The organism is Enterococcus sp. AZ040, assembly GCF_050499185.1.
GTDB classification, from domain to species: Bacteria; Bacillota; Bacilli; order Lactobacillales; family Enterococcaceae; genus Enterococcus_D; species Enterococcus_D entomosocium.
This window is the reverse complement of record NZ_JBMHEW010000001.1, coordinates 2,252,057-2,482,742: the sequence shown is the minus strand read 5'-3', so window position 1 is coordinate 2,482,742 and position 230,686 is coordinate 2,252,057. Positions and strand designations below refer to the sequence as shown.

Below are 230,686 nucleotides of genomic sequence, written 5' to 3'. Positions count from 1 at the left end.
CGACAATGTTAACCGTAAAAGAAAATCCTTGAGCCTCCTGCATGGGAAGTGGCTCAAGGATTTTTTATATAATGCGAAGGAGCAGCCAATCATCTATGGGGAGTTGGAAGAGGAGGCCTTCGCTTATATATCACTAGGAAATGCTGTAAGATGATGCCGTAATTTTGCTAAGAAACGCTCGCCGATCACTGATAACGGGCGATCGTTCTTTTTAATGAGGATGATCTCACCCTCGGACGCGTCGATCAAAGGAAGAAAAGCCAAGCCTTGGCGTTCTGGTTGGGCAACGATCCCCGAGCCGGTTCCATAAAGATCCGTCTGTTGTAATAGCTGGACCATCGTGCCTCGATCGCTGACATGCACCACTTGAGGGCTTTGAGCGAAATCGATCAAATCTTCTGAGAAGAACGAATAGCGTTCATCTTCTTGCAAAAAGCGTACTTGTGGATAAGGGGCGAGATCTCTTAAGGAAAGCTGCCTTTTTTCTGTCAAGGGATGAGCTGCTCGCAAAAAGACATGGGGGCGAAACCGTCCCAACGCCTCGAAGGACAATTGGGCGCCTTGCAGCAGTCGTTCCAATCCTGCTTGGTTTTGCTCATTCAAATAAAGGATCCCAAATTCACTTCGATATTGTTGCACGTCCGTGATCACCTTTAAGGTCGTGGTTTCTAATAAGCGAAACTGGCGGCAGTCGGGAAATTCCTGCAGCAGCTCACTGAAAATTCCAGCCGTGAAATCATAGTGCTGGCTTGCGATAGCGAAGGTTTGACTCGCTGCTTGCTTGCTGGAAAAACGCGTTTGCAGCTGCGCCACTTGACTCAAGATTGGCTGGGCATGGTCTAGAAATTCCGAGCCTTCGGCAGTCAAGCGGGCGCCTTGATTCGTACGCTCGAAAAGCTGGACCTCCAATTCTGTTTCCAACTCTTTCACGGCTTGGGAAAGACTTGGCTGCGAAAGATACAGCCGTTTGGCTGCTTCACGAAAACTTCCATGGTCAGCGATCGCTTGCACGATGCGCATTTGTTGAATATTCAATTTTTGACCTCCTTTACAAAGATTCAGACGGGGAATGGTCCACTAATCAATAGTAGTCATGTCTTTTCCTTCTATAGTAATAGAAGCTTCTTTAAAAAATACGACGACAGTTGCTGCCTATTGCTACTTGTGAAGCGGTCATTGCAATTCTTCAGGAATAAACCAATAACCCGTTTGATTTTCTTCTGCCAGCAGTTCTTTAAAGGCTTCAGAATGATAAGCTGCCACCACTGCCTGTGCCCAGTCACTATCTTTGTTGGCTTTTTTTACCGTTGCCACCAGTTCATACTCTTGCAAAATGTCTTCACTTAATAAGCTTTCCTCTGCAGCGATTCCAGCACTGTAAACGATGCTGCCGGGAATCACCGCATAGTCTAAATCTGCTAAGCTGCGGGGGATTTGCGCAGAATCCATCTCAACGATATCCAAGTCATAAGGATTGTCAGTAATGGTTCTTAACGTCGCGTCAATGGGCGCCACTTCCGGGTCAAGTTCGATCCAGCCGGCTTTTTGCAGCAGCAACAGGGCACGGGCACTATTTGACGGATCATTGGGGATCCCGATGGTATCGTTTGCTTCAATCGCTGCTAAATTGTCCTTTCTGCCAGGATACAAGCCGGCTGGAACGGTAGGAATCGGTGTGATACCGACCAAATCGGCACCCGTGTTTTCATTAAAGTTCTCTAAATAGGCGGTATGCTGATCCACGTTTAAGTCGATTTCGCCATCGTTCAGTGCAATGTCTGCTTCCAATACCCCAGTAAAGCCAATATCGGTCACGGTATAGCCTGCTTCTTCTAAAATTGGTTTGATTCCTTGAAGAAACAGCTCGCTGTAAGGCCCTGGTGTCGTACCAACTCTGATTTCTGTCTGCTGCTCTTCGGCATTTCCGGTCACTTCTTCTTGATTGCCACAACCGGCAAATAAAACTAAGGACAATAAACCAAAGCCCACACCCAATCGAATCTTTCGTTTCATAACTTTTCCTCCTTTTTTATAAAAAAAGCCTTCCCAAAGAATAGTCTTTGGGAAGGACGATCATTTCGCGGTACCACCTTCGTTTGTTTTTTGCTGAAACAAAAAACCTCAGTCAGTTCATCAAATAAACTGCATTGCGCTATCGGGCTTTCTCCGTCGGGGATTGTTCGTCCACGAATGCTCAAAGGTCATCTTCGGATCGTCTTCCTTACTCGTTTTCACCAGTTCCGAGCTCTCTTGAAAGAAAGGGGGGATCGTACTCTTCTTCTCACTGCATGTGTATGAAATTAGTAGTATCTTAGAACAAGATGAGAAAGTTGTCAATTGCTTTCGTGATAGGTGATTCCAATCACTACGCAGGTAGTAGGGGAACAAATGGACAAGGGCAAGAATAGACCTAAAAGGCAGGAAAAGCAGATGAATGGTCGAAATCGCTTGGTTGGGTTAGAATCGAAACACAAAACAGAAAAAGAGGCGAGCAAATGAAATTACTTTTGATTGGTCATACCGGCACACTTGGGCAGCTTTTAGTTGAAGGCTTTCAGCAGCTACCAGAGGTGGAGCTGATCACGGCTAGCCGTAGCAGCGGCGATCATCAAGTCGAAATTGCGGATGCAGACAGTGTCAGCCAGCTATTTGCAGCCACTGGGAAAGTGGATGCCATTGTTTCCGCTGCGGGAAGCACAGTGTTTAAACCCTTTGAGGAATTGACGCCAGCAGATATTCAACAGTCGGTGGCTTCAAAGCTGCAAGGACAAGTCAACCTTGCGTTGATTGGCCAGCATTTTCTCAATGAAGGTGGCAGTATCACGCTGACTTCTGGAATTATCAAAGACGAATTTATCCCAATGGGCACGCCTTCAGCACTGGTCAACGGCGGTTTAGAAGCCTTCGTGGCATCGGCAGCTTTTGAGATCGGTCAGGGGATACGAATCAATGCAGTCAGTCCCAATGCGCTTGTGGGCTCTTGGGAAACCTTCGCCGATTCTTTCAAAGGCTTTATTCCCGTTGGTGACGCACCCGTTTTTGCAGCGTATCAAAAAGCAGTCTTTGGAATCATGACTGGCAAGACCTTCACCGTTTATTAAGAAAAAGCAGAAGTAGAAAAAAACCGCCAAATCAAAGCTGACTTGGCGGTTTTTGTTCTGCTGAAAAAGAAGTAGCAAGCAGTTAAGAAGAGAGCAATTGGGTTTTCAGCTTGGGCATTTCTGCTTTGAGTTGTTGGCGAGCAAAAGCCAAGTCATTGATCCAAGAAGCAATCGCTTCTTTTTCTAAGAACAGAGGCATTCGATCATGGACTGGTTCAACAGAATCGTTCGCGGCAGTCGTTAGAATGATTGATTCGGTTTCGATCTGATCCTCTTTTTGAAGGATGCGATAAAAACCAGCAGCATAAATCACGTGATCTTGCGAAAAGAGGAACTTTTCCTTTTCATGATTCCATTCATAGAAACCAGACATCGGAAAGACACAGCGATGCTCTTGGAAAGGCTGGCGAAAAGTCGGTTTTTCTTCAACAGTCTCAGAACGCGCATTGATCATCAAATGCCCTTTTTTAAAGCCGGTAAAGCCCCATCTTGTCACACCGGCTACAACTTGTTGTTGTTGATTTGCACCGATGGTTACGACGTGATTGGAGGGGAAAACATCATTGATAGCGACAGTCTGTTGGCGCTTGCGGGCTTTCGCCGCGGCTTCTTGATAATATTCTGACAATTCGCCACTTGATGGATCAAATAAGTATCGGCCGCACATGGACAGGTCACTCCTTTTTTTGGATTGGCTGGTGCCTTTGTTTCAGTATAAAGACTCAAGGCGTCAAAACCAACTAACTTGCTTCACAGCGTGATTCGACAAGGAAAGGATAGGGACGGTTATGTAAAAAGTTAGTACCGCGAAAAGAGTTAAAAGAAATCAGATAACAAAAAAAGGCAGTCACCTACTGAGGTTGACAGCCTTTTTTATTCTAGTTGGTTAGCCAATTTTTTTAACTCTCCCGCCGATTTTATTTGCGAAACGTTCAGCATCTTCTCTGCAAGTATAGGTCAATGCAATTGTTTTGTCCCGTGTTCTTTTTCCTTCGGCGGTTAGATAACCATGAAAGATTTTAATCGCATACAATCGATAAACACCTCCTTATCCTTCGTAATAATAACAAATTTACCGCTTACATTCAAGCGATATAGTAAAAGTTTATTTTTTGTTAGTTATTTTATTAAGAAATTGTTCAAACGCTTAAGAAAAGATTGAGGGATAAAGGGAGGAGGGGGATAGACCAATGCGCATTTGAAAGGAAAGACGAAGGAACCTAGATGTATAAAGTTACTGCTACTTGCTTTCCAGCATAGAAGGACAAAGAATGAAAGCTGTTTTGTTTTGAAATTTAAACAAATAGACCAATCGAGGAATAGCTAAGATAGGTGTCAAAAGTTGAGAAGAGAAGCTATTTTCGTTTTTTGCGTGTTATTGATACATTTTCCCCTCAAAAAATGATTTGTAGAAAGAAACGATGATTCAAGCATTATATAAGCACGAAGCTTGTTGTTTATTGTGTTGGCAAGTTGCTGGTTTTAGGGGATTAAAAAGCAAAAGTTATTCTTAAAATGTCCGTCTGACAAAGGCAGCTTTTGTGAGAAGCTCAACGGGGCTTAACGATCGTGTGAAAAAATTTAAGGAAGCGATTGACAAGTTTTTTTTGAAGTGCTATGATACCGATGTAATTAGATAACGGTTACAGAAGTGCTGTGACCAAGAGGCGTGTTACTGTAAGAAGGCAAACCTCATATTCCACCAAGGGTGGAGTATGAGGTTTTTTAGTGTTTTTAAGGTGGAGGAAATCATGAAAATAAAGAAGTTTTTAAATAATAATGTTGTCTTACTAAAGAAAGGCAGCAATGAAATTATCGGATTTTCTACAGGCATCAGCTTCAATAAGAAGGTAGGAGATGATGTAGAAGAACAAGATTTTGAAAAGATTTTTGTATTGGATACTCACGCAATGTTGGAACATTTTAGCTATCAATTAGGAAAGTGCGATCCGAAATACGTAGCGATCGTTGCTAAAATCGTGGCTTATGCCAAACAGAATTATCGCTTAGCAGTCAGCGACTATATTTATTTGACTTTGCTGGATCATATTGATTTCACTGTTCATCGGATCAAGCAGCAAATGACTTTTCATAGTCCTTTGCAATGGGATATTCGGCGATTTTATCCCGATGAATATGCCATTGGGGTGTATGCTGTCCAGCTTATGGAGCAAGAACTAACGATCGATGTACCAACAGAAGAAGCGATCTCCATCGCATTGCATTTTGTAAATGTCCAATCACAAAAGAAGGATATGGCGGTTACCAATCAAATCGCGAAATTTATAGAAGACGTACTGACGATCGTAAAGTATGAGTACAAACAAAATTTTGATGAGAATAGTTTCCATTATTCTCGCTTTGTCACGCATCTGCACTATTTTGCACAAAATGTGATCAATCATACACTTCCCAGCTATGAAGCGTCGACGCTCTATGCACAAATTGAGAAGATGTATCCGCAAGCGTTTCACTGTGTGGAAAAAATCAAGGTTTATATCAAAAATACGTATGATATCAACATCTCAGAAAATGAAGAAATTTATCTATCACTCCATATCCAGAAATTGACGGAACAAGGAGAAAGGGAGAAAAACAATGGACTATAAACAACTAGCCAATGAAATTTATGAAAATGTCGGCGGTGGTAAAAATATCCAGCACGTGACCCATTGTGCAACAAGACTGCGTTTCACGCTGGCCGACGACAAAAAAGCTGACAGTGAAGCAATCAAACAGTTAAAAGGAGTGACTGGACTCGTTCAGGGAAATGGTCAATACCAAGTGATTATTGGGCCAGATGTATCGAGTGTATACGCTCAACTACCGACGACAGAAACGACGGCTGATCAAAGCAGTAGCGATCAATCGATCATCTCACGACTCCTTGACTTTATCGCAGGCTGTTTTACACCGATGATTGCAATCATAGCAGCTGGAGGAATGCTGCAAGTGGTCCTTTCACTATTGGAGTTATCAGGAATTTTAGCTGCAACTGACGATACGTATCTCGTATTGTATCAAGTATCGCAAGCAGCCTTCTTTTTCATTCCCGTTTATTTAGGAAATTCTGTGGCCAAACGATTGAAAATTGATCCTTTCTTAGGAAGCTACGTCGGAGCGATTTTTGTGATGCCAGGATTGACGGCCCTTCTTAGCCAAGAAGGAGGAATCACATTATTTGGATTGCTCGTACCGAATGTGAGCTACAATGCCTCCGTTTTGCCAGTTTTATTAAGTGTCTGGGTTATGTCTTATGTCTATCGGTTCGCCGATCGGATTTTACCGAACAGTGTCAAATTTATTCTACGTCCATTGATCGCCATCATCGTGATCACACCGCTGGCTCTATTGCTAATCGGACCATTAGGTGTGACGATCGGCAACTATGTGTCACAGTTTTTGAACTACTTAACAAACAATTTTGGTCCGTTAGCCGTCTTGTTTATGGGTGCCTTTGCTCAATTGCTAGTAATGACGGGCATGCACACGACGCTGACCCCTATTTTATTAACTTCTTTGGCAACGTACGGGTATGATGATTTGATCGTCCCTGGTATGCTGCTTGGATTGGCTGCCGAAGCAGCGATTTGTTTAGCGGCTGGAATCAAAGCTAAGGATACGGAATTTAAACAAGTGAGTTTTTCATCGGCAATTACTGCCTTGATGGGTGTGTCTGAACCTGCTTTGTACGGAGTAACATTACGTCTGAAAAAACCGATTGTCGGAATGATCCTTGGGGGTGCTGCTGGGGGACTTTATTTTGGTTTGATGAAAATCAATACGCCAGTAGTCATTGCTTCATTTGTGGCGCTTCCATCATACAGCAGTGTGTTTCATGCGCTGATCGGCTCGTTGATTACTTTTGCGATTGCCTTTGCTTACACCTGGGTCATGGTCAAAGATGCAGATTTTCCTAATAATAATCAGCCGCAAGCAGTCAAATCTGGAGCGCAAGATGTGACAGCCAAAGCAACTGATGTTTCTTCTGAAACGAAGAAAGAACAATCAGCGATTGAAAAAATTGTATTATCACCTTTAAAAGGAACTGCCGTTCCATTGACAGAAACCAATGATCAGGCGTTTGCTTCATTGGCATTAGGCAAAGGAATTGCTGTTAAGCCACAAGATCAACAGGTGATTGCCCCATTTACGGGACAGGTTTCTGCCGTTTTTCCAGGAAATCATGCGATTGGACTTACCAGTACCGAGGGGATTGAACTTCTGATCCACATCGGTATTGATACGGTGAATATGCAAGGAAGTGCCTTTGAACGACTAGTCAATGAAGGTGATCAAATCGCTATGGGAGAAACATTATTGCACTTTGATGCAGAAAAAATCGCTCAGGCAGGGTATGAAGATACCGTTATGATCACTGTTACCAATACGGCAGACTTCTTAGATGTTGTGGCACTTGCCCAACATCAAGAAATTAAAGCTGGCGATCAGTTATTAGCCATTTTTTAACCATTAGAAAGAAGAAAGGATGACAGCAATGAGTTTCCCAAAACATTTTTTATGGGGCGGCGCTTCGGCGGCAAACCAATATGAAGGCGGCTATAATGAGGGCGGAAAAGGGCTCGCTTGTGCTGACTTGATCAGCGGTGGCAGCCATACGACTTCTCGGAAAATCACAGCAAAAATTGAAGAAGAGTTGTTGTATCCAAGCCACGAAGCAACTGATTTTTATCATCATTATCAAGAAGATATTGCATTGTTTGCAGAAGCTGGATTTAAAGCTTTCCGCATGTCTATCAACTGGACCCGGATTTTTCCCAAGGGCAACGACGCTGAACCGAATGAAGAAGGCCTGGCCTTTTATGATCGCGTGTTTGACGAGTGTCGGAAGTACGGGATTGAACCAATTGTAACCATTGCTCATTTTGATATTCCCGCATATTTGAGCCAAGAATACAATGGTTGGGCGAGTCGTGACGTGATCGACTTTTATGCGAGATATGCGGCGGTGTTGTTTGAACGCTATCACGAAAAAGTAAACTATTGGATCACTTTTAATGAAATCAACACGGCCACCTTAAGTATCGGAAACTTTTTATCACTGGGACTGCAAGTTGGTGAATCTGAATTTATCAATCAGCCGGATAATCTACAGCAACGCTACCAAGCCCTGCATCATCAATTTGTTGCCAGTGCAAAGGTTGTCGCTTACGGACATGAACACTATCCAGATTTGAAAATCGGCTGTATGATTTCTTATATGCCACGCTATCCTTATACTAGCCATCCAAATGATGTATTACTAGCCAAACAAGAAGAAAATATGCATTCGAAATTTTGTGGCGATGTGCAGGTCAAAGGGAAATATCCTTATTATGCAAAGAAATATTTTGCTGATCATGGCTTTGCAATCGAGTTTGCACCAGAAGATCAAGCGATCCTAGCTAAGGGAACAGTGGATTACTACACGTTTAGTTACTATCTAACACTTTGTGTCTCTGCAGATGAGAAAGTTACCAAAAATGGACACAGTATGATTGGCGGCTCTGGCGTAAATAATCCTTATCTAGAACAGACGGAATGGAATGCGATGATTGATCCAGTAGGATTGAGAATTGCGTTGAATGATATTTATGATCGCTACCAGCTGCCGTTGATGATCGTGGAAAATGGGATCGGAATTTCAGAAACTGTTGCTGAAGATGGACAGATTCATGATGATTACCGTATCGATTATTTAGAAAAGCATATTGCTGAAATGGAGAAAGCCATCGATGATGGTGTCGAGTTGATTGGTTACACGATTTGGAGTGCCGTTGATATTGTCAGTGCTTCTACAGGAGAAATGAAAAAAAGGTATGGCATCATTTTTGTGGATAAATATGACGACGGGACAGGGACTTTAGATAGAAAGAAAAAAGACAGTTTCTATTGGTATCAAAAAGTGATTGAACGAAACGGCTTATGATTAAATACTCCAGTACTTGCGGTGTACAAGTGCTGGAGTTTTTTTGCGTATCAATTTCAGCGCGTACAAAACAAAAACCACGCGTAAAACACGCGTGGTCCATATCAGGGGTTCATGTTAGTTGCCCCGATAAACAAATCGTCCATCAAATACGGTGGCTTCAACGGTCGTTTGAAGCAATTCTTCGGCAGTTAAAGGCAAGATGTTTTGTGACAAAATACAAAGATCGGCTAAACAGCCAACTTCTAATCGACCGATATCTTGCCGACTCAAGGCTTTGGCGGCGCCTGCGGTGTGGGCATAGAGGGCATCGGCGATGGTGATTTTTTCCTGTGGCATCAATCCGCCTGCTGGCTGGCCATTTTTTTCTTGCCGAGCAACCGCATAATACAGCGAGTCTAAAGGGGGCACGTCGATCACGACCGGCGTATCAGTCCCAAAAGCCAAGGTGGCACCTTGCTCTAGAAAGGATTGAAAAGGAAACATTTGACTGGCACGCTGAGGTCCTACTTCTTCATCGAGGGTCTCATAACCGACTAATAAATGGCTAGGCTGTACGGAGAGTACCAGTTGTTCTTGGCGAACTAGTGGCAAATCGGCGGCATCCATCACTTCCAAGTGTTCCAAGGTATTGGCTTTTCCTTTAGAAAGCGGGTGAGCAGCAGCACTTTCTTGATAAAAGAGGAGTGCTTGTCGAATCGCTTCATCACCGATGGTATGGATGCGCATCGGCCAGTCTTGCTGGTTAGCTTGTAATATAAAGCGGCGCATCCGTTGAACATCGATCAACGGCATCCCGACATCACCAGCAAAATACGGTGTTTCATATTCCGCTTTTAAAAAAGCCGTGTGCGTACTCGTCACGCCGTCAAAAAATTGTTTGACGCCGCCCATTTGTACTTTTTCGGAGCGATACGTACGGTAAGTTTCTTTTAGTTGCGTGATGTCTTCTCGCATGGCTGGATAAAAGACAGCGCGCAAGGTCGCATCTGCTTCCGTCTGTCGATAAAGAGTGGGATAGACTAGATCGTCCCAGCTTTCTCCTGTCAAGGCAACATCGCCGATCGTCGTGATGCCGTATTGATTGAGCTGTTTCATATAGGTCAGAAAAGCAGCAGAGCTTTGCGCTTGGAATGACTGTAAGACCTCTGCTAAATAATGAATGGCGATCGCTTCTAAAAAGCAGCCGCTTAATTGTCCGCTGTTTTCGTCAAGCAATGCCTCCCCGCTGATCCCCGTTGGCAAGTTCTCAGGTGTGATCCCTAAAGCAGCGATCCCTTGGCTATTCAACCAAATGCTGTGGGCATCACCGGAAATCAGCATGACAGGCGTGTCGGCACAATAGTTGTCGATCGAATCTTTCGTTGGGTAGACTTGCTGACCGAAATCACTGCTGAACCAGCCGATGCCGATTTTCCATCCATGTGTGATGGGCAGCGCGGGCACTTGCTGGGCAACGGCTTCTTCTGTCACTCCCGTAAGATGGGTCAGTGCCCCTTGATGGAGTAATGCGGAAAGATAAAAATGAACATGAGCATCAATAAAGCCCGGGATGATCATTTGTTCTTTGAGATCAATGACCTGGGTGTCTTCAGCAAGTGTTGGCAGCGCTGAAAGAGGACCTACAGCCGTGATTTTCTGGTCTTCTATCAGGAGAAAGCCCGCAAAAGTCGTTTTCGTTTTGGTATCAAAGATGTGTTCAGATTTTAGTAATAGTGACAATTATAATCCCAACTTCCATTCAAGGAAAAGGTCGTTGTAAAGCTCAACCGCTTCTTTTCCTAAATATTCATAATGTTCCATTTGTTCCATCGCACTTGGCTCAGGGTAGAAAGCTTTGTCAGCAGTCAGTTCAGCCGGCAGCATAGCTTTGGCCGTTTCACTCGGCGTGGCATAGCCCACGTATTCGGCATTTTGTGCGGCATTTTCTGGTCGCAGCATAAAGTTGATGAAGGCGTAGGCTCCTTCAAGATTACCAACGGTTTTCGGAATCGCAAAATTGTCCGTCCAAATCGCACCGCCGTCATTGGGAACGATATAGGTGACGGCAGGATTTTCCGCCATCACATAAGCGGCATCGCCCGAATACCCGATTCCTAAAGGGGCATCGTTGTTGATCATCAAGGTTTTGATCTCGTCGGTCAAAACTGCTTTGACATTGGGACGGATACTTTCCAGCTTCTTCAAGGCTTTGGCGACTTTGGTCGGGTCTTTTTCATTTTGGGAAAGACCGAGCGTCTGTAACGCGATTCCTAAGGTTTCGCGAGCACCATCCACCATCAATACATCATTTTTAAATGCAGGGTTCCATAAATCCCCCCAGCCATGGATCGAAGAAACATCGACTTCTTCAGTATTTGCCATGATCCCGATCGTGCCCCAAAAATAGGGGATCGAATAGGTATTGTTTGGATCAAAGGCTTGATCCATCAAAAAAGGCGACAGATCTTCCGTTCCCGTCAATTTCTGATGATCTAAAGGCACTAACAGTCCTTCTTCGATCATTTTCGGAATGATCGATTCGCTAGGGAAAACCAAATCATAGCGTGAGCCGCCTTGTTTGATTTTTGTTTCCATCGCTTCGTTGGAGTCAAATGTATTATAAATCACTGAGTAACCAGTCTCAGTTTCGAATGTTTTGATCAATTCGGGGTCAATATATTCGCCCCAATTGTAAATAATCACTGTATTTTTGTCGGACGACGTTGCTGCCCCCGATTCTTTCGTTAACACCGAAGCACCGAAAAACAGCAATGCGGTGATGCCGATCACACCGCCAAAAAATACCCACAACCTTTTCAATTCATCAATTCCTTCTTTCTTTACAATTTCGTATTTCTTGAGTAGCGTAATTGATTTTTAAAGAAAAGGCAATAAAAAAATGAAGAAAAAATAAACCCGTTTCTTTCAAGGCTTAGCAGGAGGAATGGCCAGGTGGCTGCGGCAGTTTCCAAACATATCATTTGTCAAATTTCTTCCTTTTGCCTAAGCTAGGGAAGTGAGAAATCAAGGGATGGAAAAACAGGAACCTCTCTTTGATGAAGAATGAATGTAAGGAGTGAAGCATCAATGGAAACACGTGCTGTCGTTATTGAAGCCTATGGTGGAAAAGACCAATTAAAAGAAGCAACGGTCCAATTACCAGAATTAAAAGCAAATCAATTATTAGTCAAAGTTGCCGCAACATCCATCAACCCAATCGATTGGAAATTAAGAGAAGGCTATTTGAAACAAATGTTTCCATGGGACTTCCCAATTATTTTAGGATGGGATGTCGCAGGGGATATCGTAGAAATAGGCGCTGACGTGACAGAATTCAAAGTTGGTGATGCAATCTATGCCCGCCCTGAAACGACTCGTTTTGGGACGTATGCTGATTATGCCATCGTGGATGCTGAGTTAGCAGCGATTAAACCAGAAAACCAAAACTACGCAGAAGCAGCTGCAGTGCCATTAGCTGGTTTGACTGCTTACCAAGCGTTGTTTGAACACGGTCGTTTAAAAGAAGGGGAAAAAGTCTTGATCCATGCCGGAGCAGGCGGAGTTGGTACCTATGCGATCCAACTGGCCAAAGCAGTTGGCGCTTACGTCATCACGACGGCTAGTCCACGTAACCATGAGTTATTGCAAAAACTTGGTGCCGATGAGATCATCGATTACCACACGACAGATTTTGAAGAAGTCTTGCATGACATCGATTTGGTCTTTGATACGATGGGGGGCGACACCCAGAAGAAAAGTTTCACTGTCTTAAAACCTAAGGGCCGTCTGATCTCGATTTTGAGTATTGAAGACGAAGACTTGGCAAAAGAAAAAGACATCTTCGCCAAAGCAGTTTGGTTACGAACCAACGGCAAACAATTGGCAGAATTGACAGAGCTGATCGAAGCAGAAAAAGTCAACAGTGTCATCGGTGCAACCTTCCCATTGACGGCACAAGGAATTTACGATGCCCACACATTGAGTGAGACACATCATGCGGTCGGCAAGATCGTTATTGAAAATCAAGACAATTTCATCAGCCAAGACGCAGAATAAAGGAGGCTGAACCGATGCGCTTATGGCATGAAGCACTGATACCTGCTTTGCCTCGGCAGCAGCTGTTAGGCCAGCATCGTGAAGCAGCAGCCTTACGAGGGTTAGGCTGGGGCAAGAAGCATGCAACCGTCGATTACGTTTTTACTCATCCACCCTATAAATTGTTTCAATACCATCAGTTAGTGCTGGATGAAATGACTCGTCGAGGCTATCGGCCAGCACCTGAATGGTACGATCCGGCGTATCGTGGCAAAAATCTGCCGCTGGAATCATCCGTTCAAGCCGTCCCTTTGACTACGCCGATCTATCCAGAACATGATGAAGCATACTTGGAAGAATGCTTAGTGAATCTCCATCGTAAGGGGATCTATCTTTAAAGACCAAACACTTTCCTGAATTTTTGTTCGGGAAAGTGTTTTTTTCGCTTTAAAATCGGTAACTTACAAAAAGTAAGCATATTGTTCGCAACTTTTTTTGTTCCTTGTTATAGTGAGAACAGAGAATCAGTAATGAGAAATGAGGAAAAGAAAATGACCATCAATCACAGAAATCTTGAATTTGGGTTAGATACTTTTGGCGATCTAGCCTTTGATGATACAACGAAAGAACGAATCAGTTACAGCGAATCGTTGCGCAATATCGTAGCAGAAGGAAAATTAGCCGATGAAGTCGGCATCGATGTCATTGCCTTAGGGGAGCACCATCGGGAAGAATATTCGATCTCAAGTCCTGATACGGTACTAGCGGCTTTAGCAATGGTTACCAAAACCATCAAATTAGGTACCGGTGTAACCGTCTTGAGTTCGGATGATCCTGTGCGGGTCTACGAACGGTTCGCGACCGTTGATGCGTTGTCGAACGGTCGCGCACAAATCATGCTGGGACGAGGATCTTTTACTGAATCATTCCCTCTATTCGGCTATGACTTGCAAGATTATGAAGAACTATTTGAAGAAAAAACAGCAATGTTCAGTGAATTGAGAAAAGGCAAACCATTAACTTGGGAAGGCAAGTTTACGCAATCCTTAAAAAATGCCGACGTTTTTCCAAAAATTGAGGGGCATCAACTAGATACCTATGTGGGTGTCGGTGGAACCCCTGAATCGATCATTCGTGCCGTCCGTTATGGGTTTCCTGTTATGTTAGCGATCATCGGTGGCGAACCCGCTCGTTTTGCGCCCTATGTTGACCTATATAAAAAGGCAGCGCAGCAACTAGGGCAACCGATTTTACCAATCGGCATGCACTCCCATGGTGTGATCGCCGACACCGATGAAGAAGCCTATGAAATCGGCTGGAACTACATCAAAAAGAGCATGGACAAAATCGGTCTTGATCGCGGCTGGCCAGCCATGAGCAAAGAGCGCTTTGACTTTGAAGTCGAACATGGGTCTTATTATGTAGGCAGTCCAGAAACCGTGGCGCAAAAAATCGCTCGTATGATGCCGCAAGTCGGAGTACAACGCTTTGATCTGGTATACGGTACTGGCGGCCAGCTGCAAAAAGACCGTTTCAAAACGATTGAATTGTATGGAACCAAAGTGATTCCACGGGTGAAAGAATTGTTGGCAGCAGGTGATGGCAATGCCTAAAACCATCGGTATTTTAGGCGCAGGCAAGTTAGGCTTAGCGCTCGCAAATCTTGGTGCCCAGGCGGGCTATCGGGTCTTGATCGCCAGTACGAAGCCAGCAGAAAAAATCGCCTTGTCCGTTTCTGTGTTGGCTCCGGGAGCGATCGCAAAAAATGCCGCTGAAGTGATGACAGAAGCCCAAACGATCATTTTGGCAATCCCATTGAGTAAGTACCAACTGCTGCCGGCAGAAGCATTGGCTGGCAAGCTAGTGATCGATGCCATGAATTATTGGTGGGAAGTCGATGGCAAAGAAACAGAATACTCATCCATCGAGCAGACTTCTTCGGAACGTGTGCAACGCTATTTTTCCCAAAGTAAAGTAGTCAAAGGATTCAATCATATGGGGTACCACGATATCCAGGAGGAATCCTTGCTGACGAGAACGGCTGCTCAAGGAACTGCCAAAAAAGCCATCGCCATTGCTGGTGATGACCAAACCGCCCTCGATCAGACAGACGAAATCGTTGACGCTTTCGGCTTTGATCCCTTTCCTATCGGTGCTTTAGCTAATGGCATCATGTTGGAACCCGGCAGTCCTTTCTTTGGTGCCAATCAAACCAAAGAGGGATTGACGGCATTGATGAAGGAGTTTTGGAGCAGTGAGAAAGGGCAAGCGTTTCTGGCGCGTCCTTCCGCTGGGAGTAACAAGCAGCAGGCTTCGCAGTAAAAGAGCCGCCTCCATGTACGACTGGATACGATAAAAACAACCCTCTTCTCAAAAAAGAAGAGGGTTTTTCCCATCCAGTCAAATCAGCACGTGGTCGCTAAAAAATACAATGTGATTGTTACGATTGTGATTCGTAAGCAGTGGTTGTTACGTTTACGTCTCTGCCAGACGTTCCATAGTGTACATATCAGCCTGTACCTGCTTTGTGCTCGCCTTTGACACCCACCCATATTGATTAAAGATCGACCAGCCAGTTGGTTTGTTGGATCTTTCCATCTAATTCTCGCAGCTGCTTGGCGGTCGCATTCAATTGCTCCGTTAGCGTTTTTGTATCGATCGTACGCACCAGTCGAATTTCGTTGCGACCTATTCGGGGAGCTGCTTTGGTTTCATCCAGTGCTTGCGTTAGCAGTGCATGCTTGCGGCGCAGCTGTTCTCGCTGTTCTAGTGCTTCCATCAGCAATAACGCACTATCTGCTAAAGAGGCAGTCGCATTTTTCCGATTGATGGCAACGACTAATTCTGAATATTGTTGATTGATCTCATCGTATTCCTTGAACAATTCTGTGATACTACGATCCAAGGTATCGCCTTCTTGGACTAACACACTGCTAGAGATCTCGTTACGTAATTGAAACAGACGATTGTTCAAATCCCGTCTTAAAAGTAACGCTTCTGCTAATTTCATTTTGGCACACTCCTTTTTACAAATGAGAACAGCTTATCTAGTTCTTATCCTAGAGAAGAACGTGATGAAAGGCAAGCAAGATGCAAAAAAAGGTCTGCCAGAAAAATCATAAAAAACTGAATATTCGCAATTCTTGTTGACTTCCAAAAACACCAATAGTATACTTTATAACAATCATGAAATAGACAAAAAAACGTCATTTACCTGTTTTTTAGATAAAAAGAAAGACGATGAAGAGAAGAGTAGCTTTGGAATCTGTTAGAAGAGAACCCGGATGGTGAGAAAGGGCAGCAGAAAAAAAGTGAAGATGAGCTCTGAGTGATCTGATTTGTTCACGCAAATCAGACGGAAAGCAGCCGTTATCGTGCCAAGTATCTTAGCGTACTGTTGAGGTGCCATTTGTGAGGATGGTGCGAAAAAGGGTGGTAACACGAAAATCTCGTCCCTTTGTTTGTCAAAATTGATAAGCAAAGGGATGAGGTTTTTTCTTTTTATCGATGAATGCGTTTTTTGCCGTCATGAAAAACACTTGCGTTGGTTGCGCAATCACATAGGAGGAAGAATGGAAATGATCTGGAAGAAGCGTTTATTGGTTGCAGCAGGAGTGATTGGGTTGACCCTTTCCGGCTGCACGACAACAGGAAATACCGAGGGATCAGAGGCTGAAACTAACGGAGCGCCGAATCAAGCGATTGCGGTGAGTCTACCGGCTGAGCTGACGACTCTCGATACGACTCAAACGACGGATAAAGCAACATTTACCATCGTTCAACATTTATTCGAAGGGCTTTACCGTTTCGATGAAAACAGTGAACCAGTTCCGGGCTTGGCAGAAGGAGTCGAAATCAGTGAAGATGGCAAAACCTATACCTTTACCTTGCGAGAGGATGCGAAGTGGAGCAATGGCGAAGCGATCACTTCAGCTGACTTTGCTTATTCGTGGAAAAAGTTAGTCGATCCAGCAACGATGGGACCTAACGCCTATTTGTTAGATAATGTAGTTAATAGTAAAGACATTCGTGAAGGCAATGCTGATATAGAAACGATTGGTCTGGAGACCCCAGATGACGCGACCTTTATCGTGCAGTTGGAGCAGCCACAGCCATCCTTTTTATCCTTGATTTCCATCGGCTGGTTGGCACCGCAAAACCAAGCCTTTGTTGAAGAAAAAGGTGATACCTATGCTCGTACAAGTGAAGATTTGCTGTATTCTGGTCCCTTTACCTTGACCGATTGGCAACAGACTGGGGATGAGTGGACATTGGTGAAAAATGACCAATACTATGATGCTGATGTCGTTCAATTGGAGGAGATCAAAGGCTCCACCATCAAAGAAGAAAATACTGGGATCCAATTGTTTGAAAGCGGCGACCTGGATTTGCAAAAAATCAGTGGGATCTACGTTCAACAATATGGAGACAATGAAGAGCTAGTTACGCAAAATGATGTTGCGAACTTTTTCTTAGACTTTAACAAAACGGCCAACGATGCCTTGGCAAATGTTCATGTGCGTAAAGCGATCGCGTTGGCGATCGACAAAGAAAGTCTCGTGGATAATGTGTTGAACGATGGAGCGAAAGTTTTAAACGGGCTGGTCCCCACCGGCTTAGCTACGAATCCAAATACTGGCGAAGATTTTCGAGCATATAGCGGTGATTACAACTTGTATGATTTAGAGGCGGCCAAGGAAGAGTGGGAAAAAGCCCAAGCGGAAATTGGCGAAAGTACGACGTTGCGTTTATTAGTGACAGATGATGACAATGGTCAAAAAATCGGGGAGTACTTGCAAAGCCAACTGCAAGAAAACTTGCCAGGCTTGTCGATCTCCATCAACAAACAGCCACGTGCCAGCTTGAATCAATCAAGAGCAAATAGTGATTACGAGCTTTCCGTTTCTGGCTGGATCGCTGGAAGTAGTGACATGGATATGTTCTTTATCTTATACAAAAATGGCGCTTCCTTTAACTACGGCGGCTATGTCAACGAAGAATATACGGCATTGACGGAAGATGCTCGCACCGTTCATGCCAATGACCCCGATCAATATTTTGAAGATTACAAAGCGGCAGAAGAAATTTTGTTGGAACAAGATGCTGCGCAAGTCCCTCTATACCAGAGTGCTTCAAATTATCTGATCAAATCAAATGTAAAAGACATCCAATTCCCAGCCTATGGCGCGCATTTCTTTTTCCGCACCGCCTATGTCAGTGAATAAGGAGAAAAATAGCTGAATGAAGAGCGCATGTTTATTCGATGAACATGCGCTTTTTGCAACAAAAAAAGCAGTTCAGAAAGCTGAACTGCTAAATGCGGAAGATGGGAGTTGAACCCACACGAGATAAACTCACACGCGCCTGAAGCGTGCGCGTCTGCCATTCCGCCACTTCCGCATAAGATAAAGATAATCCTTTCTAGGAAGAAATGCAAGTCCAATCTCACAAAAAGGAGCCCGCCAGCGGGGACTGGCGGGATAGGAGTAAAAATGAAAAAGTGTTAGGGTTGTTTGTTGGTATGCATTTATAATAGCGTGTAAATGTGAAAAAAAATTGACGAATCAAACAGAATTCTGAGAAGAAATCGCCAAGAAAAAGTGAAACTAGATAAAACAATCAGAAGACAAAAAGGAGCCCGCCAGCGGGGACTGACGGGATAGGAGTAAAAATGAAAAAGTGTTAGGGTTGTTTGTTGGTATGCATTTATAATAGCGTGTAAATGTGAAAAAAAGTTGACGAATCAAACAGAATTCTGAGAAGAAATCGCCAAGAAAAAGTGAAACCATGTAAAACAGTCAGAAGACAAAAAGGAGCCCGCCAGCGGGGACTGGCGGGAAGGAGTAAAAATGAAAAAGTGTTAGGGTTGTTTGTTGGTATACAAGTATCATACCGAGAAAATATGAAGAATTTTCGAGCGAAATTTAGGAATTGCGTGAATATTTTGACAAATTATGCCTTCTGTTTGAATTTTTTCTTAAAAGAGAATTGACAAAAGGCACAAGCTTTGATAATTTAAATGAAACAAAATGCAAACGCGATGAAAAAGAAAGTAGAATCAAGGAAGTTGTCTAGCAGAGAGTTCCGGTAGGTGGGAAGGAACGACAACGAATGATTTGAAAATGACTTTGGAGCGGATTTTCTGACTAATTAGGAAAATACGGTTGCCCCGTTAACAAGCGACAGTCTCCGAGTGTTTTCGGGTACTGAATGAGGTGAAGCCTGTGAAGGTTTTGCAGATTAAGGTGGTACCGCAGGTGATGCCCTTAGCTTTGGCTAAGGGCTTTTTTTGTGTCTGCACGGTCAGCTGTTTCAAGCGCAGGTTTTGTTAAAAAGGAGAAAGGTTGTTGGGAGGAGAGAAAAATGCACAAATTAGTGGTTCAAACCGATTTTGGTTTGCAAGATGGAGCGGTTAATGCGATGTACGGGGTAGCTTATCAAGTGGCACCGGAGCTGGTCATTGCTGATTTGACTCATGAGATCGAGCCATACAACATTCATGATGCCAGCTATCGTCTGCTGCAAAGCGTCACCTATTGGCCGGCAGGAACGGTCTTTGTTTCAGTGGTCGATCCTGGCGTAGGGTCTGATCGACGAAGTGTGGTTGCCAAGTTGGCGACCGGACAGTTGGTTTTGACACCAGATAATGGCACACTGACTTATTTAGCGACTTATATCGGAATCACTGAACTACGGGTGATCAATGAGGCAACTGAGCGGTTGGCAGGATCAGCCGAAAGCCATACATTTCATGGTCGGGATGTTTATATGTATAACGCCGCGCGTCTCGCCAGTGGCGCCATCAGCTTTGATGAGCTAGGAACACCCGAACCTAAAAAAGCGATCCAAGTCTTTGCCATTGAAAAGCCAAGCCAAACAGCAGAAACGATCACTGGCACGATCGATATTCTTGATATTCGTTTTGGTTCGTTGTGGACGAATATTCCCCATACGTTCTTTAAGCAATGGCAGGTACAGTACAATGAGCCGCTGCTCGTCAGTATTTATTACCAAGATACGCTGCGTTATCAAGAAGAAGTGCGCTTCGGACGCTCTTTTGCGCAAGTGTCGGAAAATGAACCTGTCTTATATGTCAATTCCCTATTGAATATTGGTTTAGGGCTCAACTTGGCTTCATTTGCTGAAACCTATAAAATCGGGACTGGCACGAATTGGAAAATTACCCTCAAAAAAAGGAGAAATGAAAAATGAATCAATCAAAATTTACAGTAAAACACATTGTTGCTATCGGAATCGGTGCTGCCGTCTTTTTCGTCTTAAAACGTTTCGTCACGATTCCAACTGGTTTTCCAAATACAGATATCGCCACAGCCTATCCTTTCTTGGCACTATTAGGCGTTGTCTACGGTCCAATCGTTGCTGGTTTAGCGGGCTTTATCGGCCATGCCCTAGGAGATTTGACGACTTATGGTCCGTGGTGGTCTTGGATCGCCGCCTCTGGGATCTTAGGGGTGTTCTTCGGACTTTTGACTCGTTGGATTCCAATCCAGCAAGGAACCTTTGGCGCTAAAGAAATTCGGACCTTCTTGATTGGTGAATCGATCGCAAATTTGGTCGTCTGGGTGATCATTGCCCCAATCGGTGATATTTTGATCTATGGCGAACCAGCGAACAAAGTCTTTGCGCAAGGAGTCATCGCGGGATTGACCAACGCAGTCGTAACTGGGATAATCGGAGTGATCCTGCTAAAAGCCTATGCCCAAACCAAAACCAAAAAAGGCAGCTTGAGCAAGGAATCCTAAACAAAGAAATGTGTGAAGTCTAAAAAATGAAACAAAAAATCATTCAATTTACGAATTTTTCTTTCCAATATGATGCACAAGCGGAACCGACCTTGAAAAACATCGATCTAACGATCTTTGAAGGAGAAAAAGTCCTGATCGTCGGTGCTAGCGGTTCTGGCAAAAGTACATTAGGAAAATGTTTGAACGGTTTGATCCCGCAAAATGACGAAGGTAGTAGTACCGGAGCATTGACGATCGGTACCAATGCCTTTGGGCAAGCTTCCATCTATGAGCTGTCTTTGACCGTTGGCACGGTGCTGCAAGACACCGATAGCCAATTTGTAGGTTTGACCGTAGCAGAAGATATCGTGTTTTCCTTGGAAAACGATCAGCGTAGTCAAGCTGTGATGCAGGAGACGCTGCGCGTTTGGGCAGAAAAGACCGACTTAATGGATCATTTGGCAAAAAAACCGCAGGAATTATCGGGTGGCCAAAAGCAGCGTGTTTCAATGGCAGGTGTTTTGATCGATGAAACACCGATTCTACTGTTTGATGAGCCCCTAGCCAACTTAGATCCGCAAACAGGTGTGGAAGCCATCAAAATGATCGACCAGCTGTATCAAGAGAAGCGTTTTACTACCATCATCATCGAACATCGCTTAGAAGAAGTGTTAGCCGCCGCTGTCGATCGCATCATCGTGATGGAAGAAGGCCGCATCATTGCCGACAGTACACCGAATGAACTATTAAAAACGGAAATGCTGCAGCAAGTCGGCATTCGTGAACCACTGTATTTAGCCGCCTTAAAAAAAGCGGGGGTTCCTGTGACCGATGCTGCTGATTTGGTCGCGGTAGAAGCATTTGCATCACCTGAGATTGCCGAAAAACTGACTAGGTTTCAAAAGGAATATCCGAAATCGGCACTTCCTAGCCAACAGCCGCCGTTGTTGGAAGCGAAGAATTTATCGTTTTCTTACCAAGTGGGCAAACCAATCTTGCAGGCACTGGATTTTACCATCCATCAAGGAGAAATGATTAGTTTGGTTGGGCATAATGGCGCAGGAAAATCGACCTTGTCCCATTTGATTACCGGCTTTTTGACACCGACTTCTGGCAAGTTGCTTTGGCAAGGAACAGACATGGGCAATGATTCCATCAAAGAACGAGCGCAAAAAATCGGGTATGTTTTGCAAAACAGCAATCAAATGCTGTCAAAAAACTTCCTGTTTGACGAAGTTGCCTTAGGCTTGCGCAACCGAAATGTCCCAGAGGCTGAAATCACAGAAAAAGTTCATCAGACCTTGAAAATTTGTGGTCTTTATCCGTTTCGCTCATGGCCATTGTCGGCACTAAGTCATGGGCAAAAACGCCGAGCCGCCATTGCAGCGATCCTCGTCTTAGATCCTGAACTCATTTTATTGGATGAGCCGACAGCGGGACAAGACTATCGCCATTACACCGAAATGATGCAATTTTTACAGGAGTTGAACCAGCGGGGATTAACGATTGTTATGATCACCCACGATATGCACCTGATGTTGGAGTATACACAGCGGACGATCGTTTTGACGCAAGGAACGATTTTGCTGGACGCACCGCCAGAAGTTGTTTTAGCAGACAAACAAGTGGTGAGTGCCGCGAACCTTAAAGAAACCAGCTTGTATACACTGGCGACCCTTAACCAGTTGACAGATCCCGCCGCTTTTACTGCCGCCTTCATTGCCAGCGAGAAGGAGGGACACGATGGAGAGTAATCTAATCGGCTATCTTGACCGCAAAACGTGGATCCACCAATTAAGCGGTGCCGCAAAACTGATTTGTTTTTTGCTGCTATCCGTTATCGGGATGATCTCTTATGATACGCGTTTTCTTATTGGACTGGCATTGTTTTCGGTCTTTCTATTTGCCAGTGCTGGAATTCGCTACCGAGATATCGCTTTTGTATTAAAATTTATCATCTTCTTTTCGATTTTGAATTTGGTGGCGGTCTATCTTTTCGCTCCAGAATACGGGGTGGAGATCTACGGGACGCGCCACGTGATTTTCGAAGGGATCGGTCGGTATACATTGACCCAAGAGCAAGTGTTTTATGAGTTGAATCTGTTGATCAAATATTTTGTCACGATTCCGCCAGGGTTGATTTTCCTGTTTACCACTAATCCAAGCGAGTTGGCGTCCAGTATCAACCGCATCGGGATTTCCTACAAGATCGCCTATGCAGTCGCACTGGCTTTGCGTTACATCCCTGATATTCAAGAGGATTTTCGAACCATTGCCAAAGCGCAGCAAGCACGGGGCGTGGAGCTTTCTAAAAAAGCACCTTTGCGCAAACGAGTGGCAGGCAATGTCGCGATCGCGATTCCTTTGATTTTTTCCAGCTTGGAACGGATCGACCATATTTCTGCTGCCATGGAGCTAAGAAGGTTTGGCAAGCATAAGCAGCGTACCTGGCTGAAAGCTAAGCCGATCCAAGGCAAAGATCTCTTGGCGATTGCTGTCGTTTGCTTGATCGTGGCGCTTGGATTGTTCTTGATGGTCCTTAATGGCGGACGCTTCTACAATCCGTTTCGTTAACAAATCAACACATGAAAACTTAAAAAAACGGACTCATTGTCAATAATGAAAGTGGGACGGATGAATCAACTCTGATTCATCCGGTCCCATAAATGATCGAGACAAAAAACGCAGGACAGTCAGTCAATTGACTTTAGCGAGTGCTACATTTGCTAAAGCCAGTTGCTGCTAGGTCTGCGTTTTTTTGCCGATAAAAAAAAGGAGCCCGCCAGCGGGGACTGGCGGGATAGGAGTAAAAATGAAAAAGTGTTAGGGTTGTTTGTTGGTATGTATTGATAATAGCGGGAAAATGTGAAAAATATCGGAAGAGAAAGAAATAGAAGTGTGTCAATCTGTTGATGATTTTCGTAAAACATTCCAGCGGAACCCTTTTAGATCTTTGATTGACGGAAACACGAAATAAGGCTACACTGATGGCATCAAAGCAGTACAAGGAGGGGACAGGATGGATGCCATTACGATCAACGGATTAAGCAAACAATACAACAAGAAGTACGCCATCGAGAATGTATCATTGCAAGTGGCAGAAGGAGAGATTTTTGGCTTTATCGGACCAAATGGTGCGGGAAAATCAACGACCATCAAAGTATTGTTGAATTTTATTAAACCGGATGCAGGGCATGCGGCGATTTTTGGACGAGATTGCCAACAAGCAGCCAAAGAAATCAAGACGTTTACTGGATATGTTTCCAGTGATGTACGGTTTTATTCAAAAATGACGACAGCAGAATTGCTGGCATTTACGGCAGATTTTCATCAAGTCAAGCAGCCAAAAAAAGAGATTCAGAATTTGATGGAGCTTTTTCAAATTGATCCAAACAAATCGATCGCAGAACTTTCTTTGGGCAACAAGAAAAAAGTCGGGCTTGCGAGCGCCTTGATTGCACAACCGAGAATGTTGATTTTAGATGAACCGACCAATGGCTTAGATCCCTTGATTCAAAAACGGCTGTTTGAAGAGCTCCTTAGAAGAAACAAACAGGGGATGACGATTTTTCTATCTAGCCATGATTTGCATGAAATTCAGACCTATGCCCATCGGACCGCCTTTATTCGTGAAGGACAGATCATCACCGTGAAAGAACTGAGTGAGGAAGAAAATTTCGGCAAAGTTGTAACGCTCACGAATGAGGGGAGCCTCTCATTAGCCGGCTTGGAAAACGTGCAAGTTCTTGCTCAGGAATCACACAGCTTGCGTTTTTTCTATCAAGGGGACATGAATCAGCTGGCACATTTTTTAACCAATCCTGCCATTAAAGAGTTCACGATCGAACACCCAACCCTTGAACAGCAATTTATGCTGCTCTATGAAGGAGGTTCTCAAAAATGACTTTAATGAAAATCGACCTTAAAAATACCTTCAAAGGCTGGCTGGTCTGGACGATCCTTTTTGCAGCAATCATTTTTGCATTTACGGCTATCTATCCTCAAATGATCACGCCAGAAATGAAAACGTCCTTAGAACAGATGTTGGGCTCTTTCAGCCCAGAATTACTAGGCATCTTTAACATCCAACTGACAGGACCCTCAAGCTTGGTTTCACCGACAGGCTTTTTCGGGTACTACTTTCAATACTTATTTATCGCCGCGTGTATTTATGGGATGCTTTTAGGCTTGAACAGTCTGATCACTGAAGAATCAGAAGGAACGATCGAGTATTTATATGCTCAGCCTATTAGCCGCAGAGAAATCGCTGGGTGGAAGTTCCTCGCCCGATTGTTGCTGCTGACTGGCTTTTGGCTGATTGCCTATGGCAGTAGTCTGGCCTCGTTTGCTCTATTCAAACTACCAGGAGACGACCTGTCCTCTTTTATAGAAGAAATCAGCAAAATCTTCGTTGCCGAGTATGGTGTCTTAGTCTTCTTCCTCTGTCTAGGTTTCTTTTTATCCACGATCTTGCGTTCCAGCAAACAAACCGCAAGTGTCGGCTTAGGCTGCGTGTTCGGTCTGTATTTGCTCGGCATCGTGGGGGAACTCTACGATAAATTGGAATGGCTGGCAGGACTTTCGCCTGTGCGGATGGCATTACCCGTCCAACTCATGGATAACGGCGCCACATCAATCCTATGGGTACTGCTGATCGGTGTATTGTGTTTCTTTGGCACCTTTTACCGTTACGAGCGCAAAGACTTGCAGGTCTGAGCACTACAATCAAAAGACAAAAAAGAGCCTGTCAGCGGGGACTGACAGGCAAAGGAGTAAAAATGAAAAAGTGTTAGGGTTGTTTGTTGGTATGCTTATATAATAGTCTCGAAATGTGAAAAAAGTATGACGAAGCAGGCACGTTTTTGCGAAAAAATCGTTGCGAAAGTTAAGAAAGCCTAAAGTGCCCCTTCACCAAAAGGCTTGAAGGGACACCCAGAACCTAAAAACACTCCGAAGCAGCAGGCGGTTCATGCTGTTACGGAGTGTTTTTTTAGTTGAAGCTACTTGCTCAAATCAAGGCTATCGACATTAAAGGTGTCGCCATGTGCTAAGTCACCATAACGATAGCCACGGTTAAACCAGTCCACGCGCTGCTGCGATGTGCCGTGCGTAAAACTATCTGGAACAACATAGCCTTGGTATTCTTTTTGCAGCGTATCATCCCCGATGGCATTGGCAGCCGTGATCGCTTCTTGAATATCGCCAGCTTCTAAAATCGGCTGTCCTTGATAGGTTTCGCCTTGCAAATATTTCGCAAAGGTACCAGCTAAGTAGTCAGCTTGCAACTCCAAGCGAACGCTGTACTGGTTGTACTCCTTCTCTGAAACTTGCTGGCGGATTTTTTCCAATTGTTGGGTGATCCCCAGCTCATTTTGCACATGATGACCGACTTCATGGGCGATGACATAGGCCATTGCAAAGTCGCCGCTTGCGCCATATTTATCAGAAAGCTCATTGGCAAAACTCAGATCAAGGTACACATTCTCATCTGCTGGGCAATAAAACGGACCAACCTGTGACGTGGCATATCCGCATGCCGACTGGACACTTCCCGTAAATAATACGAGTGTTGGGTCTTGATAGGTTTCTTGCCGCTCTTGAAAAACGTCTTGCCAGTAATCTTCTAAATAGCCGAACACGACTGCGGAAAACTCTTTTTCTTCCGTGTACTCACTGGTGCCCACATTTTCTGTCTGGTAATTGGCTGCTTGTCCGCTGCCACCCAAGACATCCGGCAGCGAATTTAAATCACCACCGCTAAACAGGAAAAATAAAACAGCGATGATCACCGTACCGATCCCGCCACCAGCAGCCAACATCCCACCTGAGCCAGATGATCGCCCCGTTCGATCATCGACATTGCTGCTTTGTCTACCCCCACGCCATTTCATGTTATCTCCTCCTATATAAATCCTAGCTTAATTATAAGAGAAAGGCGGCAGATTGTGAAAAAAAGCGCCTTGAAATTGTTATAAAATGCCTTCAGGAGCCTTAAAAATCAAAGTGTACACTCCTTTTAATCATTCTTTAATCTAACAATTAGCCTTCTAATTTGGTACAGTAGCAATAAAATAGATGTAGAGGGTGAGCGTATGAAAATGAATTATTCGGGGACATCGGAACGAAGGATTTTGATTTTTAAACGGTTGATTGCTGGCGAGCACCTCAGCTATCAGCAGTTAGCAGAGGATTATTTCGTTTCCCGCAGCAGCATTGCTAAAGATATTTCTTATTTAAAAGAGCTGTTTCAAAAAGAAAGCTTACGTCTGAGATTTGATAATTCAGGTACATTTTTTGAAGGAAGTGAATCCCAGATCCATCGAGTGCTCAAACGCTTTTGCTTAATGATGCTGGATCAACCAGCGGCGTTTTCCTTGTTGGTGGAACCTGCGAAATACCAGGAAGTAAATCAGGCCTTTCGTCGAGCATTAGTGGAAAAACAAGTAGAAATGCCCGACAGCTATATCCAAAGTATCGTCCTTTCCATCGTGCTGCTGATCGAGCGGGCGAGTCATGCGGAAAGCTTAGTGATTGAAGAAAACCGCCAAGTGGGGAAGCTGTTTTTGGAGTTCGACAAATATCCGTTAGTCTATGAGCTACTGAAAGAAATCGAAGAACAACACATTTATCAATTTTCACCAAAAGAAGTGCAATATCTAACCTACCTGATTGTCGGTAGCGGCTTGAAATTTTTTATGAAAAGTGAAAAAGTTCCTTTTGTCTTTCGGGGAAAAGTGCGTAACTTGATTCAAAAGATCAGCGAAGGCTTAGGCACCGACTTGACCCAAGACAATCGTTTGGAAGAAGATGTGACGATCCATCTGTATCAACTACTGCTGCGGATCGAAGCGCAAACCACAGTCATCAACCCTTTGTTAGAAGAAATCAAACAAAACTATCCTGCCTTGTATGGCGTGGTCTGGTTCTCGCTTCATGATTTCTTGAAAGCGTATCAAGTGGGGATCTCTGATGATGAGATCGGATTTGTCACGATCCATTTTCAAGCAGCAATCGAGCGAATGCGTCGCATGAACAAAATCATTTTTGTCTGTCCCAATGGTGTCGGCACTAGCTCATTTGTCTCTGCGAAAATTCGTCGCATTCTGCCTGAAATCGACAGTATCGAAACCGTTTCAGTAGAAAAATTAAAGCAGATGGACATCTCGGTGATCGATTTTATTATTTCAACCATCGATCTCGTCGGGATTCAAAAACCTGTGGTGCGGATCTCGCCTATGGTGACTAATCGCGACATGAAGCGGATCATGAATCACTACATCGATTTAGTCATCGATAATGAGGCGGTGGTCGATCAAAATGGTTTACTTCTTCAAGCCCAATCGATGATCCAGCCAACCGTCTTTTTCGAGCGATTTGCCAGTAAAACAGAAGCCATCAATTTTTTGGTCGAACAAACCCCTTTTAGTGATGAAAAACGAAAAGCGCAGTTTCGGCAATCCGTCATTGAAAGAGAGCAGCTACAATCAACCTATTTAGATAATGGCTTTGCCATCCCTCATGGCAATCCGAATTATGTCGAAAAAACAGCGATCTCGATCCTGCTTTTGGATCAGCCAGTAGAATGGGTCAACCAAAAAGCCGACATCATTATTTTATTGATGATCCGAGAGGATGAGACGCAAAAGGTGGAACCAATGATGAAATTGATCATGCAAGGAATCGAAAACAAAGAATGGTTCCTATCAAAAATGTTGGAGGTTAAATCAGAATGAAAGTGAAGGATTATTTGCCTGAGAAGCATATACAGACGGATGAGACAGTGGCAGATTGGCGCTCAGCTGTAAAATTAGCCAGTCAGCCCTTGCTGGATGAAGCGCTGATCACGTCAGCTTACATCGAAGCGATGATTCAAAGCGTGGAAGAAAATGGTCCTTACATGGTGTTGGCGGATTACTTTGCGCTGATGCATGCCCGTCCTGGAGAAGGGGTTTTGGAGCAAAGTATGAGCCTTTTAGTAACGAAACAGCCCATCGATCTTGAGGGCAAACCGGTGCGGATATTTCTTGTCTTAGCCGCCGCAGATAGTGAAAGCCATCTAGAAAGCTTGAAAGAGATCATGGCGATCTTTATGGATGAAGAAAAATACAACGTGATATTAAACGGCGATCGGGAACAAATTTGTCAATTATTCCAATAGGAGGAAAAGGATATGAAAATTTTAGCAGTATGTGGATTTGGTGTAGGAAGCTCAATGGTATTGAAGATGACGATCGATAAGGTGATCAAAGAGTTAGGGTTGACGGCAACTGCCGAGAATACTGATTTATCAACGGCAAAAGCGACACCAGCAGATGTTTATTTTACGAGTAATGAATTATTGAATGAGTTAAAAGGATCCGTGAAAGCACCCGTTTATCCAATCAAAAAGTATATGGATAAAGAAGAAGTCAAACAGCAAATGGAAAAATTTTTAGCTGAAAGAGAGGGATAATCATGAATTTTGTCACGGATTATATTTTAAAAAATCCGCCAGTCCTATTGGGGATCATTGCCATGATTGGGTTATTGGTACAAAGAAAGCCCTTCGCAGAAGTCGTCAAAGGAACCTTAACAGCTTCCTTCGGGATGGTGGCATTGACGGCTGGGGTAAACATGTTGGTGGGAACGATCGCACCGATCAATGCTGCGGTTCAAACCCAATTAGGCGTTGCTGTGTCAGATGGACTCTCTGACATCACCTTTACGGCAGAATACGGCGGAACAGTTGGTTTAGCGATGTTTTTCGGCCTGATCATTCATCTATTGATTGCTCGCTTTACACCTGTGAAGACGATTTTCCTCACCGGTCACATGTTGTGGTGGTTCCCATTCGTCATCGTCGCTGGGGGCGTTGAAGGCGGACTTACCGGAATCCCACTGTTGATCTTAGGGGCGGTTCTATCTGCTTGTTACTGGTCCTTCATGCCATGGATCATGCGTAAATATGTGTGGGATGCCACAGGCGATGATTCATTCTTGATCGGTCATCCAACGGGGATCTTGTCATTGGTTTCAGGCTTTGTTGCAAAACGGGTCGGAAACAAAGAAAAATCGACGGAAGATTTGAAAGTGCCAGAAAATCTATCGTTTTTCCGTGAAATATCGATTACTGGCGCGTTAGTGATGTTTTTGATGAATATCGTTATCGGTCTGATTGCGCCCGTATTAGTTCCTGAAGGGGGCAACTTGGTGATGTTTGCGGTTGATGCTGGCTTGAACTTCGGTGCAGGACTATTGATCATGTTGTATGGGGTACGTCTATTGATCAACCAAATCATTCCCGCCTTTCAAGGGATCGCAGAAAAAGTCGTTCCTGGAGCAAAACCAGCTTTTGATGTGCCCATCTTGTTCAACTATCGTCCAAATGCTGTAATCATCGGCTTTATCGTGGCGATGATCACCTCAACGATTTTAGTGGTCATTGCCAATACGACCAACGTCTTTGGCATTTTGATCGTTCCTTTAGTCATCACCAGCTTCTTTGAATGTGGCGGTGCTGCGGTGATTGGCGAAGGACAAGGGGGCTTGCGAGGGGCCATTATTGGTACGATCACAGCTTCTGTCGTTATGGTAGCACTCGTTGGGATCTCTGCAGCGTTATTCTCAACGACGATTCAAAACTGGATCTTGATTTTCGGTGGGAACGATTTATCTTTATGGGGCATCCTTGGTGAATTGATCGGCAAGCTGTTTGGAGGGTTTTAAATGTTTCAATACTTTGAAAAAGCAAAAGAACTATTGTCTATTGTAGAAGAAAAAGAAGCACCAGCGATTGAGCAAGCCATTGAATTACTGACGCAAGCCAACTTGACCAAAAAAGCCATCTACATTTTTGGCGCTAGTCACGCTGGGATCTTAGCCGAAGAGATGTATTATCGAGCAGGCGGCATGATGACGATCAACGCGATCTTTGGAAGAGAACTGATGCTTGATCGCAGCCCAATCACCTTCACTAGTAAAATGGAGCGCTTAGAAGGCTACGGTAGTGCCTTGGCGGCGACCCAGCCCTTTACAGCAGGCGATGTGCTGATCTTGCATTCGGTGTCTGGGCGAAATCCAGTTATCATCGATATGGCGCTTCATGCCAAAGAAAAAGGGGTCAAGATCATCGCATTAACGAACCTTACCTATTCGAAAACAGTCAGCAGCCGTCATACATCAGGCTTGCGTTTGTTTGAAACGGCGGATATCGTCATCGACAATCATGGGGAGATTGGCGATGCTGCGTGTACGATTCCAGACGTAGAACAAAAAGTCGGACCTACATCCACCGTAGTCGGCGCAACGATCTTAAATGCGATCATCGTTGAAGTTTGCCAAAAACTAAAAGAAGCCGGTGTCGACTATCCGCCGATTTTTTACTCAGCGAATCTAGACGGCGGGGATGAATTGAACCAGTCCCTGTTTGAAAAGTACCAAGAAGCGATCCATTATCAGCTGTAAGTCAAGAGTTAGTCGTTCCTTAGCGAAATAAGACGGTCAAAGAAACCATTCAAGACATTTTCTCCTTGCGAGAGAATGTCTTTTTTTGCTTACTTGTTAGAAAAGGGCCGGAGCATAGGGATGAAAAAGCGATTCAAGCAAAGAAGGCTTAAACTGGAATTATGTATTTTTACTTAATAATGGTCTTTAAAAATAAAATTATATAAAATGCTAGCTAAAATATGAATAAAATACTACAAAAACGATTGTTGTTTAACTTCCCGCTCGGTATAATTAGCTTGGAAGCTACAGCAAGACAACAAATAATGAATAAAAAATCTACAAACCGTTGATTAGAAAGGAGCAGCTTATGGAGTAGGTAGTGGGTATCGATTTTTCGATAAGAAGGAGAGGAAGAATATGAAAAAAGAAAAGAGAATGTTAGGTGATAAAAGTTATTGTGAAGAAACAGACAAGCGAAGGAGTCGGAAACTACATAAGTATCTGCTTGTCGGACTGATCGTTGTCCTTGTACTTAATCTATTTCCATTTGGTCGTTATGCTGACAATGTGGTAGAAGCCGTTACTTCTACAGAACAAAAGCAAAATAGTGAAGATGGTATCGAATATACAGAGATTCATTCAGCAGAAGAATTAGATACCTTAATACGTAAGGAACTAAACGGTAATTTTAAGCTAGTTAAGGACATTGATCTATCCGACTATCGTTCTAATACAAATATTGCGAATCAAGGATGGCTACCGATCCCAAACTTTACGGGTGTGTTCAATGGTAATGGCCATACGATCAGTGGGTTGCGGATAAATCGAACAGGTAGTAGTTTTTTAGGTTTATTTGGTTCAGTCAATGGAGCGACAATCAAAAATGTGACCGTTGCACTTGGTGGGGATATCCTAGGATCTTCCGCTGTTGGTGTCATTGCAGGGCGAACGACGCATGTAACAAACAATGGTGCCGTTTTAGAAAACAATCAGGTGATTGGCAACGGGCATACAGTTAGAGCCACGGCGCTGCTTGGGTATGCCGGCGGGCTGATTGGTTATTCTGGAGATAATACACGACTGGAAAACAATCAGGTAGAACATATCAATGTCCTGACAAATAGCGTTAGCAATTACGCCGGAGGACTTGTCGGTGCTGCTCGTAACTCTTCATTATTCGATAATGCAATCAATCGTGCCAAGGTAGAGGCGTATTCCTATGCTGGAGGGATAGCTGGGGTTACTTATGGATACTCTGCTCAGGCGCACAGCAATGGCACATTAGTAACGAAAAACATTGTCGATACTGAAAGCAGCGTACAGGGAAGAGGCTCCTATGCCGGAGGGGCATTTGGGGCAATTTATGAAGGCAGTGAAGTGCGGCAAACACTGACGCATGCGAAAGTAGTCGGCAAAGGGGCCTACAATGGCGGCTTTGCTGGAGTTATTTACGATCGTTCAACGGTTGACCAGTCTGCGGCTTATGGTTCTGTCGAGGCTGTGCGCTATACAGGTGGCTTTGTCGGAGCGTTGTATAACTCGGCCTCTGTAAGTAATTCTTACGCACGAGGAGCAGTGACTGGAACAACCGAACTAGGTGGCTTTGTTGGTACATTCTATGATTCAGCGATCATTGAAAACAGCTATGCAGCGAATACGATCCATACGGATGAAAGAAATCAAGAGCGTGCAGGTGCTTTTGCCGGTCAACATCTTGGCACACGGCAACAATATGCAGGGACGAATTATTTTGATCAGCAAATAGCTGGTATCGCACAAAATTTAAGTAATGCAGGCGGCGAGCAAACGAGTGGTGCTAGACCTCAAGGAAAAGATACGCAAGAATTTTCACAGTCAGGGACATTCGATGGGTGGGACTTTGAAGATACTTGGATCATTGATAAGGGCTATCCAGTATTTCAATTTTCCTATAAAGAACCTGACATTCCAAAGGAGATCGAAGAACCCATGATCATTGTTCATACAGCGTTTCCAGAAGGAGAAGTCACTGTCCCATTCATTGACATTGAGTATACAGCAACCCCAACAATAGGCAATGAGATTATAGAAGTCTATGTGAAGATCAACGGTAATTTTGATAGTTATTTGTATCTGAAAGGCGGGAATGGTATTACGCCCAAGGGTGAGTTGGGCACAGGGAGAGTCTTTTTCCGACCGATACAAGGAGAAAATCATATTGAGGTCGTGGCTTTTGATAGTAGTGGTGTGACAGGAAGTTATAAAGTTGATCAACCTGTGAAAGTGGTGGAACATCCTGTTCCAGATTCACCAAAACCAGAAGAAATTAGTACGGAGTTCTTTTGGGAAGATGAACGCACCTTTGTGAATAATCGCTTCCAGTTATGGCTTACAGGAGCTACCGTTGAGGAAAGAAAAAATGTGACGCCAGAGCTGATTGAAGAAGCACTTGCTTCCATTGATGCCACTTTATTGATCGAACCTGATTGGCTCGGTCAGCTTACTGTTCAAGTGAAAGAAAGTACGGCAGAAGAGCTGATTGAAATGATTGAAGATGTGATAGAAAATTTCCCAGAAGTCTTTGAAGATGGCAATCTTGATACATTAGATGATGCATCAATCAACGAAGTCACCCCTGTGGAAACACTGAGCAATAAGGAATATTTTCCTGACGATCCTTGGTGGAATAACGGTGAATGGGGGCTACGTGCGATTAATTTACCCGAAGCATGGGCGTTATTTGGCACACATGAAAGGGAGAATGTCAAAGTAGGGATTATTGATGATGGTGTTTGGGGGAAGCATGAGGACCTACAGATACCAGCTGGAAATATTGAAAATGATCCAAACGCTAAAACAAATACGGAACTATTTACAGCCGATCATGGTACGCATGTTATGGGAACGATCGGAGCCATTCAAGATAATCAACTAGGAGTCAGTGGAGTGATTAATATTTCACGGCAGAATCTTCTTAGTTATAATTCGTTTGATGGAATAGCTACAAATAGAAACACGGGTAAAAAATTTTTATCAACCAGTGCTAATGCTCAATTAAGTGGTTTAAAATGGAATGTCGAAAATGGGGCTCAAGTTGTAAACGTGAGTCTTGGTGGTAGCGGATTTCAATTTCCGCAATTGGGACTTTTTAATATTTTCATTAGGAAAACTCAACGATTAGTTGATGAGAACTATGAGTTTGTCATTGTTCATGCTGCAGGAAACAATGCGATTGATGCTAGATATGGGCAATCCTTTTCTAATATTGGAGAAAATCATGCATTAAGAGAACGAATTATAACAGTCGGAGCAACGACTAATGTGAATAATAGAATTCGGATGGCTAGTTTCTCTAATTATGGAACAATTGTAGATGTTGTTGCACCAGGGCATGATATAAAAAGTGCTTCATCGGTTAGCAAGGACTTATATGTTAATAAGAACGGTACTTCCATGGCAGCACCTCATGTTACTGGTCTTGCCGCTCTTGTATGGTCGGAAAACCCAGGTCTTTCTGGTGCTCAAGTTAAGGGGGTTATTACTCAGTCTGCGATACGCTCTGGTTTAAAAGACACAGAAACCAGACCAAATACTCCTGAAATGACCTATTATCAAGTAAGTGCTTTTGCGGCTTTAAAGCAAGCTCGTGGTGTAGATCCGGACAGGGATACGGTTCTGATTCGAGGGAAAGTCAGACAAGAATCTACCGGTTACTTATTAGAAAATGCTCGCGTTCATTTGTATCAGAATAATAAACTATTAGAACAAACATGGACGAATTCATTGGGTGAATTTCGTTTCTTCAATCAACCACCCGGTCATGATTATCGAATCACAGTTCATTACCCATGGCATATTGCTGCAAGAATCAATAATTTTTCTGTTCCAGAGGGTATCAAAGAAAGAGATGTTGGGACAGTTGTTCTACATGATTCCTCTTATGTAGGAATTGACACTGTCTTTTTATTAGATGATTCTGGCAGTATCAGCGCGAATAATTTTAGGCAGATGACTAATGAAGTACAGGCATTATTTTTAAATGAAGATGCTTTTACGAGTGACGATCGGATTAGCTTGTTTACCTTTAATTCTAGAGTAAATCGACATTTCTCATTTTTAAATCCTTTACTTGCAGCTGAACGGCTTCCTAGGCAAGTTGGCGGTAGTACTGCATTAAACCAAGCAATTGCGCAAGGTAACCAAGAATTTGAACAGTATGGACGAAAAAACGCAAAAAAAGTAATGGTTGTTCTTACAGATGGACACAATAATATTTCAGGTCCCCCAGAGGCAGAATTGATTCAACAGGCTAAAGAAAACGATGTAACAATCTTTTCTATAGGGGTGGGGAATAATCTAAATCAACGCTTTCTCGAAAATATTGCAAAAGAAACAGATGGTGAATTCTTCCACATCTCTAACTTCCAACAATTAGCAGAAATTTTTGAAAAAATTCGTTACGAGCTATTTGATGAAAATATTCAAAAGCTGCAAATCGAACTCTCAGAAACTAGTGCTCAAAATCTTCAGACGACCAATGTGGAGTCTGAACGTTTAGCAGCATAAGGTTCTTTTTAAGGAACATGAATTTGTTGTTCATCAAATGGTTATCAATTAGTTTTTTTACTAGTGAAAAATAATCATTTGATGAACATTTTTCATAAACTTCGAAAACCTCAGATGTAAGGAGTGAATTGAATGCAATCAGATCAACGCATAGCCGCAATGAGTAAGAAAGAGGCTGATAGAGCAAATCCTTTATGTATCATTCTTTGTATTTTATTAATTTGTTTCACCATCTGTCACTTTTTAGTTTTACCTGTAAAAGCAGCCGAAGTTTCAGATACTGATTCAATTCAGATAGAAGGCACCTTAGCGGCCATCCTCAACAGCGAAAGAATTAATCCAGAACCCACAGAGCCGCTCACTGAACCATTGCTGGAAATCGTCACGGAACTTCCGAATTCAGAATTGATGGTTCCTTTTTTAGAATTGATTTATGCGGTCACACCAAGCGAAGGGCAAACGTTAGAAGAAGTCTATGTCAATGTGAACGGCGAATACGATCAGCACTTGTATCAAAAAAAAGCGGGAGAACCTGAAGTTACAGAGCGAACATTCGGTGAAGCTCGTCTCTTTCTTTCTACCGATGAACAGGAGAGCCGATTTGAATTAGTCGCCGTCGATAGCAGTAACAGAAGGACTTATTATCCCATAGAGCAGTCATTTTGGTTATCGGAAAATCCCGAACCGCCGTTGCCGACTATTGCCGACATATCAATACTTGATCGTTATGAAGGAAAGATAGCTTTTGTACATAATCGTCTCCATCTCCAATATAATGACGAGATACTTACAGGAATAAACGAGCAAAACGGCGAAACGAGTTTAGATCAGCTGTTGGATGAACTTTCTTACTATGACATGGAGTTGATTGCTGGACCAGACAAGAATGAGAGAGTAACGATTCAGTTAAAGCAAACTCCTTATAGAGAGCTTAATAGATTTATTTATGATTTAGAAACATTTACTTCTGGTATTGTTACCGATGGAGAAATTGAAGAGATGACTTTAGCTGAGGTGGACCAGTTACCCAAAACAGCAGCACCTGTCGATCGCTCGGTTGAGTTTAAACGGCATATGTTAAAAATCGGTTGGGTACCGGGCTTGTTTTTCCGAAGGTATCAGGACAACGTGGTAGGTTTCAAGCTGCATGAAGAAACCATTTTTTTAAATCCCGAGTCGTTTCCTGAAACTTATCTCAGTAAGAAACTGATAAATGAAAAAATCGACGAAGCTGTTGCAGCGATTGACGGCATTCGTTTAGAAGAAAATCGACTTTCTTATCCTTATGTGCAAATAGCTGTAAGAGGAAATACACCAAGGAATTTAGTGAAGAAAGGGCAGCAACTACTGACGAATTATCCCGAAGTCTTTTCAAAAGGGTATGTAATAATCAGAGGAAGGCAAAATATTTATGGCTATACTACCACAGCCGAATACAAACGACGATGGCGTGTTAGGAGTAATTTTGAAGAACGAAACTACCCTATCCGGGCAATCATCAACCCGAATGGCACAGTTTCTTCGTTAATGGATATAGGTTGGCACGGCGTGACTGTTAGCATGGCGTTAGTGATAGGATTTGGTTCTATCGGCTTTATTGTATTTATATGTGAACTTTTTGCTTGTCAAAGGGCAGAAAAACGAAAAAGGAATAGGCAATCAGGTAGAAACTGATACCCGTTTGTCATTCTTAAATTCTAATAGAATTCTGTTACCTCCAAAGAAGAAAGGAGCAAAGTGAATGCAATCCGCTGCGCAAATAAATTCAAACGACGAGAAAGGCATTAAAAACCTCTTTCGCAACCATAAAATCTTTAGTCTGTGTTTCTTTGCTCTTACCATCTATCATATGTCCAGTTGGCAAGTATTAGCAGCCGAAGAACCAACCGACCAGTCCCAAGGCGTCTTAGCCGACATCCTCAACAGCGAAAGGATTACCCCAGAACCCACAGAGCCACTCACTGAACCATTGCTGGAAATTGTCACAGAGCTACCCGATTCAGAACTAATGATTCCCTTCTTTGAATTGATTTATGCGGTAACACCAAGTGAGGGGGAAATGCTGAAAGAAGTCTATGTCAATGTGAATGGCGAATACGATCGGCATTTGTATCAAAGAGCGATGGGGGAGCCAAAGGTCACAGAGCGGAAATTTGGCGAAGCACGACTTTTTATTTCTGAAAATCAACAAAAAAGCCGATTTGAATTGGTCGCCGTCGATAGCAGTAACAAAAGGACTTACTATCCCATAGAACAGTCATTTTGGTTATCCGAAAATCCCGAACCACCATCGCCGACTATCGCTGATGTAACGACGGAAGAGTATTTCGATGAAGAAGTGACCTTCATTAACAATCGGATCCAGTTTCAACTGGATAGGAAGCGCTTTAATCAAGAATTCGGGTCAAACCATGAAACGGTTTTAGACAAATTGCTTTATGAACTTTCATATTTTGGTGGTGAACTTCTATCCGGTCCAGATAAAAATGATTTTGCAACAATTCGTTTGAAGGGAACTTCTTATGAAGAGCTTGAAAGGATTATACAGAAGTCAATCTCAGAATCCTATGGATTTATCGCTGATGGAAAGATCCAAGAGATAGATTTAGCCACATCAGACTTATTGCCTAGTGAGGAAGAACCTGTCAACCGCTCCTTTGAGTTAAAACCTGAAATGGTGCGAGTTGGTTTTGTTCCTGGATTGTTTTTGAGAAGGTACCAAAACAATGTGTTGAGCTTTCAATTGCATGAAGAAACATCTTTTTTGAATGCTGAAACGTTTCCAGAGACTTACCTTAGTAAAAAACTGATTGAAAATAAGATTGATGAAACAATTACAGCAATAGATGGGATTCGATTGGAAAGAAATCCTTCTAGTTATTCTCTTTTCCGCGTAAAGGTTGCTGATGGGACACCTAGAGAATTGATAAAAAAAGCCCAAAAACTATTGGCAGAGCACCCCAACATTTTTGCAGAAGCACGTTTAGCTATATTGGCAGACATAAAAACACCACGTTATGACACAATTCCTGAATACGAAAGAAAACCTCTTGATAGGCGATTAAATCACTTAGAACAACAAATATACCAATTTTGGGGAAGCATTAATGAAAATGGCACAGTTTCTTCAATGGCAGATATGGGCTTGAGAGGGCTGCCGACTATCGTGAAACTACTAGGAGGTGCCGGTCTATTTTGTGGCATTCTGAGTTTCGCCATCTTCATTTACCGAAAAAGACCTCCTCGCAAGAAACACGAATTTTGGGGATAATGTTCACTGATGGGCATGTGGAAATTCCTTTCAAGCTGAAGGAGAACGGGGGGAACGTTGTTGTCTTTAAGTGTCGAAACAGTGAAGGACAACCTTCTTTCAAGAAACCGACATTCGATTAAAAGCTGTGATGAACGCCTAGCTGAGGCTTGTCGCCTTTAAGAAAATCGAACTGCTAGCAAGGAAATTTCTGCCAAAAAGAATATTTTGATCTTACGACTTTGATCCAGGCAAAGCTAACCACTGGAGCCTTGGTTACATAAAAAACCTCTCAAAAGCAGCTGGTCGCTGATTTTTGAGAGGTTTTGTCTACCAAGAGATAGCTATGGTGTTTTTTCCAGTTGAAATTGTTTATTCAAATTCTTCATACTCATTTGGGTCTTGACCATCGATGCGGCCGTCTGCTTTGTTTAACTGATTGATTTGATTGATTTCATCTTCAGTCAGTTCAAAGTCGAAGATCGCAAGATTTTCTCGTTGATGGGCGAGGTTTCTTGATTTAGGTAGGGGCAAAATGCCACGTTCCACATGCCAGCGCAAGATGATTTGACCAGCTGATTTTTGGTATTTCTCAGCTAATTCAGTGATCAGTGGCTCTTTCAGGGCATCGCTGCCGCGGCCTAATGGGCTCCAAGCTTCCGTTACGATGCCGCGTTTTTTGTTCTCTGTAACCATTCGTTCTTGGACCCAGTAAGGATGGATCTCAATTTGATTTAGCGCAGGGGTCACACCAGTTGCTTCAATGATGGCATCCAAATGTTCTGGCTCGAAATTGGAAACGCCGATGGAACGGATCAAACCTAATTTCTGGGCGGTCACTAAGGCTTGCCAAGCTTCGACATATTTGCCGCGTTTTGGTAATGGCCAGTGGATCAAAAAGGCATCGAAGTAGTTGAGTCCCATGCGAGCAAGGGATTCTTGAATGCTGGTTAAGGCATCATCATAGCCATGGTATTTTCCCGGTAATTTTGAGGTGATATAAAATTCTGAACGTGGGATACCAGAGCGACGGATCGCTTTGCCGACAATGCCTTCATTGTCATAATTGGTTGAAGAATCGATCAATCGATACCCGTCAGCGATCGCTGCTTGCAGCTGGCTCAACCCTTCGCCACCGCGGATCTGATAGGTACCGATGCCCACGGCGGGGCGTAAATTGCCGTCGTTTAATGTCAGTAAAGGTGCTTTCATAAAATGATTCCTCCTTTTCTTTACATTCTACTCTAACGCTTTTTTGCCAGGAACGTAACCAACTTGCTCAAACAAAGAAAAAAGAGCAACGGTTTCTGTTTCAGAAACAATTGCTCTTTTTGATTAAATTATTTTTCAGGCGGTGTGCCATACATTTTTGGTGTGACTTGATCGAGTTTTGGCGCTTTTCCTTCGATCTTTGGTTCGTCTAGCCATTGGTATTCGCCTTCACCATCAAGGGCTTTGCCTTTCGCCCAAGAGCCTTCTTTACTTTGGTCGCCTTCTGAGAAGTTATAGAAATCATAAGCGATATCTAAGCGTTCGTTTTTGCGGTCAAAGGTAGTCGGCACTAAAATCGAGCCTTCATTTTCTTCCAATTCTTTCACGGCAGCTGCCCAAAGATTTTGGTGGTAGCTATCACGCGCTAATAAGACCGAAAGTAAGTCTTTGACCCCACGGTCATCGATCATTTCATAGATGCGTGCTACTTGCAGACGTCCTTGTGATTCTGCATTTAAGTTGGCACGGAAATCAGCAAGCAAGTTGCCACTAGCAATGATATACGCACCTGACCATGGATTGCCGACGCTATCAGCAGGACGTGGTCCTAAGCCGGCAACGATGGCATGTTGCGGGTTCATTCCGGAAATGATCGCACCGATCGTTGGGTCTTTTTTCATGGCAGCTTCCTGATCTTCCACAGGTGCACCTTCCAGCAGACGTGCAACCATCGTTGCTAACATTTCAACGTGTCCAAGCTCTTCAGTAGCGATATCCATCAACATATCTTTGTATTTTTCTTCCCCACGGCAGCTCCATCCTTGGAATAAGTATTGCATGGCAACACTCATCTCTCCATATTGTCCACCGATTAATTCTTGAAGGTATTTCGCAACTAACGGATTTGGTTTTTCTGGTTTAGCTTCAAACTGTAGTTCTTTTTGATGACGAAACATACTATTCCTCCTAAAATTTTTTATTGGGCCCATAAAAAGTTTCTCATGAATCGAAAGGTTCGTCTAATAAAATGCACTTAGTTCAAAATGAAAAAAGCTCCAAAAAGAAAAGCCATTTACTTTGACAAAAAGCGAGAAGCGTTAGATAGTTAAATTAAGAGAGAATTAGAAAAGGAGCGAGTCACCATGTTTCAGTATTACAAAATGGACGACCGAAAAATAAGGGAATCCTCGGGGGAAGATTACAATTGGCTGGTGGTTTCTGGGACAGATCCAGAGGAACAACGCCACTTGTTAGATAAGTATCAACTGCCCGAAGATATTTTTATTGGAGCCAACGAACCGGAAGAAGTCTCACGTTTGGAATACTTACGTAACACTAAGTTAAATCATCCGATTCTTTATACCTTGATCGATTTGTCAGAAGTGACAAAAGACCGCATCGAAGATCGTTTAGAACCGGTGACGTTTATTTATACCAAAGATCTTTTAATCACTTATGTCTCTCATCAATCTACACTGATTAAACGCCTGATTGAAAAGCATGAGCAAGATATTCAACGGTATGAAGATATTGTTGCCTACTCGACGCTGATGATCTACACCCATTACATCAAAGGTCTGCAGGAAATGAAGAAACAGATCGATGCACTAGATGAAGCAGCTCGTAAAACGACGGAAAACAACGAATTGTTTAATTTAGCCGATACCGAACGAGACATGGTCTATCTGGATCACACCTTACGGGATCAGAACCATACCGTCGATCGTTTGATGGATCGCAAAGAATTTTTGGATCGTTTGGATAATGAAGCACTCGTTTATGACATTAAGCTACGACAGAAGTTTGCCATGAAAATGGTCACTATCTATCGCGACTTGTTAGAAACCATTGGTGGCTTGTTCTCCGATATGATGGACAACAATCTAAACCATCTGATGAAATACTTAGATTCTGCGGCATTGGTGGTGGCTGTGCCGTCCTTGATCGCGGGGCTATGGGGGATCAACACTGGGGGACTGCCAGGAAAAGACAATGCCATCGGTACGATCATTGTCTTTGGTTTGGCTATTTTAGTTGGGATATTAACCGCCATTTACTTGTCACGGAAAGACTTTTCAAAATAAAAAGCGCCGCTGCTCTGTGGCACCGTTCATCCATAAAAGGAGAATGGTGCGACGAAGCAGTTGGCATTTTTTTATTTTAACCCGCTGTCCAAATTGCTGTCGAGAGTCCAGCGCTGAAAGGCGAGAAAGACCAGCAGCAAAGGCAAAACAGAAATTACCGAGGCAGCAATCAAAATCGTCCAATGGATATTTTCCGCGCCCACCAAGCTGCGGTTCGCCACTTGCAAGGTGTATTTTTTCGGATTATTCAAGACGATCAAGGGCCAGATATAATCATTCCATCGCTACTGGAAGGAGAAGATCTCCAGTGTCATAATGATTGGTCGGGCAATCGGCAGCATGGTGATGGCGATGATAGAGGAAGAAAAAAATGGCATCGTATTTTGTAAGCGCATAGCTGCAGTCGGCACTGACTAGAATCCTCAATAAATCCGCGTAAGGCAAATCAGGAACTTCTACAGTCACACCGTTTTTTCTGAGTATTTTCCCGTCATTTTCAAATAAGTACCGCTTTCGCTGGGAGCTCTGGAAGCAAACATGGGAATCTGCGAAGATATTTCCAATCGGCAACGATCGAAACGTCCCCTAATGAAAAATAGCTGAAGTGCTGAAAAGATAGCTGTCCTAAAACGCACTGAGGAGTAAAAAGTGCCAATTATCTGACAAAATGAGAGTGGCTCTCCCTCAGTTTAGCGAAGAAGATGCAAAATAAAAAATAAAGCGATTTCAAAAAATGCACGAATATTAAAAAAAACGAATTAAAGCTCTTACAACGATAATTAAGAAGTACTGGTAAACGTTAATATAACAAGGTTTGAAATTTTTTTTGCAAATTGAGTGCAAATCTTTTGTCTAAAACGGGGATTAAGCGTAACATAATATGTGTAATAACTACTTAAAAGAAAGAAGGAGAAAAATATGCATTGGTTATGGGTATTAATCGTAGGAGCTATTATCGGTTTGATCGCCGGAGCTATCACAAATAAAGGTGGATCAATGGGTTGGATCGCCAACATCGTTGCAGGTTTAGTAGGTTCAGCTATTGGACAAGCAATCTTAGGTTCTTGGGGTCCATCACTTGCTGGAATGGCAATCGTCCCATCAATTATTGGTGCGGTTATTGTAGTTGCTGTTGTTTCATTCTTCTTAGGACGTTCAAACGGCTAGTCCATTCAGCAATTGTTTCCATTCATTTATTTCGGGTAGTAATTACCTCGAATAGACAGGCAAATCCAGATTTTTCTGGGTTTGCCTTTTTTGTTTTTAAGGAAGCATAAGCAATCCTTTTGTCATATCGGGAAATTGTCGTTACACTTGAAGTAGGTCAAAAAAGAAAGGAAGAGGTTCAATGAAAAAGCAATATGAAACAGCGATGATCAATCGAGGCGGTCGTGTCGGAGAGGTCGAAGCACCAAATGGCAGTTTTCACCTGAAAATTGACAAACCGGGTCTTCACAGTGAGGGCACAAACCCAGAACAATTATTTGCCGCTGGCTATGCTTCTTGTTTCAACGGTGCCGTACAGCATATGCTGAAAGAGCATAACATCGAATCCGAATCCGAAGTTAAAGCAAGAGTGTCTTTGTATCAGCATGAGGACGGCAGTTACCAAATCGGCGTGATTTTAGAAGTGTCGTTACCAGGCGTTGAAAAAGCCGAGGCAGAGAAAATCGCAGAAGAAGCCCATGATTTTTGTCCGTATTCTCGGGCAACTCGTGGCAACATTGATGTCGAAGTACAAGTAGTCTAAGCATTATTGCAGCTAGACAAACAATAAGCGGCTGATGAATCAGCCGACAAGAGGGAATTCATCAAGGAGGCCAATCAATGAGACAAACAGAGATCTTGCTGCTTTTGGGCGTGTTTGTGGTTGGCCTTTTTGTGGTGTACTGGCTGAAAAAGCATCGACATGCGGGCCACAATCAAGCACTGGCAGCTCAGCTGAAGCGTTATCCCAGCGTGCGGAAAGCGTGGTTGGCAGCCGGGGCAAAAAGGGAAGCAGTCCTTTTGGTTCCTGGTTTAAAAAAAGCTACTGCCGCAGTTGCAACGACGGCAACGGCGAAAGCAGAAACGAGGCTGTACAAGCATGCGGATCAGTGTCAGGCAATGACCCCACAAGGGTTGGCCGTTTCGGAGGACTATTTGTTCCTCTCTGCGTACTGTTCGCAGCAGGAACATCACTCACAGCTTTATATAATAGAAAGAACGAGCGGACGGCATCTGAAAACGGTGGTTCTGCCAAAACGCCCCCATGTCGGCGGATTAGTCTTTGATCGAGCAACGCAAGTGCTGTGGCTAACCATCACTGGGAAAGGAATGGGACGAGTGGCGTGTGTTTCTTTGCAGACACTGCTGGAAGATGATTCCTTGGCAACCAGTCAGCCGATCGCTTATCAGCAAGTCATCGAATTGGCAGGCATCACTCACAGCTCCTATTTGGCAGCCGATAGCGGTGAACTTGTCTCAGGGACCTTTGCCTTGAAAAACGGTGGCGTGGTGGCGAATTATCCGCTGCCTGTTCTTTCAGACAGCGGTCGCAAAGCATCTCCTCGCATCAAGCCGCGAAAGAGAAGGGTCACCACCACGAAAGTCCAAAGTATCGCCTTTACCACTGAATACTTGTTGTTGGCACGTTCCTTTGGACCAGGGTCGGCTGAGTTATGGGTCTTTTCAAAGGATGCAACGGTGCTGACCCGCAAACATGCGTTGCGGCGCATCAAGTTTCCCCATTACCTTGAACAGATCGTGGTAGAAAAAGGGCAGCTGTACTGCTTGTTTGAAAGTGGGGCATGGGCGTATCGGCAAAAAGGCGGCAGCATCGATGAAGTCGTGGTATTGGACCTTGCGACCTTACTTCAGTAAGATAACTGCTTAAAAAGAAAAAAGACCAGCCTCTTAAGAAGCTGGTCGTAAGTGCAGTAATTATTCCACGATTGCTCGTTGGATATCTAAGACGGTGCCGGTATGAGCATCTGCCAAAAATTCATAGGTGACAAGCTGTCCGTCTTCGGTGCGGGTGATGCCGCCAGTATATCCTTGGGAAGTGATCGCAAATTTGCGCAAAGGTTGTTTTTCGAAATTGATCCAAGAACCTTCGATCGGTCCTTCTTTGATAAACGCCGCTTTTATATTGTCTAAGACATCATCGGCATTCATGGCTTGCCTTTTCTTCAACCAGATCGTTGAAAAAATCCCTCCTGCAAAGCCAAGACCTAAACCGATGGTCAGTCCATTTTTAAAATAATGCAATGGATGCTCATTCTCCATCTAATGTCCCTCCTATAGTAAGTTTTCCCGAATGTTGTGATCTCGGTGAAAGCACAGGTTCTCTTAACAATAGTTTACCATAGTTTAGAAATATTCTATAAGAAAAATAACCAACAATAGAAATTTGCGCTATAATAAAGAATATCAGTAGGAATAAGGAGGAAGAGAGCACATCCGTTGTTTCACCCGAAAATTGCTAGAAAACACAGCAACAGCAAGCGTTGCTTTTTCAAAAAAAGCAGCTTTGTTTCTTCGGGGCAGCAAACAACTGATACGTGTTTCTCGAATGATCATGGAAGAAAAAACATTTCAACGTATCAAAGAACTAACGGAGTTACAAGGAACCAGCGGGTTTGAACACGACGTGCGAGCGTATATGCGTGAAGCGATGACTCCATTGGTAGATGAAATCCAACAAGATGGCTTAGGCGGCATCTTCGGTTTGCGTCACCACCAAGAAGCAGATGCACCACGAGTGATGTTAGCTGCTCACATGGACGAAGTTGGTTTCTTATTGACGACGATCACCGATCGCGGCTTATTCAAAGTCACTCCTTTAGGTGGATGGAACCCTTATGTGGTATCTGCTCAACGGTTTACATTGAAAACAGCGAAGGGCGATTACCCATGTGTTTCTTCTTCAGTACCGCCACATTTGTTGCGAGGAAGCAGCGGTCAAAAAAATGTCGAAGTGACAGATATTTTGTTTGATGCTGGTTTTGAATCAAAAGAAGAAGCAGAAAGCTTTGGCGTACGTCCTGGCGATACGATCGTCCCACAAGTGGAAACCATCAAAACAGCCAATGGGAAAAACATCATCTCGAAAGCTTGGGACAACCGTTACGGCTGTGCGGTCGTATTAGAAGCACTTGAAGCCTTGAAAGAGGAAACATTAGGCCATACGTTGATTGCTGGTGCCAACGTTCAGGAAGAAGTCGGCTTACGGGGTTCTCGTCCGTCTGTGACGAAATTCAAACCAGACTTGTTCTTTGCAGTAGATTGCTCGCCAGCGGATGACACAGTCACGAAAAATGGCACCTTTGGTCATCTAGGAGCCGGGACTTTGATGCGAATCTATGATCCAGGCATGATCATGTTGCCACGGATGAAAGAATTCTTGTTGGATACAGCAGAAAGCAACAACATTCCTTACCAATACTTTGTTTCAAAAGGTGGTACCGATGCTGGTGCAGCACACATGGCAAATGAAGGGATCCCAAGTTCTGTCATCGGTGTTCCTGGACGGTACATCCATACCCACCAAACCCTATTCAGTATCGCTGATTTTGAAGCGGCACGGGAAATGGTGATTCAAGTCTTGAAAGGATTGGATCGTTCAACCGTTGATACGATCTTAGCAGGACAATAAGCGAGAACGAACGAAAGCAAAGAGACAGCCACCCGTTGTCTCTTTTTTTCTGCAGGGCTTTGCAAGATCAGCATGTCAGTTGGTAGTCCCTGAAAGAAAGGTGTATACTTAAAGAAAAGAAAGTGGTGAGTATTTGATTATTCCAAAAGATTTAGCAGAGTTAGCAACATATGTGGAGAAAGGCAAAAATGTCTTCTTTTTCACCGCCGATTGGTGTGGCGATTGCCGCTACATCAAACCGCAATTGCCTGAGATCGAAGCGGACTTTCCAGATCTTCAATTTGTCGAAGTCGACCGTGATGAATACATGGATGTAGCGGTTGAATGGAACATTTTTGGTATTCCTAGCCTCGTCGTTATCGAAGACGGCAAGGAGCTGGGACGGTTAGTTAACAAGGATCGCAAAACCAAAGAAGAGATCGAAGCCTTTTTAACCAGCGTACAATCAGCATAGGAGGGGAAAAAGATGGAAGCACAAAGATATCAAAACATTTTAGTAGGGATCGACGGTTCAGATCAAGCGATGTCAGCCTTCAAAAAAGCAGTGGAAGTCGCTCGTCGAAACCAAGGGAAGGTTTATGCCGCAACGATCATCGATCAGCAAGTGCCGACCATGATGGGTTATGCACCTTTGGATAGTTCCATCTTAGAACAAGAAAAAGACACGGCGAAAAATCTGATCGACGACTGCAAAGCCTACGCAAAATCAGTGGATTTTGATCTAGTAGAAGGCATCGTCGCTTACGGCTCCATCAAAGACGCCCTTGCCACCCAATTACCGGATCAATACGACATCGATTTGATCATGGTGGGGCAATCCGGGCTGAACGCCGTGGAACGCTTCATGATGGGGAGTGTCGCCAGCTTCGTTATCCGTGAAGCCCGGTGCGACGTGCTGATCGTATCACCTGAAGAAACCAAAGCGTAAGGTCATTTTGGAAAAAATAAGCTTGTCGTTGCCGTGTTCTTTTCCATAGTTTGCATGGTAGTAACAAGTGACAAAAGGAAGTTCCTGAGAACCAGCGGTTTTGCTCGCTAGTGAAGCATTGTCTTTAGCAAATGAGCAGTAGCTGGTTTTCAGGCTTTTTTGTCTTTGAAAATAACTAGAATTTCAAGGAAAACAAAGAAATTCCATGACGGATGCCGAAAAATTTGATAAGATTATGGGCGGAATGTGTAAGTACCTAAGGAGGAAAAAACGTGATTTTTGCTTATAACAAAGAATATGTCAGTGATACACTGCTTGCCATCACAGCAGATGATAAAGGATTAGAACAAACCGTCGAACGCAAAGGCAATGTTGCCCAAATTAAAAATGAAGAAGGCACGATCGTTGGCTGGAACTTTTTTGCGATCTCAGAAGTGATGACGATCGAAGGCCGTGGTCAAGTGACGTTGACGAAAGAACAAATCCAACAATTGAACACCATGATCAAAGAAGCAGGATTCAGCGAAGAACTGCCTGCAGATACGGAACCAAAAATCGTCGTTGGCTATGTGAAATCTTGTGTAGAACATCCAGACAGCGACCATCTTTCTATCACGGAAACAGAAGTTGGAGATGGGAAAGTCTTGCAAATCGTCTGTGGCGCTGCCAATATTCGTAAAGGATTGAAAGTCGTTGTCGCAAAACCTGGCGCAATGATGCCGGATGGCTTGATGATTTGGCCGGGGACACTTCGTGGCGTAGAAAGCTTCGGAATGATCTGTTCTGCTAAAGAACTACATTTAGAAGGTGCCCCAATGAAAAAAGGCATCCTTGAGCTGCCTCAAGATGCCGTTGTAGGTGAAGCTTTTCCAGTCGGTAAAGCCTAAAAAATGAACTGCCGCTTCCTGTTTTTGCGGCAGTTCATTTTTTGATTGTTTCGATTGGTTTTGGTAATTAGTTGCTGCTGTCTGTTGATTGTTCGTTGATCGATGTATCAACGGAAAGTTTTACTTCTGCTGTTTTTTCTTCATCGCCACGATAGAAGGTTACAGTGATCGTGTCACCGACTTTGTGTTTGTACAACGCAGATTGCAGATCCGTTGTGGTGCTGACTTCTGTATCATCGATTTTCGTGATAACGTCATATTGTTGCAATCCTGCTTGTTCTGCTGGTGTTGCATTGTTGACTGAGTAGATCACAACGCCTGAAGTTACAGATGAAGGAACTTTCAAGATTTGTTCTTGTTGTTGTGATGTGATTGAACCTAAATCGATCGTTTGGATCCCTAGTGCAGGGCGAACCACTTTGCCGTCTGCTTCTAGTTGATTGATGATCTCAACGACATCGTTACTTGGGATCGCAAAGCCCATCCCTTCGACACTAACGCCTGAAGCAGAGCCCGAGGTGCTGGCGATTTTACTTGAGTTGATCCCAATCACTTGACCATCAACGTTGATCAGTGGACCACCTGAGTTCCCTGGGTTGATTGCAGCATCCGTTTGGATCGCATTGATACTGATCGTACCACCAGATTCGTTTTGGCTTGTTACTTGACGATTCAAGGAAGACACGATCCCTTGTGTCACAGAGTTTGCATAGTCAGAGCCTAGAGGAGAACCGATCGCGATTGCTGGTTCGCCGACTTTCAAGGCACTTGAATCGCCAAATGTTGCGGCAGTTGTAACTTTTTCAGAAGAGATTTTTAAGACGGCTAAGTCTGTGTAAGAATCGGTACCTACCAATTCAGCTTTGACTTTTGTACCATCTGCTAAGACAACTTCCAAACCATCTTGACCTTCAACTACGTGGTTGTTGGTTACGACATAGGCATCGTCGCCATCGATTTTGTAGATGACACCACTCCCTTCAGAAGAAGCTTCTAAGGCGCTGTCGTCTTCGCTTTGGCTATCGCCTTCACTTTGTCCACCTTGCTGACCAAAGAGGCTGTTCCAGTCGTTGCTTTGACTTTGTTGTAGATTAATGATGGAAACCACCGAATCTTGTACTTTTTCAACTGCCTCAGTGACATCGCTAGTCACATCAAGTTTTACATTGGATACTTGGGTTTGTCCGTTAGAATCTTGGACCCCGCTGTTGGTCGTGGTTTCTGGTGTTGAAGTCAAGGATGAACCCATTGCCAGATACAGACCGCCGAAGGTCAATAATCCGCCGACCATACCGCCTAAAATCCCAATACCTAATCGTTTTAATAAACCAGGAGAAGTTTTCTTACCTGGTGTGACATATTTTCTTGCCATTACTATTTCCCCCTTAATGAATAATTCGTTATAATCAGTATATTCCTTCTATCTGAGATTAGTCTACTAAGAGATTTTGAAAAAAATATGAAGAAGTTGCGTAAGAATCTGTTTCAAACGATGAAATTTTCTTCGTAAGACCCGTTCATTTTTGAATAAAAATAGCAGAGAAATCTGGGGAGAAGTAAAGGTCTTTTTATCCACAGTGTGTGGACAAACTTGATGGGGTTGGTTGGGTGGATGAAGAAATCGTTGAAGTGTCGCAGTTTTATAGATAAGATAGAAGGATTTCAAAGAAAGTCAAAGTGTGTAAAAGGTTGTGGATAGCATTGTCCACATTTTCATAAAATAAGGGGATAACGAGGAGAAATCTATGAAAATCAAAATCGTCACGGTAGGAAAACTAAAAGAAAAGTACCTCGTTCAAGGAATCAACGAGTACGCCAAACGATTGGGGGCATACGCAAAGCTTGAGTTTATCGAAGTACCAGATGAAAAAGCACCAGAAACCTTGAGTGAAGCCCAAATGCTGCAAATCAAAGAAAAAGAAGGCCAGCGCATTTTAGCCAAAATCAAAGACACCGAATATGTCTTTGCCTTAGCAATCGAAGGCACCAATCCCACCAGCGAAGCCTTCGCCAAACAAATCGATCAACTCGGCATCCAAGGAAAAAGCCAACTGACCTTCGTCATCGGCGGCTCCCTAGGCTTAAGCCAAGAAGTCATGACTCGCAGTGATGCCAAAATCTCCTTTGGCAAAATGACCTACCCCCACCAACTCATGAAACTGATCTTATTGGAGCAGATTTATCGCGCGTATCGAATCAATACGGGGGCGCCGTATCATAAGTAAATATCTTAAGCAGTATAATAGAAAAAATTAACCACCGGTACTACCGGTAAAAAGGAGCAACAACCATGCGAAATATCAAACTAACGATTGAATACGACGGCAAGCGCTACTTAGGGTGGCAACGACTAGGAGATTCTGAAAAAACGATCCAAGAAAAAGTTGAAGGGGTCATCAAATTATTGACGGGAGAAGAAATTGAGATCGTGGGTTCTGGTAGAACCGATGCGGGCACGCATGCTCGAGGACAAGTGGCAAATTTCAAGACGACCCATCAAATGAGTTTGCCAGAGATGCAGCAGTTCTTTAACCGCTATTTGCCGCAAGACATCGTTGTCAACAAGATTGAAGAAGTGCCTGAACGATTCCATGCACGCTATCACGCTAAAGGCAAGCAATACAGCTATTATGTTTGGAACAACGCGATCCCATCGGTCTTTGCTCGCAATACCAGTTTTCATTGCCCGCAGCCCCTTGATTTGGAAAAAATGCAGCAAGCGGCTGAGAAGTTGATCGGCACCCATGATTTTATTGGCTTTTCTGCGTTGAAAAAATCAAAAAAATCAACGGTGCGCACAATCGATGAAATCACTATCACACCAGAAGGCGACCTATTGCGGTTTACCTTCAAAGGCAACGGCTTTTTGCATAAAATGGTCCGAATCTTGACAGGCACACTGATTGCCATTGGCGATGGCACGCTACCGCCAGAAGTGATCGATCAAGTGTTAGCCGATAAAGTACGACAAGCAGCTGGTGAAACAGTGCCTTCTCATGGCTTATTTCTAGATGAGGTGTATTATTAAAAGAAACATGGTAATGGCTATTTAAGGAAAGGAGATCATCTATTGATCACATTAAAATCCCCGCGAGAGATCGAACAAATGAAAACTTCTGGTCGTATCTTGGCAAGTATTCACGAGCAGCTACGGGAAAAAATCGTTCCCGGTATCACCACGAACCAAATCAACGCCTTTGTCCATCAACAGATAGAAGCTGCAGGGGCAACAGCCGCGCAAATCGGGTTTGAAGGGTATGAATTTGCGACGTGTATCAGTGTCAATGAAGAGATTTGTCATGGTTTCCCTTCAGAATATGTTTTAAAATCAGGCGATGTCGTCAAAGTCGATTTTTGTGTCGATTACAAAGGAGCAATCTCTGACAGCTGTTGGACATATGCTGTAGGAGAGATTTCGCCAGAACATCAAGCACTGATGGAAGTAACGAAAGAAGCCTTGATGAGAGGCATCGAGCAAGCACAGGTTGGCAACCGAGTCGGCGATATTGGTTATGCGATCCAAAGCTTCGCTGAAGAAAAAGGGTATGGTGTCGTGCGGGACTTTATTGCTCACGGCATTGGCCCAACCATTCATGAAGAACCATTCTTTCCTCATTTCGGGTTACCTGGCAAAGGAATTCGTTTGAAAGAGGGCATGACGATCACCATCGAACCGATGATCACGACCGGCACTTGGCGCATGAAGATGGACCCAAACGGCTGGACAGCACGCACGATTGACGGGAGCTATTGTGCCCAATATGAACATTCGATCGCCATCACCAAAGAAGGTCCAGTCATCATGACGTTGCAAAAGGAAGAAACTCCAACACAAGGCCGATAGAATAGAAGAAAATACGAAAATCGTTCGAGTGTTTCTACACGAACGATTTTTTGCATTTACTTGTCGAAGTTGCGAAGCTAGGGTACAGCACAGTCAAATAGGAAGAAAAGTAGGTCTTTTTAGGAAATGATTATGAAACAATCAAACTACTTCCAGTAGAAGCTTTTTGGAGTAAACATTCAAAGATATAAAAGCTGGAAATAAGAAGAGCCGGTATCGAATCATTTTTTGGTTATTTTCTTTTTAAAATATTGTCATAGTTTTGAGAGAACCAAAAAAATTCTCGGAAAAATCAGAATCGTTAAATTTAGAAGTTATTATTCATCTATATTTATATCTTTACATCCTTTATTTACTGAAAAAACCGTGATATACTTTTAAGATAAAAATACAAGGGGGAGATAAAGTGAAAAAACGTGTATGGGGTATTTTATTATTGGGAATTGGTTGTTTCTTTGTTCATAATTTCACATTTCAATCTGTACAAGCAGACGAGTTTGACGATGGGCAGGTGACTTTTGAAGACTATTCAAAGGATAATCGTAGTTCAGTTATGACATATGAAGAATATGTAGAATTCATCAATAAAATTAATTCTCAAAATAATCAACTAACAAGAGAGGTCGTATCTCGTTCATTATCAGGCGGTAATCTGAGTCAAAGAGAGCAAATTGTAGCAGAAGCAAAAAAACATATAGGGAAACCATATACTCAAACAAATCCTGATAGATTGGGACCTGACAAATTTGATTGTTCTGGCTTAGTTTATTATGTTTTTAATCAAGTTACAGGAAAAGATGTCGGAAAATTGACGTGGGAGCAAGAGTATGCTGGAAAGCAAATTCCTATCTCTGAGGCTAAACCAGGTGACTTACTTTTTTGGGGAAGTAGAGGGAAAACGAGTCATACTGCCATTTATATTGGAAATAATCAGTATATTCATGCTCCAACTTTTGGAAGAACGGTTGAATTATCTCCAATCTGGGACAGTTTCTATCCATCATTTGCCATCAGGATGGATCTATCAGAATACCAAACAGTGTCTTATGGAAAAACGGTTATGGCGGTCAGTAATTATCCACTATGGAACAACTTGGAATTTACTTCTCAAAATGGAAATACTTCTAATTTTCAAGATGGTTTAGTTTATTATGCGAAAAATCAAATCTCTTTTAGTGATGGTAGAACATTTTATGAACTATATCGTGGAGATTCCTTTGTAGGATTTATTAATACTGTAGCAGTTGAAGAATTAACCGCTACAAGCGAGAATAAAAATATTATGGCAACTAAAAATTATCCAAGATGGGGAAATCTCTATTGGACTAGTAAACTAGGTGATACTTCTGATTTCGCCGATAATCCGGTGTACTATGCATCTGTTAGTTATACTTTGACAAATGGTAAAAAGTTTTATTCTCTCTATCGTGGTGATCAATGGTTTGGTTATATCAATGCTGAAGCGGTTATTGATTTAAAGGCTGAAAATATTGATAAATTTGTCAGTGCGACGAAGAATTATCCGATTTGGGGAAACCTATATTGGACGAGTAAATTAGGAAGTACAGAAAATTATTCGAGTGGTTTGGTCTATAAAGCAAAATATAAATATACTCTGTCAAATGGAAAGATATTTTATTCTATATATCAGGGCGACACTTGGATAGGTTATATTAATTCTGATGCTACTGAAGATTTAAGAACTGAAAATATTAACATAGAAGTACAGATTACTAGCAAAAACTATCCTATGTGGAACAATTTTTATTGGACTAGTAAAAAATTCGAAGCAGGTCAGTTGTATGGTAATAGTTACACTGCTAAAGTAAAATATACATTAGGAAATGGAAAGACCTTCTATTCCTTATATGATAATACAAATACATGGATTGGATATGTTAACACTCAAGGTACAAGTGTTAAATAAGTTCTCGCAAAAATTATCAATATTTTTTACTATCCTAGATGAAAGCAAAAAGCGAATCCACACTTGATTCGCTTTTTGCTTTCTCAAGTTTAATTAATATAATTAGGACAATGAATTTCGAACAATTCATTTAAAAGGAAAAAATTCAAATCGTTTTGCCCCTTTTTCTTATCCCTCTCACCGCTCCAGTGAAAGCTTTATTCCACAACCCTTTAGCAAGCGGCTAACATCAAACATCCCCATGATTGAGTTTGTCAGCCACAAAGGTTTCTACACTATACCTGCCCCATTTTGAGAGACTCTCTATAAATAAAGGGAAGGTTACATCTGTAAAATGACTGACCAAGAGATAACAAGCTTGACCCGAAACTTTATGAAAGACCTCAATTTCTTTGTATTGATTCACGAAGGCTTCAAAAGCTGTATAGCGATTTGAATCCATAAAAAACCGGATGTATTGCGTACTTGGGTAGTTTACTACAATACTAAATCGCTGAATGATTCCCTCATCTTGCAATTTCAAGATCCGATTGCCCACGGCTTGTCCCGTCAGGTGGACCATTTCGCCGATTTCTTTGTTCGATAATTTGCTGTTGTGTTTCAGGATAGCTAGGATTTGTTCATCGATGATGTCCATAAGGGTTCCTCCTTTCATAATGAAAGTAAATTGACTTTATCTTTTTCAAGAGACACTTTGTTGTAGGTTCATATGTATTTATACTGGATTATAACAAATAAGAAAAGAAATGGTGATTCTATGAAAAAAGCTTTAGTAATGATTGATGTCCAAAATGATTATTTTAAAGAAGGAAGAATGGCCCTTCATTCCCCTGAACAGGCGCTTGCAAACATAAATAAACTAGAAGCGTCTTTTATCGAAAAGCAACTCCCGATCATCTATATCCAACACATCAACCATCAAGAAGCAGCTGATTTTTTTGAACGAGGGACCGAAGGTGTACTGCTGCATGAACAGTTAAAAACAACGCATTCTTCTATTATTATCGAAAAGCACTTTCCTAACTCCTTCATTGAAACAAATTTAAAAGAGACGTTAGACTCTTTAGGTGTTCAACAAGTTATCATCACTGGGATGATGACGCATATGTGCATCGATTCAACCACAAGAGCTAGTAAAGAACTCGGTTATCAGCCCATACTGATTTCTGATGCCACGGCAACGAAAGCATTAACATTTGAAGCACACGAAATTCCTGCGGAAGCTGTTCAACGAGCGTTTTTATCGGCGTTGGAAACCTTCTCTACGGTGATGAAAACCGATGACTATTTAAACGGATTGTAGAAAAATTGCGTATTTACCAACAAAGGCAAAGGTTCATTTGCATTGAGTGGTTCTTGATCACTCTTTGAAATTGGCAATCCTATCTCATTCCGCTTCAATGTTTCTAAAAAAAATGAATGCCCAATTGCGTACCCACCAATGATACTGAGCTGATCCCTCAGAGGATGAATAAGAACTAACCCATACAAAAGCCAAAAACGTTCGAGACATTCTCTTGAACGTTTCTTGGGCATCAAATTGGGCGAATCGTCGAAACTATGGTACAGTGCAACCAAACAAGGAGTAAAAGCGGCTCGTTCATGAGGCAAAGGGGCAATGGTGATGAAGCAAACAACGATGGCGTGGCTGTCAGAAATCTATAATTTGATCTTGCATCCTGGCACGAGACAGTGGGAACGAGAACAACTGGTGCAAGCGAAAAATACCTTGGAAACCCAGCTGGCGACCAAACAAAAAGCAGGCAAACACGAAAAGGAATCGTCAAATAGTCTTGAAGACCAACAGACCAGGCGGGTTTTGGAAAAACTAGAAGCGTCGTTGCGTCCTTTGGCACTGAGAAACAATCTGACCCCGAATGTCGCCGAGTTTTATCAAACAATCAGCCAGCCAGCACCGAAAAAGGCAATGAATGAAGAAACAAGCAAAGCCCAACCAGCAGAAGTTTCCGTGGAGCCGACCGAAACAGGTGGAAAAGCACAAGAAGTGGCTATTTTTGCTGGCGGCTGCTTTTGGTGTATGGTAGAGCCTTTTGAAGACCAGCCGGGCATTCTTTCCGTTTTGTCGGGGTATACTGGGGGAACAGTCCCGAATCCGACGTATGATCAAGTACTAAGTGGAACAACAGGGCATGTCGAAGCAGTAGAGATCATTTTTGATCCCAAAATCATCACCTATCAGGACTTGTTACAGTTGTATTGGCAAGTGACAGACCCGACAGATGCTTTCGGACAATTTCAAGATCGCGGCAATTTTTATCGTCCAATCATTTTCTATACGACTGCTGAGCAAGAAGTGCTTGCGCAACGAGCCAAAAAGGAACTAGCACAATCTGGTTATTATCAGCAACCCATCGTGACCGAGATCCGCATGGCTGCACCCTTTTGGCCAGCGGAAAACTACCATCAAGAATTTTACAAGAAGCAGCCCAAGCGCTACCAGCGGATCAAGCGAGCGCGCAAGCAACTGATGCTTTTTTATAAACTGAAACGCTGGACAAACCGAGGGGAAAAACGATCATAGGCAGAAGATACATCAAAAAAGCGGGGCTCCGAGAAAAGGCCAGAGGATCAAATGAAGGCTCTTTTCTCCACAGGCCGCGCTTTTTTCTGCGCGTTTAGCCAATTGGATAAAAAACGAAGATTTATTTTAGAATAATGTCCAAAGAAAGCGTTAACAACAAGAATTATAATAGAGAAAGAAAAAGTGGCGAAAAAGGTCGAAAAAGCAGGTTCCTTTTGCTTGGTTCCTTTCTTCGAGGAAAGAAGGTGGGAAACACCAGAGAAAAATCAGCGGAAAAATCAATCAGCAACACCCCATAGCAACACAACATTTATTATATGAAGATTCATATAAGTTAGGAGAAATGTGATGAAAAAAAAGGGAACGTTCGTCTCACTGTTTATGGCTCTCATTCTTTTTATCTTTTCAGAAAGAACAGTGTTTGCGGCAGAAGCGATCAATGAGATCGTTGCACCAACTGGAGTCAAAGCATTTTTAGTACTGATTCCGTTAGTGTTAGTACTGGTTTTACTCTTTAAAAAAGTAGATATGATCATTGCTGGCTTGATTGCTGGGATATTGGCGATGATTATTGGCGGGATCAGTTTAGCTGAAGCCAATTCGCAACTGTTGGAAGCTATTCCGACGATGTTAAGTATTACGGTGCCAATCATCAATTCCGCTGTAGCGATGGCGGTCTTCAAAGCCGGTAGTTATACGGCAGCCTTAACCTTAGCCAAAAGAGGGACCAAAGGAAAAGTGGAATATGTGGCTGGTTTTATTGTCATCTTATTGGCAGCAGCGACTTATATGTCTGGGATCGGCGGCGGGAGTGCAATGGTGATCGCACCATTAGCATTTGCGGCAGTTGGGGTGGTACCCGAATTGATCGCAGCGATGTCGTTAGCGGCAGCTGTCTCCTTTACGACCTCTCCTGCCTCTTTGGAATCTAGTATCGTGTCTGAACTGGGCGGCTTTAGTGTCGCTTCTTATGTCGATCAAATGCGCCCATTTTGGTTGTTATTCGTTGGTTTGGCGATTTTATTGGCATTCTTCGGGACCAAGCGTCGTCATCTGGGCTTCAAAGAATCAGCCAACCAAGAGTACGAAAACAAAAGCAATGGCGAGTTATTCAAAACGACATTGCCTGCGATCTTCTTGCTTTTTGCGGTCATCTTTGGCCCGTTGATCAATGACCTGATCGGCTTTGTCCTCTTTACGCCGCTAGTTTATATGGTGGTCACGTTGGCGTTGATTTTTGTTTGTACCGACTTTTCGATGAATCAATCGGTGGAAGCGATGGTGGACGGATCCACGTATATTTTGACCCGCTTGTTCCAAGTGGGGATCTTTTTAGCCTTCATCAACGTGATCGCTGAAACTGGGACATTTGCTGTTATTGCTGGTGCGGCACAAAATGCCCCCGCAGCGATCGTCGTTCCCGTGGCGATCTTGACGGGTGTCTTGATTGGGATTCCCGCAGGTGCCTATGTTGGCTCCGTATTAACATTAGTGTTACCAGTTGCCGTTTCATTAGGCTTCCCAGTGTTAGCTCTTGGTTTTGTAACGATGGGGGTTGGACTCGGCAGTCAAATGAGTTTCGTCAACATTACGATGCAAGCTTTATCTTCTGGTTTCCAAATTCCGATTCTAGATGTGGTCAAAGGAAACGTGAAGTGGTTGAGTTTAGCAGCCGTATTATTATTAGTCATCGGCTTAGTGTTTGGCTGATGGATAGGAGGAAAACATGGATTTATTGATCAAGCAAGCACGTCTTGAAGACGATGCAGAATTAGTAGACATTGCCATTTCAGGAGGAAAAATCACCGCAGTTGCACCCAACATTGAAGAATCAGCAGCAAAAACGATTGAGGCGAAAGGCAAAGTGGTGATTCCCGGATTGATCGAAAGCCATATCCACTTAGACAAAGCCTTGATTGCCGATCGTGAACCTAATAATTCAGGTACATTACAAGAAGCGATCCAAGTTACGGCAAAGCTCAAACCGACTTTTACCGAAGAAGATATTTATGATCGAGCGAAACGTGCATTAGAAATGCTGATCGTACATGGTACGACTGCTGTTCGCACCCATGCCGAATTTGATCCGGCGCAAGGCTTCACAGGGTTTGACACCATCATGCGCTTAAAAGAAGAATACCGAGACCTGATCGACATTCAGGTCGTTGCCTTTCCGCAAGAAGGAATTTTTAAAGCCCCAGGGACGGATAAAATGATGATCGAAGCGATGGAGAAAGGCGCCGATGTCGTTGGCGGCATTCCTTACAATGATGCGCCAGCCAATGAACACATCGACTTGATCTTTGAGATCGCCAAACGATTTGACAAAGACATTGACTTGCATCAGGATTTTGCTGACGAAGCAGACGATACATCGATCGTCTACCTGTGTGAAAAAACCATCGCAGAAGGCTACCAAGGTCGGGTATCTGTAGGACATTTGACTGCGCTGCACGCTATGGAACCGGATCAGCTGGCAGAAGTTATCGATTTGATGGTCAAAGCCCAAATCAATGTGATGCCGTTGCCTGCGACCGACTTACACTTAGGTGCTAGAAATGATGCCTACAACGTTCGTCGTGCCGTTACGCCGATTCGCAAATTACGTGATGCCGGTGTGAATATTTGCTTAGGCAGCAACAATATTCGTAACGCCTTTACGCCCTATGGCAACGGTGATTTGATTCAAATCGCTATGTTGGCTGTGCCAGTGGCGCATTTAGGCGGCGCCGATGACCTGCCGACAGTCTTGCCAATGATTACGACCAATACCGCCAAAGCATTAAATATCAAAGACTATGGGATCGCTGTTGGCAACCGCGCAGATTTGATTCTTTTAGATACCCAGAGAAAAGCCGATGTGCTGATCGATATTCCTGAACGTTTAGTGGTCATCAAAAATGGCCGCATCACCGTGGAAGTCAAAAAAGAAGTGACGATCCACCGTTAACAACAGGTCATGTTTTCTCAAGTAGTACGATTTATTCGTGCTACTTTTTTTGTCGTAATATAGTCGAAATAAAAAAATCATTTTCTAGTCATTTATTCTTTTTTCATCTATGATAGAAAGAAAACCGCTATCACGGAGAGTTCGTTAAAGAAAATCCTGTCAAAACTGTTTGACAATGCCGTAATATCAATGGATTTGAGCAGAAATCACAGCAGGTCTGCGTTAAGGTAGGAGAAGGAGGGCAAGATGACGATTGGGGAAGCACTAAAGAACCATCGAGTCACACAGCAAATGAGCCAAGAAGAAGTAGCAACAAAAATTTTAGTGACCCGCACATCGATCTCAAATTGGGAAACCGGCAAGACGGTACCAGACAGTTTGAATTTATTAAAACTGAGTACCCTTTATGGGTGCAGTGTCGATGAGCTATTAAAAAAGGAGCGAGCAGGAATGAAAAAGAACTTTCGTACGATGACCTATGGCGCTGGATTGAAAGATGGAACGATGCGTTTGAAAATCGAGACCGATGCCAGCAAGTTTTTCCCAAAAGGGGTTGAAGTCAAAGCATCCGTCGATTTAGAAACAGGAGAAGTGACCTTTTTTGTCGAGCAAGAAGATTTGAAAAAACTGAAAGCAGCCACCGACGAAAAATAATTTTTTTATACAGATTTTTGCTAAATTTTGCTTGGACAAGAGAAAAAAAGTGATGGATAAAAAAACACGAGCCTACCTGCATCGTGTTTTTTTATGTGGGATGAAAGAGGACTGAGGCAATCGATGGCAGCTGATTCTGTTTTTTCTTATCTGCTATTTTCAAAGTTTGTAACGTTTAAGGGAAAGCGAAAAGACGTAAACGGATTCATACAATATATAGTGAATAGATCGATTTTTATCTAAATAAAGCACAATATGTAGTATTTACTTTTTTAATAGATTGTGTAAAATAGCAGGTGTAGTGAAGAAGGAGCTGTTGTTTTTGAGAGTAACTGTATGTTGCGGGACCCGTTTAGAAAATGAGAAAAAGTTGGCAAAGACCGCTCGTGCCATCGGCAATGCCTTGGCAAAAAATCACATCGAGTTGGTGTATTGCGGCCCTTTGGCTGGCTTGATGAGGGAGATCGTGAAAGGGGTCTTTGAAAAAGAAGGCGCAGTGACAGGGATCTATCCATCAGGTTCCTTTGCAGAAGAATTGCCGCCAATCGTCACTGGATCAAGCACCTATACTGAGTTCTATACGGATACGAGGGAGGAACAAACACAACAATTGCTGGAAATGAGCGATGCCTATCTTGTATTACCTGGTGGATTTGGTACACTAGAGGAGTTGTCATCAATATGCTCTTTTATGACTCTTGGGAAATTGCCAGTCAAGCCAATCGGTGTGTTGATGAACGAAGGCTTGAAGGATGGACTGAAGCCACTGCTAAAAATGTTTGAAGCTTCCAGCTTTGCTTGGGCTGAACTGCCGGAAACGCTCTTTTTCCTATCTGACGTTGAGTCGTTGATCCAACGATTGGCGGCGAAGGGGTCAGGAAAGGAGTGCTTGGCAGGATGAAGCAGGTCTATTTAGCTGGACCGTTTTTTTCAAACGAACCAATCGCACGACTCAATCAAGCAGAAAGCAGTTTAGCTGAGGACCCGCAGCCCTTGGCGGTCTATGCGCCGCGCTTGTATCAAAAAAGTTCATCTGAACCCTATACACCGGAATGGGCGAGAGAAGTTTTTGAAAAAGACATGCTGGAATTGACACGAGCCGACGTCGTCGTTGCCGTTTTGGATTACCATGAAGGAATCACTGATCCGGGAACAGCCTTTGAAATCGGCGCAGCACACGTACGAAATAAACCAGTGATCGCTTTTCAGGAAAAGCCGCGGCGGTCAATCTGATGTTGACGGAGTCGGTGCAAGCGTATTTGACTGATCTGGCGGCACGAACAACGTATGATTTTGAAGAGATGGCGCACCGAGCATTTGTCGGTGACTATATTTAATAAAGGATGGATGAATGTGTTATTAATCGCAGGTACGATCGGGGCAGGAAAAAGCAGTTTGACTGATTTTTTATCGAAGGAAATGGCGTCGAAGCCTTTTTATGAAAACGTGGAGGACAACGATGTTCTGCCATTGTTTTATTCCAATCCAGAACGATACGCTTTTTTATTGCAGATTTTTTTCTTAAACAAAAGTTTTTTAGGGATGCGGGAAGCGTTATCGAATGATGACAATGTCATTGACCGCTCCATCTATGAGGACAGTTTGATGTTTCATCTAAATGCGGATCTAGGTCGCATCGCACCGATGGAGGTCGAACAATACGATAACCTGTTGAATACGATGCTGCGGGAATTGGAAGAATCGGCGCCGTTGAAACATCCAGATTTAATGGTTCATATTAAGGTTTCCTTGGATACAATGATTGAACGGATCAATAAACGTGGGCGTTCCTATGAACAAATTGCCAATGATCCGACATTGTATGACTATTACAAAGAATTGAATCAGCGATACGATGAATGGTATGAAAACTTTGATGTCTGTCCGAAAATGCAAATTGATGGGGATCAATTGGACTTTGTTGCCAATGAAGACAATCTCATGGTGATCCTCGAGATGATTCAAGAAAAATTGGTGGAAGTCCGTCAGACCCATGGCAAAGGCCACTATTGTACGAACAAAGCCATCGCAAAAGGTGATTTTTCCAAGAAAAATTAAAGCAGAGAAGCAACCGATGATTCTTGCCAGTTGGTTGAAAGAGCACTCGTCCCTGTCAGCTTTTTTATGATTAATCGAAGTGCTTGAAAACGGCGATTCTACAGGATTATAGAGCAATTCTCGTTGTCAAACCAATCATTCAATGGCGTTTGCAGTAAACAAAAGAAAATTGGTCAGCACTGAAGACGCCGTTTTCGGTGCTTTAGTGTTTCAATTATCTATTGAGAGAAATATTCGCGCCAGACACCAGCAACAAAGGTAATGACTCGTGTCGGTGTATCAAGAGTCTGTCCATGTGATCACTAGGGTGAGACACTAGCTGATTGAGTGCATCAAGTGTTATTCTAACGGGTGAATGCTGCGAAATACTAATAGTTGATACAATCACCAGCACTTCATTGAAGAATATTTTGCCTAAAGGTAGAGAGATTCGCTTGTAGTCTATTGCCAAGCGAATGCTTCTCTTTTTTTATTGGTAAGGGCTGTTTTGTGCCAGCGTATGATTTGATCAAGAAAACATCGATACGATTATATCGAAAAGTTTCTGAAAAAAATTTGCATATTCATCTTTTGCTCCGTATACTAGTTTAGGACGTTGTTTATAAAACGCTGTATCATCGTACATATTTTTTTGATAGGAGGAATTGCATGAAAGACAAACGAAAAGTCTTGCGTCCGTTAGGATCAGGGTTTGCGATGGCGGTTCCTTTGTTTATAGGGATCCTTGTTCAGGACCCTTTGATAAGTTCTGTGGGGGCGATGGGGGCTTTTTCATACTTAGCTTTTCAACATCGGTCCCTTTTTTATAATCTGCGCGCCATTTTGACCCACGGGGCGGCGTTGCTGCTGGCCTTTATTTTAGGCGCTGGGACAGCACTGATTCCTTGGAGCGCGCCTTTTATTATCGGTGCTTTATCGTTTTCCGCGTTTTTGTTGTCAAAAGTGATGCGGATCCCCAAGCCGGATTATTTCTTCGTGTTGATGCTTTATGCCACCGGCTTTAACTTTCACGCCGCTCATCTTGGAGAAATCTTGCACCACAGTTCCTATTTGCTTTACGGCATCGCAGGCTCATTGCTTGCTGGACTGGTGATTTCGTTAGCTGAACAGCTACCGTTGAAAGAAGAAAAAACGGCTTTTCAACAACTGAGCTTGCACGAGAAATATTCGCTGGCATTATCTCAGCAACCAGAAATGGTCATCAAAGCACTGCACTTTTCTTTGATATTGTTTATTGCGACCTACATTGCCTATCTGTTGCGGGACAGCAACGGGTATTGGATCTTGATTTCCGCTGCTGCCGTATTGGCAGGGGAACATATGGAAAAAATCAAAAATCGCACGATCGGCAGGGTACTGGGAGGAATCGTAGGGCTGCTGCTGGGTTTCTTATTGATGTCCTTGCATATGCCCCTTGAAGCGATCGCAGTTGTCTTGATCATTCTAAACATATTGACGGAGTTTTTTATGCCAGTCAATTATACCGTTGCTAATTTCTTTACCAACCCACAAGTCCTGCTGTTAATGACGATCGGTACTAGTTTTACGCCACTGAAATTGATCCCATTGCGTTTTTCAGGGGCATTGATTGGCAGCGTGCTGGCAATGCTGTTGATCTTTCTAATGGATTGGGCAGTAAAGCAAATGGAGCAAGCGCTGGGAAATAAGCCAGAAGACACGACGGATCAAACACAATAGAATGCACCATCATCGAAAAGCAAGAGCAGCTGCTCTTGCTTTTTTTGCATCTGATCCTCTATCTAAACGTTTTCTCCATCGGATAGGAAAAATAAGGAAAATATGAAATAATCGAGCAAAGATTCCTATTTCGAAATAGAAGCGTTTACATTTTTGCAAACTAAAGTGGCAGAAACATCTACTTTTTTTGTTGTAAGCGAAATCATATACTCAAATCAGAGAAGGAGAGAAAGTTGTGAAAAAACGAATCGTAGATGTTTTGCATCGCCTGTTGGTGACTGATTATCCACTATCCATCGAGCAACTGGCAGAAGAGACCGCAGCGAGTGGGCGGACGATCCGCAATGATTTGAATGAGATCAACACGTTTCTCGCTGACTTACACATCGGACCGGTCCAAACCCTTCGAGGAAAGGGCATCCTTTTGAAAATGCCCTCAAAGCAGCAAGCCATCGTTTGGCAGGCATTACAGGCACAACAGTCGGAATATATGACCCGTGAAGAGCGTAGTTTTGATCTGCTACTGCATCTGACATTTTCAAAAGAGATCCTGGTGTTGAATAAAAAAGAAGAAGCGTACCAGATATCGAAAAGCAGCATGGATGAAGACATGCGCCGTTTGCGGGCGGACATCAATAAATATGGCATTGAGATCATTAGTCTAGGAAAAAAAGGACTGCGGTTGAATGGATCGGAACGAGCGATTCGGACGATGATTTTTGACATCATCAATCAGCGGATCGGTAGACTGCCACTTGATAAACAGACCCCAGATTTAGTCTTTACAAAATTGCTTTATCGCTATTTGCCGCAAAAAGAAATCAAACAGATCCAACAAGTGATGCAAGCAGTGTTGCCGCCAAATCAAAATGAGTTGTACAGCAGCCAAATCTTATTATTTACCGCCATTTGGCTGATGCGCATCAGAATGAAGGAATTTATCACTCGCATGAACTGGTCTACTTCCAGCAATCCGCTCCAAGGGTCAGCCTATATCCAGGCGATCGCTGAAACCTTTTCGATCGAGCCACCAGAAATCGAAGTCAACTATCTTTCTTTCATCATCGAATCACTGAATTTTAAAGATTTGTCCAATTCCATCGAATGGGCGCATGCGCAACTCTTGTCGCTGCAGCTGATCCAATTTGTGGAATGCCAAACCAAGATCCCTTTTAGTAAAAAGGAAGAAGAGTTGTTAGAGGGATTGTATAAACATATGGCAGCGCTGATCGTTCGAGCCAAGAGCGGCATTCAAGTACCCAATCCGATCAAAGAGACCGTTCGCAAAAATTATGGACAAATCTACCAAGCCGTCAAGGGATTCGCCCCCACGATCGAAGAGATCGTCGGTCAACCACTATCAGAAGATGAACTGACATTTCTCGTGATTCATTTTTCTACAGCCCTAAGTTCATTGAACCACGAGATTATTACGATCTATAAGGCGGTCGTCGTCTGTAACCATGGAATGGCAACCGGCAATCTGCTGGCAGCCAGCCTCAAGGAGAAGTTTCCAGAAGTAGAAGTTGCGGCAGTCTTGAATTCACAAGAAGTCAATTTGATCACGAAATTCGATGTGGATCTGGTTTTTTCAACCTATGAGATCGATTATCGAGAAAAGCCGGTATTACTGATCCCACCGATCATCAATGAAGAAAATCACCAAGTGATCCGCCGTTTCTTAAAAAACAATGAACAATTCAAGCGGATCGCCTTTGACCAAAAAAATGCCACGCTGTTCTTCAATCAATTGCTTACAGTCATTGAAGAAAGCGGTGGGACGGTCGATGCTGCCGCCTATCGCAAATTGACACACTTGTTTGAACAAAATCAATTAGCCATTAATGCAAGGGAGATTCAGCCAATGTTAAAAGATGTTTTATCCGCTAGTCATATTCAATTAAACGTTCCTGTTCAAAATTGGGAAGAAGCCATTGAACGCTCTGCGCAGCCGCTACTAAAAGAACAGATCATCGAAAAACGCTATATCGAGGCAATGGTTGCGGCGGTGGAGGAATACGGGCCTTATTATCGTCATTGGCAAACATTTGGCGCTGGCGCATGCTCGACCAGAAGATGGCGCCCAGCAGTTGGGTGTGAGTGTCCTCACCTTGGCGCCGCCAGTCGCATTTGGGAACCCAGAAATGGACCCCGTCAAAATCATTTTTTGCTTGGCTGCGGTGGACTCCTACTCTCATCTTGCCATCATGAAGGAATTGATCAAACTGATCAATGATGAAGAAAAAGTCACGCAGTTGCTGGCTTGTTCCACGATTGAAGCTTTTCAATCATTGCTATTTTCATAAAAAACAAGAAAAGGGGAAAAAATCATGAACAAATTATCGATCTTATTCGTATGCGGTGCAGGTCTTGGCAGCAGCTTTGCGGCTCAGATGTCAACAGAAGATGTCTTAACGAAATTAGGAGTGGAGGCGAAATTGGATCATGTCGATATCTCATCAGCAGTATCAATGAAACCAGACATCATCATTACGGCAGAGAATTTTCGGACGCAATTTGAAAAGTTTGCTTTGGACCCGACAACCGCAATCATTTATTTACGCAACATCGTTTCAAAACCAGAAATCGAAGAAAAAATCATCCCAGTATTAACGGAAAAAGGCGCACTGTAAGGAAGAGGCATGACGAAGGGAGTTTGAAAAAATGGGCATCATCAATTTTATCATTGATAATATTTTAACGCAGGCATCGATCACGATCGCTTTGATCGCGATGTTAGGGCTGTTGCTTCAGAAAAAGTCAGCAGGTCAAGTCATTTCAGGAAGTTTGAAGACGCTATTGGGCTTCCAGGTTTTAAGCGCTGGTTCTAGCATCATCGTCGGTAGTTTGACCTATTTCGGCGAGATTTTCACAGAAGGATTCGACATGCAAGGAATAATCCCTTCCATCGAAGCCATCAACGGGCAAGCGATGAATGAGTTGGGCTTGGGTCGGGACATAGCGCTGACATTTTTAGCCATCTTTGTTTTTAATATTTTATTGGCACGCTTTACAAAATGGAAATATATCTTCTTAACGGGTCAAGCCATTTTATGGATGGCGACCATGACGACGGTCTTTGGCTATTTCGCTGGTTTACGGGGCGTTGTCTTGATTCTTATCGGTGGGTTGATTGGGGCGATCTTTGCCGTAGCGATGCCAGCGATGGCTCAGCCCATCATCCGCAAAGTCACTGGGTCAGACGACATTGCTCTCGGACATTTCTGTACGATCGGCTACCTCTTTGAAGCAGGCGTTGCCTATCTGTTTGGAGAAAGAGGCGAGAAGAAAAAATCGATCGAAGACATTAAACTGCCACGTTCTTTTGAATTTTTACAAGATACCTATCTTTCTGTCATGGTCGTGATGGTTCCACTGTATATCGTGACGGTCCTGTTTGCTGGAGAAACCTTTGCTTCTACGCTCTCTGGTGATCAAAATTACATCATGTATGCCTTCTTGCAAGCCATCCAATTCGTGGTTGGGGTCTATGTTTTGTTAGCCGGTGTGCGATTGCTCTTAGGCGAGATTGTCCCGGCGTTTCGTGGGATCGCCATGAAATTGGTGCCCGATGCAAAACCAGCACTCGATTGCCCGGTGTTCTTCCCATATAGCCCAAACGCAGTTATTTTAGGCTTCATTACTACAACGATTGGGACAGTCATCGCCATGTTCGTTTTACCAGTCTTTGGCTTGGCGATGATCTTGCCGGGGATGCTGACGAACTTCTTTGCCGGCGGTACCGCTGGGATCTTCGGCAATGCGGTCGGTGGACGTCGAGGGGCGATCATCGGAGGGATCTTCCACGGTTTCTTCATTACGTTACTACCAGCACTACTTGTGACGATCTTCAATCAAATGGGCTTTGTTAACGCTACGGCAACTGATGTGGATACCGTCACGGCAGCCCTGCTATATGCTTGGATCATCAGTCCATTGTTGAAAAACTTTTAATCGCTAGGAGGAAGACGCATGTTCTCTTTTTTCAAAAAAGAAAAAAAGCCCACAGAAACACCAGCGGTTCCTTTGACCTCTGAAGAAAGCCAAGAAGCAGAAGCGCTTATTAAAACTTTAGAAAGTCAGTTGCAAGCAGAAACCGACATCGACGAACAGGCAAAATTGTATGAAGCGTTAGGCTTAGCCCAGGCAAAACTTTCTCGCACAGAAGAAGCGATCGACGCATTGGAAAAAAGTTTGCAGGCGAAGAAATCGATCGGGGACGGCTACAAAAAACTGATGTCCCTTTACAATGCTCAGCGTGCCGCCGCCGCACGAAATGGCGACGATGCAAAGATCGACTATTACATGGATAAAATGGAAGAAATGCGGCAAATCGCCAAACAACTTACGATCAGCGGCAATTAAACTAGACGAGGTGGAATCAAGGATGTATACAACATTAAAAGAAGTAACGAAAACAGCAGAAGCATTGAATTTTACAGTGGGGGCTTTTAATACCCATAATTTAGAAATGCTGCCAAGCATGCTGCGGGCAGCCAAAGAGATGGGGGCACCTATCATCATTCAAACAAGTATCGATACGGCGAAATACATCGGCTATGATGTCTTGGTCAATGTCGTCAAAACGATTGCCGATCACGAGCTGGTGGACGCTGTCTTGCATTTGGACCATGCCAGAGATTTCGATGAGATCAAAGCGGCGATTGATAGCGGCTATAGCTCGGTGATGTATGATGGTTCGCATTTGCCCTTCAAAGAGAATATTTTGAAAACGCGCGCAGTCGTAGAATACGCCCATGCCCATGGGGTGTCCGTCGAAGGAGAACTAGGAACGATCGGCGGCACAGAAGAAGGCATTCATGTGGAAGAAGACGATAAAGTCTTCACACGCCCAGAAGATGCGGTAGAATTTGTCGCTGCTACTGGCGTCGATGCGCTAGCCATCGCTATCGGAACCAATCATGGCCAATTCCGCTCCAAAACCGAAGTGAATGTTGCGTTATTGAAGGAGATCCATGCAGTCGTCGACGTGCCGCTAGTCATTCATGGAGGAACTGGCGTCAAGGAAGAAGATTATCCTGAATTGATCAATAACGGCATTCGCAAGTTTAATGTAGGTACTGAATTGTTGGTCAACTGGACGAAGATTGCGAAAGAAAATTTTGGGGCAACGGAAGTCAACAAATCTTTGCGCCACAACGTGATCCCATCCAATGAAGCCATCAAAGAAATCGTCAAGCACAAGATCGGCCTTTTCATGAATACGAAAGCGCCGACTGCAATCGGCAAATAGATGGTACGCAAAAAGATGCTTGTTTTATTGGCAGGCAGCCCTGGGACTGGAAAAAGTTATTTATTGAATCTGTTGAAGACACGTTTTCCTGATCTTTTCGCTCTTACGCCAGATGAAATCAAAGAATGCTATGCCGAATCCCTCGGCTTTGATTCATTGGCAGAAAAAGCCCAGATCGAAAAGCAGTATGTTTGGCCTTTTTACTATCAGGCATTGGGCTTGTACATGTCTCTAGGAAAACGTTTGGTGGTCTCGGAATACCCCTTTAGTGAAAAGCAGAAGCCTTTGCTGACTTTTCTCGCTCAAAGCTATGGCTACGACTGCTTGACCATACGTTTGACTGCCTCGTTTGAAACCTTATGGGAAAGACGTTTCATACGTGATCGAGCGGATGACCGTCATTTGAGTTTTATCATGGAACGATACCATTACGGGGATGTGCTGGAAGATAGACAAGCTGCAACCAACCATATAACCAAAGAAGCGTTTCGGCAAATCATCACCGATCGCCGTTACGATGACTTTCAGTTAGGGGAGCTTATCGAAGTCAATGTGGAAGATTACAAGCAAGTGGATTATCGCCCATTGATCGAGAGAATCGCAATTGAGCTAAGTAAATAAGCAAAGCAGTGGGCGTTATACCTGTTCTAGGTACATGCCAACTGCTTTTTTGAGGAGCTATTTCTCATGATTCAGCTTTTGGGGAAGTTTAGCTGTCAAAGCAAGACGGATTGTTTCTTATGTCTCAGAAGACTTTCATTTGCAAAACCGCCGATTTCCTCTAGAATAAGAAGCATAACAGAGAAATGGAAAAGGCGGGGAATGGATGAAAGATTATTTTGCGCAATACAAACGCCTGTTATCGATCGCTGAAGCAGGTTTGTACTATGGCAAAGATGTGTACGATAAGGAACGATACCAAGAAATCAAAGAGTTGGCATTGCATTTGATGAGTACCGTCGTGGATCAAGACGCAGCTGCGTTGACCCTTTTAATAGAAAAAAATGAGGGGTATCCTACACCTAAAGTCGACGTACGAGCATTGATCCAAAAAGACGAAAAAATCTTGCTAGTGGAAGACAGCCTGACGAAAGAATGGTCACTGCCGGGTGGCTATGCAGAGATTGGCTTGACGCCTCGGGAAAACATCAAAAAAGAAGTGCTGGAAGAAACCGGTTTGCTAGTAGAGGTGAAGGAGCTGCGAGCAATTTTTGATACGAATCTAAGACAAGACATTCCGCAAGTGTTTCAATACTATAAGTTGGTCTTTGAATGTGAGGTTCTGGCAGGGGACTTTATCAAAAACAGTGAAACCTCCAACAGCGATTACTTTGCGTTGAACGAGTTGCCAAAGCTTTCCATCAAGCGCACCACCAAGGAACAGCTGGAGCAATTGGTGAATGAGAAGTCGTTACACGTTGATTAGAAACAACTAAGGGTAAGATGTTGGAAAAAGCGTTTTATTGGTTTTTTTAACCGGATAATATTTACTTGCAGATAAAGTTGGTTTATGATTGATTTCGTCGTTTTCATTATAAAAAATCAAGCAATTGCGACACCTTTGCTTGATTGCTGGAGGAGTAAAAATGAAGAATCAAATCAATTCCTTTTTTGGGCTAGATACCTTACAAACAACGGTCAAACGAGAAATCTTAGCTGGTTTCACCACCTTTATCTCAATGGCCTATATTTTATTCGTCAATCCAACGGTCCTCGGGGCATCTGGGATGGACGAAGGTGCCGTCTTTACAGCAACGGCGTTAGCCAGTGCATTGGGCTGTATCTTGATGGGGGTTTTAGCAAAATATCCGATCGCTACAGCACCCGCATTAGGGATCAACGCTTTCTTTTCTTATTCAGTCTGTATTGGAATGGGGGTTCCATGGCAAACAGCATTAGCTGGCGTTTTTGTGGCATCACTGATTTTCATCGTGATCACGATCTTCAAATTACGGGAGCTGATCATTGATGCGATCCCTGCTGATTTAAAATACGCCATCTCTGGCGGGATCGGTCTGTTCATCGCCTTTTTGGGACTGAGCGAAGGCGGGATCATCGTTTCCGACGATTCGACCCTTGTGGCACTAGGTTCATTGAGTGTCGGTACGACGTGGCTGACGATTTTTGGTCTAGTGATCACTGCCGTCTTGATGGTTCGCCGAGTTCCTGGTGGAATTTTTATCGGGATGGCCGCAACAACTGTTTTAGGTCTTTTGACTGGCTTGATCCAAGCACCATCCAGTATCGTTTCTGCTGCACCAAGTATTTCTTCCACATTCTTAGTGGCGCTCAACCATGTAGGAGACATCAACTCCCTGCAAATGTGGGTCGTGGTGCTGACTTTCTTACTCGTCACTTTCTTTGATACCGCAGGCACCTTGGTGGGACTTGCCAATCAAGCTGGCTTCATGAAAGACAACAAAATGCCACGAGTCGGCAAAGCACTTGCTTCTGACTCCACTGCCATGCTCGCCGGTTCTTTATTAGGGACCTCACCAGTAGGGGCGTATGTGGAATCTTCCGCTGGGATCGCCGTGGGCGGTCGTTCTGGCTTGACTGCTGTGACGACTGGAATTTTCTTCTTGTTCGGCTTGTTCTTTTCACCATTGCTATCCGTTGTTACTTCCCAAGTGACGGCACCAGCACTGATCGTCGTAGGTGTGCTGATGGCACAATCGCTACGAGAAATCAAATGGCACGAAATGGAAATCGCAATCCCAGCCTTCTTGATTCTACTAGGCATGCCGTTGACCTACAGCATCTCCGATGGGATCGCCTTGGGCTTCATCTTTTACCCAATCACCATGTTAGCAGCCAAACGCGGCAAAGAAGTCTCACCGATCATGTACGGCTTGTTCTTTGTCTTTCTTGGGTTTATGTGGATTTTGAATGTGTGATAGAGGCGTTTTAATGTAAACTTAGGATTGGATTTCTACTAATGAAAAACCAGCTAAGCGTGGCTTAACTGGTTTTTTTCTTATATGTCGCTTGCTATAAAAATGTTCAGAATCCAATAATGGTTTACTATCCGTGGTTTATCTGCTGACGAATCATGGCGGTGTATTGCTTAAAAAATATGCTCAATGATCTGATCGATCTTCGCCATAGCTTGTAAAGGGAGATTTTAGTTTCTCAACCATTCATTGATTGTAAGATTACTTTGAAGTGAAGCTTCATTCCAAAACCGCCCAACCCAACAATTTTTACGCAAAACCTGCGCTTTTCTTTCAGTTATTGTTATAATAAAAGAAAATGCAAAGGTGGGAAATCATGACAACGATCAAGGACATTGCTGAAAAGGCGGGAGTAGCGAAAAGTACGGTTTCCCGCTATCTGAACAATGGCTATATCAGTGAAGAAAAGCGCAAAAAAATTGATCAGATCATTGCTGAAACTGGTTATCGCCCCAATACATTTGCTCGATCGCTGAAAGCCCAAGACACGAAATTGCTGGGCGTGATCATTCCTCGATTGAATTCGCCCTCGACAAATGATGTGTTAAAAGGGATCGATACGACGGCTCGGGAAAACGGCTATCAAATGCTGATCACCAACTCTGATCAAAGCGATGAACGGGAACTAGAAAATATCGAAATGCTAGTCAAACAAAAAGTAGCAGGGATGATCCTTTTTGCGCGCAAAATCACGCCGCAGCTGCAAGCGGTGCTGGCAGAGGTTCCTATGCCTGTTTTATTGTTAGGTCAACAGTTAGCTGGCATTCATTCCATCGTCCATGAAGATTATCAAGCTGGCAAAACCATGGCAGAATATGCAGTCAGCGCTGGCCACCGACGTTATTTATTTGTTGGTGTCAGCGAAAATGATTATGCGGTAGGTGTCTTGCGGAAAAAAGGATTTCTTGATGTCTTGGCACAAACCCCCAACGTCAAAGTCGACTTTATCGAAACGTCTTTTTCAAGAAGAGAAACGTACCAAAAAGCCCTTGTGTTCTTGAAAGATCAACCGGCAACGTACATCGCCTGTGCTACCGACAATATTGCTGTTGCTGTATTGAAAGCCGCCCATGAACTAGGGTATCAAGTGCCGCAAGACTTTTCCTTGAACGGCTTTGGCGGCTATGATTCGACGGATTATGTCTATCCGACCATCACAACGACCCAATATCCCTATGTCCAATTAGGCATCGATGCCGTCTTAACAATCCAAAAACTGACGCAAGGGGAAGAGGTTCCTGAAGTGATCGAATTGCCGAATCGATTAGTGGTCAAACAGTCGACTGCCAAGCGTGAAAAGCAGGAGAAATAAAGCAAATATTTTTAGAGAAAACAGGACGACCATTTGCGGCGTTCTGTTTTTTTATTTTCTTTGCTTGCAATTGCAAACGGTTTCTGTTAATCTACAGATGTAGAACCGGTTCCACAAATGAACCGACGATCAAAGGAGTGGGAAAAATGAAGGAACAAAAAACGATCGACCAAGTGTTAGAAGCTATTGGCGGCAAAGAAAATGTCAAAAACTTTGAACACTGTGCCACACGTTTGCGCTTGATTTTGAAAGACGATCAGTTAGTAGATAAAGACAAAGCGGAAGCAGTTGAGGGCAGCAAGGGCTATTTTTTCAACACGGGACAGCATCAGTTCATTTTTGGAACAGGAAAAGTCAATGAAGTTTATCAAGCCTTCGCAGCAGAAATGGGCAATGACGCCTCCGCTGAAAAAGCTGGCTTCAAAGATGATGTTTATTCGAATCTGTCACCCGTCCAAAAAGTTGTCCGCACGTTGTCAGATGTCTTGGTGCCATTGATTCCAGCTTTGGTAACGACGGGGCTCTTGATGGGGATTCGGGGGTTATTGACCGAGTTGGGGGTCACCTATAGTGCTGACTGGTTAGCCATGTTTGAAATGTTAACGGATACAGCCTTTGCCTTTTTACCTGTTTTGATCGCCTATAGTGCGACGAAAAAATTCGGCGGTAATCCGATCATCGGGATCGTGGTAGGGTTAATGATGGTGGCACCGCAATTGCCGAACGCTTGGGCAGTTGCCAGCGGAGATGCAGAGCCATTGCACTTATTCGGTTTATCGATCTCTGGGTATCAAGGGTCGATTTTTCCAGCAATTATTGTCGGGATCTTAGTTTCTAAGCTAGAAAAATGGTTCCGTAAATTTGTTCCGCAAATGATGGATTTGATCGTGACACCATTCTTAACGATCGTCATTACTTTAGGCTTGATTTTGTTTGCGTTAGGACCAATCTTGCAAGTAGCTGAAAGAGCAGTCATCAACAGTATCGTCTACTTGGTGCAAGCGCCATTGGGCATCGGTTATATCATTTACGGAGGGGTTCAGCAAGTGATCGTGATCACTGGATTGCACCATTCGTTAAGTATTATTGAGTTAGGGTTATTGAATACGACAGGCGAAAACGTCCTACAAGTCTTAGGTACAGCAAGTATGGCGGGACAATTCGGGGCTGCGATCGCTGCGGCATTTATTTATAAAAACAAAGTCAAACGCTCAAATGCCATCAGTGCGGCGGTTCCAACCTTATTTGGGATCACTGAACCTTTACTATTTGGGGTCAACTTACGCTCGATGCGGATTTTTGGCGCAGGCATGCTGGGGGGCGCAGTCGGCGGGTTTGCGACGTATGTCTTCCAATTAGCTGCCACTGGGATGGGCATCACTTTTATACCAGGACTGTTGTTGTATACTGGAGATTTCGGTGCCATGCTGAAATACGTTGTCGTGATTTTGATTGCCTTTGCAGTCGGTTTTGCTGGTGTCCAATTGCAGCGCAAACCGCTAGCCAAAGAGTTGAATCAATAAATAATCCCTTGCTGTTCATCGGCAAGAGAAAAGAGGTACCGCATTGTTAACGAAGAAATACTGGGCACAGCTTGCCCAAACACAAAACGAATTAGCAGAAAAAATCAGTGCTGATGCGTGGCGCTTGAACTATCATTTGATGCCAGAAACAGGATGGATGAACGACCCGAATGGTCTTTGCCAATTCAAAGGCGTGGTTCATTTTTACCATCAATATGTACCGCAAACGCCCCATGGCGGGGAACCACCTCACTGGGGACACAAAACGTCGACGGATTATGTCACGTTTCAAGAAGAAGCGCTGTTTCTTTCTCCCGAACACGACTATGACAAAGACGGGGTCTACTCGGGCTCTGCCTTTATCGAGAATGACGCGATCCATTTCTTCTATACTGGGAATGTCAAACATCCTGGTGATCATGACTATACCTTTAGTGGACGAGAACAAAACACGGTCCATGTAATCAGCAAAGACGGCTATACCGTCGAAAAGCAAGAAGTCGTGATTCCTCATGAGGACTACCCTGAAGGATTTACCGATCATATTCGTGACCCAAAAGTTTTTGCCCATGAAGACACCTACTATATGCTGCTAGGCGCGCGTACGTTGGAAAACGAAGGCAAAATTTTGATTTATGAATCGACGGATTTAAATGAATGGACCTATCGAGGAATCTTTTTCGGTGAGGACTATGCTCTAGGCTACATGTGGGAATGCCCAGACTACTTCCATTTAGATGGCAAAGATGTGTTGGTCTTCTCACCGCAAGGTTTGGCAGCCAAAGAACATGCCTACCAAAATATTCATCAATCAGGGTATCTGATCGGTGAGGTGGATTGGGAAACCCTGACGTTTAAAGAAACTTCTGCGTTTCGTGAACTTGATTATGGGTTTGACTTCTATGCCCCGCAAACCTTTGAAGATGAGCAGAAACGTCGGATCTTGTGGGGCTGGATGGGGCTAGGGGATACCAGTCCTGAATACAGCAATCCTACGATCCCTCGCGGCTGGCAGCATGCCGCAACGCTGCCAAGACAGCTTTCGGTCAAAAATGACCAGTTGTATCAAGAACCTTTGCCAGAATTCCAAAAATTGCGAGACAAGCAAGTCAGCCAAAAAATTGTGCTTTCAGATAAACCGCAGCACTTGTCTTTCGATGAATTGGCATATGAGTTGCAAGTTACGGCGGAAGCCCCATTGCAGCAGTTCCAGCTTGGACTTTTGCAAGATACGACTTTGGCTTATGAAGCTGGTGTCTTCACGATCCATCATGGCGTTTCTGGCTACGGCCGTAAACAGCGCAGTGTCAAGGTCGATGAACTGACGCAGCTGCAGATTTTTGTCGATACGTCTTCGATTGAGATCTTCCTAAATGGCGGGCAATATTGTTTGACCTCTCGCGTGTATCCAAAACGGACCGAGGCGATCGCTCTCAGCGGAACCGGCACGGTTACTGTCAATGCTTGGGCATTGGCGAAAAAATAAAGCAACGATCCGAAAACGACAGCAAACAGTTGGTTTTTCTTGTTGCACCCCCAAGAGTCAGCTTTTTCTCTGGCTTTTAGGGGGGCATCATACCAACTATTTCGCTGTCGTTATTTGCTTGTTACTGCTTTTGTTGGTTTTGGATAAAGGTCTGCAGCGCAGGCGCATCGATCCGATAGCCGTCTTCAGTTTTTGTGACTAGTTTTTGCGTTTTGAAATCTTTTAAGGTATACGTCAAATGGCGATAGCTCACGCCTAAGTATTCGGCGGTCTCCGTCAATTTTTCTTGAAAAAGATCATCGATCGAAGCTTCCAACAGTAGATGAGCAAGGCGCCAAGCTAAGGGATAGGTTTGATTGACGGAAAAATGATCCATACGCAGCAGCAATTTTTCACCGATAGTTTTGCCTAGTGTTTGTACGAAAGCCAGGTCTTGCATGAGCCCGTGAGCTGCTGCTTGCATCGGAATGCCCAGACATGTTGTTTCACCGATCGCAACCACGGTTTTCGGTACTGTTTCGGCGCCAATCAACGTGAGATCGCCAATGCAATCACCAGAATGGAGAAACTGCAGCAAGGCACGTTTGCCGTTTTCTTGCGTTTGAATGATCTTGGCTTTGCCAGTCAATAGGACGAAAAAGACCGACATCGGCACCGTTTCTTTTTGGATCGCTTCTCGATGATCAAAGGTCCAGAGGGCACTTTGTTGTAAAATCTCCTCAGGAATCGGTAAGGGGCAGCTTTCTTTGATTGGTACCTGCTTTATTGCCAAGGCATAAGCGGTTTTTTTCACTTTTTCCCTCCAAACTAGGAGAAATCTCCTATTTGTTTTTAGTCAGTATAGCACATACTTAGAAAAGCAAAAAAGAAAGTGTGGGAGAAAAAATGAATAAAAAGCAATGGATAGGATCAGGGATTTTTTATGGGCTGAGTGCATTCGGGATCAGCTTGACCATTAAAGCAAGCGTTGGGGTCAGTAGTTTTAATGCCTTGAATGTCACGCTGGCAACGATGTCAGGAATCAAAGTCGGCACCATCACAACAGCCATCAACTTGGGCTTTTTAGCTGCCTGTTGGCTATTGGATCGGCGGCAGACGTCCCTCAAACAAAAAGGCAGTGAGTACTTGATTATGTTTTTCGCTTTGCTGGCATTCGGCTATTTGATCAATGGCTTTGTTTACTACTTCTTGGCATCGCTGCACTTGACGAATTATTGGAGCCAACTAGCTGCTTTGATCGGTGGGATCTTGATTTCTGGAACGGCGACGGGACAAGTCCTACGGTTGCAGGTCTTGAAATTTCCAATCGAGCACTGCTGTCATTTGCTGGCGCAACGCAGTCGTTGGACATTTAAGCAGTACCGTTATGGCGTTGATGCAGTCTGTATTTCGGGGGCACTCTTGCTAGCGATCAGTTTGGGCTTACCGCTAGCGGTGAGGGAAGGGACGGTCATTAGTTTCTTTTTGCTGTCAGGTGCCATCGCTTGGTCGAAGGAACGTGATTTGACTTTGGGAATACCGACTCGGCAAAAGCGTCAAGGGTAAATCCTTCAACGCCTTTTGATCTTACGCATCAAATTGCAAAGTGATCCCGGATTTGGTCAATTGTTCCCATTCACGGATCGTTGGCAAGCGACCTTGGCAAAATAGCTGATCGTCGACATACACGAGTGGCAAACAGCTGCGGCCATTGCTTGCTAATTGCTGCTTGACGGCTTGATTCGTATGAAAAGGGGCAGAATCTTCTGTAATGAAGTATTCGTCGATCGTTAAAGATTCGTTATGAAATGTTTGATGAGCCTGGGTCCTTTCTTCATTTATTTTTAACTGGTGAGTCAAGTGTGCTTCCCAATTATCTTCTTTCTGGTCGGCATAAACCGCGATCGTTGGCATTGCATCAAATCCTTTCATGGCAGCTGAATTGTCAAAAGTATACCTGAATTTCTTGCCACGAGCAAAAAAGAGTATCAAAAAGAAGTGAAACAACAAAAAAGACGCAAATGCGTCTTTTTTGTTGTTTCTTATTCGTCAGCGGGTAAAAAATCGAAATTGGTCAACTCGTTGTAAGAATACGCTTGGTCGATTTGACCCTTGTCTTTCGTCCAAGCAATGATTGCGTCGAATTGCTCTTGCGGCACTGCCTGGGCATACGGATAGTCTTCCTGGCTGTCTAAGTAAGTACTCATAGCATCGGGAAATTGATAGTCTGCCAAGATGTCGGCATAGTCTCTTGCTGAATGAGCATTCATGTAATCGATGGCTTCGTTGTAAGCACTGTAGAATGCTTTTAGGTCTTGCGGTCGATTTTGGATGACTTCGTCCATAAATTGCAGCGTCCCGCCTTTGATGCCAGCATCTTTAGAGCTGCCTAAAACAATCGCCCCTTGGGCAGCCAACATGCTGGCTTGCGGTTCCGTATAAACAGCGCCATCGACTTGGTCATTGAGCAATGCTTCGGAACGGGCAGAAAAAGAAGCGATATCCACGATGTCATAAGTAAAATCATTTTCTTGTGCAAATTGATCCATGATGTATTCTAAAATGAAATTCGGTACAAGGGTGATTTTTTTATCCGCTAACCCTTTCATCTCAGTAATCCCTGAATTCGGTGAAGCGAGAATCTTGAAGTTTTCCAAAATATCAGAAGTGATCGTCATATCGATGCCGTTTTGCTTGAAGGTCGCTTCTGTCATGACATCGCTGATCGTACCATCCAGCTCGCCTGCCTGCACTGCCACATTGCGGTCATTTGGGGAAGTGAAGGATTTGAGTTCCACAGTCAATCCTTGCTTTTCGAAAAAGCCTTCTTCTTTTGCTAGAATGATCGGAATCGCTGATTCTGCTGGTAACACCCCGATCGTCAATGTTTGATCCGTGACCGCAGCTTCTGTACTGCTAGTGCTGGAATTGCTGGTACTTGCTGTTTCGCCAGTGTTGCCGCAGGCGGCAGCGCCGACAGCGAATAGTGCTAGGATACTTGCTAAAATCGTTTTTTTCATTGGTTCATTTCCTCGTTTCTAAATCGTTGTTCAAAAGCAGCCATTGGTAGTGAGAACGGGAGGACAGCCCGATGGAGTTCCATTGGCTTGGTTTTTGTCGTATTGATGCCAGGTTTGGTTGTAAATGCCAGAACAAAGCCTTCCTTTTCTAGTGTTGCGATCGTCTGCTGATCATAAAAGCCAAAGGGATAGGCAAAAACATCCTTGATGGCCACGTGCTGATTGCAGCTTCGTAAGTCTTGCGCAAAGGCTGCCGGTGTTTCCCACATTGACCGCCCTTGCTGGTTCTTGCGTTCGTGAAAATGAGCGGTATGATTGGCATATTCGAAGACATCGCTCATTTCGGCTAATTCGGCACTGCTCAATGTCCGCGAAACTTCTGGTTCGTAAGGCTGAGGGGCATCAAAAAGCCAGCCGGTCACGACAAAGGCAGTGGCCTTGAAACCAGCTTCCTTCAACAGTGGGTAGGCATATTCTTTCATTGATTGATAACAGTCGTCAAAGGTCAGCAACACGGATTTTTCTGGTAGCGGCTGCTGCCGGAAATAAAAATCTTTGACTTCTGCAAGGGTCAACGTATGGTAATTTTCTGCTTTCAAAAAGTCGATTTGTTGTTTAAAATGAGAAGTGCTATTGAATAAGGGCAGAGGCAAGGCATCTTGATAGCCGTCTGCGACTTTGATCGGGCGCACCTGATCATAAAGTTCTGCTTCGGGACGTATTTCATGAAATACGAGGGTCTGAAACATCATAAACCATCCTTTCTTGTCAATCACGCAAAAAATAGTATAGCATAAAATGTGAAAACCAACACAAATAATTTGAAGAAAGAAGTTTATTCTCTTATGAGTATTCGATTCGATTCCGTTTCCTTTACGTATGGGGAAACCGTCATTTTTAAGGATCTTTCGTTTTGTTTTGAACAAGGAACGACCTATGTGCTGCTGGGAGAATCGGGGATTGGCAAAAGCACGCTTTTATCCTTGATCAAAGGGTTGCAGCGACCGCAATCAGGCACGATCACTTACCAAGGCTGTTCCCCTGACAACATCGAGGTCGTTTTCCAAGAACTGCATTTGTTTCCTTGGCAAACAGTTTACCAAGTACTGGAAATGCCGCTGCTTATCAATCAAACACCCAGTGAGAGCCGTAAAAAACGGGTCACAAGCTGTTTGGCGGAGTTGGGATTGACGCAGGTGCAGGACCGCTATCCACATCAGCTTAGCGGCGGTCAAAAACAGCGGGCTGCCATGGGGCGGGGACTGATCACACAGCCCGATGTTTTATTATTGGATGAGCCGACTGCTTCACTGGACCAAGAAACCAAAGCAAACGCACAAGCCATGATCGCTGCTCAACAGCAGCGCAGACAAAACAGCTTAATCGTGGTGACCCACGATCCAGAAGAGGCAGTGTTTTTGGGGCAGACGATTTTGTTGCTAAAAGATCAGGACGTTACGCCGATCAGTAATCCATTTTACGGCAGCCAGCTGGAACGAGACTCGTTGGCTTTTTATGAAGTCGTCTTGCAGTTGAAAGAACAAATGAGGGAGGCGAGGCAATGAAACCCATCAAATCTTTTGCTTGGGGCTTCTGTTCGTTTGTCGTGGTTTGGTGGGGCGTAAGCTGGGTGACCAACAATCGCTCACTGCCTAATCCTTTAGAAACGGCCGAACGTTTTTGGGCACTGCGAGAAGTCTTACTGATCCACACAGGTGCCAGTTTGCTGCGGGTATTTGCGGCGTTGAGTGGGGCGTTGCTAGTCGGGGTGCCGTTAGGAATCTTGATTGGGCGATCCCAAAGAGTGGATCGGCTGCTTGGTCCACTGCTTTACTTTTTATATCCGATTCCTAAAGTTGCGTTTTTACCTGTCTTTATGATTTTCTTTGGCTTAGGCAATCTCTCAAAAATTCTCTTGATTTTTGCGGTGATCGTCATTCAAGTGATCGTCTCGATTCGTGATGCAGTCACGAAGATCCCACCAGCGTATTTTCAGGTCATGAAAAATTATACCAACCAATGGCACCATGTCTTGCGCTTCGTTATTTTGCCCGCGCTCATGCCAGCACTTTTTGCCAGTGTGCGGGTCAGTATCGGGATCGCGTTGGCTTCCCTCTTTTTTGCCGAAAACTATAACACGACGTATGGTGTCGGCTATCTGATCTTAAGTGCGTGGTCAAAAATGGACTACCCACAAATGCTTTCGGGTATCCTCCTGATTGCTTTGATGGGCTATCTGCTTTTTGCCAGTATCGATTGGTTGGAAAAAGTGGTGTGCCGTTACCGACAATCTTAGAAAAGAATGATCGATTGATAAATGTTTGCGGCAGTTCGTGTATTTTTGAACAAAATGATTTATACTAAGGATATCTTATTGAGAATCATTCTCACTGAAAGGAAGACCTTACTATGAAAGAAATCGATCTGTCAAAAACGCTCTATGAACTTGTGGCACAATACCCTGAAATACAAGAAATCATGAGTAAAATAGGGTTTACGGCGATCAATCAACCAGGGATGCTACAAACTGCTGGACGTTACATGACGATTCCCAAAGGGGCTCAGATGAAGAAGATCCCCTTGGAAAGGGTTTGTCTCGCTTTCGAAAAACAAGGGTTTCTTGTGAAAGGAGCGACGAAATGAAAACTAACAGTCAAAGACAAGAACGGATCGTCGAAATACTGAGTTTGCTTCACCAAGGCGGTTCCTTTGAAGAAGCTAAACGCTTGTTTAACGAAGAATTTGATGGTGTGGATGTGACGGAGATCACTGCTGCTGAAAAAGCTTTGATCCAAACGGGGTTGGACCCTTCTGAGATTCAGCGTTTGTGCAATATTCATGCTGCTGTTTTTAAAGGATCGATCAATGAGATCCATCACTCCAATGAAGAATATGGGCAACCAGGCCATCCTGTGCATACTCTGAAATTGGAGAACCAAGTCCTGCAATCCTTGTTGACCGATGAGATCGATAGCCTCTTAGCTAAAATAAAAACCGGTGATTGGACGCCTAAAAAGCGTCTAAAAGCTGCCTGCAATGATTTAATGCAGATCGACAAACATTATGCGCGAAAAGAAACGTTGATTTTTTCTTACATGGAGAAGTACGGCATCACTGCACCGCCAAAAGTGATGTGGGGTGTCGATGATAATATTCGGGTCATGATCAAAGCGCTCAATGAGCTTTTGGCTTCCGAAAAAACTGCCTATAATCCGATTGCTGTCCAATGGGAAGCGGTCAAAAACGAAATCGAAGAGATGATTTTCAAAGAAGAAGAAATCATGGTGCCAATGACGCTGGATGTCTTCAGTCTTAAAGATTGGGAACAAATTGCGGCTGACAGTTTAGACATCGGCTTTGCCTTTATTCCAGAACCGCTTCCTTGGAAACCGAGCCAAGAAGCTCTTGAAAAGGAACAGGCGGCAGAACCCGCAAGGCAAGCGGCGATCAAACAAGCCCAAGAAACAACCGCCGGCATCGCAGCCGGTTTAGGATTCGATGAATTTCAAGTCATAGAAACGGAAAATTCGCCGCAAATTGCTGAACAGCCGACCATCTCATTGCCTACTGGTAATTTGCAATTTGAACAATTGGTGGCGATTTTTCAAACGTTGCCAGTGGACTTGACCTTTGTAGATAGTGAAGAGCGGGTGCGCTTTTATTCAGAAGGCAAGAGTCGCGTCTTTCCACGAACGAATTCGGTTTTAGGCCGTGAAGTCGTCAACTGCCATCCACCGAAAAGTATGCATCTCGTGCAGCAGATTTTGGATGATTTTCGAGCGGGCACACGGGAGACTGCTGAATTTTGGATCGATATGCGAGGCCGTAAAATCTATATTCGCTATTTTGCATTAAAAAACGAAGCAGGCATCTATTTAGGTTGTCTAGAAGTCACGCAAGACATTACGGAGATCCAAAAAATCGAAGGGCAAAGCCGTTTGCTGGATCAGTGAACAGTTTGGAGAAAGGCTGATCTGCGTCTATTCAAAACGAAGCGAAAAAAAGAAAAATCAATAAAACGCTTGCAACGTTTCTGGAAAAATAGTATAGTAAAGGCAATCAAATGGGTAGTTACTGATAATGCAGGCTATACCTTTTTACGTGTGTATGGATCCTACACATGTATTAAGGTATCGCCTTTTTTCATTTTAAGGAGGTGAGAAGCGTCTTGAAGATCAAAAAAATCTTAAACAACAATGCAGTTTTGGTCGGACAAGATGGCAAAGATTTTATCTGGATCGGTACCGGCCTTGGCTTCAAAATGAAACCAGGACAAACCGCCGATGAATCAAAAATTGAAAAAGTGTTTGTGCTTCATAAGAACAAAGTTTCCGAGCGATTTTTAAGTTTATTGTCATCCATTCCGACAAAATATGTGTCTTTAGCGGATGATATTATCTCACTTGCGAAAGCAGAAATAAAACAGGAGTTAAGCGAGACGCTGTATGTATCACTTACCGATCATTTGTATAATCTGTTCAAACTGCATGAACAAGGAATCACAGTTACGAACCGATTATCATGGGAATTAAAGAAGTTTTATCCGCAGGAATTTGAAGTTGGTAAAAAAGCATTGGAACGGATCGGACAAGAAACAGGGGTCGTCTTTGAGGAAGAAGAAGCAGGAAATATAGCAATGCATTTGATCAATGCACAAGTAACAGATGAGATTGATCAGCCAAAAGATGTCCAATCGATTGCAAAAAAGATTCGCGATATTATTTCACTTATTCGATTTTCTAACAAGATACAAATTGATGAAAACTCTTTGGCATTCGATCGATTTATCACCCATTTGCGCTTTTTTTTCCAGCGATTGAAGGCTCGACCAGATGTGGTAAAAGCAAATCCGCTATTGGGACACGTGAGCGGACAGTATGCAGACGCGTATAAGACGATGCTTTTGATTGAAAAGTATTTAGGTGTTCCCTTGAACGATGATGAAAAGCTGTACTTAACGTTACACATTCAAAAATTAATAGAGAACGAATAAAGGTTGTTACTGATAATGCAGGCAAGACTGATAATTATTCCATCAAGGAATAGTTATTTGTCTTGCTTTTTATTTTTACATTGAAAGGATGAGAACGATGGCATATCAAGAATTGGTCGATGAAATTTTAAAAGGAGTCGGCGGAAAAGAAAATATCAATGGGGTGACCCACTGCATCACAAGACTGCGTTTTGATTTAAAACATGAGGAGCAAGCAGACACAGAAACACTGAAAAAGACGAAAGGAATCGTGACAGTCGTTCAAAGCGGCGGTCAATACCAAGTCGTGATCGGCAATCATGTGCCAGAGGTGTACCAAGAATTTGTTCAACATGCAGGATTGGCAGGAAATGATGAGGCACCTTCGGGAGAAAAGAAAGGACCGCTGGATGCTTTTATCGATGTGATCTCCAGTATCTTTACACCTGTATTGGGTCTTCTAGCTGCCACAGGAATGATCAAAGGATTAAATGCGCTATTTGTTTCTTTGGGATGGATTGAGAATACGTCAGGAACCTATGCGATTTTGCAAGCAGCAGGTGATTGTTTCTTCTACTTCTTTCCAATCTTTTTAGGATATACCGCAGCGAAAAAATTTGGTTTAAAGCAATTTGTCGGTATGGCGATCGGTGCTGCCCTTGTTTATCCAGCCTTGTCTGGCTTGACGGCAAATGCCGAACCGTTGTATACCTTGTTTGCAGGAACCGTTTTTGAATCGCCTGTTTATGTCACTTTTTTAGGAATACCAGTCATTTTAATGAGTTATAGTTCCAGTGTTATTCCAATCGTCATTGCTACCTATTTTGGTGCCAGATTAGAAAAAGGCATTACAAAAATCATTCCTAGTATTGTACGGAGTTTCTTAGTTCCGTTTCTAACTGTCTTGATCATGGTTCCGCTGACTTTCATTGTCATTGGTCCGATCGCGACATGGATCGGCAATTTGTTGGGTGCGGCTGTGTTGGCGATCTATAACTTCAGCCCAATTATTGCAGGGATTGCAGTTGGTGCTGTTTGGCAAGTGTTGGTCATGTTTGGTCTTCACTGGGGGATCATTCCGATCGCAATCAACAATATTGGTGTTCTTGGTTACGACCCAGTGATGGTCTTAGGACAAGCGACTCCTTTCGCGACCGCAGGAGCTGTGCTGGCAGTTATTATTAAGTCTAGAAATAATTCTATTCGGGCAATCGGGATTCCCGCATTTATTTCCAGTCTGTTTGGGGTATCGGAGCCATCCTTGTACGGTATCACGTTGCCTAGAAAAAAACCATTTATTGCGACCTTGATTTCAGCATCGATCGGCGGATTGATCATGGGTGCAATGGGAACAAAATCCTTTATTATAGGTGGGATGGGTATATTCAGTTTACCCAACTACATTGATCCGACAGAAGGCATTGGAAGCGGCTTTTATGGGTATGTATTAGCAATCACTGTAGCATTCGTCTTATCATTTATTTTAACGATTACTTTCTTGTATGATCCGCAAGAGGATCGGCAAGAAGCAACAGCTAGTAATAACGAAGCCTCGCCTTTGATCCCAGAAGAAAGAGCAGCGAAAGAAATCACTTTTTCGTTACCATTAACAGGCATCGTTTTGCCTTTGTCGGCAGTAGAAGATCAAGCATTTGCAAATGGACTATTAGGAAAAGGCTTAGCAGTTTCACCAGATGAAGGACTGGTTCGAGCACCTTTTGACGGAGTAGTTGAAACACTGTTTCCAACGAAGCATGCGATTGGCTTGAAGTCGGACGATGGCGTGGAAGTGTTGATTCACATCGGCATGGATACAGTGAACTTAGATGGTCGTTTTTTTGAAACAAAAGTCAAGCAAGGGGATCAGGTCAAGCAAGGAGAGGTATTGCTTACATTTGATAAAGAAGAAATTGAAGAGGCAGGATACTCGTTAGTGACGCCGATCGTCGTTACGAATACTTTCGCATACTTAGATGTGATCGCTGATGATAATCGAGGGGCGATAACGATCGTCAAGTAGTCGCAACGACCAAGAAAAGGAAAGAAAAGAAAGAAGGAAAGAATGCTATGCGAGCAATTATGCTGATGTTTGATACTCTGGCTAGAGATTTTTTATCAAACTACGGAAACGATTGGATCAACACGCCAAATTTTGAACGGTTAAGAGAAAAAACGATTACGTTTGACAACTTTTATGGTGGCAGCATGCCTTGTATGCCAGCGAGAAGAGAAATTCATACAGGTCGTTACAATTTTATGCATCGTTCGTGGGGACAATTAGAACCGTTTGATTCGTCAATTTTTGATACGCTGCAGCAAAATGGTGTCTATTGTCATTTGGTAACCGACCATTCCCATTACTTTGAAGATGGCGGTGCCACGTATCATAACCGTTATTCCACATGGGAAGGATTTAGAGGACAAGAAGGCGACCGATGGGTTCCAAGAAAACAGGCAGAGAATCATCCACCGCTGAATCCGTTAAATAAGAGTGGTATTTCTGTGGAACAGCATTTTGCGAATCGAACACGGCAAGCAGTAGAAGAAGACCTGTCCACGGTTCAAACGATCCAAGCCGGTTTGGATTTTTTGGAACAGTACAAAAATGAAGATCAATGGTTTTTGCAAGTCGAATGTTTTGACCCCCATGAACCATTTTATGTGCCAGAAACCTATCGCAAATTGTACCAGGAGACACCAAATGAATCACCTTACTTTTGGCCAAAATATGGTCGTGTAACAGAAGACGTTGGCGAGCAGGATTTGATTGAGCTGCAAAAAGAATACGCAGCGTTGATCAGTATGTGTGACCATCACTTAGGACGAGTGCTGGACTTTATAGAAAAAAATAATATGTGGGAGGATACCTTGATCATTGTGAATACCGACCATGGCTTTTTGTTAGGGGAACATGACTGGTTAGGAAAAAACGTAGCACCGATGTATGAAGAAATCATTCATCTGCCCTTTTTCATCAGTTACCCACAAGCTGAATCGGGAACCCATACTCCAGTATTGAGTCAAACCATCGATATTCCAGCAACTTTATTGGATTATTTTGAAATTGAGAACACCTTAGATATGGATGGCAAATCTTTGTTGCCTGTGTTGAAAAAACAGCATTCGCAACCGCTTCATCAAGAAATTATTTTTGGTACAAACGGCGGTCATGTCAATATCTACGATGGTCGTTATGTGTATATGCGTGCATCGGTTCACCCTTCTAATGGACCAATCACCATGCAGACGCTTAGTTATGCTTCATTGCGTGGTTTTTTGAATAAAGAGGTCTTAGACAGCATGGTCTTGAAAAAGGGCAATCGATTTACAAATCATTTTCCTTACACAGAAGTCGAAGTTTCCACCTATATCGATTCTTATTCGGTAGGCCACTTGTTGTTTGATTTAAAGAATGATCCAAAGCAGTTAACACCGTTTCATGACCCACTGATTGAACAAGAAATGATTCAGAAATTGATTAAAGTAATGAATCAGATTGAAGCTCCTGAAAGCGAGTATCAGCGCTTAGGTTTAAGCAATAGTCAGAGGCAGACAATCGCACAAAAGAAATAAAGAAGTGAGGAACAACAAATGAAACACATCTCCGTATTGATCAAGCCAGCATCCTCTCTTTGCAATCTGCGCTGCACCTATTGCTTTTATGCCAACGTCAGTTCCTTGCGCGAAGTGCGTTCCTTTGGCAAAATGAAAGAGGATGTAATGGAAAAGATGATTGCAAACATCTATGCAGACTTAGAAGCTGGCGATCATTTGACGTTGGCATTTCAAGGCGGAGAGCCGACGATGGCAGGGCTGAGTTATTTTAGAAAACTAACGGCTTATGTTGCGGCGCAAAAAAAGCGAGTGACAGTACACTATGCGATCCAGACCAACGGCATGGTGATCAATGATAAATGGTGTCGTTTTTTGAAAGAGCATCGCTTTTTAGTCGGGCTGTCGATCGATGGGCATCCGCTTGCTCACGATCGGCATCGATTAGACGCCAAAGGGCGGGGGACCTTTGCGCGGGTTTTGCAGACCAAGCGATTATTGGACGCCTATCAGATTGAGTACAATGTCTTGTGCGTGTTGACTAATCCCTTAGCAAAGGAAGCCCAGCGTGTGTTTGATTTTCTCAAGGAAGAGCAGATTGCATTTGTGCAGTTCATTCCTTGTTTGGCTGATTTGGATGCCACATCAACCAACAACTATGCCTTGACACCAAGAAGCTTTGCGCACTTTTATCAGCAGCTATTGGCGTTTTGGCTGCAGGAATTGACACAAGGGCGCTACTTAAGTATCAAGCTGTTCGATGATTTACTGAATCTATTGGTGCGGCAGCAAGTAACTGCCTGTGGGATTCTAGGCAACTGCCAAGTGCAGTATGTGATCGAAGCCGACGGCAGTGTCTATCCTTGTGACTTCTATGTATTAGATGAGTTTCGCATGGGCTATATCCAAGAGCAAACCTTGCGGGAATTGTTTTCTCAAGACTGTTCGCAGCAGTTTTTGTGCCAGAAAAAAGACATGCCTTCGAAGTGTACGCAATGTCCTTTCCAAAAAATGTGCCGAGGAGGCTGTAAACGAATGAAAGATGCAATGTACGTGGATAGTGAGGGGTTTTGCGGCTATCAGGAGCTGTTAAAAGACTTCACACCCAGAATCAATGTGATATTGGGGCTGTTGCAAGGGGTGAGACAATGATCGGACTGATTTATTTTCTCGTGATCGTCTTAGCAAATACCGTAGGGGCAGTTTCGGGCATGGGGGGCGGCGTGCTGATCAAACCGATTTTCGATTTTATCGGCGCCCATTCTGTTGCTGCGATCTCTTTTTACTCGGCGACAGCTGTCTTCACGATGTCTATCGTTTCGACAGCTAGACAATTAGCCAGTGGACGGAAAATCAATTGGTCGATTGCCTTGTGGGTTTCTGGTGGTGCTGTGTTAGGCGGTGTTTTAGGCAATGTTGCCTTTGAACAGCTATTGCTGGTTTTTCGAGACGACAAGATGGTTCAGCTGATCCAAATCCTTGTGACCGTGCTGACACTATTGTTCGCTTTTTTGTATACAAAATATAACTGGCGCGGGTTTGCGTTGGAAAAAGTCGGCTGGTATGCAGCTTGTGGCTTGATTCTCGGTTTTCTAGCCAGTTTGCTGGGGATCGGCGGCGGACCCATCAATGTTTCTTTATTGATGTTGCTGTTTGCCATGCCGATCAAAGAGGCGACGATTTATTCAATTTGTACGATTTTTTTCTCGCAGCTGGCAAAAATTTTGACGATCGCTTTTTCGACAGGTTTTGGTGCGTATGATCTGCAAATTTTGTGGTTTGTTATTCCAGCCGCGATCGTGGGGGGACTATTAGGCGCCAAGGCCAGCAACGTCCTGTCACCACAGCGAGTGACACTGGTATTCCAAACCGTGATCGTGCTGGTGTTACTGATCAATCTGTACAATGGCTATCAATTATTGTAAAAAGGAGGCAAGCAGATGCCCACGATTCCAGCAGGAACTTACCGAATTGGCACGAATACGATGGACGGCTTTGCCGGGGATCTTGAGGGACCGCAAATCAGCCTCGACAGCCCAGCATTTGCCATTGATGCCACGACAGTAACGAACCAAGCTTTCCAAGTTTTTGAGGAAGCAACAGGATATGTCACAGAAGCCGAGCGTTTTGGCTGGTCGTTCGTTTTTCACTATTTTTTAAGTGAGCAAACGAAACACCGCAGTCAAAAGGTACCGAATATGGCTTGGTGGTACGCGGTTAGCGGCGCAGATTGGCGTCATCCTGAAGGACCTGATTCAACGATTGCCCAGCGGATGGATCACCCAGTGGTTCAAGTGTCTCGCAACGATGCGATCGCCTATTGCCAATGGGCAAAAAAACGCCTCCCGACAGAAGCAGAGTGGGAGATCGCTGCAAAAGGCGGGACAAGTTTTGAAAAATATCCTTGGGGAAGGGAATTTTTGACAGAAAATACCTATCATTGCAATATTTGGCAAGGCGAGTTTCCAAAAAGCAACACGCGAGCAGACGGCTTTGCCAATACAGCGCCCGCGAAATGGTATGAGCCCAATGGCTTTGGTCTTTATCAAGTGATCGGCAACGTCTGGGAATGGTGCGTCAATCCTGCCCGCATCCCGTTGACGCAGTTTCAACAACAGACGGGACAAACCTTTTGGATAAGGAATCAAACACAAGATGATCAACTGTATGCGACTCGCGGCGGTTCATTTTTGTGCCATGAATCCTATTGCAAACGATACCGAATTGCCGCTAGAAATGGTAATTCTGGGATGTCGGCAGCCAATAATTTAGGGTTTCGGTGTGTCAAAGACTTGGATCAGTAAACCGATAAAAGCAAAAGTGGCACCTATTCACAGGGATAGGTGCCGCTTGTTTTATTGCCATTCGGATTGATAATTTCCTTTGAGATCATAGACATAATTGATCTCGGTTCGATTACGAATCCCATTTAAACCAACGGTCCAAGTCCATTCACCTTGGAAGCCGTTTAAAATGACGATGCTGACGCCAGGAACATAGTGATCTAGCTGAGCTGCTCGCGCCTCAGAATCCTTGATGATCTTGGGAATGACGCCCCAGTCGATGGCATCAAAGGCAATGGTATCTTCCATCGAAAGCTCGATCGTATCGTCGTCTTTTTTCCATTTGGTCAACAGATTTTCTGGGTAATACCAATACTCGTCTTGTAGGCCTGTGTTTGGATTGATCACTCGCGCAACTGCATAAATGCCGCTTTTTAGCGGGACATTGCGGATGTGAAAACTATAGCTGACCAGTTGCAGCTCTTTGTCCTTGAATGAAGATTGATTTGGCAGCGCCGCCATAATTTCTTTGGCACTGGTTTCTTCTCGAAAGAGTTGGCGGTCTACAGGTAAAAAGGTGGAAACTACGCCAATACAAAAGAGAATCGCTGGTAGCAAGAGCAATGAGAATAACCAGTAAAATGGCGATTTTTTGTGTTTTTTGAGGCCGATGATCAGACCGATCAAAAAGACCAGCAGGATCCCTGCTACCCAAAAGTAGGGGAACAAACGAATGATCTGATGCCTGGTTTCAACGACTTGGTATTCATTCAGACCAAACCAGTTTTCCGCGATGGTGAGGTTATTTAAAACAATAATTCCGCCAATAATACCTAGAATAAATAAGAAAATCAATAGCAAAAGCATCCGACCGAGTATCCGACGTATCAGCGAGGGTCTAGTAGGTGGGGTCATGAGTCACGTCCTTTTTATATTTTCGAAAATAGTAGGTTAAATACAAGAGTAGTACAACTGGTGTTTTTTTTCAATGATTGTAGACAAAAAAACTACATCCACAGATGCGACCTCAAAAAGTTAGACCAAAAATCTAACTTTTTTGGGGTCAGGACACCGCAGATGCAGGTTTTATTTTCAATTAGTCGAGGGTTTGTTGGCGGGCGATAGCTGGAAAGAATTTCAGGCTATACAATGCACTGATCCCAACTAGAATATAAATGACGCGGGCAATGATTGACGTGCTGCCGCCGGTGATCGCTGCGACAAGGTCAAACTCGAAGGCGCCGACCAGCAGCCAATTGATCCCACCGATGATCAATAGTGTCAGTGCGATCCCATCAAATGTTTTTAACATAGGAAACTCCTCTCTAGTTGTCGCCCCATCAACGTTCATCGTCGGTGATGGTGACATCTTTTTCTTTCTCACCTTCTTGATTGCGATCATTATAGATATAGACATGGCGAACGATTTTAATCAGCGGACGAATGGTCAAAAAGACACCGCCGATCAAATAGGCGATCGTTCCGTAAATCGCAGGCAAGCTAGTTAATGAAACGATACTCCCGAAAATATAAAACAAGCCCGTCAAAATATCATTCGTAAGTGAGATCAACATGTAGCGATTTTGAAAGTAGATGCGAAAGCGACTTGCCTTGATGATCACATCTTCTTCTTTTCCCGGATCGAATTGATGTTCACTCCGTTTGATTTTTGGCATAGGTGCCATCACTGCTCCTTTGTTTGTGCTAAGGTTTCAAGACAACTTTGATGTTCTTGTCTTCTTTTTTGTCAAAAATCTCATACGCTTTGGCAGCATCTGCTAAAGGCATCGTGTGGGTGATGATCTGTGACGGGTCAAACAAACCGTCCGCGATCATATCATAAATTTTTGGCATCAAATGGATCACAGGTGCTTGCCCGTGTTTGACATCAATGTTGCGCATAAAGAATTCTTGCAATGGATAAGAAGAAGCAGGTGTCATGTAAACGCCAGTGATTTGGACGGTACCAAATTTTTTGACTGCCTTGGCGGCCATCTGGATCGGTGAGATTGTTCCACTTTGCAAGCTGACTAGATTTTTGGCTTTTTCTTTTACGGGTTCTAAACCATCCATCCCAACACAGTCGATGATCACATCAGCGCCACCTTTGGTCAGTTCATACAATTCATCGGCACTAGTAGCCAGATCATCCAATTGGAATGTTTCGACTTGATTGTAGCTGCTGGCTTTTTCTAAGCGATGAGCAACAGGGTCCACGGCAATCACCCGCTTAGCGCCTGCCATCACAGCAAATTTTTGCGCAAACAAGCCAACTGGTCCTGAGCCTAAGACGATCACGGTATCATCTTTTTTGACGCCGGCATTTTGGACGCTCCAAAATGCTGTAGGTAAGATGTCAGATAAAAACAATACTTTTTCATCAGGGATCGTTGATTCAGGTACGATAAACGAGGTGAAATCTGCGAACGGTACGCGCAAGAATTCGGCTTGACCGCCCCAGTGGTTGCCGTTCATTTTTCCAAAACCGAATAAGCCGCCATACAATGTATCTTCTGAAGAATTGTCGCATTGACTTTCCATCTCATTTTGACAAAAGTGGCAATGGCCGCAACCGATATTGAAAGGGATGACGACGCGGTCGCCTTTTTTTAGTTTCTGTACTTGACTGCCGACTTCTTCGACAATACCCATTGGTTCGTGACCAACGACATAGCCTTCTTCCAAAACCGAGCCGCCATGGTGGTAAAGGTGGAGATCAGAGCCGCAGATTGCAGTTGCGGTGATTCGGATGATCGCATCCGTCGGTTCTAAAATCGTTGGATCTTCTACACGGCGAACGTCCATTTTTTGATTTCCTTGCCAGGTTACTGCTTGCATCATTTTTCCTCCTTGTTTGTTCAGATAAGTTCGGACAATCACTAATTTTTCCAACAACATGTTTTTACTTTTCAGTAACAGATAAGTTAATTCTGCAAGGATTTTAACGATTTGACAACGAAAACGCTCAAAACGGTTGATTAGGATTTTTCTTCATCAATGGTTTAAAAAAAGAAAAACAGATGATTTGCTAAAAAAGTGAAAGCGTGACACTATTAAAGTGAAGCATGCATGTGTTACGAGTATCTATTGGAACCTGCATCAACCAGTGACAAGAAATGAGGAGGGATGATCATGGATCTAACGATTCGAGGAAAAGCTTCTTGCACCAATTGCAATGAAAACTTTGATGGGAAGCTGGTCGTTCATTTACAAGAAGACAGCGAGGGGCAATTAACCATGGTACCACCGTTGGAAACGAATGAATTGGCAGAAGATGAAATCGCTATTCATTATACTTACGGGGAAGTGAAGGAAGCCATTGAAGGAACCTTCGTATGTCCAAACTGTCAGACTGAAAATGAGGTTCGGATTGAAATTCCGACCGAGCTATTAGATGGCTCAATGAATTGAATGAATAATTAAATTGAAAAAGCTCCCTGTTCCTTGAACAGGGAGCTTTCGTTATTTATTGGTCATTGGTTTATTTTGTCCCATCAATGATTTGGACATTGAAGTCTCGTAAGATGTCGAGTCCTTGCGACTCGTGATTTTTACCGGCGACTAATGTTTTATTGATGGTGAAATCAGCGTCAGGAAAGGCGCTTTGGATCTCGATCGTATTGGAAAGGACACAGATGTTGGTTTCAACACCGGTGATTTCGATTTTCTTTTTTTCCTCGGGTTCAAATAGATTTTTCTTGATGTCGATCAAGACTTCAGGTGGAATACTGTAATAGTATTTCTTGACGACTTTTTCATTTTCGAGAGGCTTAAGTTCTGGGATAAGCTGCAGGGCAGCGGCTTCTTCATCAGGCGTTCCTTTGACTTCGATTGGGATGTCGCGGGTGTGTAAGATGTACTCCCCATTCGCCCGCGCTTGTTCTAGGCGCTTGGCGATTCGTTTGACGAGAGCGGCGCTATCTGGCACATACGCTTCGTTCTCTTCATCGAGAATTTGGTTTTGCATATCGACAATGACTAGCATGTGGTTACTCCCTTTCTATAAACATCGTTTTTCAAATGATCTAACGAGAGGTTGAAAAATAGGTGCTATTTCTATGATGCCCCACTTTTTTTAAATTTTCAAAGAAAACGCTCTTCTTATCGTGAAACGGTAAAAATGTTATTTTTTTATTCGAATAACGATGCTTTTTGTTTGCTGAAAAGAAGAAGTAGTGATAGCTTTTAAATAGTACATTAAAAATAAATGAAAGTAGGTTAGGTTAAATGAGAAAGTTATTTTATATGGGGACTTTGCTTTTTTCAGTTGGTGTACTGGCGGCAGGATGTGGCAATAGCGAAACCGCTGATTCCTCGGGGAATGAGTCAGCAGATGGCAAAACGACGTTGGATTTTTGGTCCTTCTGGGGGTCTGGTGCAAGACAAGAAGTAATTGAAGAAATTATTGATGATTTTAATGCGTCACAAGATAAAATCGAGGTCAAATACAGCTACCAGCCTTGGGGCGATATTTGGACAAAATCACTGTCGTCGATCACTGCTGGTAATCCGCCTGATGTTATTGTACAAGATATTAATTCTGTTGCTCAGCGGGCAGAAGCGCAGCAAGCAACAAATTTAAGCGAGTATATCGAAGAAGGCTTTTCTGATGAATTTTATCCGCAATTATGGGATACGGTGGAGTATGAAGGGGATGCGTATGCTGTTCCTTTCAATACAGATACGCAAGTGATTTTCTACAACAAGACACTCTTTAAAGAGGCAGGTATCAGTGAAGAGCAACTGCCCCAAACGTGGGAGGAGTTAGAAACAGTTGCTCGTAAATTAGATGTCAAAAACGGTGATGACTTTGAGCGGATCGGTTTTTACCCATTGTGGAATTTAGGCGCCGATGTGTGGGCCTTGAATGCCGACGATGGCGTCAGCTGGTTTGACAAGGATGAGAACGTCAAAATCGATACAGACAACAAAGTGGAAGCGTTGGAATGGATCTTAGACTGGCAAGAGTATTATGGTCAAGATACCATCAATCGGTTAGAAGCTGAATTTGGTTCAGGTGTTGCCGATCCATTCATTTCTGGATTAGTGGCGATGCGTGCGCAAAACATCAACTACTACTCAAGTTTAGCGGAAAATGCACCGGATGACTTTGAATTTGGGGTCATTCAAATTCCTGAAAAAGAAAGTGGTTCTGGTCACTGGTCATGGGGTGGCGGGTTCGTCTTAGAAGTGCCATACGGAGCCAAAGATCCTGAAGCGTCCTATGAGTTTATCAAATACTTGTCGACACCAGAAGTTCAAGAGAAATTTGGTGAGAAAAGCTTTGATATCATGGCGAATCGAACAGCCAACGAAAACTTGGTCAACAACGACAATCTAGATGAAAACGGCCAAATGATCTACCAAATGGCAGATGAAAACTTTGCCAATACGGTGATCACACCTGTACCATTGACAGCGCCTGATTTCAGCAGTCTTGTCAATGAACAGATCGACCAAATCATGCTGGGCAGCAAAACACCGGCTGAAGGGTTGGCAGATGCGCAAAAAGCGGTGGAAGATCTTGTTGAGCAAAACAAATAAACCTCAAAACGAGCGTTTTTAAAAAAGAAGGAAAGTCCAGTCGGTTAGCGGACTGGGCTTTGCTTTCTGCTTTGCGAAGCGGACATGTTTTCTTGAACAAACAATGAGTAAAAATAGAATGGAGTGGAAGGAATGCCAAAGAAGCGTTCAAAAAGTAAACGGCAAGAAGCTCTTTGGGGCTACTTCTTCGTAGCACCATTTTTGCTTGGGTTCGTGGTGTTTATGTTAGGGCCCATGCTGTTTTCCTTCGTAGGAAGCTTTACCGATTACAATCTGACTTCAAAAATGAATTTTATCGGCTTTAAGAACTTTACCCGCATGTTCACGCAAGATACCCTGTTTTGGAAATCTCTTTATAACACGGCGTATTTTGTACTCTTCAATGTTCCCTTAACAACGTTATTCAGTGTTTTTCTAGCCACTTTACTGAATCAAAAAATCCGCGGAATCAGTTTTTTCCGAACGACCTTTTACTTACCAGCGATCCTTTCAGGGGTTGCCGTCTACGTCTTATGGATGCAATTATTATCTCCTTCCGCAGGATTGATCAATACCTTCTTGAGCTGGTTCAATATCAAAGGTCCGGCATGGCTGTTTGATCCAGAATGGACGAAACCAGCGTTGATTTTGATGAAGATTTGGAGTTCAGGGGGCGCGATGCTCTTGTATCTAGCTACCTTGCAAAATATTTCGCCGACGCTGTACGAATCGGCTGAGATCGATGGAGCGGGGGTTTGGGCGAAATTCAAAAATATTACGATTCCTTTGATCACGCCGATCATCTTCTATGATGTGATTACTTCAACGATCGGTTCTTTTCAAATTTTCCAAGAAGCATACGTGATGACCAAAAATGGTACCGGCGGTCCGGCGAATTCGTTGCTATTCTATAATTTGCATATGTGGAACAAAGCATTTGTTGCCTTTGATATGGGTTATGCGATGGCAATGTCGATGATCTTGTTCTTGATCGTCTTAGTCTTGACCTTTATCAATCTCAAGCTGGCACCACGCTGGGTTCACTATACCGGAGGTGGCAGCTAATGGAAATGACGACAAAAACGCGAAGCAAATCAAGCCAACAGCGAGTCAAGAAAATCATCAGCTATGTGGTGATGTCGATCATCGGGATCGTGCTGCTGATTCCGTTGCTGTGGATGGTCTTTACGTCATTGAAACCGATGGAGGAGATCGTGCGTTACCCGCCGACCTTTTTCCCAGAAGAAATCAATCTTGGCAATTATTTGGAGACCATCAACGCCTTTCCTTTTTGGCAGTATGCAAAAAATACGTTATTCATTACTGTCTTAGTGGTCTTCGGGAATATCTTATCAAATTCCTTCATTGCTTATGGTTTTGCAAAATTAGCCTTTCCAGGAAAAAATCTGATCTTTGCCCTCGTCTTGTCTACCATGATGATTCCTGGCTTTGTGACGATGATCCCGCAGTATGTTTTGTTTTCCAAAATCGGCTGGGTCGGCACCTATCTGCCGCTGATCGTTCCAGCGTTTTTCGGCAACGCCTTTAACATTTTCTTGATGCGGCAGTTTTACTTGTCCGTCAACAATGAATTGATCGAAGCCGCTAAGATCGATGGCGCCAATCATCTTTATATTTGGAGCCATCTAATGATCCCATTGACGAAACCCGCACTGATCACCATCGCCATCAACTCCTTCAATGGGGCGTGGAATGATTTCTTAGGGCCGTTACTGTATATTCAAAACCAAGAAAAGTACACGCTGCAGATTGGCTTGCAAGTCTTCCAAAACCAATCAACGACCCAGTGGAACTACTTGATGGCAGGAGCAACGCTTGTGTTATTGCCGACGATCTTGCTGTTCTTCCTCGCACAACGCTACTTTATTGAAGGAATGGATCTGACGGGAGGTTCCAAAGGATGAGAACAAAAGTTACCCCGCAACGCTTGAACCAAGCGCTGTTGACTGGCATCAACTGGCTTCCGCATTTACTGGTTTTACAAGGCATGTGGCTGTTGTTTTCCTTGCCTTTGATCACCAGTACCACCGCTAGTCGAGCATTGATCGAGACGTTGACGGAACTGCGGAACGATGGCTTGGAGGCAAGCAGCAAAGCTCGTTTTCAGCAGGCATTTCATCAACAGTGGACAACAAGAAAAGGGCAAGACCGTTTGCTCAGTCTATTCTTCCTGCTGCTTTTGGCGGACAGCTTTATCTTTAGCCGTTTGCAGCACCCGCTGTTTCAGATCGCTAGTTACGCGTTAGCGTTCACCTTTGGCTTGTTTTGCTTGGTCTTACTTTATCAAACGAGGCTGCTTCACACCTATCCGCAGCAGCCCAGCTCATTGTTTTATAGTTTTTATCAGTTTGCTCGTTCACCCAAACGAGTACTGGCGCATCTTTTAGCAACAGTGACGCTTGTCTTGACCTTTTTGCTGTTTGGTCCAGTCTACTTATTGGTCTTAGGAATCAGCACCTTGTATTTAGTCAATGTCGTGCTCTGTGACCAAGCGCTCAAATAGAAAACAAATGGGTATCCCGAAACTTCCTTAGTGAAAAGCTAAGGAGTTTCGGTTTTTTTGTGAAAAGAAGGTTGACAGGGCCAAAAATTATGCCTATGCTGAATGTAAATTTAGTAAACAGTAAACAGATGAGGTGCAGCTATGGCAAGTATGAGAGATATCGCGAAATTAGCCGGGGTGTCGGTAGCAAGTGTTTCTAGAATCCTTAACAATGATGAAACCTTCAGTATCAATGAACACACGCGTCAACGAGTCATTGAGATCGCCAACCAAATGAATTATTCAAAAGAAAAAAATCAACCCCATTCCCGTGAAGTCGGCGACCAAAACACGATTGCCATTATTACCCGCCACGATCGAGAGTCGGAAAGAAACGATCCGTATTTTATGATGATCCGCAATGGGATCGAAAAGGAAGCGGCGAAGTGGCGCTTAAAAACGATTCGGGCCTTTTCCATGCGGGAGCCTCAAAAAGATTTGGCACAATTGGCGAAGTATGGCGCAGTCATTATTATTGGAGAGATGACCAGCGATGCTTTGGCAGAGATCAGTCAGCAAAATGCCAATATTATCCTGGTGGATAATTATAGTGAAGCACCCAGCTACGATTGCATCCAAACCGATTTTGCCCAAAAGACCCACCAGATCCTCACGATGTTAAAAGAGAAGGGTCATGAGCATATCGCCTTTGTGGGTGGTGTTGCCAGCCGAGTCACGATTTCTGGCGAAGTCGTTTACGATGAACAAGAGATTCGAGCAGAAAACTACCGCCAATGGATGCTGCTCAACAAATTGGAAAAGTTCACAACCGTGCTTCAGGGGAAGTGGTCACCGGAGACCGGTTTGCATTTTGGTCAGCAGATTGCGCAAATGAATCCTCGCCCCACAGCGATCGTCGTTGCCAGCGATCCTATGGCAGTCGGGGTTTACAAGGCACTCGCTGAAGCGGGGCTATCGATTCCTAAAGATGTGTCAGTCGTTAGTTTTGATGATATCGAAATGGCGCAATTTATGACGCCCGCACTGTCCTCCGTCAAGATGAAAGCCGAAGAGATGGGGCAGATGAGTGTCGAATTAGCGAAAAATAAAATCCTAGGGGTGCGGACGATGCCGGTTCGCGTCGTTTGTGGCAGTGAATTGATCATTAGAGAATCGATTGCCGAAAAAGATCAGTGACGTCTGATCTTTTTTATTTTAGGGGTTGTGTAAACATTAACTAAACAACTATACTGATTGTAGTAAACGTTTACAGTTAAAAATAAAGGAGAAAACGAAATGAAGTTTATTGATAAATTAGCCGAAAAGATGGTGCCTTTTGCTCAGATCATTGCCAACAACAAATACTTGTTAAGTCTGCGTGATGGGTTTATGGTCGCTTTTCCTGCGACAATGTTTGCGTCAATTATGATTATTATTCAAAATCTGCCTGCTACTTTCGGACTCTCGGAAAAACTTCCAGAGGGATTCATCACGTTTCTAAACGACTTTTTTGGTCCTATCGGAAATGCGACCATGAGTATCACCGCTATTTTCGTTGTTTTTGGGATCGGCTATCAGTTGGCTGGCAAATATGGACAAGCCAAATTATTTGCGGGTGCCATCTCACTGTCTTCGTTTTTGATGCTGCTGCCTTTTGGCTCATCCGAAGAGTTAGGTACAGTGATCCCCTTGTCGAAATTAGGGGCTGAGGGAATGTTTGTCGGAATCATCACGGCCATTATCGCTACGCAGATCTATTGCAAAATCAGTGCGGCTGGGCTGACGATCAAAATGCCAGATTCGGTTCCGCCAATGATCGCAGAATCATTTGTCGCCATCATTCCTGGGGCGGCACCGTTGTTCCTTTTCAATTTGATCCGCTACTTGTTCACCTTTACTTCATGGGGCAATGCCGTTGATTTCGTTTATGAAATTCTGCAAAAACCATTGATGGGCTTGGGCGGTACGTTGCCAGCAGTACTGATCGCCGTCTTGTTCACCCAATTCTTCTGGTGGTTTGGGATTCACGGTACCTTGGTGGTCAATGCGGTGATCGATCCAATCATGAATGCGTTAGCGATCGAAAACTATGAAGCCTACAAAGCAGGGGCTGAACAACTGCCTCATATCATTAACACTACGTTTATGGGCGTGTTCGTCAATCAAGGAATGCAGTTGGGGATCTCGATTACAATGGCCTTCTTTATCGCTCGTTCGATTCGGATGAAAAAATTAATGAAGACAGTGATCGCTCCATCTGTTTTCAACGTATCTGAACCGATGACCTTTGGTTTGCCGATCGTCTTGAACCCAATCGCTTTTGTCCCATGGATCTTAGCGCCATTAGCCAGTACGACGATCTCTTACTTTGCGATTGCCGCAGGTTTGGTTCCGCGGCCAATCGGAGCAACGGTTGTTTGGACGACCCCGGTCTTCTTATCTGGTTGGTTAGGCACGGGTTCTGTTGCCGGCGCAATCTTACAGTTAGTGACGGTTGCCGTAATGACCTTGATCTGGGTGCCATTCTTGATCGTAATGGATCGTGGGTACTTGAGAGAAGAAAAAGCGGAAGCGGCATTAAATGAACAAGCGGCATCTGAGACGATCAATCAAAGGGTAGAAGAAAGATAAGCCCAGAAACGTAAAGGAATGCAATAAGCGCATCCTTTAGAAAGGAATTTGTGATGAGAACCGATACATTGTCTTGCAGTTATCAAATGAATACCACACCTACGGACTTTTCCCGTGTGTTATTGGCGGAACAAGAGAAATTCTTTCTAGCCAAACAAGCCCAAGAACCGTTCGGGGAAGGTTGCCGTATTGAAACGATGATTCAAACCAAAACCGCTCCGCGGATGGTACCAGCCGTTATGACGGTCAAAAAAATTGCCGCTGATGAGCTGTGGCTTCGTACGACCCATGAAGAAGGAGTGATCGATCAACGGTATAGTTTTGCTCCAGGACGAAAAGGGAAGCTGCAAGTCACGTATTCGGAACAAAGCCGTTTTGAGCAGCAGAAAACAACCTACAGCTTTATGTTGGCGGCGCTGTTTTACAAATTCTTTTTCAATCGTGGTGTCAAAAAACGCTTGCGTTATCTTGAAGCAGCTTGTCAACGAGCAGGGACAAATGAAAAAAATGGGGAAAATTGAGGATAGCAATGATAGAAATAAAGAACGAACAACTCTTTCACTTATACAATGAAAAAATCAGTTATATCATAAATGTGTTACCAAATCAGCAACTGGGTCATGTCTATTTTGGGCCATCTCTAGGCACACTGGCGCCGTTTGATCAAGCGTACCTTGAGAAAAAAGAGAATAAATCGGCAGGAACCGTCAAATTTTTTGAAGCAGACAATCTTTTTACCTTGGCAGACCGTTTTCAAGAATTGCCAACGTATGGGACTTCTGATTTTCGAGAAGGGGTAGTGTCGGTTTTTGAGGAAGAAACCCCACTTTATGTTGATTTTAAACTTGTGGCTTTTCACTGTTTTGAGGGCAAAGAACGAAAGCTGGCGCAACCAGCCAGCTTCGCGGCTGCCGATGAAAGCCAAAGCATCGTCTTTGAATTAGTAGATCAAGAGCGACAGCTGGAAATGGCGATCACCTATACGATCTTCAAAGGATCAGGAACCATCACGAGGCAGCAGACACTGACCAATACGGGAAGCAAGCCTAGAACCATCCAGCGCTTTTTGAGTGGTGTCTTGGAGCTGAAAAATCGCGATTTTGAACTGCTGCATCTTTCAGGCGCATGGCTGAAAGAACGGCATATCAAGACGGTCCCTTTGACCCAAGGGACGATCAGTGTTGGCTCGTTAAAAGGAGCGTCTGGTCATCAGCACAATCCTTTTGTCGCCTTAAAAGAACAGCAAGCCACCAATGACACTGGTCACGTCTACGGTGCCAACCTGATTTATTCTGGTAACTTTTTGGCGCAAGCAGAAATGGATGAATGGGACAACGTTCGATTGATGTTGGGGATACATCCTGAACATTTCAGCTGGCAGCTTTCACAAGGAGAAACCTTTGAAGCGCCGGAATGTCTCTTCACCTTCACCGCTGCTGGCCTGAATGGTTTGAGTCAAGAATCCGCCCAATTTATCGAAAAGCATGTGATTGCCCCTTATTGGCAAAAGCGGCAGCGGCCGATCGTCTTTAATAACTGGGAAGCGACTTATTTTGATTTTAATGAAGAGAAGCTGTTGACCTTAGCCCAAGAAAGCAAGGCGTTAGGGATGGAGTGCTTTGTGCTGGATGATGGTTGGTTTGGAAAACGTAACAACGACCGCAGTTCATTAGGCGATTGGGTGGCGGACCCTGCCAAATTTCCAAAAGGAATCGGCTCTTTTGCTGAGAAAATTCATGCCATGCAGCTGCAGCTGGGGATCTGGTTTGAACCGGAAATGGTTTCGCCAGATAGTCAGTTGTACCAAGAGCATCCTGAGTGGGTAGTCAAGCATCCTTATGAGCGGATCTCTGTGGGGCGCGGGCAATACGTGTTGGATTTTGCCAATCCAGCAGTGGTCGAGGCAATTTTCGAAGCGATGCAAAAAGTGATCCTTGAAACCAAGCTGGATTACATCAAATGGGATATGAACCGCAATATCACGGAAGCTTACTCTCCTTACTTAGCGGAACAGGGAATTTCTCAGACGGAGTTTTATCATCGTTATATTTTAGGCCTTTATCGCTTATATGAAAAAATCTTAGCGGCGTTTCCGACCCTTTTGCTTGAAGGCTGTGCTGGCGGCGGGGGCAGATACGATTTGGGGATCTTGTTTTACAGTCCGCAGATTTGGCCTAGTGATGATAGTGATGCAGTGGAACGTTTAGCCATCCAAAGCGGAACGTTGCTAGGGTATCCGTTGTCCTCCTTCAGCAATCACGTGTCGGCGGTACCAAACCACCAAGTCGGCCGGGCAACTTCTTTAGCCTTTCGGCAAACCGTCGCAATGTTTGGGCCATTGGGGTATGAACTCGATCTCTTTCACTTGTCTGAAGCTGAAAAGCAGGCGATCAAATCCCAAATCGTTTTTTATAAAAAGCAGCGGCAATTGCTGACCTTTGGTACTTTTTATCAGCTGCAGCAGTTGGAACATGCCAATGAAAAAACTTGGGCGGTGTATGATCCGCAAAACGAAGAAGCATTGGTTGCTTTCTTTCGCGTGTTGGCACAAGCCAATCCGACGGCGGAAGACTTTTTGCCCGCAGCCTTTCTCGATGGCCAACAGGTGTACCAGGTCAATGGCGAACCCGTCTCTGGTCAGCTGTTAAGACAATTAGGGTTGCGTAAACCTTATCAGTTTAATGCCGTCAACCATGGAACGGCGCAAGTCACTGGCGATTTTCAATCATTTGTATACCATTTACAAGCCAAAAAAGGAGCAGAATGATGAGCAATCAATTGTTTGATCAGCAGTTTATGCATGGCGGGGATTACAACCCCGATCAATGGCTGGCTTATCCAGAAATCTTGCAAAAGGATCTTGCTTATATGCAGCAAGCCCATGTCAACACCGTCACATTAGGGGTGTTTGCTTGGAGTGCCTTAGAGCCGCAAGAAGGCGTTTATCAGTTTGACTGGTTGGATCGTGTGTTTGATCAGATCCATGACATCGGCGGCAAAGTCATTTTGGCCACTCCTAGCGGTGGGCGTCCTCAATGGTTGAGCCAAAAGTATCCCGAAGTCAATCGGACCAACGCCCAAGGACAAAAACATACCCATGGGTTTCGCCACAATCACTGTTACTCTTCACCGATCTATCGGGAAAAGGTGACGCAAATCAATCAACAGTTGGCAAAACGTTACGGCAAGCATCCGGCATTAGCCATGTGGCATATCTCCAATGAGTACTCTGGGGAATGCTTTTGCTCCTATTGTCAGGAAAACTGGCGCAGCTGGCTGCAAAAAAAATATGGTGATTTAGCCACGTTGAATCATGCCTGGTGGACTTCTTTTTGGGGCGGTACGTACTCTGATTGGTCGCAGGTTTTACCGCCTTCACCTTTAGGGGAACACAAAGTGCATGGCATGGATCTTGATTGGAAACGATTTGTCACAGATAGGACGATCGATTTTTATTTGCATGAATGTGCGCCGATCCGTCAGCTGACACCGGACATTCCTGTGACGACGAATTTTATGGCGGAAGGACATGCTACCCAAGACTTTATTCCTTTGGAAGGCATTGACTACAGCAAGTTTGCTCGTCATGTGGACATCGTTAGCTGGGATAGTTACCCTGATTGGAACAACAACTTTGAATCTTTGGCAGCGACAGCAATGAAATCTGCCTATGTGCATGACCAGTACTGGTCTTTGAAGAAACAGCCCTTTTTAGTGATGGAATGCACGCCGAGTTTTGTTAACTGGCATTCCTTCAATAAAGCGAAAAAGCCTGGTGTCCATCAGTTGAGTGCCATGCAGCAGATCGCTCACGGCTCAGATAGTACCTTGTATTTTCAATGGCGCCAATCCCGCGGCAATTCAGAAAAATTCCATGGGGCAGTCGTGGGACATGATGATTCCACGGAGAATAGGGTCTTCAAAGAAGTTGCGGCTTACGGCAAGCGCTTGGAAAAAATCAAAGAGATTCAAGGAACCACAAGAAAAAAAGCAGTGGCGATCCTTTTTGACTGGGAAAGCAACTGGGCATTGAAGCGAGGCGGCGGGTTTGGTCGACCAACCAGACGGTATCCGCAAACGTTGCAGGAGCATTATCGTTATTTCTGGGAACAAGACATCGCTGTCGATATTTTGACGCCAGAGCAAGATTTTTCTGACTATCGGTTGGTGATCGCTCCGATGCTTTACTTGATGACCTCGGAGACGATGGCAAAACTTTGCCAGTACACGGAAGCTGGTGGTACCTTGATTTCCAGTTACTTTAGCGGCATGGTCAATGAAACCGACCTGTTGTATCTGGGGGGCTTGCCACAGCCGTTGCGAGGGTTATTAGGCATCAACGTGCTGGAGCTGGAAACTCTTTTTGACACTGAACACAATCAAGTGGTTTTTCAAGGACAGCCCTTTGAAACACGGGACTATTCTGCAATCATCGAAGCCGAAACAGCGGAGGTACTAGGGGTGTATCAAACGGATTTTTACCAAGGAACACCTGCGATCACCAAACATACCTTTGGTGCAGGCACCGCCTACTATCTGGCGGCTCGCACCAACTATGACTTTTTCGAACAGTTTTATGCCTCTTTGGTCCGTGAGCTGTCCTTGGCAGAGGAAAGGATCGCGCATGCCAATCCTGCAGTCTCGATCCAAGGCAGGATCAGTCCAGAACGAACGTACTTTTTCATCATGAATTTTTCTGAGAAAGAGCAGACACTACACTTGATCAAAGAAGTCGTTGATTTAGAGACCAATCAAGCAGTCCCTCAAACAGCAACCTTGGCGCCGTATGAAGTGCGAGTGGTTTATTTTAACAATTAGCTGACCATTGGAAAAAACGTCCCTTTCGACAAATGCAGAAAGGGACGTTTTTTTGATGAATGGTTTATCAGAAATCATTCTGGATCGGCTGCTTGGTGCTTTTTCATCCATTGAGGCAATGCGGCACTGATTTGTGTCGGCAACACGACATAGTGCTCTTCTGCCAATGCTTCGCCAATCAGGCTATGGAGATAGACAGCCGCGTGGATCGTTTCCTCTGTTTTTTCAAACTGTGCCAAAAAGCTGGTAATCATGCCTGCCAGCGTATCACCCATCCCACCAGTCGCCATTGCGGGTGTTCCGAGGGGATTTTGGGCGATGCTGCTACCGTAAATTTGCGTGCGATGGCTTTTTAAGACCACCAGACTTCCGAGTTTTTGTTGGGCTTGCTGATTGTTTTCTTCGGTCTGGTCGGCAATTGCCAGTCCGCTGAGCCGTTGCCATTCCATCTGATGCGGCGTGAAGACGACTTGTTCAGGAAAGGGGATGATCAGCGGATATTTGGCAGCCAAATTGATCGCCGAACCATCGATCACCAACCATTGGTGTTCTTTTTGGGCAGAAACGATCCGCTGCAGCAGATCAAAATTGCTTTTTCCTTCTCCTAATCCGGGACCAATCAGTAGGACGTCCGCCGATTCGGTGACCGTATCGATCAGTTCTGTTTGCTGCCAATCGACAAACATCGCTTCAGGCAAGCGGGCGTGCAGGGCGGTTCGATTGACGCCATCGGAGATCACAGTGGTCAAACCAGTTCCCCCATATACACAGGCTTGCGCCGCCATTAAGATCGCCCCACCGAATTGGCGGTTGCCCCCTACTAAAACGGCCCGGCCAAAGGTACCTTTGTGGCTTTTTGTCGGGCGCTGTTGGATCACTTTGGATAAAATCGCAGAATCAAGTTGCACCATGCAATGACTCCTTTCGTTAATCAAAATCGAGTTATATTTATTATACCTGTTTCCTAGAAATTTCATAGAAAAGACCCGTGGAAAAAGGCGCAATTTTTTTTCCTTTTTTGGTTTAAGAGTGTTATCATAAATAGCGAGAACAGAAATGGAGGGAACACTATGACAATCGATTGGAAAAAAGAGGTCGAAGCCCGCAAAGACGATTTGCTGAACGACTTGATTGATCTATTGAAAGTGAAAAGTGAAAGAGAAGATGATAAAGTGACTGCGGACGCGCCATTTGGTCCTGGACCTCGTGATGCGTTGCTACACATGCTAGCTTATGGTGAACGTGATGGCTTCACAGTCAAAAACGTCGATAATTACGCTGGTCACATCGAATTTGGTGAAGGAGACGAAACATTAGGGATCTTCGGTCACATGGATGTTGTTCCTGCAGGTGACGGCTGGTCAACCGATCCTTATGATCCAGTCATCAATGACAACAAAATCTATGCTCGTGGTTCTTCTGATGATAAAGGTCCTTCAATGGCCGCCTATTATGGGATGAAAATCATTAAAGAATTGGGCTTGCCATTATCGAAAAAAATCCGTTTTGTCGTTGGTTCTGATGAAGAAAGCGGCTGGGCAGATATGGATTACTACTTTGAGCATGAAGAAAAGCCTGATTTTGGCTTCTCGCCAGATGCCAATTTCCCAATCATCAATGGGGAAAAAGGGAATGTGACATTAGGGATCCATTTCCAAGGCAACAATGAAGGAGACTTCACGCTACAAAGCTTTACTGCTGGCTTGCGGGAAAATATGGTACCAGGAACGGCAACGGCAAGCTTCATTGCTCCATCAACAGAAGAAGCATTAGCGATCGAAAAAGCCTTTTTCGATTACGTCGAAGCCAATCCAGTGACGGGCACGATTGAAACAGAAAATGAACAAGTGACGATCGAATTAGTCGGTAAAGGTGCTCATGGTGCCAGCCCACAATCAGGAATCAATGCGGGGACTTTCTTAGCAGTCTTCTTAGATAACTATGCCTTTGGCGGCGGCGCAAAACAATTCATCCATGCAGCAGCAGCCTATGTCCATGAAGATTTCTACGGTGAAAAATTAGGTGTGGCGTACGAAGACGAAAAAATGGGTAAATTGACTATGAATGCTGGCTTGTTTGCTTTTAAAGCGAACCAAGCAGGAACGCAAGCAGACAACTTTATCGCATTGAACTTCCGTTATCCTAAAGGGGTAACTGCGGAAGGACTTGAAATCGGTGTGGAACGCACCGTCGGTATGGAAGGGGCCACCGTTACTCGAAATGACCGCAACATGGAACCTCACTACGTGCCAGCAGATGATCCATTGGTAGAAACTTTATTGGCGGTTTATGAAGAACATACCGGCGAAAAAGGCTTTGAACAAATCATCGGCGGCGGCACATACGGCCGTCTATTGAAACGCGGCGTTGCCTATGGCGCAATGTTCCCAGGCTATGTTGATACCATGCACCAAGCCAATGAATTCATGAGCTTGGATGACCTATTCAACGCAGCGGTGATCTATGCAGATGCTATCTACCGTTTGGCGAAATAAAGAGATATTGATACCGTCTATTCTTTTTTAGCGGAGTCGATTTATTGATACTTAGATGAATAGAGGCAATAAAGGAATAGCAGTACGACTGATTGTTTTAATCATTGTCGTACTGTTATTTTATTACTTTAGAAAATAAATATTTTATTTTCGTTGGGTTATTTTATTATTGACATCAAATCATCCGAATGATTTACTTTTTGTAAGGAGTTGAAAAGTGATGCCTGATTTGGTGAAATTTATTTTGGTTATTCTGGCGATTTGGGTGGTTTATCAAATATTTACGACGGTTTTATTTACCCTTTCCCAAAAAGCAGTTGCCAAACGAATCAAAAGCGGGAAGATGTCTGATCAGCAATTGGCGAATTTGTACCACGCTGTAGCACGAGCAAATCAAGGAAGCAATTTCCAAGCGATTTTCTCTTATGGGCTCTTTTACCGCAGCCATGCAAAGCAAAGTGATGCGGTCTATGAACTGTATCGCGCGGAAATGGCGAAAAGAAATCTGCTGTAACCAACTGTGAAGCAACTGTTTTCGAGAATATTGCTCGAAGTAGCAAAAAAGCCTAGGTCCTGTACAACAAGTGCAGAACCTAGGCTTTTTGGGTATTTACTGGGCAGCAAGCTGTGACAGATAAACACAGCTCTTTGCTTCAGCTATTTCTTGTCTTTGTTGCTTTTTTGATCCATACCGGCACCGATCGCTACACCTAGTGCGATGCCTAAACCCATGCCTAAAGCCAGGTTGTCAAAAAACAGCATCCCAAATGCAGCACCTAAGGCCATTCCGACACCGATCCCCAATCCCATATTGTTAGAAGCGGCTTCTTTTTCTTCAGACGTTTGCGGCGGTTTTTTCGTCATTGTGAAAAACCCCTTTCTTTTTAGTATAGAGGGGTTTTGTTTTGATGACAAACATTCGAACTGCTGCTCAGTGATTTTCATGAGGAGAGAGCAGCCGCTTGGTACAGTAATCGGGGGGGGGGGAACCATTGGTCTATCTTCCGCCGGGCAAATAGTTACGCTCGGGGTTGTAGCGGCGAATGATCTTATTTTCAGCAAGTACGTGCTCATAATAATAAACAGGCGCATCCTTAGTCTCTAGTCGAAAAACAAAGACGAGCGGAACCTTTAAGACGGAATAGCGCGCGGGGATCGCAATATATGATTTTTGATTGCGCTCCATCGTCAATGCGAATTCATCAAACAAAAGCGCCACTGGTGTGGGAAAGTTTACCAATTCATAATAGTGTTTTTCAAATGCATAGGTTTCTTGTTTTGCATAAGCGATTTTTGCAGCTGGCATACGCATTCACCTCACTTGAATTATACGAACGTTTGTTCCGTTTGTAAAGTGGAAAATCGCCAGACGAGGAAAAAGGGGGTGCGTTCTCTATGAAAAAGATGTTTTGCTAACAAGAAATTTGCTACACTAGAGGAAAGAAGGAATCAAAAAGGAGCAGATACCATGGATTATGAACGCTTTGCACGATTACAGGCACGCTTTACCGATGAAAAACTGCTGACCAATGAAGGGTTCTATCGGTTGCGCTTGTCAGGGAAGGCGCAGTTCGAACTAGCCTTTATCAAAACTGGACCTTGTGGCGAGTCTGTCTACCAGCCACTGATCAAGGGCACTTTTTCTGAAAAAGAAGCAATCCCTACCTATTTGCTGGATCTTGCGGCGCAACCTATGACGCAAATCAGTCAGCGAACCTCCGAAAATGCAGCCGTGTTAGATAAAGCATTCGTAGAATTAATGGAAAAATGTGAGCAGGCAGTTGCCGTCAACGAAACCGCACAAGAAGCCGCACGTTAATTAGCGCGACAAAGATACAAGAGCCGCCTGAACCTGATTTTTTACACCAAGCAAAAAAACGATCCTGACAAGATTCCTTGCCAAAGATCGTTTTTTATTTTCCCGTGGTGATTAGTGTCCTCATTCGCCGAAGTGGTCTGAGAAGCCTTGTTGCTTCATAAAGGCAGCGACATCTGGACGTCGCGGTTCACGGAAAAATTCCGTCATTTTCGTTTGCCAATTGGTTTGCTGTTGATTGCTGCTGCGCTGTGCATAATAGGCTTCCGTCGTTTGGTTGTACTGGGCTGTTTGCTCCTGCGTCAGCGGTTGATACTGATCGACACTTACGATCGCTTCTTGAGGCAAGCGGACTTTCGGCTCATTTCTATGTTGCGGATAACCGATCGTCAAGCCGAATAACGGAAACGTCAATTTTGGTAAGCCGACAAGTTCTGCGATACGAGGCAAATCATTGCGGATGCCGCCGATGTAGCAAATTCCTAAGTCTTGTGCTTCAGCATATGCTACCATATTTTGGGCAGCGATCGTCGTATCAACGACAGACACAATAAACGGTTCCATCGTGGTTAAGTGGGTATCCGGCACCCCTGCTTGGGTCAGCAGCTGCTGATGCTTATGTAAGTCGGCGACAAAAAGATAGAAGACCCCCGTTCGAGTGATGTAATTTGGGGCACCGGCAATTTTTTCGATGGCAGCCAGTTTTTCAGGATCACTGACCTCAATGATCGAATAAGCTTGAACAAAGTTCGAACTGGAACCACTTTGGGCAACCGTCACTAATTTTTGCTTGAGTTCCTTTGATAGTGGCCGGGGTTGAAAATCTCTGACAGAGCTGTGGCGGGTAAAAGTATCAAAAAGATCCATCGTTTTTCCTCCTGTAACGTACAAATTTCTTTCTTCTTTAGTGTAACAGAAAAAAAGGAATGGGAACAAAAAGAATGTTTTCAAAAAATTTTCAAATTGATGTTTTATAGTTGCCAAGAACAACAGTTTCCGTTATGATAATGATACATTCTTATTATTATTCCTTAGGGGAGTAACCGGTGGCGCAAGCTGCGATAATATCAACAGTAAGTAAGCTGGCGACAGCTTTCTGGTATTATTTGAAATGGTGAGACCTAAGACAAGCGTATACTTGTCTTAGGTCTCTTTTTTTCTAGCAGAGTGCCTAAGGAAAATAAAATTAAAAGGGGCAAAAAAATTGGCGAAAGAAATGTATCAAAAAGAAATCTCGGAAATTATGGCAGAGGTCCAGAGCAGTCCAGAGGGGTTGACGCAGCAAGAGGCAGCCAAGCGGTTAGAAAATGGCCTGAACCAGCTGAAGGAAGCACCTAAGAAATCAAGCTTTGCCTTATTCTTAGATACCTTCAAAGATGCGATGGTGATCGTCTTGTTGATTGTGGCAATCATCCAAATGGTTATGGGTGCACACGTTGAGTCCATCGTTATCTTCGCAGTACTCTTGTTGAATTCCGTCGTCAGTGTGATACAAACGAAAAAAGCCGAAGGATCGTTAGACGCTTTGAAAAGCTTGTCAGCACCAGATGCTAACGTCATTCGGGATGGCAAAGAACAAAGTGTGCTGGCGAAAGAATTGGTTGTCGGCGATATCGTTATTTTAGAAGCTGGGGACTATGTACCAGCAGATGGTCGATTGATCGAAGAGGGTTCTTTGAAGGTCGATGAAGGAATGCTGACTGGGGAATCAACGCCAGCGGAAAAAGAATTAGGTGTGATCGATCGTACCGCACCGATCGGCGACCGTGACAACATGGTCTTCAGTGGAACGATCGTCACTTATGGACGTGGTCGGTTTATCGTAACCGCGACTGGTAATGTGACGGAAATCGGTCAAGTGGCTGGCTTATTGGAAAGTACAGTTGAACACAAAACACCATTGCAACGAGGACTGGACAGCTTCAGTAAAAAACTGAGCTTGGCGATCTTGGTCCTTTCATTGATTATTTTAGGGGTTCAAGTAGCACGGTTGTTCTTAGGTGACGGAACAGGTGATATGACGGAAGACTTAGTCAACGCCTTTATGTTTGCGGTAGCCGTAGCCGTTGCAGCGATTCCAGAAGCATTGCAATCGATCGTGACGATCGTCCTTTCGATCGGAACAAAACAAATGGCGAAGCGTCATGCCATCATTCGAAAACTACCAGCGGTTGAAACATTGGGTTCAACGAGTATCGTTTGTACAGATAAGACAGGGACCTTGACCCAAAACAAAATGACCGTTGTTGACTACTATTTACCAAATGGGCAAACGGGCACGTTCCCCGATGAGCCAACTACCTGGACATTGCCTGAAAAACGCTTAGTAGAGATCAGTGTCTTGGCAAATGATGCTGCCATCAGTGAAGATGGGGCGAAGCTAGGAGACCCTACTGAAATTGCTTTTCTGGATTACAGTGAGAAACTAAATCAGCCATATCGGGCGATTCGTCAACAGTTTCCTCGTTTGCAAGAATTGCCTTTCGATTCTGATCGTAAATTGATGTCCACCTTACATGAGATCGATGGCGAACATTTGTTGTTGACCAAAGGTGGTCCAGACATCGTCTTTGGCCGCAGTACCAAAGTCTTGATCGATGATCAAGTCGTGCCTTTAACAGATGAAATTAGAAATAAATTGCAGCATCAAAACGAAGAATTCTCAAAACGGGCATTACGGGTCTTGGCGTTTGCTTACCGTCCATTGACTGATGCCCAATCACGAGAATTGACACTTGAGGATGAAAACGAGTTGATTTTGGTTGGTTTGATGGCGATGATCGATCCTCCTCGTAAAGAAGTCAAACAAGCCGTAGCGGATGCTAAATCTGCTGGTATCAAAACAGTGATGATCACAGGGGACCACAAAACGACAGCCGTGGCGATCGCACAAGAGATCGGTATTTCAGCCGAGGGCGACTTAGCTTTGACTGGTACGGAATTGGATGCTCTTTCTGAAACCGAACTAGCGGATCAATTAGACAAAATCACGGTTTATGCTCGTGTTTCGCCGGAAAACAAAATCCGTATCGTGCGGGCTTGGCAAGACAAAGGCAAGATCTCTGCCATGACCGGAGATGGAGTCAATGATGCACCCGCCTTGAAACAAGCGGATATCGGGATCGCAATGGGAACCGGAACGGACGTTGCCAAAGATGCAGCGGCGATGGTCTTGACGGATGATAACTTTGCCTCGATCATTCGTGCCGTAGAAGTTGGCCGAAACGTCTTTGACAACATCAAAAAAGCCATTTCGTATTTGTTTGCTGGAAACTTAGGTGCGATCATTGCGATCGTCTTTGCCTTAGTGATGGGTTGGGACAATCCATTTACTGCCTTGCAGCTACTCTTTATCAACTTAGTCAACGACTCATTACCAGCAATTGCTCTGGGAATGGAAAAAGCCGAACCAACCATCATGCAACGTCAGCCTAGAGATCCAAATGCAGGTATCTTCACTGGAAAAACTTTGATCTCAGTAACGTATCGCGGTATTTTGATTGCCGCTGTCGTGATTTTGGCACAATGGTTAGGGATGAGCCAATCACCTGAGTTAGGTGTAGCGATGGCCTTCTCAACACTTATCTGGAGCCGGACATTGCAAACATTGCCAGCACGCTCAAATACCGAGACTGCTTGGCAAGCTGGCCTTTTTGCCAATAAAATGGTGTGGTTGGCGATCGTCGTTTGTGGTGGACTATACAGCATTACCTTGATTCCTGGCATCCGTGAAGTCTTTGCGATTCCAGCAACCTTCACTTTAGGACATGTCGGTCTATGTATCGCAATGGCTGCTGTGGCAGTTGTTTTGATGGAAATCACAAAGCTGATTATTATTGCCGTTCAAAAACGTCAAGGAAACGCCTAGAGCAAAAAACGTATCGATCCTTTGATCGATACGTTTTTTTGTCGTTTCTCCTCACCGCTTAGTTGATTTTTTTCAGCTGACTGATTTGGGCAGCGACTTGCTTCAAGAAGGCTTCTTGGCCAGCCGGCTGTTCTTGACTGTAAAGGTAGGCTTCGTATTGCTGCGTCAAGCGGATAAAATCACCATGAAACAGTGGATAGAATGCTTCGAGTCGTTGGGCATAATCGATCAACGGCTCCGCCTCGTTACGGTACAAAACTTTCGTCGTTTGCCTTAAAAACAAAGGATAGGCAGCAACTAGCGGCTGTTTGTTAAAGCGGCAGATCAACCATAAACGAATACGGAAAAACGAATGGCGGAAATAGAAAAGCAGGCCAAGTCCTAGGAGAGCTAAGCCTCCAAAGAAGCCATTGCGCAGCGTTTGTTTCAGCTCCTCAGTCAACCAAACATCATTGGTAACCGAGGCTGTTGCAGAACTGCTGGTCGTGGTTTCACTACTTTCTGTTTCCGTGCTGCTCGTTGGTGTTGTCTCGCTGCTAGCGGTCGGTGTTTCTTCTGAGCTAGTAGATTCTTCGGTCAACACGGGACGATCTGGATTTTGGAAACTAGGTGTCGGTTCAAAAGGCACCCAACCGTATCCGTCAAAGTAGACTTCCACCCATGAGTGGGCATTCAAGTTACGGACAGTATAAGTAGTGATGCCGTTTTCTGTCACGGGGGATCCAGGAGAAAAGCCTTTAGCCCAGCGAGCAGGGATCTCTAAACTCCGTAGTAGCACGACCATTGCCGTGGAAAAATTGTCGCAGTAGCCGACTTGTGATTCAAATAAAAATTGATCAACGTAATCTTGCTCTTCTGCAGGCACGACGGCATCGGTCTTGGAATAGCGGAATACGAGCGGATCTTTCAAATAGCTTTCAATTGCGGTGACTCGGTCAAACAGACTGTTGCTGTCAGTGGTGATCGCAGCGGCGAGATCTCGTACCCGCTGCGGCAAAGAATCGGGTAATTGGATATAATCGATCGGAGAATCCGGATAGATCAAAGGCAGATTTTGAAGATTTTCTGCGGAAAAATCTGGATGGTCCCAATCGAGGGTCAAGGCCGTGTCTGGTAGCGAATCAATCAAATCGACCCGTTGAATAGCGTCGCTGATTTGAAAGCCACGCGCGCCGCTTTCAAGGGATAACCTACTGCGGCCATAGGGCAATGGCACATAGTCTCCATGGTTTTGGAATTGGATCCGCACTTGTTCATTCTCAGGATAGGTTTGTTGATAGCTCTGGTCAGCGATGGTGACATCGTCTGCTTCCAAGCGAACGTCTTCGCGGCTCGTACTGATCCAGCCTTTACCAGAATAAAAGTCTTTGCTTTCCACCCGCCAGTAATGCGGGGTTTCTTGTTGCGCTTCAAATAAAATCGTCGCATCATCAAGTAGTGGTCCGCCTAATTGACGATCATTTTCACTGAAACCCGTGCGAGAACCAGTGGGGGTGCCATGTTCTTCAATAAATTGATAAAAACCCAGCTGATTCAGATTTGTCCGTATAGGCGTGGAACGGGCTGCCAACTGATCCCGCACGCTCGTTTGCGGCAAGTAGACAGCAGTGACGGCTAAGCCACCAATCAATAGCATCACACCAAACCAAGGGGCGATCGTTTGACTGGATCGAAAGGTGCTGCGCTGGATCAGTGAAGAAGCCAGTGCGCAAAGAAAAATACCAATCAAATGCCACGTCAAGTCAAATTGATTAAAAATCACGACTGTCAGCAAGTAGCCGATCATGGTACCGTAAATCAAGAAAAAGCGTTGATAAGCAATCGGTAAGATCGCTAAAAACAAGACCCAACTAACGATCAATGTCACCGCCGCCAGTTCGGTGATATAGCCGACTTCACCACTGAGGATCTCTTGAAAGGCACGGTGCAGGTCTAGCAAAAAACGCAGTAGCCAGTCAAAAGAAAAGGCAGTCCCATAAGGAAAGATCCGATACAAGACGATCAGCCAAGCGGCTGCCAGCAAAGGCAAACTGTAACGGACTTTCGGCACGACGGTCAAAATCAAACAGATACTAAAGGCATAAGTTAACAGGGTGAACTGATTGCCAAGGTCATAAACTGCGATAAACGGCAAGATCACCAGTGATAGACTGAGAAGGGTCAAAAGACCAATCAGTGCTTTCTTAATAAATCTCATCCTACCACCTCCTCAAGTTCATTCAACTGCCTCATTAAATCAGCGTAGGTAAACACTTGGCAGCTGTTTTTTGCTTCCAACTGACTGAGGTAGTTTTCCAGTTGTGGGGTGAAAACCGGGGTAATGAAGATAAGATGGCTGCCAGTCAAGAGCGGTACCCCTTCAGGAACTTTCTCGAAGGGAAGGATCTGGGCATAGGCAGCGGCATCCGTTTGGTAAGGAGAAGTCAATCCGTCACCAATCAAGAGCGGCTGAAAAAGTCGTTGATTTTGTGAGAAATGGTGGATCGAATAAAACAGTGTCAAGGTCTCTTCAAAAGCAGGATGATCTTCTCCCCAAAAGAGCAGAAAGATGTCTTGTTCTTCTTCGTATTCTCGTTCGCGATAGATCAATTCCTGTTGTTTGCTGGATAATTTCCAATCGATATTTTTTAATGAATCCCCTAACTGGTATTGACGGAACTGTCGAATAGAAAAATTGGGTTCCCCATGGGTTTGGCTGCGGACTTGCTGTTTAAAAAATGGCAATAGGGCAACGGCTTCTAGCTTCAATTTCGGTAGGATCAAAATCGATTGTTTCGCACCTGCAGCGTAGCTTTTTTCAAAAAAGCCAAAGAGATCATGGCTGTACAATTGAACGGGCAATTCTTCATAGCTGCCGCGCTCCTTTGGGGTCCAAGGCAGATGGAGCCGAATCAGATTGCCTCGATAAAAGGCGCTGTGATGACTATTCTTGAAACGATCGTCAAACTGCAAGGTGAAATCGACCAGCGGCAGCAGCGTCGGGCGATACTTGAAGACTTGCAGCGGTAAGGTGATCGCTGTCTGTGTTTCAGCTTGGATCGATTCTTCTAAAACGATTTGGACCTTCTTGAGGGAGGGCAGCAAGAATACTGCGTCAAGCAACAATAACAGAGTCAGTAAAAACCAGAGGCTCCAACCGGCATTATTATTAAAGATCACACAGTAAGCCAGCAGCAAAAAATAGGCAGCGCTAAACAACAGGAGGCGCAGCACGCGTTCAAGCTTTTTTTTCTTCATCGCTATTTCCTCGTAGGGACAGGCACCCGTTGGATCATCTGTTTCATCAAATCTGAAAGGGTCTCCGCGCTAGCATGAACGCCGCCTTTCAGTAATAAACGATGACCGAAGACTGCTGGTAAAATTCGCTGCAAGTCTTGCGGCGTGACAAAGGTCCGTCCTTCCGTCAACGCTAACGCTTTTGCCCCTTTTAAGAAGGCGATCCCACCACGAGGACTGATACCAAGGTCAATGGCATTATGCTGGCGGCTCGCTTGAACCAGCTGCAATGCGTAACGGGCGACCCGCTCATCGACATACACGTCGTCCACCATCGCTTTCAAAGCGGTCACTTCATCAGCATGTAAAATGGTTTGGATCTGATCCAAGCTTTGCTGTCGTTTTCCAGTCAAGAGGGCGAGCTCATCTTGAAAATCTGGGTAACCGATATGCAGGCGGAACAAAAAACGATCCAATTGGGCTTCGGGCAAGGGATACGTTCCTTCATATTCGATTGGGTTTTGGGTAGCTAACACAAAAAAGTGGGGACTCAATGGGTACGTTTGATTGTCGATGGTGACATGATTTTCTGACATGGCTTCTAAGAGCGAGGCTTGCGTCCTTGGTGTGGTTCGGTTGATCTCATCTGCCAAGAGGACGGAGGTGAAGATCGGGCCGGGACGAAACTCGAACTGGTGGCTTTGGGAATTAAAAATCGACACACCTAACACATCGTTAGGTAAAAGGTCTGGGGTAAACTGTACCCGCTTGTAGTCACTTTGAATGGCTTTGGCTAACGATTTGACCAACATCGTTTTCCCAACACCAGGGATATCTTCGAATAAAACGTGTCCGCCAGCAAGCAGCGCAGCCACGGTAAATTGGATCACATCTCGTTTGCCTAAAATCACTTTTTCCACTTCTGCGATCAAGGCATCTATTTTTTGTAATTCAGCGGTCATCTGATAACCTCCCTACATTCGTTTCTTCCATTGTAACGGTTTTCTAGGACTGTCGCAATTTTCGTGTAACAATTAAAGAAAATTTCAAGAATATTCAAAAAAAGAAAAATCCTTTCTGCGGATTTGCGAAAGAAAAACAAAAAACTTCCGAAGCGTTTCCTCGGAAGTTTGCGTTTGATAGAAAAGAAGCGACTAGAAGATGTGGTGTAAGAGGTCAGCGGCGATCTGGTCCGCCTGCCGTAAATTCCAAGCATCGGTTCCTGGCTGAGCAGTGGCAGCCGTCAGCCAGTGGATGCCTTCTGTGGGAATCCCGAAACAATAGAGGGCAGTGTAGGGGCGTTCATCTGGTCCAAGGACCTGATTGGTCTCAGGATCGATGGCGATAGCACCCGTCTCAAAAGGCACCTCATTGGGTATCGGCAACCGGTGCGGGTGAATGATCCGATCGTTTAGCAGTTGCCGCAATAAGGAATTGTTGGTTCGACGAATCGCTGTCGATGGAATGCGGGCCTCAATTAGTTGCGTCGCGTGATAGCGTGTGTCGGGAAATCGCTTTGAATACGTACAATAAGCCTCCTCGATCTCAACAGTCATGTCAGGACCTAGTAAGGTCACCACTCCGGCTTCCATCAAGGCGACCAGTTCCTGCAGTCGTTGAACCGGCGGACCGATCGATAAAAAGCTGTTAAAGGGAACGAAAGACTGCCAAAAGAGTGTTTTCAGGTCTTTTGCTGGCATTAGCTGATGATCGAGAACAAACCGAATCGGGTCACGCAGATCTTTGAAGACTTCCAAGGCACTGCTGATAGGTCCCGCTAGATTGCCTTTTTCGGCATCTTGGATTTGGGTACGTAATAGCGCAATGAAAAAGTCTTGCAAGGACTGCTGCTCTTTCTGAGCAAAGGGATCGGCTAGTTGGTGCCATGACCACCATTCCCTCTTAGGAAGCTGCCATTTTTTTAGCAAGTCTTCAGATCCTTCCGTGGCAACAAAGGCGGTGGTAAAAGCGTCAAGCTGCTCTTTGTCAAGCCGCTGTTTTTCTAAAAGCAGCGTCTGATAATAGACGAGTTCTGCCTCTTTCTTTAAATAGAAGAGCAGTGTCTTGCCAGCAACCGTTTTGGCTGCTTGCCAAGCAGCTAGGCGTTCAGGGGTCAAAAAAACGGGCTTTCGCTGCTGCGTTGGTGTTTTTTGATTGCGGCCACGAGGATGATACGGGACACCCCGACGAGAACCGGCGATGATTTGCGGTTCTTCACCAGAAGGTTGATAGACGAGGGATTCATTGACTTTGACGAAGGTTCCGCCCCGACCACTGGTCAAGCGGGTGACGTAATCGTAAAAGGCAAGTCCTAGTCCCCGTAAAATCACAGGTTCTCCGGCTTTCACAGCCGTTAGATCCGTATCTGCCGCATTGGCTGGCGGTGCATAAAACCAGCCATTATTTTCTGCGGCAGCCGCCAATTGTTGTTCCCCTGATGACAGTTGGGCCTGTGAATGGCCTGTAGCTAAGACGACGGCATCAACAAGGAATGTTTGGTGAGCCGTCGTCAACTGGTAGCGATTTTTGGAAAGAGGGATCAAAGAGCTGACACTATCTGACAGATGGTTGACGGTAATGGATTCAGGTAGCTCTATTAACAACTGCTGATAAAACCACTGTTGATAGAGTCCATATAACGCCCGCGAGCAATGCCCGTTAGGATCAAGTGAATCAAGTGCTGTGCATTTCGCAATGAGCTCAGGGGCATGCGTGGCTGCGAAATGTTTCCCTTCTGTCACTGCCCATTCGTATAAGGTAGGTCCTTTGACCACGGGGCCGCCGGTGCTTAATGTGTCATCCGTGAAAAGAGTGACTTGGCTGGTCACAGAATTCAATAGCAAATCTGCCGATTGGTCCGTGCGCCAAACTGCCCCAGGAAGAAAAGGATCAAACAGCAGCAAGTCGATGGCTTGTTTGTTTTGTTTGCTATGAGCAATCAGCCGTTCTGAAAGTGAAAGTCCACGAGGACCAGCACCAATGATCGCTATTTTCATATCACACCACCTCAATTATTCTATGGTCTTTGTGTCATCAACGGGCTAAGTCAAAAGGTGTCTTGCGGAAAATCAGCCAGTGCATGCCTAGCACCATGGCTTCCTCGATAGCATCGATATAATGGAAAGCGGGCTGATTGGGTTGTTGCTGCAGCAATGGATTTTTTTGGATCGCGTCTAAGAGATCGGTTTTTACTGCATCACTGCTGGCTAAAATGATACAGTGGGGGGCAAAAGCTGCATTGTAAAATGGCAGTAAGCTTGTCAGGCGCTGGACCAAAGCCGTGCGGTCTTGCGGTGCCCCTTGATCCAAGTAGCCGGGTAAAAATTTTGCCTCTCCCGCTAGGGCATCTTTTCCTTCTAAAAGCGCACCATTGACTAGGAGCGTGATACCGGGCATGCTTTTTTCAGGATTGTACATGCCAACGATGGTTTGCTGCAAGGAGATCTGTTGGGCGATGCAATAGCCGATCGTTAAAATATGGGCATCGTTTTGACAGTAGAAGGGCAGTGCAGTGACCTCTGCCACGAGGGCTGCCAGCTGCCAGCCGTTAAATTTTTCATACCAGCTGGAAGTCACGGTTCCTCCACTGATTTTTCCTGGTAAAAAGAGGGCGATCTGTTCCACAGAAGGAAATAATGCCAGCTCGTTCGTTACACATTCTTGAAAGCGATGAGGGGCAACATCAGGAAAGGGCTGGTCGTGTTTTGCCAAAACCTTCCCCTTGCGGTCGATCAGCATGGACCAAAGAGCCAAGGAGCCATCGTGATCGATAAAGCTAAGCAAAAGAGAATGACCTCGGTCTTGATTTAGCTGATAGGTCACTGCTGGTCGTCCTAGCTCTTTTTGCTCCAGCGGACCTTTCGTGATTTCCCCCTCTGTTAACAATTCTTTTAATAATGAGTTAGTGGTGACCATGCTGATGCCGGTTTTCTTCACTAAATCGGAGGCGAATAATGCCCCGTTTTGAAACAAAGTTTTTAAAACCAGCTGTTTGTTTTGCTGGCGAATGGTATGGGTGGTAGAAGCCATAAATGTTCTCCTTAATGAAGTGATTTAATTAAGTATACCGACGGGATGAAACGATGTAAAGTTTTTAAAAGACTGACTTGACGGAAAACTTGAAAATAAGTATACTTAATTAATAACGTTAATTAAGTAATTTGGAATGAAGAGGACACGAGGTAGAGGGGAAGAGAAACGTATGATCAAATTAGTCATCACAGATTTAGACGGTACATTTTTGAACAGCCAAGGCAGTTTTGATCGGCCTTATTATGAACAAGTCAGCCAACAAATGAAAGAAGCGGGTGTTGCTTTTGCTGCGTGTACCGGCAAACAGTGTGAACGAGTGGAAGAACTGTTTGGTGAAGCAGCAGCGGATGTTTGGATTCTTGGGGATAGCGCGACCCGCATCAAACATCAAGGAGAGTACATCTTTGAATCGCTGCTGCCAAACGAATTAGGGCGGCGGATCATTGCGAAGCTCGCTGCGATTGCGCAAGATCATGTGATCATCGCTTGTACACCGACTGCGGCGTACATTGCTGACACAACCAATGAAGCGGATGCGCAGAAAGTGCGTGGCTCTTATCGGGTGGTCAAAACGGTGGCGGATTATCAAACTATCACAGAAGATTTTGTGAAGCTCACTATTTTTGATCCCAAACTACGTTGTTTTGAGCATGTCCAACAGTTAAGCGAATTTACCAATGAAGCGTACATCGTAGCTTCGGAAGCCGCTTGGATCGATATCACCAATCAAGGCGTCCACAAAGGAACGACTGTGGCACACTTGCAAGAATTGCTGCACGTCACACCCGAGGAGACAATGGTTTTCGGCGATGGCTTGAACGATTTGGAGTTGATGGCAGCTGGCACGTTTAGTTTCGCCATGAGCAATGCCTTTGAGGAAGTCAAGGCAGCGGCAGCGTTTGTGACCAAATCAAACGATGAAAATGGCGTGCTGAAAACTATCGAACGTCTGTTACCGCTACAAATGAACCAATAAAAAAATCGCTCCCTGGCAGGGACAGCGTGCACTTTCAATTGACTGAAAGTAGACTGCTGCCTGTTGCTAAGGAGCGGTTTTTTCGTTATGCATGTGGTTGACTGACGCTATAAGGATAGGCATCGGCTGACCACTCTTTGCTGCGAGGGACGATACCTAGCTGGAAGTTCAATGTACCACCGGCAGTCAATTCTTGGTGGGTGAAAAATAATCGCTCGAAGGGTTCTTCGTTCAATGTAATTTTATCCACGAAGAGCTGTTGCGGCGCATTGGGCGTGCTCTTGATCACTAAGTCTTTGCCTGAAGCAAGATGCAGTGTTGCTTGATCAAATAAGGGCATGCCAATGACATATTCGCCTGTCCCCGGTGTGACTGGATAAAAGCCCAAGGCATTGAAGATGTACCAACCAGCCATGCTGCCGTTGTCTTCATCGCCAGGAAAGCCTTTTGGTGAGTCATTGAAGCACTGTGTCAGTAGCTGCTTGATCAAGGGCTGTGCCATTTCTGGTTTGCCCAAATAGCTGAATAGATACGGATAGTGGAAGCTCGGCTGATTGGAGATCGCCAGCTGACCAAAATCGAGTGCGGCCATCTCACTCATTTCATGGATCTCGAACCCATAGCCTTCTGTCGTATAGCGAGGTTCTTGATTGCACAAGTCGATCAGTTTTGCTTCAAAGGCCGCTTTGCCGCCGTGTGCAGTGATCAAGCCAGCGAAATCATGGTAAACAGCAAAACTACTTTGCCACGCACTGCCTTCTGCATAATCCAAGCCCCAGCGTGTGTCACTAAACTCTGGACGAAAAGCGCCATCTGGGTCTTTTGCCCGCATAAAGCCGGTCTCCTGATCGAAAATGTTGCGGTAATTTTGCGATTGCTGCTGATAATAGTCTGCTTGCTCGTCACCCAGCTGTTGCGCGACTTGTGAGATACAAAAATCACTGTAACAATAATCAAGGGTGTGATTGACCGATTCATGATGCGTCAATGGCACATACCCGTAAGTCAAATAGTCCGTCGTGCCGCGCCGACCATAATTGGGATTTTCACTTTGGACGGTGGCACCTTTTTTCATCGCTGCTAAAAATTCGGGCATCAAATCGGGACGGATACCTTTTACTGCGGCATCAGCGATCACGGCATCGATCAGCGTCCCGGGCATCAACCCCCGCTCATCAGGTGATAGCCATTTTGGTAAAAAGCCGCTTTCGCGATAACTGTTCAAAAAGCCTTCCAGCATGTCTTCCAATTGTTCGACAGCCAAGAGTGAAAAGAGCGGGTAGACAGTTTTATACGTATCCCAAAAGCCGTTGTTTGTGTACAGTGGTCCTGGTTTGATCGCTTTTGCCAAGGTATCCCAGTGCACTTTGCGACCCTCTTGATCGATTTCGAAGAAGGTTTGAGGAAACAAGAATAAGCGATAAAAATTATGATAAAAAGTAGAAACTTGTGCTTGATCGTGATGCTCGATCTCGATTTTTTGCAAAAAATGATTCCATTGCTGTTGGACAGAAGCCAGATAATCGGCAGGAGCCCATTGCTGTTCCCGCTGCAAGTTCAAACAAGCTTGTTCGCGACTGAGAAACGAGGTTGCAAAACGGATCGTCTGTGTTTGGCAATCATCAAAGCGGAGAACGACGAAGGCTTCTTTGCCTGTCAAGGCACCTTCGATCGCCGTGATGGGTGTTTCAAAACGATAGACGAAATGGATGGTGAAGCTTTCGTCTTCGCATCCTGAAAATACGATCAGTTGACCAGCCACTGTCTGTTCATCCAACTGTTCTAAGACATAGTCACCCGGCAGTGACAAGCCAAGACCCGGCTGATCCCCGCAGTTTTCAATAGACAGCACACCGCCATACATACTGGGAATCAAAGTCGTTGTTGTTAAATACCGCTGCGTCTTGATTTTAAGAAAGGCTGGATTAAAGGTGCTTTCTTCCGGACGATACGAGCTTTGCGCATGGAAAAGGGTATTTTCAGAAAGCGTGCCGTTTATCGGCAGCATCGTCAGATGGCTGAAATCACCCATCCAAGGGCTAGGCTGATGGGTGATGCGAAAGCCCTGAAAGGTTCGATCTTCTGGATGAAACCACCAACTGCCTCGTTGATCGCTGGTTTGCGGGGCAAAGTAGTTCATGCCAAAAGGAACCCCTGTATAAGGCAGGCAGTTGCCATGGGAAAAACTATATTGGTTGTCTGTTCCGTGTCGTGTGTCGATCATTGATACGTTCACTTGGTTCACTCCTTTAATTGGGTTGATTCTCTTTTGATCAAAGAAACAGCCACTAAATGGGTGGTCGTCTCCGTTGGTACTGGGGGTGCTGCCTTCGCAGCGTTGATTTTCTCAATCACTTGGTTTCCTGCCAAGCGCCCCATCTCCGCAAAATTCTGCCCGATGGTCGTTAGTGCTGGATCAACGAGGGCAGCGGCTTGGATATTATCGAAACCAACCAGGGAAATGTTGGCAGGGACGTGCAAATCTGCTTGACGCAGTGCACGCATCAATTCGATGGCGATCAAGTCATTTTCACAGACGGCTGCCGTGACCTGATGTTCTTCCAGGTAGGCAAGCGCATTTGCGATACTGGCAGTAGCGTCGTCTAGCTTGGTGCGAAAGGTTCTTTGGTTTTTTTTCAGCGCATCGATGTAACCTAGATAACGCTGACGGACGGATTGTGGATGGTGGGTATCACCAAAAATATAAGCGATCCGTTGATGCCCCAACGCAAGTAAATGCTCCGTAGCTAGCTGTCCACCTTGAAAGTTATCTGGCATGACCGCTGGAAAATCAAACTCATGCAGCTTTTTATCTAAGGTCACGATAGGAAAGTGTTTTTCAGCACATTCGAACAGCAAGTCATAGTAAGAAAACGTATTGCTGGCGTAATAGATCAGGCCGTCGAATTCTTGCATCAGCTCAGCTGCCGTCGTTTTTTCCAAATAATCCACTGGTGTCATCAAAAGTTCAAAGCCGTGTTCTTGCATCACGGGGTAAATGCCTTCGGTAAAGTTTCCTAAAGAGAGATCATTGGCAAAGGGCAAGACAAACAAAATTCGTCCAGTCGCTTTTTTTTCCTTCAATTCTCGGACAAAGCTGCCGCTGCCTTGCACGCGATAGATCAGCTGATTTTGTTCCAGTTCCGTCAAGGCTCTTTTAGAGGTGATCCGACTGACTTGGTATTGTTCAGATAGTTCTTTTTCAGTAGGGACACGACTGCCCGGAGCTAATCGCCCTTCAACGATGGCTTCGTGAAGCTCCGAGTAAATTTTTTTATATAATGGTTGTTTCATAAGAAAACCCCTTTTGATATATCATATTTGTTAGCATACCATAAACCGATAAAAATGAAAACCCTTTAATTATTTTGAAAAAGCGCTAGACATTCACATGATTCATGATATACTAGGTTCGTAAATTGATATATCAAATCAGGGAAGGTGATGGAATGGTTTATAAAGAAATACCAACTTCAGTAGCAACATTTATGGAAACGATTACGGATCTATGCGGAGAAACGCATGCCGATTGGGCGAAAAATTTTAATGCAGCTTTTGCTAATACACTATTAACGACGGTCAAGCGTCATGAGGATGGCACGACCTTTTTACTGACGGGGGATATTCCAGCCATGTGGCTGCGAGATTCCACTGCGCAAGTTCGTCCGTATTTAGTGATCGCCAAAGAAGATGAAGACTTAGCAAGTATGATCAGCGGGTTGGTCAAGAAGCAATTCTACTATATTACGATCGATCCTTACGCAAATGCCTTTAACGAATCAGCCAATGGCGCTGGCCACCAAACAGACGATACAGAAATGAACGATTGGATCTGGGAACGCAAATATGAGATCGATTCTTTGTGTTATCCGATCCAACTGGCCTATCTGCTATATAAAAACACAGGCAGAACAGATCAGTTCAATGATGATTTTGTAACAGGCATCAAAAAAGCCTTGGAGGTGTTTGTAACAGAACAAAACCATGAGGAATCCCCGTATCGCTTTGAACGGGATACCTGGCGAAAAGAAGATACCTTGACTCATGACGGCAAAGGCGCGCCGGTGAAACCCGTTGGCTTGACTTGGTCAGGTTTTCGACCAAGTGATGATGCCTGCAAATACGGCTATTTGATTCCCTCCAATATGTTTGCGGTGGTGGTCTTAGGCTATATCCAAGAAATCTTTACGACGGTTTTAGAAGACACAGCGATCGTGGCACAAGCGAAAAAATTGCAAGCAGAGATCGAAGCAGGGATTAAAGCATACGGGTTGACCAAAAATCAAGCTGGCGAAGAAGTCTACGCGTATGAAGTGGATGGATTCGGCAATGGCACACTGATGGATGACAGCAACGTGCCGAATTTGATCGCTGCCCCTTACTTGGGGTATGGCAGTATGGAAGATCCCCTTTATCTTCAGACCCGTAAAACGTTGTTAAGCAGTGAAAATCCGTATTTCTATGAAGGCAAATACGCTAAAGGCATTGGCAGCTCTCATACGCCAGAAAATTATGTGTGGCCGATCGCCATGGCAATGGAAGGCATGACCACCACTGACAAAGAAGAAAAGAAACGAATTTTGGATCAGTTAGTGGCGACAGATGCGGGTACAAATTTGATGCATGAAGGGTTCGATGTCGATGATCCTTCGCAATACACGAGAGAATGGTTCTCTTGGGCGAACATGATGTTTTGTGAATTGGTCATGGATTATTTCGATATCCGAGTGGAAAAATAAGCAGCACGACCCACGACCGTTCGAGTGACACAAAAAGCAGTCCAACGACGCAAACAGCGAGGAGTAAAAATCAATGAAGAAACAAGTTTATATCATCTCTCACAGCCACTGGGATCGGGAATGGTACATGCCTTACGAACAGCATCACATGCGGCTAGTTGAATTGATGGATGATCTTTTAGAGTTAATTGAAAATGACCCTGAGTTCCACAGCTTCCATCTAGATGGGCAGACGATTATCTTGGATGACTATTTAGAAGTGCGACCTGAAAAACGCGAAGCGGTCAAAGCGGCCATCAAACAAGGAAAATTACAGATCGGTCCGTTTTATATTTTGCAAGATGACTTTTTGATAAGTGCTGAATCAAACACCCGTAATATGCTGATTGGAATGGCAGAAAGCAAAAAGTGGGGCACCCCTGTTATGTTGGGGTATTTCCCAGATACTTTCGGCAATATGGGGCAAACCCCGCAAATGATGCTGCAAGCCAATCTTGAAAGTGCTGCATTTGGACGTGGCGTCAAACCAATCGGCTTTGACAACGAAGTTTTACCCGATGATCAATTTACTTCCCAATATTCTGAAATGCATTGGGAAGGTCCAGATGGCAGTCAAATCTTTGGTCTACTTTTTGCCAACTGGTACTCCAATGGCAATGAGATTCCAGTGGATAAAGCAGAAGCCAAAGCTTTTTGGACACAAAAACTGCAAGATGTAGAGAAATTTGGTGCCACCAATCATTACTTAATGATGAATGGGGTCGATCATCAACCTGTCCAAAAAGACATTTCGGCAGCGATTCGTACAGCTAACGAGCTTTTCCCAGAGTATGAATTCAAACACGCCAGCTTTACCGAATACCTTGAAGCGGTGCAAGCAGATCTGCCAGATGACCTAGGAACTGTCACAGGTGAATTGACCAGTCAAGAAACCGATGGTTGGTATACTCTAGCCAATACCGCCTCTTCCCGAGTCTATCTGAAACAATGGAATACAAAGGTTTCCCGCCAATTAGAAAATGTCGCTGAACCATTAGCAACTATGGCTTATGAAGCAAGCGGCAGCTATCCTCACGATATGTTGGATCATGCGTGGAAAACACTGATGCAAAATCATCCTCACGACAGTATCTGCGGCTGTTCAGTGGACGAAGTACACCGAGAAATGATGCCGCGGTTTGAAAAAGCCAATGAAATTGGTAAGTTCGTGGCAGATGAAGCGTTACGCAATTTAGTAGCCGCCATCGACACGAGCAGGTTTCCTGAGGAGAGTCGTCCCTTTGTGGTCTTCAACACCACTGGCAGCACCCGTTCTGGTTTAGTGGAAGTCGTGATCGAACTTGAGCGTAAAACATTCCGTGAAGGATTGCCAAGCAAGCTTTACCACGAATTATTGGCGAAGCCAAAAGGTTCTTATTCGGTGATCGATGAACAGGGGAAACCTGTTGCTGCGATCATCAGTGAAGAAGAGGTCCTTTTTGACTATGAATTGCCTAAAGATGCCTTTCGGATTCCTTTCATGAAACGCTTTGTCACGGTTCAAGTAGAAGCAAACCAGTTGCCGGAATTTTCATGGCAGACCTTTGCCCTAGTGGAAAAAGCCGCTACGCCAGTAGAGAGCGCACCGATCGTTTCAGAAGGAGGGCGTAAACTTGCCAACGCACATTTGGAAGCCGTCATTACTGAAAACGGCAGCTTGACGATTACAGACAAAGCAACCCAAAAAACGTATCGCAATTTACTGGTTTTCGAGGATGTGGGGGATATCGCCAATGAGTACATCTTCAAACAACCAGAAGGGGATCAAGCAATCTTATCGACGCAATTTCCGCATCAGGTGACGATCGAACAAAACGATCCGCTGGTGGGAATTGTGCGACTGACACAAGAATTACAGATTCCTGTTTCAGCAGATGACCGTTTGTTAGAAGAACAAAAAGCTGTCGTCGATTTCCGTTTCCGTAAAGCACAGCGGAGTCAAGAATTGGTTGCTTTCAAGATCGAGACGGAGATTCGCTTAGAACGAACCAGCAACCGCCTGGCATTTAAAACCACCGTCAACAACCAAAGCAAAGATCACCGACTGCGGGTTTTATTCCCAACAGGGATTATCACGGATTTCCATGAAGCTGACAGCATTTATGAAGTCGTAAAACGGCCGAATCAGGTTTCCAGTCATTGGGAAAACCCAACGAATCCGCAGCATCAACACGCCTTTGTCAACTTGCATGATGAAACAGGCGGCATGACGGTTTCTAATTTTGGTTTGAACGAATATGAAATCGTGAAGGATCAGATCTGCTTGACCTTGTTGCGCTGTACGGGAGAGCTAGGCGATTGGGGCTACTTCCCAACACCAGAAGCGCAATGCTTAGGCAGCCACACCTTTGAATATGGCGTAGCCTGTCATGGGGCTCCTGAAGAACGTTATGAAACGTATCGCCAAGCACAAGCTGCCCAAGTTCCTTGGACGGCAAGCCAGACCGACAAGCATCAAGGCAAGCTAGCCAGCAGCAACCAATACATGGAAGCTCATGGAACGACGGTAGCTATCACCGCCTTAAAACGCAATCGCCAAGACCAGCAGATCGTTTTGCGGGGCTATAATTTGGCGGATCAAGCCACTGCCTTTCATGTGCAAAAAGAGCAGGCGACACTCTGTCTGTTGAACCTATTAGAGGAAGAACAAGCATCGTCCGTCAATGAGCAATTACATCCATATGAAATTCGAACCATTGGAGTAAAGGAGTGAGAAATGATGGTTTACGGAGGAATTGAAGCCGGCGGCACAAAAATGATTTGTGCCGTTGCCGATGAACAGCTGACGATCATCGCCCAAGAGTCGATCCCAACGACAACGCCAGAGGAAACGTTAGCGGCGATCTTTGCCTTTTTCGATCCCTACGATCTCGTGTCATTAGGGGTAGGTTCCTTTGGTCCGATCGGGATCGATCCAACCCAAGCGACCTATGGCCACATACTAGCCACGCCGAAACAGGGCTGGCAGCAGTTCGATTTTCTCGGTGCGTTGAAGAAGCGCTACCCAGAGACAGCATTTGCTTGGACAACAGATGTCAATGCTGCCGCTTATGGAGAATTACGCCAAGGAGCGGCACAAGGCAAAGACAGCTGTGTCTATTTGACGGTAGGGACCGGCATTGGCGCCGGGGTCGTTCGTGAAGGAAAGATTTTCGAAGGGATCGGTCATCCAGAAATCGGTCATACCTATGTCAAACGCCACAGTGAAGATATGTATGCTGGTACATGCCCGTATCACGGCGACTGTTTGGAAGGATTAGCCGCAGGGCCTTCTTTGGAAGGACGTACGGGGATCAAAGGACAAGACTTGCCGCAAGCGCACGAGATTTGGGGGTTGCAGGCCTTTTATCTAGGGCAAGCGCTGGTCAATATCACGTTAACTTTAGCACCTGAGATAATCATTTTAGGCGGTGGGGTCATGAATCAGCCGCATTTACTAGCTCAAATCCAACAAGCCTTCCTGAAACAAATGGCAGGCTATATGGAGACACCACCAGTGGAAGACTACATCGTCACTTGGGGCTTGCCGAACAAAAGTGGCATTATCGGCTGTCTCTTGTCAGGCAAAGAGCAGGTGACTGCCCATGACTAACCTGCATTTTCCTAAAGATTTTTGGTGGGGAGCCGCTGCCAGCGGTCCGCAAACTGAAGGACGAACGGCCGATGATGGCAAAGGCGATTCGATTTGGGACTATTGGTACGCAACGGAACCAGAACGCTTTTATCAAAAACGGGGACCCAAAGATACCGTCCAGCTGCTGCAGCGTTACCCAGAAGATGTAGCATTGATGAAAGAGATCGGCTTTAATTCTTTTCGAACCTCGATCCAGTGGAGTCGCTTGCTGCCAGAAGGAAGAGGAGCGGTCAATCAACAAGCGGTGGCGTTTTATCGCGAGTACTTCGCCACTTTGATCGAAAATGGCATCGAGCCTTTCATCAATTTGTATCATTTTGATATGCCGATGGCACTGCAAAAAGAAGGCGGCTGGCTCAATCGCGAGACTGTCACAGCATTTGCAGATTATGCCGCTTTGTGTTTTGAGTTGTTCGGTGATCAAGTCCGTCATTGGTTCACGCAAAATGAACCGATTGTGCCAGTGGAGATGGGGTATTTGTATCAACAGCATTACCCAGCAGAAATCAACTTGGCACATGCGGTGCAAGTCGGCTACCATGAAGCACTCGCCAGCGCTTTAGCGATCCAACGCTTCCGTCAGTCTCAGCAATCAGGCGAAATCGGCATCATCTTGAATTTGACACCGACCTATCCGAAAGATCCGAATGATGAAAAAGATGGCCAAGCGGCGCAACTGGCAGATGCCTTTTTCAACCGTTCCTTCTTAGATCCAGCGGTCAAAGGCACCTTTCCGGAAGAATTGATCACTGTCTTAAACGAGTTGGCGATCATGCCAGAAACCAGAGCAGAAGATTTGCAGATCATTAAAGAAAACACGGTCGATCTCTTGGGGGTCAACTATTATCAGCCGCGGCGGGTGCAGCAAAAGCGTTCTGCCAAAACAGCGGACACTCCAATGCCAGAAGATTACTTCGATGTTTATGATTGGCCAGAAAAGAAAATCAATCCCCATCGAGGCTGGGAAATTTATGAACGAGGCATTTATGATACCTTGATCAACCTACGAGACAACTACGGCAATATCCCTTGTTATATTTCAGAAAACGGCATGGGAGTCGAAGATGAAACACGCTTTATCGATGCCAGCGGTCAGATCCAAGATGAGTACCGCATCACCTTTATCAAAGATCATTTGCGGTATGTTCACCAAGCAATCCAAGAAGGCAGCCGGTGCCGCGGGTATCACATGTGGACTTGCATGGATAATTGGTCTTGGCTGAATGAATTCAAAAATCGTTACGGGTTTATTGCCGTTGATTTGGCTACCCAAAAACGCACCATCAAAAAGTCAGGTGAGTGGTTCCGCGAAGTGATTCAGCAAAACGGCTTTGTCGATTGATCCTTTGTAAAAAACAACTCAATGAAGCGTCCTATCTTGCAAAAGGTAGGACGTTTTTCTGGTTTTTAGAGAATAAAAACAAAATATAAACAAAGACCTTTAATTTGTTTCATTTTATCTTTAGTTTGTTCCTTATTTTTTAGGGATGAAAGCGTTATTCTAGTAGCATGAAGGAGATGATGAGATGTGAAGAAAAAGGGGTTTTGGAGGAATGTCTGGCAATACAAAGCGTTAATATTGATGGCTTTGCCAGGTGTTGTCTGGTTTATCTTTTTTTTCTATATACCTGTATTCGCAAATGTGGTGGCGTTCAAAGATTTCCACATTTCACCAGACGGCTTTTTTGCCAGTTTGAAACAAAGCCCGTGGGTCGGCTTTGATAACTTTAAATTTTTATTTGCATCCAATGATGCTTGGCTGATCACTAGAAATACATTACTTTACAATATCGTATTTTTAGCATTCAACCTATTCTTTGCGATTGCCTTTGCCATTATAATGAGTGAGCTACGCAATAAGCGTTTGGTAAAAGTTTATCACACGATGTCACTGTTGCCGTACTTCCTTTCTTGGGTGGTTATTTCGTACTTTGTCTATGCCTTTTTGAGTCCAGACAAAGGGATCATCAACCAATGGATCACGGGTATGGGCGGTGAAGGAATCAACTGGTATGCTGATCCGAAATGGTGGCCGTTTATTTTCGTCTTTATGAATGTCTGGAAGAGCTTAGGCTACAACAGCATCATCTATTATGCGTCAGTGGTCGGGATCGATCAAACGTATTACGAAGCCGCGATGGTCGATGGTGCCAGCAAATGGCAGCAGATTAAAAATGTGACGTTGCCACAACTGATTCCAATGATTTCCGTCTTGTTGATTTTGAACATCGGTGGGATCTTCCGTGCCGACTTCGGACTTTTCTATCAAGTCCCACGAAACTCTGGGGCGTTGTACCAAGTCACCTCCGTTTTAGATACGTACATTTATAATGGACTGACTGCCACAGGCGACTTCGGGATGACCGCAGCTGCCGGCCTTTATCAATCAGTGGTTGGGGCATTATTATTACTAACAGCGAATTTGGTTGTTCGTAAACTAGAACCAGATTCAGCATTATTCTAAGGAGGATGGATAAATGAAGAAAAAAGTAACGAAAGTCGAGATCCGCTCCTTTAACCCAACGGTCAACCTGATTTTTAATATCGTGATCGGTCTGTTCGCGATTTCCTGTGTCTTGCCGTTTCTCTTTGTGATCGCGATCTCATTGACCAGTGAAACCTCTTTGGCAGAAAACGGCTATCGCTTTTGGCCACAAGAATTTTCGTTCGCAGCATATACCTACCTGTTTAGCGGACAAATGAGCAGCAAAATTTTCCAAGCATTTGGCGTATCTATTTTTATCACTGTTTTTGGTACCTTCGTCAATGCAACGATGACTTCTCTATATGCCTATGTCATCTCTCGCTCAAATTTTCCATTCCGTCGGTTCTTTACGATCTTTGCTTTGATCACCATGTTGTTTGCGCCAGGGATGGTTGCCAATTACTTAGTGATGGTCAACTTGATCCAATTGAAAGACACGATTTGGGCGTTGATTTTACCCCTTGCCTTAGGGCCTTTTAATATCCTTGTTATGCGGACCTTCTTTAAAAAGACGGTACCAGATAGTATTATAGAATCTGCGCGCATCGACGGTGCCAGCGAAATGAAGATTTTTCTGTCCATCGTGTTGCCCTTAGCGGTTCCAGGGATCGCAACGATCAGTCTATTTGCCGCTCTTGGCTATTGGAACGACTGGTTCAATGCATTGTTGTATATTCAAAAAGACTCTTTAGTGCCGTTACAAGCACTTTTGATGCGGATTCAAAGTAACTTGGACTATCTAGCCAAAAGCTCTGGTATGGCTGCCCAGATCCAAGGTGGTTTGGCCGCTTTGCCAAGCGAAACTGCTCGCATGGCAATCGTTGTTGTTGCAACCTTACCGATTGCGATCACCTATCCATTCTTCCAACGGTATTTTGTCGGTGGTCTGACAATTGGTGGCGTCAAAGAATAATCAAATGAGTATAGGGAGGAAACAAAAATGAATTTGTGGAAAAAAACAGCTTTTGCTGGGATGGCCGCAGCGGCAACTTTGGGAATGGCTGCCTGTGGGTCGAACGGCGCAACATCCGATTCAGAGAACAATGCAGACGGCGTAACGACTTTATTGATGTATCAAGTCGGGGACAAGCCAGAAAACTTTGATCAATTAATGGAGATCGCTAATAAACGCATTGAAGAAAAAACCAACGCTCGCATCGATCTGCAGTACATCGGCTGGGGAGACTGGGATCAAAAAATGAGCACCATCATTTCATCGGGTGAAAACTACGATATTTCTTTTGCCTCAAACTATGTTGCCAATGCGCAAAAAGGCGCGTATGCAGATTTGACGGAGTTAGCACCAAAATATGCCAAAGAAGCGTATGATCAATTAGACGAATCTTATATCAAAGGCAATACGATCGACGGAAAATTATATGCCTTTCCAGTCAACGGCAATATTTATGCCCAACAAGTCTTGACCTTCAATAAACAATATTTAGACAAATATGATTTGGATATCAGCGGGATCGAATCTTATGCAGATGCCGAAGACGTGTTGAAGAAGTTCAAAGAAGAAGAACCAAACATCGCACCGTTTGCGATCGGACAAACCTTTAATGTTTCTGGAAACTATGATTATGTGATTGGGAAAGATTACCCATTTGCTGTCAAATTGGATGGCGATACAACGAAGATCATCAATCAATACGAAGATGATGAACAAATGGAAAACTTGAAATTGATGCACAAATGGTACAACGAAGGCTTGATCCCAACCGATGCAGCCACCAATACAACTGGTTACCCATTAGAAGGCAACACATGGTTCATGCGTGAAGAAACCCAAGGACCAATGGATTACGGTGATACGATCTTAAGCAATGCCGCAGGTCATGAATTGGTTTCACGTCCAATCACGAAACAATTAAAATCAACCGGACAAGCGCAAATGGCAAACTTTGTCGTAGCGAATGTTTCGAAAAACAAAGAAAAAGCAGTGGAAGTGTTGGGCTTGTTGAACAGCGATCCTGAATTGTTGAATGGATTGGTTTGGGGTGTCGAAGGTGAAGCATGGGAAAAAATCGAAGGCCAAGACAACAAAATCCGTCTCCTTGATGGCTACTTGCCAAATACCCGGATGGCTGCTTGGAACACTGGGAACAACATGATCCTTTACACACAAGAATCCATCACAGACGATATGATCAAAGAGCGTGATGAAAACATCGCTAACGCGGAAGCATCACCAATCTTAGGGTTCAACTTCAAGACTGATAACGTGAAAACAGAAATCACGAATATCGCCAATGTCATGAACCGTTACAAAGCAAGTTTAGCAACCGGAACGATCGATCCAGAAGAAAATGTTCCGAAACTAAACGAAGAATTAAAAACCGCTGGCTGGGAGAAGGTCCGCGATGAAATGCAAAAACAATTTGATGAGTACCGCGCAAGCCAAGAATAAGCAACAGGTGGTTCTCATAAATCAATAGATCAAGCAAGCCGGAGGCTAAACGCATCAGGACCAATGGTTCCCACGTCTAGCTTTTGGCTGCTTTTTCTTTTAAAGTAAATAGCAAAATCTTTGATAAAAAACGTTACTTTTGTTTTTAACGTTCAAACAGCAAGCATGTTGCATCTAAAACGTACATAGCATTAAAAGATTCTCAGGTAGCTTGAGTAGGAAGCTGAAATCATGCTACATTTTCGGTAGGGAACAAATAAGGGAGGAATTTTAAATGGAAGAAACAGCAAATAGCGGGTTGGTCAAGGGCTTTCGCTTGATTTGGGCGATCGTGAAGTTGAATTTGTTTTTTGTCGTATTGACGCTTGCCGGTGGGGGAATCTTAGGGATTGGTCCAGCGTTTCATACCATCAGTGCTTTGATCCACGAAGATGGACTAAATTATGAGAATCAAAGTTTTCGTAGCGCATGGCGCATTTGGCGCAACGTCTTTGTCAAGGCCAATAAGCAGTTTTATCTGTTCTTCCTACTGACAGGGTTCTTAGTGTATAACCTGTATTTAGCTACCCAGATCCAAGGCTTGATTTGGTTGATGATCTCTTTTGTTTTAGTTGTTGTCAGTGGATTGAGTATTTTACTGTACCTGTTAAGTGTGGTTTTTGACACGTCTTATGAGATATCCTTGTGGAATAACCTGAAATTGTCCTTTGTGTGTCTGTTTCTTCATATGGCGACCTTTCTAAAATTGCTGGTTGGGATCGCTAGTATTCTAGTTTTTACTTGGATGATGAAAGGGCTCTTGCTCTTTGGAACCTTCAGCTTACTGATTTTATGGTGCCATGTGGCGATCAGTCAGGAAAAAAACGTCATTGATCGGGATTTGGCACATGACTAAGTGGCGTTTTCGTTTGTTCAAACACGATTTTTTGATCAATCAGTTGATGCAGCTGTACAGTGTACTCTTGGTGATCATCTCCATCATTATTATGTTGGTCCTGACCGCTTATACCGGAGCGGATCGTTTTACTACGAGTGAACGTTTAGTGGAGAGCACAAGCTTGCAGCTGGATGCTTACGTGCAAGATCAAAATACCGTTGTTTCAACGGTACTTGGCGAATTTACTAGTTCAGATACCGCCTTTGAATCATTACGCAACTATTTGCAGCTTTCATTGCCAGATTATTTTTCCTATAGTAATGATATTTTTCGCCAGACGGGACAGAGTGTATACTTGCCCAATATTCTCTATCGTTTGATTCGTAATCATCCTAGTATCGAAGAGATCATCATTCAATTGGATGAAAGCAATGAGACATTAGTGGCAACGCCGGATACACCTTATGGAGAAAAACACAGCGGCAAACAGATTGATTTAAAAAATCGTCTGTTTTTTGTTCGTTCGATCGCCCAACCAAGTAATTATGCCCAGCCCTTAGGACAAGTCTACGTGATCTTTCGTTCAGACGATGTTTTAGCCAATCGACAAGAAGACAACCAAGTTCATGGAATCAACAGTTTTTTGTTTACCTCAAATGGTCAGCGCCTTTACAAGGATGCCACGAACCTCAGCAAGGAAACTTTAGCCAAAATTGATCAGGCGGTTGCTCACGGAACCATTCACGACACTCTTTCGAAAGACTTTTATATCAAAAAACAAACCACTGTCAGCGGAGAAGTGTCCCTGGTTTTGTTGTCAAAAAGGGTGATCTGGCGTGATATTTTTTCTAGTGCCATCTGGATCTTTAGTTTCGGGATCGGGATTCTCTTATTAGTCCTATGGGTGCTTCATCGCACCTTTAAGCGCTATACATCGCAAGTACAGCAGATCGTCTATGCGACGAAAGAAGTCAGCCAAGGGAATTTTGACAAACGGATCGATACCGCCAATGTCCAACAAGAGCTGAAAGAAATCGCAGAAGCCATCAATCAAATGACCTACAGTATCAACGAGTACATCAAAGATATTTACACGCTAGAGATCAAACAACGGGATGCCGACATGCGGGCGCTGCAAGCCCAGATCAATCCGCATTTTCTCTATAACACATTAGAATACATTCGAATGTATGCCTTGAGCCGCAACCAAGAAGAGCTGGCGGATGTCGTCTATGCTTTTTCGGCACTATTGCGGAACAACACGACGCAAGAAAAGACGAAGACCTTAAAAGAAGAAATCGATTTTTGTGAAAAATATGTCTACTTGTTTCAGATGCGCTACCCAGATAAGATCGCCTATCATGTAACCATCGATCCGGCATTAGAACAGTTGGAATTGCCGAAGTTCACACTGCAGCCACTTGTCGAAAACTATTTTGTTCACGGCATCGATTATCAGCGCAATGATAACGCCATCAGTATCAAAGCTTATAAAGAAGCCGGTCAAATCGTGATTGAAGTCAAAGACAACGGCAAAGGCGCAGATCCGCAGCAGTTAGGGATGATTCATGAAGAATTGCAAAATCAGGAGATCGGAGCCCAAACCTCAATCGGGATCAAAAATGTTCACGAACGGTTGCGGGGCATGTTCAATGGCGCTTATCAAATGGACGTTACGTCTCAAGCAGCCGCTGGGTTTACGGTCAAGATCCGTCTAGATGAAAACAATTTGCAAAGGGGGCATGAGGCAGATGTATAAAGCAATGTTCGTTGATGATGAATATATGATCTTGCAAGGGCTGCAAATGATCTTGCCTTGGCAAGAGCTGGGATTTGAGGTGGTGCATACAGCGAAAAGTGCTAGTGAGGCCCTAGAGTATCTACAAGAACATTCCGTTGATTTGCTGATCACGGATATTCGGATGCCAGAAATGAACGGCATCGATATGATCCGCCAAGCGCAAGCGTTTGGGAATCGATTTTTTTCGATCATTCTATCTGGTTATCAAGAGTTTGCCTTTGTCAAACAAGGCATGGCGTTAGGTGTGCGTAATTATCTAGTCAAACCTGTTAACAAAGAAGAATTGCGTAGCAGTGTTCAAGCGATTGCAGCTGAGTTAGAGGAGCAGCAAAAACTGTTGGCAGAAAAAGAACTTTATCAAGAATCAAGCCTGCTGCTTTGGTTGAATGATGAATTGAACGAAAGCGAGTACCTCCATTTGCTGGCGCAACAGAGGGTGCCGCTAGCAGCCCCCTTTACCGTTTTGCAGTTCAATGGGACTGCCGAGATCTTACAAAAAATCACGACGTTTTTTCAGCAACACGATCAGCCATTGATCTTACCAGGGCGATTAGATGAAAACCAAGTGATCATTACCGCAACCGGACCAAGACAGCAAATCAACGCTGACTTAAAAGCACTAGCCCAGCAGCTTAATAGTAAAGACTGGCAGTTGATCATGAGCGAAACCATCAACGAGTGGGAGAATTTGTATAAAGCCTATGAGAAAATCAAGCAGGTTCAATCGTTGCAAGCCTTCTATCCAGATCTGTTTTTACAAGAACAGACGATCCACGTGGATATATTAGAGCGAAACGAAGAACTACCGTTTCTATCTTTTAACAAAGCGCTGACCATCGGGGATGTTAAAACAATCCAACATGAGCTAGATAAAATGTTCGCTATTTTGGAACAAACCCAAGCAGACCCTGAACATGTTCGCTATGTTTCTTTTTTGTTGTTCAATGATATTTATCGGCAACTGCCGGTGCTTTCCCAAGAAAACCATGAGCAGATTTTGGCACGGATTCGCGAGTCTAATACATTGGCAGATTTGCGGCAACTTTTTGATGATGTGTTGGAGCTGGCCAAATCGCAGCCGCCGCAAAAACGTTATTCAGAGATCGTTCAAAAGACGATCCAGCTGATTGAAGAAGGCTACACCCATGATTTGACGGTCAAATCAGCGGCAGAAGAACTGCACGTTAGCGTTGTTTATTTGGGGCAACTCTTTAAGAAAGAAACGGAAATGAGCTTTAATCAGTACGTCAATCTGGTGCGCATCAAGCAAGCCCAACAGCTGCTGCTTCATTCGAAAGCCACGATCAGTGAGATCGGCGATCGTATTGGTTACAACAATACCAACTATTTTTCGAAGATGTTTAAGAAGTTAAATGGCTTGACCCCCAAAGAGTTTCGCGATACCTATGAACAGCATTATGAATCCCTTGATTGAATTTAGATTTCTTCAAAAAAAATCCGGTTTTTGTGATTAAATGATAGTAATTGTGACGCTTTCACGGTAAACTAAGAGAGGAAAAATAAAGAAGAGAGCGTGATGTTGTGAAAGAAACCAAAAAATTTGCACAAGTTTTGATAGGTACCGGGCTGATTGCGTTAGCCATATCCTTATTGATCACTGCCCATCAAGGATATGATACGATCAGTACGTTTTTGTTAGGAATTTTGAATTTTATCGATGTCCCTTTTTGGATAGCCAGTTTGTGTTTTAACATTGTTGTTTTGTTGATCGTTGCAGTCTTTGATCGTGCCGAATTAGGCATTGGCAGTTTTATCAACGGGATCGGCTTAGGCTTGTTGATTGGGATCTTTGAACCAGTGATGGACAAAGTATCAATTCATTTGCCTTTCTACCCATGGATCGCTATTTTCGCTGCACCGATCTTATTTGGCATCGGCGCCGGCATTTACGTTTCTTCCAACAAAGGGTCGGCCGCACTTGAAGCCTTGACTGCCTTGATCTACAAACGAAGCAAATTGACCCAAAAAACGATCCGTATCGGATTGGATGCTGCGATGGTCTTGATCGGTTTTGCGTTAGGCGCCAGTGTGGGGTTAGGTACTCTCTTGTGTATCGTCTTTATTGGCCCAATCTTTGAAGCCACCATGAAAACCATCGCTGCCCGGAGGAAAAACGCCTAGCCTTGAGAATAAGTCGGAAAAAGCTGTCTGTGAGGGCAGCTTTTTTGCTGCTTCTATTTAAGGAAATCATCTGAAGAAAGAGGAATCCTGATTTCCTTAAGATTCTCTGGGTAAAAAAAGTGTTTTCTCCATGGTTCCCGACTGATTGGACTTGGTATACTGATAAGACGAGTAAAGGAGAAGTGAAAATGAAAAGTTATCGTTCGACGATTGCGGCTTGCTTTGTAGGGTACATCGTTCAAGCCGTGATCAATAATTTTGCCCCCTTATTATTTTTGACCTTTCAAAGCCAATACCAGCTACCAATCAGCCAGATAACTTTGTTGGTCAGTTTTAACTTTTTGACTCAGTTAGCCGTCGATTTTGCAGCAATCTTTTTTGTAGACCGTATCGGCTATCGTATTTCGATCGTAGCGGCGCATTTTTTTGCAGCGATCGGCTTGATTGGTTTAGCCATTTTTCCCTTATGGTTTCCGACCCCGTTTAGCGGATTGTTAGCAGCGGTTTTGTTGTATGCCATTGGCGGTGGCTTGCTGGAAGTTTTAGTCAGTCCCATCGTTGAAGCCTGTCCAACGGAACATAAGGAAAAAACGATGAGCATGCTGCACTCGTTTTATTGCTGGGGGTACGTGGGGGTCGTTTTGTTCTCAACGGCGTTCTTCATGGTGTTCGGTATTCAACAGTGGCCGATTTTAGCGATCGTCTGGGCGCTGATCCCGTTGGTCAATTTGTTTTTCTTTACTAAAGTCCCGTTGGCGCCAATCGTTGCCGAAGGAGAACGAGGGTTGACCACTCGGCAGCTCTTTTCCTTGAAAAGTTTTTGGCTGTTTCTGGTGATGATGGTCTGTGCTGGAGCCAGCGAACAAGCAGTCAGCCAATGGGCATCGACCTTTGCTGAACAGGGCTTAGGTGTTAGTAAGACACTAGGCGATTTGGCAGGACCGATGGTTTTTGCCTTGATGATGGGGATCTCCCGCTTGCTTTACGGCAAATTTGGAGAACGAATCGATTTGAAACGCTTTATGTTTTTGAGTGTTTTGCTTTGCCTACTGGCGTATATGATGATCGGCTTTGCTTCATTGCCATTGATCGGGTTCCTTGGCTGCGGCTTAAGCGGTTTTGCCGTAGGGATCATGTGGCCGGGGGTCTTTAGTCTTGCTGCGCAATACATTCGCAACGGCGGGACGGCGCTATTTGCTTATTTGGCATTAGCGGGAGATCTAGGATGTTCAATCGGACCCGCTGTCGTCGGTAGCATCGTCGAATGGTCGGGACAACAGCTGCAGGTTGGGATTTTAGGTGCGATCATTTTCCCGATCATCTTGCTGGCAGGAATTTATTTGGTTCAACAAATGCACAAAAAACGACAGCTTCCGTTGCTGGTTTTTCAAGAATCCACAAAAGAATAAAAAAATTTTGGAGCAAATGCCGTCTTTTCATGGTATTTGCTTTTTGTTTTCTGAAATTCCTCTAGTCAAGATAGTTTCTATCCGCTATACTTTGACTTATTCATTTAAAAAGGAAGTGATGTTGTGAAAAGTCAATTGAAAAAAGAAATCAGTTTTTTTGGGGCATTATCGACAGTAATGGGAACGGTGATTGGCGCCGGCGTGTTTTTCAAAGCAGCGGCTGTGGTCCAGCAGACCCAATCGACTGGATTGACCTTGTTGGTTTGGCTGCTTGCCGGCTTTCTAACGATTTGCGGCGGCTTGACCGTGGCAGAGTTAGCGACGGCGATTCCTGAGACCGGCGGACCTATTCGATATATCGAAAGAATTTATGGGAAATTACCCTCCTTTTTATTAGGCTGGGCACAAAGTATCATTTACTTTCCAGCGAACGTGGCGGCTTTAAGTATTATTTTCGCAACACAATGTTTGAACTTATTTCATCTACCTAGCAATTATTTGCTTCCTTTATCGATTTTGACCGGAACGAGTGTGACCTTGATTAATCTTTTGGGAACAAAAGCTGCAGCTCAAGTCCAGTCCGTCACCTTAGCAGTCAAGCTGATTCCGATTGCGGTGATTATCGTGGCTGGCCTGATGACACCAGGGCAAGTATCGGTCTCATTGGTGGATTTTTCTTCCAATACTCAAGGCTCCCTTGCAGCTGGTATCAGTAGTGCCCTCTTAGCAACCCTTTTTGCTTATGATGGCTGGATGGGGGTCGGCAATGTCGCTGGAGAAATGAAGCGACCCGAAAAAGATTTGCCTAAAGCCATCATCTTTGGGTTGAGTTTTGTCACCTTGGTGTACGTGTTGATCAATGTTGCGTTTTTAAAAACATTGCCGATCGATCAAATCGCTGGTAATTTGAACAGTGCCTCAGAAACTGCGATGGCCTTGTTCGGCAGTTTTGGCGGAAAACTGGTCACGATCGGTATCTTGATCTCTGTTTATGGCGCATTGAACGGCTATACAATGACTGGCTTGCGGGTCCCATATGCGATGGCGTTGGAAGATGAGATTCCTTTCAGTAAGACCTTTGCGACCCTAAGCAAAACCACCAATGCACCCTATGCGGCGGCCTTTTTACAATTAGGGATCGCTTGTATCATGATGCTTTTAGGCACCTTTGATCTTTTGACCGATATGCTGGTTTTTGTTATGTGGTTCTTTAGTGTATTATTGTTTGTAGGAGTTTTTCGTTTGCGAAAAACAGAACCGCAGATGAAGCGTCCGTATAAAGTTCCCTTCTATCCAATCATTCCCTTGGTTGCGATTTTAGGCGGCTGTTTTATCTTGATCATGACCTTGATCACTGACACGTGGTTAGCAGTCGTGGGAATCGGCGTGACGTTACTAGGAATTCCCGTTTTTTATGGAAAAGCAAAAGGAAAAGCGAGAGGGGCGAAAGAATGAAGATCGTTGTACTTGATGGCTATGCGTTGAATCCAGGGGATTTGGCTTGGCAAGGGTTTGAAAAATTAGGAGAGGTGACGGTGTATGATCGTACCTCATATACAGATAAACAAGAAATAATTGAGCGAATCGGTGATGCCGAAGCGATTTTGACAAATAAAACACCGATCACCGCTGATGTGCTCAAAGCATGTCCGCAATTGACCTACATTGGGGTATTAGCAACTGGATACAATGTCGTTGATTTTGCAGCAGCGAAGGAACAAGGAATCACCGTGACCAATATTCCTAGCTATAGTACCAATGCAGTGGCACAAGCGACCTTTGCTTTGCTGCTGGAAGTGACGAATCAAGTGGGACACCATAATCGTTCCGTGCATCAGGGCGACTGGCAAACCAGCAAAGATTTTTCTTATTGGCAGACACCGTTGATGGAATTGGCAGGCAAAACGATTGGGCTGATTGGATATGGTGCGATTGCTCAAGCAGTTGCCACGATCGCTCATGCGTTTCAGTTGAAGGTGATCTATTTTAATCATCGACCAAAACCAGCACAAGCGGATTGGGCAAAACAAGTTTCGCTGGCGGAATTGTATCAAGAAGCAGATATCATCAGCCTTCATGTTCCGCAGTTTCCTGAGACAGAAAAAATGATCGATCGCACAGCATTGGCACAAATGAAATCTTCTGCGATCCTGATCAATACCGCCCGTGGCGGCTTGATCGATGAAGCGGCAGTTGCTGAAGCGCTGAAAACCGGGCAGATCGCAGCCTTGGCGGCAGATGTCGTTTCAAAAGAACCGATCGCAGCTGACAATCCCTTATTACAGACGCCAAATTGCTATTTGACACCGCATATCGCTTGGGCACCCGTCGAAACGCGGCGTCGTTTGATGGGGATCGCTGTGGCGAACTTAAGCGGTTTTAAAGCAGGTACACCGCAAAATGTCGTGTAAGCAAAACGAGCAAGTAAAAGGACTTTGACAAAGCAGGCGACTAGCAAAGCAGTTAGTCTCGCCAACACAGTAACCATTTCGACCAGTCATCCAGCCTCACAAGGTGATTGGTCGTAGGACTGGTGGTTTGTCTAAGTCTTTTTTTGCTGAAAATGAAAGGAGACGGTCTTGAAAAAGTATTATTATCTAGCGGCCTTTGTTAGCTTGCTGGTCTTGAGCTGGCTGATCCAAACCCAAAGCAGTCGCTTTTATACACAGCCGATCATAGAAGTACAAACGGTTCAAGTCACCGCCGACCAGCAGCAGATTCAAGGGATCCTTCGCAACGGAGAAGAAGCTGGGGCACTGCGGACAGTCACTACGCAATACACCCCCAACGGTGCGATTCATCCGTTGTATCAGACCGGACAACAGCTGCTTTTGCAAAAAGAAGGGGATGGCTGGAAGGTACAAACACAAAAACGGGATGGGTATCTCTTTTTCTTCCTTGCCTTATTCCTGATGGCAGTAGTCGCAATTGGTGGCAAAAAAGGCTTACGGGCTTTGCTTAGTATCTTTGTGAATACTGGCTTGCTGCTCCTTTTTCTTTGGTTTCACAAAGGCAACAGCTCCTTTTCATTGGTCTTTTTGATGATCGTTTTTACGATCGTCTCGTTGGTTATGACGATGGGGATTTCTTATGGCTTTCGCACGATCGACAGCCGCAAAATCATTGCCTCCTTAGCCAGCGTTCTCTTGGCGTTTTTTCTCTGTCGATTCGCCATGGATCTTTTGCAAGATCATGGGTTGCGCTATGAGGAAATGTCGTTTCTGACCCGTCCGTATCGCAGTGTCTATCTAGGAAGTCTGCTGATTGGCGCAATCGGTGCCAGCATGGACAATATCGTCATGCTGATTGCCAGTTTAGATGAGATCCAACGCATCAATCCCCAGACGAGCCGCAAGGAACGATTAGCGATCGGTCGGTCCATCGCGCAAGATACGACTTCTTCGATGATCAATGTCTTGTTGTTTGCCTATTTAAGTGGGAGTATGCCAGCGCTATTGTTTTACCTAGCCAATGGCTGGCTGCTTTCGCAAGCATTGCCGATGCATCTTTCTTTAGAAATAGTGCGTACAGTATGCGGCGGCTTTGCGTTGGTTTTATCGGTACCGTTGACGCTCCTTTGTTTTGAAGTGCATAGGAGGAAAGCAAAATGACTGTTTTGTTTGTGTTGATCTTGCTTTTTCTCTTGCTGACTTTCGCTGTTTTTCGGATCGAAGGGCTGTTTCAAGTCACAGGTCTGTTTATGAATGTGGCCGTCTTTCTAGCGCTACTGGTCCTGATTGACCGAGGGGCACCGATTTTACCAGCGGCTTGTGTTGCCTTTTTAGCCGTGGCGGCGATCACCTTGTTTTTCGTGAACGGCGTCAATCAGAAAACCAAAATTGCCTTTGTCTGTGTGTTGGTCTTTCTAGGGCTTTTTCTACTATTATTTCCTCTTGTGCTCTCTGCAATGAATCTTCATGGGTTTTCGGCAGAGGAACTCGATGAGTTGGCGATGTATTCCTTTGATGTAGCCATCGATTTTAAGACATTGATGACTGCGATCATTTTGATGAGTTTTTCGGGGGCGGTGGCAGATGGGAGTATGGCGATCAGCACTGCGACCTATGAACTTTTTCAAGCAAACCCGCAAGTCTCAATCAAGGCATTAAGTAAAAGTAGTATGACAGTGGTATCAGACGTATTGTCTTCGACGATCAATACCTTATTGTTTGCCTTTATGGGAAGTAATCTGGCGTTGATTGCGTGGTTTCAAGATTTGTCGATCTCCTTTGGTGAAATGATCAATTCAAAGGCGTTCGTCTCAGAATTGATCGTTTGTTTGATCACGGGTCTGGCAGCGGTGATTATTTTACCCATCACCGCATGGTCAGCGAGTTGGTATTTTTGGAAAAGGAACCGAATGGAATAGAAGGGAGCGCAACAACTATGGAACCACTAATTGAAACCGAGCGATTATTGTTGCGAGAAATGAGTCATGACGATCGTCCAGCGATTGAAAAGATTTTGCAAGATCCAGAAGTCATGATTGCCTATGAAGGACCCTTCAGTGAGCAGGAAGTCACTGGTTGGATCGACAAACAGCTGCAACGCTATCAAAACGATCACATTGGCTTGTGGCTAGTGATTGAGAAAGCATCCGGGCAAGCGATCGGTCAATGCGGCTTGACGTGGCAAGACGTCAAGGGAGAAGCTGTTTTAGAAATTGGGTACTTGTTTCAAAAGAACTTCTGGCATCATGGGTTTGCCACAGAAGCCGCCCAGGCTTGTAAAGACTATGCGTTTGGAACGCTGAATGCCGATATTATTTATTCGATCATTCGTGAGTCCAATCAAGCCTCCATAAATGTGGCATTGCGCAATGGAATGAAGCTGGTGGATCGCTTTGTTAAACACTATCGACAAGTGGACATGCCACATCTTGTGTATGCTGTGGCGAAAGAGATGTGAAAAACGAAAGAATGCTTTTTTCGATTTAGACAATGAAACGCCCCTAGAAAGTTAGCTTTTCCTAACTTTCTAGGGGCGTTTTTTAAGCTTGCGTAAAGCTTTTTCGCTCGATGAGTTCAGCCCCTAAAAGGACTGTTTTGGTGATCGCTCGAGGATGAACGATCTGATCCACCAGCAAATCGATCGCGGTTTTGGCGATTTCCTCCACATCGATGTTAAACGTTGTTAGTGGGGGAGCCACAAATTTTGCGATCTCATTGTCATTGATACTGATTAATTCCAAGCGATCAGGAATGATGATAGATCGTTCATTTAACGCTTGGAGCACACCAACTGCGACGGTGTCAGAAGCCACAAAGAGCGCCTCTGGCAAATTGTCACCAAGGGATTCCACCATTTTTTTCGCCAAACGATAGCCGGTTTCAACGGAAAAATTGCCACCAGTAAACAGGAACGCCTCATCGAACGCATCTCGACGAGCCAGCGTTTGACGGAAGATGATCTCGCGACTATCCATTTCTGCGCGTTGAGTATCAGGATTTAGATAAGCGCCACCAATAAAGCCGATCTTTCGGTATCCTTTTGTTAAAAACAGATCGATCGCCAGTTGCGTCATTCGATCAGTATCGGGTTTGACCGTATCGAACAGCTCTGGACAGGGGTTGATTTCCAAAAGGACACCATAGGGGCAAACGGATTTGAACTGCTGCGTTTCTTTCTCAGTGAAAGAGCCAATCCCAATAAACCCCGCGACCTCTTGCAATGTTTCTAAAACATCATCTTCATGGGTGATCAATTGAATTTCCAAATTGTTGATTTTCGCATATTTTTCTAAAGAGATTCGCAATTGTCGAAAATAGACATCTTGAAGCTCTTCTTGTTCTGTCAGCCAGAAAAGGACGGCGATTTTTTCTAGTGTTGTTTTTATTTTTGAGCGATCATAACCTAGTGATAAAGCGGTATGAATAATTTTTTGACGCGTATCGGCTGCGATCGACAACGATTCGTCGCCTTTCAATAATCGGGAAACAGTCGCTTGTGAAAAGCCTGATTGCTCGGCAATTTTTTTTATTGTAACCAATCTTCTTCACCTCTTTCTTCTAGTATACGCTAACAACTTTACCAAGTAAATGAATTTACTAAATATATTTACTGAATAGTGAAATTTCAGAGCGCGGAGATGTTTCAAAAAAATGTTTGTTTGAAAAACCTTGATTTAAAACGTTTGTTTACTCTGTTAAAGAAATAAATTTAGTAAAACTATTTACATATTAAGTAAAATAATTTATTATAAATGAGAAGATAGCGTTTGCAAAATAAAGAAAAGGTGGAGAAATGATGATGAAAAAAATGTCTCGAGTTCTTTTTTTAAGTGTAGCAGCTTTAGGATTAGGTGCTTGCGGTCCACAAAGTGAAGGGACAGATAGTACTGCAGCAAATAGTGGCAGCGATAAGGACTATGATCTATTGGTCTGGGAAGACCAAGCAAAATCAGCTGGGATTGAAGAGGCAGTCAAACAATTTGAAGAAGAACACGATGTGACGATCAAAGTGGTCGAAAAAGCCTATGGTGGACAGATTGAAGATTTACGATTGGATGGACCCGCTGGTACAGGTGCGGATGTCATCACAATTCCTGGTGATCAAATCGGTACAGCCGTTACCGAAGGGTTGTTGAAAGAATTAACAGTCGATCAAACGCTACAAGATCTGTATACGGAATCAGCAATGCAATCGCAAATCGTTGATGGCAAAGTCTACGGCTTACCAAAAGCGGTTGAAACACAAATTTTGTATTATAACAAAGAGCTAATTTCCGAAGAAGACTTGCCACAGACAACGGATGAGTGGCTAGAGTATTCTAAATCTGTTTTAGGTGCTGACAGTTATGGGTTACTGGCATTATGGGATCAAATTTATTACGCACAAGGTGTATTGAGCGGTTATGGCGGTTATGTTTTTGGCGAGAATGCCGATGGATCCTATGACCCTGAAGATATTGGATTAGCTAATGAAGGTGCGATCGAAGGAGCAGACTATATCCAACAATTTTATGATGCCGGTGTTTTTCCATCCGGATTGGTCGGTGAACAAGGAATCAATGTGTTGGACTCTTTATTTACGGAAGGAAAAGCTGCAGCTGTCGTCTCGGGACCATGGAACTTGTCTCCTTATAAAGAAGCGGGCATCGACTATGGTGTGAAAGAATTGCCATTATTAGGCAATGGTGAACATATGGGCTCCTTTATCGGTGTCAAAAGCTACAACGTAAGTAGCTATTCCCAAAACCCTGAATTAGCTGAAGCGTTCGTCAAATTTATCAGCAATGAAGAAAACTCAAAAGTTCGTTATGAAAAAACACAGGAAGTACCAGCGGTTGCTTCTTTGGCAGATGATCCAGCAGTTCAAGAAAGTGAAAGTGCTGCAGCCATCGCCGCTCAGTCCCAACACGCAGAACTAACACCAGGGATCACTGAAATGAATTCAGTATGGGAACCAATGGATGCCGCATTGCAAACCATTGCTACTGGAAAGGCTGAACCGAAAACAGCTCTACCACAGGCAGTCGATCAGATCAAATCAGCCATTGCAGCAATTCAAAACTAAAAAGTCGTTACGAGGACAAACGTTTCGGATGGTGATTCAGCACTAGGAATCAAGTAATGCCGAACGAAACGTTTGTCAGCGGCTTTTTCTTACAGGGGGCGAAAATGTGAAAAACACGCAGTCGTATGCAAAACGAGCAATGCTATTCTCGATAATACCAGGATTCGGTCAATTTTATAATCGGCAAAAAATCAAAGGCGCTTTATTTTTCTTCTTTTTTGCTATGTATCTTGTCGTCTTTAAAGATTTATTTAATATGGGACTTTGGGGCATCGTGACATTAGGCGTGGAAGTGCCGAGAGACAATTCCATCTTTTTATTAGCAGAAGGATTAGTTGCCTTGATCGTCATCGGTTTTGGTCTGTTGTTCTATTATTTAAACATCCGTGATGCCTATAAAAACGGCGAATTAAGAGACAATGAGCTACCAGTCAACTCTATCCGTGAAAGCTACCAGGCACTATTAAGAGAAGGCTATCCTTATTTAATGAGTAGCCCAGCATTTTTCTTACTCGTGTTTTCTGTTATTTTTCCGATTCTCTTTAGTATCGCGTTAGCTTTTACGAACTATGATCTCTATCATTCTGCACCTGCCAATTTAGCAGATTGGGTGGGATTAGAGACCTTTAAGAAGATTTTTACTGTCGATATTTGGCGTAGTACCTTCTTCAATGTTCTAGGCTGGACAGTTATCTGGACCTTGATCGCCTCAACGTTACAAGTTTCTATCGGAATATTTTTAGCGGTGCTGGTGCATCAAAAAGAACTACGATTCAAAAAGTTCTTTCGAACAATTTTGATCCTCCCATGGGCAGTTCCGGGATTTGTTACGATCTTGGTGTTTTCAGGAATGTTCAATGATTCCTTTGGTGCGATCAATAATACGATTTTGAATTTCTTCCAGATTTCACCGATTCCTTGGCTAACGAGTGCGAATTGGACCCGTTTAGCTTTGTTACTGATTCAAGGCTGGCTAGGCTTTCCGTATATTTTTATCGTGACTACAGGGACGCTGCAATCCATTCCTGATGATTTGTATGAGGCGGCGACCATCGATGGTGCTTCAGCTATGCAAAAATTCCGACGAATCACATTGCCATTACTGCTTTATGCAATGGCACCAATTTTGATTACGCAATATACGTTTAACTTCAACAATTTCAATATCATTTATCTGTTTAATTCTGGCGGACCGGCAGTTCCTGGTTCGACCGCTGGTGGTACCGATATTTTGGTTTCATGGATCTATAAGCTCACGATGCAAAATAGTCAATATGCACTAGCAGCAGCATTGACGATTCTCTTATCGATCGTCGTGATCGCGATTGCTTTATGGCAATTCCGCCGAACAAATTCATTCAAGGAGGTTGGATAACATGAAGGCAGCAAGTATGAAAAAACAAAAATTTGTCCGCCTATCCTTGACATATCTTGTACTGATTTTTACGGTAGTGGTGATCGTCTACCCTTTACTATGGACGATCGGTGCTAGTTTTAATCCTGGGAACAGTTTAATAAGTACGAGTCTGATTCCGACGAGTCCGACATTAAGTCACTACACGAAATTGTTTGCTGGTGACAACTCGCTATATTATAGTCAATGGTATTTGAATTCATTGAAAATCAGTGTATGCACTATGTTCCTGTCACTGATCTTTGTCTCCATGACGGCTTATTCCTTTTCACGGTTTCGTTTTACAGGCCGTAAAAATGGATTGATGCTGTTCTTACTACTACAAATGATCCCGCAGTTCTCTGCCTTGATCGCAATTTTTGTACTGGCGCAAATGCTCGGCTTGATCAATAGTCATTGGTTGCTGATCTTGATTTACGTTGGGGGTCAGATTCCCATGAACACGTACTTATTGAAAGGATATTTTGACTCGATTCCGTTAGATTTAGACGAGAGTGCCAAGATAGATGGTGCAAGCAATACGCGAATATTCTGGCAAATTTTGATTCCATTATCTCGACCAATGCTGGCAGTGGTTGCCATGAATGGTTTCACCGGACCACTGGGAGACTTTGCCCTGTCTTCAGTGATTTTACGTAATCCTGAGTACTATACATTACCCATCGGGTTATACAAATTAGTCACGGATAAAATGGGTGCCAGCTATACGACTTTTGCGGCAGGGGCCATTTTGATCAGTATTCCGATCGCGCTCGTCTTTATTGCATTACAAAAACATTTTGTCACCGGTTTGACCGCTGGCGGCACAAAAGGATAGGAAGAGAAGATGATAAGATATAACTTAGAAGAACGCTTTTTACATGGTGGGGATTATAATCCTGACCAGTGGCTAAATTATCCCGAGATCTTAGCCAAAGATTTAGAACTAATGGAAAAAGCTCATGCTAATACATTTTCCCTTGGTATTTTTGCTTGGAGTGCCTTAGAGCCAGCAGAAGGGGTGTTTCAATTTGAATGGTTAGACAAAATCATGGATCAGCTCGCCGAACGAAACAGTAACGTCATTTTAGCGACGCCAAGCGGTGCGCGTCCTGCCTGGTTGTCTAAAGCATACCCTGAAGTTCTCCGGACCAATGAAAAACGGGAAAAAATGTTACACGGTGGGCGACACAATCACTGTTTTTCTTCGCCAATCTATCGTGAGAAAGTGGCGATCATCAATCGGAAATTAGCTGAACGCTACCACGATCACCCAGCACTATTGATGTGGCATATTTCCAATGAGTATTCTGGAGATTGTCATTGTCCTATTTGCCAAGAAAACTTTCGTCAGTGGGTCAAGCAGAAGTACCAAACGCTAGCAGCCTTGAATGAGGCCTGGTGGGGACCGTTCTGGAGCCATACCATCACCGATTGGTCGCAAATCGAATCTCCTTCACCGATCGGCGAAATGCAAGTTCATGGACTAAATCTAGACTGGCATCGTTTTGTAACCGATCAGACTATTGATTTCTATGAACATGAGATCAAAGACATTCGTCGTTTGTCTCCAGATGTGCCGATCACAACGAATTTCATGGCAGATACCCGTGATTTGATTCCCTTTTATAGTCTTGATTATGGAAAATTTGCCCAGCATGTGGATGTCATTAGTTGGGACTGTTATCCTGCTTGGCATAATGATTGGGGAACGACAGCTGATTTGGCAAGTAAGGTTGGGTTTATCAATGATCAATATCGTAGCTTGAAAAAGCAACCATTTTTGATCATGGAATCAACCCCTAGTGGTGTGAATTGGCATCCAGTCAATCGCACGAAACGTCCCGGGATGCATCTTTTGTCTTCTATGCAATTTATTGCTCACGGTTCAGATAGTAATCTTTATTTTCAATGGCGAAAATCTCGAGGCTCATCTGAGAAGTTCCATGGGGCCGTCGTGGACCATGACAACGACGAGCAAAATCGTGTTTTTCAAGATGTAGCAGAAGTGGGGAAAGCCTTAGAAGAAATCAAAGAAATCAAAGGATTGCACAAAAAAGCCAAAGTGGCGATCATCTATGATTGGGATAACAATTGGGCGCTCAATGATGCGCAAGGTTTTGGTTTAGAGAGCAAACGCTACCCACAAACGTTGCAAGAGCATTACCGCTATTTTTGGGATCATGACATCGCGGTTGATGTCATCACGAAAGATCATGACTTTGATGCTTATCAATTGATCATCGCTCCGATGCTTTACCTCTTACCAAAAGAAACTATGAAAAAATTTCAACAGTATACGAAAAATGGCGGGACACTGGTTTCCACTTATTTGACGGGGATCGTGAATGAAACGGACTTGACCTATTTAGGAGGATGGCCCCAAGAGTTAGAAGAACTGTTTGGTGTGTCTGTGAAAGAAATCGATACGTTATATCTGAAGCAAAAAAATCTGCTTTTAATGAAGGAACAGCAGTACCAAATTCATGATTATTGTAGTATTGTCCAAACAAACACCGCCCAAACGTTAGGGGTGTACGGTGCAGATTTTTATCAAGGTCAAGCTGCAGTGACCGTAAATGATTATGGTGAAGGAAGTGCCTACTATCTTGGGGGACGGACGGATCAAGCCTTTTTGGAAGACTTCTATCAAGAAGTAACACAACAGCTTCGCTTACAAAATGAGTGGGTCCGCCAAGGTTCAACGAACGTGTCGATTCAAAGTAGAGAAAGTCAGCAAGAGCAGCTCGCTCCGACTACCTATTATTTTGTGATGAATTTTTCCGAAGAAAATCAAGAAGTAGAGGTAGCAACTTCAGGAATCGACTTGCTTACAGGAAAAACGACAAACCAACTTCTTCAGTTGGCGCCTTATGAGGTGCAGATCATCAAAGTGACAGCATAAGATCAATAAAACTATTGTGTCAATTATATGAGAAAAAAGAAGTACTAACGCTGATGAAAAGCGTTAGTACTTCTTTTTTATAGAGAATGGTTTAATTTTCTTGCGCAAATTCGGCAGCTTTTGTTCCTGCTTGGCGTCCGAAGATGATGATATCGGCAACTGCATTTCCGCCAATTCGGTTTTCACCATGCAACCCACCAGTTACTTCTCCGGCTGCAAAGAGACCTGGAATGATCTCGTTATCCGTAGCGATCACTTCTGTGTTCGTGTTGATCTTCACGCCGCCCATCGTGTGGTGGATACCAGGAGCAATGGCGATGGCATAGTAAGGTCCTGTTGACAAATCGTTGTCCATTGCTGTGCTGCGTCCAAAGGCTTCGTCTTCACCAGCAGCCACACTGCTGTTCCAGGTAGCGATCGTTTCAGCAAGCGCTGCTTCTGGCATGTCCAATTCTTTTGCTAATTCTTCGATCGTGTCAGCGGATTTGACTAACCCTTGTTGCTCGTAAAAATCAATGGCTGTTACGCGTTCTTTGACACCTGCATCAAAAACTAACGTTGCCGATTTTTCAGGTAGGGCAATAATCGCTTCAGAGACTTTGTCTCGTGTTTCCATTTCATTGAAGAACCGTTCGCCTTCTTGATTGACCAAGATCGCGCCTTCTCCACGGACAGCTTCAGTGATCAACAGTGATTTAGACTGATCCACTGTTGGGTGGATTTGGATTTGCTCTAAATCAACCGTTTGTCCGCCTAACGCTTCGATCATTTTGATTCCATCACCAGTCGAACCCTCTTGGTTCGTTGTCACGTAGTCTGCCAATTCTGGTTTGTACTCGGTGATCATGTCGAAATTGGCACCGAAACCGCCTGTTGTAACGACAACTGCTTTGGCATCAATGGTTTGTTCGTTTCCTTCTACTTCAACGGTCACCCCGTTGACTTGACCATCTTCTTCATTGATTTCTTTGACATCGGCATTTACAAAAATTGGGATTTCCAATTCATGGATGTTGCGCATCAAGCCATCAACTAAGTATTCCCCAACCGCGGAACCATCAGATGGACGGTGCGTTCTTTTTTCACTCATCCCGCCAGTCGTTGTTAAGTTGTCTAAAGTGATACCCATGGAATCTAACCAATCGATCGCTTCTGCTGAATGATCCACAAAGTAGCGCAACAATTCTTCATCATTGGTGTTGTGACCGCCAGCTAATGTTTCTTCATAGAATAGATCGTTTGAATCTTCAATGCCTTCTGCTTCTTGGAATTTGGTTTCTGAAGCGTTCATTCCTGCAGAAGATTTCAATGTATTCCCACCAGAAATTGGCATTTTTTCTAAAATAACTGGGTTTGCGCCAGCTTCCTTTGCTTGGATCGCAGCGGCCATTCCAGCGCCACCCGCACCGACAATCACGACATCGTAGCTGTCTGCAAGTTCGCTAGGGTCTGTGTATTCTTGACCAGATGCAGCTGAAGTTGCATCTGTTTCTTCATTAGCAGATGAACCAGTACTTGTGCTGCTGCTTGTTTGTGAATCAGCGCCACAAGCACTCAAAGTTGCTAACGAGGTTAGGACTAATAGTGTTTGGAAAATTTTCTTCATTGTTTTTATTCCTCCTAAAACTTTTTCCAAATCAAAGACTAACATAGTTGTCATGTTATTTTTAGCTTTTGTTCGAAAAATCACATAATAATTAGAAAAGTTTAATTTATAAAGCGTTTTAGTCGAGATGAAAGGGTTTCTTGGTCATCATAAAAAAGAGTGAATTCGTGAATTTATGGAAATAGAAGAATTATTGATTCTTTGATTTGTTTGGTATTAATCATAAAGGGAGAAAGCAAAGAGGCTTTGATTAGCCTCTCTTCTGTTATTGAAAAACGTACGTCACTGAGGTGCCGAGGAATGATCTCTTTTATTAAGAATAAATCAAACGCTTTGCGATCAAAAGATAGAAAGAAATTGATGGCATCCGTGTTTGTGGGCACCAATTTTTACTCAATAAATAAAGATAGAACCTTAGTTTTCAAGAGTCATTGCCAAGAAACTGCGGTGTTTCTTAAAAAAATCAAGAGAACTGTCTTGCAAAACCAATCCTTTCTTGTATAATAAAAATAAGTTAGGTCTACCTAAAAAATAAATAAACTATCCTTAACTATGGAAATGGAGTGAAAATAATGATTACTTTTTCAGAAATATCCGCAGCCTATGATGGCGATCATCAAGTGATCTCGGATTTGTCGTTTCAAGTAGAGAAACCGGCGATCGTAGGGATCATCGGACCAAATGGGGCAGGGAAGTCGACGCTGATCAAAGCGGCGTTGAAGTTGATCCCTTCCAGTGGGAACATGAGTGTCAACAAAAAAACGTTAAAAGACTTTCAAAAGGAAATTGCCTATGTCGAACAAAAGACTGCGGTTGATTACACGTTTCCGATCACAGTCAAAGAAGTCGTATCTTTAGGCTTGTATCCTAAGATGCGCATGTTCCAAAGAATGTCGGCCAACGATTGGCAGAAAGTGACAGCCGCTCTGGCAGCGGTAGAAATGGAATCCTTTGCGGAGCGTCAGATTGGGGAATTGTCCGGTGGGCAGTTTCAGCGGGTCTTGATTGCTCGAACGTTGGTGCAAGATGCTAACTATATCTTCCTCGATGAGCCCTTTGTAGGGATCGATGCCACCAGTGAAGCGATCATCGTCGGGCTGTTACGTAACTTGCGAGATGCTGGCAAGACGATTTTTATCGTTCATCATGATCTGGGGAAAATCACCGAATACTTTGATTACTTGGTTTTGCTCAATCAAACCCTGATCGCTGCGGGACCAGTCAGTGAAGTCTTTACCGAAAGCAATTTGAAGCAAACATTTGGTGATGCGATCATCGTGAAAGGAGGCGTTTAACATGTTGACAAGCTTTTTTACCAGTTTAAGTAACTATCATTTCTTGCAAAATGCCTTGATCACGGCAGTCGCGATCGGAATCGTCGCAGGGGTGATCGGTTGTTTTATTATCTTACGAGGGATGTCCTTGATGGGGGATGCAATCTCTCATGCGGTCTTACCAGGGGTAGCCTTGTCTTATATCTTCGGCGTTCATTTTTTTGTCGGGGCGATCTTCTTTGGGATCTTGGCTTCCATGATCATTACCTATATCGCCAATAACAGCCTGATCAAAAGCGATACGGCGATCGGTATCACCTTTAGTTCGTTTCTAGCTTTAGGGGTTATCTTGATTGGAGTAGCAAATAGTTCGACTGATTTGTTTCACATTTTGTTTGGGAATGTGCTAGCGGTGCAAGACAGCGACAAATGGCTGACGATCGCTATCGCTATCCTTGTGCTGGCAGTGATCATCCTTTTCTTCCGTCCACTGTTGATCACGTCTTTTGATCCGATGATGGCAAAGGCCTTTGGGATGAAAGTGCAAGCCTATCACTATTTATTGATGTTCTTATTAACTTTGGTTTCAGTGACAGCGATGCAAAGCGTCGGAACGATCTTGATCGTGGCTCTGTTAGTCACTCCAGCAGCAACGGCTTATTTATATACAAAACAATTGAAGCATATGATGGTCATCGCAGGGGTTTTAGGTGGTTTCGCCTCATTTATCGGCTTGTTTATCGGGTATAGCTTTAATATTGCCGCAGGATCAAGTATCGTTTTGACCGCAGGAGCCTTTTTCGTGATCGGTTTCTTGTTCTCACCAAAACAAAAGACCAGTCCAGTCAAACGCTGGTCAGCGACGGCGGTTTTAGCAACGGCAGCTGTAGCTGGTGGCTTCTTTTTGGCACAGCAAAACGGACAGATGGCCCAAACAGAAGGGAAGCTTTCAGTAGTAGCGACCAATTCGATCATTGCTGATATTACGGAAAACATTGCCGGTGATCGAATCGATCTTCACAGTATCGTACCGGTGGGGCGTGATCCCCATGAGTATGAACCTTTAGTGGAAGATGTTCGAAAAGCGACCGATGCCGATCTTATCCTTTACAACGGCTTGAATCTAGAAACTGGCGGCAATGGCTGGTTTACCAAATTGATGAACAATGCCAATAAGGTAGAAAATGAAGATTACTTTGCTGTCAGTGATGGCGTGGATGTGCTTTATTTATCTGATGATGAAGACCACAGCAAAGCCGATCCTCATGCCTGGTTAAATCTAGAAAACGGTATGATCTATGCCCGTAACATCGCTCAACGCCTGAGCGAAAAGGACCCTGACAATCGCTCTTTCTATGAAGAAAACCTTGAACGCTACTTGGCTTCATTAGAAGAACTGGATCAGCAAGCGAAGGAAAACTTCCAATCGATTCCTAGAGAGAAGAAATTGATCATCACCAGTGAGGGAGCCTTCAAATACTTCTCCAAAGCCTATGGTGTACCGTCTGCCTATATTTGGGAAATCAATACCGAAGAAGAAGGTACCCCTGCGCAAATCAAAAACTTAGTGGATCAGCTGCAAAACTCAGCCGTCGCTTCCTTGTTTGTTGAAAGCAGCGTCAATACTCGTCCAATGCAAAGTGTTTCTCGTGATGCGGGCATTCCGATTTTCGGAACCGTCTTTACCGATTCGATTGCAGAACCGGGAGAAGAAGGCGACAGCTACTATAACATGATGAAGTGGAATCTCGAGACGATTTATCAAGGCTTGAATCAATAAAGCAAAAAAACATCCTTAGCTCGTTCTGGCTAAGGATGTTTTTTCGTCGTATTTTTGTGCTGGAGAAAAGCAAAGAGATAAAATCCGCAGCCCACCAAGGCAGCAAGAAATGCGATGACAGGAAAGTACAACCCCTGACCGTAAACATAGGCTGTATAAGCAAAGAAGGCGATTAAAAACCAGAGTGTTCCTGAGATGACCATTTTTTGGTTCCTCCTAATTGTTTAAAAGTATTTATTTGGTATATTTTAACACGATAGGGGCAAAAAGAAAATCAGCGAATCGAACGTTTGCTGAAACGATTTGCTGATTTTTTCCCAATTACAACGATGAACAGTTAAGAAACGTTCAATTGCTGTTGCGGTTCTAAATGGTAATAAAGGATCTCTGGCGGGACGCCGAGTCGGGCGGGAATCTTGGTCATACCGACCCCACTGGAAACACTCAATAAGGTCTCATTTCCTAAAAGGTAGAGCCCATCGGTATATTTCAACGCGCCCTTTGTTTTCGCATAATAAAAAGGCAAGCGAATCTGCCCGCCATGGCTATGGCCAGAAAGAATCAAGTCGTAGTTTGGCAGATTGGTGATCCGAGAAACATAATCGGGTTCATGGAGCAAAAGCAGCTGCCATTCTGCTAAGGTTGCTTCATAGGTAAAACTGACTTTCGGACTTTCTATATCGATACCGACAATATTCATCGACGTCTTGTCATCAGAACCAAAAACCGACTCATTATCAAGTAAGGTAAACCCTGCATGCTGGTATATTTCCTTAACAAAGTAATGACCGTCATTCAAATGGTCATGGTTCCCCATAACTGCGATCTTACCCAGAGGCGCTTGCAATTTTTTCAGCTTTTCGATCAGTCGCTTGGTTGAACGATGCGGCCATTTTTTATAATTATCGATCAGATCCCCCGTGATGATGATCAGATCCGGCTTGTTTTGGATCGTTGATCGAATGATGCGATTCATTCGTCTTGGTTTAAACCAACGAGAAAAATGGAGATCACTGATATGGGCAATCACGATATTGCTTTCTGCTTGGTAAAGGTCATAAGCTTTTGAAATATCTAAGACGGTGCGCTTGTCTTTTTTTATGAGATAATGCCGTTGTTTGAGAAGATGCGGTTCAATAATAAAGGAGTAAACTAGCAAGCCCGTAAGGAGGAATGCAATAAGAATGAGGGTGTACATGGCGTGGCTCCTTTTTTGATTTGCTAGTTTCTAGCATAGTAGATTCTTACAAAAAAAGCAATCATACGGAAGCAAAAATAACAAAAAATATCCATCGTATTTCGCTTGATTTTTCCATTAAAAAAGATACAAAAGAAGCTGCAACAGCCTATCTTTTGTATCCTAGATCGCAATTATTTGATTTTCACCAATCGTTTGAAGCGTGCCTTGTGTTTGACAGGGATCAAAGCCATGACACAATCATAAGGGACAGAGATGATCGCCCATGCGAGACTTTTACTTGAAGCAAAGGGATAGTTTTGCTGTAAGACAAAATGGCCACTGATCAAGGCAAAACCGATACTCCCGACCCACAGCCATTGCGGGTCCCAATTCGTGAAGTGCTGGAGGGCTGTGATGACAAACGGATAGCCGTAAAAGTACAATGCAGTCAAAACGAAAGTGACATTTTTGGTTAATTGACGCAAGGTCAGTAAGAAAAACAAGCCAGAAAGAACGATACCCAATGGAGGAAACAGACTAACTAAGAAGGAATAAACGATGCCCCATAAGATCATGCCTGGGCCTTTGACGAGAGCAGCTATGACAAAGACAAAAAGTAGGAATAAGAGCTGTTGCGAAAAACTTGCTGCCGTCAAAAGTCCGAAGAAACCAACCAATAACCAGTGAGAAAAAGTCGCTGTTTGATTCTTTTGTGGCGTCTGCTGATGCAGTTTTAGCCATGTAGCAAAATTGGGGAAATCTTGCTGGAAATTTCGCTGAAAATCGCTATTGAATGCTTGATGGGCATTTTGCTGCCGATAGTAGTGATATTGATTTTTTAACGTGCCTTTAGTTGCTGCTTTTTGGCCAGAAAAAAAGCGGCCGGGATCAATTTTTGATCGTTCCATATTTCCACCTCCATACGATTTCGTTACCCTCAGTATAGAGAAAATCAGCTTCGGCGTCCTCCAACTTTGGGCGGATTTTTTTTGCTTGCTGAAAGTTTTCTTAAACTGCTGAAAAAAGCGGAGAGGATTCGTTTCTTAAACCGTCAAAATATGCTAGAGTATAGAAGGACTAAGGAGGAGATTTCATGATTTTTGATTCTCATACACATTTGAATGCAGAACAGTTTAACGAAGACATTCCCGAAACCGTCGCCCGTGCGCATGAACTAGGAGTAACGGAGATGGCGGTCGTCGGTTTCGATCAGCCAACGATTGAAAAATCGTTAGCATTAAGCAAAGAATATCCTGGCATTTACAGCATTATCGGTTGGCATCCCACCGAAGCTGGTTCTTATACCCCACACGTAGAAACCTATTTGCAAGAGCGCTTGGAACGACCAAAAGTCGTTGCCCTAGGTGAAATCGGTTTAGACTACCATTGGATGGAAGATCCGAAAGAAGTTCAAGAAAAGGTCTTTCGTCGGCAAATGGCAATCGCTCGTGAACATCAGCTGCCCATCAGTATTCATACCCGTGAAGCCTTAGAAGATACCTATGCGATCTTAAAGGATGAAAAAGTCCAAACAATCGGTGGTATTATGCACAGCTTTAGTGGAGACGGAGAATGGGCGAAAAAGTTCTTGGATCTAGGAATGTACATTTCCTTTAGTGGTGTCGTGACCTTCAAAAAGGCCACGGAGGTACAAGAAGCTGCACTAGTCGTACCACAAGATCGGCTACTCGTTGAGACTGACGCGCCGTATTTAGCCCCTGTTCCTTATCGCGGCAAACGCAATGAACCCGGCTATACCCATTATGTGGTGGATAAAATCGCGGAGCTGCGGCAAGAAGCGGTCGCTGATGTTGCGGCCTACACGACAAAAAATGCCCACCGCTTGTTTAGGATCAATGACTGATAAACCGAAAATCGAAGAAATCATTGTCGTCGAAGGCAAAGACGACACCCGTCGATTGCAAGAAGTGTTCGAAGTAGATACGATCGAAACGATCGGTTCAGCGATCGATGATACGATCCTTGATCAAATCGAGCATGCCCAAGAGACACGAGGGGTCATCGTGTTTACCGATCCCGATTTTTCGGGAGAAAAGATCCGCAAAATCATTATGGAAGTGGTTCCGGATGCCAAGCATGCCTTTTTACCGCGCAGTCAGGCAGCACCGAAAAGCAAAGGCAGTTTGGGCGTGGAACACGCCAGCCATGAAGCATTGAAAGAAGCCTTGCGAAAAGTCGTAACCCCGATTGCTTCAAATGAAGTCAGTGAAGGAACCATTGATCGCCAACAGTTATTAGCGTATGGCTTGATCGCAGGCGCTGGAGCAAAAGAGAAACGAGAGCGGCTAGGAGATCTTTTACGCATCGGCTATACGAACGGCAAACAATTAGAGAAGCGGCTGGCAATGTTTCGTATCACCGATGCAGAGTTGGCAGAAGCTATGAAAACAGTGGAGGAAGAATTGTGAAGGAAGAACGGGATATAGCAACCCCCTCAAGAACCAAAGAGATTTTAGCGAAACATGGCTTTACCTTTAAAAAAAGTTTAGGACAAAACTTCTTAACAGAACCGAATATTTTACGGAAAATCGTAGAAACAGCAGGCATCGACGAAACGACAAACGTCATTGAGGTTGGACCTGGAATCGGTGCGCTGACCGAACAGTTGGCAAAACATGCCAAGCAAGTGTTGGCGTTTGAAATTGATGATCGGTTGATCCCTGTATTAGCTGATACGATGCAGCCTTACGCAAACGTAAAGATCATTCATCAAGATGTCTTGCAAGCAGACCTATCAACGACCATTCGGTCAGAATTCAGCGATACGGCTGCTTCATTAAAAGTTGTCGCAAATCTGCCTTATTATATTACTACGCCTATCATGATGCACTTTTTAGAGTCTCAGGTACCAGTAGATGAAATGGTCGTGATGATGCAAAAAGAAGTGGCTGATCGAATCTCAGCAGTTCCCGGGACCAAAGCCTATGGCTCGTTGTCGATCGCTGTGCAATACTACATGGAAGCAAAACTGGCATTCATCGTCCCGAAAACCGTTTTTGTACCCCAACCGAATGTTGATTCGGCTATTTTGAAATTGACGCGCCGTCCACAACCAGCGGTCGCAGTCACCGATGAAAAAGAGTTCTTTAAATTAACGAAAGCAGCCTTTCAGTTGCGTCGTAAAACCCTTTGGAACAATTTGCAAAATAGCTATGGAAAAGATGAAGAAACCAAACAGTGGTTGGCAGACAGTTTAGAAGCAAGTGGGATCGATCCGAAACGTCGTGGAGAAACGCTGTCGTTAGCGGAATTTGCCAAATTAAGCAATGAAATGCAAGCGCGCAAAGGATAACTTCTATAAAAACGGATGTTGAATAAACATTCGTTTTTTTGTGTCTTGACACCTTGTGGAAATACCAGTAGAATAAGCAAGACAGAACTGTCATGACACATTGAAGGAGAGAGTATAAATGAAAAATCATTCCATCCGCCATTTAACGATCGCTGCATTGTTAATCGGCATGGGGATCGTCATTCCCATGGTAATGCCCAAAATCGTCATCGGACCTGCATCTTTTACCTTAGCTAGCCATGTTCCCGTATTTGTGGCGATGTTCTTTTCACCAGCGATGGCGATCGCTGTAGCTTTAGGAACGACCTTTGGCTTTTTCTTAACACTACCACCAATCATTGCATTACGGGCATTGTCCCATGTTGTTTTTGCAGTCATCGGTGCCTTTTATTTACAGAAGCACCCAGATATTTTACTGAAAAATGGCAAACCCTCTTTATTGAATATCAAATTTCAGAGCTTTAACTTGATTATCGGACTGATTCATTCTGCCGTTGAAATGGCAGTCGTTGCCGCCTTTTACTTCACAGGAAATGTACCAGGGACAGCATTCGATGGCAATTTCTACTATTTCTTGTTCGTTTTGATGGGGATCGGTGGCTTGATCCATAGCTTGATCGATTTCAATTTGGCTTATTTTGTTGCAGGTGCCTTAAGCAAACAATTTGATATTCGTTCGTTTTCAAAAGCAAAAGGACGCTTTATTCAGAAACAGAAGAAAGCGGCATAAGCGCCAGTTTGAATAGACCCGCTGCGTAAACGGGTCTATTTTTTTGTGTTTAGATTAAGAAAATACTCCCTCTTAAAACGTTTATTATAGTGAAATAATAAACAGAAATAAGTTATAATATAAAAGAGGAGGAAGTAGATGAAGAAGAAAAAGTTAAAACGGTTACTTTTAGGTATGTTCGTCTTGATGCTCTTCTTTCTGCTGATTTTTTATGACAGTAAGAATGGGCAGTCCCCCTTTGAAAAGATAGAGGATGAATTGACACTAGCACTTTCGGATGAAGAACAAACACCAGAGCCTGAATACAGTGACGTTATTCAATTGGACGTTCCGTTAGAAAATCAATTCGATGAAGTTACGTTAGGAAATGGTTGTGAAGTAACGGCTTTATCGATGCTCTTGAATTTTTACGGATTTGATACCAATAAAAATCAATTGGCAGAAGAATTAGTGTATGTCCCACTTTATGAGGATTATAATCACCATGGAGATCCGCGAGAAGGCTTTGTTGGAAACATCTATGGCGGCGATAGCGCGATGGGTGTTGACGTAGAACCGATCACTGATGTCGCCGAAAGTATTGTAAAAGAGCAATATGAAGTCGTTAGTGGACGAGACAAAAGTTTTGATGAGATCGTCAAAGTCCTGCAATCTGGGAAACCAGTTTGGATGATCGCGACGTTAGAATTACAAGTACCTACCGATGCTGATTTCTTTCAATGGAATACCCAAAATGGCGAAATCCTTGTGACTGCATTGATCCATTCGGTAGTGATCACTGGCATCGATGGTGATACGATGTATGTCAACGACCCTTATGGGCATAAGGATCGCGAAGTCAGCAAAGAAGACTTAGCAGCGATCTATGAAAAAATGGGTCAGCAATACTTATATTTAGAAGAAATCTAAGAAAAAGTCTCAACTTGCCGTTGACAGTAAATGAAAAAACAATTATAATTTTTTAAAATTAAACAAAGATTTCGATAACGTTGAAGAGAAGAGTAGCAGATCAACAAAGGTACAGAGACTCCGGTTGGTGAAAAAGGAGACATGCGGTGATCAGTGAAGATGAGCTCTGAGTTTTTTTGTTGGTTCACGCCAGCAAAACGGCATGCGCCCGTTACAGCGCCAAGTATCATAGTGTACTGTTGAGGTGTTATTTGTGAGAATAGCACGAATTAGGGTGGTAACGCGCATCAAGTCGTCCCTTTTATCCATAAGGATAAAAGGGCGGCTTTTTTTGTTTTTCACAGCCGAAACTGTTCGCTTTCTCTTCAACAAGAAATTTATCTGTAAGGGGTTGAAGCAATGCCAATCATTATTCCCAAAGAATTACCCGCTGCAGCGGTCCTGCAAAAAGAAAATGTCTTTGCCTTACTGCAGCATAAAGCGGCGAAGCAAGAGATCCGTCCCTTGAAAATCGCGATCGTCAATTTGATGCCGAAAAAGATCGCTACAGAAAATCAGTTGTTGCGTTTACTTTCCCAAAGTCCACTGCAAATTGAGGTGACTTTACTAAAAATGAAATACCACGAAAGCAAAAACACCTCTGTCGATCACATGGAAAAGTTTTATCAAGAATTTTCAGTGATCCAGCCGCAACGATTCGATGGCTTGATCATCACCGGAGCCCCAGTTGAAAAAATGGCATTCGAAGCCATTGACTATTGGCAAGAACTACAAGAAATCATGGATTGGAGTCAGACGAATTGCACTTCAGTCCTACATATTTGCTGGGGGGCACAAGCGGGGCTTTATTACCATTACGGTATCGACAAAGTATTGTACCAAAGCAAATTGTTCGGTGTCTTCGAACAAACAGTCACGCATTTTCATCCACTGGTTCGGGGCTTTGACGACGTCTTTTATACACCGCATTCACGCTATACCGGCATCGATGAAGTCCAGCTCGTCCAAGCACCTTTAGAAATATTGGCAGCAGGTGTTGAAACAGGGCCTTCCATCTTCGTATCAGAAGATCATAAAAATGTTTTCTTGCTAGGACATTTTGAATACCATTCAGCGACCTTGAATGAAGAGTACTTGCGAGACATGGAACGGGGCTTAGATACCGCGTTGCCCAAAAATTACTTTGCTTATGACCGCTTAGGGGGAAAAATCACCAACCGTTGGCGGGGACATGCCTCTTTGTTTTTCAGCAATTGGATAAATGAAACCTATTTGCGAACGCCGTATGACCTGTCCGTCATGCCGACGAAAGAAGGTTACCGAATTGGCAGTGAGCCAGAAGGTCGGGTGAGTATCAATGACGATTGAGCATTTTCTCTCCCACTATGCCAGGCAGCGAAAAGGCACCAATTCTTTAAAATGGGATCTTGTGGATCAACGGTTCCAAGGAGAAAAGCTTTTGCCTTTATGGGTAGCTGATATGGATTTTGCGGCGCCAAAGGCAGTGGAAGAAGCCTTACAGCAACTGGTTGCTCAAGGAACCTTTGGCTATGCGATTCCCCCCTCAGGCTATTTTTTAGCCTATCAAGCTTGGCAAGATCGCCACTGGGGGACGAAATTCGAAGAAAAATGGCTCTCGTTTTCCACAGGGGTCGTCCAATCTTTGGTTGATTTGCTTCATTGTTTCACAGAACGAGACGATGGCATCTTGATCCAGCCGCCCGTCTATTATCCCTTTTTTGACAGCATCAAAGAGACGAAAAGGCGCTTGATAGAAGCACCCTTGCAAAAGGTGAAGAATTCCTATCAAATCGATTTTGCTGCTTTTGAAGGCAAAATCATTGAAGAAAAAGTGAAACTATTTATTCTTTGCTCCCCCCACAATCCAGTAGGGCGGGTCTGGCAAGAGAAAGAACTGCATCAGTTATTGGCCATTTGCCAAAAACATGAGGTTGTCGTGATCGCCGACGAGATCCATCGTGAACTGATACTCGGTGAGCAGCAATTTGTTTCAGCCGTGACAGTGGCACAGGGGTTCGGCTTTGAGAAGCTGATCGTTCTGGATTCGCCCTCAAAAACCTTCAACTTAGCAGGATTGTTACTCTCTCATGTTTGGATTCCTGATTTAGAGATGCGCAGAGCCTATCAGGCTTGGTGCCGACGATACAAGCAGACGGAAGTCAATCGTTTGGGATTGGTGGCTGCGAAAGCCGCGTATGAATCGGGGGATCAATGGCTAGATGACCTGCTTTTGGTGATTGCTGCCAATGAACAAATGGTCCGCCAGCAACTGCAAGAAGCATTTCCCAAAATTGAGCTCCTGCCATTAGAAGGAACCTATCTTCTCTGGGTCGATCTGCGGCAAGTCATCGCCAAAGAACGAACCAAGCACGTGATCCAAGATACTGCCGGTCTGGCAGTCGACTATGGGGAATGGTTTTCACAAGACGGTCAGGGCATGATTCGTCTGAATCTTGCGACAACACCAACGATCATTCAAAAAGCCCTTGATCGTTTGATTGAGGCAATCAAAAAGGAGGAACGACATGACCATTGATACAGCAACTTTTCTCGCCCAATTAGGCAATCATTCGGATCAGCAAACCGGGGCGATCAGCCCGCCAATTTATCTTTCCACGACCTTTGCACATCCTGAATTGGGGCAAAGTACCGGCTATGATTATACTAGGACCAAAAATCCGACCCGGGATATTTTAGAAGCAGGCCTTGCCGAATTAGAAAAAGGGGCTCGGGCAGTAGTGACCAGCTCTGGCATGAGTGCGATCGCTTTGATTTTTGATTTATTTGCCAGCGGCAGCCGCTTTTTGGTTTCTCGTGACTTGTACGGCGGTAGCTTTCGCTATTTTGCGGAACTGGAAAATAGCCAGCGGGCCTTTTTCGATACCTTCAGTACTTTAGCCGAATTAAGTGAAAAATTAACTGACGAGGTAACGGCTGTCTTCTTAGAGACCCCAACGAATCCTTTGATGACCGTGACGGATATTGCTGAAACCGCCAAGCTTGCTCACGATCATGGGGCACTATTGATCGTGGATAATACCTTTTTGACGCCGTTACGGCAGTTGCCATTAGAAGAAGGCGCGGATCTAGTGATCCATTCAGGCACCAAATTCTTATCTGGCCACAATGATATTTTGGCTGGTGTCGTGATCGCCAAAGATGCGCAAGTAGGGGAGCGTTTGAATTATTTAGCCAATACTTCAGGCCCGACTTTGAGCAGCTTTGATACGTGGTTATTTATCCGAAGTTTAAAGACGCTGCCGTTGCGCTTTGAACGACAGGAAGCCAACGCCAAGGAAGTCGGCCGTTTTTTACGAGCCCATCCGGCGATCAAAGAGGTGCTGTACCCGAATGCCGGCGCGATGATCAGTATTCGGGTGCTTGATGAAACCAAAATCAGCGGCTTCTTAGCGGCATTAAAGGTTTTTACCTTTGCAGAAAGCCTAGGTGGTGTGGAAAGTCTTATCACGTATCCAACGACACAGACTCACGCCGATATTCCTCAAGAGGTACGAGAATCTTATGGATTGACGCCGGATCTTTTACGGATCTCCATTGGGATCGAAAGTAGTAAAGATTTGATCGATGACTTAGAAAATGCACTGAAGATATTCAAATAACCCGACCACAGATCAGCTAGTTAAAAACTTACTTTTGTAGAGTAATTTTATTGACAGTTTTAGTTGTATAGGATAAAGTTACACTACATATGAATAGTGAGTCCGATGTTTTCGGTTGACGGCAACAGGCATTTGCCATTTCTCCTTTGAAAAAACAATTTGTTTTGAGAAACAGAGGTGAAATTGGTCTAGTTGAGCAATACGTCAAGAAAACGGGACGATTGATCTGAGGAGGGAACAAAAGGGGAAAAAGGGATGAAAAGAAACGTAGTAAAGGGATTGGCAACAGGGGCTCTTGGATTGCTGGCATTGTTCAGCTTCGCCGCTTGCGGCAGCAGTCAAGCAGATGAGGAAGCCACCGTTGTCAAATTGGGTGTCGTGGGTGAGCAAAACGAAGCCTGGGAACATGTGCAGGAAGAATTGAAGGAAAACGAAAATATCGACTTGCAATTGGTGAAATTCACCGATTATCGTCAGCCAATCGTGGCGCTTGAGGATGGCTCAATTGACCTTCACGCAGCATTGACGGAGATTTTTATGGACAATGTCAACGAAGAAAGTGGTTATTCCAACACGACGATTGCCTATACGACATTAAACCCACTTGGTATTTATTCCGATAAAATCACCGATGTCAACGAATTGGCAGATGGTGCTACGGTGGCTTTACCCAATGATGTCTCAAATGAGAGCCGTGCACTATTACTCTTACAGACCGCCGGTTTGATCACTTTGGATGAATCAAAAGGTTTACTGCCAACAACCAGTGATGTCATTGACAATCCCAAAGCCCTGAAATTTGAGCTACTTGACTCCAATCAAACTGCTCGGGCAATGACCGATGTCGACATTTCTTTGATCAATAATGGCATGGCCGTCGATGCTGGTTTGGTTCCTACAGAAGATGCGATTTTCTTAGAACCTGTGGCTGATTCCTCCAAGCCTTATTATAATGTGATCGCTGCGCGAGCAGACGAAGCAGACAATGACGTTTACCAAACGGTCGTTCGATATTATCAGACCGATGAAGTAAAAGCAATCATCGAGGAAGTAACAAAGAAATCTAGTATACCTGTATGGGAATAAAAATCAAAAAACGACTATTAACTATATAGGAACAGGAAGTAGGATGGAAAAATGATAAATTGGAAAAAAGGTTTAGCAAGTGTTGCCGTCGTTGGACTAGGATTTGTTCTAGCAGCCTGCGGTGGATCAAATACAGAAGAAACGTCAACCAGTAGTGCAGCTGGAGCTGGGGATGATTCAACATTCACTTATGCGATCAGCGGGGACCCATCGTCCACTAACCCGATCAACACCAGTGATCGTTGGGGATTGACAGTGACAAACATGATCTATTCTCCACTAGTTACAGTGGAAGCAGACGGAACAACACAAAATGCGTTGGCAGAATCAGTGGAACCAGCTGAAGACGGCCTTTCATTGACAGTACATTTGAAACAAGATGTGAAATGGTCAGATGGCGAAGACTTTACCGCCGATGACGTTGTTTTCACATATGAACAAAAAGTCAAAAAAGAAAATGGCAATGCCGATTCCCTTTGGGTCGACGACCAACCAATCGCGATCGAAAAAGTGGATGAATACACCGTCAAATTCGTGTTGCCGACACCGAGTGCGGCAGCGATCAGCAATATTGCAACCGAAACATACATCATTCCCGAGCATATCTTTAAAGATGTTACCGACTTCTCTGTCAGTGAACTGCCTGAAAAACCAGTCGGCACTGGTCCGTATCAACTGAAAGAATACAAACGTGGTGAGTACTTTACTTTTGAAGCCAATGAAAACTATTATGGCGGCAAGCCTTCGATTCAAAATGTGACGTTGCGCATCATCGAAAGTACCGATACTGCGAAAGTCGCTTTGCAAAAAGGGGAAGTGGATGCAGCCGTTGTCTTGCCTTCAGATATTGAAGATTTAGATGATGAGCAGATCTCTGTTTATCCTTATACTGAAAACCGTGTCGGTTATCTAGGCTTGAACACTCACTCAGATGCTTTGCAAGATGTGAAAGTTCGACAAGCAGTTCTCTATGCGTTGAACAAAGATGAATTAAATCAAGCGGCGTATTTAGATGAAGAGTATTACGCAACACCATATTCATTCTTGCCACCAAACAATCCATACGTTACTGATGATGTTGAAAAATATGAGACGAATGCTGAAAAAGCAAAAGAACTTTTACAAGAAGCTGGGGTGACTGATTTGTCATTGAATTTGGCTTTCAACTCAACCGATCCAGCCCAAACGATCCAAGCTACGTTGATCCAACAACAATTGCAACAAGCAGGCATAACGGTTACACTTGAAGGTGGCGATGGTACAGCGATCTTTACCGAGTTGAAGAAACCTGATTCAACGAAGTACAACTTATTCCTTGGTGGGTATATCATGGGAAATGACCCTGACTTATACGGCAGTCTATTTGAAACTGGCGGTAGTGCCAACTACTTCCAAAGCAATAGCGAAACCATTGACAATTTGTTTGCCCAAGCAGCAGTTGAATTAGACACGGACAAACGTGAAGCATTGTATGATGATTTGCAAAAGGCCATTGCTGACGAAGCGATCATTTACCCAATCGTTGACAACAAGAAAATCCTAGCGGTCAATAACCGAATTGGTAATGTAGAAGATGCAGGTTTGATCCCAATCTATACATTCGAAGATATGTCTAAATTGACAATCAAGTAAATCCATTGGCTGTGATAAAGAGGAATCTTTTTTATCACAGCTTTTTTCTATGAAAAAGAAAGTAGGTCAGTTATGTTTCGATACATTGCAAAACGAGTATTGCAAGCAATCCCTTTGCTGTTTGTGATCTCTTTTATCGTTTTTTCACTTATACATATCGCACCGTATGATGTGATCGACTCCATCACGACACCCAATATGTCGCAAGAGCAAATCGATCTTTTGCGGCAGCGCTATGGCTTGGATCAACCCTTTCTGGTTCAATATTTTCTTTGGATCAGAAATATTCTTACCGGTAATCTTGGCTTTTCTTTGGTGTCTCAAAGTAGTATTTCGCAAGAACTTGCGACTCGGATTCCCAATACCATGCGCTTAGTCATCCCCGCTTATTTGACTGCCTTGTTGTTGGCCATCATTTTGGGCCTGTTGGCTGCTGCCAACAAAGGAAAAATTTGGGATCGAATCATTGACGCTGTGGCATCTCTAGGGATCGCTGTGCCGACCTTCTGGTTTGCGATGATCTTGATTTATGTATTTGGTTACTTATTAAATATGTTTCCAATCATTGGCATGTATACGGTCGGTAAAGAAGGGGATTTTGGCGATTTTCTGCAGCATTTTATTTTGCCTTATACCACATTGACAGTCGCCTTCTTTCCAGATTTGACGCGGTATATCCGCGCATCAGCGACACAACAAGTTTCAGAAGACTACGTGATGGTGCAACGGGCATTTCATGCCAGCAAATGGCAGATTTTCAGCCGTCATATTAGTCGAAATATTTTGATTCCTGTTGTCACCCAAATCGGCTTGGCGTTGCCGATGTTAGTTACCGGTGCGATCATTACAGAAACGATCTACGGCTGGCCGGGCGTCGGCCCTTACTTGATGAGTGCGACGAAAAGCCTCGATTATCCTGTGATCATGGCCATCATGCTGTTGTCAGCAACACTGGTCATCTTAGGGAATTTGTTAGCGGATGTATTATACTCCGTGGTTGATCCACGTATCCGTAAAGGAGGGAGTAAGTAATGAAACGTTTCAAAAAAATCAGTGAAGTCATGCTTGCTTCGCCCATCTATACCTTTTCTGTCGTTTTCCTGACGTTATTGATTATTTTGTCGCTTGTTGCACCTTTGATCCCCATCGATCCTAATACAACGGATGTCAGCAACATGTCACAGCCGCCGAGTTGGTCTCATTTATTTGGAACCGATGAAGTGGGGCGAGATTACTTTATTCGGGTCGTCTACGGCGGTCGGGTATCATTGTTTGTAGGTGTTTTGGCAATGATCACAGCGACGTTTATTGGGACTCTTGTCGGTCTTGTTTCTGGCTACTTTGGCGGTTGGATCGACAACCTGCTGATGCGGCTCGTCGATGTATTGTCATCGATTCCTTGGTTGGTGTTAGTGATCGTTTTGAGCGTCTTTTTACGTCCCGGACTAACCACGATTATTATTGTGATCGGCGGCTTCTCCTGGATGAACATCGCTCGTTTGATTCGTGGTGAAACGTTAGCGGCGAAAGAACGGGAATATGTCGCTTACGGGAAATTTATCGGACGTTCTTCATTTAGTATTATCGTGAAGCATGTTTTCCCAGCAGTGCTTCCTACCTTGATCGTTGCGGCATCTGCAAGTATTTCAGGAGCGATCATGACCGAATCGGCTTTGAGTTTTCTAGGCTTAGGAATACAGCAACCGATGGCTTCGTGGGGCAGTCTGTTGCAAAACGCGCAAAACAGCTTGCAGCGGGCACCATACATGGCGATTCTTCCAGGGCTCTTTGTTATTTTCACCATCTATTCCTTTAACAATATCGGCGACATGATCAAACATGTCTTGCAGAGAGAGGTGTGACCGATGAAGACAGAGTTATTAGCGATCGAAGCGTTGAATGTGACATTTCAAAGCAAAACCGGTCCGAAACCGTTAGTAAAAAATCTTGATCTGGTAATTCCTAAGGGCAAAGTCGTTGGGATCGTTGGCGAATCTGGCAGCGGCAAAAGTATGACCATGAAAAGCGTCATGGATCTTTTGCCTGATAAAGTGACCGATCACTATACCAGTTATACATTTGAAGGAGCAGCAGTGACCGATCGTCGAACATTACCGATCGCCATGATTTTTCAAGACCCGATGACTTCGTTAAATCCTTTGCGCACGATTGGCTATCATTTGATCGAAGTGATTCGCCGCTCACAAAAAGTATCGAAAAAAGCAGCACAAGAAATCGCCGTCAAAGAGTTAGAAAAAGTCGGCATACCTTTTCCAGTACAACGCATGAAACAATATCCTCATGAGCTATCTGGGGGGATGCGTCAGCGGGTGATGATTGCCATGGCTTTGTTGGCGCAACCGAAATTGCTGATCGCAGATGAACCGACAACGGCTTTAGATGTGACGATCCAAGCACAGATTTTGGCATTGATCAAAAACCTGCAAAGAGAGAACCAGCTTTCCGTCGTCCTTGTGACCCATGACTTTGGGGTCGTTGCAGGAATGTGCGACTTTATTAAAGTGATGTATCAAGGCCGAGTCGTGGAAGAAGGAACCACGGAAGAAATTTTTTATCAGCCGGAACATCCTTATACGAAACAATTATTGCAGGCGGCCCATTTAGGCGACAAGCATGCCGAATTAAAAGTCTTTGACTATCATGAGACATTGGCAGATGAACTGCAAGAAACGCAACTATCTAAGACACATCGCGTCTGGCGCAATCAGGAGGTGACAGAATAATGGAAGAACTGATTCGCGTAGAACATGCGACGAAAATCTTTCGCAGTAAAAACTGGCGCGGCACTGTCAGTGAAGTCCGAGCGGTCGAAGATGTCAGCCTAACGATCCATCGGGGCGAGACATTGGGGCTAGTGGGGGAATCTGGGAGTGGGAAAACCACTTTAGGACGCAGTATTTTAAATTTAGAGACCTTAACAAGCGGGGAGATTTTCTTTGAAGGCAAAGAGATAACAGCATTGACGGCAGAAGATCGCAAAGCAGCGTATCAGCAAATGCAGATCATTTTCCAAGATCCGTATTCATCATTGAATCCCCGTATGACAGCACTTGAACTGGTGATGGAGCCGTTGTATCATGAAACGAAAGATGCTGCTCGAGCGAAAGCCAAAGAAATCTTAGCGATCGTCGGGATCATCGGTGATGACGTCCATAAACTGCCTCGCAGTTTCAGCGGCGGACAACGGCAACGGATCGGTATCGCTCGTGCGGTGGTCAATCGCCCGGCGTTCGTCTTGTGTGACGAACCGACTTCGGCATTAGATGTCTCCATTCAGGCTCAGATTATCCAATTGCTACTGCGTCTACAAAAAGAGTTTTCATTGTCTTATTTATTCATTTCCCATGACTTGTCCGTGATTCGTCATATCAGTGATCGAACAGCCGTCATGTATCAAGGGAAATTAGTTGAATTGGCACCTACCGACCGTTTGTTTGAAAATCCGCTGCATCCTTACACGAAGAAATTATTAGCAGCAGCGCCGATCGCTGATCCTGTGTTAGCAAGAGGTGCGATGGAACAAACGGAAATTCAAAGCACGATTACTTTGACACCATTGTATGAATGGGTCGAAGTTGAACCAGATCATTTTGTGAGGAGAGAAAAACGATGACAGTAGAAACATTGACGATCCATCAAGGAAGCGACAAATTTGAAATGACGACCCCAACTGGCAATTGGGTGTTAGCACGGGAAAAAGGCTATTCGCCAGTCCAAATGCTTGTGAGTGCGGTAGCTGCTTGCGGCGGCTATGTATACGCATCTGTCTTAGAGAATTCAAAGGTTGAAGCAGAAATCGAAAAGATCGAAGTCAGCTATGACCGGGACGACAACAAAAAAGCCCAACCAGTCAGTGCTATCCACATTCAGTTTTATGCGAAAATCGCTGAAGCCGACCATGACAAAGCGACGCGTTGCCTAAAACTCGTTTCACCAAATTGCCCCGTGATCCAATCATTAGATCCAGCGATCGAAGTGACGGAAACAGTGACGTTTATTTAATCGAAAAAAGACTTTGTGTGCCTGAAACCAAAAGGCGTACAAAGTCTTTTTTGATCAATAAATAATATTCTCCCGAATAAAATCGATATCTGTCACTAATAGTTTGCGATCGACACTCTTTAGGGCGCCAGATTCTCGTAATTTTTGCATCATTCGATTGACACTGCTGGCAGAGGTAATGCCGCAAAAGCGAGCGATCTCTTCATTGGTGACTTCAAAGTCGATCAAGACGCCCTCTGTTGTTTGAACCCCAAAAGTTTCATAGAGCTCATTGATTTGGGTACAGACAGCACCGAATTTGCCGTTCATCAGCATTTGCTGCATCTTTTTCATCGTATCCATCAAGTTTCTCCGATAATACTCTTTGACATAATCCTGTAGCAGACGGTCACGATTGACATCAGCCCAAAATTGATCCCGCACGATTTTGTATAATTCGGCTTCTTCTGATTCAACCCGCACATTAAAAGGGGCTTCGACTTCTTGAGAGGATTCGTCTTTAAACAAAGAGACGATCTCGAAATCCGTCAAATAGCGCAAGTTGAATTCGCGCCCTTCATGGGTCACTACGCTAGTTTTGATGATGCCTTTTTTTAAAATATAGACGTACCGATCCGGGATCCCCTCATACGTCAAGTAACTCTTTTTCTTACGGATAACGATCGGTATTGCTTGTTTTTCTAAATAATCACGTAATATCTGTTTTTCCACCCGCGTTACTCCTTCACTTGATGCCAACCCAACATTTTCTGAAAAAAAGATGAAATATCCTCTATTCAAGCTTCATTAAAAGACATTTCTAGTGAAAAAGCAATAACAAATGTTAATGTTTCTTGTTAATGCTCTTTTTTAACAGCAAAAGCGCATTTCGAGTAGAGGAAGTTTCGGTATAGTAAAACGCATCACAGCACAAACAGGAGGAATGGAAGAAACATGTCAGACAGGGAAACCAATCAAGAAGGAATCGTCAGCTCGACGCCGTCAACCAAAAATGAAAAACTATGGAACAAAGGGTTTATCACGATTACCTTGATCAATTTTATCGTCTTTCTCGTGTATTATTGTTTTGTCGTCATCACTGCGAAATTTGCCACTCAGGAGTTAGGGGCATCCACCGCACAAGCTGGCTTGGCAGCGGGGATCTACATCATCGGGACCTTGATCGCTCGCTTGTATGTCGGAAAAATTTTAGAATTAGTCGGTCGCAAAGCCGTTTTGCGCTGGGGGATTTTGTTTTATGTTATTACCACCGCTGCCTATTTAATCTCGGTCAACATCTACATTTTAGATACCGTGCGCTTTTTCAATGGCTTTGCTTATGGTGCTGTCTCAACTGCGGCTAATGCGATCGTCACAGCATATATCCCAGCTTCCAAACATGGCGAAGGGATCAATTACTATGGATTAAGTACCAGTTTAGCAGCGGCAGTCGGGCCTTTTATTGGCATGCTATTATTACCGACCGTCGGCTTTGATTTCATTATTTGGTTAGCAACCATCTTATCAATCGCAACAGCCATCGCGTGTTTCTGGTTCCCAGTCAAAAACATCCCATTAACAGAAGAACACAGAGCACAACTAAAAAAATGGTCCATCAAAAGTTTTGTCGAACCAAAAGTCTTTTTCATTTCCGGGATTGCCTTTTTGATCGGGTTGGCTTATTCCAGTGTTCTCGGCTTCTTGTCAATCTACGCCAGTGACCTTGGGTTAGAAACGGCCGGTGCTTTTTTCTTCATCGTCTATGCACTTTCCGTGACCTTCACACGACCAATGACTGGCAAACTATTTGACCGCCATGGCGCAGATGCGGTCATGTATCCTAGCTTTCTTTTCTTGACCCTTGGTCTTTTCCTATTGAGTATTACCGGCAACAGCTGGATGTTGTTGCTTGCGGGTTGCTTTGTCGGCTTGGGCTATGGCACCTTCATGTCGAATGGCCAAGCCGTTTGTCTAAAAGAGGTCGATCCTCACCGTGTCGGCGTAGCGCTCTCCACCTATTTCATCGGGCTGGACCTCGGCTTAGGCGTAGGTCCCTATGCATTAGGAAGCTTGCACGGTCTGTTTGATTACTCGCAGATCTACATCTTATGCGGACTGATCCCAGTCGTCGTTCTTGTTTTATACAAATTGTTTTATAAAACGAAACGCGCAGTTGCCGCCGTTGGTACTTTGAAGCAGCCAATCAACGAAGAAGAATGACCTCAACCATTACAAAAAGGAGTGTTTCACCATGGATAACAATCAATTGATTATTGAAGCATTGAACAAATTAGTGACGAACATCAACGAATTAAATGAAGAAATGCACGCTATGAAAGAGGTCACCGCAACGATGACCCATGAACAACTTGCTATCGATCATCAATTACGCGACATCAAATCGGTATTGATCAATGACAATTTAATTGGATAAATTGTCATAAGGCATAAAATGAAACAAGAAACAGGAATGAACGCTTTTTTTGAGAATGTTTGTTGCTCACTTACTAGTGGCAGAAAAATTCACATAAGAAAAGCGTTTTTTTGATGCGCAAAAAAGAAAAGCGAACATTGGCAGAGTTTGTACAAGAAAATAAGCAAGAAAAATTGTGGCAGTCCGCGCTTGTATGCTATAGTGTGTCTGGGTAGTAATACCTAATAAAAATCAGAGTAGGAAATAAAGCGTTAAGTGCTGAAAGGATGGGATGTTGCCTTTCGGACGAAGAACGGTCATTCGTTCGCGGTTTTATTTTCGCATTCGCTGCATGAATTTGTAGCAACTCTAAAAGGAGATGCTCGCTATGAAAAGAAAAGTCGATGCACACATGATTGCGGTCATGGGACTTTTGATTGCCTTAATGGTGGTCTTGTCGCAAATCTTGGGGTTTGAAACCTCCTATATCAAAATCACATTTTCCTTTGTACCACAGCTGATCATGGGTATGCTGTTTGGTCCGTTTTGGACCGCAGTTGGATCGTCATTAGCCGATATCGCAGGAATGGTGATTTTTCCAAAATCAGCCTACTTTTTCGGATTTACCATCAATGCCTTTGTTGGTGGACTGATTTATGGCTACTTCTTCTATCGGAAAGAAGTCACATTAAAACGAGCGGCAACGGTCGTCTTGTTAAATACTATTTTGATAACCTTGATCTTAACTCCGATCTGGTTAGCTATGATGCTGAATATTCCTTTGACAAGCTGGGCCATCTGGTCGGTCCGCTTGCTAAAAGCAGTCATCATGTTCCCGATACAAACTGCGTTGATTTACATCGTAGGGCGTGCGGTACCATACAAACGGCTGATCCGACGGTTCGTTTAACGAGTAAAAAAGAACGATAACATCCATTGAAGTGAATCATCTGCGAATATTTCGTCAGTGGTTCACTTTTTTCTTTCTAAGGATGGGCTTAGTCATTCTCAATAACTTGTTTAGAGGGGAAGGTGAACCTATGAATAAAAAAGGACTCGCTATGGGACTGTTTCTTTTCTTGGTCTTAGCAGCAATGGGAGGGATGAAGTGGGTGATAGAACAGCAAAAACAGCAAACGGAGGAGTCATCCGTGATCCAGCAAAGCAGCTCGAGAGACGAAACAAAGGAAGAAAGCAGTGCAAGCCAAGAAACCACCTCAATTTCCACGTCACCTTCTGTTTCAACTTCCACGCAAGAACAGTCAGAAGAGGCAATAGAAGAAAAAATCGCCACGATGAGTTTGGAGGAGAAGGTCGGGCAATTGTTTTTTGTCCGTGTACCTGAAAGCAATCAAATCGAAGAACTTCAAAACTATCACTTTGGCGGCTATCTGTTATTCGGCCGTGATACCGAAAATGAGACGGCGGAGAGCTTGAAACAGAAAATTTCAGATTACCAAGCAGCCAGCGCCATTCCGCTGTTGATCGGTATGGATGAAGAAGGGGGCACGGTGACTCGCATCAGCCGCAATCCGAACCTTACGGATCAGCGTTTTCTCTCACCACAACAGCTATATGCCCAAGGTGGATGGTCGGCGATCGAAGAAGATACAGCAAAGAAAGCGGAAATTTTAAAAGCGTATGGCATCAATGCCGGGCTGTTTCCCGTTGCCGATGTTTCCACTGATCCGCAGTCCTTTATCTACGACCGAACCATTGGCATGGATGCGCAGGGCACGAGTGCGTTTGTAGAACGTGTGGTTCATGTTTTGCAGAAACACCAAGTGGGGTCAACCTTGAAGCATTTTCCCGGCTATGGCAACAATCGTGACTCGCATGTCGCCATCGTCACCGATGACCGCCCGCTATCTGCACTGCGGGAAACGGATTTTCTGCCTTTTGCCGCAGGGATCAAGGCTGGTGCCGATAGTATTTTGGTGGCCCATACGATTGTCAATAGTATCGATAACACTGTACCCGCCTCTATTTCAAAACCCGTGCATGAGTTGCTCCGAAATGAATTGCATTTTGAAGGGGTCATCATGACGGATGACTTGGATATGGCAGGACTTTCTGAGTTCATTCCGCAAAATGAAGCCGCATTACAGGCGTTGCAGGCGGGAAATGATCTAGTGATCTCATCTACCTACCAAGAACAGATCCCCTTTGTCGTACAAGCGGTTGAAGATGGCCGCTATTTGGAAGCTGATTTGAATGCTTCCGTCAAACGAGTTTTGCTCTGGAAAGAAGCATTGCATTTACTTTAAGAAAAAATAAACCTGCTGTTTCCTCCGTGTAAGAGAGTCGTTCTCTTACTGAGAGGAAGCAGCAGGTTTTTTTTAGATACTATGAGCCAGTACCTCTAATTCTTTGGCAAAGGCTTCTTGTCCAATAAATCGCAGATAGTCCAAGGCTTTTTCAATCGTGGCCATTCCCAGCGTACGATCTCCTTGGAACAAGGCGTAAATGCCTTCGAAATAACGAATCATCAGGCGGATACGATCATTGTCCGGCGGCAGGTGATCGGCTAGATACGTCAGCACATGCGCCAACTCGGCAGGTTTTTTGCGATCGATAAACAAGAAAGCCGCATTCGTCAGCAATTTTGTGTAGATTTGATAATTGATACTTAGCGTATTGCTGTAAAAAATTTTTTTATTCAGGTGTTTCATTTGATACAAGATGTACTCGTCAGAAAAAAGGAAAAGCAGATTGGTAAATAAGGAGATTTCAAACTTTCCCCACGTGTCGATTCGTTCCAAGTATTTCTTGATGGTCGCTTCGATGATGCAACGTTCTTCCTCGTCGGTAACTACGCCTTTTTTCTCTAAAATCAAAAAGAATTGACTATACAATACATAATAGAAAAAATCCTTCGTGGTTTTATACAGTGCTTGGGCTTTGTTGATCAAAGAGAGTACTTCAGAATAATTGCTTTCATAGTAAGCGGTGGTCAACTGTTTGGATAGCTGTTTTTTCTCGCTGACTTGATTGTCATCCAAGCGATACTCAAATTCCTCTAAGGTGACATTTAAGCGGTCCAAATATTGGTGCAAAATATCAAAGGCGATGCGATGCCCTTTTTGTTCAAAGGTTGCCAGTGTACTGCGTTCTGAAATGTTCTCAACCAATTTTCGCTGTGAGATATTTCGTTCCGTTCGTAACTCTTTTAACAAGTCATTGGCCTTCAAAAAATCCCTCCTAAAAAAAGTGGACGGAAAAATAGTCCAAATATGTTACAGCTTTATTTTGCGGGTAAACTTGAAGAAAGTCAATTAAAGGAGGAGAAATGGATGTTTGATTTTTTTAGTTTTCCCTGGGAAGTTGTAGAACTAATGGCTAACGTTTTTTCTTTCTTCAAATAATCGATCCTTTGTGATTGGTTAGCAATTGATTTTTTAACAGGAAAAAAGTATAAGTGGTTTCACGTAATAAGTTACTGTTCATTCGCGCATTCAAACGCCCTCTCCCCAAACAGCTTACCCTGTCAAGGTGCGTAGGTTTGCCGAATCCCTTTTAAAAAAGGAGCAAACACAACAGCGAGTGATTGCTCTTTTTTTGTTGGTCAAAAAACCTGCATACGGCATCGCAACAGTCAGTTTTGCTTTTTCTTAAACATTGGTTCATTCGGATCAGAATAGTAATCAGGATTGAATTCATCATCGATCGATACCCCGAAAAGAGAAACGAGACTGGGAAGAAACCCAATCACGCCGAGGACGACGGCAACTGGAAGGTAGAATTTTTTACGCTTGTACCACGGAAGCTGCGATTTCTTTTCCATAGGAAATCCCCCTTTTCGCTTAGTGTAACATGTTCTGAGTTGGGTGTGTTAATAATTACCTTCAATACTTAAAAATATACTAAAGCGGTGTATTGGTACATCTGATGGGGCAAAAAGTTTCGCTAGGTAAATCTAGGAAAGGGTCGTTTTTTTTGTCATTGCTGCCAGAATCAAGTTTTAAATAAAAAAGGAACCGAGTAAGAAAGCAATTCTTCTTACTCGGTTCCTTTTATTGAAAATAATCCTTGGCTTGGTCCATCAAGGTTTGAAAGTCTGATTCGTTTTTTCTTATTGCCTCTGTTAGGGTAAACAAATAACCGTTGGGGTCTTTGATGGTCATTTCAAGGGCATTCCAAGGCTTTTCCATCAAAGGTTCCACGATCCACTTTGCGGGAATTTTCTGAGCGATATTCTGAAGATCATTCATCGCTACATTCAAAATTGCCCCATCGCCAACAGTGAACGCTTCTGCTGCAATCAGCATCAAATCTTGGTAGTCAGCAAGACGCAGGTGGTCCATCATCACTTGATTTTCTTGATTGCGAAACTGATACAATGACTGGAAACCCAAGATTTCTGTGAACCATTTCGATGATTGCACAATATCTTTTGTCTTCATTTGGTAAAACATTGTCATAACATAAACTTTCATTTTGACACCTCCTCTTGATTAGAGGATACCGCTTGACGCAGCGTCAAAGTCAATAGACATTTTCGTATTGAAGCAAAGCTTGATAATGGCGTTTCTTTGGCACTTAAGTCAAGGAAAAATGGGCAATAATTTTTTGACTCACTTCATTAGGTGACAAGTGGGTATTGTTGATTTTCAGCGAAGGAATCGTTGGGAAAAGGGTAGTTAATTCCTGTGGCAGGCTTTCTAAGCGATAGTTTTCAAACGAAGACAAAAGCTCATTTCTAGAAAAAGCCAGCGCTCTTTTTGACGGCTTTGCGGCTAAACGGTCCTCATGGCAATTGCGCTTTAAACGTTCCTCAATATCAGCCACTAATTCGATAAAATAGACCTCTTGTCGGGCATCGGTAAATAGCTGGGCGATCTCTTGTAAAAAAGCTAAATCTCCCGCTTGATCGAAATCAATCAAGACCGTAAAGATGATTGATTTTGTCGTATTATTGGCTTCATTATGAACAAAGGCTTTGAAGAGTTCGATCCGCGTTTGATTAGACAAAGCAAATGCTGCTGGGCTATAGCCAAGAAAATTCGCAAAAAGATCAATGGTCTGGTGATTGAATAATAGTTTTGCATCCAATCGTTTTTCCAGTTCTTTCCCCACAGTCATTTTTCCTACCGCTTGCGCGCCAATCAAGACGATCAATGACATCACAACACATCCTTTTTATCAATCGTAACAAAGGTGGGCTATCGTGTAAATCCGTTCTTAGAAAGAAACGATTGAGAAGCTGGATTTTTTTATGTGGAAACCAAGGATGCTCTTTTTTAGGTAAAAAGGAATGAGCGAAATTTCTCTGAGACAGGAAAAAAGATCATACAGCATAGTAGCACGGTTTGGAACAACAAAATGACTAGTAGATTGATCGTTTCAAATCGTGAATAAAGATAGAAGTGGATCAGCCATTCGAAGACATTGACAAAAACTAAATAAAGGTAGTGCGCTTTTTTGACCTTGCAGTTTTTCAACCAATAATAGCTTAAGTAATAATCCAGCAAGATCATCAATAATAGAAAAAGTTTGCTAAAAGCCGTCAGATTGTCATGCTGCGAGGCAAGTTTTTGAAAAAATAGCAAAAGTGTGGGTGTCGGAATATAAATAATCAATAAGGATAGAAAAAAATAGACAATAAAGGGCATAGTCATTCCTCCAAAATATTGATAAAAAAAGCATAGATAAATTAGCAAATTTGACAGTACTCGTCAATTGGTTTTGTTATCGAAATTTTCGATAATGGATGTTTGGTATTGATTGAAGGAAAAAGGACCATAGGAAAGTCGATGGCTATTGATTCAGCAAAGCGCTGATAGCGAAGGAGTAATTAAGGGACAGGAAAAAAGAAATACTCCCTTTCTTTAATCGAGAAGGGAGTGCTTGATTGATCCGACGGAAACATCTAACCCCATGTCTCATTGAGTTTATCCGCATAAAACAAAAGTGCCTGTCGGTAAGACTGGATGTCTGGATCGCTAGAGGTTTCGGCAAGCAGGGTCAATAATCGTTCAGCGGCTTGCTCATACTCGGCTAGATTAAACAGTGTCATGGCATAGAAGGTTTGCAAAGCATGATTTTTTGGAAACAGCTGTATCGCGTGTAAAAACACTTCTTCGGCTTTTTGATACTTGCCGAGGGCACGATAGGTGCTGCCTAGACCTAGGTAGGCATCTGGCAAGTCGTTTTCTGATAAACCTAACGCGATTGCTTGTTCATAATAAGGAATTGCCTGTTGTTCTTCCCCTAAAAGATCATAACTCCAAGCCGTTTGGTAGTGGACAAAGGCATCTTGGGGATTTTCGGCAGCTAATTGAATCAATTGTTCATTTGATTGTTGCAGCTTTTTTTCAGCCCGCAGTTGGATCGCAGCAGCTAGTCGTTCATTCATTGGTTCGAAGCTCCTTTTCAAATAGTAGAAAATGACACGGATAACTTGCGAGCCTAGCTAAGGGGAAAGATCAGCCCAGCTTTCACCTGCAAAGGAAAAACCGCATGCTTCATACAGCTTGTAGGCTGGCTGATTTTCAACCGTCACTACCAGATAAAGGTGAGTGAGTCCCATGGCTTTTGCTCGTTGGATCACTTCATTCATCATTAGCTTGGATAAGCCTTTGCCTTTAAAGGCTGCGCTCATAACAACAAATAATAGCAGGGGAAGCTCTTGAAACGTGCTGGTTACTACGGCACCGATAGGATAATTATCCATTTGCAACCGAAAAGAAAGCTCTGGACTCAAGGGACCGTATTTTCCGTCAGCAGTCTCTCTCAGCTCTCTTTGCCAGTCAGCAATCGATTCCCCTTCGTCATCCGTCGTTTCATGATAGGCCGAATAAAAAAGTTCTGCGACACTTCGAGAATCCGGGATAAAGGGGTCAAAAGAAAGGGCGGATTCTTGTAAAGCTTTGGGGGTATGTTGTAAGTCACAAGCCATAATGATTCGTTTCATAGAAGCACTCCTCTCTGCTCGTTTCATTTATTATAGCAGAGCAAAGCTTTCTCAAGATCGTTTTTTTCTAATGAAAGCCCAGATACAACGAATTCCTTCGTAGATTGCAGTAAAGACAGCAACCAGAAACAAAAACGACATGTAATGGATCAAAAAAGCCAGTTGAAACCACAAGCCATAGACCATCGGCAGGACGACGAGCAAACAAATTCCTAATTCGGTGTTTCGCTTTCTTCTTATTTGAAACCAACGTTCATCTGACATCCTTTTTTCCTCCTGTTCATTCTTTACACACGCTCTCGGATAAATATCCATCTTTTTATAAAATATTCAATATATTTGCGATATTTTGATTAAAAACTAGAAAATTAGTTTATTTTTTGGTAATCTTGAAGATAAGATTAGAAATAGCTGTTGTTTTTTATTTTGACTTATTATCCCACGAAAGACAAGGTGAGCTCAATGGAAAGAAAACCGATGTATTTAAAAAATGGGCTTCCCCTAACAATGGAGCCCGGTAAGATTTATACATGCCTTTACCGAGGCGGTTATTTCATTTGTGAAGAAAAGGGCCAACCGCTGCCATCGATAAAAAGAGAAGCGAAATAAGCGAACTTCTCACTTAAGATTTGTCAGGGATCGAACGGGTTGTTGGAATTGTTATCTCCTTTTTGGTACCAATCAAATGATGTCTAGCATTTTCAAAAAATCTCAACGTTCTTCATTCAGACCATTCTAAGGCTTAAATTGATTTTGACCGATTTCAATTTAGTAAGAACAATCCGATCACTGACAAATGTTAGGTGAAAAGTCCCCAAGAGACTGAACGAATAGTAATGGTTATTCGGACAGCCAAGAGCAGTGGAATTACGAGCGAACATACAATAGTAGAAATCGTCTTTTTCTCATAAAAAACGATTCTACTTGAAGGAAACATTTTTTTTTGCTATAATAGTTCAGGAATTGAAAAATAAAATAGACAAAGGTTGAGCATTTTTTATGCTTCAAGGATCAGGTTTGCCAAGGGGTGAGGCAAACATTCTTGGAGGAATGCTGGCCTTTTTTTTGTTATCAGCATACTTCTTCGTGAGGTATGCTTTTTTTGTTTATTTTTCAGTTGAGAATATAAATCACTATGGGAGGGAAATCGATGAGAGAAGCTTTGACTCGTTTACGAGAAGCAGAAGAAGCCAATGAACAGCAATTGCTCGCTTTGAAAAAAGAACTGCAGTCGGAAGAAGCGCAGCAGCAACAAGCATTGCAAGAGCGGGCTTCCGCTTTGGAAGAAGCCCTTGCTCAGGAACAAGCAACAGTCGAAGACCAGTTGCAACAGTCACTAGAAGCACAAAAGCAGCAGCTGGCAAAAGAGACCCAGCAAGTGTTAGATCGTTACCAAAAAAATATGCAAAGCTTCCAAGAGCAAGCGGTTCAACAGATCGTTGAAGGAGTGATCGGGACTTATGGCAGTAACCAAACTAAATAAACTAACGTTGATCACCCCGAAGCACTACCAAGAAAGGGTATTGACGAAGCTGCAAACGATGCAGTTTGTTGAAATCGAGAACGTATTTGAGCAGGAAGCGAACGAAACTTGGCTACGGGAATTTTTTGCAGGAGCCACCCCAGAAGGTGCTTCTCACCAACCAATGATTCGTCGACTGCAAGAAGCAATCCGCTTTATTCGCCAAAATGGTGATGCGAAAAAAGGCATAGAATGGCAACGAGATGCCTTGCGGCTGTCGGACTTTGAAACAAGCTTCGATGAAGCAGCAGCATTGACGGAGCTGGTTGAAGTCGAGAATTTGCAAGAGCGCTGGGTAGAGACGATCGAAGCGATCGAAGCAGCGACGCAGACGGAAGAATGGGCGACACAGTGGCAAAATCTTGACGTGCCGTTGGAGATCGAAGCACCTGCTCATACAAGTTTTTTTGCTGGGCGTGTCGAAGGCCCACGCTGGGAAGATCTAGCTGAAGCCTTGCGACAATTGGAAGAGGTTCATATCGAAGTGATCTATTCTGAGCCAAAAAAAGTCAATTTCAGCTGCCTATTTTTAGCAGCGATCGAAGAGCAAGTGTTCCAATTGTTTCACCGATATGGGGTGAAGAAAGAAACCGGTCTAACATCCGAATCACCAAAAGTGGTTTTGCAAAACGCGAAACAAGCGTTGACTTCCTTGACCCAGCAGCGCAAAGAACTGATTACAGAAATCAGTCAGCACAAACAACGGCTGATCCTGTTACAGCAAGCGGAAGAACTGTTTTTGACTCGTGAGAATCGGGCAATGATGCAACAGCGCTTAGCAGCTGGTCAGACCTTTGCCCTCTTGCGCGGCTGGATCGCAGAAAAGGATCAACCGTTAGTGGCGGAAATGGTCCAAGAATCCTTTGCCAACGAGATTTACTATTCGTTTGAAGAACCCACTTCAGAGGAGATCGCTGCTAATCAAGTGCCAACGAAGCTAAAAAACGCCTCGTTTATTCAACCCTTTGAAATGTTGACGGAGATGTACAGCCTGCCAAAATACGATGAGATCGATCCAACCCCATGGATGACGCCCTTTTACTATGTTTTCTTTGGTATGATGGTGGCTGACTTAGGTTATGGTGCATTAATGGCTGTAGCGACCACGATCGGGCTGCACGCCATGCGTTTGCCCAAAGGGACCAAACGGTTTCTGAAATTGTTCCAGATTTTGTCCGTGCCAACTATGATTTGGGGCGCAGTCTACGGCTCTTTCTTTGGCGCTACATTGCCCTTCCAACTTTTATCACCCTCCGAAGATTTTATGGCGATCTTTGGTCTATCCATGATTTTTGGTGGGATCCAACTGTTTACAGGCCTTTATTTAGCAGCCAAAGAAAATATCCGCAAAAAGGATCTTTTAGGTGCAGTCAACGATGGCTTTGCGTGGCTAGGACTTTTGAGTGGTCTTTTAGTGGCAGCCGCAGGCAATCTTTTGATCGATGTCCCAGCACTAACAACCGTCGGCTTGATTTTAGCAGGCTTTAGTGCCTTATTGATCATCGTGGTACCGATTCTGAAAGGGAAAACCAAAGTGGGCGGCTTCTTTTTAGGGTTGTATGACTTGTACGGTGTGACAAGTTACATCGGCGACTTTGTCAGCTACAGCCGCTTGATGGCATTAGGGATCTCCGGTGGGAGTATCGCAGCAGCTTTCAACTTATTGGTGGGCTACTTGCCGCCAGCCGCTCGTTTTTCTGTAGGCATTCTCTTATTGGTTGTCCTACAAGCTTTAAACATCTTTTTATCGTTACTGAGTGCATATGTGCATGCCGCACGTTTACAATATGTAGAGTTTTTCGGAAAATTTTTCACTGGTGGGGGGCGCCAATTTGAAACCTTCAAGCCAAGTGAGAAATACGTTGATTTTGATAAAGAAAATGGAGGAGACAATAAATGATTGATTACTTAATTAATAATAATGGTGGTATGGTGTTTGCAATTATCGGAATGGGGATCGCTACGATCTTTTCTGGGATCGGTTCAGCCAAAGGGGTGGGCCAAACTGGTGAAGCAGCGGCAGCCTTAACGACGAATCAGCCGGAGAAGTTTGGACAAGCCTTGATTTTACAATTACTTCCCGGAACGCAAGGGCTATACGGATTCGTTATTGCGTTTATGATCTATGGTAGCTTAAGTGGTGAAATGTCGACAGTGACTGGTATGGCGTATTTGATGGCCTCACTGCCAGTTGCCTTTACTGGCTTATTCTCAGGAATGGCCCAAGGGAAGGTCGCTGCAGCTGGGATTCAAATTTTAGCGAAGAAACCAGAGCATTTCTTTAAAGGGGTCATGTTCTCAGTAATGGTTGAGATGTATGCCATCTTAGGTTTTGTTATTTCTTTCTTACTTTTAGGAACGATTTAAAGGGGGCGAAGATATGGACGCAATCGACAAAATGATTGCTGAACTAGACCAAGAAGCGCAGACAAAACGGGAACGTTTGGCTGCCGCTGAACGTGCTAGGATCAGTGAAACGATGGCACGTGACTGGGCGAAAAAAGAGTCGGACTTGCAGCTTCGTGCCCAGCAAGCAAAAAAGCAAGCCGAAAAACATTATCAGCAAGCCCTGAATCGCCAAGCAAGTGCCGCTAAGCAGCAGCAAATGGTGAAACAAAACGAATACCTGACACAACTTTTTGAGCAAGCGTATCAACAAATGGTTGCCTGGACGCCAGAAGAGCTGCAGTCATTTGCTGAAAATGTGCTGCAGCAGTTGCCGATCAGTGGGACGGTGACCTTCCACGCTGGTCCTGAGCAAGCAGCCCATCTAGACGCCGCTTGGTTTACGTCTTGTCAATCAAAACTACCGTATCAAATCAAAGCAGGCGCACCATTGACAGAAGCAGGCTTTTTGGTGGATGACAACGGCATTCAATACAATTTTACCTATCAAGTATTGCTTGATGAATACAAGAAAGAAACCCGGGAACGGTGGTTGCAGATCATACAACAAGGAGGTTGATCCATGAGGAACTATCATCAATTGAATCCAATCATTCGGCTGAAAGAGATGACGTTGTTAAAGTCGCAAGAAGTCGAGCAAATGATTGCGGCAAAAGGGTTTGCTGAAGTCGAAGCTGTCTTGCAGCAGACCCATTATCAACGCTATTTGAAGCCAGATTTTCATGAACGATTCGAAACCTATCTCGATGAAGAATTGTTAAAGACGATCAAAGAATTGGCCGAGCTGGTTCCTGATCAAGAGGTCCTCCGACTGTATATGATGCCTTTTACTTTCCATAATCTAAAAGTCTTGACCAAAGAGTCAGTCACTGGAAAAGATTATGATCATCTACTGATCGAAGATGGTTTTTACACGATCGATGAGTGTCGGACCGCCATCAAAACGGGAACCTCAGAGGTATTGCCTGAGAAAATCGTGACTACGATCCAAGAGGTGCGGGAGTACTTAGAAGGCGGCGCCGTGCTGCAAGGCATCGATATCATTTACGATCGCCGGTATTTACATGAACAACGGCGACTGGCAGATGAAATCAAGATCCCTGAGCTACAAGAAGCTGTCATCAAGATGATCGATCTGACCAATCTAACGATCGCCGCTCGTTGTGTACTTCAAAAACGATCGCGCAGTTTTATGGAGGCAGTCCTAGTGAGTGTCGGCAGTATCCCGAAAGAAGAATTTTTAGCGTTTGCGGATGCGTCCTATAGCGACTTTTTAGCCTTCTTATTAGAAAGTGATTATCAGGAAGTATTGCGGCCTTTGATTCATGAACAGGTGATCGACTTTGCTGGCTTGGCACTCTTACAAGACAATTTGATCACAGAAAGCTATGGTCAAGCTCAAACGGATGCTTTAGGACCACTGCCTTTACTCGCATTTTTGAATGCTAAGGTTTTGGAACTGCAAAATCTGCGTATCTTGCTGGTAGGCAAACGCAGCGGCTTTACGGAAGAACAAATCAGAGAAAGGATGCGGCACTATGACTCATAAAATCGGCGTGATCGGCGAGAAAGAATCCGTCATTCCTTTTCAACTATTTGGCTTTCAGGTCTGCTATGCCTCGGAAGAAAAAGAAGTGAAGCAGGCGCTGGCAAAATTAATGAAGAACAGTACGATCATCTACCTGACTGAAAAATGTGCCGAGCTGATTCCCGATGAATTAGCAAAAGTCCAACAAAAAATGACACCTGCAGTCATCTTGATTCCTGATTACGATGGTTCCCGAGGAATCGGCAAACGAATGATTCAAGAAAATGTCGAAAAAGCAGTTGGGCAAAACATACTATAGAGAGGAGCCGATGTTGTGGAAAAAGGAACAATTATTAAAGTATCCGGTCCATTGGTGTTAGCCAAAAATATGGGCCATGCAAGTTTAGAAGATATCTGTTATGTAGGAGATTTAGGCGTGGTCGGTGAGATCATCGAAATGCGCGGCGACGTCGCTTCGATCCAAGTCTATGAAGAAACGTCCGGGATCGGACCTGGTGAACCAGTCGTAACCACCGGTGAACCGCTATCCGTAGAATTGGCGCCTGGGATCATGTCACAAATGTTTGATGGCATCCAACGTCCCTTAGAAACCTTCATGTCTGTCACCCAAAGTAACTTCTTGACGCGTGGGGTGCAATTGCCTGCGTTGGATCATGAGAAAAAGTGGCCTTTTGTACCGACCGTGGAAGTCGGCGCGGCAGTCAGTACCGGGATGGTCATCGGCACCGTGCAAGAAACACCGTTGATCAATCACAAGATCATGGTTCCTCATGGCGTTTCAGGAACAGTCAAGGCTGTTTATGCGGGGGAATTTACGATCGATGAAACGATTTATGTTTTAGATACACCCAAAGGAGAACGGTCTTTCACGATGCTGCAAAAATGGCCCGTTCGTCATAGTCGTCCTGTAAAGCAAAAACTGAATCCAGTCGAACCAATGATTACTGGCCAGCGAGTGATCGACACCTTCTTTCCAATCGCTAAAGGCGGGGCGTCAGCCGTTCCAGGACCTTTTGGTGCAGGGAAGACTGTCGTTCAGCACCAAATCGCCAAATGGGCGGATGTCGACCTAGTCGTCTATGTCGGCTGCGGCGAACGCGGCAATGAAATGACCGATGTAATGAACGAGTTCCCAGAGTTGATCGACCCTCGCAGTGGTGAATCTTTAATGGCGAGAACCGTGTTGATCGCTAACACCTCCAATATGCCGGTAGCCGCTCGGGAAGCGTCGATTTATACTGGGATCACGATTGCGGAATACTTCCGAGACATGGGGTATTCCGTGGCGATCATGGCGGATTCCACCTCACGTTGGGCAGAAGCACTGCGGGAAATGTCTGGTCGTCTGGAAGAAATGCCCGGGGATGAAGGGTATCCGGCTTACTTAGGCAGCCGCTTGGCAGAGTATTATGAGCGTTCTGGAAAAGCGATTTGCTTAGGTTCTGATCAAGAAGGCAGTATCACTGCCATCAGCGCCGTTTCACCATCAGGCGGCGATATTTCAGAACCAGTTACCCAAAATACGTTGCGGGTCGTAAAAGTCTTTTGGGGCTTAGATGCCACTTTAGCGCAAAAGCGTCATTTTCCATCGATCGATTGGTTGAAGAGCTATTCATTATACGAAAACGAATTGGGTGCCTTTTTGGACCAACAAATGCAAGTAGATTGGTCCAAACAAGTAACAGAAGCCATGCGGATGCTGCAAAAAGAATCTGAGTTGTCAGAGATCGTTCGACTTGTCGGCATCGACGCTTTGTCCGAAAAAGATCAGTTATTGCTGGAAACCACCAAATCATTGCGAGAAGATTTCTTGCAGCAAAACGCTTTTGACGACGTCGATACGTTTACCTCTCGTGAAAAGCAGTTCAAAATGCTGGAAACGATCTTGCTGCTCCACAAAGAAGCGGAAGATGCGTTGACACTAGGTGCGTATCTTTCAGAAATCTATGCAGGAACCGAAGAATTGCGAGATAAAGTGGCACGTATGAAGTACCTGCCTGAAACGGAATTAGCAAAAATTCCTGCTTTGCATCAAGAGATCAAAGCAACGATGAAAGAAATTTTACAGAAAGGAGACCGCACCGATGATCAAGGAATATAAAACGATTGGAGAAGTCGTCGGACCATTGATGGCCGTCGATCGCGTCTCCGGTGTCAAATACGAAGAGTTGATCGAAGTCCGCATGCAAAACGGCGAAACGCGGCAAGGACAAGTACTGGAGATCCAAGAAGACAAAGCGTTGGTCCAAATTTTTGAAGGAACCGGCGGGATCAATTTGCGGGAATCTGCGGTCCGCTTTTTAGGACATCCTTTGGAATTAGGCGTTTCCGAGCAAATGATCGGGCGAGTCTTTGACGGCTTAGGTCGGGTCAAAGATGGCGGAGTAGAGATCGTCCCAGAAAAATTTATGGACATCAACGGCGAAGTGATCAATCCAGCAGCGCGGGATTATCCTGATGAGTTTATTCAAACGGGGATCTCATCGATCGACCACTTGAATACGCTCGTTCGGGGACAAAAGCTACCGATTTTTTCTGGATCTGGTCTGCCTCATAAAGAATTGGCTTCGCAAATTGCGCGTCAAGCACAAGTGTTGAATTCAGAAGATGATTTCGCTGTTGTGTTTGCTGGCATCGGGATCACCTTTGAAGAAGCTGAATATTTCATGGAAGATTTTCGTCAAACGGGCGCCATCGACCATTCTGTCGTCTTTATGAATCTAGCCAATGACCCAGCGATCGAGCGGATCGCTACTCCCCGAATGGCACTGACGGCGGCCGAATACTTGGCTTATGAAAAGGGCATGCATGTCTTGGTGATCATGACGGATATGACCAACTACTGTGAAGCTTTGCGGGAGATCTCCTCTGCTCGTCGTGAAGTGCCAGGGCGTCGCGGCTATCCTGGGTATCTTTATACCAATCTATCCACGTTATATGAACGTGCTGGTCGGATTCGCGGCTTGAAAGGATCAGTGACCCAGCTGCCGATTTTGACCATGCCAGAAGATGACAAAACCCATCCGATTCCTGATTTGACCGGCTATATCACCGAAGGACAAATCATCTTGTCTCGTGATTTGTATAAAAACGGCATCCAGCCGCCCATCGATGTCTTGCCGTCATTGTCACGGTTAAAAGATAAAGGGACCGGCGAAGGCAAGACTCGTAAAGACCATGCCGCAACGATGAACCAGTTGTTTTCTGCGTATGCTCAAGGAAAGCAAGCCAAGGAATTGGCAGTCGTTTTAGGAGAATCGGCATTGTCGGAAGTAGATAAAACCTATGCCAAATTTGCGGAACGCTTCGAAAATGAATACTTGAACCAAGGGTATCGCACCAACCGCTCGATTATCGAAACCTTGGAATTAGGGTGGGAATTATTGGCGATGCTGCCAAAAGTCGAGCTGAAGCGGATCAGCGATGCCTTACTGGCGGAATACTTACCGGGAGAGGAGAACAATGGCGCAAAAAACCGTTAATCCAACCCGCATGGAGCTGTCGCGCCTCAGCAAACAATTGGCGACAGCCAAACGCGGACATAAATTATTAAAAGACAAACAAGACGAACTCATGCGTCAATTTATTGAATTGATCAAAAAGAATGACCACTTGCGTAAAGAAGTAGAAGAACAATTGCAGCGTGCCATGAAGGCATTTCGCTTAGCCAATGCCACGATCAATGAAAAATACATTGAAGAAATGTTTATTTTACCAGCAACTGAGGTCTCCCTTGAGTTATCCACGAAAAATATCATGAGTGTGGAAGTGCCAGTGATGCATTTTGATTATGACGATACGGTGATGCAAGCGCCGATCGAATATGGCTTTTTGAATTCCAATGTTCCGTTAGATAATGCGGTCGCCCGTTTTACCGACGCCATGCCGAAGCTGTTGGAGCTAACGGAAATCGAAAAGACCTGTCAATTGATGGCAGGGGAAATCGAACGTACTCGCCGACGCGTCAATGCCCTAGAATATTTGACGATTCCCGAGCTGGAAGAAGCCATTTATGGAATCAAAATGCGGCTGGAAGAAAATGAACGAGCAAACGTAACAAGAATGATCAAAGTGAAGAATAAATCAAAATAAAATGGTATGATAAGTGAAAAACAACTGCAATAAACTAGGATTACCAAGCCATTGGTTTTTGCAAAAGGTCAAAGGAAATGAAAATGAAAAAAAGAAATCGTTTGAAAAAAAAGCTGGCATCGCAACGCTTTTTGATTCCGCAGATCGTCACACTGGTCTTCGTTTTGTTGATATTGGCAGGAACTGGCTTACTGATGCTGCCGGCTGTCACCCAAAGTGGTGAAGGTACCAACTTTTTAGATGCACTGTTTACTGCCACATCGGCTGTTTGCGTGACGGGTCTTTCGACCTTGACAGTAGCCGACCATTACAATCTCTGGGGCCAAGGGGTCTTGCTGATGTTGATTGAGATCGGTGGGATCGGCTTCATGTCGATTCCCGTCTTCTTTTACATCTTGGCGAGAAAAAGAGTCCATCTTAGTACCAGGATGATTTTGCGGGAATCATTGAATCTGGATCGGATGTCTGGAGAGATCCATTTGGCATGGTACCTGATTCGGATCGCCTTTTTGATCCAAGTCAGCGGGATTATCTTGCTGGCTTTTGCATTCGTGCCCCGTTTTGGTTGGGAGCAAGGCCTTTGGTACAGTGTTTTTCATGCGATCTCGGCCTTTTGTAATGCTGGGTTTGATTTGTTCGGAAACAGCATGGTAGGGTTTCAAAATGACCCGTTTGTGCTGGGGATTATCAGTTTCTTGATCATTGCCGGCGGTCTTGGGTTTCTCGTTTGGTTCGATCTCCTGCATACGGCGTCCAAAAAACGGTCCCTGCATAGCCGCTTGGCATGGATCGCTATGATCGTTTTGGTGGTTTTTGGAACGGCAGGGTTCTTTTTGACCGAAGCCAATTCACAGTTGATCACGGGTGACTCGGTCATCGAACGTTTTTTCCAATACCTCTTCTTAGCGGTCACCCCAAGAACCGCGGGATTTTTCAGTATTGATTACGGACAAATGAGTCAAGCAGGCTTGATGCTGACGATGATTTTAATGTATATCGGCGGGACCTCGGGATCAACGGCTGGGGGATTGAAGACAACGACGTTTGCAGTCTTGATCATCAAGATCCGCAGTTTATTGAAAGGGCGCAGTCGAGCGGAAGTGTTCGGTCGCACGATCAAAGAATCTGCTGTATCGCGTGCCTTTACGTTGTTCTTCCTTACATTGACGTTATGCTTCGTAGCGATTTTCTTATTGTCGATCACTGAGCGTATGCCACAAAACCCAAACTTTGGATTACCAACCATTGCCTTTGAAGTTTTTTCCGCTTTTGGAACCGTGGGGTTGACCATGGGGTTGACGCCTTACTTGTCGGTTTTTGGCAAACTATTGATCATTTTTTTGATGTTCATTGGTCGAGTTGGCATCATGACCGTTGCTTTTTCACTGATGAAAAAAGCCAACAAACAAGAAGCCGGCTACAAATATCCTGATGAAACCGTGATGATCGGGTAACGAAACAGGGAAACGAAGCACGCTTCGTTTCCCTGTTTTTCGTTTATTGAAGTACTTCTAACATCACATCTCGTTGGTCATCGCTGACATTCCCCGCATAATTTGGTGTGATTAAAGATAGACCACCCTCTTTATTTGTAAATAGGTACAGGTTTTGGTTAAAATCAGGATTTCCATTGGAAGTGATCCCTTTCGAAAAGGTCAACTGAGTGTTCACTTTTACTGTGCGAATCTCATTGTTTTTCGCAGAAAACACGCGAATCTCCTTTGTTGCGATCGTATCGACTTGTGCTTCATAGCTTGCGCTGTCGCCGATCGAAATGATCAAAGGACTCGTGTTTTGAATCGTGACAGCATCTGGTACATTGACGCCATGGAAATAAAAAGTCAGTGAAGGGCCATATTGGGAAAGATCAACGGCATATGGAAACTCATTGGCGGATACTGAGCTTGCTGTTGTTTGCGTTGCGTCAGAGTGATCCGTCGATTGCTGGCTTGTGGTTGAAGTTTTTGAAGTGGAGCTTGACGCTAAGGAGCTGCTTTCAGTCGTTTGCGTCGTCGTGCTTTGTTTGCTTTCAGTAGACACACGACTCTGACTTAGCTCGCTTGTTGATTGCGCGGTATCTTTTTCGTTGTTACAGCCTGTCAAAAGCCCCAAACTGACGAGCGTCAGTGTCCCAATCAAAGAAAATGTTTTTTTCATTGTTTACTTCATCCTTTCCTTAGAATACTAAAGCATCTAAAATAAGCAAACTATTGTGTTGAAATGCACAATTTTGCTGACATAGCGTTTAAATATTCTTTAATGTTAAAGATATTGTAATCCAGAACACTGAAAAAGAATAGGAAGTTTTTGCTGAATTTTTCGCCAATTCTATCATAAAATATTCATTAACGTCCGCAGCAGCTGGCTAGTTTTGTATAATAAAGTTTCAGCCATAGTGGCGAAGCTTTCTGGCGGCTTGCGTAACGCAGGGATCTAGATTAAAATACCTTGGTATAGGAGAATGGGGTGGTGAAGAGGATGGAAAAAGAACGGATGGGCCAATGGTTAGCCTTCACGAATCAGCATCAAGCGATCGAAGCTCGCTTGGAACAAGCCCTCAAAGCAGAAAGCAATCTGTCTTTGAATGAGTATTACGTGCTTTATTACTTAGAAAAGACCCCCAATCATAGCATGCGCCTCAACGATTTGATCGCCCATTTTGATTTGAGTCAAAGTGCGATGTCACGCATGATCATGCGCATGGAAGACAACCTGTGTGGTGTGATCGAACGGCATTCTTGTCAAGAGGATAAGCGGGGGATTTATATTGATTTGACCCAATCAGGGGAAAAGAAACTGCAGCGCTCAAAAGTCGTTTTTGAAAAAGTCTTGGAGGAAATGCTAGACTAAAGATGTTTTCACTTGTTTTCTCCTTGATTCTTTTGTAATATAGATGCATGTGCATGTATATTTTGGCAAAAGAGAAAAAAATGCACCGATTTGCTTTAAGGATCTCCTTAGGTAACCAAGCCAGTCAGATTTACAAAGCGAAATGAATCCAATGGAAAAGGTGGGAAACCCATGCGAAATGTAACAGACAAAGCAACATTTAAGCGCGGATTACAGTTGAAAAATCGAATCATTATGGCACCAATGACGACCAAGATGTCCTTCTTTGATGGGATGATTACGAAAGATGAGTTGGCTTACTATGGCTTACGCTCTGGGGAAGTCGGAGCAGTCATCACAGCGGCAGCCAATGTCCAAGAAGATGGCAAGGGCTGGGAAGGGGAATTAGGCGCTTATGACGATGCCTTTTTACCTGGATTAAGCAAATTAGCCAGCACCATCAAAACAAATGGGACCAAAGCCATTTTACAGATTTTTCATGCCGGTCGGATGACGGATGACTCAGTTCTACGAGGCACACAACCCATATCCGCCAGCGCGGTTGCAGCTGAACGACCAAATGCCCAAGTTCCCCGAGAAGTTACGGTGGATGAGATATTAGCGATTATTGAAAACTTTAAAAAAGCTACCGAACGGGCGATCAAGGCGGGGTTTGATGGCGTAGAACTCCACGGAGCCAATACGTATTTGATTCAACAATTCTTTTCTCCTCACTCAAATCGTCGATCCGATGAATGGGGTGGCTCACTAGAGAACCGTTATCGTTTTATTGAGAAGCTCGTCGATGAAGTATTGGAAACAGTAGACCAATCAGGTGTGAAGGAGTTTATCGTCGGTTATCGGTTTTCACCGGAAGAATTCGAAGAACCAGGGATTCGCTTTGAAGATACGTTGTTCTTAGTGGACCAACTGGCAGAAAAAGGATTAGACTATCTGCACATTTCTCTTGCGGATTATACCCGTAAATCGATTTCAAAAGCGTATCAAGAAAAATCGATGTTGATGTATGTCTATGAAAAAATCGCTCAGCGGGTTCCTTTGATTGGTGTAGGGGATGTCCGAACGTCGAAAGATGCCGCGGGCTTGCTAGAACATGCAGATTTTGTTGCAGTGGGGCGGGCATTATTGATCGATCCTCATTGGGGACAAAAAGTCTTAGACGGTCAAGATGAGTTGATCCGCACCACGGTTTCTACTTACGAACGTGAGGAACTCGTATTACAAAACGGCGTTTGGGGTTTTATGGAAAACATGATGCCAGATCGACTAAATGAAGAAAAATAAGTAGATAACCACCTTTGCCTTGGGCAAAGGTGGTTTTTCGCGATTGCCCCTCATTTGGGTCACGTTGAGAAAAGCTGTTTTTTTCTCTAATGAAACCTTGTTAGCTTCAAAATGGCGAATCAAGAGAAGAATGTGAGAAACAAGCCTGTAATCGGAAGAAAGAGCGTGGAAAGGTTTTTTTAGTTAAAATACACGAATGAATTTTTGTTTTATTTTAATAAATAGTCAAACAATTCAGAATCATTCATTTTTCTTACAAAAAGATAGCGCAAGTCGAGTTGATTGATAAAAAAACAATCAGTTGTTAGACTGAATACAGGTTAAAAAAACAAAAAGGGGATGTAATGATGAAAAAAGGATTCAGAAATTATTTAGGTTCAGATGAGCGGGAGGCAGGCTATAATTTGTCTTGGGGTTCTATCTTTGCAGGGGTCGTAACATTTATCGCATTGTTCATGACACTGTCAATGATCGGCTCAGCAATCGGTTTTGGTTTGGTGGAACCAACATCAAATAATCCATTAGATGGTGTGGGTACAGGATTATTGATTTGGACAGTCATTACCTTTGTCTTGGCATTATTCGGTGCAGGTTTTGTTTCAGGTGTGGCGGCTCGACGTGTTGGATTGGTTCATGGTTTCTTAACATGGGCAACTAGTATGATCGTGATGATGGTTATGCTCTCTTACTTAACGATCGGTGCATTTTCTGTAGTCGGTTCACTTTTAGGAAACGTTGCTTCTGCTGTTGGCAGTGGCGTTGAAACAGTTGCCTCAGGTGCTGGCGATGTCGCTTCAAAAGCCTTCGATGAAATAACAGGAAACATGGAAGACGTCAATACAGATGAATTACAAGCGAATGTCAATGATGTTTTACAAGATACCGATGTTCCTGAATTGCAACCAGACTACTTGCAAAATCAATTGTCTGATGCGACGAACGACATCAAAGATGCCGGCAAAGACATTGCAACCAATCCAAATGATGCTGATAAAATCATTGATGATTTAGCAAGCAAATTACAAGATCGTGCTACAACGATCGGTGATTCAGTCGATAAAGAAGCAATCTCAAATGCAGTGGCTCAAAACACAGATCTAAGCCAACAAGAAGCGGAAGAAGCAACGAACAATATCGTGAACGGCTTACAAGATGCTTCTGATGAAGCACAAAAACAAATCGAAAATGCACAACAAAATCTTGAACAAGCCAAACAAGACATTGACCAAGCAGTGGAAGACGCTCGTCAAAAAGCGGAAGAAGCAAGTGATGCAACAGCCAAAGCGTCTATTTGGGGCTTTGTGGCAATGGTCTTAGGACTCGCTCTTACGTCAATCGGTGGTATGGTGGGAGCAAACTTAGTTAAAACTGCTGACCACGAAAACCGTATCTAATTTTACCTCTCATCAAGAGAGCTAGTGATTTATAAACCAGTGAACAGCGTTCTGCCAAAGAGTCAAATGGCAGCAGCGCTGTTTTCTGCTTTTAAACAAGCGGTTGAAAATCCCCATTGACGAGTGATTTTTCTCATGCTACACTGGCTCTGAGGATTGTTACCGCTTTAAGCGGGCTATACCTATTTTTTTGTGTGAAGAAATCTAAAGAAGAATAGGGTCGTTAAAATGAACGTAACAAAAGTGATCAATAACAACATTGTGATTTCTGAGAATGAGGAAAAACAAGAATTGGTCGTCATGGGCAAAGGCTTAGGCTTTAAGAAAAAGCCAGGCGATGCGATCGACGATACCAAGATTGAAAAAGTCTATCTCAGTACACAAGAGTGGAATGTCACAAAACTAACCCAATTACTTTCTTCTATCCCTATCGAACATATTCAAGCAGCGAATGAGATCATCAGTTTTGCAAAAGTTTCCCTTGGGAAAAAGTTGAGCGAAAAATTGTTTCTGACGCTGACCGATCATATCAATTATGCTATCGAGCGCTATCAAAACGGCATGGAAATCAAAAATGCCTTGCTATGGGAGATCAAGCGGTTTTATAACCATGAATACCTCATTGGCAAAGAAGCGTTATCGATCATTAAAAATCGCTTGGCGATCGAGCTGCCAGAAGATGAAGCCGGCTTCATTGCTCTGCACATTGTCAATGCTGAGTTGGATATGGCGCAGGTCAGTCAAGTATCGGAAATGGCGAAGATCATTCAGCATATCCTAAACATCGTCAAATATCATTTTTCAATGGAGCTTGATGAGTATTCATTGAACTACGAACGCTTTGTGACCCATTTGAAATTTTTTGTCCAGCGCTTATTCAGCGGTACAAAGCTCGATGATGCAGGAACCGGCAGTTTTATTTTTATGTTGAAAGACCGATACATGAAGGAATATGCGTGTGCGTTGAAAATCAGTGACTACATCAACAAAGAATTCGGTAGACCGTTAGAAGAAGACGAATTGATCTATTTAACTATACACATCAAACGAATAACAAGTGCTTAGGATTGTTACTGGATTGGCAGGCTATACCTAAATGAACTCCCAAGGGGTTTGTTTAGGTATTTTTTTATGGTTTGACACACAAAAAACAAGCGAAAGACCAAAATAGGAGGAACGACATGAATTACAAAGAGTTAGCAAAAACGATCATCACCAATGTTGGTGGGGAAGAAAATATCCAAAGCTTGACCCATTGTGCGACACGCTTGCGCTTCAACTTGAAAGATGATAGCAAACCCCAAGAAAGTACTTTAAAACATACACCAGGGATCATGGGTGTGGTCAATAAAGGTGGGCAATACCAAGTAATCATCGGCAGTGATGTTGGCAATGTTTACAACGAAATCACTGCCCAAACCAATTTGACTAGTGACCAAGAAACAGTAGAAGACGATCGCGGACGTGTTGCGAAAGTCATCGATACGATCACCGGGATCTTCACTCCAATATTACCAGCCATCACGGCAGCTGGGATGCTAAAAGCGGTTCTTTCATTGCTAGTGGTCTTCAATGTCTTGACGGCAGAGAGTCAAAGTTACCAAATATTAAACTTTATGGCGGATGCGGCGTTCTACTTCTTGCCAATTTTGCTGGCTGCTTCTTCTGCACAAAAATTCAAAGCCAATATGTACTTAGCTATGATGGTAGGGGGGATTTTACTCCATCCGAACTTTATCGCGATGGTGACAGCAGTCAATGAGGCAGGCGGCGGCATCCATTTATTCGGCTTGCCAATTTCACCAGTGAGTTATTCATCATCGGTTATCCCAATCATCTTGAGTGTTTGGTTCATGTCTTACGTTGAACCGATCGCCGATAAAGTCTCGCCAAAAGCAATCAAATTCTTCAGCAAACCGTTGCTAACGATCTTCGTCGTAGGGACAGTAGCATTAGTTGCTTTAGGCCCTCTAGGCTACATGATCAGTGAAGCGATTTCTACAGGGATCCAAGCCTTAGAAACGGTTAGCCCATGGATCGTTCCATTACTGATTGGTGCCTTCACGCCATTGTTCGTGGCAACTGGTACCCACTATGGATTGGTTCCTATCGGTATCAACAACCGGATGACCACAGGTTATGACACAGTGATCTACCCTGGCATGCTGGCTTCAAACGTCAGTCAGGGAGCTGCAGCTATCGGCGTTGGTTTTAAATCAAAAGATTCTACGATCAAACAACTGGCATTTTCTGCTGGTCTGACTGGGCTATTCGGCATTACTGAACCGGCGTTGTATGGGGTCAATTTGCGGTTTAAAACACCCTTGTATGCAGCAATGATCGGTGGCGGATTTGGTGGTCTATTTATGGGAATCATGCGTGTCCGCAATTTCTCAGGCGGATCACCAGGCCTGTTGACTTTGCCAAGCTATATCGGCGATGACACCTTACGTCATTTGACCAATGCTTGTATCGGTGCGGCAATCAGTATCGTGATCACATTTATTGCGACATTATTCTTATACAAAGACCCTGTCACAGAAGAAGCACCTGAAGCAACACCGGCAGACAAAGCGCAAGAACCCGCACATCAAATCAGCGGCGCAGAGATCAAAGCACCTTTAAAAGGGGAACTAAAAAGCTTGCAAGCAGTCAATGACGGCATGTTTTCGGAAGAGATTCTTGGACAAGGGGTAGCGATTGAGCCAACCGTCGGAGAAGTGCTAGCTCCAGTAAACGGGACTGTCACAGCAGTCTTTGATTCAAAACATGCCATTGGCTTGACTAGTGAGGAAGGCATTGAGCTGTTGATCCACGTGGGGATCGATACGGTGCAATTGAATGGCGAAGGCTATGCCTATCAAGCAGAAAAAGGGCAAAAAGTATCAGTCGGGGATCCATTGATTACGTTTGATATTGAATTTATCAAAGAAAAAGGCTATCCAGTAATCACGCCGATCGTTATCACCAACAGTACTGAAGTGGGGGACATTTTGACGGCTAACAGTGGCCCGATTACGTTTGGCGATCAAATCATCAAAGTGATCGGCTAAAAAAGGAGAATAAGACATGGGATTTCCAAAAAACTTTTTATGGGGCGGTGCAACAGCCGCCAATCAATGTGAAGGCGGGTTTGATCAAGGCGGGCGTGGGCTTGCCAATGTCGATGTAATTCCGACTGGCAAGGACCGCCGAGCAGTTATTACCGGAAAGCGTGAGATGCTTGCCTTTGAAGAAGGGTATTTCTATCCAGCCAAAGAAGCGATCGATATGTACCATCATTTCAGAGAAGATATCGCCTTGTTTGCGGAGATGGGCTTTAAAACCTATCGTTTATCGATTGCTTGGTCAAGAATTTTTCCGAAGGGGGATGAAGAAACCCCTAATGAAGAAGGCTTGCGCTTTTATGAAGAACTTTTTTTAGAGTGCCGTAAATACCAAATCGAACCCTTGGTGACGATCACGCATTTTGACTGTCCGATCCATTTGATCAAAGAATATGGCGGTTGGCGCAACCGTAAGATGATCACCTTTTATGAAAACCTTTGTCGAGCGATCTTCACTCGATACAAAGGATTGGTGAAGTACTGGCTGACCTTTAACGAAATCAATATGATCTTGCATGCCCCGTTTCTCGGTGCAGGGCTGACCTTTGCTGAAGGCGAAAATGAAGAACAAGTCAAATACCAGGCTGCTCATCATGAGTTAGTCGCAAGTGCGTTGGCAACAAAAATCGCCCACGAGATCGATCCAGAAAATAAAGTTGGCTGTATGCTGGCTGCGGCTAGTTATTATCCTTACAGCTGCAATCCGAAAGATGTCTGGGAAAGCAAAAAAAGCGATCGCGGCAACTATTTCTTTATCGATGTGCAATCGCGAGGAGAATATCCAAATTATGGTTTGAAGATGCTAGCTGATAAAGGAATCACTTTGGAACGAACCGCCGAAGATGCGGCTTTATTAAAAGCCCATACCGTCGATTTTATTTCCTTTTCATACTATGCCTCTCGGGTTGCTACTTCAGAAGATTCCGGTGTTGAGAAAACGGAAGGCAACTTGTTCCCGACCATTAAAAACCCGTATTTAGAAGCGTCAGAATGGGGCTGGCAGATTGATCCGCTTGGTTTGCGAATCACGATGAATGATCTCTATGATCGTTACCAAAAGCCGCTTTTCATCGTCGAAAACGGTCTAGGAGCGGTGGATACGCCAAACGAAGATGGAAAAATCAATGATGTGTATCGCATCGACTATCTACGTGCGCATATCGCTGCGATGAAAGAAGCGATTGACCAAGACGGTGTGGAACTGTTGGGCTATACTTCATGGGGCTGTATCGATTTGGTTTCTGCAGGAACCGGAGAAATGAAGAAACGCTATGGCTATATCTATGTCGATCGCGACAATGAAGGCAATGGCACATTAGCCCGCAGCAAAAAGCAATCCTTTTATTGGTACAAAAAAGTGATTGCCTCAAATGGGGAAGACTTGGCTTAAGCCAGTTAATTTATAAAAAATAAAACAAGGGTGTTCCGCTTTTTCAACTAGCGGAATACCCTTGTTTTATTGATTTTCAGAGTTATAAACTCGTGGTATTGCTCGGTCGTTTGCGATAGTTGGAAGGGGTCAAAGCAGTCTCCCTTTTGAAAAGTGTCGTAAAGTAATTCGGATCATCAAACCCAGTTTCCAATGCGATTTCGATGATTTTTAAATCCGTATGGAGTAAGAGATACTCCGCTTTTTTGATGCGAAACTTATTTAGATAAGTAAAAAAGCTCATCTGGAAATTTCTTTTGAAAAAACGGCAGAAATGCTCTTTGCTATAGCCAATATACTGACTGACTTCCTCAAGTGTCACTGGACGTTGATAATTTTCTTCAATAAAAAGTAGGATTTTCTTGCATTTGTACGTATTGAGTTTGCTTTTACTGTCGATTGGTTTCTTATTGCGGTTAATGTATTGGGTGTTTTGACAAAGATATTTTATAAATAAAAAGAGTTCCGCTTTGATCGCCAGCTCATACAATGGTTCCTTTAATGCAAATAAATCTATAATATGAGTCAATGCCTGTTGAATTCTCATATGAGAAACGAAATCACTTGTGATGTGAATCGCTTGCTGATCCGCGGAATGGAGCAACGGGTCCAGATAGGACTGCTGGATCAAATCAGAGACGCGGCTCTCAATAAAGGTCGCGTCAAAGACGATAGCAAAGAAGGTACAAGCTGTTTGTTGATAATTTAATGCCTCATGTAGCTGATTGGCAGGGATAAATACAAGCTCGCCTTCTTTAGCGATATAAGAAACACCTTCGACCTTTATTTCCATCTTTCCTCGAAAAATATATAGGATCTCAAGCTCGCGATGCCAATGGGTGTGGATCATATTTGCTTGATCAGCAGGATGATTTGTCAAATAAACACTGACTGGAAACAAGCTATCACCATGTTCTGTGATCTCTTTTAAAGAAGTATCAATATCATATTCACTAGGGTTTGGCGTAAAAATATAGGGTTGGGTTACCATCTGTCTCCTCCATTTTCATCAATATTACAAGGTATTTCGGTTAAGATAACGATTACAGAAGGGCCGAAATATCAATATAATCAATTTGTGATCGAATTGATTGAGGAGGGAACAATGATGAAAAAGAGAATTTTGTTGACGGCTGCTACTATGTTAAGTGTGATCGGAATTGCTGGTTGCGGAAATTCTGGAAGCGGTACCTCAGATGATGGTAGTGTAACACTAGAAGTTTTTAACATCAAGACAGAGACTGCAGAACAGATGGATCGATTGGTTGCGGCTTTTGAAGAAAGCCATGAGGACATAAAAATCAATATGACTACTGTAGGTGGAGGAACGGACGCCACAGCGGCTCTCCAATCAAAATTTTCATCTGGTGATGAACCGGACATTTTTATGCTGGGGGGACTAGCAGATACGCAAACATGGGAACACAAGTTATATGACCTTGGGGAAACAGAATTAGCCCAAAAAGCAATTGAGGGAACGTTGGAAGGGGCAACACTGAATGAGACAGTCTATGGCTTGCCGATGAATATCGAAGGCTACGGTTGGCTGATCAATAAAGAGCTGTTTCAGCAAGCGGGAATCGATAGTGAAGCGATTGAAACATTTGCCGATTTTAAGGAGGCAGTAGAAACGTTAGATAGTAAGAAAGAAGAGTTAGGATTAGACGGTGTATTCGGCTTCAGCGGCGGTGAAACATGGGTTTCCAGTCAATTCAGTTCGAACTTTTTTGCACCTGAATTTAATGATAGCTTGAAGGAAACACTGGAAGCCAAAGAGCTTCATTTAACTTATGAGGCACAACTGAAAGACTACGCTGATCTGGCGATCCAATACAATGCTCAACCGTTGGAATCAATGGATTACAGCACGTCAGTCGAAGAATTATTTACTAGTGAGAAGGTTGCCATCATTCATCAAGGCAATTGGATCGTTCCTACATTAAACAGCTTGGATGATACATTTGCAAAAGAAAAATTAGCGATCGTCCCAATGCAAGTGGGAGACGGCAGCAAAATTGTAGCCGGACCAGCTTGGTATTGGGGTGTCAACAAAGATAAGGAACAAGAAGTGATCGATGCCTCCATACAATTTTTGACATGGATGTATACCGATGAAGAGGCGATGACCGCGATCATCGATGATTTTGAGTTTATTCCAGCTTATACGAACTTCTCCAGTGACGATATTTCTGATCCGTTGTCCAATGACATTTATACGTATTTAACGAATGGCCAAACGGTTCCTTGGGTCCATAACTCTTATCCAGATGGATACGGACAAAATATTTTTGGGGTTCAGTTCCAGGCTTATGCAGCCGATCAAATCTCATGGACTGAGTTTACTGATCAGCTGAAAAGCAGCTGGGCGCAAGAACGTCAATAACCAAAGTGATGCCTATCCTGCAGTGATGCGCGCAGGATAGGCAAAATCAAGGAAATCATAGGAGGAGCTGTATGTTAACAAATCGTTCAAAATCATTTTGGCTGCTGCTAGCACCGGCATTCGTCGCATTATTGGTCGTTCTGTTTATTCCTTTATTTACAGGGGGATATTACTCACTGACCAACTGGAACGGCAATACGATCAGCGACTTTATCGGATTGGAAAACTACTTGCGCGCTTTTAAAGATCAGGCGTTCATTAACAGCTTGTTGTTCACGGCGAAATTTTCTGTTTACAGTGTGATCTTGATCAATGTCATCGCGCTGTTGTTAGCAACTTTAGTCACGCAAAAACTGGGACGCTGGACCACTCTATTTCGGACCGTCTTTTTCATGCCGAACTTAATTGGTGGGATCATACTAGGATTTATATGGCAATTTATTTTTAACAAAGCATTCGAGAGTATCGCCGATTTGACTGGGATCAATTTTTTTAATGGCTGGTTGAATACACCAGAAACAGGTTTTTGGGGTTTGGTTATCTTGTTCGTCTGGCAGATGAGCGGGTATATGATGTTGATCTATATTTCGTTTCTAAATAATATTCCAGAAGAAATTTTAGAAGCAGCAGATATGGACGGCGCCAATCCGCTACAAGTCTTTTTCCGAATCAAACTACCCATGCTGATGCCCGCGTTTACAGTAACATTGTTTTTGACGCTGTCAAATGCCTTTAAAATCTATGATCAAAACTTGGCGTTGACACAGGGCGGACCGTTCAATTCGACTCAGATGGCAGCCATGAATATTTACAATGAAGCTTTTTCAATGAGAAAAATGGGCTTTGCTCAGTCAAAAGCGATGATATTTCTGGTGATCATTGTCATTATTTCCATTATTCAAATCTCAATTACCCGCAGAAAGGAGATCAGCGCATGATCGAGACTCGTCACTCCTCTACTAAAAAGGGGAATACAAAAAGTAGACGGCAGAAGAAAAAAAAGCTGCAGCACAGTCTGCTGATCGTAAGTGGTCTTTTACTTGCGTGCTTATGGTTTTATCCGTTTTTCTTGATCGTGATCAATTCATTTAAAACAAAAGCAGAGATCTTTCAGAGTACGTTGTCGCTGCCTGGCGGATTGTCCTTTGAGAATTATCAAGAGGCGTTAGAAAAACTGGATTTCATCAGAAGTTTAATGAATTCATTGTTGATTACTGTCGGTTCTTTGATCTTGGTGGTCTTTGTTTCTTCAATGGCAGCATACGCTTTATCGAGAAATACCAGCCGCTTAAGTTCAGTCCTCTATTTTGTTGTTGCCATCGGCTTGCTGATCCCTTTTCAAGGGATCATGATTCCACTGATTTCTCTTTTTGGACGAATGAATTTGTTAAATCAGCCGGGTCTAATGATAATGTACTTGGGATTGGCTGTCAGTATGTCGACTTTTTTGTATTATGGTGCGTTAAGAGGCATTCCACGTTCGCTGGATGAAGCAGCGATCATTGATGGGGCGAATACCTTTCAGATTTATTGGAAAGTAATATTGCCTTTGTTGAAACCAACGACGGTAACGGTGATTGTTTTGAATACATTGTGGTTTTGGAATGACTACTTATTGCCTTCATTAAGTATTAATAAAGCCGGAATGTATACGATTCCCTTGCGGATGTTTTATTTCTTCGGCGAATTTAACAAGCAATGGCATTTAGCGCTAGCCGCTCTGGTGATCGTTGTTCTGCCAATCATTCTCTTGTTTATTGCCTTGCAAAAACATGTAGTGAAAGGCATCTCAGATGGTGCAGTAAAGTAGGAGGAAAAGAAGATGAAATTTACAAATGGCTATTGGCTGGCAAAAGAAGGCGTCCAACTCGAACATCCCCGAATTGCTTATGATCATAAGGTAGAAAAGGAGCAATTGACCCTTTATCTGCCCTATCAAGAGATTCAGCGGCGTGGCGATACCTTAAACCTTGGTTTAACCACACTCACGTTCTCGACTCCGCAAAACGATGTGATCAAAGTCAGTTTGGTGCATCATGACAAGACAATGCACGCCCCGTCGTTTACAGTGGATACCCAACCAGCAGACGTGAAGATCGATACCGATAAAGAAGACATGTATATCTTCAAATCTGGATCACTGGAAGCGAAAGTCCCTAAACAAGCGGCTTTTAAAATCGACTTTTTTGGAGAAGACAGATTGTTGACTTCTTCCATGCCTAAAGCACAGGCAAAAATTTCGGGAAATGACGGCAAACAGTATATGCGAGAACAGCTTTCGCTAGATCCTTATGAACTTGTTTACGGATTAGGGGAACGGTTCACCCCTTTTATCAAGAACGGTCAAACCGTTGATATTTGGAATCAAGACGGTGGTACGGGTAGCGAGCAGGCATACAAAAATATTCCGTTTTATCTGACGAATAAAGGCTACGGTATTTTTGTTGATCATCCCGAAGCGGTTTCCTTTGAAGTGGCTTCTGAGAACGTTTCCCGCACGCAATTCAGTGTCGAGGGGCAGCGTCTAGACTATTACATCATCTATGGACCAGATATGAAAGCCATTCTAGAAAAATACACCGACTTGACAGGAAAACCCGCCTTACCGCCAGCATGGTCTTTTGGCTTATGGCTATCCACTTCGTTTACGACTGATTATAGTGAAGAAACAGTGATGCACTTTATCGATGAAATGCAAGCTCGTGATATTCCTTTTGATGTCTTTCATTTTGATTGTTTCTGGATGAAGGAATTTGAATGGTGTGGGTTTGAATGGAATGATGAGTTGTTTCCTGATCCGAAAGGATTACTAAAGAAAATCCATGATAAAGGATTAAAAGTCAGTCTATGGATCAATCCTTACATTGGGCAAAAAGCCTCTGTATATCAAGAATGCAAAGAGAAAGGGTACTTTATTAAGAACCAAGCAGGTGAAGTCTGGCAGTGGGATCTTTGGCAAGCTGGACAAGGGATCATTGATTTTACCAACCCAGAGGCTCGTCAATGGTATAAAGATCGCTTAAAGGAATTGATTGAATTAGGTGTTGATTCCTTTAAGACGGATTTCGGTGAGCGGATTCCTGAAGATGCTGTCTATTATGACGGATCAGATCCGAAAAAAATGCACAATTATTATGCCTATCTATACAATGAAACCGTTTTTGAACTGCTGGCGGAAATGCGGGAAAATCAAGCCGTTCTTTTTGCCCGTTCTGCTTCTGTCGGTTCCCAAAAATTTCCAGTCCATTGGGGAGGCGACAATTTATCTGAATATTCTTCGATGGCAGAGTCTCTGCGTGGTGGCTTATCCTTTGTCTTATCTGGTTTCGGATTTTGGAGCCATGATATTGGCGGGTTTGAAGAACAAGCGACCCCCGACCTGTATAAACGTTGGACGCAATTTGGTTTATTGTCGACCCACAGTCGATACCATGGCAATGTTGAATATCGGGTACCATGGAATTTTGGCGAAGAAGCAGCAAAAGTCAGTCAAGCTTTTTCAAAATTGAAAAATCGCCTGATGCCTTATATTTATCGTCAAGCAGCAGCCACTGCAAAAACGGGCATTCCCCTGATGCGTCCATTGATGCTAGAGTTTCCAGAGGATCCGACGGTTTATGCCATTGATAAGCAGTATATGCTAGGGGATCGCCTATTGGCTGCACCGATTTTTAATGAGCAAGGAAAGGTTCCGTTCTATTTGCCAGCGGGTACTTGGACAAATTATTTAGACAACAAACGCTATGAAGGCCAAAAATGGTGGGAAGAAAGCTATGACTATTTCCATCTTCCGTTGATGGTACGACCGAATTCACTGATCATTGAAGGAAGCGTTGAACAGACCGCCGCCTATGACTACACCGAAAACCTCACCATCCATGCCTTTGAAATAACGGAAGCAGTTTCTGCTGAAGTCTGTGATCAGCAGGGCGTGCCAGCTGGAAAAATTTCTATTGAACCAGAGGAACGCGGTTATCGAGTTTGTATGGAAGGGGTGGAAAAAGTTCAGGTACTGTTTCGCAATCGAAGCTTTGCAAACGCCCAACGACATCCTTTTGGCAGCATGATCACCATGGACGGACAAGAAATGATCGTCTTTGAATAAGGAAACAAAACCTACCGTTCTTGATGGGTATTTATCAAGGACGGTAGGTTTTTTGTAGTGAATGAAGCATTGAAAAGCTAACGGCAAAGTGCAGACGCAGTTCTTTGCTTCAGTTTTTTTCCTCCCGCTGGATCGGCAGCAGCAAGCGAACGGTGGTTCCTTCGTTGATGCGTGATTCTACAGTCAATCCGTATTTTTCCCCATAGAGCAGCTTGATACGCTGATCAATATTGTCTAAGCCAATACCCGAATAGTGTTCAAAGTGGTTCGCGGAGCTGGTTGGGTGCTCTTCATTGAACCCGATGCCCGTATCGATGATCTCAATTTTCAGGCCTTCCTTACTGACACGAGAAAAAATCTGGATCAATCCTGAATCCTCTTCGGGAAAGGCATGCAGGTAGGCATTTTCGATAATCGGTTGCAAAATCATTTTCGGTACGAGAATATTTTCACAGCCATCTTCTGAAAAAATCGTCGATTGGATGCGATTGCCATAACGCACGTTCATTAAAACGAGGTATTCTTCCACGATCGCTAGTTCATCTTTTAAAGGGACGATCTCTTTGCGGTTAAAGGTATGCCGCAACAATTGGACAAAACTTTCAATCGCTTGGGTGGCGGCCTCTTGTTCGTTTTGCCAGATTAAAAACTTGATAGCGGTCAAGGTGTTGTAGACAAAATGCGGTTGGATCTGCATTTGCAGTGAACGAATCTCGAACTTGCGTTTTTCGGCTTCTGTGACCATTAAATGATCGACATAAGATTCCAAGTCCTCCAGCATCAAGTTATAGGCACGCCCCAATTCTCGCGTTTCATACGTCCCGTTGATGGTGACCTTGTCGCTGAAATCGCCTTGAGTGACCGCCGGCAGCTTGGCAATCAGCTGATAAATCGGTTGGGTGATGTTGCGGATGATCCAAAATGCCAGCAGACTAAAGAGTAAAATACTGACGACAGAAATCAAAAGAGCTGGCTTGATCAGATTCATATTGCGTACCAGATGCGATTCATCCAAGACATCGTAAAAAGTAAAGTGATACGAATAAAGGGGCAGCTGATTGATGCTAGTATCTCTTTTGACCGTGACGAGATGATTTTCAAACGGCTTGCCTAAAAGGCTCGGATCAGAAGTGGAGAGAATTTGATTTTGTTCATTGACGATATAGATCGAGTGAAGACTGGTATCTAAGAGTTGACGATAAATTGAAGAAAAATCGGATTCCTTTAAGAAAATCAGGGCATAGCCGAAAATCGTTTCTTCTTTCATTAATTTGCGCACGTACATCAAGCCAGGGGAGTCGCTGGTGGAGGTACTTAAGCCTTGGTCCAAGAAATAATACTGACTGATGGCGTCATTGTCATTGATTTGCTGGATAAAGGTACTGGCGAGAAAATCATCCACCGATTGATTGCGAACCGCATCGTTTTGGAAAAAAGTACCCCCGTTGACCCCAATCAACACTAAATTTGAGGGGATGTCTTGAAACAAAGAGCGGGTGTCTTTTAATTGCTCGTTTAATTCTAAAATCGTACGGCCTTGATTCATGTCGCCTTCTAAGTATGTTTCAACGGCTTTGCTTTCATCGACGATGTCAAAAATCCGATGGATATTCTCGTTCAGACGCTCATAATCTTCTTGGATTTTTTCCAGTAGCAGCTGATTGGAGCTTTGGTACGAAGCAACATAGGCATCTTTCGAGCGACCATAGATCACGACGACGGTTAGCAGACATACACTAATGACCCCGACGACAACAAAGAGGAAGATCCGACTGAATAATTCATTTTTCTGAATCCATTGGTTGATTTTCATAATTGATTCAACCGCCGATACTTCGATGGGGTGACCTGACATTCTTTCTTAAAGATACGAGAAAAATAGCTGATATCCGAATACCCGACCGCTTCACTGATTTCAGATAGATTCAGATCAGATTGTGTCAGTAGTTCTTTGGCTTTATCCAAGCGGGTTTTCTTTACGTACTCAGAAAAGCTCATTTTCAGTTTTGCAGAAAGAAAAGCCGAAAGATAGGTGTAACTAAAATGAAAGGTTTCAGCCAGTTCAGACAAAGACAGACTTTTGGTGTAGTTGTCTTGAATAAAGCGCTGGATCGCAACGAGTAGATCATCTTCATCCAGCGGTGATAAGGTCGTCAGCTGTTGACGAATATCATCGATGGTCGCCAACAATAAATCAGAAAAATCTTCCAAATACTGCACGTGACCGATAGCGTGCAAAAATTCAGCTTTTAAGCGGCTAAAGCGTGGAGCAGTGGGAAATTCTTCTTCCAAGCGGGAGAGTAACGTGTAAAAAATACTGCTGGCCTGCTGTTTTAAAAATGTCGGATCGACATTGGATAAAATCATGTCATTAAAATATTCCTCGATTCTGGTGATTCCTAGCAAAAAGTTGTTGTCCAACAAAGCCCGTAAGAACTTCTTAGTATCAAAGCGATCACTTTCGATGTACAAAAAGAGTTCGTGTTCTTGTACCAACCGTTGGCGTTTATAAAAAAACGATTGTCCTTGGCTTTTGGCTTTAAGCGTCACAAAATGATCCCGTAACTGTTCAATCTTTCGAAAGGGCACACTGAGAGTAAAGAAGGCATCCGGCTCGGTAAAACGCAATTGTTCCAACGTTTCTTTCAAAGCGGAATAAAAATTCGTTCCTTCTGGATAACTGATCACTAAGCCGGCATCTTTATTACTGGTTTGAAAAAAGAGCGTCTTTACCTGCGGTTGTGATTGAGTAAATTCTGTCAACGCATGTAGCAGCTGATCATTGGCACGAAAGCCGCTAAAATTGGTGGTCAAAATTTGGGCTTGCTGTTGCGGCTGACCCAATGCAAGAGAGTCCGCTAAAGGAGCCAACGGTTCTTCATACCCTGCTAAATAGCGATTCAACGATTCTTGCAGCTGCGTTTCCTCAGTCACGGAGCCTTTTGTATGTGACAGCTTTTGTGTGATGTTGTGTAGCGTCTTCAACAAGAGTGTCGGTGTCAGTGTCGGTTTTAAAAGATAATCTACGGCACCATTTCTAAAAGATTGACTGACATATTGGAAATCATCGTAGCTGCTCAAGACCAAAAAATGGACTTCTGGATATTGTTGTTGAATGATCGTTGTGAGTTGAAGGCCGTCCATTTGTGGCATTTTCAAATCCGTAATCACGATGTCGGGATTTAGCTCATGGATCAGTGCCAATGCTTCTTGCCCGTTCGCTGCATCGCCTAAGAGACGGAACCCTTCTTGCTCCCAACGTATCATATGTTTCAATCCATCTCGGATCGTTGCCTCATCATCAACGACTAAGACCGTGCGTAAAATAGTCATGGTATCCCCCCTATATCTCTTCTTTATTATAAACGCTTTCAAAAAAGAAAGGTATTGTAACTTTTTTCTATTTTTGGACAAATTTAGTAAGCTCTTTCATAATCGTTGAATACGGTTACAAAATCAGTGTATAGTTAGCCTTGTAAATAAAAGGAAAGAGGGATAAAAATGAAAAAACTACTTGCATCGATGGTAACGGCGGCTGCAGTGCTGACTTTGGCGGCTTGCGGAAACAGCAACACAAGCTCTGGGGATTCCGGCGAGTCCTCAAACAAAGTCACGGTCTGGGCATGGGATGAGACCTTCAACATCAAGGCAGTCAATGAAGCCAAAAAAGTGTATGAAAATCAAGATGTCGATGTGGAAGTTGTGACGATGTCGCAAGATGATATCGTCCAAAAATTAAATACTAGTCTGGCATCAGGAAATACGGACGGACTGCCAAATATCGTCTTGATCGAAGACTACCGCATCCAAGGGTACCTTTCTTCTTATCCAGATGCGTTTAGTGATCTAACGGATATCGTGAATGAGGAGGATTTCTCCAGCTATAAATTTGCGGTCAATAAAGTCGACGATGTCATTTATGGGGTGCCATTTGACAGTGGCGTCGCAGGACTATTTTACCGCACAGATTATTTGACCGATGCAGGCTATGAGCAAGCGGATCTCCAAGATATTACCTGGGATGATTTTATCAGCATTGCCAAAGATGTCAAAGAAAAAACGGGTCACGCTATGATGTCGTTAGACCCAAGCGATCTTGGCTTGGCACGAATCATTATGCAATCGGCAGGCGAATGGTATACCGGTGAAGATGGCTCCACCGTGACCATCAAAGACAATGAATCCTTCAAAGCCGGTCTAACTGTCTTGGCAACATTGTTGAATGAAGGCTTAGTTGAACAAGTTTCCGATTGGGATGGCGGGGTCAATGCTGTTCAATCGGGGAATGTTGCGTCTGCGCCAACCGGTGCGTGGTATTCTAGCACAATTCAAGGCGCTGAAGATCAAAGCGGCAAATGGGCGATCGCTCCGATCCCATCCATCGCTGGCGATAGCAATTCAGTCAATGCTTCCAGCATCGGCGGAGCAGGCTGGTACGTGATCAAAGGGGTTGACGGCGAAGAAAATGCCAAAGACTTTTTAGCCAATACCTTTGCTTCAAACAAAGAATTGATGGGTACACTAGCTACCGAGATCGGTTTGGTTTCAACCATGAATGCTGCAGAAGAAACGGAAGAATATACGTCGGGGCTTGATTTCTATGGCGGTCAAAAAGTCTTCCAAGATTTCTCTCAATGGTCACAAGAAATTCCAGCCGTGAACTACGGCAATCACACCTATGCCATTGAATCTGTCTTGACTGAAAGCTTGCAACGAGTGATCAACGGCGAAGACATCGATAAAGTATTAGAAGAAGCACAATCACAAGTGGAAGCACAAATTGCAAACTAATCGAACAACTTTGCAGAAACTCGTGAGCGATCGCGAGTTTCTGTGTTAAGGGGGAATTACAATGAAAAACAAAACAAAAAATTGGTTTGCAAACGGCAATGCCTTTATTACCTTACCCGTCATTTTGATCACGATGCTGGTCTTTATCCCGATGGTCTCGGCACTGTTCACGTCATTCCAATCAGGACCACCGACAGCGATGACCTTTAACGGTCTTGGCAACTATCAGCGGATGTTGAGCGACTCAACCTTTAAAAAAGCCTTTGGCAATACGTTTTTATACTTATTAGTCCAAGTTCCGATCATGCTCTTTTTGGCGCTGATCGTATCGAACATATTGAATGACAAAAAATTGAAATTTAAAGGGCTGTTCCGCACCGCCTTGTTTTTACCATGTATCACATCCTTGGTTTCTTATTCCTTGATCATGAAAAGTCTCTTTTCGGCAAACGGGTTAGTCAATAACTTTTTGACGCAGCTACACCTGATCGATGCGCCGATCCAATGGTTGACAGATCCTTTTTGGGCAAAAGTACTGATTATTTTTGCCATCACGTGGCGTTGGACCGGCTACAATATGATCTTTTTCATCTCAGGCATGCAGAATATCGATCCAAGTATTTATGAAGCGGCAGAGATCGATGGCGCTTCAAAATGGGATCAATTCTTCAAAATCACGATTCCCAACTTGCGTCCAATCATCCTATTTACCACGATCACTTCAACGATCGGTACGCTGCAATTATTCGATGAAGTTCAAAATATCACTGGCGGTGGACCAGCCAATGCCACGACGACCTTGTCACAATATATCTACAATTTGAGTTACAAATTCACGCCAAACTTTGGGTATGCCGCTGCGGTCTCCTTTGTCATTGTGATCGCGATCGTGATTTTATCGATCATCCAAACGAAAATAGGAGGAAAAGAAAATTGAAAACAATCTCACTCACTTTAAAATACGTCTTTCTGGCGATTTTGGCTTTCATCTCTATTTTTCCATTTGTTTGGATGATCCTAGGGATGACCAATCAAACCTTTGATATCGTTGCCGGGAAAATCATGATTGGGGCTCAGTTGGTCATCAACTTCCAAAATCTTTTTTCTTCCGATTTGAATTTTACTCGGGCATTAGGAAACTCAGCGGTGATTGCCGTGATTACGACCTTCCTTGCACTGTTGTTCTCCTCCATGGCAGGGTATGGCTTTGAGATCTATCGGACGAAAACCAAAGACCGTATCTTTAATATTCTATTGCTGTCGATGATGGTGCCTTTTGCCGCGCTAATGATCCCGCTCTATCGGATGTTCAGCAAGCTTAGCGGCACACCAATCGGGATCAATACCTTCGCTGTCGTGATTTTGCCCTCGGTCTGTACCGCCTTTTTGATTTTCTTTTTCCGCCAAAACATCAAGGCATTCCCTAGAGAATTAGTCGAAGCTGCTCGGATCGATGGCTTGAATGAACTGAGTATTTTCTTTAGAGTCTACATGCCGACGGCTAAAAATACTTATGCAGCTGCCGCGATCATTACGTTTATGGGCAGCTGGAACAATTATTTGTGGCCATTAGTTGCCTTGCAATCACCAGACAAACGGACCGTTCCACTGGTTCTTTCGGCTATGGGTGCTTCTTATACACCTGATTATGGCATGATGATGTGCGGCATTGTGATCGCCACACTGCCAACGGCCATCATTTTCTTCGTTTTACAAAAACAATTTGTCCAAGGTATGCTGGGATCCGTGAAATAAACGGAGTATCAGCGAACAATTATAAAGTAGAGGGTACGATATGATTCTTTTTGACAAACAATTAAACGTCTTTCATTTAAGCAACGATCAAATCAGCTATCTCATACAAATAGAAGAAGGGGGCAATGTGGCACACCTTTATTTTGGAAAAAAAATCGCTCATTATTCTGGCGGCTATCGTTATCCACGTCTTGATCGGTCCTTTTCGCCCAATCCCCCAGACAGCAGCGACCGACTTTTCTCATTAGACACCTTGATGATGGAATTTCCTGGCAACGGCTTCGGAGATTTTCGAGAAGCAGCTTATAGGATTCGCCAGTCTAACGGTAGCCGAGTCAGCCATTTTGTCTTTAGTGATTACCAGATTCAACAAGGCAAACCCGCCCTAGCAGGATTGCCTCAGACCCATGGTGCCGACGACGGGATCGAAACACTGATTCTGTCCTTAAAAGATGATGTGACGGGACTCGAACTGCAGCTGTTTTACACGATTTTCGAGGATGCGGCAGTGATCGTCCGCTCAAGTAAAGTAATCAACCACGGAAACCAGCCTGTTACGATCGAGCAGCTGGCGAGTCAAGCGCTCGATTTTCCTAACCGTCCCTTTGATTTGATCCACTTGCCGGGGGCATGGGCGAAAGAACGCCAAGTCACCCGAGAACCAATCAATCGCGGCATCAAGCGTTTGGACAGCAAGCGTGGTTCCAGTAGTCATCAGCAAAATCCCTTTGCCGTCATACTGGAACCTAATGCTACGGAGTTTGCTGGGGAGTGTTTTGGTTTTAGTTTGCTGTATAGTGGCAACCATGAAATTATCATCGAAAAAGATCCTTACCATCAGACTCGTGTGATCATGGGGATCAACAGCCATCAATTTGCTTGGCAATTGCCGCCAACTGAAAGCTTTCAAGCCCCAGAAGCCGTGATTGCTTATAGTGAGGCTGGCTTGAACCAGCTGTCAGCCACCTATCATGACTTTTATGATGAGCATTTGATTCGGGGCAAATACAAAAAGCAAGAACGGCCGATCCTGATCAATAACTGGGAAGCAACGTACTTTGATTTCAATGAAGAAAAACTGGATGCCCTCGTTGATGAAGCGAAGGAGCTGGGAATCGAACTGTTTGTTTTGGATGACGGCTGGTTTGGTCAGCGAGAAGATGACCAAACCTCATTAGGCGATTGGTTTGAAAACGAAGGCAAGCTAGCTTCTGGCTTGGCAGGATTTGCCCAAAAAGTCCATGACAAAGGGCTGCAATTCGGGCTTTGGCTGGAACCAGAAATGGTTTCGGGCGACAGTGAACTGAACCGACAACACCCCGATTGGCTGTTACAAGTACCAAATCGCAAGCCAGCGCTTAGCCGCAGTCAGTATGTGTTGGACTTTTCTCGACAAGATGTCAGAGACCATCTCTATCAGCAATTATCCCAACTGTTTGATACGGTTGCCATCGACTATATCAAATGGGACATGAACCGCAGTCTGTCGGATGTCTATTCCTTGCTCCTCGATCCTGCCCAGCAAGGGGAGGTCGCGCATCGCTATCTGCTGGGCTTGTATGAGTTCCTAGAGAAACTGACCACTGCCTATCCGACGATCCTGTTTGAAGGCTGTTCTGGCGGTGGCGGGCGCTTTGATGCCGGTTTCTTGTATTATATGCCGCAGATTTGGACCAGCGACAACACCGACGCCATCGCCCGCTTGAAGATCCAGTACGGTACCAGTCTGGTCTATCCGCCATCCACCATGGGTGCGCATGTCTCAGCGATCCCGAACCATCAGACCCAACGGGCAACGGATCTAGCGATTCGCGGCAATGCTGCGATGTCTGGCTTGCTGGGCTATGAGCTTGACTTAACACAGCTGACAGAAGAAGAAAAAACGCAAATCAAAGAACAAATCACTTTTTATAAAAAACATCGGCGCCTGCTGCAGTTGGGCCGCTTTGTTCGACTGCTCAGCCCTTATGAAGGCAATGACGCCGCCTGGCTGTATGTTTCTCAGGATAAAAAAGAAGCGATCGTCTTTTACTTCCGAGTTTTAGCTGAAGCCTCTGCACCATTGGTTACTTTAAAGCTGGCTGGTCTTGATCCTGACCTCACCTATCAAAGTGGGGGCGAGAACTTCGGTGGCGATGAATTGATGCAACTCGGGTTATATATCGATCCTCATTTAGCAGGGGATTACGCCACGCAGCGGTTTCATTTTGTTGCAAAAGTGCCCCACGAATGAAAAAAGCGTTCCGTCAAAACATGCTGTTTTGACGGAACGCTTTATTGTGCTGCCGCAAGCTTTTGGCTAATGATCGGCAACTGAGAGGCTATTTTAGAACAAATGATTTATTTTTTTCTCGAGAAGTCGTATGATGAAGGAGGAGGCAGGCAGTTTGCTTCTGACAATCAGTAAGAGGAGGGTGTTCAACATGGACGAACAGCCACTAGCGAATGAAACAGAAGAAGGGTTGATTGCTGCAGGATATCGGAAGTATCGTGGTGAAGCGATCGATATTTATTACAACAAAGAGATCTGCACCCACAGCGGTAATTGTGTGCGGGGCAATCCCGCCATTTTTGAAGTTGGACGGCGTCCCTGTGTGATTCCTGATAATGGGGAAGCAGCCCAAGCGGCACAAGTGATCCATACCTGTCCAAGCGGTGCATTAAAGTATGTGTTAAAGGAGGAACAATCATGGAAATCTTAGAAGAAAATGCTCGATTTGTGTTAAAAGACGGTGACAAAGAAATTGGTGAAATGACGTGGTCGGAAGCGGGCGAAACGCGCTTGATCATTGACCATACCTTTGTCGATCCCGCTTATCGGGGCCAAGGTCTGGCCGAAAAATTAGTGGCAAAAGGGGTGGAAAAAGCCCGCAAAGAACAAAAGAAAATCATTCCTTTGTGTCCCTTTGCCAAAAAAGAATTTGAACGCAAACCAGAATATGCCGATGTTTGGAACCAATAAATCAACCAAAACAACCCCCACCACCTCAAGAGTCTCTCTTTGAGGTGGTGGGGGTTGTTGTATGACTGATCAATGTTGGAATTGAGCATGGTACAGGCGATAGTAATAGCCTTGTTCTGCCAGTAATTCTTCATGGGTTCCTTGCTCCACGATTTGACCGGCATCCATTACAAGGATCTTGTCTGCTGCTCGAATCGTTGATAACCGATGGGCGATCACAAAGCTGGTTTTGCCTTCCATCATTTTCAAAAAGGCATCTTGAATTTTTTTCTCAGTCAGAGTATCAACCGAACTGGTTGCTTCATCCAAAATCAGCATTGGTGGGTTACTGATCATCGTGCGGGCAATCGTCAATAGCTGTCGTTGTCCGTCAGAGATCTTGATGCCTTGATGACCGATCGGTGTATCTAGTGTTTCTGGTAAGCGCATCACATATTCATACATATAGGCATGCTTTAGGGCATCATAGATTTCTTCATCTGTGGCAGTGTCATTTCCGTATTGCAAGTTTTCTCGTAAAGAGGCATCAAAGAGCCATGTATCTTGCAAGACCATTCCGAAGCTTTGCCGTAATTCTTCTCGTTTCAACTGACGAATATCGGTGCCATCGATCTTGATCGCGCCTTTATCGACATCATAGAAACGCATCAACAAATTGACCAACGTCGATTTACCGGCACCGGTTTTTCCGACGATTGCGACGGTTTCTCCAGGTTTTGCAGTAAAAGTGAAATCTTCGATCAATTTTTGACCAGGATCATAAGCAAAAGACACCTCCTCAAAGGCAATCTCGCCTTTGATCTCTCCCAGTGATTGAGATTCTTGGTCATCGGCTGTTTCTGGCTCTTGATCCAACAGCTCAAAGGTTCTTGAAAGTCCAGCCAATGCCGTTTGGATCTGGGTCGTAATTCCTGACAATTCAATGAATGGTTTCGAAAACTGACTGGAGTAGATCGTAAAGCTGGAAATCATCCCAACCGTGACAGCACCTGAACCAGAAAAGTAAAGCAGACCGCCGACAAAGCCGACTGACAGATACGCCAAATGATCGACGAATCGTGAAAGGGGATTGGTCAAAGAAGAAGAAAACTGTGCCTTTTGCCCCCGGACATTCAATTCTTGGTTGATCGTTTCAAAACGGTTTTGGTTGATGGTTTCTCGATCAAAGGCTTTGACGATTTTTTGATTGCCGATCATTTCCGTAACAAAGCCAGAAATTTCGCCAACGATTTCTTGTTGCCGAGCAAAATGCGATTGTGACGTTCGTGCCACGATCCAGTTGACCAAAAAGATGATCGGGGTCGAAACCAATACGACCAACGTTAAGGGCACACTCATTTGCAGCATGACGACTAAGGCGATCAAGACGACCGAAATACCAGAAAACAGCTGGTTGAAGACTGCAGCGACGGCAATGGAAATATTATCCATGTCATTGGTAAAACGACTGACGATGTTGCCGTGGGAGTTTTGGTCATAATAGCGCAAAGGCAATGTATTGAGATGCGCAAAACCTTTTTTGCGCAAATCGGCGACAGATAAATACGCCACGCGGTTACCCAGTCGCTGGATCAACCATTGACTGACCACAGTCACTAAAACCACTCCGGCAAACAGAAGCAAAATACGATAGAGAGCGCTGAATTGCACTTGATCAGCACCTATCAGCTGATCGACGGCTTGACCAATCTGATACGTCATATAAACCGAGGAGACGCCAGCAGCGATCCCGAGGACAACTGCTGCCCAAGTTTCCTTCGCGTAGGCAGTCAAATAAGGGAGGTAGCGACGAAAGGCCGACCAATCGAATGATTTCTTTTTCATGCTTCTTCCTCCTCTGCCTGTGATGCGACGATTTCTTGGTATTCTTTTGAAGATGCCAACAGCTCTTCATGGGTCCCTTTGCCTACCAAATTCCCTTGGTCTAAGACTAAGATCTGCTGCGCATCTTGAATGGAGCGAACCCGTTGAGAGATAATGATGACCGTGCCAGGAATGCTTTCTTTTAAAGCCATCCGCAAATCAAGATCGGTTTGATAGTCAAGGGCGCTCAGAGAATCATCCAAAATCAAGATATCTGGTTTAGCAATCAACGCTCTGGCGATCGTTAACCGTTGTTTTTGTCCCCCAGAAAAGTTCTTGCCACCTTCAAAAATCGGGGTATCCAGTTGCTGCGGCAAGGCTTCAACGAAGTCACGGCTTTGAGCGATCTCTAAAGCGCGCCAGCATTCTTCATCGGTGGCCTCTTTTTTGCCCCATTGCAAGTTTTCCCGAATCGTCCCCGTAAACAGCACGGCGGTTTGAGGCACCATAGCGATTTTTTGGCGTAATTGCTGTAAAGGCCATTTCCGCACATCGTGACCGTCAACGATCACTTTGCCATCTGCTACATCGTAGAAGCGGGGAATCAATTGGGTCAAGGCAGATTTCCCACTACCGGTTGGTCCAGTGATACCTAAAATAGACCCTGGCGCGACTTGGAAATCAATGTTTTTCAAAGCTAATCCGTATTCTTTTGAAAAGCGGAAATCAACATGTTCAAAGCGAATCGCTCCGACGTTGTTTTTCGGCTGATCCATAAAGACTTCTGAAAGCTCGTCGCCGATCGATGGCTCAGTGGTTAAAACTTCGTTGATCCGTGAACCTGATGCTGCCGCACGGGTAAAGATGATCACTAAGTTGGAAACCACGATCAATGCTAAGAGCATTTGATTCATGTAATTGACCAGTGCCAGCACTTGTCCTTGCTGCAAATTGCCTATATTGACTTTGAATCCACCGATATAAAACAACGCGATAATGCCGACATTCATGATCAAGGTGGTGGCAGGCGTCAATAAAGCAGACAGATTTGTCACCCGTAAATAGACCTCACTTAAATCATCAGTTGCCTTATCAAAGCGTTTCGTTTCCGTTTTTGTGCGGGCAAAGGCACGAATCACCCGAATCCCGCTTAAATTTTGACTAACTAGCTCATTCAACTCATCTAAATGGACTTGAACTTTCTTATACAATGGCACGGTTTTGGCGATGATCCAGAATAAGACGATACAAAAGAGCGGTAAAACGAGTAGGAAAATCAAGCCAGCTTGCCAATCAATGACAAAGGCCATAATCACGGAACCGATACTTAAGAAGGGTGCCCGGACCACCAGCCGAATCAGCATCGCCAAAGCAATCTGCATCTGATGGATGTCATTGGTCATTCGAGTAATCAACGTATCAGTACCGAATAAGTTCAGTTCGCTATGGGAAAGGGTGTTGATTTTTTTCATCAAGCGATTGCGTAATTCTGTCCCGAATCCTTGAGAAGCGACGGAAGCATAATACTGACAGATGACGGCACAGATCATCCCCACCACGGACATCACGATCATCCAGATCGTCATTTCAACGACCTTCGACCAATTGTTTTGCCGTAGGCCCTCATCGACTAAAGCGGCCATCTGCAAAGGCAGAACCAATTCAAACACCGCTTCTAAAAATTTGAAAAACGGACCAAGAATAATCTGTTTGCGATAATCCTTGGCGTAGCGTAACAAGCTTATCATAAAAAACCTCCTAAATTATTTCGGATGAGCAGGATATTCACTGGCTAAACAGGCAAAAACCAAACTATCGGTCCATTCCCCCTTGTTCCACCAGTCTTGGATAAAATGTGCTTCTTGGCGCAATCCAATCCGTTGGCAAAGCTTGGCTGAGGCCTGATTGCGGGCATCTAGCGTCGCTTGGACCCGATGGATCTTCTGACTGGCAAACAACCAGTCCATCAACTCTTTCAAGGCTTCTTGAGCAAACCCTTGTCCGCCAAATGACGGATGGAAGGCATAGCCGATTTCAACGGAAGACGGCTGACCAGTAGACCACACCGACAAATCGCCGATGACCGTTTGATCGTGTAGTACCGCCAAAGAAAGACCTGCTTGGTCCGTCAAGATGTGCTGTTGACATTTTTTGGCAAAAGACGCCGCTGCCGTTTCTGTCTGCCAAGGCTCATGAAGTAAGAAACGGCAAACTTCCGCTTGCTGATAAATAGCAAAGGTATCGGCAAAATCACTTTCTTGAAACGGACGGATCGTTAACCGTTCACTTTCCATACATACCATAGACAGCCTCCATTTCTTTAGGGACATCTTACCATAGAACGAAATAGCCGAAAACATTATCAGAAAAATACAACAACTTTCTTGTAAAAGAGTGTAAATTTCATGAAAATTCTTTCTTTTACAATTAGAACTTGCCAGTTGCTGCCTATTTACCACGCCTGCCAGCGGGCAAGAAAGGTTTTTTGCCAATCGCCCAAGGGCAAAATCACTCGCTGCATTTGAAAACGGTAGGTTTCCCCTTTATAAGTAAAGCGAATCGGGACGAGCATCCCTACAACAGGATCTTTGTGCTGTTTTTTTAGCTCAGCAAGCGGCACGCTTTTGTGCTGCAGGACTTTTGTCGAGAAAAGATTCAATGCCAAAATCGTCAATTGCTGATCATCTAAGACGAGCAGGGTACGGCTGGTGATGGCATTGAAGGACTGCCATTTTGCATAGCCGATCACAGCTCCTTCCGTCAAATAGGGGGCTGCCAACGCTTGGAAGGTTTTTTTATTTAAAAGAAACATGGGTAGAAAACTCCTTATAAGTAAGAATCGTTTTAGGCAGAGTGTCAACCATCATCGAACAGCGTGAAGACGCTTAGTCAGTTGTAAATGGCTGCAGCATCCGCCGAGCTTTTTCAGTATACGCCTGTTTGAGGGCTAACGGTTCGATTTCTTTGATGGTTGGCCCAAATTGCAAGAGAAAGTCAGCTAGAAAATCAAGCTCATTGTCGGCAATGTGTCCTTCTAAGCAAAGCTCACTAGGACGTTCCACCACTGCCATATCAGGATATTTTTCTTGCCACAAGCGTTCCTTTGCCGATAGATCAAAGCGGATGTGATAGCCCAGTGTTTGTGTCAACACTTGTTGCTGCAGCTGTTTTTCAGCTAACTGCTGCAAGGTATAGCCTGTTTTTTCAGTCGGAGCAAGTCCCTGCATTGCATCACAGCGATAGCGGCGAAAGACCTGCTTTTGACAATCAAAGGCCAAACAATACCAGTAACCAGCACGAAAATCCAGCTGATAGGGTTGTACGGTCTTGTTCGTTTTTTGATAACGCTGATAGGTAAATTGGATGACCTGTTCTTGTACGATTGCTGAAAAAAGCGCTGAGAGGATCGGTGCACTCGTCAATTGAGGCACCCCTTGAAACGAAACCGCCGTCTCCATTTTTTCTAACCAGTCGGTATCTCCTTGATAAAAAGACTGCAAAAGTTTTCGCCGCAGCCCTTGATAGCTCCGATCAAAAGGAGAATCGGACAGTTTTTGTAAGAGCTGTAAAGCAAAGAAAAGGGTATAACGTTCATTTTTGTCAAAGTACAAGGGGGTCAGTTGATTTTTTAAGATCTGATAGCCGCCATAACGACCGGCTTCTACCACGAGAGGCAAGCCCAGCTCTTCCAACGATTGGACATCGCGGACGGCTGTGCGTTTTGAAATCGCAAAGGTTTCCATCAAATCAGCTAGATGAAAAGTGGTTTTTCCTTGTAAATACAATAGCTCCTGAGTTAAACGTTCTGATTTTTTCATTTCTTTCTCCAATGGTGCCAAGTTTTGGCAATATTCACAGTTACACTTATGGTAACAAGAAAAGGAGGAACCAACAAATGATCGAACCAAAAATCGCTTTATTTTTAACCTTAGACGGCAAAGCCCAAGAAGCCATCCACTTTTATCAGGAAACATTAGATGCGACCCTCTTATTCGCCATCACCAACCAAGAATATCAAGAAAAACTTGATCCAACGCTGGAGATTCGTACAGGTCAAGAACAGTATCTTTCTCATTCCATCCTACAAATCGGAGATTTCCAGTTGCAGCTGGCTGACAATCCATTGATCGAAGGGGAGCCCATTCAAGCAGGGAATCACTTATCCTTGAGTTTGACGATAGACGACACCAAAACAGCTCAAAAGCTTTATCAACGACTAGTGGAAAAGGGCAGTCAGGTGATCCAGGCACCTAGTGAAAATCCGTTTGCGTTTTTTTATGCAAGTGTTCGTGACCCTTTTGGTGTAATTATTCAGCTTACTGTCGAAAAAGAAGTTGATCCATCAAAAAAGGGTGAATGAAAAAAATCGTTTTTTAATAAAATATCCATAGAAGTTGACTAATTATCCAGCTTTCTTTCATCTTCAGAATTATTTTTAAGGAATGTTTAAAGGACTTCACAGAAAAAGAATAAAACTTCTTAAAAAAATAGGCGGATCGCAAAAATTCTGGTACAATCGGGGAGAGCAATTCAGGAGAAATGAAGGAGGCACTATGGATAGAAAGACGAGATATAAACAGCAAAGAGCCCACAAAGCGCGCAACAAACGCGTGATTATTGGAGGAATCTTTCTTTTCGCCATTGCAGGCATCGTTTTATTTGCCGGCTATACGTATTATGCAGCAAAAAATTCAGTGGATAAAATGTTTAAAGAATCCGCTGTAATCAGTTCCAATAAAAGTAAAGAAGACAACTCATTGAAAGCTTCTGATGTGAATTCAAAGTTTGGGATCTTGCTGATGGGTGTCGATAATGACGCGGAACGTGAAAAGACAGAACATTTGGACAGTGCCCGTACCGACAGTTTGATTTACATGGTATATGATGGCGAAAACAAGAAAATCGATATGGTTAGTCTCCCTAGAGATATTTGGACCAATATTTATGATGGAACAGGAACTGGGACAATTGCTACTACAGCCAAGATCAATAGTGCATTCACGATTGGTGAGGAAGACGCAACGATTGAAACAGTCCAAAACTACCTGCAATTGCCAATTGACTATTACGTAAACATCAATTTTACAAGTTTTGAAAAAATAATCGATGCGATTGGCGGAATCACTGTTGATGTGCCTTACGACATCAACAAGAAATATACTTCAGACAACACGGGAGAAACGTTGATTCCAGAAGGACGTCAATTGTTGAACGGTGAACAAGCCTTGATTTTTGCCCGTATCCGGAAAATGGATACTGATGTGGATCGAGGAAACCGTCAGCAAGAAGTTATTGAAGCAGCGATCCACCAAGCTTTGAAAATCAATAATGTCACCAAGTACCAAGAAATTTTAGATTCTGTCAGCGAAGATGTGAATACAAACTTTAAGTTTGAAGACTTAGTATCTTTAGCGGGCAATATGTTGTCTGGGTTCGATATTCAAAAACATACCTTTGAATGGTACGATGGGGAATCTTATGATGGACAATCGATCGTATATATTCAAGACTATTCTTACAATGAAATCCGTAATGATATGCTGAAAGCCTTAGGTCAAGCACCAGCAGATTCGCAAGCAGATGCCAATACAGAAACACAAACCGGTGTTGGAAACGAGACAGGTGCAGGAACTGGTGACGGATACGGCTCGGATGTCGTTGATGACGGAACCGGCTACTAATCAAGAGAAAAAAGTCAGGAACATTCCTGACTTTTTTTTATACCCTCAGACCTTTAAAAATCGATTGAAAACAAGTTCAGTCTCTCAAGCCGCTTTCGTTTGCATCTCAGAAGTGCAGTGCTATTCTTAAGAAAAGAAACAACTTGTTGCAGCAAGTCATACACTGGGGGAGGAACCATGATGGAAAAACAGCAAGAACAAAAAGCCCGTAGAATCGTTTTGCTGACCCACGTCTTAGGGTTGATCATGAAAGCCATCGGCTACTTCTTTAGCGGCAGTGCTGTCTTGATGAACGAAAGTATCCATAGTCTGATCGATTGCATCAATCAAGGACTTCTAGCCATCGGTGAAAACCGAGCACAGCGAGGACGCAGTGAACTGCATCAGTTTGGTGAAGGACGAGCGACCTATTTTTTTAGTACCGTAGTTGCCATGACAGTTTTTTTAGGCGGTGGGATTTTAGCGGTTGTTGAAGCCAGCCGTGATCTACTAGACCCAACCCACGAAGTGGAACAGCTCCAGCTGGTGGCAGCGATCTTATTTGTCAGTTTGTTCATTGAAGTGACGGCTGTACAAGAGGGATGGCAAGAAGTCAAAGAACAAAACAAGCAAAACCAGCCCCTCGTCCGTTTCTTAAAAGAAAGCCGCGATTCCGATCTGCTTTTAGGCTTCACGGAAAATTTGTTTGCCTTAGGCAGTGTGACGATCGCCATCGTAGGAATCTCATTGACTGCTTTGACAGGCAATCCGGTATTTGATTCCCTCGGGGGCATTTTAGGTGGATTGTTGTTGATTGCTGCTGCTGTCTTTTTAGCCAAAGAATTTTATAGCCTTTTGATTGGCGAAGGGGCATCCGCATCGGATTTAATGGCGATCAAACAAATTTTAGCCGACCCTGCAATCATTCAAATCAAAGATTTACGAACCCTCCATCTAAGCCCAGAGGAACTTTTGATCGTCGCCGACCTTAGCTTGAAACTAGCGCCGGATGAAGAACCAAGCACGTTTATTGATACCATTGAGCAGCAAATAAAGCAGGCTTTGCCTGAACTGAGGGTCTATTGCTATATCGAGAATGAGGAAATTACCTCTTAAAGTAGAATAAATACGAAGCATTCATCGGCTGATGATTCATCAATCAACCGATGAATGCTTGTTTTGGGTAGTGGTGAGCTCGTGTTGAATGAACACAAAGGATCAATGGCTTGTTTTAACTTTAGGCTTTTCTGACGATCAGGAATTAGACTGTAAGCGGAAAGATCCAGTGATTTATCTATTTTTCTAGCAGTAAACAGTTTTTTTTGTTCAAAAGTTTGTGTTTTTTTGTTAAAATAAAGTAAGGACAGCGAGTGTTCTCTTTTTAAAGTTATTTTTTTGCTAGAGTTGTAACATTGTAAATCACAACATAGCGAAAGCTCAGGTTATTAAGAAAACGCCGAAACGAGTGCCTGTTTGCCATTACTGGCATGCTGTCAAATCGACACCAAAAGCTGAGGTGCTAATTTTGTCACGACTGTTTTTTTACTTTACTTGTGAAGCAAAATCCTTTGCGAACATCTTCATCCATGATAGGTTAGAAATAGGCCGAATGGTTTTTTCACAAAGTACGTACATAGAAAGATCACTTGCGACTACCAAAAAAAGTTACTTCACTGCTCGCAAAATGATCGACGCTCAACACACATACCTTTTCCCTCAGCCAGTCAATCTGCGCTTGCTTTTCTTATTGGTTATATTCCTTTCAATCAGCAATTGCCTGAACCGATTCAAAATCAAAAAATGACTGTGCAAGGTATCTGTACCGATTTATCCCTTCAGAAACGTGGAAACCCTCGGCAAGAAGTTTACAATTAAAAGGAGGAATTTGATGGAAAAATTTTACCAGCAAAAGACTGAAGAGACCTTGAAACATTTTGAAAGTGACCGCAAGCAAGGCCTAAGCGGGAAAGAAGCCGACAAACGCTTAGAAAAATACGGAGAAAACACGATCCAGCAACAAGAATCCCTTTCTGTATGGGAATTGCTGTGGCATAACTTGAACAACTTGATTGTTTATCTCTTGCTAGCAGCTGCGTTACTCTCTTTTGCGATGGGGGAAACGGTTGAAGGAATTGCAGTATTGATTGCCGTGGTGATTGCTGTAATGACCGGTTTCATTACAGAATTACGAGCACAAAAATCAATTGATTCACTTCAAAGCATGATTTACACTACCGCAAAAGTGATTCGTGATGGAGAAGTAATGGAGATCGAGTCGGCAAAGATCGTTCCAGGCGATATTCTCGTTTTGGAAGAAGGGGATGCTATTGCGGCAGATGCCCGCTTACTTGAAACGAGCAACTTTGCCTGCATCGAATCAGCGCTGACCGGTGAGTCAGAAGCTGTTGAAAAAGATGCACGAGAAACTTATGAAGAAGATGTTCCATTAGGCGATCGCCACAATGTCGTTTTCGCAGGAACTGCGGCAACTCGGGGAAATGCCTATGCAGTAGTGACAGAAACCGGCATGAAGACCGAGGTCGGAAAAATCAGTGACATGCTGACGGGTGACAAAAAGCGTCAAACGCCGTTAGATATCGAATTGGACAAGCTTGGAAAAG

The 230,686-nt window shown here is 44.0% G+C and carries 209 protein-coding genes, 1 tRNA gene, 2 pseudogenes, 1 riboswitch and 3 other annotated features (1 of these 216 only partly in view); of the genes and pseudogenes, 153 read left to right on the top strand and 59 right to left on the bottom strand.

Annotation, left to right across the window (positions count from 1 at the left end; all coding sequences use genetic code 11):
* Positions 1–123 precede the first annotated feature (123 nt).
* Together IGK63_RS11410 and IGK63_RS11405 are read right to left on the bottom strand one after the other, a co-directional pair.
* Positions 124–1,035 (bottom strand): LysR family transcriptional regulator, encoded by a 912-nt coding sequence (locus tag IGK63_RS11410; RefSeq protein ID WP_005234515.1) that lies wholly within the window; start codon positions 1,033–1,035, stop codon positions 124–126.
* Positions 1,036–1,173: 138 nt separating this feature from the next.
* Positions 1,174–2,013 carry a MetQ/NlpA family ABC transporter substrate-binding protein gene (locus IGK63_RS11405; RefSeq protein ID WP_016613679.1) on the bottom strand — a complete coding sequence of 280 codons (840 nt, stop codon included), beginning with the start codon at positions 2,011–2,013 and terminating at the stop codon, positions 1,174–1,176.
* 49 nt (positions 2,014–2,062) lie between these two features.
* Positions 2,063–2,294: a binding site (T-box leader), on the bottom strand.
* A 201-nt stretch (positions 2,295–2,495) separates the two neighbouring features.
* On the opposite strand from IGK63_RS11405, the gene IGK63_RS11400 reads away from it, so the two are divergent.
* Positions 2,496–3,101, top strand: a complete 606-nt coding sequence (locus tag IGK63_RS11400) for a short chain dehydrogenase (protein WP_016613677.1) — start codon at positions 2,496–2,498, stop codon at positions 3,099–3,101.
* A gap of 82 nt (positions 3,102–3,183) precedes the next feature.
* On the opposite strand, the gene IGK63_RS11395 is transcribed toward IGK63_RS11400, so the two are convergent.
* Together IGK63_RS11395 and IGK63_RS11390 are read right to left on the bottom strand one after the other, a co-directional pair.
* Positions 3,184–3,768 carry an SOS response-associated peptidase gene (locus IGK63_RS11395; RefSeq protein ID WP_016613676.1) on the bottom strand — a complete coding sequence of 195 codons (585 nt, stop codon included), beginning with the start codon at positions 3,766–3,768 and terminating at the stop codon, positions 3,184–3,186.
* Positions 3,769–3,987: 219 nt separating this feature from the next.
* On the bottom strand, positions 3,988–4,134 hold the full coding sequence (locus IGK63_RS11390; protein ID WP_005234527.1) for a hypothetical protein: 147 nt from the start codon (positions 4,132–4,134) through the stop codon (positions 3,988–3,990).
* A 718-nt stretch (positions 4,135–4,852) separates the two neighbouring features.
* Between IGK63_RS11390 and IGK63_RS11385 the strand changes: the two genes are divergently transcribed.
* Genes IGK63_RS11385 through IGK63_RS11375 form a run of 3 tightly spaced genes read left to right on the top strand, consistent with a single transcriptional unit; the run spans position 4,853 to position 9,030 of the window.
* On the top strand, positions 4,853–5,710 hold the full coding sequence (locus IGK63_RS11385) for a PRD domain-containing protein (RefSeq protein ID WP_034872360.1): 858 nt from the start codon (positions 4,853–4,855) through the stop codon (positions 5,708–5,710).
* Positions 5,700–7,571, top strand: a complete 1,872-nt coding sequence (locus tag IGK63_RS11380; RefSeq protein WP_016613674.1) for a beta-glucoside-specific PTS transporter subunit IIABC — start codon at positions 5,700–5,702, stop codon at positions 7,569–7,571. Before IGK63_RS11385 ends, IGK63_RS11380 begins: the two co-directional genes overlap by 11 nt.
* A gap of 28 nt (positions 7,572–7,599) precedes the next feature.
* Entirely contained in the window at positions 7,600–9,030 is a 1,431-nt protein-coding gene (locus tag IGK63_RS11375) for a glycoside hydrolase family 1 protein (RefSeq protein ID WP_429972504.1), read from the top strand.
* 117 nt (positions 9,031–9,147) lie between these two features.
* Here the strand turns inward: IGK63_RS11375 and IGK63_RS11370 are convergent, their stop codons facing one another.
* Complete coding sequence (locus IGK63_RS11370; protein ID WP_016613672.1) at positions 9,148–10,752, bottom strand: amidohydrolase; 1,605 nt, start codon at positions 10,750–10,752, stop codon at positions 9,148–9,150.
* Positions 10,753–11,832 (bottom strand): ABC transporter substrate-binding protein, encoded by a 1,080-nt coding sequence (locus IGK63_RS11365; RefSeq protein ID WP_061054440.1) that lies wholly within the window; start codon positions 11,830–11,832, stop codon positions 10,753–10,755.
* A gap of 267 nt (positions 11,833–12,099) precedes the next feature.
* On the opposite strand from IGK63_RS11365, the gene IGK63_RS11360 reads away from it, so the two are divergent.
* The 4 genes from IGK63_RS11360 to IGK63_RS11345 all read left to right on the top strand — a co-directional run bounded on the left by IGK63_RS11360 (position 12,100) and on the right by IGK63_RS11345 (position 15,369).
* Entirely contained in the window at positions 12,100–13,068 is a 969-nt protein-coding gene (locus tag IGK63_RS11360) for an NADP-dependent oxidoreductase (protein WP_034872357.1), read from the top strand.
* A 14-nt stretch (positions 13,069–13,082) separates the two neighbouring features.
* The gene (locus IGK63_RS11355) at positions 13,083–13,445 is read left to right on the top strand and encodes a TIGR02328 family protein (RefSeq protein ID WP_016613668.1); all 363 of its coding nucleotides are present in this window, start codon (positions 13,083–13,085) and stop codon (positions 13,443–13,445) included.
* A gap of 153 nt (positions 13,446–13,598) precedes the next feature.
* Positions 13,599–14,660: an LLM class flavin-dependent oxidoreductase gene (locus IGK63_RS11350; RefSeq protein ID WP_034878423.1), complete on the top strand. Its 1,062-nt coding sequence runs from the start codon at positions 13,599–13,601 to the stop codon at positions 14,658–14,660.
* Entirely contained in the window at positions 14,653–15,369 is a 717-nt protein-coding gene (locus IGK63_RS11345) for an NADPH-dependent F420 reductase (RefSeq protein WP_429972503.1), read from the top strand. Before IGK63_RS11350 ends, IGK63_RS11345 begins: the two co-directional genes overlap by 8 nt.
* 235 nt (positions 15,370–15,604) lie before the next feature.
* On the opposite strand, the gene IGK63_RS11340 is transcribed toward IGK63_RS11345, so the two are convergent.
* Positions 15,605–16,057, bottom strand: coding sequence for a DIP1984 family protein (locus tag IGK63_RS11340; RefSeq protein ID WP_005234539.1), 453 nt, complete (start codon positions 16,055–16,057; stop codon positions 15,605–15,607).
* A 562-nt stretch (positions 16,058–16,619) separates the two neighbouring features.
* Here IGK63_RS11340 and IGK63_RS11335 point away from each other — a divergent pair.
* Entirely contained in the window at positions 16,620–18,272 is a 1,653-nt protein-coding gene (locus tag IGK63_RS11335; protein WP_016613664.1) for a peptide ABC transporter substrate-binding protein, read from the top strand.
* 93 nt (positions 18,273–18,365) lie between these two features.
* On the opposite strand, the gene IGK63_RS11330 is transcribed toward IGK63_RS11335, so the two are convergent.
* Positions 18,366–18,447 (bottom strand) — tRNA-Leu (locus IGK63_RS11330).
* Between the two features lie 631 nt (positions 18,448–19,078).
* Positions 19,079–19,318 (top strand) — a binding site (T-box leader).
* A gap of 92 nt (positions 19,319–19,410) precedes the next feature.
* Here IGK63_RS11330 and IGK63_RS11325 point away from each other — a divergent pair.
* From IGK63_RS11325 to IGK63_RS11300, 6 genes are all read left to right on the top strand, one after another.
* A complete protein-coding gene (locus tag IGK63_RS11325) occupies positions 19,411–20,259 on the top strand; it encodes an SAM hydrolase/SAM-dependent halogenase family protein (protein ID WP_008379156.1) in 849 nt (282 codons plus the stop codon).
* Complete coding sequence (locus IGK63_RS11320; RefSeq protein WP_005234545.1) at positions 20,256–20,810, top strand: ECF-type riboflavin transporter substrate-binding protein; 555 nt, start codon at positions 20,256–20,258, stop codon at positions 20,808–20,810. The genes IGK63_RS11325 and IGK63_RS11320 overlap by 4 nt, the downstream gene beginning before the upstream one ends.
* A 26-nt stretch (positions 20,811–20,836) precedes the next feature.
* Entirely contained in the window at positions 20,837–22,546 is a 1,710-nt protein-coding gene (locus IGK63_RS11315) for an ABC transporter ATP-binding protein (RefSeq protein WP_016613662.1), read from the top strand.
* On the top strand, positions 22,536–23,366 hold the full coding sequence (locus IGK63_RS11310) for an energy-coupling factor transporter transmembrane component T family protein (RefSeq protein ID WP_005234547.1): 831 nt from the start codon (positions 22,536–22,538) through the stop codon (positions 23,364–23,366). The genes IGK63_RS11315 and IGK63_RS11310 overlap by 11 nt, the downstream gene beginning before the upstream one ends.
* A gap of 445 nt (positions 23,367–23,811) precedes the next feature.
* Positions 23,812–24,696, top strand: a complete 885-nt coding sequence (locus IGK63_RS11305) for an ABC transporter ATP-binding protein (RefSeq protein ID WP_016613660.1) — start codon at positions 23,812–23,814, stop codon at positions 24,694–24,696.
* The gene (locus tag IGK63_RS11300) at positions 24,693–25,508 is read left to right on the top strand and encodes an ABC transporter permease subunit (RefSeq protein WP_016613659.1); all 816 of its coding nucleotides are present in this window, start codon (positions 24,693–24,695) and stop codon (positions 25,506–25,508) included. The genes IGK63_RS11305 and IGK63_RS11300 overlap by 4 nt, the downstream gene beginning before the upstream one ends.
* A gap of 284 nt (positions 25,509–25,792) precedes the next feature.
* On the opposite strand, the gene ypfJ is transcribed toward IGK63_RS11300, so the two are convergent.
* A complete protein-coding gene (gene ypfJ, locus IGK63_RS11295; RefSeq protein ID WP_016613658.1) occupies positions 25,793–26,683 on the bottom strand; it encodes a KPN_02809 family neutral zinc metallopeptidase in 891 nt (296 codons plus the stop codon).
* Positions 26,684–26,884: 201 nt separating this feature from the next.
* Here ypfJ and IGK63_RS11290 point away from each other — a divergent pair, with 201 nt between their 5' ends.
* The 8 genes from IGK63_RS11290 (at position 26,885) to IGK63_RS11255 (ending at position 39,033) form a co-directional block, all read left to right on the top strand.
* Positions 26,885–28,525 (top strand): BglG family transcription antiterminator, encoded by a 1,641-nt coding sequence (locus tag IGK63_RS11290; RefSeq protein WP_016613657.1) that lies wholly within the window; start codon positions 26,885–26,887, stop codon positions 28,523–28,525.
* A complete protein-coding gene (locus IGK63_RS11285) occupies positions 28,522–28,950 on the top strand; it encodes a PTS sugar transporter subunit IIA (protein WP_016613656.1) in 429 nt (142 codons plus the stop codon). Before IGK63_RS11290 ends, IGK63_RS11285 begins: the two co-directional genes overlap by 4 nt.
* A 12-nt stretch (positions 28,951–28,962) precedes the next feature.
* Positions 28,963–29,244 (top strand): PTS sugar transporter subunit IIB, encoded by a 282-nt coding sequence (locus IGK63_RS11280; RefSeq protein ID WP_016613655.1) that lies wholly within the window; start codon positions 28,963–28,965, stop codon positions 29,242–29,244.
* 2 nt (positions 29,245–29,246) lie between these two features.
* Positions 29,247–30,497 (top strand): PTS ascorbate transporter subunit IIC, encoded by a 1,251-nt coding sequence (locus IGK63_RS11275; RefSeq protein ID WP_005234555.1) that lies wholly within the window; start codon positions 29,247–29,249, stop codon positions 30,495–30,497.
* Positions 30,498–31,235 carry an SIS domain-containing protein gene (locus IGK63_RS11270; RefSeq protein WP_005234557.1) on the top strand — a complete coding sequence of 246 codons (738 nt, stop codon included), beginning with the start codon at positions 30,498–30,500 and terminating at the stop codon, positions 31,233–31,235.
* A gap of 399 nt (positions 31,236–31,634) precedes the next feature.
* Positions 31,635–35,762 carry a S8 family serine peptidase gene (locus IGK63_RS11265; protein ID WP_429972502.1) on the top strand — a complete coding sequence of 1,376 codons (4,128 nt, stop codon included), beginning with the start codon at positions 31,635–31,637 and terminating at the stop codon, positions 35,760–35,762.
* A 132-nt stretch (positions 35,763–35,894) separates the two neighbouring features.
* Positions 35,895–37,436, top strand: coding sequence for a hypothetical protein (locus IGK63_RS11260; protein WP_016613652.1), 1,542 nt, complete (start codon positions 35,895–35,897; stop codon positions 37,434–37,436).
* Positions 37,437–37,821: 385 nt separating this feature from the next.
* Positions 37,822–39,033, top strand: a complete 1,212-nt coding sequence (locus tag IGK63_RS11255; protein WP_258185755.1) for a hypothetical protein — start codon at positions 37,822–37,824, stop codon at positions 39,031–39,033.
* Positions 39,034–39,384: 351 nt separating this feature from the next.
* Here IGK63_RS11255 and IGK63_RS11250 read toward each other — a convergent pair whose 3' ends face one another.
* Positions 39,385–40,224, bottom strand: coding sequence for an aldo/keto reductase (locus tag IGK63_RS11250; protein WP_016613649.1), 840 nt, complete (start codon positions 40,222–40,224; stop codon positions 39,385–39,387).
* A 128-nt stretch (positions 40,225–40,352) separates the two neighbouring features.
* The gene (locus IGK63_RS11245) at positions 40,353–41,180 is read right to left on the bottom strand and encodes a manganese catalase family protein (RefSeq protein WP_034872349.1); all 828 of its coding nucleotides are present in this window, start codon (positions 41,178–41,180) and stop codon (positions 40,353–40,355) included.
* Positions 41,181–41,366: 186 nt separating this feature from the next.
* On the opposite strand from IGK63_RS11245, the gene IGK63_RS11240 reads away from it, so the two are divergent.
* Positions 41,367–42,308, top strand: coding sequence for a magnesium transporter CorA family protein (locus tag IGK63_RS11240; RefSeq protein ID WP_429972501.1), 942 nt, complete (start codon positions 41,367–41,369; stop codon positions 42,306–42,308).
* 71 nt (positions 42,309–42,379) lie between these two features.
* Here the strand turns inward: IGK63_RS11240 and IGK63_RS11235 are convergent, their stop codons facing one another.
* Both IGK63_RS11235 and IGK63_RS11230 read right to left on the bottom strand, forming a co-directional pair.
* Positions 42,380–42,568, bottom strand: a complete 189-nt coding sequence (locus IGK63_RS11235) for a hypothetical protein (protein WP_034872345.1) — start codon at positions 42,566–42,568, stop codon at positions 42,380–42,382.
* Positions 42,569–42,581: 13 nt separating this feature from the next.
* On the bottom strand, positions 42,582–42,773 hold the full coding sequence (locus IGK63_RS11230) for a hypothetical protein (protein ID WP_176462033.1): 192 nt from the start codon (positions 42,771–42,773) through the stop codon (positions 42,582–42,584).
* A gap of 453 nt (positions 42,774–43,226) precedes the next feature.
* On the opposite strand from IGK63_RS11230, the gene IGK63_RS11225 reads away from it, so the two are divergent.
* From IGK63_RS11225 to IGK63_RS11215, 3 genes are all read left to right on the top strand, one after another.
* Positions 43,227–43,475: a GlsB/YeaQ/YmgE family stress response membrane protein gene (locus IGK63_RS11225; RefSeq protein WP_005225422.1), complete on the top strand. Its 249-nt coding sequence runs from the start codon at positions 43,227–43,229 to the stop codon at positions 43,473–43,475.
* Positions 43,476–43,656: 181 nt separating this feature from the next.
* A complete protein-coding gene (locus tag IGK63_RS11220; protein WP_005225423.1) occupies positions 43,657–44,058 on the top strand; it encodes an Ohr family peroxiredoxin in 402 nt (133 codons plus the stop codon).
* Between the two features lie 77 nt (positions 44,059–44,135).
* Positions 44,136–45,170, top strand: a complete 1,035-nt coding sequence (locus tag IGK63_RS11215) for a hypothetical protein (protein ID WP_016613645.1) — start codon at positions 44,136–44,138, stop codon at positions 45,168–45,170.
* Positions 45,171–45,230: 60 nt separating this feature from the next.
* Here the strand turns inward: IGK63_RS11215 and IGK63_RS11210 are convergent, their stop codons facing one another.
* Positions 45,231–45,575, bottom strand: coding sequence for a peptidase (locus IGK63_RS11210; protein WP_005234590.1), 345 nt, complete (start codon positions 45,573–45,575; stop codon positions 45,231–45,233).
* A gap of 292 nt (positions 45,576–45,867) precedes the next feature.
* On the opposite strand from IGK63_RS11210, the gene pepA reads away from it, so the two are divergent.
* The 4 genes from pepA (at position 45,868) to ytpR (ending at position 48,759) form a co-directional block, all read left to right on the top strand.
* A complete protein-coding gene (gene pepA, locus IGK63_RS11205) occupies positions 45,868–46,944 on the top strand; it encodes a glutamyl aminopeptidase (RefSeq protein ID WP_034872382.1) in 1,077 nt (358 codons plus the stop codon).
* A gap of 133 nt (positions 46,945–47,077) precedes the next feature.
* Entirely contained in the window at positions 47,078–47,398 is a 321-nt protein-coding gene (locus IGK63_RS11200) for a thioredoxin family protein (RefSeq protein ID WP_016613643.1), read from the top strand.
* A 12-nt stretch (positions 47,399–47,410) separates the two neighbouring features.
* Entirely contained in the window at positions 47,411–47,872 is a 462-nt protein-coding gene (locus IGK63_RS11195) for a universal stress protein (protein ID WP_005225429.1), read from the top strand.
* A gap of 272 nt (positions 47,873–48,144) precedes the next feature.
* The gene (gene ytpR / locus IGK63_RS11190) at positions 48,145–48,759 is read left to right on the top strand and encodes a YtpR family tRNA-binding protein (protein ID WP_005234600.1); all 615 of its coding nucleotides are present in this window, start codon (positions 48,145–48,147) and stop codon (positions 48,757–48,759) included.
* Between the two features lie 67 nt (positions 48,760–48,826).
* On the opposite strand, the gene IGK63_RS11185 is transcribed toward ytpR, so the two are convergent.
* Positions 48,827–50,131, bottom strand: a complete 1,305-nt coding sequence (locus IGK63_RS11185) for a S1C family serine protease (protein WP_008379110.1) — start codon at positions 50,129–50,131, stop codon at positions 48,827–48,829.
* 373 nt (positions 50,132–50,504) lie between these two features.
* On the opposite strand from IGK63_RS11185, the gene rlmH reads away from it, so the two are divergent.
* From rlmH to IGK63_RS11165, 4 genes are all read left to right on the top strand, one after another.
* Positions 50,505–50,984, top strand: a complete 480-nt coding sequence (gene rlmH / locus IGK63_RS11180; RefSeq protein ID WP_005234604.1) for a 23S rRNA (pseudouridine(1915)-N(3))-methyltransferase RlmH — start codon at positions 50,505–50,507, stop codon at positions 50,982–50,984.
* Positions 50,985–51,049: 65 nt separating this feature from the next.
* Positions 51,050–51,787, top strand: a complete 738-nt coding sequence (gene truA / locus IGK63_RS11175; RefSeq protein WP_005225435.1) for a tRNA pseudouridine(38-40) synthase TruA — start codon at positions 51,050–51,052, stop codon at positions 51,785–51,787.
* Between the two features lie 42 nt (positions 51,788–51,829).
* Positions 51,830–52,603 (top strand): type I methionyl aminopeptidase, encoded by a 774-nt coding sequence (gene map, locus IGK63_RS11170; RefSeq protein ID WP_034872343.1) that lies wholly within the window; start codon positions 51,830–51,832, stop codon positions 52,601–52,603.
* A 406-nt stretch (positions 52,604–53,009) separates the two neighbouring features.
* Entirely contained in the window at positions 53,010–54,530 is a 1,521-nt protein-coding gene (locus tag IGK63_RS11165; protein ID WP_016613641.1) for a C40 family peptidase, read from the top strand.
* A 229-nt stretch (positions 54,531–54,759) separates the two neighbouring features.
* On the opposite strand, the gene IGK63_RS11160 is transcribed toward IGK63_RS11165, so the two are convergent.
* On the bottom strand, positions 54,760–55,167 hold the full coding sequence (locus IGK63_RS11160; protein ID WP_008379099.1) for an Lrp/AsnC family transcriptional regulator: 408 nt from the start codon (positions 55,165–55,167) through the stop codon (positions 54,760–54,762).
* Positions 55,168–55,287: 120 nt separating this feature from the next.
* Between IGK63_RS11160 and IGK63_RS11155 the strand changes: the two genes are divergently transcribed.
* The 20 genes and pseudogenes from IGK63_RS11155 to IGK63_RS11060 all read left to right on the top strand — a co-directional run bounded on the left by IGK63_RS11155 (position 55,288) and on the right by IGK63_RS11060 (position 76,961).
* A complete protein-coding gene (locus tag IGK63_RS11155; protein ID WP_034872341.1) occupies positions 55,288–55,833 on the top strand; it encodes a cysteine hydrolase family protein in 546 nt (181 codons plus the stop codon).
* 315 nt (positions 55,834–56,148) lie between these two features.
* Positions 56,149–57,072: a peptide-methionine (S)-S-oxide reductase MsrA gene (msrA, locus tag IGK63_RS11150; protein ID WP_016613637.1), complete on the top strand. Its 924-nt coding sequence runs from the start codon at positions 56,149–56,151 to the stop codon at positions 57,070–57,072.
* A 348-nt stretch (positions 57,073–57,420) separates the two neighbouring features.
* Positions 57,421–58,782 carry a hypothetical protein gene (locus tag IGK63_RS11145; RefSeq protein WP_005225442.1) on the top strand — a complete coding sequence of 454 codons (1,362 nt, stop codon included), beginning with the start codon at positions 57,421–57,423 and terminating at the stop codon, positions 58,780–58,782.
* A gap of 16 nt (positions 58,783–58,798) precedes the next feature.
* Positions 58,799–60,022, top strand: coding sequence for an amidohydrolase family protein (locus tag IGK63_RS11140; RefSeq protein ID WP_016613635.1), 1,224 nt, complete (start codon positions 58,799–58,801; stop codon positions 60,020–60,022).
* Between the two features lie 246 nt (positions 60,023–60,268).
* Positions 60,269–60,676, top strand: coding sequence for a helix-turn-helix domain-containing protein (locus IGK63_RS11135; RefSeq protein ID WP_016613633.1), 408 nt, complete (start codon positions 60,269–60,271; stop codon positions 60,674–60,676).
* Between the two features lie 322 nt (positions 60,677–60,998).
* Positions 60,999–61,577: an LOG family protein gene (locus IGK63_RS11130; RefSeq protein ID WP_034872339.1), complete on the top strand. Its 579-nt coding sequence runs from the start codon at positions 60,999–61,001 to the stop codon at positions 61,575–61,577.
* A complete protein-coding gene (locus IGK63_RS11125) occupies positions 61,574–61,909 on the top strand; it encodes a nucleoside 2-deoxyribosyltransferase (RefSeq protein ID WP_016613630.1) in 336 nt (111 codons plus the stop codon). The genes IGK63_RS11130 and IGK63_RS11125 overlap by 4 nt, the downstream gene beginning before the upstream one ends.
* 120 nt (positions 61,910–62,029) lie before the next feature.
* Positions 62,030–62,734: a deoxynucleoside kinase gene (locus IGK63_RS11120; protein WP_086316414.1), complete on the top strand. Its 705-nt coding sequence runs from the start codon at positions 62,030–62,032 to the stop codon at positions 62,732–62,734.
* Between the two features lie 648 nt (positions 62,735–63,382).
* Positions 63,383–64,432, top strand: coding sequence for an FUSC family protein (locus IGK63_RS11115; protein WP_005234658.1), 1,050 nt, complete (start codon positions 63,383–63,385; stop codon positions 64,430–64,432).
* Between the two features lie 235 nt (positions 64,433–64,667).
* Positions 64,668–66,738: pseudogene (locus IGK63_RS11110) on the top strand (BglG family transcription antiterminator).
* 24 nt (positions 66,739–66,762) lie between these two features.
* Positions 66,763–67,065, top strand: a complete 303-nt coding sequence (locus tag IGK63_RS11105) for a PTS sugar transporter subunit IIB (protein ID WP_015509266.1) — start codon at positions 66,763–66,765, stop codon at positions 67,063–67,065.
* Positions 67,066–67,096: 31 nt separating this feature from the next.
* Entirely contained in the window at positions 67,097–68,386 is a 1,290-nt protein-coding gene (locus IGK63_RS11100) for a PTS sugar transporter subunit IIC (RefSeq protein WP_005234662.1), read from the top strand.
* A gap of 18 nt (positions 68,387–68,404) precedes the next feature.
* The gene (locus tag IGK63_RS11095; RefSeq protein WP_016613625.1) at positions 68,405–68,797 is read left to right on the top strand and encodes a hypothetical protein; all 393 of its coding nucleotides are present in this window, start codon (positions 68,405–68,407) and stop codon (positions 68,795–68,797) included.
* A gap of 22 nt (positions 68,798–68,819) precedes the next feature.
* Positions 68,820–69,686 carry a class II fructose-bisphosphate aldolase gene (locus tag IGK63_RS11090; protein WP_005234664.1) on the top strand — a complete coding sequence of 289 codons (867 nt, stop codon included), beginning with the start codon at positions 68,820–68,822 and terminating at the stop codon, positions 69,684–69,686.
* Positions 69,687–70,307 carry a zeta toxin family protein gene (locus tag IGK63_RS11085; protein WP_016613624.1) on the top strand — a complete coding sequence of 207 codons (621 nt, stop codon included), beginning with the start codon at positions 69,687–69,689 and terminating at the stop codon, positions 70,305–70,307. It begins immediately after the preceding gene.
* Between the two features lie 205 nt (positions 70,308–70,512).
* The gene (locus IGK63_RS11080) at positions 70,513–71,112 is read left to right on the top strand and encodes an NUDIX hydrolase N-terminal domain-containing protein (RefSeq protein WP_016613623.1); all 600 of its coding nucleotides are present in this window, start codon (positions 70,513–70,515) and stop codon (positions 71,110–71,112) included.
* Between the two features lie 160 nt (positions 71,113–71,272).
* On the top strand, positions 71,273–72,583 hold the full coding sequence (locus tag IGK63_RS11075) for an NCS2 family permease (RefSeq protein WP_008379064.1): 1,311 nt from the start codon (positions 71,273–71,275) through the stop codon (positions 72,581–72,583).
* A gap of 373 nt (positions 72,584–72,956) precedes the next feature.
* Complete coding sequence (locus IGK63_RS11070) at positions 72,957–73,952, top strand: LacI family DNA-binding transcriptional regulator (RefSeq protein ID WP_008379063.1); 996 nt, start codon at positions 72,957–72,959, stop codon at positions 73,950–73,952.
* 146 nt (positions 73,953–74,098) lie between these two features.
* Positions 74,099–75,475, top strand: a complete 1,377-nt coding sequence (locus tag IGK63_RS11065; protein WP_016613622.1) for a PTS transporter subunit EIIC — start codon at positions 74,099–74,101, stop codon at positions 75,473–75,475.
* Positions 75,476–75,518: 43 nt separating this feature from the next.
* The gene (locus IGK63_RS11060; protein ID WP_016613621.1) at positions 75,519–76,961 is read left to right on the top strand and encodes a glycoside hydrolase family 32 protein; all 1,443 of its coding nucleotides are present in this window, start codon (positions 75,519–75,521) and stop codon (positions 76,959–76,961) included.
* Between the two features lie 121 nt (positions 76,962–77,082).
* Here the strand turns inward: IGK63_RS11060 and IGK63_RS11055 are convergent, their stop codons facing one another.
* Positions 77,083–77,754 (bottom strand): cyclic nucleotide-binding domain-containing protein, encoded by a 672-nt coding sequence (locus IGK63_RS11055; protein WP_429972500.1) that lies wholly within the window; start codon positions 77,752–77,754, stop codon positions 77,083–77,085.
* Positions 77,755–77,846: 92 nt separating this feature from the next.
* Here IGK63_RS11055 and IGK63_RS11050 point away from each other — a divergent pair, with 92 nt between their 5' ends.
* Positions 77,847–78,506: a YczE/YyaS/YitT family protein gene (locus IGK63_RS11050; protein WP_034872334.1), complete on the top strand. Its 660-nt coding sequence runs from the start codon at positions 77,847–77,849 to the stop codon at positions 78,504–78,506.
* A gap of 21 nt (positions 78,507–78,527) precedes the next feature.
* Here IGK63_RS11050 and IGK63_RS11045 read toward each other — a convergent pair whose 3' ends face one another.
* Genes IGK63_RS11045 through IGK63_RS11035 form a run of 3 tightly spaced genes read right to left on the bottom strand, consistent with a single transcriptional unit; the run spans position 78,528 to position 80,709 of the window.
* Positions 78,528–78,932 carry an arsenic metallochaperone ArsD family protein gene (locus IGK63_RS11045; protein WP_016613618.1) on the bottom strand — a complete coding sequence of 135 codons (405 nt, stop codon included), beginning with the start codon at positions 78,930–78,932 and terminating at the stop codon, positions 78,528–78,530.
* 50 nt (positions 78,933–78,982) lie between these two features.
* Positions 78,983–79,960 (bottom strand): ABC transporter substrate-binding protein, encoded by a 978-nt coding sequence (locus IGK63_RS11040; RefSeq protein WP_016613617.1) that lies wholly within the window; start codon positions 79,958–79,960, stop codon positions 78,983–78,985.
* On the bottom strand, positions 79,957–80,709 hold the full coding sequence (locus IGK63_RS11035) for a polysaccharide deacetylase family protein (protein WP_176462045.1): 753 nt from the start codon (positions 80,707–80,709) through the stop codon (positions 79,957–79,959). The genes IGK63_RS11040 and IGK63_RS11035 overlap by 4 nt, the downstream gene beginning before the upstream one ends.
* 96 nt (positions 80,710–80,805) lie before the next feature.
* Here IGK63_RS11035 and IGK63_RS11030 point away from each other — a divergent pair, with 96 nt between their 5' ends.
* The 10 genes from IGK63_RS11030 (at position 80,806) to IGK63_RS10985 (ending at position 91,288) form a co-directional block, all read left to right on the top strand.
* Positions 80,806–81,525: an ABC transporter ATP-binding protein gene (locus IGK63_RS11030; RefSeq protein ID WP_034872330.1), complete on the top strand. Its 720-nt coding sequence runs from the start codon at positions 80,806–80,808 to the stop codon at positions 81,523–81,525.
* On the top strand, positions 81,522–82,256 hold the full coding sequence (locus IGK63_RS11025; RefSeq protein WP_008379042.1) for an ABC transporter permease: 735 nt from the start codon (positions 81,522–81,524) through the stop codon (positions 82,254–82,256). Before IGK63_RS11030 ends, IGK63_RS11025 begins: the two co-directional genes overlap by 4 nt.
* A 113-nt stretch (positions 82,257–82,369) precedes the next feature.
* A complete protein-coding gene (locus tag IGK63_RS11020; RefSeq protein ID WP_008379040.1) occupies positions 82,370–82,603 on the top strand; it encodes a DUF1858 domain-containing protein in 234 nt (77 codons plus the stop codon).
* A complete protein-coding gene (locus IGK63_RS11015; RefSeq protein ID WP_016613614.1) occupies positions 82,600–83,913 on the top strand; it encodes a DUF438 domain-containing protein in 1,314 nt (437 codons plus the stop codon). Before IGK63_RS11020 ends, IGK63_RS11015 begins: the two co-directional genes overlap by 4 nt.
* Before the next feature lie 215 nt (positions 83,914–84,128).
* The gene (locus IGK63_RS11010) at positions 84,129–84,953 is read left to right on the top strand and encodes a PRD domain-containing protein (RefSeq protein WP_225869304.1); all 825 of its coding nucleotides are present in this window, start codon (positions 84,129–84,131) and stop codon (positions 84,951–84,953) included.
* A 97-nt stretch (positions 84,954–85,050) separates the two neighbouring features.
* The gene (locus IGK63_RS11005) at positions 85,051–86,952 is read left to right on the top strand and encodes a beta-glucoside-specific PTS transporter subunit IIABC (RefSeq protein WP_034872328.1); all 1,902 of its coding nucleotides are present in this window, start codon (positions 85,051–85,053) and stop codon (positions 86,950–86,952) included.
* A gap of 47 nt (positions 86,953–86,999) precedes the next feature.
* On the top strand, positions 87,000–88,505 hold the full coding sequence (locus tag IGK63_RS11000) for a sulfatase-like hydrolase/transferase (RefSeq protein ID WP_016613611.1): 1,506 nt from the start codon (positions 87,000–87,002) through the stop codon (positions 88,503–88,505).
* Positions 88,506–88,523: 18 nt separating this feature from the next.
* Positions 88,524–89,636: a radical SAM/SPASM domain-containing protein gene (locus tag IGK63_RS10995; RefSeq protein ID WP_034872326.1), complete on the top strand. Its 1,113-nt coding sequence runs from the start codon at positions 88,524–88,526 to the stop codon at positions 89,634–89,636.
* Positions 89,633–90,409, top strand: a complete 777-nt coding sequence (locus IGK63_RS10990) for a sulfite exporter TauE/SafE family protein (protein ID WP_016613609.1) — start codon at positions 89,633–89,635, stop codon at positions 90,407–90,409. Before IGK63_RS10995 ends, IGK63_RS10990 begins: the two co-directional genes overlap by 4 nt.
* Before the next feature lie 15 nt (positions 90,410–90,424).
* Positions 90,425–91,288 (top strand): formylglycine-generating enzyme family protein, encoded by an 864-nt coding sequence (locus IGK63_RS10985; RefSeq protein WP_016613608.1) that lies wholly within the window; start codon positions 90,425–90,427, stop codon positions 91,286–91,288.
* 51 nt (positions 91,289–91,339) lie between these two features.
* Here the strand turns inward: IGK63_RS10985 and IGK63_RS10980 are convergent, their stop codons facing one another.
* The 4 genes from IGK63_RS10980 to IGK63_RS10965 form a co-directional block, all read right to left on the bottom strand.
* Positions 91,340–92,182 carry a hypothetical protein gene (locus IGK63_RS10980; RefSeq protein WP_008379024.1) on the bottom strand — a complete coding sequence of 281 codons (843 nt, stop codon included), beginning with the start codon at positions 92,180–92,182 and terminating at the stop codon, positions 91,340–91,342.
* Between the two features lie 181 nt (positions 92,183–92,363).
* The gene (locus IGK63_RS10975) at positions 92,364–92,579 is read right to left on the bottom strand and encodes a DUF378 domain-containing protein (RefSeq protein WP_008379021.1); all 216 of its coding nucleotides are present in this window, start codon (positions 92,577–92,579) and stop codon (positions 92,364–92,366) included.
* Positions 92,580–92,607: 28 nt separating this feature from the next.
* Positions 92,608–92,952: a YrhK family protein gene (locus tag IGK63_RS10970; RefSeq protein WP_005234707.1), complete on the bottom strand. Its 345-nt coding sequence runs from the start codon at positions 92,950–92,952 to the stop codon at positions 92,608–92,610.
* A 19-nt stretch (positions 92,953–92,971) separates the two neighbouring features.
* Positions 92,972–94,105: an alcohol dehydrogenase catalytic domain-containing protein gene (locus tag IGK63_RS10965; protein WP_034872378.1), complete on the bottom strand. Its 1,134-nt coding sequence runs from the start codon at positions 94,103–94,105 to the stop codon at positions 92,972–92,974.
* Between the two features lie 288 nt (positions 94,106–94,393).
* On the opposite strand from IGK63_RS10965, the gene IGK63_RS10960 reads away from it, so the two are divergent.
* Positions 94,394–94,678: a hypothetical protein gene (locus tag IGK63_RS10960; RefSeq protein WP_005234711.1), complete on the top strand. Its 285-nt coding sequence runs from the start codon at positions 94,394–94,396 to the stop codon at positions 94,676–94,678.
* A gap of 70 nt (positions 94,679–94,748) precedes the next feature.
* Here the strand turns inward: IGK63_RS10960 and IGK63_RS10955 are convergent, their stop codons facing one another.
* Positions 94,749–95,252, bottom strand: a complete 504-nt coding sequence (locus IGK63_RS10955) for an isochorismatase family cysteine hydrolase (RefSeq protein ID WP_016613606.1) — start codon at positions 95,250–95,252, stop codon at positions 94,749–94,751.
* Positions 95,253–95,494: 242 nt separating this feature from the next.
* Here IGK63_RS10955 and IGK63_RS10950 point away from each other — a divergent pair, with 242 nt between their 5' ends.
* The 9 genes from IGK63_RS10950 (at position 95,495) to IGK63_RS10910 (ending at position 106,742) form a co-directional block, all read left to right on the top strand.
* On the top strand, positions 95,495–96,811 hold the full coding sequence (locus IGK63_RS10950; RefSeq protein ID WP_008379010.1) for an ABC transporter substrate-binding protein: 1,317 nt from the start codon (positions 95,495–95,497) through the stop codon (positions 96,809–96,811).
* A 132-nt stretch (positions 96,812–96,943) separates the two neighbouring features.
* Positions 96,944–97,855 carry a carbohydrate ABC transporter permease gene (locus IGK63_RS10945; RefSeq protein WP_005234717.1) on the top strand — a complete coding sequence of 304 codons (912 nt, stop codon included), beginning with the start codon at positions 96,944–96,946 and terminating at the stop codon, positions 97,853–97,855.
* On the top strand, positions 97,855–98,715 hold the full coding sequence (locus IGK63_RS10940) for a carbohydrate ABC transporter permease (protein ID WP_086373181.1): 861 nt from the start codon (positions 97,855–97,857) through the stop codon (positions 98,713–98,715). Before IGK63_RS10945 ends, IGK63_RS10940 begins: the two co-directional genes overlap by 1 nt.
* Positions 98,712–99,314 (top strand): hypothetical protein, encoded by a 603-nt coding sequence (locus tag IGK63_RS10935; protein WP_016613603.1) that lies wholly within the window; start codon positions 98,712–98,714, stop codon positions 99,312–99,314. The genes IGK63_RS10940 and IGK63_RS10935 overlap by 4 nt, the downstream gene beginning before the upstream one ends.
* Positions 99,315–99,455: 141 nt before the next feature.
* Positions 99,456–100,490, top strand: a complete 1,035-nt coding sequence (locus IGK63_RS10930) for a LacI family DNA-binding transcriptional regulator (RefSeq protein WP_016613602.1) — start codon at positions 99,456–99,458, stop codon at positions 100,488–100,490.
* A gap of 99 nt (positions 100,491–100,589) precedes the next feature.
* On the top strand, positions 100,590–101,924 hold the full coding sequence (locus tag IGK63_RS10925) for a PTS sugar transporter subunit IIC (protein ID WP_429972499.1): 1,335 nt from the start codon (positions 100,590–100,592) through the stop codon (positions 101,922–101,924).
* A 53-nt stretch (positions 101,925–101,977) separates the two neighbouring features.
* Positions 101,978–102,445, top strand: coding sequence for a hypothetical protein (locus IGK63_RS10920; RefSeq protein WP_034872321.1), 468 nt, complete (start codon positions 101,978–101,980; stop codon positions 102,443–102,445).
* Between the two features lie 8 nt (positions 102,446–102,453).
* Complete coding sequence (locus IGK63_RS10915; RefSeq protein WP_016613599.1) at positions 102,454–104,691, top strand: alpha-galactosidase; 2,238 nt, start codon at positions 102,454–102,456, stop codon at positions 104,689–104,691.
* Positions 104,688–106,742, top strand: a complete 2,055-nt coding sequence (locus IGK63_RS10910; RefSeq protein ID WP_016613598.1) for a beta-galactosidase — start codon at positions 104,688–104,690, stop codon at positions 106,740–106,742. Before IGK63_RS10915 ends, IGK63_RS10910 begins: the two co-directional genes overlap by 4 nt.
* A gap of 74 nt (positions 106,743–106,816) precedes the next feature.
* Here IGK63_RS10910 and IGK63_RS10905 read toward each other — a convergent pair whose 3' ends face one another.
* Positions 106,817–107,653 (bottom strand): NAD(P)H-hydrate dehydratase, encoded by an 837-nt coding sequence (locus tag IGK63_RS10905; protein WP_034872317.1) that lies wholly within the window; start codon positions 107,651–107,653, stop codon positions 106,817–106,819.
* 159 nt (positions 107,654–107,812) lie between these two features.
* On the opposite strand from IGK63_RS10905, the gene pepV reads away from it, so the two are divergent.
* Both pepV and IGK63_RS10895 read left to right on the top strand, forming a co-directional pair.
* A complete protein-coding gene (pepV, locus tag IGK63_RS10900) occupies positions 107,813–109,237 on the top strand; it encodes a dipeptidase PepV (RefSeq protein WP_008378990.1) in 1,425 nt (474 codons plus the stop codon).
* Between the two features lie 220 nt (positions 109,238–109,457).
* The gene (locus IGK63_RS10895) at positions 109,458–109,751 is read left to right on the top strand and encodes a hypothetical protein (protein WP_016613595.1); all 294 of its coding nucleotides are present in this window, start codon (positions 109,458–109,460) and stop codon (positions 109,749–109,751) included.
* Between the two features lie 143 nt (positions 109,752–109,894).
* Here IGK63_RS10895 and IGK63_RS10890 read toward each other — a convergent pair whose 3' ends face one another.
* The gene (locus tag IGK63_RS10890; RefSeq protein WP_008378986.1) at positions 109,895–110,101 is read right to left on the bottom strand and encodes a hypothetical protein; all 207 of its coding nucleotides are present in this window, start codon (positions 110,099–110,101) and stop codon (positions 109,895–109,897) included.
* 133 nt (positions 110,102–110,234) lie between these two features.
* Positions 110,235–110,543 carry a DUF5960 family protein gene (locus IGK63_RS10885; protein ID WP_008378984.1) on the bottom strand — a complete coding sequence of 103 codons (309 nt, stop codon included), beginning with the start codon at positions 110,541–110,543 and terminating at the stop codon, positions 110,235–110,237.
* 162 nt (positions 110,544–110,705) lie between these two features.
* On the opposite strand from IGK63_RS10885, the gene IGK63_RS10880 reads away from it, so the two are divergent.
* Positions 110,706–111,056: a hypothetical protein gene (locus IGK63_RS10880; RefSeq protein ID WP_008378982.1), complete on the top strand. Its 351-nt coding sequence runs from the start codon at positions 110,706–110,708 to the stop codon at positions 111,054–111,056.
* Positions 111,057–111,176: 120 nt separating this feature from the next.
* Here the strand turns inward: IGK63_RS10880 and IGK63_RS10875 are convergent, their stop codons facing one another.
* Positions 111,177–111,920 carry an NADPH-dependent oxidoreductase gene (locus tag IGK63_RS10875; RefSeq protein ID WP_034872315.1) on the bottom strand — a complete coding sequence of 248 codons (744 nt, stop codon included), beginning with the start codon at positions 111,918–111,920 and terminating at the stop codon, positions 111,177–111,179.
* Between the two features lie 349 nt (positions 111,921–112,269).
* On the opposite strand from IGK63_RS10875, the gene IGK63_RS10870 reads away from it, so the two are divergent.
* Positions 112,270–114,921 carry a cation-translocating P-type ATPase gene (locus IGK63_RS10870; RefSeq protein WP_016613591.1) on the top strand — a complete coding sequence of 884 codons (2,652 nt, stop codon included), beginning with the start codon at positions 112,270–112,272 and terminating at the stop codon, positions 114,919–114,921.
* A 58-nt stretch (positions 114,922–114,979) separates the two neighbouring features.
* Here IGK63_RS10870 and IGK63_RS10865 read toward each other — a convergent pair whose 3' ends face one another.
* The 5 genes from IGK63_RS10865 to IGK63_RS10845 all read right to left on the bottom strand — a co-directional run bounded on the left by IGK63_RS10865 (position 114,980) and on the right by IGK63_RS10845 (position 122,166).
* Positions 114,980–117,118 (bottom strand): transglutaminase-like domain-containing protein, encoded by a 2,139-nt coding sequence (locus IGK63_RS10865; protein WP_016613590.1) that lies wholly within the window; start codon positions 117,116–117,118, stop codon positions 114,980–114,982.
* Positions 117,115–118,158, bottom strand: coding sequence for a DUF58 domain-containing protein (locus IGK63_RS10860; protein ID WP_005234735.1), 1,044 nt, complete (start codon positions 118,156–118,158; stop codon positions 117,115–117,117). Before IGK63_RS10860 ends, IGK63_RS10865 begins: the two co-directional genes overlap by 4 nt.
* Positions 118,159–118,160: 2 nt before the next feature.
* Positions 118,161–119,099 (bottom strand): AAA family ATPase, encoded by a 939-nt coding sequence (locus IGK63_RS10855; protein ID WP_005234736.1) that lies wholly within the window; start codon positions 119,097–119,099, stop codon positions 118,161–118,163.
* A gap of 192 nt (positions 119,100–119,291) precedes the next feature.
* Positions 119,292–121,133, bottom strand: a complete 1,842-nt coding sequence (locus tag IGK63_RS10850) for an FAD/NAD(P)-binding protein (protein ID WP_016613588.1) — start codon at positions 121,131–121,133, stop codon at positions 119,292–119,294.
* 37 nt (positions 121,134–121,170) lie between these two features.
* Entirely contained in the window at positions 121,171–122,166 is a 996-nt protein-coding gene (locus IGK63_RS10845; protein ID WP_016613587.1) for an ROK family protein, read from the bottom strand.
* A gap of 172 nt (positions 122,167–122,338) precedes the next feature.
* On the opposite strand from IGK63_RS10845, the gene IGK63_RS10840 reads away from it, so the two are divergent.
* On the top strand, positions 122,339–123,145 hold the full coding sequence (locus tag IGK63_RS10840; protein ID WP_034872313.1) for a Cof-type HAD-IIB family hydrolase: 807 nt from the start codon (positions 122,339–122,341) through the stop codon (positions 123,143–123,145).
* An 85-nt stretch (positions 123,146–123,230) separates the two neighbouring features.
* Here the strand turns inward: IGK63_RS10840 and IGK63_RS10835 are convergent, their stop codons facing one another.
* Both IGK63_RS10835 and IGK63_RS10830 read right to left on the bottom strand, forming a co-directional pair.
* Positions 123,231–125,381, bottom strand: a complete 2,151-nt coding sequence (locus IGK63_RS10835; protein ID WP_034872311.1) for a GH92 family glycosyl hydrolase — start codon at positions 125,379–125,381, stop codon at positions 123,231–123,233.
* A gap of 5 nt (positions 125,382–125,386) precedes the next feature.
* Complete coding sequence (locus IGK63_RS10830; RefSeq protein WP_016613583.1) at positions 125,387–126,439, bottom strand: GntR family transcriptional regulator; 1,053 nt, start codon at positions 126,437–126,439, stop codon at positions 125,387–125,389.
* A 155-nt stretch (positions 126,440–126,594) separates the two neighbouring features.
* Here IGK63_RS10830 and IGK63_RS10825 point away from each other — a divergent pair, with 155 nt between their 5' ends.
* The 17 genes from IGK63_RS10825 to IGK63_RS10745 all read left to right on the top strand — a co-directional run bounded on the left by IGK63_RS10825 (position 126,595) and on the right by IGK63_RS10745 (position 147,589).
* Complete coding sequence (locus IGK63_RS10825) at positions 126,595–127,884, top strand: glycoside hydrolase family 125 protein (RefSeq protein WP_016613582.1); 1,290 nt, start codon at positions 126,595–126,597, stop codon at positions 127,882–127,884.
* A 73-nt stretch (positions 127,885–127,957) separates the two neighbouring features.
* The gene (locus tag IGK63_RS10820; protein WP_016613581.1) at positions 127,958–130,636 is read left to right on the top strand and encodes an alpha-mannosidase; all 2,679 of its coding nucleotides are present in this window, start codon (positions 127,958–127,960) and stop codon (positions 130,634–130,636) included.
* 3 nt (positions 130,637–130,639) lie between these two features.
* Complete coding sequence (locus tag IGK63_RS10815) at positions 130,640–131,515, top strand: ROK family protein (protein ID WP_016613580.1); 876 nt, start codon at positions 130,640–130,642, stop codon at positions 131,513–131,515.
* Positions 131,508–132,899, top strand: a complete 1,392-nt coding sequence (locus tag IGK63_RS10810; protein WP_016613579.1) for a glycoside hydrolase family 1 protein — start codon at positions 131,508–131,510, stop codon at positions 132,897–132,899. The genes IGK63_RS10815 and IGK63_RS10810 overlap by 8 nt, the downstream gene beginning before the upstream one ends.
* Positions 132,900–133,139: 240 nt before the next feature.
* The gene (locus tag IGK63_RS10805) at positions 133,140–134,021 is read left to right on the top strand and encodes an ABC transporter permease (RefSeq protein ID WP_086294872.1); all 882 of its coding nucleotides are present in this window, start codon (positions 133,140–133,142) and stop codon (positions 134,019–134,021) included.
* Between the two features lie 13 nt (positions 134,022–134,034).
* Positions 134,035–134,955 (top strand): carbohydrate ABC transporter permease, encoded by a 921-nt coding sequence (locus tag IGK63_RS10800; protein WP_005225516.1) that lies wholly within the window; start codon positions 134,035–134,037, stop codon positions 134,953–134,955.
* A 27-nt stretch (positions 134,956–134,982) separates the two neighbouring features.
* Positions 134,983–136,452, top strand: a complete 1,470-nt coding sequence (locus IGK63_RS10795) for an ABC transporter substrate-binding protein (protein ID WP_016613578.1) — start codon at positions 134,983–134,985, stop codon at positions 136,450–136,452.
* 274 nt (positions 136,453–136,726) lie between these two features.
* Positions 136,727–137,347, top strand: a complete 621-nt coding sequence (locus tag IGK63_RS10790) for a DUF624 domain-containing protein (protein ID WP_016613577.1) — start codon at positions 136,727–136,729, stop codon at positions 137,345–137,347.
* The gene (locus IGK63_RS10785) at positions 137,340–139,088 is read left to right on the top strand and encodes a sensor histidine kinase (protein WP_008378953.1); all 1,749 of its coding nucleotides are present in this window, start codon (positions 137,340–137,342) and stop codon (positions 139,086–139,088) included. The genes IGK63_RS10790 and IGK63_RS10785 overlap by 8 nt, the downstream gene beginning before the upstream one ends.
* Positions 139,081–140,565, top strand: a complete 1,485-nt coding sequence (locus IGK63_RS10780; protein WP_016613576.1) for a response regulator transcription factor — start codon at positions 139,081–139,083, stop codon at positions 140,563–140,565. The genes IGK63_RS10785 and IGK63_RS10780 overlap by 8 nt, the downstream gene beginning before the upstream one ends.
* Positions 140,566–140,672: 107 nt before the next feature.
* Positions 140,673–141,272 carry a YczE/YyaS/YitT family protein gene (locus tag IGK63_RS10775; RefSeq protein WP_005234774.1) on the top strand — a complete coding sequence of 200 codons (600 nt, stop codon included), beginning with the start codon at positions 140,673–140,675 and terminating at the stop codon, positions 141,270–141,272.
* Between the two features lie 188 nt (positions 141,273–141,460).
* Positions 141,461–142,681, top strand: a complete 1,221-nt coding sequence (locus IGK63_RS10770) for an MFS transporter (RefSeq protein WP_008378951.1) — start codon at positions 141,461–141,463, stop codon at positions 142,679–142,681.
* A 123-nt stretch (positions 142,682–142,804) separates the two neighbouring features.
* Positions 142,805–144,136 (top strand): APC family permease, encoded by a 1,332-nt coding sequence (locus IGK63_RS10765; RefSeq protein ID WP_016613574.1) that lies wholly within the window; start codon positions 142,805–142,807, stop codon positions 144,134–144,136.
* Positions 144,133–145,092 carry a D-2-hydroxyacid dehydrogenase gene (locus tag IGK63_RS10760; protein ID WP_016613573.1) on the top strand — a complete coding sequence of 320 codons (960 nt, stop codon included), beginning with the start codon at positions 144,133–144,135 and terminating at the stop codon, positions 145,090–145,092. Before IGK63_RS10765 ends, IGK63_RS10760 begins: the two co-directional genes overlap by 4 nt.
* Positions 145,093–145,260: 168 nt before the next feature.
* The gene (locus tag IGK63_RS10755) at positions 145,261–146,292 is read left to right on the top strand and encodes a YibE/F family protein (RefSeq protein ID WP_008378948.1); all 1,032 of its coding nucleotides are present in this window, start codon (positions 145,261–145,263) and stop codon (positions 146,290–146,292) included.
* The gene (locus tag IGK63_RS10750; protein WP_008378947.1) at positions 146,289–147,050 is read left to right on the top strand and encodes a YibE/F family protein; all 762 of its coding nucleotides are present in this window, start codon (positions 146,289–146,291) and stop codon (positions 147,048–147,050) included. The genes IGK63_RS10755 and IGK63_RS10750 overlap by 4 nt, the downstream gene beginning before the upstream one ends.
* Before the next feature lie 17 nt (positions 147,051–147,067).
* Positions 147,068–147,589, top strand: a complete 522-nt coding sequence (locus tag IGK63_RS10745; protein WP_008378945.1) for a GNAT family N-acetyltransferase — start codon at positions 147,068–147,070, stop codon at positions 147,587–147,589.
* A gap of 82 nt (positions 147,590–147,671) precedes the next feature.
* Here the strand turns inward: IGK63_RS10745 and IGK63_RS10740 are convergent, their stop codons facing one another.
* The gene (locus IGK63_RS10740; protein WP_008378943.1) at positions 147,672–148,670 is read right to left on the bottom strand and encodes a LacI family DNA-binding transcriptional regulator; all 999 of its coding nucleotides are present in this window, start codon (positions 148,668–148,670) and stop codon (positions 147,672–147,674) included.
* Between the two features lie 254 nt (positions 148,671–148,924).
* Between IGK63_RS10740 and IGK63_RS10735 the strand changes: the two genes are divergently transcribed.
* The 4 genes from IGK63_RS10735 (at position 148,925) to IGK63_RS10720 (ending at position 154,494) form a co-directional block, all read left to right on the top strand.
* Positions 148,925–150,196, top strand: a complete 1,272-nt coding sequence (locus IGK63_RS10735; RefSeq protein WP_016613571.1) for an extracellular solute-binding protein — start codon at positions 148,925–148,927, stop codon at positions 150,194–150,196.
* A 139-nt stretch (positions 150,197–150,335) separates the two neighbouring features.
* Positions 150,336–151,571, top strand: a complete 1,236-nt coding sequence (locus IGK63_RS10730) for a carbohydrate ABC transporter permease (protein WP_016613570.1) — start codon at positions 150,336–150,338, stop codon at positions 151,569–151,571.
* 1 nt (position 151,572) lies between these two features.
* A complete protein-coding gene (locus IGK63_RS10725) occupies positions 151,573–152,427 on the top strand; it encodes a sugar ABC transporter permease (RefSeq protein ID WP_008378938.1) in 855 nt (284 codons plus the stop codon).
* 9 nt (positions 152,428–152,436) lie between these two features.
* On the top strand, positions 152,437–154,494 hold the full coding sequence (locus IGK63_RS10720) for a beta-galactosidase (protein WP_008378936.1): 2,058 nt from the start codon (positions 152,437–152,439) through the stop codon (positions 154,492–154,494).
* Between the two features lie 91 nt (positions 154,495–154,585).
* Here IGK63_RS10720 and IGK63_RS10715 read toward each other — a convergent pair whose 3' ends face one another.
* Positions 154,586–156,100, bottom strand: coding sequence for a flavocytochrome c (locus IGK63_RS10715; RefSeq protein WP_008378933.1), 1,515 nt, complete (start codon positions 156,098–156,100; stop codon positions 154,586–154,588).
* A 572-nt stretch (positions 156,101–156,672) separates the two neighbouring features.
* Between IGK63_RS10715 and IGK63_RS10710 the strand changes: the two genes are divergently transcribed.
* On the top strand, positions 156,673–157,395 hold the full coding sequence (locus IGK63_RS10710) for a metal ABC transporter ATP-binding protein (RefSeq protein ID WP_008378931.1): 723 nt from the start codon (positions 156,673–156,675) through the stop codon (positions 157,393–157,395).
* 1 nt (position 157,396) lies between these two features.
* Positions 157,397–159,154: a metal ABC transporter permease subunit gene (locus IGK63_RS10705; protein ID WP_016613568.1), complete on the top strand. Its 1,758-nt coding sequence runs from the start codon at positions 157,397–157,399 to the stop codon at positions 159,152–159,154.
* A 29-nt stretch (positions 159,155–159,183) separates the two neighbouring features.
* Here IGK63_RS10705 and IGK63_RS10700 read toward each other — a convergent pair whose 3' ends face one another.
* The 3 genes from IGK63_RS10700 to IGK63_RS10690 form a co-directional block, all read right to left on the bottom strand.
* Positions 159,184–159,357, bottom strand: coding sequence for a hypothetical protein (locus tag IGK63_RS10700; RefSeq protein WP_016613567.1), 174 nt, complete (start codon positions 159,355–159,357; stop codon positions 159,184–159,186).
* 134 nt (positions 159,358–159,491) lie between these two features.
* Complete coding sequence (locus tag IGK63_RS10695; RefSeq protein ID WP_005234806.1) at positions 159,492–160,352, bottom strand: metallophosphoesterase; 861 nt, start codon at positions 160,350–160,352, stop codon at positions 159,492–159,494.
* A gap of 173 nt (positions 160,353–160,525) precedes the next feature.
* Positions 160,526–161,242: a hypothetical protein gene (locus IGK63_RS10690; RefSeq protein ID WP_016613566.1), complete on the bottom strand. Its 717-nt coding sequence runs from the start codon at positions 161,240–161,242 to the stop codon at positions 160,526–160,528.
* Positions 161,243–161,427: 185 nt separating this feature from the next.
* Between IGK63_RS10690 and IGK63_RS10685 the strand changes: the two genes are divergently transcribed.
* The 15 genes from IGK63_RS10685 (at position 161,428) to IGK63_RS10615 (ending at position 175,668) form a co-directional block, all read left to right on the top strand.
* Positions 161,428–162,198, top strand: coding sequence for a TatD family hydrolase (locus tag IGK63_RS10685; RefSeq protein ID WP_016613564.1), 771 nt, complete (start codon positions 161,428–161,430; stop codon positions 162,196–162,198).
* The gene (rnmV, locus tag IGK63_RS10680) at positions 162,191–162,763 is read left to right on the top strand and encodes a ribonuclease M5 (protein ID WP_005234813.1); all 573 of its coding nucleotides are present in this window, start codon (positions 162,191–162,193) and stop codon (positions 162,761–162,763) included. The genes IGK63_RS10685 and rnmV overlap by 8 nt, the downstream gene beginning before the upstream one ends.
* A complete protein-coding gene (gene rsmA / locus IGK63_RS10675) occupies positions 162,760–163,647 on the top strand; it encodes a 16S rRNA (adenine(1518)-N(6)/adenine(1519)-N(6))-dimethyltransferase RsmA (RefSeq protein WP_008378923.1) in 888 nt (295 codons plus the stop codon). Before rnmV ends, rsmA begins: the two co-directional genes overlap by 4 nt.
* Positions 163,648–163,765: 118 nt before the next feature.
* On the top strand, positions 163,766–164,377 hold the full coding sequence (locus IGK63_RS10670) for a hypothetical protein (RefSeq protein ID WP_005225537.1): 612 nt from the start codon (positions 163,766–163,768) through the stop codon (positions 164,375–164,377).
* Between the two features lie 138 nt (positions 164,378–164,515).
* Positions 164,516–165,286 carry a C39 family peptidase gene (locus tag IGK63_RS10665; RefSeq protein ID WP_016613561.1) on the top strand — a complete coding sequence of 257 codons (771 nt, stop codon included), beginning with the start codon at positions 164,516–164,518 and terminating at the stop codon, positions 165,284–165,286.
* Between the two features lie 399 nt (positions 165,287–165,685).
* Positions 165,686–166,654, top strand: a complete 969-nt coding sequence (locus IGK63_RS10660; protein ID WP_016613560.1) for a homoserine O-succinyltransferase — start codon at positions 165,686–165,688, stop codon at positions 166,652–166,654.
* On the top strand, positions 166,644–167,843 hold the full coding sequence (locus IGK63_RS10655) for a MalY/PatB family protein (RefSeq protein WP_016613559.1): 1,200 nt from the start codon (positions 166,644–166,646) through the stop codon (positions 167,841–167,843). The genes IGK63_RS10660 and IGK63_RS10655 overlap by 11 nt, the downstream gene beginning before the upstream one ends.
* Positions 167,833–168,927 carry an aminotransferase class I/II-fold pyridoxal phosphate-dependent enzyme gene (locus IGK63_RS10650; RefSeq protein WP_016613558.1) on the top strand — a complete coding sequence of 365 codons (1,095 nt, stop codon included), beginning with the start codon at positions 167,833–167,835 and terminating at the stop codon, positions 168,925–168,927. Before IGK63_RS10655 ends, IGK63_RS10650 begins: the two co-directional genes overlap by 11 nt.
* 255 nt (positions 168,928–169,182) lie before the next feature.
* Positions 169,183–170,013 (top strand): MetQ/NlpA family ABC transporter substrate-binding protein, encoded by an 831-nt coding sequence (locus tag IGK63_RS10645; protein WP_005234826.1) that lies wholly within the window; start codon positions 169,183–169,185, stop codon positions 170,011–170,013.
* Positions 170,014–170,064: 51 nt separating this feature from the next.
* Entirely contained in the window at positions 170,065–171,645 is a 1,581-nt protein-coding gene (locus IGK63_RS10640; RefSeq protein ID WP_016613557.1) for an ABC transporter substrate-binding protein, read from the top strand.
* Between the two features lie 72 nt (positions 171,646–171,717).
* A complete protein-coding gene (locus IGK63_RS10635; protein ID WP_005234830.1) occupies positions 171,718–172,677 on the top strand; it encodes an ABC transporter permease in 960 nt (319 codons plus the stop codon).
* Positions 172,677–173,507: an ABC transporter permease gene (locus IGK63_RS10630; RefSeq protein WP_016613556.1), complete on the top strand. Its 831-nt coding sequence runs from the start codon at positions 172,677–172,679 to the stop codon at positions 173,505–173,507. Before IGK63_RS10635 ends, IGK63_RS10630 begins: the two co-directional genes overlap by 1 nt.
* A gap of 3 nt (positions 173,508–173,510) precedes the next feature.
* Positions 173,511–174,389, top strand: coding sequence for an ABC transporter ATP-binding protein (locus tag IGK63_RS10625; RefSeq protein WP_016613554.1), 879 nt, complete (start codon positions 173,511–173,513; stop codon positions 174,387–174,389).
* Positions 174,389–175,279 (top strand): ATP-binding cassette domain-containing protein, encoded by an 891-nt coding sequence (locus tag IGK63_RS10620; protein WP_016613553.1) that lies wholly within the window; start codon positions 174,389–174,391, stop codon positions 175,277–175,279. Before IGK63_RS10625 ends, IGK63_RS10620 begins: the two co-directional genes overlap by 1 nt.
* The gene (locus IGK63_RS10615; RefSeq protein ID WP_016613552.1) at positions 175,276–175,668 is read left to right on the top strand and encodes an OsmC family protein; all 393 of its coding nucleotides are present in this window, start codon (positions 175,276–175,278) and stop codon (positions 175,666–175,668) included. The genes IGK63_RS10620 and IGK63_RS10615 overlap by 4 nt, the downstream gene beginning before the upstream one ends.
* 54 nt (positions 175,669–175,722) lie before the next feature.
* Here IGK63_RS10615 and IGK63_RS10610 read toward each other — a convergent pair whose 3' ends face one another.
* The gene (locus IGK63_RS10610; protein WP_034872302.1) at positions 175,723–176,379 is read right to left on the bottom strand and encodes a Crp/Fnr family transcriptional regulator; all 657 of its coding nucleotides are present in this window, start codon (positions 176,377–176,379) and stop codon (positions 175,723–175,725) included.
* A 222-nt stretch (positions 176,380–176,601) separates the two neighbouring features.
* Between IGK63_RS10610 and IGK63_RS10605 the strand changes: the two genes are divergently transcribed.
* The 4 genes from IGK63_RS10605 to IGK63_RS10590 all read left to right on the top strand — a co-directional run bounded on the left by IGK63_RS10605 (position 176,602) and on the right by IGK63_RS10590 (position 180,327).
* Positions 176,602–177,867: an MFS transporter gene (locus IGK63_RS10605; protein ID WP_016613551.1), complete on the top strand. Its 1,266-nt coding sequence runs from the start codon at positions 176,602–176,604 to the stop codon at positions 177,865–177,867.
* Between the two features lie 31 nt (positions 177,868–177,898).
* Entirely contained in the window at positions 177,899–178,081 is a 183-nt protein-coding gene (locus IGK63_RS10600; RefSeq protein ID WP_005225550.1) for a hypothetical protein, read from the top strand.
* Positions 178,082–178,311: 230 nt separating this feature from the next.
* A riboswitch (THF riboswitch) is annotated at positions 178,312–178,413 on the top strand.
* A gap of 26 nt (positions 178,414–178,439) precedes the next feature.
* The gene (locus IGK63_RS10595) at positions 178,440–178,970 is read left to right on the top strand and encodes a folate family ECF transporter S component (protein WP_005234846.1); all 531 of its coding nucleotides are present in this window, start codon (positions 178,440–178,442) and stop codon (positions 178,968–178,970) included.
* Positions 178,971–179,100: 130 nt separating this feature from the next.
* On the top strand, positions 179,101–180,327 hold the full coding sequence (locus IGK63_RS10590) for a glycoside hydrolase family 3 protein (protein WP_034872300.1): 1,227 nt from the start codon (positions 179,101–179,103) through the stop codon (positions 180,325–180,327).
* A 72-nt stretch (positions 180,328–180,399) separates the two neighbouring features.
* Here IGK63_RS10590 and IGK63_RS10585 read toward each other — a convergent pair whose 3' ends face one another.
* The 8 genes from IGK63_RS10585 to IGK63_RS10550 form a co-directional block, all read right to left on the bottom strand.
* The gene (locus IGK63_RS10585; protein WP_008378897.1) at positions 180,400–181,251 is read right to left on the bottom strand and encodes an Rgg/GadR/MutR family transcriptional regulator; all 852 of its coding nucleotides are present in this window, start codon (positions 181,249–181,251) and stop codon (positions 180,400–180,402) included.
* A gap of 404 nt (positions 181,252–181,655) precedes the next feature.
* Positions 181,656–181,844 (bottom strand): hypothetical protein, encoded by a 189-nt coding sequence (locus tag IGK63_RS10580; RefSeq protein ID WP_005234854.1) that lies wholly within the window; start codon positions 181,842–181,844, stop codon positions 181,656–181,658.
* 229 nt (positions 181,845–182,073) lie between these two features.
* Complete coding sequence (locus tag IGK63_RS10575; RefSeq protein ID WP_016613548.1) at positions 182,074–182,496, bottom strand: VOC family protein; 423 nt, start codon at positions 182,494–182,496, stop codon at positions 182,074–182,076.
* Positions 182,497–182,599: 103 nt separating this feature from the next.
* Positions 182,600–183,184 carry an AAA family ATPase gene (locus tag IGK63_RS10570; protein WP_016613547.1) on the bottom strand — a complete coding sequence of 195 codons (585 nt, stop codon included), beginning with the start codon at positions 183,182–183,184 and terminating at the stop codon, positions 182,600–182,602.
* Between the two features lie 116 nt (positions 183,185–183,300).
* Complete coding sequence (locus tag IGK63_RS10565; RefSeq protein WP_008378891.1) at positions 183,301–183,672, bottom strand: hypothetical protein; 372 nt, start codon at positions 183,670–183,672, stop codon at positions 183,301–183,303.
* 257 nt (positions 183,673–183,929) lie between these two features.
* On the bottom strand, positions 183,930–184,415 hold the full coding sequence (locus IGK63_RS10560) for a tetratricopeptide repeat protein (RefSeq protein WP_008378889.1): 486 nt from the start codon (positions 184,413–184,415) through the stop codon (positions 183,930–183,932).
* Positions 184,416–184,472: 57 nt separating this feature from the next.
* Positions 184,473–185,000 carry a GNAT family N-acetyltransferase gene (locus IGK63_RS10555; protein WP_016613544.1) on the bottom strand — a complete coding sequence of 176 codons (528 nt, stop codon included), beginning with the start codon at positions 184,998–185,000 and terminating at the stop codon, positions 184,473–184,475.
* Between the two features lie 24 nt (positions 185,001–185,024).
* Positions 185,025–185,237, bottom strand: a complete 213-nt coding sequence (locus IGK63_RS10550) for a hypothetical protein (protein WP_429972498.1) — start codon at positions 185,235–185,237, stop codon at positions 185,025–185,027.
* A 720-nt stretch (positions 185,238–185,957) separates the two neighbouring features.
* Positions 185,958–186,011 (top strand) — a sequence feature (sodium ion sensor (DUF1646 type); this cis-regulatory element may regulate processes involved in with the transportation of sodium ions).
* Positions 186,012–186,123: 112 nt separating this feature from the next.
* Between IGK63_RS10550 and IGK63_RS10545 the strand changes: the two genes are divergently transcribed.
* The 10 genes from IGK63_RS10545 (at position 186,124) to IGK63_RS10500 (ending at position 195,996) form a co-directional block, all read left to right on the top strand.
* Complete coding sequence (locus IGK63_RS10545) at positions 186,124–186,456, top strand: hypothetical protein (protein WP_008378883.1); 333 nt, start codon at positions 186,124–186,126, stop codon at positions 186,454–186,456.
* A complete protein-coding gene (locus IGK63_RS10540) occupies positions 186,434–188,395 on the top strand; it encodes a V-type ATP synthase subunit I (protein WP_016613540.1) in 1,962 nt (653 codons plus the stop codon). Before IGK63_RS10545 ends, IGK63_RS10540 begins: the two co-directional genes overlap by 23 nt.
* Positions 188,392–188,862, top strand: a complete 471-nt coding sequence (locus IGK63_RS10535) for a V-type ATP synthase subunit K (protein WP_005225567.1) — start codon at positions 188,392–188,394, stop codon at positions 188,860–188,862. Before IGK63_RS10540 ends, IGK63_RS10535 begins: the two co-directional genes overlap by 4 nt.
* Positions 188,863–188,875: 13 nt before the next feature.
* Positions 188,876–189,460 carry a hypothetical protein gene (locus IGK63_RS10530; RefSeq protein WP_016613539.1) on the top strand — a complete coding sequence of 195 codons (585 nt, stop codon included), beginning with the start codon at positions 188,876–188,878 and terminating at the stop codon, positions 189,458–189,460.
* 3 nt (positions 189,461–189,463) lie between these two features.
* Positions 189,464–190,450, top strand: a complete 987-nt coding sequence (locus tag IGK63_RS10525; RefSeq protein ID WP_016613538.1) for a V-type ATPase subunit — start codon at positions 189,464–189,466, stop codon at positions 190,448–190,450.
* A complete protein-coding gene (locus IGK63_RS10520) occupies positions 190,440–190,748 on the top strand; it encodes a V-type ATP synthase subunit F (RefSeq protein ID WP_005225570.1) in 309 nt (102 codons plus the stop codon). The genes IGK63_RS10525 and IGK63_RS10520 overlap by 11 nt, the downstream gene beginning before the upstream one ends.
* Before the next feature lie 15 nt (positions 190,749–190,763).
* Entirely contained in the window at positions 190,764–192,551 is a 1,788-nt protein-coding gene (locus IGK63_RS10515) for a V-type ATP synthase subunit A (protein WP_016613537.1), read from the top strand.
* On the top strand, positions 192,535–193,932 hold the full coding sequence (locus IGK63_RS10510; RefSeq protein WP_010747828.1) for a V-type ATP synthase subunit B: 1,398 nt from the start codon (positions 192,535–192,537) through the stop codon (positions 193,930–193,932). Before IGK63_RS10515 ends, IGK63_RS10510 begins: the two co-directional genes overlap by 17 nt.
* The gene (locus tag IGK63_RS10505; protein WP_008378868.1) at positions 193,913–194,542 is read left to right on the top strand and encodes a V-type ATP synthase subunit D; all 630 of its coding nucleotides are present in this window, start codon (positions 193,913–193,915) and stop codon (positions 194,540–194,542) included. The genes IGK63_RS10510 and IGK63_RS10505 overlap by 20 nt, the downstream gene beginning before the upstream one ends.
* A 77-nt stretch (positions 194,543–194,619) precedes the next feature.
* Positions 194,620–195,996, top strand: a complete 1,377-nt coding sequence (locus IGK63_RS10500; protein ID WP_016613536.1) for a TrkH family potassium uptake protein — start codon at positions 194,620–194,622, stop codon at positions 195,994–195,996.
* A 43-nt stretch (positions 195,997–196,039) separates the two neighbouring features.
* Here IGK63_RS10500 and IGK63_RS10495 read toward each other — a convergent pair whose 3' ends face one another.
* Entirely contained in the window at positions 196,040–196,699 is a 660-nt protein-coding gene (locus tag IGK63_RS10495; RefSeq protein ID WP_016613535.1) for a hypothetical protein, read from the bottom strand.
* Between the two features lie 321 nt (positions 196,700–197,020).
* Here IGK63_RS10495 and IGK63_RS10490 point away from each other — a divergent pair, with 321 nt between their 5' ends.
* From IGK63_RS10490 to IGK63_RS10465, 6 genes are all read left to right on the top strand, one after another.
* Complete coding sequence (locus tag IGK63_RS10490; RefSeq protein WP_016613534.1) at positions 197,021–197,392, top strand: MarR family winged helix-turn-helix transcriptional regulator; 372 nt, start codon at positions 197,021–197,023, stop codon at positions 197,390–197,392.
* Between the two features lie 171 nt (positions 197,393–197,563).
* Positions 197,564–198,676 (top strand): NADH-dependent flavin oxidoreductase, encoded by a 1,113-nt coding sequence (locus tag IGK63_RS10485; protein ID WP_016613533.1) that lies wholly within the window; start codon positions 197,564–197,566, stop codon positions 198,674–198,676.
* Positions 198,677–199,023: 347 nt separating this feature from the next.
* Positions 199,024–200,070, top strand: a complete 1,047-nt coding sequence (locus IGK63_RS10480; protein ID WP_008378859.1) for a hypothetical protein — start codon at positions 199,024–199,026, stop codon at positions 200,068–200,070.
* Between the two features lie 228 nt (positions 200,071–200,298).
* Entirely contained in the window at positions 200,299–201,135 is an 837-nt protein-coding gene (gene licT / locus IGK63_RS10475; protein ID WP_005234912.1) for a BglG family transcription antiterminator LicT, read from the top strand.
* Positions 201,136–201,251: 116 nt separating this feature from the next.
* Positions 201,252–203,123: a beta-glucoside-specific PTS transporter subunit IIABC gene (locus tag IGK63_RS10470; protein WP_034872284.1), complete on the top strand. Its 1,872-nt coding sequence runs from the start codon at positions 201,252–201,254 to the stop codon at positions 203,121–203,123.
* 16 nt (positions 203,124–203,139) lie between these two features.
* A complete protein-coding gene (locus tag IGK63_RS10465; protein ID WP_429972497.1) occupies positions 203,140–204,567 on the top strand; it encodes a 6-phospho-beta-glucosidase in 1,428 nt (475 codons plus the stop codon).
* A gap of 82 nt (positions 204,568–204,649) precedes the next feature.
* Here the strand turns inward: IGK63_RS10465 and IGK63_RS10460 are convergent, their stop codons facing one another.
* On the bottom strand, positions 204,650–205,597 hold the full coding sequence (locus IGK63_RS10460; RefSeq protein WP_016613530.1) for an AraC family transcriptional regulator: 948 nt from the start codon (positions 205,595–205,597) through the stop codon (positions 204,650–204,652).
* 117 nt (positions 205,598–205,714) lie between these two features.
* Between IGK63_RS10460 and IGK63_RS10455 the strand changes: the two genes are divergently transcribed.
* The 4 genes from IGK63_RS10455 to yicI all read left to right on the top strand — a co-directional run bounded on the left by IGK63_RS10455 (position 205,715) and on the right by yicI (position 211,094).
* Positions 205,715–206,989, top strand: coding sequence for an ABC transporter substrate-binding protein (locus tag IGK63_RS10455; RefSeq protein ID WP_034872282.1), 1,275 nt, complete (start codon positions 205,715–205,717; stop codon positions 206,987–206,989).
* A gap of 71 nt (positions 206,990–207,060) precedes the next feature.
* Positions 207,061–207,927 (top strand): carbohydrate ABC transporter permease, encoded by an 867-nt coding sequence (locus IGK63_RS10450; protein ID WP_008378847.1) that lies wholly within the window; start codon positions 207,061–207,063, stop codon positions 207,925–207,927.
* Positions 207,924–208,799: a carbohydrate ABC transporter permease gene (locus IGK63_RS10445; protein WP_008378845.1), complete on the top strand. Its 876-nt coding sequence runs from the start codon at positions 207,924–207,926 to the stop codon at positions 208,797–208,799. Before IGK63_RS10450 ends, IGK63_RS10445 begins: the two co-directional genes overlap by 4 nt.
* Positions 208,800–208,811: 12 nt before the next feature.
* Positions 208,812–211,094, top strand: coding sequence for an alpha-xylosidase (gene yicI, locus IGK63_RS10440; protein ID WP_016613528.1), 2,283 nt, complete (start codon positions 208,812–208,814; stop codon positions 211,092–211,094).
* A 109-nt stretch (positions 211,095–211,203) separates the two neighbouring features.
* Here the strand turns inward: yicI and IGK63_RS10435 are convergent, their stop codons facing one another.
* Both IGK63_RS10435 and IGK63_RS10430 read right to left on the bottom strand, forming a co-directional pair.
* Positions 211,204–212,907, bottom strand: coding sequence for a sensor histidine kinase (locus tag IGK63_RS10435; RefSeq protein ID WP_008378840.1), 1,704 nt, complete (start codon positions 212,905–212,907; stop codon positions 211,204–211,206).
* Complete coding sequence (locus tag IGK63_RS10430) at positions 212,904–214,427, bottom strand: response regulator transcription factor (protein WP_034872280.1); 1,524 nt, start codon at positions 214,425–214,427, stop codon at positions 212,904–212,906. The genes IGK63_RS10435 and IGK63_RS10430 overlap by 4 nt, the downstream gene beginning before the upstream one ends.
* Before the next feature lie 168 nt (positions 214,428–214,595).
* On the opposite strand from IGK63_RS10430, the gene IGK63_RS10425 reads away from it, so the two are divergent.
* From IGK63_RS10425 to IGK63_RS10400, 6 genes and pseudogenes are all read left to right on the top strand, one after another.
* Positions 214,596–215,885: an ABC transporter substrate-binding protein gene (locus IGK63_RS10425; RefSeq protein WP_005234924.1), complete on the top strand. Its 1,290-nt coding sequence runs from the start codon at positions 214,596–214,598 to the stop codon at positions 215,883–215,885.
* Between the two features lie 61 nt (positions 215,886–215,946).
* Positions 215,947–216,822 carry a carbohydrate ABC transporter permease gene (locus IGK63_RS10420; protein WP_005225588.1) on the top strand — a complete coding sequence of 292 codons (876 nt, stop codon included), beginning with the start codon at positions 215,947–215,949 and terminating at the stop codon, positions 216,820–216,822.
* A 2-nt stretch (positions 216,823–216,824) separates the two neighbouring features.
* Positions 216,825–217,640 (top strand): annotated as a pseudogene (locus IGK63_RS10415) (carbohydrate ABC transporter permease); the annotation flags it as partial.
* Positions 217,641–217,680: 40 nt separating this feature from the next.
* The gene (locus tag IGK63_RS10410) at positions 217,681–219,873 is read left to right on the top strand and encodes an alpha-galactosidase (RefSeq protein WP_016613525.1); all 2,193 of its coding nucleotides are present in this window, start codon (positions 217,681–217,683) and stop codon (positions 219,871–219,873) included.
* 190 nt (positions 219,874–220,063) lie between these two features.
* Positions 220,064–220,342 carry a (4Fe-4S)-binding protein gene (locus tag IGK63_RS10405; protein ID WP_429972496.1) on the top strand — a complete coding sequence of 93 codons (279 nt, stop codon included), beginning with the start codon at positions 220,064–220,066 and terminating at the stop codon, positions 220,340–220,342.
* Positions 220,330–220,602: a GNAT family N-acetyltransferase gene (locus IGK63_RS10400; RefSeq protein WP_016613524.1), complete on the top strand. Its 273-nt coding sequence runs from the start codon at positions 220,330–220,332 to the stop codon at positions 220,600–220,602. The genes IGK63_RS10405 and IGK63_RS10400 overlap by 13 nt, the downstream gene beginning before the upstream one ends.
* Before the next feature lie 69 nt (positions 220,603–220,671).
* On the opposite strand, the gene IGK63_RS10395 is transcribed toward IGK63_RS10400, so the two are convergent.
* From IGK63_RS10395 to IGK63_RS10375, 5 genes are all read right to left on the bottom strand, one after another.
* A complete protein-coding gene (locus IGK63_RS10395; RefSeq protein WP_008378827.1) occupies positions 220,672–222,426 on the bottom strand; it encodes an ABC transporter ATP-binding protein in 1,755 nt (584 codons plus the stop codon).
* A complete protein-coding gene (locus tag IGK63_RS10390; protein WP_429972495.1) occupies positions 222,423–224,153 on the bottom strand; it encodes an ABC transporter ATP-binding protein in 1,731 nt (576 codons plus the stop codon). The genes IGK63_RS10395 and IGK63_RS10390 overlap by 4 nt, the downstream gene beginning before the upstream one ends.
* 15 nt (positions 224,154–224,168) lie before the next feature.
* Positions 224,169–224,708, bottom strand: a complete 540-nt coding sequence (locus IGK63_RS10385; RefSeq protein WP_008378822.1) for a GNAT family N-acetyltransferase — start codon at positions 224,706–224,708, stop codon at positions 224,169–224,171.
* 149 nt (positions 224,709–224,857) lie between these two features.
* The gene (locus IGK63_RS10380; protein ID WP_005234941.1) at positions 224,858–225,217 is read right to left on the bottom strand and encodes a hypothetical protein; all 360 of its coding nucleotides are present in this window, start codon (positions 225,215–225,217) and stop codon (positions 224,858–224,860) included.
* A 73-nt stretch (positions 225,218–225,290) separates the two neighbouring features.
* Complete coding sequence (locus IGK63_RS10375) at positions 225,291–226,223, bottom strand: helix-turn-helix transcriptional regulator (protein WP_034872277.1); 933 nt, start codon at positions 226,221–226,223, stop codon at positions 225,291–225,293.
* A 77-nt stretch (positions 226,224–226,300) separates the two neighbouring features.
* Between IGK63_RS10375 and IGK63_RS10370 the strand changes: the two genes are divergently transcribed.
* The 4 genes from IGK63_RS10370 to IGK63_RS10355 all read left to right on the top strand — a co-directional run.
* Positions 226,301–226,765 (top strand): VOC family protein, encoded by a 465-nt coding sequence (locus IGK63_RS10370; protein WP_008378816.1) that lies wholly within the window; start codon positions 226,301–226,303, stop codon positions 226,763–226,765.
* 193 nt (positions 226,766–226,958) lie between these two features.
* A complete protein-coding gene (locus tag IGK63_RS10365; RefSeq protein WP_008378814.1) occupies positions 226,959–228,086 on the top strand; it encodes an LCP family protein in 1,128 nt (375 codons plus the stop codon).
* 177 nt (positions 228,087–228,263) lie between these two features.
* On the top strand, positions 228,264–229,181 hold the full coding sequence (locus IGK63_RS10360; RefSeq protein WP_005234947.1) for a cation diffusion facilitator family transporter: 918 nt from the start codon (positions 228,264–228,266) through the stop codon (positions 229,179–229,181).
* Positions 229,182–229,953: 772 nt separating this feature from the next.
* Positions 229,954–230,686, top strand: partial view of an HAD-IC family P-type ATPase gene (locus tag IGK63_RS10355; RefSeq protein ID WP_034872272.1) — the 5' end (the start) only. It continues 1,934 nt past the right edge of the window; 733 of the gene's 2,667 nt are visible here — the first part of the coding sequence; its start codon is at positions 229,954–229,956; its stop codon lies off the right edge, out of view.

What these genes read in the sequence shown, in the direction of transcription:
- IGK63_RS10735 (WP_016613571.1), top strand. Translation starts at nt 148,925, where the DNA reads ATGATGATGAAAAAAATGTCTCGAGTTCTTTTTTTAAGTGTAGCAGCT.
- IGK63_RS11240 (WP_429972501.1), top strand. Translation starts at nt 41,367, where the DNA reads ATGTTTCAGTATTACAAAATGGACGACCGAAAAATAAGGGAATCCTCG.
- IGK63_RS11305 (WP_016613660.1), top strand. Translation starts at nt 23,812, where the DNA reads ATGGATGCCATTACGATCAACGGATTAAGCAAACAATACAACAAGAAG.
- IGK63_RS10420 (WP_005225588.1), top strand. Translation starts at nt 215,947, where the DNA reads ATGAAAAACAAAACAAAAAATTGGTTTGCAAACGGCAATGCCTTTATT.
- IGK63_RS10590 (WP_034872300.1), top strand. Translation starts at nt 179,101, where the DNA reads ATGAATAAAAAAGGACTCGCTATGGGACTGTTTCTTTTCTTGGTCTTA.
- IGK63_RS10485 (WP_016613533.1), top strand. Translation starts at nt 197,564, where the DNA reads ATGCGAAATGTAACAGACAAAGCAACATTTAAGCGCGGATTACAGTTG.
- IGK63_RS11320 (WP_005234545.1), top strand. Translation starts at nt 20,256, where the DNA reads ATGAATCAATCAAAATTTACAGTAAAACACATTGTTGCTATCGGAATC.
- IGK63_RS11000 (WP_016613611.1), top strand. Translation starts at nt 87,000, where the DNA reads ATGCGAGCAATTATGCTGATGTTTGATACTCTGGCTAGAGATTTTTTA.
- IGK63_RS10490 (WP_016613534.1), top strand. Translation starts at nt 197,021, where the DNA reads ATGGAAAAAGAACGGATGGGCCAATGGTTAGCCTTCACGAATCAGCAT.
- IGK63_RS10530 (WP_016613539.1), top strand. Translation starts at nt 188,876, where the DNA reads ATGGACGCAATCGACAAAATGATTGCTGAACTAGACCAAGAAGCGCAG.
- IGK63_RS10545 (WP_008378883.1), top strand. Translation starts at nt 186,124, where the DNA reads ATGAGAGAAGCTTTGACTCGTTTACGAGAAGCAGAAGAAGCCAATGAA.
- IGK63_RS10820 (WP_016613581.1), top strand. Translation starts at nt 127,958, where the DNA reads ATGAAGAAACAAGTTTATATCATCTCTCACAGCCACTGGGATCGGGAA.
- IGK63_RS10635 (WP_005234830.1), top strand. Translation starts at nt 171,718, where the DNA reads ATGTTTCGATACATTGCAAAACGAGTATTGCAAGCAATCCCTTTGCTG.
- IGK63_RS11300 (WP_016613659.1), top strand. Translation starts at nt 24,693, where the DNA reads ATGACTTTAATGAAAATCGACCTTAAAAATACCTTCAAAGGCTGGCTG.
- IGK63_RS10550 (WP_429972498.1), bottom strand. Translation starts at nt 185,237, where the DNA reads ATGTCAGATGAACGTTGGTTTCAAATAAGAAGAAAGCGAAACACCGAA.
- IGK63_RS10915 (WP_016613599.1), top strand. Translation starts at nt 102,454, where the DNA reads ATGATAGAAATAAAGAACGAACAACTCTTTCACTTATACAATGAAAAA.
- IGK63_RS10615 (WP_016613552.1), top strand. Translation starts at nt 175,276, where the DNA reads ATGACAGTAGAAACATTGACGATCCATCAAGGAAGCGACAAATTTGAA.
- pepA (WP_034872382.1), top strand. Translation starts at nt 45,868, where the DNA reads ATGGAAGAAAAAACATTTCAACGTATCAAAGAACTAACGGAGTTACAA.
- IGK63_RS10690 (WP_016613566.1), bottom strand. Translation starts at nt 161,242, where the DNA reads ATGGAACGATCAAAAATTGATCCCGGCCGCTTTTTTTCTGGCCAAAAA.
- IGK63_RS10930 (WP_016613602.1), top strand. Translation starts at nt 99,456, where the DNA reads ATGGCAAGTATGAGAGATATCGCGAAATTAGCCGGGGTGTCGGTAGCA.
- IGK63_RS11360 (WP_034872357.1), top strand. Translation starts at nt 12,100, where the DNA reads ATGGAAACACGTGCTGTCGTTATTGAAGCCTATGGTGGAAAAGACCAA.
- IGK63_RS11405 (WP_016613679.1), bottom strand. Translation starts at nt 2,013, where the DNA reads ATGAAACGAAAGATTCGATTGGGTGTGGGCTTTGGTTTATTGTCCTTA.
- IGK63_RS11080 (WP_016613623.1), top strand. Translation starts at nt 70,513, where the DNA reads ATGAAAGATTATTTTGCGCAATACAAACGCCTGTTATCGATCGCTGAA.
- IGK63_RS10940 (WP_086373181.1), top strand. Translation starts at nt 97,855, where the DNA reads ATGGAAATGACGACAAAAACGCGAAGCAAATCAAGCCAACAGCGAGTC.
- IGK63_RS11135 (WP_016613633.1), top strand. Translation starts at nt 60,269, where the DNA reads ATGACGATTGGGGAAGCACTAAAGAACCATCGAGTCACACAGCAAATG.
- IGK63_RS10935 (WP_016613603.1), top strand. Translation starts at nt 98,712, where the DNA reads ATGAGAACAAAAGTTACCCCGCAACGCTTGAACCAAGCGCTGTTGACT.
- IGK63_RS10865 (WP_016613590.1), bottom strand. Translation starts at nt 117,118, where the DNA reads ATGAGATTTATTAAGAAAGCACTGATTGGTCTTTTGACCCTTCTCAGT.
- IGK63_RS10510 (WP_010747828.1), top strand. Translation starts at nt 192,535, where the DNA reads ATGATCAAGGAATATAAAACGATTGGAGAAGTCGTCGGACCATTGATG.
- IGK63_RS10600 (WP_005225550.1), top strand. Translation starts at nt 177,899, where the DNA reads ATGGATAACAATCAATTGATTATTGAAGCATTGAACAAATTAGTGACG.
- IGK63_RS10780 (WP_016613576.1), top strand. Translation starts at nt 139,081, where the DNA reads ATGTATAAAGCAATGTTCGTTGATGATGAATATATGATCTTGCAAGGG.
- IGK63_RS11215 (WP_016613645.1), top strand. Translation starts at nt 44,136, where the DNA reads ATGAGACAAACAGAGATCTTGCTGCTTTTGGGCGTGTTTGTGGTTGGC.
- IGK63_RS11160 (WP_008379099.1), bottom strand. Translation starts at nt 55,167, where the DNA reads ATGGACATCATCGATGAACAAATCCTAGCTATCCTGAAACACAACAGC.
- IGK63_RS11185 (WP_008379110.1), bottom strand. Translation starts at nt 50,131, where the DNA reads ATGGCAAGAAAATATGTCACACCAGGTAAGAAAACTTCTCCTGGTTTA.
- IGK63_RS10795 (WP_016613578.1), top strand. Translation starts at nt 134,983, where the DNA reads ATGAATTTGTGGAAAAAAACAGCTTTTGCTGGGATGGCCGCAGCGGCA.
- IGK63_RS10805 (WP_086294872.1), top strand. Translation starts at nt 133,140, where the DNA reads ATGGCTTTGCCAGGTGTTGTCTGGTTTATCTTTTTTTTCTATATACCT.
- ypfJ (WP_016613658.1), bottom strand. Translation starts at nt 26,683, where the DNA reads ATGAAATGGCGTGGGGGTAGACAAAGCAGCAATGTCGATGATCGAACG.
- IGK63_RS11385 (WP_034872360.1), top strand. Translation starts at nt 4,853, where the DNA reads ATGAAAATAAAGAAGTTTTTAAATAATAATGTTGTCTTACTAAAGAAA.
- IGK63_RS10390 (WP_429972495.1), bottom strand. Translation starts at nt 224,153, where the DNA reads ATGATAAGCTTGTTACGCTACGCCAAGGATTATCGCAAACAGATTATT.
- IGK63_RS10525 (WP_016613538.1), top strand. Translation starts at nt 189,464, where the DNA reads ATGAGGAACTATCATCAATTGAATCCAATCATTCGGCTGAAAGAGATG.
- IGK63_RS11260 (WP_016613652.1), top strand. Translation starts at nt 35,895, where the DNA reads ATGCAATCAGATCAACGCATAGCCGCAATGAGTAAGAAAGAGGCTGAT.
- IGK63_RS11355 (WP_016613668.1), top strand. Translation starts at nt 13,083, where the DNA reads ATGCGCTTATGGCATGAAGCACTGATACCTGCTTTGCCTCGGCAGCAG.
- IGK63_RS10815 (WP_016613580.1), top strand. Translation starts at nt 130,640, where the DNA reads ATGATGGTTTACGGAGGAATTGAAGCCGGCGGCACAAAAATGATTTGT.
- IGK63_RS10445 (WP_008378845.1), top strand. Translation starts at nt 207,924, where the DNA reads ATGATCGAGACTCGTCACTCCTCTACTAAAAAGGGGAATACAAAAAGT.
- IGK63_RS10925 (WP_429972499.1), top strand. Translation starts at nt 100,590, where the DNA reads ATGAAGTTTATTGATAAATTAGCCGAAAAGATGGTGCCTTTTGCTCAG.
- IGK63_RS10810 (WP_016613579.1), top strand. Translation starts at nt 131,508, where the DNA reads ATGACTAACCTGCATTTTCCTAAAGATTTTTGGTGGGGAGCCGCTGCC.
- IGK63_RS10505 (WP_008378868.1), top strand. Translation starts at nt 193,913, where the DNA reads ATGGCGCAAAAAACCGTTAATCCAACCCGCATGGAGCTGTCGCGCCTC.
- IGK63_RS11325 (WP_008379156.1), top strand. Translation starts at nt 19,411, where the DNA reads ATGCACAAATTAGTGGTTCAAACCGATTTTGGTTTGCAAGATGGAGCG.
- IGK63_RS10365 (WP_008378814.1), top strand. Translation starts at nt 226,959, where the DNA reads ATGGATAGAAAGACGAGATATAAACAGCAAAGAGCCCACAAAGCGCGC.
- IGK63_RS10990 (WP_016613609.1), top strand. Translation starts at nt 89,633, where the DNA reads ATGATCGGACTGATTTATTTTCTCGTGATCGTCTTAGCAAATACCGTA.
- IGK63_RS10715 (WP_008378933.1), bottom strand. Translation starts at nt 156,100, where the DNA reads ATGAAGAAAATTTTCCAAACACTATTAGTCCTAACCTCGTTAGCAACT.
- IGK63_RS10385 (WP_008378822.1), bottom strand. Translation starts at nt 224,708, where the DNA reads ATGGTATGTATGGAAAGTGAACGGTTAACGATCCGTCCGTTTCAAGAA.
- IGK63_RS10605 (WP_016613551.1), top strand. Translation starts at nt 176,602, where the DNA reads ATGTCAGACAGGGAAACCAATCAAGAAGGAATCGTCAGCTCGACGCCG.
- IGK63_RS10620 (WP_016613553.1), top strand. Translation starts at nt 174,389, where the DNA reads ATGGAAGAACTGATTCGCGTAGAACATGCGACGAAAATCTTTCGCAGT.
- IGK63_RS11220 (WP_005225423.1), top strand. Translation starts at nt 43,657, where the DNA reads ATGAAAAAGCAATATGAAACAGCGATGATCAATCGAGGCGGTCGTGTC.
- IGK63_RS10640 (WP_016613557.1), top strand. Translation starts at nt 170,065, where the DNA reads ATGATAAATTGGAAAAAAGGTTTAGCAAGTGTTGCCGTCGTTGGACTA.
- IGK63_RS11025 (WP_008379042.1), top strand. Translation starts at nt 81,522, where the DNA reads ATGAAACCCATCAAATCTTTTGCTTGGGGCTTCTGTTCGTTTGTCGTG.
- IGK63_RS10880 (WP_008378982.1), top strand. Translation starts at nt 110,706, where the DNA reads ATGGATTATGAACGCTTTGCACGATTACAGGCACGCTTTACCGATGAA.
- IGK63_RS11100 (WP_005234662.1), top strand. Translation starts at nt 67,097, where the DNA reads ATGGGCATCATCAATTTTATCATTGATAATATTTTAACGCAGGCATCG.
- IGK63_RS10800 (WP_005225516.1), top strand. Translation starts at nt 134,035, where the DNA reads ATGAAGAAAAAAGTAACGAAAGTCGAGATCCGCTCCTTTAACCCAACG.
- IGK63_RS10410 (WP_016613525.1), top strand. Translation starts at nt 217,681, where the DNA reads ATGATTCTTTTTGACAAACAATTAAACGTCTTTCATTTAAGCAACGAT.
- IGK63_RS10720 (WP_008378936.1), top strand. Translation starts at nt 152,437, where the DNA reads ATGATAAGATATAACTTAGAAGAACGCTTTTTACATGGTGGGGATTAT.
- IGK63_RS11315 (WP_016613662.1), top strand. Translation starts at nt 20,837, where the DNA reads ATGAAACAAAAAATCATTCAATTTACGAATTTTTCTTTCCAATATGAT.
- IGK63_RS11020 (WP_008379040.1), top strand. Translation starts at nt 82,370, where the DNA reads ATGAAAGAAATCGATCTGTCAAAAACGCTCTATGAACTTGTGGCACAA.
- IGK63_RS10575 (WP_016613548.1), bottom strand. Translation starts at nt 182,496, where the DNA reads ATGAAAGTTTATGTTATGACAATGTTTTACCAAATGAAGACAAAAGAT.
- IGK63_RS11085 (WP_016613624.1), top strand. Translation starts at nt 69,687, where the DNA reads ATGGTACGCAAAAAGATGCTTGTTTTATTGGCAGGCAGCCCTGGGACT.
- IGK63_RS11265 (WP_429972502.1), top strand. Translation starts at nt 31,635, where the DNA reads ATGAAAAAAGAAAAGAGAATGTTAGGTGATAAAAGTTATTGTGAAGAA.
- IGK63_RS10875 (WP_034872315.1), bottom strand. Translation starts at nt 111,920, where the DNA reads ATGGATCTTTTTGATACTTTTACCCGCCACAGCTCTGTCAGAGATTTT.
- IGK63_RS10360 (WP_005234947.1), top strand. Translation starts at nt 228,264, where the DNA reads ATGATGGAAAAACAGCAAGAACAAAAAGCCCGTAGAATCGTTTTGCTG.
- IGK63_RS10750 (WP_008378947.1), top strand. Translation starts at nt 146,289, where the DNA reads ATGACTGTTTTGTTTGTGTTGATCTTGCTTTTTCTCTTGCTGACTTTC.
- IGK63_RS10870 (WP_016613591.1), top strand. Translation starts at nt 112,270, where the DNA reads ATGTATCAAAAAGAAATCTCGGAAATTATGGCAGAGGTCCAGAGCAGT.
- IGK63_RS11115 (WP_005234658.1), top strand. Translation starts at nt 63,383, where the DNA reads ATGAAAGACAAACGAAAAGTCTTGCGTCCGTTAGGATCAGGGTTTGCG.
- IGK63_RS10630 (WP_016613556.1), top strand. Translation starts at nt 172,677, where the DNA reads ATGAAACGTTTCAAAAAAATCAGTGAAGTCATGCTTGCTTCGCCCATC.
- IGK63_RS10480 (WP_008378859.1), top strand. Translation starts at nt 199,024, where the DNA reads ATGAAAAAAGGATTCAGAAATTATTTAGGTTCAGATGAGCGGGAGGCA.
- IGK63_RS10965 (WP_034872378.1), bottom strand. Translation starts at nt 94,105, where the DNA reads ATGCAAGCAGTAACCTGGCAAGGAAATCAAAAAATGGACGTTCGCCGT.
- IGK63_RS11145 (WP_005225442.1), top strand. Translation starts at nt 57,421, where the DNA reads ATGAAAAAAAAGGGAACGTTCGTCTCACTGTTTATGGCTCTCATTCTT.
- IGK63_RS10985 (WP_016613608.1), top strand. Translation starts at nt 90,425, where the DNA reads ATGCCCACGATTCCAGCAGGAACTTACCGAATTGGCACGAATACGATG.
- IGK63_RS11065 (WP_016613622.1), top strand. Translation starts at nt 74,099, where the DNA reads ATGAAGGAACAAAAAACGATCGACCAAGTGTTAGAAGCTATTGGCGGC.
- pepV (WP_008378990.1), top strand. Translation starts at nt 107,813, where the DNA reads ATGACAATCGATTGGAAAAAAGAGGTCGAAGCCCGCAAAGACGATTTG.
- IGK63_RS10970 (WP_005234707.1), bottom strand. Translation starts at nt 92,952, where the DNA reads ATGGCACCTATGCCAAAAATCAAACGGAGTGAACATCAATTCGATCCG.
- IGK63_RS10465 (WP_429972497.1), top strand. Translation starts at nt 203,140, where the DNA reads ATGGGATTTCCAAAAAACTTTTTATGGGGCGGTGCAACAGCCGCCAAT.
- IGK63_RS10845 (WP_016613587.1), bottom strand. Translation starts at nt 122,166, where the DNA reads ATGGCTTCTACCACCCATACCATTCGCCAGCAAAACAAACAGCTGGTT.
- IGK63_RS10555 (WP_016613544.1), bottom strand. Translation starts at nt 185,000, where the DNA reads ATGAAACGAGCAGAGAGGAGTGCTTCTATGAAACGAATCATTATGGCT.
- IGK63_RS10570 (WP_016613547.1), bottom strand. Translation starts at nt 183,184, where the DNA reads ATGTCATTGATCGTCTTGATTGGCGCGCAAGCGGTAGGAAAAATGACT.
- IGK63_RS10960 (WP_005234711.1), top strand. Translation starts at nt 94,394, where the DNA reads ATGATCATGGATCTAACGATTCGAGGAAAAGCTTCTTGCACCAATTGC.
- IGK63_RS10425 (WP_005234924.1), top strand. Translation starts at nt 214,596, where the DNA reads ATGAAAAAACTACTTGCATCGATGGTAACGGCGGCTGCAGTGCTGACT.
- IGK63_RS11255 (WP_258185755.1), top strand. Translation starts at nt 37,822, where the DNA reads ATGCTGAAAGAAGTCTATGTCAATGTGAATGGCGAATACGATCGGCAT.
- IGK63_RS11350 (WP_034878423.1), top strand. Translation starts at nt 13,599, where the DNA reads ATGACCATCAATCACAGAAATCTTGAATTTGGGTTAGATACTTTTGGC.
- IGK63_RS10580 (WP_005234854.1), bottom strand. Translation starts at nt 181,844, where the DNA reads ATGGAAAAGAAATCGCAGCTTCCGTGGTACAAGCGTAAAAAATTCTAC.
- IGK63_RS11280 (WP_016613655.1), top strand. Translation starts at nt 28,963, where the DNA reads ATGAAAATTTTAGCAGTATGTGGATTTGGTGTAGGAAGCTCAATGGTA.
- IGK63_RS10375 (WP_034872277.1), bottom strand. Translation starts at nt 226,223, where the DNA reads ATGAAAAAATCAGAACGTTTAACTCAGGAGCTATTGTATTTACAAGGA.
- IGK63_RS10975 (WP_008379021.1), bottom strand. Translation starts at nt 92,579, where the DNA reads ATGTTAAAAACATTTGATGGGATCGCACTGACACTATTGATCATCGGT.
- IGK63_RS10625 (WP_016613554.1), top strand. Translation starts at nt 173,511, where the DNA reads ATGAAGACAGAGTTATTAGCGATCGAAGCGTTGAATGTGACATTTCAA.
- IGK63_RS11050 (WP_034872334.1), top strand. Translation starts at nt 77,847, where the DNA reads ATGAATAAAAAGCAATGGATAGGATCAGGGATTTTTTATGGGCTGAGT.
- IGK63_RS11380 (WP_016613674.1), top strand. Translation starts at nt 5,700, where the DNA reads ATGGACTATAAACAACTAGCCAATGAAATTTATGAAAATGTCGGCGGT.
- IGK63_RS10860 (WP_005234735.1), bottom strand. Translation starts at nt 118,158, where the DNA reads ATGAAGAAAAAAAAGCTTGAACGCGTGCTGCGCCTCCTGTTGTTTAGC.
- IGK63_RS11105 (WP_015509266.1), top strand. Translation starts at nt 66,763, where the DNA reads ATGAACAAATTATCGATCTTATTCGTATGCGGTGCAGGTCTTGGCAGC.
- IGK63_RS10460 (WP_016613530.1), bottom strand. Translation starts at nt 205,597, where the DNA reads ATGGTAACCCAACCCTATATTTTTACGCCAAACCCTAGTGAATATGAT.
- rnmV (WP_005234813.1), top strand. Translation starts at nt 162,191, where the DNA reads ATGACTGATAAACCGAAAATCGAAGAAATCATTGTCGTCGAAGGCAAA.
- IGK63_RS10905 (WP_034872317.1), bottom strand. Translation starts at nt 107,653, where the DNA reads ATGGTGCAACTTGATTCTGCGATTTTATCCAAAGTGATCCAACAGCGC.
- IGK63_RS11005 (WP_034872328.1), top strand. Translation starts at nt 85,051, where the DNA reads ATGGCATATCAAGAATTGGTCGATGAAATTTTAAAAGGAGTCGGCGGA.
- IGK63_RS10650 (WP_016613558.1), top strand. Translation starts at nt 167,833, where the DNA reads ATGACCATTGATACAGCAACTTTTCTCGCCCAATTAGGCAATCATTCG.
- IGK63_RS11290 (WP_016613657.1), top strand. Translation starts at nt 26,885, where the DNA reads ATGAAAATGAATTATTCGGGGACATCGGAACGAAGGATTTTGATTTTT.
- IGK63_RS10455 (WP_034872282.1), top strand. Translation starts at nt 205,715, where the DNA reads ATGAAAAAGAGAATTTTGTTGACGGCTGCTACTATGTTAAGTGTGATC.
- IGK63_RS11395 (WP_016613676.1), bottom strand. Translation starts at nt 3,768, where the DNA reads ATGTGCGGCCGATACTTATTTGATCCATCAAGTGGCGAATTGTCAGAA.
- IGK63_RS10670 (WP_005225537.1), top strand. Translation starts at nt 163,766, where the DNA reads ATGAAAAATCATTCCATCCGCCATTTAACGATCGCTGCATTGTTAATC.
- IGK63_RS11400 (WP_016613677.1), top strand. Translation starts at nt 2,496, where the DNA reads ATGAAATTACTTTTGATTGGTCATACCGGCACACTTGGGCAGCTTTTA.
- IGK63_RS10910 (WP_016613598.1), top strand. Translation starts at nt 104,688, where the DNA reads ATGATGAGCAATCAATTGTTTGATCAGCAGTTTATGCATGGCGGGGAT.
- IGK63_RS11375 (WP_429972504.1), top strand. Translation starts at nt 7,600, where the DNA reads ATGAGTTTCCCAAAACATTTTTTATGGGGCGGCGCTTCGGCGGCAAAC.
- IGK63_RS11015 (WP_016613614.1), top strand. Translation starts at nt 82,600, where the DNA reads ATGAAAACTAACAGTCAAAGACAAGAACGGATCGTCGAAATACTGAGT.
- IGK63_RS11095 (WP_016613625.1), top strand. Translation starts at nt 68,405, where the DNA reads ATGTTCTCTTTTTTCAAAAAAGAAAAAAAGCCCACAGAAACACCAGCG.
- IGK63_RS10885 (WP_008378984.1), bottom strand. Translation starts at nt 110,543, where the DNA reads ATGCCAGCTGCAAAAATCGCTTATGCAAAACAAGAAACCTATGCATTT.
- IGK63_RS10950 (WP_008379010.1), top strand. Translation starts at nt 95,495, where the DNA reads ATGAGAAAGTTATTTTATATGGGGACTTTGCTTTTTTCAGTTGGTGTA.
- yicI (WP_016613528.1), top strand. Translation starts at nt 208,812, where the DNA reads ATGAAATTTACAAATGGCTATTGGCTGGCAAAAGAAGGCGTCCAACTC.
- IGK63_RS10430 (WP_034872280.1), bottom strand. Translation starts at nt 214,427, where the DNA reads ATGACTATTTTACGCACGGTCTTAGTCGTTGATGATGAGGCAACGATC.
- IGK63_RS11245 (WP_034872349.1), bottom strand. Translation starts at nt 41,180, where the DNA reads ATGTTTCGTCATCAAAAAGAACTACAGTTTGAAGCTAAACCAGAAAAA.
- IGK63_RS11225 (WP_005225422.1), top strand. Translation starts at nt 43,227, where the DNA reads ATGCATTGGTTATGGGTATTAATCGTAGGAGCTATTATCGGTTTGATC.
- IGK63_RS11345 (WP_429972503.1), top strand. Translation starts at nt 14,653, where the DNA reads ATGCCTAAAACCATCGGTATTTTAGGCGCAGGCAAGTTAGGCTTAGCG.
- IGK63_RS11090 (WP_005234664.1), top strand. Translation starts at nt 68,820, where the DNA reads ATGTATACAACATTAAAAGAAGTAACGAAAACAGCAGAAGCATTGAAT.
- IGK63_RS10565 (WP_008378891.1), bottom strand. Translation starts at nt 183,672, where the DNA reads ATGCCCTTTATTGTCTATTTTTTTCTATCCTTATTGATTATTTATATT.
- IGK63_RS11195 (WP_005225429.1), top strand. Translation starts at nt 47,411, where the DNA reads ATGGAAGCACAAAGATATCAAAACATTTTAGTAGGGATCGACGGTTCA.
- IGK63_RS10660 (WP_016613560.1), top strand. Translation starts at nt 165,686, where the DNA reads ATGCCAATCATTATTCCCAAAGAATTACCCGCTGCAGCGGTCCTGCAA.
- IGK63_RS10830 (WP_016613583.1), bottom strand. Translation starts at nt 126,439, where the DNA reads ATGAAACAACCATTATATAAAAAAATTTACTCGGAGCTTCACGAAGCC.
- IGK63_RS11075 (WP_008379064.1), top strand. Translation starts at nt 71,273, where the DNA reads ATGAAGAATCAAATCAATTCCTTTTTTGGGCTAGATACCTTACAAACA.
- IGK63_RS10790 (WP_016613577.1), top strand. Translation starts at nt 136,727, where the DNA reads ATGGAAGAAACAGCAAATAGCGGGTTGGTCAAGGGCTTTCGCTTGATT.
- IGK63_RS11310 (WP_005234547.1), top strand. Translation starts at nt 22,536, where the DNA reads ATGGAGAGTAATCTAATCGGCTATCTTGACCGCAAAACGTGGATCCAC.
- IGK63_RS10560 (WP_008378889.1), bottom strand. Translation starts at nt 184,415, where the DNA reads ATGAATGAACGACTAGCTGCTGCGATCCAACTGCGGGCTGAAAAAAAG.
- IGK63_RS11155 (WP_034872341.1), top strand. Translation starts at nt 55,288, where the DNA reads ATGAAAAAAGCTTTAGTAATGATTGATGTCCAAAATGATTATTTTAAA.
- IGK63_RS11270 (WP_005234557.1), top strand. Translation starts at nt 30,498, where the DNA reads ATGTTTCAATACTTTGAAAAAGCAAAAGAACTATTGTCTATTGTAGAA.
- IGK63_RS10500 (WP_016613536.1), top strand. Translation starts at nt 194,620, where the DNA reads ATGAAAATGAAAAAAAGAAATCGTTTGAAAAAAAAGCTGGCATCGCAA.
- IGK63_RS11340 (WP_005234539.1), bottom strand. Translation starts at nt 16,057, where the DNA reads ATGAAATTAGCAGAAGCGTTACTTTTAAGACGGGATTTGAACAATCGT.
- licT (WP_005234912.1), top strand. Translation starts at nt 200,299, where the DNA reads ATGAACGTAACAAAAGTGATCAATAACAACATTGTGATTTCTGAGAAT.
- IGK63_RS10890 (WP_008378986.1), bottom strand. Translation starts at nt 110,101, where the DNA reads ATGACGAAAAAACCGCCGCAAACGTCTGAAGAAAAAGAAGCCGCTTCT.
- msrA (WP_016613637.1), top strand. Translation starts at nt 56,149, where the DNA reads ATGGTGATGAAGCAAACAACGATGGCGTGGCTGTCAGAAATCTATAAT.
- IGK63_RS11125 (WP_016613630.1), top strand. Translation starts at nt 61,574, where the DNA reads ATGAAGCAGGTCTATTTAGCTGGACCGTTTTTTTCAAACGAACCAATC.
- IGK63_RS10785 (WP_008378953.1), top strand. Translation starts at nt 137,340, where the DNA reads ATGACTAAGTGGCGTTTTCGTTTGTTCAAACACGATTTTTTGATCAAT.
- truA (WP_005225435.1), top strand. Translation starts at nt 51,050, where the DNA reads ATGCGAAATATCAAACTAACGATTGAATACGACGGCAAGCGCTACTTA.
- IGK63_RS10435 (WP_008378840.1), bottom strand. Translation starts at nt 212,907, where the DNA reads ATGAAAATCAACCAATGGATTCAGAAAAATGAATTATTCAGTCGGATC.
- IGK63_RS10450 (WP_008378847.1), top strand. Translation starts at nt 207,061, where the DNA reads ATGTTAACAAATCGTTCAAAATCATTTTGGCTGCTGCTAGCACCGGCA.
- IGK63_RS10535 (WP_005225567.1), top strand. Translation starts at nt 188,392, where the DNA reads ATGATTGATTACTTAATTAATAATAATGGTGGTATGGTGTTTGCAATT.
- IGK63_RS10400 (WP_016613524.1), top strand. Translation starts at nt 220,330, where the DNA reads ATGGAAATCTTAGAAGAAAATGCTCGATTTGTGTTAAAAGACGGTGAC.
- IGK63_RS11040 (WP_016613617.1), bottom strand. Translation starts at nt 79,960, where the DNA reads ATGAAAAAAACGATTTTAGCAAGTATCCTAGCACTATTCGCTGTCGGC.
- IGK63_RS10895 (WP_016613595.1), top strand. Translation starts at nt 109,458, where the DNA reads ATGCCTGATTTGGTGAAATTTATTTTGGTTATTCTGGCGATTTGGGTG.
- IGK63_RS10955 (WP_016613606.1), bottom strand. Translation starts at nt 95,252, where the DNA reads ATGCTAGTCATTGTCGATATGCAAAACCAAATTCTCGATGAAGAGAAC.
- IGK63_RS10685 (WP_016613564.1), top strand. Translation starts at nt 161,428, where the DNA reads ATGATTTTTGATTCTCATACACATTTGAATGCAGAACAGTTTAACGAA.
- IGK63_RS10380 (WP_005234941.1), bottom strand. Translation starts at nt 225,217, where the DNA reads ATGTTTCTTTTAAATAAAAAAACCTTCCAAGCGTTGGCAGCCCCCTAT.
- IGK63_RS10855 (WP_005234736.1), bottom strand. Translation starts at nt 119,099, where the DNA reads ATGACCGCTGAATTACAAAAAATAGATGCCTTGATCGCAGAAGTGGAA.
- IGK63_RS11140 (WP_016613635.1), top strand. Translation starts at nt 58,799, where the DNA reads ATGGATTTATTGATCAAGCAAGCACGTCTTGAAGACGATGCAGAATTA.
- IGK63_RS10695 (WP_005234806.1), bottom strand. Translation starts at nt 160,352, where the DNA reads ATGTACACCCTCATTCTTATTGCATTCCTCCTTACGGGCTTGCTAGTT.
- IGK63_RS10850 (WP_016613588.1), bottom strand. Translation starts at nt 121,133, where the DNA reads ATGAAAATAGCGATCATTGGTGCTGGTCCTCGTGGACTTTCACTTTCA.
- IGK63_RS10995 (WP_034872326.1), top strand. Translation starts at nt 88,524, where the DNA reads ATGAAACACATCTCCGTATTGATCAAGCCAGCATCCTCTCTTTGCAAT.
- IGK63_RS10395 (WP_008378827.1), bottom strand. Translation starts at nt 222,426, where the DNA reads ATGAAAAAGAAATCATTCGATTGGTCGGCCTTTCGTCGCTACCTCCCT.
- IGK63_RS11275 (WP_005234555.1), top strand. Translation starts at nt 29,247, where the DNA reads ATGAATTTTGTCACGGATTATATTTTAAAAAATCCGCCAGTCCTATTG.
- IGK63_RS10710 (WP_008378931.1), top strand. Translation starts at nt 156,673, where the DNA reads ATGATTACTTTTTCAGAAATATCCGCAGCCTATGATGGCGATCATCAA.
- IGK63_RS10520 (WP_005225570.1), top strand. Translation starts at nt 190,440, where the DNA reads ATGACTCATAAAATCGGCGTGATCGGCGAGAAAGAATCCGTCATTCCT.
- rlmH (WP_005234604.1), top strand. Translation starts at nt 50,505, where the DNA reads ATGAAAATCAAAATCGTCACGGTAGGAAAACTAAAAGAAAAGTACCTC.
- IGK63_RS10655 (WP_016613559.1), top strand. Translation starts at nt 166,644, where the DNA reads ATGACGATTGAGCATTTTCTCTCCCACTATGCCAGGCAGCGAAAAGGC.
- IGK63_RS10370 (WP_008378816.1), top strand. Translation starts at nt 226,301, where the DNA reads ATGATCGAACCAAAAATCGCTTTATTTTTAACCTTAGACGGCAAAGCC.
- IGK63_RS10495 (WP_016613535.1), bottom strand. Translation starts at nt 196,699, where the DNA reads ATGAAAAAAACATTTTCTTTGATTGGGACACTGACGCTCGTCAGTTTG.
- IGK63_RS10945 (WP_005234717.1), top strand. Translation starts at nt 96,944, where the DNA reads ATGCCAAAGAAGCGTTCAAAAAGTAAACGGCAAGAAGCTCTTTGGGGC.
- IGK63_RS10725 (WP_008378938.1), top strand. Translation starts at nt 151,573, where the DNA reads ATGAAGGCAGCAAGTATGAAAAAACAAAAATTTGTCCGCCTATCCTTG.
- IGK63_RS10920 (WP_034872321.1), top strand. Translation starts at nt 101,978, where the DNA reads ATGAGAACCGATACATTGTCTTGCAGTTATCAAATGAATACCACACCT.
- IGK63_RS11285 (WP_016613656.1), top strand. Translation starts at nt 28,522, where the DNA reads ATGAAAGTGAAGGATTATTTGCCTGAGAAGCATATACAGACGGATGAG.
- IGK63_RS10980 (WP_008379024.1), bottom strand. Translation starts at nt 92,182, where the DNA reads ATGACCCCACCTACTAGACCCTCGCTGATACGTCGGATACTCGGTCGG.
- IGK63_RS10540 (WP_016613540.1), top strand. Translation starts at nt 186,434, where the DNA reads ATGGCAGTAACCAAACTAAATAAACTAACGTTGATCACCCCGAAGCAC.
- IGK63_RS10825 (WP_016613582.1), top strand. Translation starts at nt 126,595, where the DNA reads ATGGTTTATAAAGAAATACCAACTTCAGTAGCAACATTTATGGAAACG.
- IGK63_RS10730 (WP_016613570.1), top strand. Translation starts at nt 150,336, where the DNA reads ATGCTATTCTCGATAATACCAGGATTCGGTCAATTTTATAATCGGCAA.
- IGK63_RS10665 (WP_016613561.1), top strand. Translation starts at nt 164,516, where the DNA reads ATGAAGAAGAAAAAGTTAAAACGGTTACTTTTAGGTATGTTCGTCTTG.
- IGK63_RS10840 (WP_034872313.1), top strand. Translation starts at nt 122,339, where the DNA reads ATGATCAAATTAGTCATCACAGATTTAGACGGTACATTTTTGAACAGC.
- IGK63_RS10405 (WP_429972496.1), top strand. Translation starts at nt 220,064, where the DNA reads ATGGACGAACAGCCACTAGCGAATGAAACAGAAGAAGGGTTGATTGCT.
- IGK63_RS11250 (WP_016613649.1), bottom strand. Translation starts at nt 40,224, where the DNA reads ATGAAAGCACCTTTACTGACATTAAACGACGGCAATTTACGCCCCGCC.
- IGK63_RS10705 (WP_016613568.1), top strand. Translation starts at nt 157,397, where the DNA reads ATGTTGACAAGCTTTTTTACCAGTTTAAGTAACTATCATTTCTTGCAA.
- IGK63_RS11030 (WP_034872330.1), top strand. Translation starts at nt 80,806, where the DNA reads ATGAGTATTCGATTCGATTCCGTTTCCTTTACGTATGGGGAAACCGTC.
- IGK63_RS10595 (WP_005234846.1), top strand. Translation starts at nt 178,440, where the DNA reads ATGCTCGCTATGAAAAGAAAAGTCGATGCACACATGATTGCGGTCATG.
- IGK63_RS10470 (WP_034872284.1), top strand. Translation starts at nt 201,252, where the DNA reads ATGAATTACAAAGAGTTAGCAAAAACGATCATCACCAATGTTGGTGGG.
- IGK63_RS10745 (WP_008378945.1), top strand. Translation starts at nt 147,068, where the DNA reads ATGGAACCACTAATTGAAACCGAGCGATTATTGTTGCGAGAAATGAGT.
- IGK63_RS11035 (WP_176462045.1), bottom strand. Translation starts at nt 80,709, where the DNA reads ATGTTTCAGACCCTCGTATTTCATGAAATACGTCCCGAAGCAGAACTT.
- IGK63_RS10760 (WP_016613573.1), top strand. Translation starts at nt 144,133, where the DNA reads ATGAAGATCGTTGTACTTGATGGCTATGCGTTGAATCCAGGGGATTTG.
- IGK63_RS11210 (WP_005234590.1), bottom strand. Translation starts at nt 45,575, where the DNA reads ATGGAGAATGAGCATCCATTGCATTATTTTAAAAATGGACTGACCATC.
- IGK63_RS11335 (WP_016613664.1), top strand. Translation starts at nt 16,620, where the DNA reads ATGGAAATGATCTGGAAGAAGCGTTTATTGGTTGCAGCAGGAGTGATT.
- IGK63_RS10645 (WP_005234826.1), top strand. Translation starts at nt 169,183, where the DNA reads ATGAAAAGAAACGTAGTAAAGGGATTGGCAACAGGGGCTCTTGGATTG.
- IGK63_RS10770 (WP_008378951.1), top strand. Translation starts at nt 141,461, where the DNA reads ATGAAAAGTTATCGTTCGACGATTGCGGCTTGCTTTGTAGGGTACATC.
- IGK63_RS10700 (WP_016613567.1), bottom strand. Translation starts at nt 159,357, where the DNA reads ATGGTCATCTCAGGAACACTCTGGTTTTTAATCGCCTTCTTTGCTTAT.
- IGK63_RS11070 (WP_008379063.1), top strand. Translation starts at nt 72,957, where the DNA reads ATGACAACGATCAAGGACATTGCTGAAAAGGCGGGAGTAGCGAAAAGT.